Genomic DNA, 230,686 nt, shown 5'->3' with positions numbered 1-230,686 from the left:
TAATAGTCGAAGTAGCTGACGAAGTACTCGACCGCGTTGCGCGGGAAGAATCCTTTGAACTCGGCGTAGAGCTGCGCGGCGAGCGTCTTGTTATGCGAGATCACCAGCGTCGGACGGTTCACGTTGCGGATGACGTTGGCGATCGTGAACGTCTTCCCCGACCCCGTCACCCCCAGCAGCACTTGGTGCTTGGCACCCGCCTGCAGCCCTTCCGTCAGCTTCGCAATCGCTTGCGGCTGATCTCCGGCGGGGTCGTAGGGGGCGACGAGTTCAAACATCAAGACCCACACTACGGGCCGCGCGTAGTCTAGTCAACGAGGTGCACCCGGCAGGAATCGGGCTGGTTGTTGGCGTGGTATTGGGCCGCCGCCGCAGGCCAGGCGACCAGCAGGAGTAGGGCCGCCAGGGGGATGAACCCCATCAGGATCATGGCGCACATGATATGCAGGACCAGGGAAGAATTGCAAGTCTTGTATTTGAAGCACTTACGCACCAGCACCCGCCTTTTGCCGCCGGGATTGCGCCTTTTGCCTTCTTCGTTCTGCCTGTCGCGGGTCGCTCGCGCCATGATGGGGTTTTCCCGGCGCGAACCCGCTGGGGTCCCAGTGTGTATCCCATGGGGATCGCTCCCCATGGGAACCACACCGGCTCAACACCGGATAGGCACCCTGATAACACCGCGGATGGACCGGGCCTGCATTGCCGCGGGCGCCAGTGCCGTTTCCCCCGAAACGGCTTAATAGAGGGCCTGTACGCGGAAGAACTTGATCGGGTCGGCATCCATCGGCACCACCATTTGCAGCGGGCCATTGGTCCCCAACTGCGGATTGTCATATGGCAGCCACACTGCCAGATCAGTCGAGAAATAGGTCTGGTAGCTCACTCCGGCAATGCCCTGCCAGCCCAGCAGAAAGTTGTTGGACTGCACTTGGCTGGCCAGGTTGGGCGTAACGGATGTCACCGCCAGGTAATTCTCGTTCGTGATGGCGGATGTCACATCCGAGTAGGCGCGCGTGCTGGGCACAAAAACCAGCCCGCTCCTGGAAGGCGCGACAATCACCGAGCCGCCGGGCGGGACAGCCAGCACGTAATTACCGTCCGTGTCCGTCGTGGCGGCTGCGCCCCCGCCGTCAGATTGCACCACCACCCCCGGGACGGGCTCGCCGTTACTGTTGGTGATCGAGCCCTGCACCGTGGCCCAGGCAATCGAGAAAATGCCGACGTAAACTTGGGCCAACGGCTGGCCATTAAGGTCTGTGATCTGGGGACCAAAGGTGAGCTGGTAGTCCCCCTGCGCAGTCTGCGTGGGGAAATCAACGCGGTACCGGTAAGGGCTCAGCGCCGTGGAGGTCAAGCCATCCACCACCCCGCTGCCTGGCGCGATTAAACCCACGCCTGGCGGTCTCACTGAATAGGGGTCCATCGGGGCGTCGAAGACAACTTCGACACTGCTAACAGCCGAGGTGAGAGTGCCAGCCAGCGAGATCGAGGTTACCTGGGGTGCTGGCGGCGTGACGGCATAGAAGATGGAGCCAGCCTGGCCCGGCGAGAACCCGTCTCCACCCGCAACTGAGAGCAGACCGCCAAACACATTCAACGGAGTGTAAACCGCGATGCGGCCACCGCCGCCACCGCCGCCCTCGAATACCTCCCCGTCGCCGCCATCCGCCTTGATCGTACCGGCGCCGGCGAGCGCGCCGGCCGTCAGCCAGATGCTGCCGCCGGAGCCACCCCCCGAGTCATCCTGCAAGCCGGGATTGCCGCTGGCATTGAGTGCGCCGTTCACCATCAGGATGCCGCCCACGGTGAGGCGAATCGTCCCGCCCCCCTCCGAGCCGCCGGCAGGCGCTCCGTAGCCCAAGCCGCCGCCGCTGCCCCAGTCAACCGGTTGCTGGGCGGAGCCATACGTTTCCCCGCCCGGCCGCGCGGACGAGGCGCCACCGTTGCCACCGTAACCCGCACCGCTACCGATCGAATTGGTGGATTGCCCAGCCCCCGGTCCGATGCCGGCCCCGTAGCCCATGCCCACCACGGTGATTGCGCTGCCGGCATCAATCGTCGCGTTGCGCAACACGGCTACGTCGAGGTTGGTTCCAGACTGAAAGCACGTAAGCGCGCCGCCGTCGCTGAGGAGAAGGTTGCTCAGCACGAGCGACGAGCCCGCAGGCTGCGCGACGGCCCCGCCTTTGATGGTCAGATCGAAGGGCGGCAGGAAGGCCACCGGAGTGTTCGTGCCGTAATGGCCGCCGTTATCAATCAACACGTGGCCGCTGGACTGGTTCTCGGGTTTGGCATAGATCGTTCCAGCGCCGCCCCAAGCATACCCACCGCCTCCCCGCGCAGTGGTGGTCCCGCTGAAGGTGTTCGCGCCGAAGTACAGGGCAATACGGCCGCCGCCCCCGCCTCCGCCAACCTCGGTGCCGGCGCCACCGCTGGCGGAGATGACGCCGTTCCCCGCAAGTGTCCCGGTCGTCAGCCAAACGCTGCCGCCCGAGCCGCCCCCGCCGCCTTGGCCGGCGCTGGCGTTGCCGTCGGCGGAGATGCGGCCGTTGACCAGCAGCATGCCAGCCACACTGAGGCGGATAGCGCCGCCACCGGCACTGCTGCCGGGCACATTAAATGGAAGCGGAGGATAAGCGCCTCCGCCACTGCCGGAATCCTCCGGCGCGGTCACCGACCCGTAGTTGGTGCCGCCAGCCGGCGCCGGGCTTGTGCCGCCGGGAGCGCCGTAACCAGCGTGGCCCGCGCCGCTCCCGACATAGCCATACTCCGAATGGCGATACCCGCCTGCACCGGGTCCCTGGTTCGCCGGGTAACCGGCGCCGTCGGCAACGATCCCGCCGCCGGCCAGGATGGTGGCGTCGCCAGCCACGAACAGCGTGTGTTTGGACAGGCTGACCCAGGCGTTCGAAGCGACCACCAGGTTTCTGAAGCTTTGAGGCCCCTGCGGCGGTGAAACCACGGCGCCGTTCCTGACCGTCAAATCAAGTGTCCCGCCCGGTTGCCAACTGGTGTTCGTGCCGGCCTGTCCGCCGTTGTCCACGATCAACTGACCCCAGGATTGGTTGTTGGCTTTGGTGTAAATGGTTCCGGCTCCACCCCAGGCGTAGCCGCCGCCGCCGCGGGCGGACATCGTGCCGGAGAAGGTTGTTGATGTGTAAGTGATAGCAATGCGCCCGCCGCCACCACCACCGCCCAGACCAATTCCCGCGCCGCCATCGGCCGCAATGATCCCCGTGCCGGATAGCGCGCCCACCGTCAGCAAAATGCTGCCGCCAGAGCCGCCACCGGCGTCCGCGCTGGCTCCGGGCATGCCGCCGGCCGAGATTCGGCCATCCACCTGCAGCGATCCCATTACATCAAGACGGATATTTGCCCCGCCAGCCCCCCCCACGAGGTAAGGAGGATAAGTTCCTCCGCCGCTGCCCATGCCGAGTGGCGCCGACAGCAGGTCGTAGATAATTCCCCCCGGCGCCGACTTGACTCCGCCGCTGGAGGCCCCGAATCCGCCATGACCTCCGCCGCTGCTGGCATATCCGACTTGCTGAGCGGCATATTTACCCGCCCCATTTCCTTGCCCTCCCGGAAAACCCGTGCCGTCGGCGATAATGCCACCGCCGGCCTGAACAGTAGCATTGCCGGCGATGGTGAGTGCCGGGGCTGAAGATCCCGAACTGCCAGCCAGAAGCAGCCACCCGTTGGAAGCCACCAACAACGTGCCAATAGTCGGCGGGTAGGAATTCGCGGGGGCGAAGATCGCTCCTCCTAGCACGGTCAAATCAATGGTCCCCGAGCTTATCCCCCAACTTGTGTTGGCCCCGGAGTGCCCGCCGTTATCAAGCGTCACCAGGCCCGTGGGCCGGCCGGCGGCCTTGGTGTAGATGGTCCCCGCGCCACCCCAGGCGTAGCCACCGCCACCATATGCGGAGAGGAGCCCGGAGAAGGTGCTTGCGGTATACTGGATGGCGATGCGCCCGCCACTGCCGCCGCCGCCGAGGTAGTTGCCGGCGCCACCGTTGGCGGAGATGATGCCTGTTCCGGACAACGTCCCGACATTCAGGGAGACTGATCCGCCGGAGCCACCACCCGCGCTGGGAGCGTTTCCCGGATAACCAGCAGCCGAGATTGTGCCATCCACCTGCAGCACACCATTTACGTTGAGGCGGATGACTCCGCCGCCCGAGCCGCCCACAGCGTATGGGCTGAATCCGCCGCCGCCGCTGCCCCGTTCCACTACCGACATCGGCAAACCATAGGGGCTGCCGCCTGCCGCAGTGTAAGGCGCTGGCGCTCCGCCGGCGGCGCCATAGCCGCCGTACCCGCCGCCGCCGCCAATATAGTAGGTGCCACTGGAAGAGTAATACCTGCCAGCACCCGGCCCCGCATTGCCCGGGTGGCCGGCTCCGTCGGCCAGAATTCCCCCGCCCGCCTGGACGGTGGCATTGCCGGTCACAGTCATCACGTAGTCGTAGTTGGTCAGGCGCAGCCACCCACCGGAGGCAACCAGCAGGTTGCGAATCGTCTGCGGAACGAACGGTATCAAGACCGCGCCACCTTGCACGGTCAGGTCCACAATTCCGGAGGAGGAGGAACCCAATGTGGTGTTCGTGCCGACCTGCCCGCCGTTATCCACGAGCACAGTGCCCCAGGATTGGCTGGTGGCTCTGGTGTAGATCGTGCCTGCGCCGCCCGCGGCTGAGCCGCTGCCACCGCGAGCGGTAACGACGCCGAAGAACAAGGCCATTCCATGCTCGATGGCGATGCGCCCGCCGCCCCCGCCGCCGCCGCCCACAAAGCCAATGCCATTGCCCATGCCGCCGTTGGCTGAGATGGTCCCCGAACCGGCGAGGGTCCCGGCGGTCAGCCAAATGCTGCCGCCAGACCCGCCACCACTGCCGTCAACAAGACCGCCTTGGCCGTCGGCGGAGATTCTGCCGTTCAGCAGCAATATCCCCGATACGGAAAGCCGGATAGCCCCGCCCCCCGCGCTCCCTGATCTAAGCTGCGGATAACAGGCGCCGCCACTGCCCGGCGTCCCGGGCGAAATCAGCGAACCATACGGAGAGCCACCATAGGCCATGGGATTGCCACCCGCGGCGCCAAAACCACCATGGCCACCCCCGCCGCCCGCAAAACCATAGGAAGTGTAATACTTGCCGGCTCCCGGGCCCGTGTTGCAGGCGAAACCAGCGCCATCGGCGGTGATTGCACCGCCGGTCTGGATTGTAGCGTCGCCCGTCACCATGAGGCTGGGTCCCGGAGTTGACCAGCTTATCCGGGCGTTCGAATCCACGAACAGGTTGCCAACCGTCTGGGAGCTCGGCAGGGATACCACCGCCTCGCCCTGGATAGTGAGATCGGCGGCCTCGGCGGTAGCAAGCGGCGTATTCGTGCCGGCCACGCCCGCGTTATGCACCAACACCTGGCCGACAGCCTGGCTGTATGCTCGGGTGTAAATCGTGCCGGCGCCGCCTCGGGCATAGCCGTTGCCGCCGTAGGCCTCGGTCGTGCCGAAAAAGCCGGTGCTCGCGTACTGGACGGAGATCCGGCCGCCGCCGCCGCCGCCGCCCTGGGCGGGCTCACCGGCCCCGCCGTTGGCCGACAGCGATCCGGTTCCGGCGAAGCTCTGGGCGCTTAGCCAGATGCTGCCTCCCGAACCGCCTCCGGAACGGTTGTTGACCCCGTTGGCGCCGTTTGCCGACACGCTGCCATCCACGCGCAAGGTGCCCCCAACCACCAGTCTAACCTTCCCGCCTCCTGCTCCACCAAGGCCTGTATAACCGCAGCCGCCGCCACTGCCCAGGTCGGTCGGCTGCTCAATTGTGTCGTAGGTTGACCCGCTGTCGCCGAGAGCCGCGCTCTGCGCGCCATAGCCGCCATGACCGGCGCCGCTGCCGCTGGGCGGGCTTCCGGCGCAACGGCCCGCACCCGGGCCCATCCCGCCTTTGTAGCCCTTGCCATCCACGTTGATCGTTGCTCCCGCCGCGACCAGGAAGTCTGCGGTCACAGCCAAGTCTAATCCTGCCGGTCCCGGCGTATCCAGGAAGTCGTAGCTGACCAGGTTGGTGCTGCCTTCGACCACCGCCGAGTTGGTGGTCAGCAGCAGCGTGGTCAGGCCGTTCTCGTCCAGGCCAATCACATAGTCCACGCCGGTGGTGTAGGTCGCCAGCCCGGCGAAATCCCGCACCACGATGGTGGATACATGCACATTGGTGTGTGCCAACAGCACCACATTAGTCACGCTCAATACCTGCGGTTCGTTGGTGACCGTGACCCAGTTGTGCAAGTAACCGTCCGGCCAAAACGTATGGGTAAGGTTGCCGCCGTTCAGCACCTGCAGGCTGGCGAAGGAATGAATCCCGTCCACCGTCAGGGTGCAGTTGGTGACGACAATTTCCTGACCGTCATAGTTGGTGTTGTTGAAGCTGATGAGGGTATCGCTGGTGAAGGTTGCCGCGGGGGCGGCGAACCCGGGCAACAGCAGAGCTGCTATCGGCGAAAGAAGGCGAAGTGAAGTGAATGATGTTCTCATTGGGCAGTTTATCTTTACTGAGTCTAAGTTTCTGAAACCAACCCTGCATCCCTGGCGCTACTTGACTAACGGATTCCTTCTAACCAAGTGCGGCCGTTGTGGCAAGCATGGATTGGCGCACAAACCGCGGGGTTGACTGCGACGGCAACCGCGGCTGTAACTGCCAGACGGCCGCACTTGGAAATCGCGTGCTTATTACCGACCTGATTACAACCTGAATAACACCGGATAGCATCGCTAATGCCAGGAAGAAAACAGGCCGTGAAACCGGTGCGGCTCCCGCCAATGCGCCGTCCGTGCGCGCCAAATCCACGCAGAACGCGTCCGTTTCGCGCAGGGCAGGTTGCGGGAGCACGACAACAGACTACTTCCACGACGACTGCCCGCCAATTTCTCAGGTTGATGTGAATCAACCGCCGCGATGCCGTCCAGCGCGTATATCCAGAGCGTGCCTGCTGGTTTGGAGCGAAGGATTTCTACTTTCTTTTTCGACTTTCGCGCCTACATTCTGCGCAATCCATGAACGACATTGACATTGAGAGCCTGAAGGCCATCGCGCAGCAGTTGCGGATTCATTCCATTGCGGCGACGACCGCGGCCGGCAGCGGGCATCCCACTTCGTGCTGTTCGGCGGCGGATCTGGTCGCGGCGCTGTTTTTCGGGCACATGCGTTACGACCCGAAGAATCCTCGTTACCACAACAATGACCGTTTTATTCTCTCCAAGGGCCACGCCGCGCCGCTGCTTTATGCGGCGTGGGCGGAGGCGGGCCTGTTCCCCGTGGAAGACCTGCTGAAGCTGCGCCAGCTTGGCTCCGACCTCGAAGGCCATCCGACGCCGCGCCTGCCGTTCGTGGACGTGGCAACGGGCTCGCTGGGACAGGGTTTGAGCGTCGGTGTCGGCATGGCGCTGTGCGCGCGGTTGGACGACCTGGATTACCGGACCTACGTGCTAATGGGCGACGGGGAATGCTCCGAAGGGGCGCTGTGGGAAGCGGCGGCGCTGGCGGGCCATCATCACCTGAGCAACTTGGTGGCGATTGTGGACGTCAACCGCCTGGGCCAAAGCCAGGCCACGCCGCTGGGCCACGATCTGACCGCTTACAAGAAGCGCTTCGAGGGGTTCGGCTGGCGCACGGAGGAAATTGACGGGCACGACCTGGAGGAGATTCTCGAAGTGTTGGCCGCAGTGGGTCTGGGTGCGCAGCCACTGGTTATTCTGGCCAAGACGCTCAAAGGGGCCGGGGTGTCGTTCCTGCAAGACAAGGAAGGGTGGCACGGCAAGCCGCTGTCCGCGGAGGAAGCCCAACGGGCGCTTATGGAGTTGCGGCCCACAGCCAAGACCGGTATCGGTCATCCCATTTCCGCCCCCAATCAACTGCCGGAGCCGAAGAACGCGGCGCCGGCCGGTTATCCGCCGATCACCTACAAGTTGGGGGACCAGGTCGCCACGCGCGAGGCTTACGGCAACGCGCTGCTGCGCGTCGGCGGCGCGGACCTGCGCATCGTGGCGATGGATGGCGACACCAAGAATTCCACTTTCTCGGAGAAGTTCTTCAAGCGGTTCCCAGACCGGTTCACCGAGTGCTTCATCGCGGAGCAGTGCATGGCTGGGGTGGCGATGGGTTTTGCCGCCCGCGGCAAGTTGCCGTTTGCATCCACCTTCGCCTGCTTCCTGACGCGCGCCTACGATCAAATCCGCGTGGCCGGGGTCTCGAGGTCCAACCTCAAACTCGTGGGCTCGCACGCCGGGGTGAGCATCGGCGAGGACGGACCGTCACAAATGGGCCTGGAGGATCTCGCCATGATGCGGGCGATCGCGGGCAGCACCGTCCTGTATGCCAGCGATGCCGTGTGCGCCGAGAAGTTGGTCGAGCAGATGGCCTCGCACAGGGGAATTTGTTTCCTGCGCACCTCCCGACCCAAAACGCCGGTAATCTATGGCAATGATGAAGCGTTTCCGATCGGCGGCGCGAAGGTGCTGCGCCAGTCCCCAGAGGACAAGGTGACAGTCGTGGCGGCGGGTGTGACGCTCTACGAGGCGCTAAAGGCAGCCGAGATCTTGAATAGTGAAGCAATTGGCATCACGGTCATTGACGCCTACAGCGTCAAGCCGCTGGGAAGGGATGTCATCAAGGCGGCGGCAAGGAAGACGAATCACCTTGTCGTGACCGTGGAAGATCACTATGCCGAAGGCGGGTTGGGCGACGCGGTGGCGGGCGATCTGAGCGCGGAGGGAGTAAGAGTGCACAAGCTGGCGGTAACAGAACTGCCGCATTCGGGCAAGCCGGCTGACTTGATGGCCAAGCACGGAATAGACGCCGCGGCCATCGTACAGAAGATCAGATCGCTCCTTTAAGCCGGGTACTGCACGCGCTTGAGCGCGCGGTTGGCGGGAGCACAGCGTGCCAGACCACTTGGCTTCGGCGCGATAAAGTTGTGCGATTCTATATAGGCTGCCCGGCTTTGCTTCTGACTCGAACCCCCGGAAAGGCGTGAACCAATGTCCGATTCTGACCATGAATTACAGTTCGCCAGCATGAGCGCCGGCGCCGCAATCCGACTAATCGCTCTCGATCTGGACCAAACCGTATTCGGGAACGACCTGGTCGTCCGTCCCCGCCTTCAGGGCGTGCTGGCGCGGGTCAGGAGTCTTGGCACAGCCATTACCATCGCCACCGGCCGAGACGTGAAGCTGACCTCACGATTCGCGCGCGAGATGAATGTTACGGCGCCGATTATCTGCGTGCAGGGCGGGTGCATCTACGATCATGCGCGAGAGCAGGTGCTGCGGGATGTCCGTCTGAAGCCGGAACTGCTGCCCCGCATCGTCGAAGCGGCTGATCGCTATGGTTGGAGCATCCACTTCGAGGCGTTTGATCGAAACTACTTGCCGGCCAAGTCCAGTCACCCGCCGCGCTTCTTCGAGCTGCTGCGCTACTCCAATTGGGTCAGAGTCGGGAACCTGCTCCGCGACATGCCGGAGCCGCCGCACAAGTTCATTGTCACACTTCCCCGCCCGGAGGACCGCGCGCGCATCGTTGCCGAGATGCAGGAAGCGCTCGGCCACGATGCAACGATCGTCCCGTCGCACCCCCATCTCGTAGAGGGCCTTCCCGCAGGCGTGAACAAAGGGCATAGTCTCGCCTGGCTGGCCGGCCATCTCGCGGTTGCCCAAGACGAGGTCCTGGCAATTGGCGATAGCGATGCGGATGTGCCCATGATCAAATGGGCTGGCGTTGGAGTCGCGATGGGCAACGGCTCCGCAGCGGCAAAAGGCGCGGCGGATTGGGTGGCGCCAACGCTTGAAGAGGATGGCGCGGCCGCAGCCATCGAAAGATTCTGCCTCGGAAGCCCCTCTGCCAGCTGACGGCGCGACTCACGAACGCCGCGGCACAAGGATCAGCGGCGGTTATTCACTTGCGCCGCGGCCGGCTGGGCGGAAGGAGCGGCCAGCCCAGGCGAAGGCCGCCAGGATCACCAGCGTAGCGGCGAGGATGAGGAGACGAACGCCCCACGAGGCGGCTTTGGCGGCGGTCGCGGCCAGGCGGATATGCAGTTCGGCCCACGGGTCAACGACCACCGCGCGCTTGAAGGTCAGGACGCGGCCTTGCTCCGGCATGCTGGCGCGGATGGCGGTAGGGCTGGTGACAGCGGCATCCTGCTGCTGGATGAGGCGCTCAGCCAGGCGCATATAGGCGGCGTTGTCGTCCGCGGTGTTGCGGTCAATGATATCCTTGGCGTCCTGTTGCGTGTAGGCGACTTCCTTGCGGCCGCGGAGCTCGCGCAGGAATCGTTCGCCGAGAGCGGCAGCATCCCCGGACACGGAGGCCTGGCGGACATTCAAGCCGACGAGCGCTTGTTGGAGCTTGATGTTGTGCAGCTGCACGCGGGCGTCTTCGTTGAAGGCGGCGTCGCCGGTGGAAAGGCCATAGGCGGCCTGGAAAGCGCGGCGGGCCTGCGCGGGGTCGCCCTTTTGCAGGGCGCTGTTGGCGGCAGCCATGTATTGCTCGGCTTCCTTGGTGCGCTCACGCCGCTGGCTGGCTTCCCCTTCCAGGTAGGTTCGCAGGTCAACGGAGGCAGCGCGCGAGACGGTCTCATCCTGCTGCAACTGAAGCGAGCCCGTCCAATCCTTGAGGCGCCACTTGTCGCTGAGGGAGATGCGCCAGGTAAGATTCTCCAGCGGCAGATCGAACTTGGGCGCGACGAGCGCCAGGTCGAGCGCGCGGGCGCGGGCGCGGCCGATGCGCGCGCTATAAAAGATTTCCACAGGAATGGCCTTGCCGCCGCGGGACTGCTGCTCGAGCGGAATCAGGACGCGGTCCTGCTCGCGCCAGGGCCAGACGCCACCCTGGTTGACAAAGGCGAACCAGAAGCGCGCATCCTTGGGCAGCGTGAGGTTGAGGAGGCGTTTGTCGCCGGGGATGATCTCCAGCCGCACCTGGGTAAGCATCTCGCCGTCGTCCGAGATGACCGAGGTGAAGGTGATGTTGTTGACGCGCGCCGGCAGGAGCTTGGCGGCCTCGTGGCGTTCGAGCTGCATGGGGAGCTGGAAAGCGGCCTCGACGAGGCGGTAGGCGTACTTGGCCGAGGTGGCGGGCAGGTTCTGCTGCAAGGCGCGAGGAATGCTCTGCCACTCAGTGGCCTGTAACGCGGCGGGAGGCGTGTCAATGCGCACTTGCAGGCGCCCGCCGTCCTGGATGGTGACGAACCCGCGCTGCAGGTTCACGTCGGCGGCTTGCAGGCCGCCCAGCGCCGTCTCGCTCGCGCGCTCCGGCACGGGCGTCTGGTAGGTGGCCTGGAGCAGGTAGGAGCCGATGACGCGTCTATGCAGTTTCACTTCCCACGGCTGCAGGCCATTGGTGATTGCGCCCGCCACCGGCAGAAAATCGGCGACTTGCTCCCCCTGGAAGCGAACGCCCTCGGCGTTGGTGGGCACGAGGATGTGAAACGCCTTCAGCCCGGTGTTCTCGATCTGATACTGCAGGTTGGCGGCAATCTTAACCAGGGCTTCGTTGACGGTGGCGTGCTGCAGGCTGGTCACTTGGATCCAGGGGTCAACCTGTTCGAGGCCGAGCACGAGGTTCCAAGGGGTTTGGAGCACGCGGAACGCCAGCACGCCCTTCTGGCGAATGCCTGACTTCTGCGGGTCGAGCTGCGTGACGCCGTCGCGGGTGACGACCTGGAGGCGCAAGCCCTGCTCGGGCACCAGGAGCAGCGTGCCCTGCTGTTTGCTAGCCTCGCGCAGGACCAGCTGCGGGACGGTCCAGGCGTTGGTGGCTTTCACGCCGGGGCCGGCCAGACTGATGGCGAACTTCTGCTCGCCTTCGGTCTTGCCGCGCAGGTGCAGCGTGATGACACGGCCCGCATCGCTCTTCAGCTCGGTCCAATGCGTCAACGCGGCGCCGCTGATGGACTCGACGTCGAAGCCGGCGGGCATGACGAAGCTGAGGCGGAAGATGCCGGCGCGCGTGATGTTGACGGTGGCGTCGGCCGCCAGGACAGTGCGGTCTTCGCTGAGCGAGAGGGTATCCTTGGTCTCGACGCGCACGTCGGGCTGGACGGCGGAAGCCTTCAGCGTGGCGGCGGCCTTCGTTTCCGAGTAACGGAAGGCGCGGCGCAGTGTTAGCCCGGCGATCTGCGGCTGGAGCACCGAGACCGGATACTCCGGGAAGTCCTCCAGGTTGATGGGCGAGAACGGCTCGGCGCTGACGGTGTCAAGCTGGACTTCGTTGCCGGTGGCGATGCCTAACAGGCCGATCTGCGCGGCAGCGTTGTCCACCGCCACCAGCCCGACGGTATGTTCGAAGGGGAGCGGCCCGGTGGCAACCTGGGAACGAACGAGCAGTGAGAAAGGCCGCGACTGCGCCGGGCTGAGCGTTACGCGGAGTTTGCGCGCGTCCGGGTCGAAGCGCCACAGGGAGACGACGGAGATGGCGGAATCTTTCTTGGAATCCGCCGCCGGCCGGCCTGTGCCAAGCACGTCGGTGATGGTGGTGCCGGCCGGCACGTCCAGCAGCAGCTCGCTCAGTTCGCCTTGGGCGGGGCGGATGGAAACGTAATGCGCGCCCTCGATGATCCCGCCCGCGGGCACGTAGAGCTGGGAAATCTCGGCATAGAAGACCGGCTTCTCGCGCTTGACGTCACGGCTGCGCGGTTTCCAGGTGATGCGGGCGTCGTTTAGGGGCAAGAGCACCAGGGCGGCGACGGTATTGCTGCCGGCGGTATCGCGCTGGATGGCGACGGCCTGCGGCGACAGCACGTCCACGTCAAGGTTGACAAGCGTCAAGCTGAGACGGTTGACAACGCCGAAGGGCACGGGCAGGACAATGCTGCTTTCGCTGTCGTCTTTGGCCACCGGCAACTCATACTGCACCTTGATATCAAAGACCCCAGTCTTTTCGGCCAGCAACTGCCGGGCGGCGCGGGCGCCCACGGGCGCCTGGACCAGCTTGAGAGCGTTGGTCGGATAATCCACGCGCGTCAGAACGGTAGGCTCGAAGAGGACGGGAAGCAGGTCACCCTTTTCGGCCTGCCAGCGCAGCTTCGCCGTCGCCCGCGCGAACTTATCCTCGACGCGTATGTCTTGCGCCACGGACTCTGCCACGGGCGCCACTTTCGCCAGTGGCGTGGATTTGGCGCTTGCCGCAGGGGCCGCCGCCAGGCTCACCCCGCAACAACTCAGCAGAGCCAGTCCTCCCGCCAGCAGGGCTGTAATGGCGGGCGCAGCGCCGCCGGGCGCCGCCGACGGCCGGTCAGAGAGCGGTCGGCGCGGCAACCGGCCGAGCCGGCGCAATGCGGGGATGACGACCTGCACCAACAGGAACGCGCCAAACAGACCGAGGAAGATCGTCGCGCCGTTCGGACAACGCAGAGCCGCCCAGGCGAGCAGTGTCCAACCAATCACCCAGCCCAGGGTTTTCGATCCGGGACGGTCGGTGATCCAGCCGAAGCCCCACACCGCCAACGCGAGCAGCGCGGGCCAGGCGTAACGAGCGAAGGTTAGCACCGACGGCTTGTCCGCGAGGTTGGCGACCTCGACGGTCAAGGCGCTGCCGGCCTGCTGCACAGGAGCCAGCAGGGTCACGTCGCGCGGCACGGTGCGCGAGTGGGCCTGCGCCGCTCCGCTCAGATAAACAAAGGCGACGACCGACAAGCCCAAGGCAATCAAGCCGAGGAGCGTCCCTGAGAGGTGGCGGGGGCTGAAGCGACAAGTCCCCTCCTGAACGGCCCAGCGCCACGCCAGCACGGCCAGCGCGATCAACGCCAGGCCGGCGAAGAGTGCCAGCAGCCCCTCACCGCGCTGGTTCCCCCTGAACAGGCGTGCCAGCTCTGCGAAACCCGACACGTCCGGAATCCCTCCTGCGGGCGTGAGTGAGCCGCGGCGATAGACCAGGCGCCGGCCGGTGTCGGGTTCCAGCTTCCACTCGGCGAGGGTGACGGGGGCGTTGACGATGGGCGCGGCCACGGCGACCAGCTTCGCGCTATTGGTGCTGGCGAGCTTCAGGTCGAGCATCAGCACGGCGTTGGGGTCAGCCTGCTGCGGCAGCGGGACGAGGTTAGCCTGGGCATCGGTGACCGGAACGACCGCGGCGCCGTTGACGGCCGCGGACCACAACCGCGTCCCCGGGGGCAGCGTCAGGCGGAAGTGCGTGTTGCCGCGGTTCTTGACGAAGTAGCGCACGTCGGTGAGCGCCTGGCCCTCCTTGGAAATGTGCGTGCTGAGCGACGCGCGGTCCACCACCTGGCTGAGCGAGTCGCCCTGCGCGAGCGGAGTCAGCGCCAGCTTAAGGTCGAACGGGCGCGAGGTGTAGCGATAGGCCGCCAGGATGGGCGCGTCGAAGAAGAGGCGGTATTCGGGCGGCACTTCGCCGGGTTCAAGCGGGAGCAAGCCGGGGGATACTTCGCCCGGTTTCACCTGAAACTGGTAGGCGCTGATGATGATGGTGTAGCCCTGCTCGGACTGCGCGTCGAGCGGGCGCGCGCCGGCGAAGCTGAGCGTCTCGCCCTGCGACTTGAACGGCCGCTCGTAGGTGGCCAGCAGCGCGTAAGCGCCCGCGACCGGTGTGTGCAGTTGCACGACGTAGCCGCCGTCCGCCTTCTGCCAGTTGCGGATGTCTTTGCCGGTGAACTCGACATTGGGGTATTCAGCGGACAACTCGACCTTGAACGCCGAGACGGGCGCGCCGGAGACGACGTAATTGATCAGGGTGCTCCCGTAGGCAACGCCCTCGCCGATGGAGAACAGGTTGAGCGCCTCGGCCTGGACGGTCTGCGGCAGACGCTCCACCCGGAAGGCGGCCTGCCAGGCCGGATCGCTGAGCCGGTAAGCGGTTTGGATGCCGGCGAGTTTGCGCGGGAAGAAGGCGGTGGCAATTTCCGTGAGGCCCTCGGTGCGCGCCGCCGTGAGGCGAAAGCCCGCGTCCGCCGCCACCGCCAGGCTGCCGCGGACCGACTTGGCTTTGACAACCTCGAGGCGGGGCAAGGCCCATGCGGCTTCGCCCAGCGGCTTGTTGCGTTCCAGCCGCAGCTGCACCACCTGCCGGCCGGACACTGGCTGCCCGTAGACCAGCCGCAGCTCGGCCTCGGCCTGGTCCTCCGAGTCGCGGAGGAAGTAGTCGCTGAGCCCGGAGGCGGTGAGGCGCGCGATGGCATAGCCTTTCGGCACGCGCAGCAACAGCTCGCGCAGGGGCGCTTCGCGGATATCCAGCTCGACCTCGGCGTCAATCGCCAGCTCGTTCTCGCCCAGGTGGTAGGCCAGCACTTGCGACACGCCCAACTCGGGCAGGATCTGGTCCGCCTGGACGCGCAGCGCGAACTCCGGGCCGGAGAAGCGGTAGGCGAACCGCTGGCTACCCGTCACCCGCAACGCGGCGCGCGTGGCATCGCTCTCGGGGAACTGCTCGGGCGAAATCTGCGACAGCCCGCTGGCCTGAACGACTTCAAGGCGCACCGCGCCTTCGTTGACGATGCGGAAGTAGCCGGCGAAGCGCGTGGCGCCCTCGGGCCGCAACTGCACCGCGTCCGCCGCTTGCGGAAACGCGCCCAGCGGCGTCTGCATCTGCACCTGCACGGAGAACTGGTCCTTCTGGGGCTGATTAAGCCTGAGGAGGAGCCGCCGGTCGGTCGAGTTCGGGAGGGGCTCGACATTCCAGGCGAGCACCGATTCGCCCACCACGCGCGTGACCTCGCCCGCGCCGCGCAGCCGCAGGGCCACACGGCTCAACTCGCCCTGCATGACCTTGAAGTCCACCAGCGCCACCTGCCGCATCAGCCCGGGGCTGACGGTGATCTGCGACAGCATCTCGGCGGCGTAGAAGAGTTTGCCCTCGGCCTCCGTCCGCGCCTCTTTCCAGGCCAGTTTCACCGTGCCGTCTGACGGCAGGTAGCTGGTGAAGTCGCCGCCGCGGCGCTCGGGCCGGGCGGCGCCCGGGAACTCGAACTGCGTGTCGGCAGCCAGCCCCTGCAAAATGATCGGCTGCAGCAGGCTGGGGGCGATGCGGAAATCAACTGAATTCCACGCGTCCTTGTGGCCGACGGCCGCGTTGAACTTGAGCTGGATGGGGAATTCGCCCGGGCCGTCGAAGATGAGCACGAGGCGGTCCTGCTCGGCGCGCACGCGCCAGCCGGGTTGCGGTTCGAGCTCGGTGAGCGCGACGCCGCCCGCCAGCAGAGTCAGCGAGGCGCCCTGGGGATTCTTCACCTGCGCGGTTGCCGAGAAGGAAAACGCGGCGGCCTGGTCGCTGAGCTGGCCGGTGAGCCTGAAATTTCGCAGCACCACGCGCCGTGCTTCCGGGTCGGCGGAGGTTATCCTCAGCGGCAAGGCGTAGGCCGCGCCCTGGAACCGGAAGGCGAGCGCCGCCGACTCGTCGGGCCTGACGTCGCCGCGCAGAGGTTCGGGGAGGAACTTGAGCTCGATGGGGATCAGGCCGGAGATGTCGCCAGGCTGGACGTCGAGGCCGGACGCGGGCTCGACTTTGATGTAGCCGCTGAAGAGCGCGGGTTGCGCGGGGGTAAGGGTCAGCGGCGTGAGCGGGCTGGGCCAGTCCTTGAATTCCCGGTCCGCGATAATGGTTACGGCCAGCTGGGTGAGAGGCTTGTCGGCTTTGCGGGGTCGCAGCACCAGGCTGCGCACGCCGTTGGTTTCGAGGCGGATGCTCCAGTCCGCCAAGGCCGCGCCGGTCACCTGGCGGATTTCGCCCTCGCCCGAAATCGTGAGCGGCAGTTCCTTCGGTTCCCCCGCGAGGATGTCGAAGGTGGCGGCGATGGAATCGGTAAGCTTGTCGCGGGTGATCTTGATGGAATGCTGGAGAACGGTTGCAAATACGGCTTTCTCCTGGCCACCGGGCAGGCCCTTGAGGTCGGCCTCGATGACCAGCCGGGCCTTGCCGTCTTCGAGGCCGCCGTTGAGGGAAAGGCTCTTGACCTCGGCACTGGTGTTGGCGGCGGCCAGTCCGGTACCGGCCGGCGCGAAAGCCAACAGAAGCGACAGCAGGCAGGCGTGCTTGAGGTGGAAGTGCAAGGAAGCGATGGGAGTTTTCATTTGGAGGTCGGTTCAGGGTGTTGGGATGCCGGTGTAGCTGACTTGGTTTGGCGTTTCGCTGCAAAATCATCAATTGCCGCCACTAACGCGGCATTCTTCCCTTCCGACCGGAAGGCGGCCGAAACCGCGGCTTTTACCTCTACCGAGGGCGGAATCCTCAAGGTCTTCAAATCAATCGCCTTGTTACCTACGTGAAGCGCCAGCGTGGGCGGGTGGGCTTCGGGTGGCTTGCGGAAGCGGTGGACGCCGAATACCCGGACGCCTGGCTCCCCTTCTTCCAGGTGCTGGTACCACTGATCTATCCGCTTTTGGCTGCCGATGGAAAACACGGCAGCCGCACCATTGCCTTCGTCCAGCACAGTGGTAAATCCCAGTCCTCTCGGCTCTTTGTCCGGATACAGGAGGACCTGGACCTTCGCGTGCTTGATCGCAGCCAGCTTCTTGAGCAGGCGGTTAACGTCGTTGGTGCCGCGCACCTGGAAGGCGTAATGATTCACATCGTTGGGCCATTCCGAGAACCAGGGGTTCCATCCTTCGGTGCGCAGCGGATCGTTGACGAGGTCGAGGACGCCCTCCGGCCAGTCGGGTTCAGCGGCAACCGGCTTGCCGGGCCAGGCCACCTGGTCGGTGCCCGACATCGCAGGCGCGGTGGTGGACGTCAGCGCCAGCACACCCAGGGCGGCGAGCCAGCTCCGAATTCGGCAATTCGACCATCGAGGATTATTCATAGATCACCTTCACTTCTGCAGGAGCGCCGGGAGCCACAGTGACGATCTGCTCCGGAGCGTATTGCCGGTCCGAATTGCACGGGTTGGGGTGGCTCCTGATGCGATATTCGCCCGGCGGCACATGGTTGAACTCGAAGGTGCCGTCGTCCTTCACCTTGGCGCTGCCGCTCCACAGGCCGATCTTCGAGCCGCCTTTGGGCTCCACTTCAACCAATATCTCATTGCCCTCGTAGCGCGACAGGGCGCGGCCTTCCTTGCCCGTCACGCTGATGCGGATCGCCCCCGCGCGGCTCAGACGCACCTGAACCTCCGCGCCCGGCACATCGTGGATGGTGAACAGGTCGCTGAAGTGATAACCGTCCGCCGCGGCGCGCAGTTGAACGTAGCCCGTCGGCAACCCGGTCAGCGCAAAGCGCCCGTCCGCGTCGGTCGTGACTCCCGGTTCATCCGGCCCCTTGTAGCCGAGGCCGTTCAGGGCCATGACATTGGCGGGGGCCACCCGGACGTCCTTGAGCGGCTTATCCTCCGTGTCGGTCACCCGGCCCTCGAGGACTGCGGCCCTGGCCAGCTCGACGGTGAGTTGCTTGCAGGTGCGCTCGCCGAGGTGCTCGCGACGCAGCATGCGGGCCGCGTATCCATCGGCGCCGAACGTGAGGCGATAGTTCCCGGCGGGCAACCGGGTGATTTCCACGCGGCCCGTGGCGTCGCTCGTTGCCTCGGCGACCTTCTCGGGAACCGCCGGCCGCCCGTACATGGTGTCATAGATGACGGCCACAACCACCCGCGCGCCCGCCACCGGCTTGCCCGTGGCCATGTCGTAAACGTCGGCGCGCAGGACCGCGCCGCCGCCCGGACTGACGGCAGAAGCGGCAGCCCGCTCGTCCCGCACGTTGAGCCCGGCGGGCACCTTGACCTTCGCCCAATCCACGCCCCCGCCGCCGACATAGACGTCCAGCCGGGGCGGGTCCACCAGCCGGCGGAACTGGGGCTGGTCCGCCGCGTCCACGCTCCTGGGGTTGTTGAACAGGCGATGCCAGTTCGCCGGCACCCACACATTAAACGTCCAGTCGGCTGGCTTCTTGAGGACGCCGTCCTCGTGGGGGCCGTCGTGAACGACGAGCTCCAGCGCCGGCGCGCGAATGGCGGCGAACGCGGCCAGCGCCTCCTGGAAAGCGGCTGTGTCACCCTGATATAGGAAGTGCCAATCGCCTCCCCCGAACGGCGGGCCTTCCCACCAGCCAACCCGCGATTCAAGGTTGGCAACGGCCAGCGCCCCCTCCGGCCAACCCCGGTCGTGGACCTCTTTGTTGCCGCTGCCGGTCATGATCAGCGCCGAAGCCGGGAAGCAAGCCAGCCAGATCAGGCCGGCCAGCACCCACCCCGCGAGGGCAAGCGTCCTCGCGGGCCCGACCCGCGCCCTGAAACCCTGAACCTCCTCTGCGGCGCTGGAGATGGAGATTACGGTAGTAGTTGATTTCATTTTGACTCACTCCTTCCCGGTGAACTGGAACCACATGCCGTGGCCGTGGTAGGCCCCGGACATGCGCAGGACGGTTGCACTGACGGCGACGCGGTGCGGCACCGCGCCGGACTGCGGCAGATCGAACTGGATGCGGAAGGGCGCCGGCGCGCTCTCGGCGCGGAGCGCCAGGTTGGTGGCGCCGGTGCCCAGCACGCGGCCCTCGGCGTCCTCCAACCGCACCTTCCACTCCATCTGAAACTCCTTCCATGACGCAGTGGACAGCCCCTCAAGTTGGATCTGTGCAGCACCGCTGTCGCGCTCCACAATCCTCGCCCGGTGGAGACCTATCAGCGGCGGCTCGCTCGCGGGTTTCCGTTCGCCCTCCCGATCGAACCGGGCGGATTCCCGCGCCTGGTCGGTCCACGTCGCCTGGATCGGCAACGGCGCCCAATCCCCGGGCTTTAGCGATTGCACCGTGAGGCCAGTCGGCGCCTCTCGAATAGCCGCCAACACCTGCTCAGTAGCCTGCGCCTTCTGCCGCAGATCGCGAATCGGTTGAAAGCTTTCCGCCGTCGCCGACACCACCGCCACGACGCCCGTGGAGCCGCCCCCGCCTCCCCGGAAGCCGCTCTCCACCCGCTCCAATAGCCACACCCCGGGCTTCGCCAAATGGAACCGCGCATCCATCTCCAGCGATTGATCCTTGCTATCCTTCGAGTACGGCACCACCGCGCGGATTCGTCCCGGCACAGCCCCAGCCGCTTCGGCAAGCCAGTCCTCGAACCGGTATTCGCCCTTCAGCTCCGACTTCCCCGCGTAGTCCTTCTCCTCCAGCGGCCGATGGGTAGCGGCATCGCAAAGAATCTCGCTGCGGTCATAGTCCACGTCGTGCATGAACGCCCACGAGCTGAACGTCAGCATCGTGCCCGTGAACAGCCGCGCATCCTTCCGCGACCGCAGCACCAGCAGGTAACGGTCTGCCGCCTTCGACGCGGGCTGCACCTCCGCCCAAAAGGCGTCCGGCTCGCGGGCCAGCCGTGTCAGCGCGCAATCGAGCGCCAGCCCCATTGCCAGGTGTTGCACGAGGCGGTCCCGCTGCAGCCACGCCTCCGGGCTCGCCGTCGCGTTGCCGGCGCCCTCCAGCCGAACGAATTGATCGCTCGCGTCCCCGCTGTGGGAACGACGATCCGCCAGCCACAGCCGCTGCCGCGTCGGCCGGTCCGGGCTGTCCTTCGTGGCCTCCAACCGCGCCATCACGCTCCCGTCCGGGCCAAACATCACCCGCTCCAGGTAGGGCGTCTCCTGCCGATACTCGTAGACCAGGCCGCGCCGCGCCTCCAGCGACGGCAACAGCCACTGCCAGTTCGCCTTTAGAAAGGTTTGGAGCGCGGTCGTTCCGACCGCTTGCGCCTGCTCGCGGGCGACCGAGGCTTCCACCGCCCGGCGCAGGACGGGGGTCTCCTTGTTTACCTTCACCTCCTCGACCCAGGCGATGCGTCGCTCGCCATAGCGACTGTCGTCCAGCAACCACAGGCCCGGCTCGTAGAGCCGGAAGCGCCAGTCAAACCGCATGTCCTCCTTCTGCACGGTGACCGCCAGCGGCACGTAACACCCCGCCTCCACTTCGGCGAACTCCGCGAACGTCTCCGTCAGCGCGCCCATCCCGGCCTCCAGCGGCACCAGGCGCACGGCGTCGAGGATGAGATACCCCGCGTCCCCGCCCAGGTTGAAATAGCCATTCCAACTGTTCTCCACGCCGTTCCCGCACGCGCCGCGCACCGGCGGGTCAAACGCCAGCGTCAGCCGGATGCGCCCGCCTTCCTCCGTCAGCGTGCGCACCGTCGCGCTCGCCGGTTTCGCCGCGATCTGGTGCAGCATCGTGGAATACGTCACCCCCTGCCGCCGCGCGCGCGGCGCCTTCATCGGGTCGGACACCGCGAACTCCTGCTTCTTCCCGAGCCGGTTCAATGTGTAGCTGTATTGGCGCACCGTCGGCGGCGGCCCCACCAGCCAGTAGCGATTCGCCTCGATGAACTTGCGGATGACTTCCTGCCCACGGGCTTGGCCGGCAGCCCGAGCGGGTGAAAGCAACACAACCGCACCAAGGGCAATCAGGAGCATGGGTGTCTTCATAAGGGCGCAGATTCGCTATCTTCCGTTACTTCCCAGCGATGCTTCTGGCCTGCCGGATCATCCACTCCAGCCGCTTCGGCCGCCCGTCGGCTCCATAGACCTCCGGCACGCCGCTCAGGCAGCCCAGCAACCGGTCCGCTGTCACCTCCGCCGCATAGGGGCTGGACGCCAGCCACTCCGAGAATGCGCTCGCCGTGGCCGCCAGCCGCAGCGCCGGGCTCGCCTGCTCCAGGGCCACCGCGTTGCCGGTGTAGGGAACAGGCCACTCCTGCTCGCGGTAATCGCTTGTGCCGGGGACCTTGTAGCGGACGCGCACGGTGGCGAGCGGGCCCTCGCCGCCCGGGTTCACGGCGACCACGTAAAGCGCGTTGCCGGATTCGGCGGCGCCGATCTCGGCGGCGTCCACGGTATTGTCGCGGAACTGCTCTTTGGTGAGCTGGTGCTTGGCGTAGCCGATCTGGCGGTAGGCCGTCACGCGGGCCGGGTTGAACTCGACCTGCACCTTCACGTCGGAGGCCGCCACGCGCAGCGCCCCGGCGAGCTGGCCGGCAAACTCCGTCGCCGCTTCCTCGGGCGAGTTGACGAACCCATACCGCCCGTCGCCGTTCCGCGAAAGCACCTCCAGCAAATCATCGTTGTAGCCTTCCCAGCCGATGCCGAAGCAGTCGAGCGCGATGCCTTGCTTGCGGTTGGTCTCGACCTTCTGCTTGAGCGCCTCCGGCTCCACGTTGCCGAGGTTGGCGGCGCCGTCGGTGAGCAGCACCACGCGATTGACGCCGTTGGCGAGGTAATGACGCAGTGCGGTCTGGTAGGCGAGGTTCATGGCGTCTTCCAGATTGGTGCCGCCTTGCGGTGTAAGGCGCCCGACCTCTTCCGCCGCTTTGGCCGCCTGGTTGCCGGGCACACCGTCCACCCACAAATGAGCCGTCCGGGAGAAGCTCACGACGCTAAGCTTGTCCTGCGGCTGCAGCTGGCCGGCCAGCACGCGCAGCGCCTCGCGAATGGTTCGCACGCGGTCGGCGCGCTCCATCGAACCGGAATTGTCGAGCAAGAGCACGAGGTTCAGCGGCCGGCCGGGCTGGCGGCCCAGCGCGGCGGTCTTGATCGAGAAGCGGAGCAGGTCGCGGTTGTGCGCGAACGGATATTGCGCCCGCTCCCACGCAAACGCCACCGGCACACCCGCCGCCGGCTCCGGGTCGCGGTAGTCGAACGCGTTGATGAACTCCTCGCTCCGCACCGACGCCGCCTCCGGCATCACGCCCTTCTCCAAACTCGCCCCCGCCAGCTTGTAAGACACATCGCTCACATTCAGTGAGAAAGTGGAGAACGCATTCTCGCTGGTCTGCACTTCCGGCTGCGGCACCGGCGGCGGAACAGCCGGCCTGGCCGGGGCAGCGTCCTCTGCCGGCACCGGGCCGGAAGCGCTCGCCACCGCATTGACGGTGCTGCCTTGCCTGCGCAGGTCTTCCACCTGCTTCTGCGCCTCGCGGACCTTCTCCTCCACCTTCGCCCTGGCAGTCTTGTCCACTTCCTCCGCCTCCCGCCGATACAATTGGCCCAACGCCGGCACATCGCCTAGCACCGGCGCCTGCCGCCCGTCCGCGTTGGCCAGCCCGGCTTGTGTGTCCCCGTTGAGATACCACTGAAACTTTTGGACCTGGGCGCCGCCGGCGGTATCATCCCAATCGAACGTCTCAGCGGTCCGCGCCGCGACTTCGCCAGCCGCCGCGGACCGGCTCCGCGCGAACCCATGCCCGAAATGCAGCCCCTCCGAAGCCGGCCGGCCCGCCATCGCATACCCCACGCTCGGCGACGCCGACTGACTTGACGCCGCCGGCTTCACATCGGCCCCCGCCTGCAACCTGCCTGCGGCGACGGGTGTGTCGAGGACATCCTTGCTCTTGTCGTCCAGACTCAGAAACCCCTCCTGTGCGGGCTCGCCGCGGTTCACGATCAGACCTTCGGGCGAGCCGGCCACGCGGCCCCGCCCCCCGACCACCAGGTCCCCGGCGGCCATCTCCGCGCCCTTGGTCTGGATGGGTACCCTCGCCACCTCGACCCCCTTGGCCAACTCTGTGCCGGCCACTATGGAAGCGTTCCCCATCGCTACCCGGCGGCTCTCCGACTGGCCGGCGGGCACGTTCGCCGGAGCGCTCCCCGGGACGGCTGCCGCAACCTGCGGGACCGCGGCCGGGGCCGCCGGTTTGCCTGCCACTGCGGGTGCCAGACCGAGCAAGCTTGGGCTGGTCCCCAGCGCCGGGACCGCTGGACGCTCGCCCGGACTCCTGCTGTCCACGATCCCATCCGCCGGCCTCGCCGCCTGTGACGCAATCCCGAAGTCCGACCGGCTGAAGAAGTCATCCATCTCGCCGTCCGCCCTCCGCCCCTCCGCCAGCGCGGCGCCGCCCCTGGCCGCCCCTGCAAAGGCGCCATACGCGCCGCCGCTGCCGCCATGCGTCCCGGCCGGCCGCCCCAACGACTCGCTGTAGAAACCCCTCGTGTTTGCCTCCGGCTTGGACTCAGCCTGCAAGCTGTGGTTAAGCGTCAACGTTGCATCCCCTGCTGTCGCCACCTCCGGCAGCGCAATCGCCGCGCCTTTGGCCGGCTCCGGCGCCGAGGCCGGTGGCGGCGCAAGCCTCGCCAGCCCGCGAGTCTCGCCTGCCGACCGATACCGCTCTGTCATCTGCTCCCCCTCGCTCAGCTCGTAGCTGTTCACCGCGCTGGGTGCCGGAGAGAGCACAGGCGCGGCGGTCTCTTCTTGCCCAACGGACGACATTAGCTGGAAGGAACGCGAAACCTTCATGAAAGGCACAGCCACTGAAACCAGGATTAGCACCACCGCAGCTGCAACCGCCAGCGTGGCGGACGCTGGCACCCAGCGTCGCCGCGGCTGAGCGAACTCCCTGGGCACGACCGTCTGGAAATGCGCCAGCAGCTTCTGCCGCCGTTGCTCTTCGAGCCGGAGCGGCAGCAGCGGCTCGGCGGTTTTGGGCGCCGGGCTGGCGACGGTTTCCCGCACGAGGTTGACGGTCTGCTTGAGCCGTTCGTAGAGTTTCGCCAACTCGGCATCCTGCGCCAGTTTCTGGTGCAGGGCGGCGGCCTGTTCATGCGGCAGTTCGCCCAGCAACAGCGCGGTCAGGTTGGCCTCGAGCGCGGAGCGCGGGTCGGCGGGAAATTCTGTGTTCATGGCACTACTCCGTTTCTGGCCAGTTCATCGGCAATGGATTTCAGGGCGTGGTGCAGCAGGTAGCCGACGTGGCCGATGTTGAGGCCGGTGCGCGCGCTGATTTCCTTGTAGGACAGCTCCTCGTTGAACTTGAGCCGGACGAGTTCGCGGCTGCGGTCGTCGAGGGTTTCCAGGCTGAGACGGACCAGGCCGATGCCCTCCCAGCGGGCGATTTGCTCATCGGGCAGCGGCTGGGGATCCGAGGTGTCGTCGGCCGCCGGGGAGCCGTCCTCGCTCCGCGCGTTGAGCGGCACGATCCTGGAGGCCTGGCGCCGGTGGTTCAGGGCCAGGTTATGCACAGTGCGATAGAGCCACCGCCGCGGCTCGCGCACCTCGTCAAACTGTGCATGCAATCGCATGAATGCTTCCTGGACGATGTCCTCGGCCACACCGGCGTCTCCAGCCAGGCGCAGCGCATAGCTCAGCAGAGGCGATTCGAGAGCCCCAAACAGCTCCGTGATCGTTCCCGACCCGGGCGGCTCAGCGCTGGCTTGGTCTGGTGACATTAGCGCCATGCTTGGCGAATGCTCTCGCTTTGGCTCAGTTCATACAACCGTCCGGGCGCTCTGTTGGCAAGAGGACATATTGTCTTACCCAGTAAGACACCGGGCGGCTCTCTTTCTTAGACGAAAGATGGGCGCGGGTTGCTCCCCATAAACCGCGTTGCCCCGGGGAATCCCCGGTCGGCCCTCCGTGCTGCCGCGGGAACCCTGGTCCGTATTCGTTCTTTTTGAGTTTGGCGGGGCTTCCAGGACATTATCGGGGTGAACAAAAACGTCGCTCTGTTGGGTTTGGTAGCGCGCCCCGGACACCGTGCCACCCCCCTGTTGGTCCAGAGACGGCCTGCGCCGGATTTGGATTGAACAGAAATTACGAGCATCGCTTAAGCCTTCCGACTCTGCTGATCCTCATTGTCTGGGCACTGCCGTTTGTCTGCCTCGCGCGCGCCCAAGCCGCCCCGCAAGGCGCTCTGTGGCAGGACACCGAGCCAACCCCGCAGAAGTCCGCAGCCTCCGAAGCCTGGGTCCAGCCGGACGTGTTCCGCGCGGTCAACCTCCAGCATTCACAGCTCCGCCCGTTACTCAACAGCGCCCCCCAGGAAGCCGCGCAGTCCCTGGCGGCTTCGGACGCGGTCATTGACCTGCCCATGCCGGATGGTACACAGGCGCGATTCCGCTTTGTCGAGTCCCCGGTCATGGAACCCGACCTGGCCGCCCGGTTCCCGGAAATCAGGACCTATCTCGGGCAGGGCCTGGATGATCCGAGCGCCCTGGTCCGATTCGATATCACCCCCGCCGGCTTCCATGCCCAGGTCCTTTCCCCGCAAGGCGCGGTGTATATCGAGCCGCAGCTCCGCGGAAACACCAATCTTCACGCCGCTTACTACCGCCGTGATTATCGCGCGGCCGCCCGGAATTTCCAATGTCTCGGCGCCGGCAATGTGGCGGCGGCGGCGACCTCCGGCTCATCGGCCAACCTGTTGCTTTCCGGCGGCACGCTCCGCACTTACCGGCTGGCGTGCGCGGCTACCGCGGAATACACCCAGTTCTTCGGCGGCACGGTCTCCGCCGGCCTGGCGGCCATCGTCACGGCCATTAACCGCGTGACGGGCGTGTATGAAACGGAGGCGGGCATCAGGCTGGTGCTGGTGGCCAAGAACGATCGGATCGTCTATACGAACCCCGCCAAACAACCTTACAGCGACAGCGATCCCTACGCGCTGCTGTTGCAGAACCAGGCGAATCTGGATGCGGTCATTGGCGATGCCAACTATGACATCGGGCACGTCTTCAGCACCGGCGGCAGCGGGCTGGCCAGCATGGGAGTGGTCGGCGTTACCGGGCGCAAGGCCCGCGGAGAGACCGGAACGTATCCGCCGGTCGGGGACAGCTTCTACATTGACTACGTGGCCCACGAGATAGGCCACCAATTCGGGGCGTCGCACACCTTCAACAGCAGCATCGGCTATTGTGGCTACGGCGAGCGCAACGCCGCCACCGCTTATGAACCCGGCAGCGGCTCCACAATCATGTCCTACGCCGGCATTTGCGGCTCCGATAATCTGCAAGCGCACAGCTCTCCTTACTTTCACTCGGCCAGCCTGGAACAGATCCTGGCCTACACGGCTGTTGGCGCGGGCAGCGGCACGGTTTCCCCTGGGGCAACCGGCAATAACGCTCCAACGGTGGATGCCGGACCCGGTTACACCATCCCGCTGGGCACGCCTTTCACCCTCACGGCCACAGGCAGCGACCCCGACGGCGATCCGCTGGCCTATTGCTGGGAGGAACGCGACCTCGGTCCCGCCGTCACGTTGCAGGCACCGGACAATGGTTTCAGCCCGCTGTTCCGTTCGTTCGATCCGACCACGGACCCGGCGCGCACCTTCCCCCAGTGGTCCGATATTCTCCGCTGCGCGAGCACGCCCGGTGAAATGCTGCCCACGACCAGCCGCACGCTCAATTTCCGCGTCACCGCGCGGGATAATCGGCCGGACGGCAGCGGCGTGGCTGCCGCCGATACGCAGGTGACCGTCGCCGCCGATGCCGGCCCGTTTGTGGTGACCGCTCCAGCCGCGGCGGCGACATGGTCCGGGACGCAGACTGTCACCTGGGATGTCGCCAACACCACCAACGCCTCTATCCAGACGGCCACGGTCAGCATCCTGCTCTCGACCAACGGCGGCCTGACCTTTCCGATCGCACTTGCCAGCAATGTCCCCAACGCCGGCGCCTGCACGGTGGCTCTGCCTCCGCTCACCGCCTCGGCCGCCCGCATCAAAGTCCAGGCTGACGGTAATATCTTCTTCGCCGTGTCGCCCGGTGATTTCTCGCTGTTCTACGCCCCGGCGCCGGTCCTGGAACCGCCGCAATGCTTGAATGGCGTTGTCCACCTTGCCTGGAGCGCGCTGCCCGGCCGCACCTACCGCGTCCAGTATAAGCCGACGTTGGCCGCCGCCTGGAACGACCTGGCGCCCGACATCACCGCCGCCGACTCACTCGCCACCGCCACCGACGTCCCCGGCTCTGCCCCGCAGCGTTTCTACCGCGTCCTGATGCTGCCGTAGCCGGCAAGCGAACGTGGTTGCGCGCGCGGGAACAACTCTCCGAACATCTGCGCAAGGCTGCCTTGCGGGCTTTGACATTCGCTGGCCGCCGTGGCACAACTTGCCCAGGATTCGCCAGAAAGGAACTATGCCGAGAGTTCAGTCCCAGATCAGTCACCGGGCCCCAATGGAACGCATGTTGCGCCTGCATCAGCTTCTCCAGAATCAGGAATACCCCAACTGCTCGAAGCTGGGCCGCGAGTTTGAGCTCTGCACTCGCACGGTGAAGCGAGACGTGGATTTCATGAAGTATCGGCTGGATCTGCCGATCGAGTACGATGCTCACCGGAACGGCTACTATTACACCCGGCCCGTGGACCACTTCCCGGGGGCGGCGGTGACGGAGGCGGAGATGTTTGCCTTGCTGGTGGCTCACAAGGCGATCGCCCAGTACAGCGGCACCCCCTTTCAGCAGCCGTTGGAAACGGCGTTTCGCAAGCTCACCGGCCAACTGGACCAGAGCGTGCGGTTTACCATGCGCAACCTGGATGAGGTGCTGTCGTTCCGGCCGTTTGCGCCCGAGGATTCGGACCTGGAAACGTTTCAAATTGTGACGCGGGCCTTGCGGACGCGGCGGGGCTTGAAGTTCCTTTACCGGAACGTGGGGGTCGCCAAGGCACGACGGCGGCTGGTGCATCCGTATCACCTGGCCTGCATCGAGAACCATTGGTATCTGTTTGCCTTCGACGTCAAGCGGCAGGACATGCGGACGTTCGCGCTGGTGCGCCTGCAGCAGCCCGAGTTGACGGGCGAGCGGTTTACAATGCCAGCCAGGTTTGATCCGAATGAATACCTGCGCGGGAGCTTCACCGTGTTCAAGGGAGGCGCCGATTACGAGGTCATGATTGAGTTCGACGCGTGGGCGACGGATTTGATCCGGGGGCGAAGATGGCACCCCACGCAGGAACTCACCGAGCTGCCTGGCGGCTGTTCCCGCCTGCGCCTGCGCCTCAACAACATCGAGGAGATGGAGCGGTGGGTGCTGGGTTGGGGCCGCCATGCAACGGTGCTGCAGCCCAAAGCCCTGGCAGCACGACTGGGCCAAACGGCCACGGAACTGCAGAAGCGTTACGCCGGACCGCGCCTGGCTCAGCGCTAAATTTCGCGAATCAACTAGCGTATTGCCCAGCCACAGCGCCGAATCCAAGCCAGCCAGTTTCGGTTGGAATCATCTCACCGGCCAGGTGGGCTCAAGGTATGCGCCGCAAGTCGGATCTATCCGGCGACGCCCACCGAACTGCCGCCCCAACTACTGGCTCCGCTCCTCCCCCCAACCCGCAGGCACCCGGCGCCCATGCCAGCCACGGCGATGGGACGGCGCCAATCCGGCGAGACTACGGTGTGTATCCCATGGGGAGCGATCCCCATGGGATACACACAGGGGTATCATGCGTGTCACAGCGTTGCCACACCAGCACTTCGGGCTGCGGGACTGCGCTCGGGGGCCACCACTGTCCAAAAAATGGACACTGCGCCTGATTGCACCAGGGTGGCTGCTCGGTCCAGGAATACAGGGCTGCCGTTGTTAGCGAACGCTACCTCTGCCGTTGCGGCAGAGACCTCGTTACTCCGTCTCACCCGGCCATACGGGCCGGTGGCGGGGGATCTCCGCCTTGAAGTCGCCCAGGCTCGACCAATAGAGCCGTTGCGCCAGGTCCACTTCCGCCACAGCGACGGAGCCCCAGTCCTTCGCCTGCGCCAGCACCTGGCCTTCGCGATCATAAATGGCGGAGATCGTCCAATGGGCCGGCACGTCCGTGTAAGTGCTGCTGATCAGAAAGACGTGGTTCTCGCACGCTCGCGCGGCCACGAGCAGGGGATTGCATCCGGCAACCGGGAAAGCAATCACCTCCGCCCCGCGCAGGCTAAGCCGCCGGGCGACTTCAGGGAAGAAGCCATCGTAGCAGATCATCATGCCGATCTTGCCGAGGCGGGTGTCGAACACCGGGTACTCGTGGCCGGGCGCGATGCCCGCCTCGATCTCGGTGCGCGGCAGAGCCACTTTGCGGTATTTGCCGATCAGCCTGCCGTCCGGGCCTATGAGCACGGCGACGTTGTAGATCAGGTGTTTGTCGCGCTCCACGAGTCCCGCCACCAGGTGCAGCCCACGCTGGCGCGCCAGATCGCCGAAGTAATCCGTCACCGGCCCGGGCACCGGTTCGGCGGCCTCGCGGTAGGAAAGGCCGTTGCCGGTCGCGGTGATCGTCTCCGGCAGCACCACCAGGTCCGCCTTCTGTCGCGCGGCCTGCTCGACCAGCGGCGCAAACTGGCGGCAACTGTCCATCGCCGTCTTCCCGCCCTTCGGCACGTAATGCACGGTCGCCAGCCGCACTTTGCGCGGCGCGGGCGGCTCCGTCTCGGCAAACACAATATCGCTCCACTCGGCCCGCGCGCGCGGCGCCCAGCGCAAGTAGAGTTCCACAACGGCGTGCGTGGCTTTGGCAGGCGCGCGGTAAATGCCCTCGACAGCGGTCCAGCCCGCGGCGTCGGTCCGGCCGTCAGCGGGGTATTCCGGCTCCGAGACCGGCGGCACGCCGGGGGCGTAGCTACGGGCGCCCGGCTCGTCGCGGACTGCAGGTTGGTCGTGGTCGTCGCGCCATAGAATGCGCGCCAACACGGAACGCTGAGGTGCGGCTACCCGTGTGGCCCGCCGCAACGCGTGAAACTGGTAACACCGCCCGCCTTTCACCGGGAACGTCTTGCTCCAATGCCCGTCCAGCCCTTCCAGTCTGCCGGTGGCGATGACGAAGCTCCCCTGGCCCGACGGCCCGCCCCCGGGTCTGTAGCTGAACTGCGGCCGCAGCTCCTCCCGCGGCGCCAATGTTTGCCAGCCCTCCGGCGCAGCATTCGCCGCCGAGCCTGCGCGGCACGTGAGCGCCCCAAAGACCAGCGCAAGGAGAAGGAAGCCTGGTCGCATCCGGAACTGCGGATAGCCGGACACCGCATTCCAGCCTCCCATCACTTGCTCCCTTCCAGCCGCGGCAGCCAGTAGCGCCAGAGCCTCGGCCCTGAGCCGAAATAAACGGCCTCGTCGGTCAAGGCGTACCCGCACAGGATCTGCGCCGGCGCGGCGGCGGAATGAACCACCTCTCCTTTCATGGCGTCGAACACATACACCGCCCGCCCGGTGAGCCCCACCAGCAGCCCATTCCGGTGCCGGCCCAGCGAGATTTGCTGTTGCGGCCCTGGAAGGCTGTTCGTTCGCACCAGCTGCATCGTCTGCGGGTCAAAGGTGAAAAGACGGTCGCCCACCGTGGTGTACACCTTGCCATCGGCGGCCGCTGTCGCGGGGTAACTCCCGGCGCCGGGCGCCAGCGCCGCCTCGAACACCTTGCGCTTCTGCTGCGGGTCGAATGCGAAAAACCTGGCCTCCTTCTCCGTCGGCCGCGTGCCCCCGCCGCCCCAGTTGCCGCTGCCGCCGAAGATCAGCCCGCTCTTCGGTTCCCATGCCAGCGACACAATGCTCTGGTTGGTGACCAGGTTCCGGTAGTTCTCAATGGTCTTGTTCTGTTGCGGGTCCCACACCGCCATCGCGCCGCCCAGTTGTCCATAGGGCGGCTCGCTGCCGATGTAAATGAGCCCGCCCGGGCCGCGGATCATCGCCCGTGGTCGCAGGTGCCCGTCTCCGACGCCCCCGAAGCTGATCGGATTGCAGTCCGCGCCGGTGCCGAACTTCCAGAGCGGCTTGGCCGGATCATACAGGTTCATCACCGCGCCGCCATAGTAGCAGAGGTAAACTTGGTTGGCGTGATCGAGAATGGAATAGACCTCGCCCCCTGGCATCCCGCCGAGGTGCTCGCTCCTGCCGACCCGGGGGTCAAAGCGGAAGACCTCCAGGGGCAGCGCCGTGCTGCCGTAGATCGTGCCGCCGGGACCCGTCCCCACCACGAAGATCATGTCTCCCGCCCCGCTGTACTTGAAGGTGCGCTCGGCCACCTTTCCCTTCTTCGGGTCCCGCAGGGAGAACGAGCCGCGGCCAAACGCGGTTACCTCCCGCCCGTCGCGCAGTTTGAGCGGCGGCAACTCGGGCGCCGATTCGACCCGCGTCACCGACTCATCGTCCACGCGCAGCAGCCCCGCGTGACACGCCACGTAGATCTGCCCGTCGCTCCGGCGTGTCACGCCGACGAAGTTTCCCGGCGCGGTGTTCCGAAACTTCTCCGGCATGATGCTCCGGTGCTGTTTCGTCGCTGGATCATACACCACCAAGTCGCCCATTTCTGTCCCGATGCCCACGTACACCTTGCCGTTCGGCCCCACCGCCAGGCTCCGCGCGTACATCTCCGTCGGGTGCATCCGCCCCAGGTCTTCCATTTTGCCCGTCGCCGGGTCAAAGCTCACCAGCTTCGCCTGCGGATACGTGCAGGCGTAGAGCTTGCCGTCCTTGCCCACGTCATATTGCCAAAGGTAACTTTCGCTCGCTGCGGGTCTGCCCACCACCTCGATCCCTTTCTCCGGCTGCCGAGGGTCAAACCGCAGGATCAGCCCGCCGTCCCACGTGCCGAGGTAGATCTTTTCATCCGGCCCCGCAATCAGCGCCCACGCTCCGGGCCCCTGAGGCGCGTTGAATTGCCGCGCCTCGCCGGTATCAGGGTCCACCTGCACGAGGAACAGCGGCGCGCCGTCCTGGTTGAAGTTGAAGTAGAGCGCGTCGCCCCCTTTCCCATTCGGACCGACGATGCAGCCCATCAAACCGCCCACGCGCACGGGAATGCCCAGCGACTCGAACCGCCCGCGCTCAGGCGCAGCCGCCGCTCCCGCCACTGCGCACACCAGCCAAACGCCCCACCAAAGACTTTTCGCTCTCACAAGTGCGCTCTTTATAGGCAGCCCCCGAAGCTCCCCGCAAGCGCGAACGCCCTGGTCCGCCCATCTCCCGCCCGCGCAGCCGCCAATGCCAGTCGGCGCTGTCCTGGCTGCGGGACCAAGCGGGATTCCAACCGGGATTTGGGTCTGACGACATGGCGCGGATCAACCGTCGCCGCGAATCATTTGTTTGACATACGCCGGGCGATTTGCTTTCCTGCGGCCCCGGGAGAGCGCCGGATGTTCCGGCGAACCGGAACAGTTGCCGCATCGGCCCTGCTCTCCCCGGCGGTCAGTCCGAAACTGATGTGCTTGACCAAACGAAACAACTGTGAGCCCTCGCAAACACCTGATCGCATGTCTCACTGCTGCCCTCCTGATCTTCAACTCTCCGGGGGCGACCCTCTACGTGAACGTGAACGGCGACGATCCCTCCCCGCCTTACGACAGTTGGTCAAAGGCGGCGCGGACGATCCAGGACGCTATCGGCGCCGCCGCGGCCGGCGACACCATTCTCGTCACGAACGGCGTTTACACCACCGGGGCTTATGACGTCTACGGCCCGAGCCGGGTGGCCATCACCAACGCCGTCACCGTGCGCAGCGTCAACGGCCCCGCCGTCACGACGATTCAGGGCTATCAGGTGCCTGGCGTCACCAACGGGCCCGGCGCGGTGCGTTGCGCATTTGTCGGCTCCGGCGCGACACTCTCCGGGTTCACCCTGACTGGCGGCGGGACCACCAATGGCACCGTTTTTTGGGCCGGCGGCGGCGGCGCCTATTGCCAGTCAGCCACCGCCAGTATCTCCAACTGCATCGTCTCCGGCAACGCCGCGGCGATGGCCGGGGGTGGGGTAGTCAAGGGCACCGTGGACAATTGCCTCCTTATCGGCAACACCAGTTTCGGCGGCACTATTGACGGCGGGGGCGGCGCCTCAGGAGCGTTGCTCAGGAACTGCCTGCTAACGGGCAATTGGGCGGTCCAAGGCGGCGGCAGCGCCGGCGGCTCACTCATCAACTGCACAGTGAGCGGCAATTCCGCCAGCGGCAGCGCGGGCGGCACTTCACGGAGCGCGCTCTACAACTGCATCGTTTATTACAATACCGCGCCCAATGCTCCCAATTATACGGAGCCCCTCACCTTTATGGGGCTCGCGCACTGCTGCACCACTCCCATCCCCACCGCAGGGTCAGGTCATTTCACGAACCCACCCCAGTTTCTCGACCCGTCGGCCGGTGACTTCCGCCTGCAAACCAACTCCCCTTGCATCAACGCCGGCGATAACGGCTACATGACCAGCCACCTCGATTTCCACGGCGCCCCGCGCATCTCTGGCTTCACCGTGGATGTCGGCGCCTGCGAACTGCAGAACCCCGCCTCCCTCCTTTCTTACGTCTGGGCCCAGTCCTATGGCTTCCCCACCGACGGCTCGGGCGACAACGCTGACGGCGATGACGACGGCATGAACAACTGGCATGAATGGCGGTGCGGCACGCTCCCTAACGATCCTCTCTCGCTGCTTAAACTCGCCGTCCCCACGGGCGACGCCTCCGGCATCACTCTCCGCTGGAGCAGTGTTTTCGCCAGGAAGTACTACGTCGAGTGCAGCACCAACCTCAACACTGAGCCGGCTTTCTTCCTCAGGACCACCAACTTCCCGGGTCATCCGGGCGCCACCACGACCTGGAAAGACATTCGCGCCACCAACGCCGGGCCATACTTCTACCGCATCGGCGTCCACTAACGCGAACTCCGGGCCGCGCGGTCCCGTGCCGCCGCCCTTATCTCGGCGCCCGCGAGCTGGGCCGCTGGACCTCAAATCGCTTCCGCCGCTCCAAACTGGCCGAGGTGTAAATCTCGTAGGCGAACGGTTGCCGGCAGTACATGCCCCCCAGCAATCGCCGCAGCCGGTGCTGCGCAATGAACAGCGGCCGGATCCACCGCGCCCAAGCGGGCGCGCTCTGACACAGCTCCCGGTTCTCCCGCCGGGCGTTCTCGCCTTTGCTCATGTTCACGCCGGTGTGGGTGAAGGTCGAGGTGAACTGCCCCAGCGCCGCCATCCGCGCCCCCCGCCGCAGCAACCGCACCATCCACTCCCCGTCCCCCACGTCCCGCAGCCGCGGATCGAACAGTTCCCCCCACTCAAACACCACCCGCCGCCGGAAGAACATCGCGCAGCTCAACGTCGAGAGATGGCACGTCCACGTGTGATACTTCAACGGCGTCTGCATCTTGCGATGGTACAGGTATTGCCCCTCGGGCCCCACCATCACCACGTCCCCGAATAGCACGTCCACATGCGGGTGTTGCTCGAAGTAACTCGACACCGCCCCCAGCGCCCCCGGCAAGTACTGCTCGTCGCAGTTCAAGTAAGCCAGAATCTCTCCCCCCGCCCGGCGCAGCCCGCGGTTGATGCCGTCGTACATGCCCTGGTCCTTCTCCACGAACGCCTTGACCCGCTTGTCGCCGGGCAGCCAAGCCAGTGTCCCGTCGTCCGAGCCGGCGTCCTGAACGATGTGCTCCACCTCGCCCGCCTGGTCGGCGACCGAGGCGATGCAGAGCTTCAGCCAGTCCGAGCGGCGGTAACTCGGGGTGACGATCGAGATGCGCACGTCCGGATGATGCTTGCCGACGCCATGCCTGTCGAACGCGTTTTCAGCACCGCGCTTTGTTCGGCCGGGCGGGCGGTTCCCGCCGGTCGAAGGGGAATCACGCCAACCCGCCCTCAATTTCTCTATTCGCTCTCCGGGTCATCTGTTAACTTGCGGGAGAATGGACCCGAGACAGCTCATCAGCGGCCTGATCCTCTACCTGGGACTGCTCCTGCTCCTGACTTTCCACGAGTTCGGCCATGCCTGGATGGCTTGGAGACTGGGCGACAACACCGCGCATTCTCAGGGCCGGGTCTCGCTCAATCCGCTGGTTCACATTGACCCGATCGGGACAGTCATCCTGCCGTTGTTGATGGTCCTGATAGCCCCGACCGGCTTCCTGATCGGCTGGGCCAAGCCGGTTCCGGTTGACTCCGACAACCTGCGCAACCCGCGCTCGGACGACATCATGGTGACGCTGGCCGGGCCGTGGATGAACCTGCTGCTGGCCATCGCGATCATGGGGTTGGCGCGCCTGGGTCACGAAGTTCATTCCCACAGCCTCATGGATGTATGCCGCGACATGGCCCACCTGAGCCTGTTGCTGTGCTTCTTCAACCTGCTGCCCATCCCGCCGCTGGACGGCTCGCAGGTGGTGCGCAGCCTGGTCGGCATGAGCCACGAAACCTACCAGCAGATTGCGCGTTACGGCATTTTTATCCTGATCCTGGCGCTGCAAATCCCCCTGGTCCAGCGGGGGCTCCACACCGCCACCACCAGTTCCTGGCTGGCCATTGCCGGCTGGCTGGGCGTCCCTGTGACCCCCTGAACGAAAGACAACCATGAGATCACTTCTGCTTGGCATTGACAGCGGCACGCAGTCCACCAAGGCGCTCGTCGTGGACGCCCGCGACGGAAAAGTCCTCGCCTCGGCGGCGCAGCAATACGACCTGATTCCCAACCTGCCGCCCGGCGCCAAGGAGCAGCACCCGCACACCTGGCGCGACGCCACCGCCACCGCCATGCGCCGCGCGCTGCGCCAGGCCAAGGCCACCCCGACTGAAGTGAAAGCCATCGGCGTCAGCGGCCAGCAACACGGCTTTGTGCCGCTGGACAAGGACGGCGAGGTCATCCGCCCCGCCAAACTCTGGTGCGACACCTCCACCGCCGCCGAGTGTGCTGAGATCACCGACAAGCTCGGCGGCCTCAAGCAGACCATCCGCGCGCTCGGCAACGCCGTTCTGCCCGGCTTCACCGCCTCCAAAATTCTCTGGCTCAAGCAGCACGAGCCGAAGAACTATCAGCGCCTGGCCACGGTGTTGTTGCCTCACGACTACCTCAATTTCTGGCTCACCGGGCAAAAGACGATGGAGTACGGCGACGCCAGCGGAACCGCTTTGCTCGACGTCCGCAAGCGCAAGTGGTCCAGCGCGGTCCTGGAGGCAATTGATCCGGACCTCGCCGGCAAGCTGCCCCCCTTGCAACGCAGCGACCAGCTCGCCGGCACGCTGCAAGCCTCCACCGCCAGAATGCTCGACCTCAACCCCGGCGTGCTGGTAAGCGCCGGCGGCGGCGACAACATGATGGGCGCCATCGGCACCGGCAACACGCGCCCGGGGGTCATCACCGCCAGCTTCGGCACCAGCGGCACGATCTACGCCTGCGCGGAGAAGCCGGTGGTGGATCCCCAGGGCGAGATTGCCGCGTTCTGCGATTCGACCAACCGCTGGCTGCCGTTGCTCTGCACCATGAACGTCACGGTCGCCACGGAGATGGTGCGCGAGGATTTCGGCTGGTCGCACGAGAAGTTCGCCGCCGAGGCGGCGCGCGTGCCGGCGGGCTCTCGCGGCCTGTTGCTGCTGCCCTATTTCGAGGGTGAGCGCACACCCAACATGCCCGAAGGCACCGGCGTCTGGTTCGGCGTGAACCAGAAGACCTTCGAGGCGGGCCACTTCGCCCGCGCCGCGATGGAGGGCGTGACGCTGGGCATGAACTACGGCCTGCGCCGGCTGGCGGAATTGGGGGTGAAGCCGGCCCAAATCCGGGCCACTGGCGGCGGGGCCAAGTCCAAAGCCTGGCGGCAGATCATGGCCGATGTCTTCGACACGGAAGTGGTCACGCTCAAAGTCACCGAAGGCGCGGCCTACGGCGCGGCGTTGCAGGCGCTTTGGTGCTGGCGCTTGCAGCAGGGCGAGAAGGTCTCCATCAGCGACCTCACCGACCAGTTTGTTGCGGTGAACACCAGCGAGACGGCGCAGCCGGACCCGCAGCGCGCCGCCGTTTACCACGAGCTGCAGGGCATCCAGGACGCCATGTCCGCGGCCCTGCGCGGCGTGTTCAAGCAGCACCGGCAGTTCCTGCTGCGCTAATGTGGGTCAACCAGGTCCCGCGCTCGGCAGCGCGATTGTCCGCCGCAGCAACTCAAGCGCCTGCTGGGCCGTGACCTGCTTGAACGTCTCACGGTCGTAAGGGTTGAAGTTGCGCTCGACCACCGTGCCGGACGGGCCGGCCAACCCGATGAACACAGTGCCCACCGGCTTCCTGGTCGTGCCGCCGCCGGGACCGGCGATGCCGGTCACGGAAAGCGCATAATCCGCCTTCGTTTGCCGGCGCGCGCCTTCGGCCATCTGTCGCGCCACCGGTTTGCTGACCGCGCCGTGCCGGGCCAGCGTGTCGGCGCGGACGCCCAGGAACTTCTGCTTGGCGGCGTTGCTGTAGGTAACCAGTCCCGCCAGCAGCACCGCCGAGGCGCCGGGGACATTCGTGAGCCGGTGCGCGATCCCTCCGCCGGTGCAGGACTCGGCCAGCGCAAGTGTTTGCTGCCGCCCGGTCATAAGCCGGACAACAACCGTTTCCAGCTCCTCGTCTCCAACGCCGTAGATGTAACGGCCAAGCAGTCCCCGGATGATGGCCTCTGCTTCTCCCACACGCTGCCCGGCATCGTCTCCGCGCGCGGCAACGCGCACATCCACCTGCCCCGGCCGGGAGCAGTAGCCCACGTCGAGCCCGGCGCCGACCAGAGGTTGCAGCGGGCCGCCGATTTCCTCCTGGACCACAGATTCGCCTATGCCGGCCGTTCTGAGCGTGCGGCAGACCAACCTGCTCACCGGCGGCGCCACTCGCCGCAGGAGCGGCACGACCGAGTCAGTGAACATGGGCCGCAACTCGCGCGGCGGACCCGGCAGCATGATCAACCAGCTCGGCTGGCCGCCGGCGCGGAATGGATTGGGCCGGACTTCCATGGCCAGGCCTGGCGCGGTGCCATGCGGGTTGGGCAGGACCGTTGCGCCCTGGGGAACCTGGGCCTGCACCCGCGTTCGCTCCGGCATGGGCCGGCGCCGGCTTTCGAAGAACTGCCGAATGTGTGCGACCACCGCCGGGTCCTCGCGCAGCTCCACCCCCAGCATCCCCGCAACCAGGTCCCGCGTCAGGTCGTCCGAGGTCGGGCCCAGGCCGCCGGTCGCAATGATGAGGTCCGCGCGGCCCAATGCCTCGCGAATGGCCTGGGTGATGTCGTTGCCCGTGTCGGCCACGGCAACCTGGCGGGCGACGACGTAGCCCAAGTCCGCCAAATGGCGGCAGAGCCACTGCTGGTGGGTGTTGAGCACCCGCCCCAGCATCAACTCGCTGCCCGTGTTAATGAGTTCAACGATCACCGCGTCCAAACCTACTCTCCACGGCCGAAAGCCCAAAGTCCAAAGTCTGCCAGACACGCCCTCAAGAATGCCTGTTGACAGAACGGCGGAGAGTGGGCATATATATCTGTGATGGATATATCTGTGACTGTAGTATTGTGTTGTGGCAAGAGCCGAACCTGAAATCCCGGACGCGCCGCCGCTGACACCGGCGGTGTTTCACGTGCTGCTGGCGCTGACGGGTGGCGAACTCCACGGTTACGCCATCATGCAGGAAGTGGCTGAAAGCACGGAAGGCCGAATGAAGATGGGTCCCGGCACTTTGTATGGCACCATCAGGCGCCTGCTGGAGGCCCACATGATCGAGGAATCTGATCAACGTCCCGACCCGGAGATGGACGATGAACGCCGCCGCTACTACCGCCTGACGGCGGTCGGTCAGCGGGCGGTCAAGGCTGAGGCGCGTCGGTACGCGGAGCTGGCTGAAGTTGCGCGCCGCAAACGACTCCTGGGCAAGCCCATCCGGGCAGCGCGGGCGGGAGAGCTCGCATGAGGCGCATCCCCACAGAGACGGACAGCAAAGCCATAGCATTCTCCGCAAAGCTGTTTCAGCGTTTGCTGGCCGCTTACCCGAAGGCTTACCGCCGCGAGTACGGTCAGCCTATGGCTCAGCTCTTTCACGACCAGTGTCGCGACTCCTGGCGCACAGCACGCGAGTTGGGGTTGGCCTGGCTCTGGTTGCGGGTTCTGCCGGACTTGGTGAAAACGTCAGTGCTGGAACACATCTCAGCCTTCAAAGAAAGGAATACTGTGTTAGACAGAATCTGCTCGTTGTTACGTCTGAGGTCTGCGCCGCGGTCAGTCTTCTTCGCGGTGTTTGCCGTCGTTTTTATGCTCATTGTCGCCACGAGCACGCTGACTACCTTCTTGTTGCCGGAGCTTTACTCGAGCACCGTCCGCATCAAGCCAGGCTGGACTGTGAATGACCGGGCGGGCCAAGCCGAGTTTGAGATCGTTCGATCCGAGCCGGTCTTGAATAAGGTGATTGCGGTACTCGATTTGAACAGGACTTGGGGACGGAAGTACGCCAGGGGCGCCTCTCTGGACAACTCCGAGACCCTGGCCCTTCTCAAGCCGAGGATAGACCTGCGCCCGGTGCGAAGCACCCCCCTCATCGAAATCCGTGTTTTCAGTGAGGACCGCGACGAAGCGGCAGCGCTGGCAAATGCAATCGCATGGAGCTATCGCGAATACCGGTCGCTCAGCCCGCTGGAGATCGTGGACAAGGGTGTTCCGGGTTTGAGGCCCGTGCGGCCCAACAAACCGCTAAACATCGCCTTCGGAGTGGTGGGAGGAATTTTGCTTGCTACGGTGGTGGGGGCGGGAATGGCCGGGCTCGCCGCATGGATGGCAAGGAAATCACGCGGAGCGGAAGCCTCGCCCGAAACGGGCGCCTCAGCTCCTCCATAGGTTTAGCTTCCGACAGGGAAAGTCCCTCCCCGCTGCCCCGCCTGAGCTTGCGACACACTCGATGGTGCCCTCGAGGCGCAAAGGGTCAGTTATTGAGACGGATTCCGGTGAAATAGAAGGGGCTTTTCAGCAGAATCAACCTCATGAACCAAACCCCTTGATGGCCCTTCCCGAACAAGAGTCACAAGTGAGACCGATCTGCAGACGCGGCGCCAGGGCAAGGCGAGCGAGGACAACGTGGTGCCTTGATTCCTGGAAATTGGGCAAGCCAACGCTGAGCTGTGCCTGCCCGGACGGTGCTCACAGTTCGACGAGGGGTCCAGGCAGGACGCGCAACTCGTTGCGGAATTTTACAATTAGGTTTGACATCTCGCCCCCCCCCCCCCGCATACTGGCAGCAATATGCGCAATGCCAGAAGCCAACTTTCTCTTCCCTGCGTTCTCCCGAGACTTTCACACCGCTTCGATTGGCTGGCACTTCTTGCCGCCCTGGTCATCGCGGCGCCAACCGCGCGCGCCCTGACGCTGGAGGAGGCGCTCGACGCGATGAATCTTACATGGACGACCGCTGGATGGACTCCTCAAACGCACACGACTCATGACGGGGTCGACGCCGCGCAGAGCGGAAGTGTGTTTGGCAGTTCGACGTCCACCTTGCTGACCACGGTGACGGGGCCGGGGACGTTGACATTCTGGTGGCGTAATCCGTCATACAACAACCAGCTTTCCTTTCGCGTGGGGACCACCAACCTGGCGTACATCATCGTTTATCCATCGTGGCAGCAGCAGACTTTCTACCTTGGGCCGGGCAGCCAAACACTAAGTTGGGTGCAATCCGTAAGCACTCCGCCGGGAGACTCTTATCGCGGTTATTTGGATGAAGTCAGCTACACGGCAGGCGCAACCGCCCCGATCATCACCGCGCAGCCAATAGGTCAGTCGCAGGTCGCGGGACTTGACACCACATTCACCGTCAGCGCGGGCGGCACCCCTCCGCTCAGTTACCAATGGGCGTTCAACGGGACGAATATCCCGGGAGCAACCGCATCCGCCTACATAGTCACGAACGCGCAGGTGAGCAGCCTGGGCAACTACAGTGTGACAGTGACCAACAGCGTGGGCTTCATGGTCAGTTCCAACGCGCCGCTGGAGCTTGGCCAAGTCACCGCCTGGGGTGCGTATGGCTCTGGCGCGACTTCGGTCGCGACCGGAGCAACCAATGTTTTGGGAATGGCGGCCGGGCTTTACTGCAATCTGCTGCTGAAAGCAGATGGCACGTTGCCTGGCTGGGGCTTGAACACCGTGGGTCAAACGTCCGTGCCTTCGGATTTGACCAACGCCATCGCCATCGCGCTGAACATCCACGGACTTGCATTGAGACCAGACGGCACCGTCACGGCCTGGGGAGGCCAGGGCTTTGGTGAAACGAACGTCCCCGCCGGGCTTAGTAACGTCGTTGCCATCTCCGCCGGTCGTTCTCCGCACAGCCTGGCGCTTAAGTCCGACGGCACGGTGGCCGCCTGGGGGGGCTATCGCGGCGAAACGAACCTGCCCGCAGGGCTGAGCAATGTGGTCGCAATCGTCGCGGGAAACGGCTACGACCTGGCCCTCAAGGCGGACGGAACAGTGACCAACTGGGGAAACAATCCCCCTGGGCCGCTCATGGGCTTAAGCAATGTGGTGGGCATTGCAGCGGGTGGGGCGCATGCTCTGGCGCTCCTGGCGGACGGGACAGTAAGGGCCTGGGGACATAATTATTACGGCCAGGCGACCGTGCCGGCAGGATTGACAAATGTGGTGGCAGTGGCCGCTGGAACTTCTCACAGTCTGGCGCTCCGAGCGAATGGGACGGTAGTCGGCTGGGGGGATAATAATCTCGGCCAGACCAATGTTCCCATCGGACTGACCAACGTTGTGGCGATCGCAGCCGGCGCGGATCACAACCTGGCACAGGTTGGCGACGGCCCGCCGCTTCTTTGCGCTCCGGTCTCGCATCCCAGTGTGTCCGGAGCCGGTTTCAGCCTCGAAGTGGCGTCGCAATGCGGGCGGGTTTACGCTTTGGAGTACAAGGAGGATTTGGGGGAGGGCGATTGGGTGGCGCTGCCTCTGACGGCAGGCACCGGCGGGAATCTGGTGCTGCGCGATCCCACCGCGAGCAACACGCAACGCTTCTATCGCGTGCGGCGCTGGTAAGCGATCACGGGTGCCGCCACTCAGGCGCCGTAAAGGGGCCAGAATCAATCTTATTAACCAATCCCTCTAAGCAGGGCTTTACAGCCGAACGAGGGAGAATTAAGTTCCGCCGTGATGAGGAGTGACTTTTCATCAATGGAGAGGGGCCTTTAGGCAGCTTGATGGTCACTGCAACGTCCTGACCTGACAGGCGGTTTCAATGGAACGCGCGGTCCAAATCTACGCGATCGTCAATCTCACCATCATCGGCCTCTCCCATGTGGCCAGGCCCCGCGTGTGGGTGAGCTTTCTCGTCCTGCTCCGGGAACGTGGCGAAGCGGGCGTCTTCGTCCTTGCCATCTTGAACCTGATCTTCGGGTCTATTATCGTTGCGTTCCACAACGTCTGGGCGGGCATCCCGCTGGTGCTCACGGTGTGGGGCTGGGCCAACGTGATCAAGGCCCTGCTCTATTTCATATTCCCCGCGATCGGGCTGCGCAGACTTCAGGCCCTCTCCCAGGAGCGGGCCAGCCTGGTCGCCGCCAGCGGGATCCTCCTGCTGCTGCTGGCCGGCGTACTCGGTTATCATGTGTGGCGGACGTCATGAAGGACCTGCCTGTCACCAGGCGCGGTGTCCCAGAACCCCGGCGATTCTCGTTCCTGGCACCCCTGTCCAGACGCTATCCAGGACTACCGCTGGTTTCCTTGCGTTTCGATGGGGGGACCCCGGCGCGACCCCGGTCGGGTCCCAGTGTGGTTCCCATGGGGAGCGCTCCCCATGGGAACCACACCGGGGTTACGGCAGGGTGCCGCCGTATTGACGCCATGATCGGGCCAGGCGGGCACGGCCGGGGCACTGGATCACTTTCCGGGGAGTTGCGCCTTTGGTAGCACCCGGTATCCTGGCAGGGTAAGAAACGGCCTGGTGGTTAGGCACTTGGAGTGGGCTGCCGAGGCGAACCGGGCTTCGTCCTGTCGCCGAAGTTCCGGCCCCTGGGTTGGTGGAACAGTTGCCGCCAGGACAATGCGACGCTGATCTTCAATACTGTAATATGAACACATTAAGAGCTCAAAAGGCCAGACGCCGAAGGCGGGCGCTGGCGCCGGGCGTGGTGCCCGGCGGTTGGTGCAGTCGTTGCCCCCTGTGTGGCGCTGCCGGCGAATGCTTCGATACGGCGGTCCGGAGCGGCCGCTGCGGCGACTGGGTCTGGTATGTACGGGCCGGCCACCAGTGGCGGCGACGCTGGTTGAAACCGTATGATCCCAAGACCGCCAGGCAATTGGCCTGGCGGGCGCACCTGGCGGCCGCCTCGAAGGCCTACAACGAGCTGCTGACCGACGAACAGCAGGCTGCCTGCATTGCTGCCGGCGCCAGGCGGCGGACCCGGCCGCGGCTGGGCCAGTCCGGCGCGCAGACCGGGCAGCAGTATTGGGTGGGCAAAACATGCTCGGAGAGGCCCCCCGCGCTGATGGCTCGGAAGCGGAAATCCCGAGCTGCTTCCAAACGGTAGAAGACGGGGAGCGCGCGCCGCGGGCTTCAGTCTTCGGCGAACAAGTATTCCAGATCCGTCTTGGACAGGCTGCGGGCGAAGCCTTCTTCGCCGAGCACGTCGGCGATGGTTTGGGCCTTGCTCTGCTGGAGCTCCCAGATCTTCTCCTCGACGGTACCAGGCGAAATCAGCCGGTAGGCGTTGACCGTGCGGGTCTGGCCGATGCGATGCGAGCGGTCAATGGCCTGCGCCTCGACCGCCGGGTTCCACCACGGGTCATAGAGCACCACGTAGCTGGCCGTGGTCAGGTTCAGGCCGGTGCCCGCCGCGCGGAGGCTGAGCAGAAAGACCGCGGAGTTGGGATCGCTCTGGAACGCGCTGACGACTTCCTGGCGGTTCTTGGTCTGGCCGGTGAGGATGTGGGTGGGAATCTGGTGCTGGCGGCATTCTTCTTCCAGCAATTGCAGCATCTGCACAAACTGGCTGAACAGCAGCACCTTCTGGCCCTCGGCCACGAGCGAATCGAGCAGCTCGAACAAGGTCTCCGTCTTGCCCGAGGCGGCGTCGTTGCCCACGAGCTTGGGGTGGCAGCAAATCTGGCGCAGCCGGGTGAGGGCGGCCAGGACGTGGATCTTGCTCTTGTTGAGGCCCTGCTCGGCAACCGTCTTCATGACCTGCTCCCGGCTGCGGCGCAGCTCGGCAAGATAGAGCTTGCGCTGCTCGTCGCCCAACTGGCAGTCGCGCCGCTGCTCGATGCGTTCGGGCAGGTCCTTGGCCACATGCTGCTTGAGCCGGCGCAGCAGCAACGGTCGCAGTTTGGCCGAGAGCCGGCGCCGCGCAATGCGCTGCGCCGATTCGGCGCCCTCGCCGCGCGGCTCATACGTCTCCGTGAAGCGGTCCTGGCTGCCCAGGTAACCCGGCTGGATAAAGTCCACGATGCTCCAAAGGTCGAGCAGGCGGTTCTCCAGGGGCGTGCCGGTCAGCGCCAGGCGATGGTCGGCCTTCAACTGCTTGACGGACTGGGTCACTTGCGCGCCCGGGTTCTTGATGAACTGCGCCTCGTCCAGGATGATGGCGCGGAAGGCGAACTTCTGCAGCTCTTCCAGGTCGCGCCGCAGCAGCGCGTAGTTGGTCACAATGAGATCGTATTGCGGAATCTGCTTGCGCAGGTTGTGGCGCGCGGCGCCGCTTTCGAGCACAAGCACCTTTAGATGGGGCGTGAAACGGTTCGCCTCGCGCCGCCAGTTGTGCAGCACCGATGCCGGGCAGATCACGAGCGCCGGTTTGGGGTCTTTCCTGTGCTGGTCCTTCAGCCACGTCAGCCACGCCAGCGTCTGCAGGGTCTTGCCCAGGCCCATGTCGTCCGCGAGAATCCCCCCCAGCCGAAGCCGTGTCAGGTGGCAGAGGAAATCGAATCCGTCCTTTTGATAGGGGCGCATCTCCGCCTGCACGGAGGCGGGGAAGTCCATGACCGGGAGGCCCGCAAAGTTCTTAAGGCGCTCGCGCAACGCTTTGGCCTGGGCCGAATCGCCGAAGCGCTGCAAGTCTTCCTCGTCCAGGTGCGCCGCTTGTTCCAGCCCGATGCGCTGCGCAACCGGCACCAGGCCGTCAACCCCCAGGTCCGCCATCGCTTCATGCGCCGTCTGCACCGCGCTCGCATCCAGCTCGACCCAGCCGGAGTCGGGCAGTTTGACGTAGCGGCCGGTAGCTGACTGGAGGCGCTTCAAGTCGGCGGCGGTGAGCTTGAGGCCCTCCTGCTCCCATTCGGCGGAGATTGCCAGCCAATCAATGCCGCTGCCCTTGACCACCAGTCGCGGGCGCAGTTGCCGCCGGGCCAAGAACAGCCGGGAGAAGGCGGGATTGCCCAGGTAATCCGCTTCCTGCGGCCGGTCGGCCCAGGCGCACGCCAGCGCACCCAGAAATCCTTCATTCGCGTCGCCGACCCACAGGCCCGGCTCGGGCGTGAACCAATCCAGCCGGCGCAGCCATTGGGAGGCAGGATCGAGCCGCGGGTCGTCCAGCAGTTCGGGTTTCTTCCCGCCCGGCCGCGGCTTCTTCGCTTCGTGCAACTGCCATTCATGGCCGTTCCAGAGCCAGAGACTCTGGTCGCGTTGACTCTTGGCCAGCAACCGCAGCCGCACCGTCTGGTCGAGCAGTTCGAATACAAACTGCGGTTTGGCCGCGTGCGCGACGCAAAGCTGCTCCCAGTCCACGCCCTGGCTGGACTGCGTCTTGCGCAAGTGCATAAGCAGGCGGTGGCTCAAATGGCGCATCGGCACGGCCGGCTGGCGGGCCCAAAGTTCGAAGACCTGGGGCGGCGGCGCGTTGCGCAACAGGTAGAACGTCCCCCCGGCCAGCGCCAGCACCGGGTGACGGTTGAAGAACAGCACCTCGCTGAGCGAATGATGCTTCCCACCCGGCACGGTCAGCCGGTGCGTAAAGGCCAGCTCTTTGGCGCCGTTTTCCAGGTGCGGCGTCAGTTCGGCGAGCTCGCCGCGGAACTCCAGCGGCTGCGGCGGCCCCCCGCCGGCGGCCAATTCGAGCCGGTGCGTGTCGCCCCAGCGCGCCAGCCAGTGCAGCAGCTCCAGGTTAGAGAGCACCAGGACTTCGTCGCCATTACGACGCGTGGAATGGGTCTCCGCCAGCCACTGAATGAACTCCCAGTCGCCGGGCGGAAAGAGCTCCTGCTCATGCGCGGCGCGCGTCGTCAGTTCGGTGATTTCGCCCAGCCTTCTGGCTTTCTCACCGGTGCGCGGGCGCACCAGGTGAAGCTCCACCGCCAGCCGGTATCGCCCGGGCTGCTCCGGGTCCGGCCGCGGATGGCAAAGGGCGCGCACGAAGGCCCGCGGCGAATCGAAGTGCACCGGTTTGTGCGGGAAGAGCCACTTCTCCAGGTGTTGGACAAGCTGTTGTTCCTGCGCGGCTTGTTCCACCTGAGTGAATCGGTCGAGGTTGGCGTAAACGCTCAGCTCCGTCGGCAGCGAACGTTGCGCGCGCAGAAACAGGAAGGCCACCTCCTCCAGGCGGCTCCGGCCTTGCGCCGCCAACAAACGCGGCCACCAATCTGTATTCGGAAAGTCCTTGCGCGAGAGGGAGAGTCTCTCGAAGTAGTCCTCCAACAGCAGCCACGCCCGCTGCGAATCGGCGCAGACGGCGAAGCTGCGCAACAGCTCCTCCCGCTGAGCGACGACCGCCTTCGAGTCAGCCAGCTCCCGACGCAGGTCCGCCAGCGCCCCGTAGGTCTTGGAAAGCACCGTGTTCTGGGCGTCGTACTTCGAAGCCTGCGCCGAACGTGACCCGTTCCCGGTTCTGAGTAAAACTTTGGCCATCTTCCGAATAAACCCGTTTCAGCGTCTATCATCTCGACATAGAACGCCGCGCCGGTCAACGAGAAATGTAACAAATTTTGCACCTGCGCCGCCCCGAACGGAGGTGTTCGTTGACAATTTCAGCACGGCAGGGCTTTATGCAGCCGGATTGCGGGGCGCCTCGGGCGAGCGCCGGGGCCAGCCCGCAGGTTCACGAATGATCGCTGGAAGCCTGCACCGGTGAGCTGCTGAACGCTTCGAGTCAGGTAAGTGCGCGCAACAGCTTGAAGACGGGTGTGAGAATGCTGGAGAGTATCGGTATGAGAACTATCAAACAACTGACAGTGGCCGTAGCGCTAATCCTCACCCAGCCGGCGGTGTTGCTTGCGGCCGGCCCAAAAGAGGCGGCGTTGTCGCTGGACCTGGGCCAGGCCGGTCCGGCCATCTCGCCTTATATCTACGGCCAGTTCATCGAGCACCTGGGCCGCTGCATCCATGACGGCATCTGGGCGGAGAAACTCTGGGACCGCAAGTTTCTGCTCGCCCTCGACAAGTCGCCCTGGCAGGTGGTCCGCCCGGCGGGCGCGGAGTTCGACGCCTTTCTCGATCCGGCGGGTGCTTACGCGGGGGACCATTGCCTGGCACTGTGGCGGCGCGGCGAAGGGGCGGGAGATTGCGGCATCGTGCAGAAGGACATCGGCGTGATGGCGGGCAAGGAGTATGTCGGCTACGCCGTTATCGCGGCTGTCAGCGGCGAGCCGGCTGTCGAGGCCACGCTGTCGTGGGGGGCGGGAGCCGATAACCGGCAAGCCGTCCCGTTGACTCGGCTCGACCGGGAGTACCGCCGCGTCCCCTTCCGATTCAAGGCCGGGGGAACGATAGAATCAGCCTCGTTCTCGCTGCGGGTGGTCAAGCCCGGCCTGGTGTGGATCGGATGCGTCTCGCTGATGCCTGCCGACAACGTCCACGGCATGCGCGCCGATGTGCTGGCTCTGATCCAACAACTCAACGCCCCGATTACACGCTGGCCCGGGGGCAACTTCGTATCCGGCTACAACTGGAAGGACGCCATCGGCGAGCGCGACCGGCGTCCGCCACGCTGGGAACGCGCCTGGAACGCGGTCGAGGACAATGATTTCGGGTTGGACGAGTTCATGCGGTTCTGCGCCGAAGTCCGCACCGAACCCTACATCGCGGTGAACACCGGGCTCGGCAGTGTGCAGGATGCCGCTGACGAGGTGGAGTATGCGACCGGCTCCAGCCGCAGCCGTTGGGGCGCGGAGCGGGCGCGCAACGGGCAGCGGCAGCCTTACGATGTCACTTGGTGGGGCATCGGCAACGAGATGTACGGCAATTGGCAGTTGGGCAACGTGCCGGTCGAGCGCTATGCTCTGCGCCACAATGCGTTCGTCGCGGCGATGAAAGCGAAGAATCCCAGGATCAAAGTTATCGCTGTCGGATCGCCCGGGCGATGGAACGACATGCTCCTGCCGCTCAGCGCCGCGCACATGGACCTGCTCAGCGGGCATCATTACACCCAACGCAAGTTCAAAGCGCCCCTCACCCCTGAGGACACGGCGAAATACGAAGCCGACTTCCCGACCTACTGCGGCAGCGTGATGTCAGGCGTGCGCGGGGTGGTGGCCGACTACCGGCAACGGTTGGGAGCCGCCACACCCGGGCTCGACCGCGTCCGGCTGGCGGTTGACGAATGGGGCATCGTGCGGGATTGGAACCCGGCCCCCGACAGCCCTGGGGTCGGCGCCTTCGAGCACTTCTATCCGCTCGGGGATGCCCTGGCGTCGGCCCGGGCGTTGCATGAGCTGATTCGCTCCGCCGACCTAGTCGCGATGGCCAATTGGGCCCAGACCGTCAATGTCATTGGTGCAATAAAGGCCGGCCGCAACCATGCTGTGCTGGACCCGGTCGGCCACCTGCTGGCGCTCTACCGCGCGCACGTGGGCGGGAGCCTGGTCCCGGCGCGGCTCAGCGCGGCGGTGCCGGTGGATGCGGTCGCCGCCCTCGACGCGAAAAACGGACACCTCTCACTCGGCCTGGTGAACTATTCAGCAAGCGAAGAAGTCGTGTTATCCCTCAAGACTTCCGCCGGCACGCTCCCTCGGACGGCGCAGGCTTGGAGGATCAACGGTCCGAGCTTGACGGCGATCAATGTCCCTGGAAAGCCTGAATCCGTAACCACCAGCACACTGCCTGCGGTTGACCTTGGTCAACCCATTCGGCTGCCTGCTCATTCGATCACCGTGCTGAGGGGCGGCAGGTAAACCACCAGAACGAGCAGCTTCCCGATTCATCTATCCACCCGGAAAAAGGCTCGCCGCCGCAAAGCCGGACAGCTAAACCAATCCCACCAATGAAAAGCGCGCGGCTCTTGGTTATGACCCTGCTGGGTTGCCTCAGCCTTGGCGGGGCGGCGGCTGCCCCGGCCGTCAAACGTCCCAACATCCTGTTCCTGATGGATGACCAACATCGGGGCGATTGGCTGGGAGTGGCGGGCGCGAAGTGGCTGATCACCCCCAACCTGGACCGGTTGGCGCGGGACGGCGTCCTGTTCCGGCGCGCCTACACTTCAACACCGTCCTGCCTGCCGGCGCGTGCCGCTCTCCTGACGGGCATGAGCCCCTGGGGCCACGGCAGCCTGGGCTACGTGCCAATTCCGGAGCGCTATGCCTGCGAGATGCCGCGCGTCTTTTCGGAGGCCGGGTGGCGCACGTGCGCCATCGGCAAAAACCATTTCGCGCCGCCGAGCAACAGCCACGGCTACCAAACGGTGATCCGGGCCGAGCCGAATATTCGGGATCAGTCGGAGATCTGCGATTACCGAGCCTGGTTTGACCGCCAGGCTCCCGGACACCAACCCCTCGAGGGCTACCGCAGCGGCAATGACCAGCGTGGTGGCATCTGCTATCCGCTGGCCGAGGAACTCCACTTGACCCCGTGGACGGCCGACCGGGCGTTGGAGGCCCTCAATAGTCATAAGCAAGGCGAACCGTGGTTTCTCAAGGTCTCTTTTCTCGCCCCGCACACGCCGCTCAACGCGCCCAAACGCTGGCACGACCGCTACCAAAACGTGGATATCCCGCCAGCCGCCATCGGAGACTGGGCGCGGCGTGAATACGGCGGCGTGCAAACGTCCTTCGCCCAGCACGCGGAGGCTACCCGCGGCGTCGTGCCCGAAGAGGAACTCCGCGCGACGCGCCGTTCCTATGCGGCGGCGATCTCGTTCGTGGACGAGCAGATCGGCCGCATTCTGGCCGCGCTGGAGGAGCGGGGGGAATCGGAAACTACCTTGATCCTCTTCACCTCCGACCATGGCGACCTAATGGGCGACCACCACGTTTACCGCAAGACCTTCCCTTACGAAGGCTCGGTGAATGTGCCGATGATTGTGCGCTGGCCGGCGAGCCTGGGCTTGGATGCCAGGCGCGGGCAAGTGAGGCAGGAGCTTGTGGAGTTGCGCGATGTGTTCCCCACGTTCCTCGATGCGGCCGGCCTGCCGCGGCCGGCCTCGGTCGAGGGAACGAGCTTGCTGGACATCTTGCGCGGCAAACCGGGGCGCAAGCTGTTGGACCTGGAGCACGCCTCCTGTTATGCGCCTAAAGACGGTTGGGTGGCGTTGATGGACCAGCGCTACAAGTATGTTTACTTCGTGCACACCGGGCAGCAGCAATTATTTGACCTGCGGCGTGATCAGCAGGAACTTAACAACCTGGCGGTCAAGCCTGCCGGGGCGAGACTGGTGCAACAATGGCGGCAGAAGATGATCAAGCATCTGAGCGTTCGCGGGGAACCCTGGGTTCAGGGAGGCGAGCTGACGGTGCTGAAGACGCCGATTCGTCGGCGCGCCAACAACCCGAATGTAATGCAATGAACGATTTAGATTTGCTGCCCGGCTTGGGTGCTTCTTTTGCCGTAGTGACCACCGCCGTCAGCCGGCGCCGTTCCTGGAGACGGAAGATGGCGCCGACTGATGTCGGCGACTACTGGTTATCACGCACTGTCCGAGCCCTCGCCGTGCTGTGCCTGCTGGGCTTGCCCTTTGGTGGACAGGGGCGGCCCGCCATCAAGATCGAGTCGGGGGTGGCACAGCTTTTCGTGGATGACGGGATGATTGACCAGCAGAGCGGCCTGCAACGCACCCTCCACCAGCCGGCCAAGGACGACGGCGGCCACACGCCGCTCATTGCCGCCCGGCCCGACACAACGCTGCTGGCCTACGGAAGCATTGTTCGGGATACCCGCCTTGAACGCTATGTTATGTTCGTCCAGGAGTTCCCCTCCCGACAGATGTATCGCCTCACCTCGGCCGATGGACTGACCTGGCGCCCCAACAAGCATGCGGAGCTTGAGAAGGTCACCCTGGACCTGTCCTTCCCCCCGCTACCGCCGGACGCGCATGGACGCCCCGGCATTGATCTGTTCTCCTGCTGCTACGACACCGCCGACGCGGATCGCCCTTACAAGGGCTGGGTGTGGGCGGCGAATGTCGGCAATGAGTGGGAAGGCATCTGGTACGTGGATTCCACCGATGGACTTCACTGGCGCAAGGGAGGCCAGGTTTTGAGTGGCTACGCCGGCGAGGGCGACCCAAGCTGCCGCGCCATCACGCAGGACGGCCGCACGCTCTATGGGCCGGGCGATGTCACTCTCTTTGCTCCCGACCCGGTCGGCAAACGCTTCCTCGGGCTGTTCAAGTTCTACAGTCCGCGCGACCTCGCCCCGGGTTACGGCTCAAGAGCTCGGGCCTATGCATTCCTGGACCGGCTTGACCGGCCCCTCGACACCCAGAAGCTGAGCCGCATCCAACTGATGCCGGCGATGGCGGCGCGCAACGGGGATTCTCCCGCCGACGAGTACTACGCCAGCACTGCCTGGCGCTACGAATCGCTCTGGCTGGGCGGCTTGAAGATATTCCATGGCCGCGACGATTATCCGTGGTCGGCCGACGGATGTGCGTTCTTGAAGCTGGTGGTCAGCCGGGACGGGCTGGACTGGCGCAAGGTGCCCTTCACCAACAACACTGGCATCGCCGAGGTCTTCATGCCCAACGGCGCTGAAGGCGGCAACGGCGGGTCCAACGACGGGGGCTATATCAGCGAATTCAGCCAGGGGCCGCTCCACGTGGGCGACGAACTGATTTACTACTACTCGGCCTCCTCTTACGGCAAGAACGCCGGGCAGGACCGGCGCATCCTGGGTGGCGGCATCTTCCGCGCCCGACTGCGCCTGGACGGCTTCGTCTCGGTGGACAGCGGCACGCTGACCACACCGTTGTTGGAATTTGCGGGGCGGGAACTGCTGCTGAATGCGGTCGGCCCCATCAAGGTGAGCGCGCTCGATGAATCCGGCAAGAATCTGGCCTCGACCTCCATGACAGGCAATTCGGTCCGCCAGGTCGTGCGGTTCGGCGGGCAATCCCTGCGCGAGGTTGCCCCGCACGGGCGATGCCGCCTCCGCTTCGAGGTCCAGCCGCCCGCCCAGTTATACTCGTTCCGACTTTAGCCTGCCCTGGCCCTGCCGGTTAAGCAAATCCAGCACCTCGCCCGGCTTCTGAACCAGAAGCTCCGCGCCGGATTCCAGCAACTCGGCCTGGTCCCGGAATCCCCAGAGCGCGCCCACAGCAAACATGCCGGCGGCGCGGGCCGTTTGCATGTCAACGCCCGAATCGCCCAGGTAAAGGCACTCTGCCGGAGAGACTCCCAATCGTCCGGCGACCGCGATAGCACTCGCGGGGTGGGGTTTGCGCGGAAACCGATCGCTTGCGCCCAGGACCGCATCGAAAGCCCACTTCGCAAGCAATTCGCCCACGCACCGCTGCGTAAAGTGGTCCGGTTTGTTGGATAGCACTGCCAGCTTCAGTCCGCGAGAAACCAGGCCGTCCAACATCTCCGGCACGCCGACGTACGGCTTGGTTTGGACATTCCAGGTTCGCTCGTATTCCTGCACATACTCAGCGACACAGGCTTGGACCGTAGCTTCGTCGCGGTGCGGCTCCGGGAGGGCTCGCGCCATCAGCTTGACGACCCCATCCCCAACGAACGTCCGATATCTCGAATTGAGGTGCGTTGGAAAACCTCGGGCCGCCAGGACACAGTTGCTAGCGTTGGCAATATCGTCGAGTGTATCGAGCAACGTGCCGTCGAGATCAAAGATAGCAGCGCGAAATGGCAGACTCATAGTGAACGGCTAGCCGGGCTTCCTTTCATCGAGGCAATCATACTGCGGGACGTCAGCTCTTCAAGCCCGCATCTCGCGGAAGGGGCCTGACGCCGCGTGCTCCGCCGCCGGGCGGCCGCCTGCTATGCAGCATGGACTTGCCTGCCTGAACCTCTTGCGTGTACACCACCCGTAATATGCTCTTGATCCACAGACTAACCGCGCTGTCCCTCACTGCCCTCGCCGCGATGTTCATCGCTCCCGTTTCCGCTGCCGAAAGAAAGTATGAAGCGCGGTGGGAATCTCTCGACACGCGTCCCGCGCCCGAGTGGTTTCTCGACGCCAAGTTCGGCATCTTCATCCATTGGGGCGTCTACTCCGTGCCGTCGTGGGGCAAGGTAGGCGAATATGCCGAGTGGTATTGGAACCGGATGCATGACCAGAAGGCCGACAACCCGTGGTGGCAGTACCACAAAACCAATTACGGCGAGAGCTTCGATTACAAGGATTTCGCCCCGCAGTTCCGCGCGGAGCTCTTTAACGCTGACCATTGGGCCGACATTTTCGCCCGCTCCGGCGCCCGGTACATCGTGCCAACCTCGAAACACCACGAGGGCTTCTGCCTGTGGCCCAGCGGCGAGGCCAGCAAGACCTGGGGCCGGCCGTGGAATGCGGCCGAGGTCGGGCCGAAGCGCGACCTGATGCGGGAAATGTCCGCGGCGGTACGCAAGCGCGGAATGAAGTTCGGTTTCTACTACTCCCTGTACGAATGGTACAACCCGCTCTGGCTGGCCGACCGCAAGCGCTACGTGGACGAGCACATGGTTCCGCAATTCAAGGACGTGGTCACACGCTACGAGCCGGCGCTTATCTTCAGCGACGGCGAGTGGGACCTGCCGAGCAAGGATTGGCGGAGCGAAGAGTTGCTCGCCTGGCTATACAACGATTCGCCCGTCAAGGACCACGTCATTGTCAATGACCGCTGGGGCAAGGAATGCCGGCATAAACATGGCGGTTACTGGACCACGGAGTACGCGGCGGGTCTCCAGGACGGCTCGCATCCGTGGGAGGAAAACCGGGGCATGGGCTTCAGCTACGGCCACAACCGCGCCGAGCACATTGACCACTACAAGACCGGCAGGGAGTTGATAATAGTGCTTGTTGACCTGGTGAGCCGCGGCGGCAACCTGCTGCTGGACATCGGCCCGAACGGCGACGGCACCATCCCGCCCATCATGGAGCAGCGCCTGCTCGAAATCGGCGACTGGCTCAAAGTCAATGGTGAGGCCATTTACGGCACGCGCTTCGCCGGGCGTTCCTGCCAGTGGACCGAAGGCAAGCTGCCCGAGCAACGATTCGGCGAATACAAGGTGAAATACAATCTCATGGATCAGATTGGCCAGAAACCGACCAAGGACGGCGGGGCGGTAAAGCAGGTATTCTTCACCCGGAAGGCCGGAACGCTCTACGCCATCACCCCCGGCTGGCCCGGGAAGCAACTCGTCCTGCGCGAGGTGAAAGCCCCCCCCGGCGTCACGGTCACGATGTTGGGTGTGCCCGGCGCGCTGAACACCCGCGCCGAAGGCAACTCGCTTGTTATCGAAACTCCCGCGCTCAGCCCCGACGCCGCCCCGTGCCGCCATGCGTATGCGTTCAGGATCCCGGGCGCGACGATTATCAGATGACGGGAAGCATCAGCCCGATGTCGGCCCTTGGCTGAATTAGAACGTGTACGGAACGCGCATCGCGCGGGACCGCATCCGGTTGGCTTCGGGATCGCCGACAAACTCAGCATCGCGAAAATTGAACTTCAGGCCTCGCTTCAGTCGCTCGCAGATATCGGCAGCCAGGCAGATGTTCATGGACTGGAACATGACGTCAGGATTAGCCACAGCGGGCCGGCGGGAGCGGATGCAGTCGAAGAAATCCCGCGCGTGGTTCATTTGCCGTTGCGTCCGGGCGGTGTAATCCGCCAGTACTTTCTTGTACTCACGCAGCAGCGCCGGGGACGAAACATCGGGGCCTGAGTAGCCGTCGGCGGCCGCGGCCCACCCATCGGCGCCATCGAACCGCTCGCCACAAGCGCCGTGCCAGAATTTGCACGGTTCCCAAACCGAGCCGCCGACTCGGAACAGAACCAGGTTCACTCCGTTGGACAGCCGCGTCATCATCGTCTTATCCGGCCCCGCATACTCGAACTCGATGTGCGACACGTTCGTCAGATCGAGTCCGGCTAACGCCTGGGCAACCGTGTGCGCGCCCCACATAGCAAGATCGGTGGCGAAATCATAAAAGCGATACCACCCCGCCCCTTTCACATACCCGCTGTTGTAAGGCCGCCACGGACTGGCCCCGAGCCAGACATCCCAGTCCAATTCGTCCTTGGGCGGCTCCGGTTCCGCCGGCAGCCAGTCGTGACGCAATCCATCGCGCCAGCGACAGTCGGCATAGACGGTATGGATCGGCCCCAACCGGCCGGAGCGGGCCATTTCGATGGCAAACACATGATTCGGCTCGCTGAGCCGCTGGGCGCCGGTTTGATACACCCGGCCATACCGCCGGGCGGTTTCCATAACCATCCGCCCCTGCGCCATGGTTAAGCAGGCCGGCTTTTCACAATAAACATCCTTGCCCGCCCGCATCGCCATCACCGAGGCCAGCGCGTGCCAGCGATCGCCCGTGGCAATCAACACGGCATCCACGTCCGTGCGCTCGGCCAGGAACTGGCGCATATCGCCATACACGGCACAATCCGTATTGCCGTACTTGCCGTCCACCATCTTCTTGGCCGCGGCGCAACGGCCCTTCACGACATCGCAGACGGCCACCCACTGCACTTCCGGGTCGGTCAACATCCAACCCAAATCATAGGAACCGCGGCCGCCCATTCCAATGCCGCCCATCAGGATGCGTTCGCTGGGGGCAACAGCTCCGCCTCGCCCCAGCGCCGAAGCCGGAATATAGCAGGGCACCGTCAGTGCGCCCGCAGCTTTCGCCACCCGTGTCAGGAACCGACGTCGCGTGAATGTCAGACTTTCGTGGTTGCTCATGGGCATATTCGATTGCGCTGAAACCTTATCGCGAAGCGTCCTGGATGTCGACTACTGTGCGGCGTTCAGGCGGCTTTACGGTGACGGCACGGTGGTGCCCCGGTGTGTATCCCATGGGGAGCGCTCCCCATGGGATACACACCGTAGCCTAACCGCACTAACAAGCCATCCTCCAGCCAGTCGCAAGCCAACGCCAGCATGCGACCACCATAACGGCATGGTCGCCCGTCCGGCGGGGGTCTTGGAGGCAGGAAAGGCGGTGGGAGACGACGAATTGCTATCGGGGCCCCTTGGAAATCCGCGAAGAACTCTGTCCTATAGGTTATCTTCAAATTGGCGGAAGGGAGAGGATTCGAACCTCCGGTAGGCTTACGCCTACGCCTGATTTCGAGTCAGGTGCCTTTAACCACTCAGCCACCCTTCCCGCCAGCTTTAGTCCTCGTTTGTATCCCGTCATCCTATCCCGCAGCTTTCGGCCCTGCGATCTCGGCCGGTCAAACAAGCGAAGACCCGTTGCCGGGAACTGCGCCCGTCCAGCGAACAACCGCGAGGTTTGCTTCCCTAAGTGCCCCATCGGCTGCAACACACCGGCAACCGTAGTTACTATGGCAGAATCAAGATTGGCGGCAAGGTGATTCGCCGGAATCGGAGGGACAGCGCGAAATCCGGTTGATTCAGCTTCTCGTGTAGCGCGAACGAGGGTGTTTGCCCTGTCCCTTATTCGGTTACGTCCGTAGCAACGGCGCAGACACGGTGTTGGGTCCGTTGGGGTGGCTATCTAGGTCAAGGCACAGGGCATGCCATTGCTCGCTGGCGCCTGCTCTCGCGCTCGCGCCGGACGGGGTTTGGCTCGTCGGGCTAATCGTCGCCCTTGCCACCGCCGCCTTCGCTGCCGACCTTGTTCATCAGCTCGATCAGCGGCAGGAACATGGCGATGACGATGCTGCCGACGATGACGGCCAGGAAGATAATCATCACCGGTTCGAGCAGCGAGGTCATGGCCGACACGGCGTTGTCCACCTCGTCGTCGTAATTGTCAGCGATCTTGAGGAGCATTTCCGGCAGGGCGCCGGTCTGTTCACCGACGTCCACCATGCTGATGACCATCGGCGGAAAGACGCCGGAGGCTTCGAGCGGGGCGGTGATGGTTTCACCCTCTTTGACACTTTCATGGATGGAGTTGACGGCGTCGGCAATGATGACGTTGCCGGCGGTCTCTTTGACGATCGTCAGGGCCTGCAGGATGGGAACGCCGCTGGTGACCAGGGTGCCCAGGGTGCGGGTAAAGCGCGAGATCGCGACTTTGCTGACGACCGGCCCAATGATAGGCATCTTGAGCTTGAACTTATCAAAGGCATGGCGGCCGAACTTGGTGCGAATAAACAGCATGAGCGCCACCACGAATGCGGCCAGGCAGCAAATAGTAATGATAAAATGCTCCCTGATGGTGTCACTGATCGCGAGCACGAACCGGGTGAAAGCGGGCAGTTGGGCGTTGTCCAACATGCCGGCGAAGACCTCTTTGAACTTGGGAATGACATACACCATCAGGATGGCCAGAATAACGGTGGCGACCACCAGCACCGCGATGGGATAGAACATGGCGGCGACTACCTTGCCCTTGATCTTCTGGGCCTTCTCCATGAACTCGGACAAGCGGTTCAGCACGACTTCGAGCACGCCGCCCAATTCGCCGGCCTTGACCATGTTGACGAAGAGGCGGTTGAAGACCTTGGGATGCTGGGCCAGGCCCTCGGAGAAAGTGCTGCCGCCTTCGATGGACACCGCCAACTCGCCAATAATGGACTTGAGGGTGGGGTTCCTCTCCTGCTTTTCGAGCACGCGCAAGCCGCGCAACAGCGGCAAGCCGGCGTCCACCAGCGTCGCCAACTGGCGCGTAAAGGTGGTCAGGACCTTGGATTTGACCCGCCCGCCCAGGCCGGGGATCTTGATGTTGAGGTTGACGTTGAGGCCGCCGCCTTTCTTCTTGGCGCCCGCTTTGGCGGGAGCGGCGGTCTTCTTGTCGGATTTCTCCTTGACCTTCTCGACTTCGACAATCTTGGTCGGGAACAGCCCCATTTCCTTGACCCGGCCGATGGCCTCGTTCTGGCTGGAAACTTCGAGCGTGCCTTTGCTCTCCTTGCCATGCGGGTCCATCGCGACGTAGCTGTATTTTGGCATAAGCGTTCCTCGGTTCAGGTGTACTTGACGACCTCCTCGATTGTCGTATCCCCGTCGAAAATGCTCCGCAAGCCGTCCTCGCGCAGCGGAATCATGCCCAGCTCGATAGCCTTCTGGCGCATCACCACCGTGGGCGCGCGTTCGTTGATCAGCAAACGGATCGCGTCGCTGATGACCAGCAGTTCGAAGATGCCTTTGCGCCCTTTGTAACCGGTATCATTGCAGGTGGAACAGCCCCGCCCGTAGTAGAAGGTCTTCTCGCCCAGATCGTGCGGAGAGAGATTGAGGAGGGACAATTGGGTCTCGGTCGGCTCGAAGGGGGTGCGGCAGTTCTTGCAGATGGTGCGGACCAGGCGCTGGCCGATCACCGCCACCATGGTGGAGGAAATCAGGAAGGGCTCGACACCCATGTCCACCAGACGCGTGACGGCTCCGGGGGCGTCGTTCGTATGGAGGGTGCTCAGAACCAGGTGCCCGGTCAGAGAGGCTTGAATGGAAATCTGCGCCGTCTCCAGGTCGCGCATTTCCCCCACCATGATAATGTCCGGGTCCTGCCGGAGGAAGGAGCGCAACGCGCGGCTGAACGTCAGGCCAACGGCTTCGTTAATGGCCACCTGCATGATCCCCTCGATGTCGTATTCGACCGGGTCCTCGGCGGTAAGCAACTTTGAATCAATGCTGTTGACGCGGCGCAGGAAGGAGTAAAGCGTGGTAGTCTTGCCGCAACCCGTCGGGCCCGTCACCACGAGAATGCCGTTGGGCCGCTGAATGGTCTCGACGGAGTATTCGTAAAGATACTTGGGGAAGCCCAGCGACTCGATTTCCAGGTTGACCGCCGCGCGATCCAGCACGCGCAGCACGACCGACTCGCCGAACTGGGTGGGAAGCGTCGAGACGCGCAAATCAATCATGCGATTGCCCAGCGGGTAACTGATGCGCCCGTCCTGGGGCAAACGCCGCTCCGAGATGTTCAGGTTGGCCATAACCTTGAGCCGTGAGACCACCGGCAGGGCGAGGTGTTTGGGCGGCGGGGACATCTCGTAAAGGGCGCCGTCCACACGGTAGCGGATCTTGAATTCGTCCTCGAAGGGCTCGAAGTGAATGTCGCTGGCGCGGTCCTGGACGGCCTGGAACAGGACGAGGTTGACGAAGCGCACGATCGGGGCCTGGTCGGCCAGGCGCGCCATCATCGCCGCGTCATCGGTCACGGCGACTTCGGTGGCTTCTTTCTGGATCTCCTTGTCCGACCCCAATTCCTTGAGGATGTCCGTGAAGCTCTCGTTTTCCTCGGGGTAGAACTTCTCAATGGCCTTTTGGACCACCGACGGGTCGGCCACCACCAGTTGGATGTCCTTCTTGACGACGAAGCCCAATTCGTCAATGCGGCCGACATTGAGCGGGTCCACCAGGGCCACCTGCAGGGTTGAATTCGACAGCCCGACCGGCAGGCACTGGTACATGCGCGCCATCTTGGCCGGCACGATTCGCAGCAGCTCGGGCGACAGATCACGCTCGCGCACCGTGACGACCGGCGCTCCCAGGTGGTTGCTGATCGCCTGGAGAATCGTGTCCAGGTCCAGCACCCCGAAGTCCTGCAGGATTTGGCTGACAGGTTTGCCGGTGCGCTTGAACTCGCCCGACACTTCCTCGTACTGCAGATCGTCAATCAGTCCCTGATCTTTGACCAGTGCAAGCAGCGGATTGCTAATGTCCTCGGACATACGACTCCGTGGTTACACTTTCCCCTCGACCACCGCCTGGCTGTCGGCGCCCACAGCCGCCGCCAGCTCCAGCTCCTGAAGTTTCGCCTGGATGGTAACCGGGTCCTGGGCCTTGGTGATCACTTCCTCGCGGGCGATCATGCCCGCCAGATATTTCTCAATCAGGAAGCTGTCCAGAGTGACCATCCCGTACTTGGCGCCCGTTTGGATGTCGGACTGAATGCGGAAGCTCTTGTTGTCGCGGATGAGCGCGGCGATGGAGGGCGTATTGATCATGATCTCGAATATGGCCACGCGCCCGGGTTTATCTATGCGCGGCAGCAACAATTGCGAGATGACCGACTGCAGCACGGTGGAGAGCTGGATGCGAATTTGCTCCTGCTGATTGGTAGGGAAGGCGTTGACGACGCGGTCAATGGTCTTGGCGGCGCCGGTGGTGTGCAGGGTGCCGAAAACCAAGTGCCCCGTTTCAGCCGCCGTGATCGCGGCGTCAATCGTCTCCAGGTCGCGCATTTCGCCGACCAGAATGACGTCCGGGTCCTGGCGCAGCACGCGTCGCAGCGCCTCGGCAAAGTTCGGCACGTCCACCCCGATCTCCCGCTGGGTGATGAGGGCTTTCTTGTGCTTGTGGTAGTACTCGATGGGATCCTCAATGGTGACGATATGGGCCTCGTCCCGCTCCTCGTTGATGATGTTGATCATCGAGGCGAGCGTGGTGGTCTTGCCCGAGCCGGTGGGCCCGGTAACGAGCACCAGCCCGCGCGGCTTGTAGAGCAGCTCCTTGGTCGAGGGCGGCAGGCCAATCTGCTCCATCGTCAGCATCTTGTTGGGAATCTGGCGCAGGACGATGCCGAAGTTGCCCTTCTCCTTGAAGACGCTCACCCGGAACCGCGCCATGTCGCCGAAGGCGAAGCCAAAGTCGGCCCCGCCGCGCTCGCGCACGTGCTGAATGTGGTCCTCCGAGGTAATGCTGCGCATCAACTCCTCGGTGTCCTCCGGCGTCAGGGCCGGGCCCTCGACCCGGTGCAGGATGCCATGCACGCGAATCACGGGCGCGGTGCCTACGCGGATATGCAGGTCGGAGGAGCCTTCCGACACCACCAACTGCAACAGATCGGACATCGAGTAAGACATGCTTAAATCCAGTTATGCGCCCACGCTATTGCCTGCGCCATTCAATACTCACCGTATCTTACCACGAAGAATAGACCGCCGTGAAGCTCATTTGTCACGTCCCGGCAATCGGCCATCCTCCGCCAAACCGCTAATCCACATCGCCCACCGTCGCGCGGATGACCTCGTCGGGTGTGGTCAAACCCGCTTGCGTCTTGCGGATGCCGTCTTCGCGAAGGGTGCGCATCCCCATCTCGCGGGCGCGGGCGCGCAGGACCGAGGCCGGAACCTTCTCGTAGATGAGCTTCCGCGCCTCGTCGTCAATGACGAAGATTTCGAAGATGCCAAAGCGGCCGCGGTAGCCGGTATTGGCGCAGTTGGAACAGCCTTTGCCCTTGAGGAAGGTGGCTCCCTGAAGGCTGCTGGCTTCCAAGCCCAGCGTTCGCATTTCGGCTTCCGAGGGCAGGCAGGGGCCACTGCACTGGCGGCAGACCTTGCGGACCAGCCGCTGGGCCATCAGGCCGCGGGTGGAGGAGGCGACGAGGAAGGGCTTGACGCCAATATCAATCAAGCGGGTGACGGCGCTCGGCGCGTCGTTGGTATGGAGGGTCGAGAAGACCAGGTGCCCGGTAAGCGAGGCATTGATGGCAATGGTCGCCGTTTCGAGGTCGCGGATTTCCCCAATCATGATGACGTTGGGCGCCTGGCGCAGGATCGAGCGCAGGGCGAAGGCGAAGGTCAGGCCGACCGCTTCGCTGACCTGCACCTGGTTGATGCCCGAAAGCAGGTACTCCACGGGGTCTTCGACGGTAATGATCTTCCGGTCGGGCCGATTGATGAAGTGCAGGCAGGAATAGAGCGTGGTCGTCTTGCCCGAGCCCGTCGGCCCCGTGATGAGCAGGATGCCGTCCGGCAAACCAATGAGCCGCTCGAAGGTCTGCTGATCATCGGTGAAGAAGCCCAGTTCCGGCAGCCCCAGCCGCAGCCCTTCCTTGTCCAGAATACGCATGACGATGCTCTCGCCGTGGTTGGTGGGCAAACAGGACACGCGCAGGTCAATGAGCTTGCCGCCCACCGAAGTCTGGATGCGCCCGTCCTGCGGAATGCGGTGCTCCGAAATGGACATGTTGGACTGGATCTTCAGGCGGCTGATCACCGCCGCCTGCAGCCGTTTGGGGGGGGCCTTGACCTCGTGGAGCACGCCGTCAATGCGGTAGCGCATGCGGAATGTCTTGGGCAGCGGTTCCAGGTGAATATCCGAGGCGCGCATCTTGAACGCCTCGACAATGATCGAATTGACCAGCTTGATGAGCGGCGCGTCGGCTTCCACCACCGCGCCGTCCTGGGCCGCCTCCGCCTGCACCTCGACATGCTCGCGGGTCAGGTCTTCGATGGCCTCTTTGAGGCGGGGATCGGTCGCCATGCCGCCCCGCTCCGCGTAGTACTTGCTCAGCCCGGCTTCGATGTCGGATTCGGAGGCGACCCGCAGTTCGATCTCCGCGTGCAACAGGTGCGCCAGGCTGTCAATGGTGTCGAGGTCCGACGGGTCGGCCAGCGCGACGGTCAGGCTGCCGTCGTGCTTGGAAACGGGCACGACGCGGTATTTCCGGGCGATATGGCGCGGGATTGTGGCAATGACATCGTCGGGAACCTGCAGTTCGCTGAGGTTGACGACTTCAGCGCCAAAATGGGCGGCCTTCGCCTGGGTGACATCCTCCGGACGAACGACCTTGTTGGCCACCAGCAGGTCCACCACCCCCACCCCTGCCTCGCTGGCCTCCTGCCGGGCCTCGTCCACCTTGTCGGGGGACACGAAGCCGAGGTCGACCAGCACGTCTAACAGATAATCGTCTTTTTCAGCCACAACTTATTCGGCGCTGCACACGCTCGTCACAGCAGGGTGTACCAGAGTAGCGGGGAACAGCGCAATGTCAATGCGCGCGCTTTGAGAAATGACACCCGGGAGCGCCGCCTGGCGTCACGTTCAATTGTCCGTTGAAATACCTACGAAAAGTCCGTATTGGCCGGAATTGCAGGGGCGCGCGGGCTGGAGGAGGATAAGCTGTTCCTTGGAAGGGAACGGGATGGCGGCGTCCGCGAATGCGCTACTCCGGCGCCGCCTTCCACTTGGCGCAGCCTCCGCTGGCTGCGCCTTCTTGTTGTGTCCTGCCCTCGCGCTGAACTTACCCGTGTAGGGATTATCCCTACAGAATTATCCGGCTTTCCCCGACTAGTCAAAAATGACGTTGCGGCTATAAATTTGTGCATAACGGCATCGCGTACCCTGCTTGGGTGCGCACCGGTGCAAGGGGATTTTGGGGCAAGGAACGGCGGCGCACGGGAGGGAAGCGCCGCTTTGGGAGCAAGGGCAAACCCGGGCGCAGTCCTGTGCGGCTGCGCCCGGGGTGCCGCCAGTTGGAATCGTTGAGCGCACAGGTGATAAACCATGGGTTGGGAAGTTAAACACGAGCCCCACAAAGACTGGGTGGCGGTGAAGGCCTCCGGGACAATCCAGAATGAGGATGCCAAGGCGCAAGCCGCCAAAGTCATTTGCCTGCTGAAGAAGCACAAAGCAGCCCGGGTGCTTGTGGATTATGCGAAAGCGCTCTCCGAGGTGTCGTTGCCCGAGGTCTGTTGGCTGGCAAATCAAGCCACGCTGCAGGACGCCCCGTGGCACCTTCGGCTCGCGCTGGTGCTGCCGGTCACGCATTACCGGCTTGATTCTTACCAGTTCTTTGAACTGGTCTTCAGGAGCGCCGGTTACGAGGTGAAGCTCTTCGAGAAAAGGGAGGGGGCGGCGCGTTGGCTTGCGCAGACGCCGCAGTGCCACAAGCGGGGAGCACACCTCGCCCACGCCTGACGCGATTCGCGGCAGGGCAGGCATCTTGACTGTTCCACCGGCCTGTCTTCGGCGGGGCCGCGTCAGCTATGACGTCCTTTGCCAGGAAACCGCTTCAGCTTGAAATGGAACGGGGTCTCGTCCAGTGTGCCGTGCATGAAACCGCTGCTGGTGGAGCCGGCCCCGGGTGATGGCGCAAGTTCTCTGCTTCGGCCGGCACTGGCCGGGCGCGTGGACCCGCCGGGTGCGCTCGCGCGTCTGACTTCGCTGGACGTTTTCCGTGGCCTGGTCATCCTGGCGATGACCCTCGTCAACTACCTCGCCGGCGTGAAGAATATCCCCGCCTGGGCGAAGCACATGCCGGAAGACGCGGAAGGCTACACTTTCGTGGATTTGGTCTTCCCCGGCTTCCTCTTCATTGTGGGCGTGGCCATCCCGCTGGCGCTGCACAAGCGCCTGGCCCGGGGGGAGTCTCTATTCTCTCTGCTGCAGCGCGTGCTGGTGCGGACGGCCTCGTTGCTCTTTGTCGGGGTGCTCATGGTCAACTCCAGCTTCTACTCTGCCGACGCCGCCGGCGTCAGCAAGAGCCTGTGGTTTCTGCTGGCCATGCTGGCGGTGGTGGCGCTCTGGACCACCTGCGCGGCGGACGCGCCGAAAGCAAAGCGGCGGGTGTTGCTGGGCTTGCGAATCCTGGCCGGGCTGGTCCTGGCGGTCCTGCTGATTGTGTTTCGTGGCAAGGACGCGGCGGGTGACGTGGTCTGGCTGCAGCACGCCTGGTGGGGCATCCTGGGGTTGATCGGTTGGGCCTATTTGGTTTGCTGCCTGGCTTACCTGGTCTTTCGCGGCAGCTCGGTCGCCTTGATGGGCGTGCTCGGCTTCCTCCTCGCGCTTTACATCGGCGACAAGCACGGCGTGCTGGACTGGCTGGGGCGGGTGCACAACTTCGTCGGTGTCGGCGCGGTGCTGGGCAGCACCGCGGCCAGCGTGATGATCGGTGTGCTGGTCGGGAACACTTTCGTCGGGGAGGCCGCCTCTCTCCGGCCGCCCATCCGGGTCCGCTTTTTTCTGCTATTCGGGCTGGGGCTGTACCTGGCCGGAACGCTCGTCCGGCCGCTGCACGGCATCAACAAGGTCGCCGCGACGGATGCCTATGCCCTGGTCAGCGGCGGCATTTGCTGTCTGGCGTTTCTGCTGGTGTACTGGGTGGTGGATATTCTCGCCCTGCGGCGCTGGGCGGGCCTGCTGGTGCCCATTGGCCAGAATGCGCTGCTGGCCTACATCCTGCCTGGCATCGTCGCGAATCTGTTTGCGGTGATCGGACTGCCGGGCTTGCTTTGGCAATTCGGCAGCGGATGGCCGGGCGCGCTTAACGCCGGTGTGTTGACCGTCCTGGTCATGGCCCTCACCTGGGGCGCAACCCGCGTTGGCATTGTGCTCAGGCTCTGAGTGCCGCAAGCAGCTCTACTCCGGCTCGCGGTCAAAGTGCCCGGACTTCCCCTGCAATCTCACCGAAAGCAGGGCGGCTTCCGCAGCAGGGGACGCTCTTCCGGGAAGCAGCCGCATAAATCCGGCTCAGATGAACTGTATTCCCTGGTGTATCGCCTTGGAGGTTTGACACGCGCCGCCTGTCTGTTATGAGAAGCCCAATGAGCGGCAAAGGACTTTTGATCATGCCGGCTTGCGGGGTGATTTTGGCGGCAGCCATCTCAGCGGCGGCAGCCGAGCCCGCCAAAACGCCTGCCGATCCGGCAACGTTCGGTCCGCGGATCAGCCTGACGCTGATCCCGCCATCACCGATCAGCGACCGGATTTCGTTAGATATCCGCGGTGCCGTGAGAAACACCGCTGCATCGTCCCGGGAGTATCATGTCAGGGTCTATCTGGACCGGGAGAAGCCGGACCATCTGCTGCATGAACAGCAGCTCATGGTGGCGCCGGGCTCAGCGCGGGGACTCCGCTTCAACTGGCCGGCCCGCGGCCATGCCGGCCGCCATCGGGTAATCCTGGTCGCCGAGTCGGACGACAGGACGCTTCGGGCGGAGCAATCCATCGAGATCCTGCGGGCCGCGGACCGTTCCACACGGCGGCTGGGCGGGGCCTGGGTGGATATCTATCATTTCTCGGAGAAGGAAGTGAAGCTGTTCAACCCGGAGCTGGGGAAGATGACCGACCGGCAGTGGCGCGAGCTGGTGCGGGCGATGCACGCGGTGGAACAGAACGTCATGGTCATCACTATGGTGTTCGAGAACTACACCCACCGGAGCCAGCACAAGATTGAAACCGAAGGCTACCACGGCAAGGCCTATTATCCGTCCCGGCTTTACCCGGGGCGCATGCCCATTGCCTCGAAGGATCCGCTGGAAACAATCTTCGCCGAGGCGGACCGGCTGGGCATGCACGTGATGCCGGGTGTCGGCAATTACGCGTTCTTTGACTACACCCCCGGCGCGCTGGCGTGGGCAAAGCAAGTGGCGGCTGAGTTGTGGGAACGCTACGGGCACCACCGCTCTTTCTACGGCTGGTATGTCACCGCGGAAAAGGATGGTTCCCTGGGCAGCGAAGCCGAGCGGGCGGAGATCGTGGAGTTTTTCGCCGCATTCACCCCGTACCTGCGCCGGCTGGCACCGGATAAACCGGTCATGCTCGCCCCGAACTCCTACCGGATCAAAGGCGCGGAGGAAGCTTACCGCCGGCTGCTGCCTCACCTGGACATTCTCTGCCCGTTCGGCTTTCATCGCATGCCCGCGGGGGACCTTGCCGGCGAGGAAGCCGCCGGGATCTTGCAGGCATTGTGCGACCAGAGCGGCGCCCATCTGTGGATGGACCTGGAGAGTTTCCTCTTCCTGGATAACGTCGAAGGCGGTCCGCTGATACCACGGCCCATCGAAGGGCTGGTGAGCGATTTCACCCGGTTCGGCAACTTCGAGAAGGCCCTCCATTACCAGTTCCCCGGCCTGATGAGTTCGCCCTCCATGTCGCGCCAGCCCGGCGGCCCGGCATCGGTAAGGCTCTACAACGACTACCGGCGCTATCTGAAGAAGTCGGCGGGCGGGCAGTGATTGATTCGCCGAGCGTGCCGGGAGGCATTCGCGCGAGCTTTGTTCCGCTGCCGATGTCCCCGGGCCGGCAGAGCTTTGTCCGCCTCCAGGCGGCCCCGCATCATCACGAGGTTTTTTGCCTTCCCAATCCTGTGGCTTGGCCCTTAAATGCCCCCCATGCGCGAGCAATCACTCTCCTTCCTCAAGACGCTGGTCAATACCCCCAGCCCCGTCGGCTACGAAACCCGCGGCCAGCGGGCCTGGCTTGATTACGTCACGCCCTTCGCGGACGAGACTTTCTCCGACGCCTACGGCAATTGCGTCGCTGTGCTCAACAAGGGCGGTTCGCCCCGGCTCATGTTCTCCGGCCATGCCGACGAAATCGCCATGGCCGTGAATTACATCAACGAAGATGGGTACCTTTACGTGCGCAAAATGGGCGGTGTGGATGCCGCCATCACCAAGGCGCAGCGCGTGGTCATTTACACCCGCAACGGCCCGATCAAGGGCGTTGTCGGCAATGTCGCCCCGCACTTGATGAAGGAGGAGAAGGATGCCAAGCCGCCCAAGATACACGACCTGTTCATTGACATTGGCGCCGCCAACCGCAAGGAAGCCGAACGGCTCGTGCGGATCGGCGACCCCATCACGCTGACCGCCGAGTTCGACGTCCTGCGCAACGACCTGGTCGTGGCCCGGGCCTTCGACAACCGCATCGGCACCTTCGCGGTCGCCGAAGCCCTGCGGCTGCTGAAGGAATCCAAGGCCAAACTGAACGCCGAAGTCTGCGCCGTCTCCAACGTGCAGGAGGAAGTGGGCCTGCTGGGCGCGCGCCAGATCGCTTATTCGCTCAAGCCCGAGATCGCGCTGGTGGTGGATGTCACGCACGCGACCGACTATCCGACCGTCAGCAAGGCGCAGCACGGCGACACGAAAATCGGCAAAGGCCCGGCCATCACCCATGGCGGCTGCAATCATCCGGAAGTGGTGGCGCGCATCGAAGCCGTGGCCAAGGCCCGCAACATACCCCTCCAGCACGAGGCCATGTCCTCCAGCAGCGGCACGGATACGGATGTGATTTTCTGGACGCGCGGCGGCATCGCCAGCGCCCTGATCAGCCTCCCCAATCGCTACATGCACTCACCCGTCGAGGTGGTGAGCCTGAAGGACCTCGAGCAGATTCCCAAGTTGCTGGCCGCCTTCGCCACTTCGGTCAGGAAGGGCGAACAGTTTAAAGTCAAGATCTGAGCCGGGTGGCCGCGGCTCGGCCAGGCGAGCCAGGTCGGCTGCCTTATTTAGTGGTTTTTGGCGGAATTCCGGGGAATACCGATGGCGATCCGCCGTCTCGCCCCCCCTTCCTGACTCCAGCACCCCCGCCAGGCGGGCTCCACGCCCTTGCGATGGCCGCACGCCGGCGTTGGCCTGCGGCTGGCTGGACGATGGCTTGTCAATGCGGTCAGGCTACGGTGTGGTTCCCATGGGGGTCGGGCCCCATGGGAACCACACCGTAGCACCACCATACTGTCACCATATTACCAAGCCAGAGGTGCCGGGGGCAGCGGGGACTGAAAAAGGCCGGCAGGCAGCATCACTGTCCAAAATATGGACAGTGTGCGGGCGAGAACGACTGTTGGCAGTTCCCGGGGGCCCGTGATGAACCTATTTAATGGCCACAGACTTCCGACCGCCGCCGTATAGGGGATCGTTCCCGAGCAAACGCAAGTCAGTGGTGGTGGCGCATCTGCCAGATGATGCTCCCGCCGTGAATCAGCGCCAGGATCAGCAGGCCCCCGCCTGACCAGTGCTCCATGCGCAGGAGCGTTTTCTCGCGTAGCTTGCCGTGCCCGAGCGAAACCGCCCAGCTCAACCCTAAGAACCACGCCCCTGTTCCAGCCGCCACGCCGGCCACGCATGCCAGCTTGCCCGGCCAGTCGGGTGTGACCCATTCCCGCGAGATGAAGTTGGCCGCCAGAATGATCCAGAACACCAGCACGCCCACATTGCCCATCACCCGCACCAGCCCGGTCATGAAGGCCGAATGCGGGTGCAGCCGATGCTCGATCCGCTCCTCGATCCGGTCCGCCGCCGCGCTCAGGTGCACCGGCGCTTGCACTGACTTGGACAGCATGAACTTGAACCCGAGGAACAGCATGAACACGAAGCTGAATAATTCCATCGCCGCCTTGACATATCCCCGGCTGAAGAAGGACGCGAATCCGGTGAACGCGATGAAGCAGTAGATGACCTCCATGGTTGTCGCCCCCAGCCCGATCAGCACGGCCCATTTGAAGCCGCGCCGCGCGCCTTCATTCAGGATTGTGAGGTTGATCGGCCCCACCGGAATGGAGAGCAGCAGGCCGCTGATCAGGCCCGTCACGCCGGCAACCAAAATGGGCGACAGCTCGGCCATGCTCGGCTACCCAAGCGTGACCGGCTCTTCCTGCTCCTCTTCCTCCTCCTCAATCTCCTGCCGCATTTTGCGCGAAATGCGGGGCCGAATGAACCCGTAAACCAGGTAGGCCGTGAAAAACGCCGGCAGCACAAAAACGAGTATCTTCTCCCGGAGAATCACGATGCTGCCCAGAAACAGGATGGCCACCAGCGTCTTGGTGAAGGTCCGGGTCGCGCGCAAATCCAGCGTCTTGAAACTGGGATACTTCACGTTGCTGACCATCATCCACGAAAGGAACAGCATCAGGATCGGCAGGCAGTAGCGCCAATTGCCGGTGGCGAACCCCTTCTCGTCCCACCAGATCATGAACAGGGTCAGCGAGGCCACCAGGCCCGCCGCCGAAGGAATCGGGAAGCCCAGAAAGTCCTTGGAATGCTCCGCGCGCATGGCCGTCAGGCAATTGAACCGGGCCAGGCGGAACGCGCCGCACAGCAGATACACCGAGGCGAGCAGCCAGCCCCATTCCTCGTGGCCGCCAAACACGTCTTTGAGCACGACGCGATGCACCAGGAAGGCCGGCGCCACGCCGAATGAGATCAGGTCAGCCAGCGAATCAAACTCGCGCCCGAACGGGCTCTCCACCCCGCCCATCCGCGCCACCCGCCCGTCAAACAGGTCGAAGATGCACGCCAGCAGGATGAACCCCAGCGCCACTTTGATCGGCTGGAAATCCCCCCCGGGAATGTTGGCCTCGACGATCTTGGTCAGCGCGACGAAGCCGCAGAACAGGTTGGCCGCCGTCAGCAGGTTCGGCAGAAAGTAGATCTTCAGCTTGGGCTCGGGCGTATCGTTGAGCGGCGGCTGGGGCGAGGGCTGTGCGTGGACCTGGTCGCTCATGTTGCCTCACTCAAATACCGCCAGCACGGTCTGGCCGCTGACCACGTGGTCGCCCAGCTTCACCTGGATTTTTGCCCCGGCGGGCAGATACACGTCGGCCCGCGAGCCGAACTGGATCAGCCCAATGCGGTCGCCCCGGGCGACCTCGTCGCCCAGTTGGACAAAGGGGACAATCCGGCGCGCAATCACCCCGGCGATCAGCCGCACGCCGACTTTCCGGCCGGGCGGCTCGCTCGCTTCGAAGCCCAGCAGCACATTCTCGTTGCAGGTCGCCGACTCGGCCTTCAGCGCGTTGAGGAACTGCCCCATCGTGTATTTGTACCAAGCCACCTTGCCGCTCACCGGGGCATTTTGAACGTGCACGTCAATGACGGAGAGGAAGATCGAGATCCGCTGGCACTCGCCGCCCATGAAATCGGGTTCGGTGGTCGTTCCGATCACATCCACTTTGCCGTGGGCCGGGGCCAGCACCAGGTTCGCCCCGGCCGGCACCCGCGGATTCGGGTCCCGAAAGAAGTAGAGGGTAAAGAGGGCGAATAGAATCCAGAGCACTATCACCACCGGGATCGTCGCCAATCCCATCGCGCCGAGAAGGGTTGCTGCCGCCACAAACAGCGCGCCCAGGACCCACAGCACCACCAGCGCAATCAGCGACCACAAGATCAGCTTGAAGGCTGCCTTCCGCGCTTTGCCCGAGTGTTTCATGCGGCGCGAAGGTAAAGTCTCCGGTTCCCCGGGCAAAGGTTAAAGTTGGCGGCCCAGCAAGGCCTCTGTCTTGGGTGCGGCCGCCTCGCCGAAGCGGCCAAACGGTGGCGCTTTCGGCGAAGGCGCCCTGTCAAACTGAAGGATTACAGGATGGGTTCCTTTTTACTTTGCGCCCCGGGCGAAAGAGGTAGGCTCATTCTGGTTGATCGTGTTGCAAATGACCGCGCATGAAAACGAATAGTATCATCCTGATCGCGGTCCTGACCCTGGCAGGACTGGGGATCGGCATGCTCATTGGCGGACGGCTCTCCGCGCCATCGGCGCCGCCTGTGGCTTCAGCGCCGTCGGCGGGGCCACTGGCCCCGGAGCCATTGCCACCCATCAAGACTCCTCCCCGAACCGGTGGCGCCGAGACCGCCGCAGCTCCGGCCCAACCGGCTTCCCTGGCGGAAACCATGTCTGCACTCCAGAAGGCCAGCCGCGCCGACAGCGGCTGGAATCACCAAACGCTGACCAGGCTCATCCAGAAGGTGAACCCGTCGGATATCCCGCAATTGCTGGCCCTGGTCGAGAAACTGCCTTCCGCCAGCCAGAAATCCCAGTTGCGCACGCTCCTGCTGGGGCGATGGGCGGAGACCGATGTCTCCGCTGCGATGGCGTATGCCGCGGCCGTCGCCGGTTATCAGATTCGGGAACGGGCAGTTCTCACCGTCCTCTACTCGTGGGCGGAGCAGGACGTGGAAGCCGCCAGCGCCTGGGCGCAACAACTCCCGCCCGGCCAGCTCCGCAGGCACGCCATTGACAGCATCAGCGCCAAACTGGCTCAGAAGAGTCCGGAAGCTGCGCTCGAGCTGTTAACAAACAACTCCTTGGATAACCGGCGCTGGGGCACGCTGAATAACGTGTTCAGCGCCTGGGCCGCCAGCGACCCTGCCACTGCGGCCGCCAGAGCCGCCCAGCTTCCTTCCGCCCAGCAACGCGAGCAAGCCTTCCAAGCCATCGCCTCTCAATGGGCGGAACAAGACCCGCAGGCCGCCCTGGCATGGGCCAACAGTCTGCCGGGTAACCGCGAGAAATCCAGCGCCGTCTCCCGCGTTATCGCCCAATGGGCCGGCACTGACCCTGAATCTGCCGCGGCTTACGCCCTGTCGCTCCCCGCCGGCCATGCGCGCAACAACTCCATCAGCTCGGTCGCTTCCCAGTGGGCGAATACCGACCTGGCGGGCGCGGTAGCCTGGGTCCAACAGTTGCCTGAGGGCCAGGCCAAACAAAGCGCCTTGAACAGCATGACCTGGCAGTGGATTCAGGCCGATCCCCAGGCGGCCCTTGCCTACGCGCAAAAGCTCCCCCAGGGCCACACCCGCAACGAGTTGCTGAGCAACCTCGGCAGCCAGTTCGCCCAGCAAGACCCGCAGTCCGCCATGGCTTGGGTACAATCGCTGCCTGCCGGCCAGACCCGCAATCAAGTGATTGGGCGCATCGCTCACACGCTGGCCTGGAACGATCCCAAGGCCGCCGCCGCAATCGCCGCGACGCTGCCGCCGGGCCAGACCAGGAACCAAGCGATCAGAGAGATCAGCCGCAGTTGGGGCCAAGTGGACATTAAAGAAGCTTCGGCGTGGATCAACACCCTGCCGGACGGCCCCACCAAGCGCGATGCCCAGCAGAGTCTGTCTTATCAGATGGCCGAGAACGATCCGGAAGCGGCAGCCGATTACGCCTTGTCGCTGCCCGCGGGGCAATTGCGCAACAACTTCATTAATCGCGTCGCCTCTGCGTGGGCGAACTCGGACCTCAACGCCGCGGTGGCCTGGATGCAAAAACTCCCCAATGGCCGGGCCAAGCAGGACGCCGTGAACAGCTTGAGCTATCAGTGGGCCCAAACCGATCCCCAGGGCGCCGCGGCCTATGCCCAGACCTTGCCGGCCGGCGAAATGCAAAACAGCGTCGTCAATACCCTGGCCAGTCAATGGGCCGCAACCGACCCGAAATCCGCTTCCGCCTGGGCCAATCAGTTTCCCGAAGGCGAAGCCCGCAGCCGGGCCCTGGCCGGCGTAGTCTCAAGCTGGGCGGAGACCGCGCCACAGGAGGCGGCCGGCTTTGCCGCGGCGCTCCCGGCCGGTGAAAGCAAAGAACGCGCGGTGCTCTCGGCCGTCTCCCAGTGGGCCCGCAACGAACCCGAAACCGCCGCCGCCTGGGTGGCCGGTTTCGGCGAAGGCAAACTGCGCGAGCGCGCCACCCGCAACCTCGTGTCCGCCTGGGCGGATAGCGATCCCGCCGCCGCCGGCCAGTGGCTGCAAAACCTGCCGGCCGGCAATGCGCGCGAAGCGGCCGTCCAGAGCTACGTCGGCCAGCTCAGTTACTCCTTCCCCGAAATGGCCGCGCCGTGGGCCGAAACCATCACCGACCCCGACAGGCGCAACAGTCACCTCGAGAGCGTCGCCCGCACCTGGCTCGAAGCCGACCCCGCCGCCGCCGAAGCCTGGCTGGCCAAGACGAGCCTGCCGGATGACCGGAAGCAGCGGTTGTTGAAGCGGCAGTGAGGTTTGGCTGGAGGCTATAGGCTGCAGGCTGGAGGAAAGGCGAGGAAAAGGGGGCAAGCCGGTCGGATTACTACCGTAGTCTTATCGTAGTCTCACCGTAACAAGCAGCCTACGGCAGGCTGGCGGGGGGGGCTGGGCGCGGGAGGGGGTGCCCGCCAAATTTGGCAGCAGGTTCTTGTTGAAGGAACGCAGCGTGCAGTGGAGCTTGCAGTCATGGCGTCTGGCGCGTACGCAGTGATGGCACCTGCCGGTGTGGGAACACCGAGCGGGGAAATGCTGTCATGAGCAAGCCCGATCTGATCAAGGGGCGGAGCTGCCGGGGCTGCCCGTGGCAAACCCGGTGGGGCGGGTGTCGCAACCCGGTGATGCGAAGCGGGCGGTGCGGGGGCTGGGTGTGGTATGTGCGTGGGGGCAAGCAGTTTCGGCATCGGTATGTAAAGCCGAAGGACCCGCGGACGCCGGGGCAATTACGGTGCCGGGCCAGACTGGGGGCGGCATCGCGGGCGTGGAGCAGCAGTCCGGAGGTGACGGAGGCGGAGCGGCAGGTGTGCATTGCGGCGGGGAGAAGGAAGCGGAGCCGCCCGCGCCTGGGCCAGTCGGGGTGGTTGACGGGGCAACAGTATTACGTGGGGAGGCGATGCGAGCAGGGGCGGGAGAAGGTAGAAGTGGGAAGGAAGGATGAAGGATTAAGAGTAAGGCGGGCGGATGCAGGAGGCAGGGGGCAGAATGGAGGAGGAGGAGTTGTGGAAGTGAGGCAACCAGAGGGAGATGCACGATCCACATCGGGCGCACACCATAGGTACACTGTGGGTACAAGGGAGATACAAGGCATAGACAAGGCACAGGGGAGGGAGGACTACCGGGGCAAGGGCGGCGCAGTGACGGTGCGGGTGGCGGGCGGGGTGAGGGCCAGCACGGGGTTGGGAAGGGCTGAACCAAAGGGCGGTCGTGGCGGGGAATGGCAGATGGCAAATGGCAAAGCGGGGCGTGGGCTTAGGCTGGGGGAGAGCGACGCAGGCTGGGGGCTGGCGGTTGGAGGGCGGGGGCGAGGGCCGCCGGGGGTTCGGGTGGCGGTGGCGGTGCGCTGCTGGAGGAGGCGGACCTCGGCGAGGGCGTCCGCACAATCTCGAGGTGCCTGAGTGTTGGTCATGGCTTTTTGGTTTGGTTGTGGAAGAAGCCGCGAGCCGGTGCGGAAAGGAAAGGGGCGTGAACTCAACGCCCACTCACTTGAGGCTCTGGAAAGCCCGCCACGAATGAACCCCAAGCCACGCCCGATGGGGCGTGAACTCGGCGCGGTTCTGCGACAGAATTCTCCAGATTCAAGAGCGACCGCAGCCGAAGCTACGCAAGATTCAGTTGGTTTGGTTCAGTTCTCTATTCGGTGATTCCTTTCAGTTGTCTCCCCAATTAAAGCTTCTTTGCGGTGGTCGAGCAAGAGTTGTGTTTGGGGGATCCGGGGGCAGGCGGCTGCGCCACCGTGGCGGACGAAGGCAAGAGTGGGATGACGGCGATTAGGAAGTCGGGGGGGGCGCCAACGCGGAGGTTGGATCGCCAGGTAGTCTTTTCCCTCAGTTCTTGGGCTCCAGATAGCGGGAGCCGTCTGGATTGATGGCGTACCGCAGGCGGGCTCCGCCCCACCCAATGGCAGTCTCCACGGTCAGCCAGCCGTACTGCGGGGGCTGGCCAAAGGCGATGTAGTAGCTCTTCTTCAACGTCCTTGCCCAGTTCGTCTGGCCCTTGTTGAACTGGAATGCGACCACAGGTTGATAGCCGGTCTCGGGGGCGTCAAACGGGAATTCATCGTTCTGTTCGACGAGGCCACCACTGGGTATCTGGAGTTGAAAGCTCCACGCAGTTGCATTCTTTGCCTCTAGGTATTGGGGTTTCGTCTGGGTAATTTGCAGCTGGCCCTCGGAACCCGTTTTCCGGGATAGCAGGTTTACCAAGACCGGTACACCGTTGCGAGGCACGGTGACCTCAAGCTCGGGCAACATCCCGTTCTGAGAGGTAATCAAGGCAGTTCCCGGCCCTTTCTTCCGGAGATGGAAAACCACGGGGTTGCTCGGGTCGGGGGCGAAAGGCTGGTCGCCGGCAAGTTTAAGGTAGTTGAAGTTGTTGCGATCGAGGCTCCTGACCGCGTAGTAGCCCGGCTTGCGAACATACACATCCAGTCCGGCACCGTTGACGCCGACCAAGGAGAAGAGGCCTCGGGCATCGCTGAAGGTGTTCGTCTTGAAATCAGCCTCGGGATGTACGTGAGTCCAAAGGAAATCAACTGTGGCTCCTTGGACCGGCTGGCCGCTCTCGTCAAGGACCATCCCGTAGAATTCGATTGGCGGCTGAACGCTCTGCAGCCAGTGTTGAAAGCCTTCTGATATCCCTCCGCCAGCTGATGACGGAGCCTCCGGCGCAGGGTGGCTGGCCGGAAATCGATCAGGTGTCGCCGCGGTCGCCAGTGTATCTTGGACGGTCGCAGTGGACGCTGGGCGTTCCCCGCTGGCGGCTGCGTTGTTGGGCGGGAGGGCCTGCGGTCCAGGCCGAATCACCCAGAGTAGAGCAAGTGCAAGGCAGAACAGAACGAGAATCGTAAGCAATACCTTTGGTCTCATGGGATAGGGAAGAGGCTTGTCCTTAACTGGGAGTAGAATGGGGCGACTGCAGGGTCTTGGATGCTTCGGTTCCACTGAGCGCTGTGATCACTGCTCCCGCCTCCGAAACCGAATCTGCTCTGGAGGTTGACTTCGGCGCCCTCAATTTGCCCTTGGACCGCTGCTTGAGCTCCTACAGCTTTGGTCCGGGGCCGAGCAACGAAGGGCATTATTTCGTGGGCGTTTGTGACCGAACGGGTCGGGCCATTGTAGTATCCCCCCCATGCAGGGGAGAGGAGACTCTGGTTCCACCAGTTCGTTCTCACCTCGTGGTTGATGGCATCGGTATAATAGCCGAGCAGGGTGTTGGGTTTCATCGTCACGGGCCCGTTCGTGACCGGAAGATAGAGCTTCTGGTTCCACTCCCAGGCAATGGTTAGTGCGAAGTCCCCTGGGTTAAAGAAGTTGAGCAGTTGGCCACCGCCGCGGAGCGCAGCACTGATGCCGTCGGCATAGTTGCTGTAGGTGTTGGGGGTGGGAACCGTCTGCTCCAGACTCTCGAACGCGGGGAGATTTGTAACGGCGGAGTCATAGCACTGCGCGGGGACCGCAGCCTGCATAAGGACGTAATTGTCAATTGGGGCCTGGCTGGCGGAGGTGAGCTCCCGAAGGGCCTGCATCATGACGATATTTCCCATGCTGTGAGCGCACACGCTGATGGTGTCGTCGGGGAAGCGGAGGCGCAGGTCGCTGAGGTAGGCCGCCGTGCCCGTGCCCGATTTGAAGGCGATATGCTCGCTACGATTGTAGGTGGCATAGTCCAGACCGAAGAACGGGTCTGTGTCCGCTGAGCGGGTAGGCCAGCGCAAGCTGGCAAAGCGTCCCTGAAAGCCCTGCCAGTAAAGGCGCTTGAACATGGTCTCAGCGAAGACAAAGTACTCGGGCTCGGGCACACGCCAGCCATGAAGGAAGACGGCGAGTTGGCTGGCCTCACCGGTGTTTGCGGTTGCATAAGAATGCACCCGGAAGCCGCTGTTGGTGTCCTGCTCGACCATGGCGGGCCACTCCTGGACAACGTTGGTGACGAGCGCCTGCTCATAGAGATCTTTGATGTCGTGCAGGTCCAGCCAAGCCGAGGTTTGGCAGAGGATATTGGTTCCTTGGGAAATGGTCAGCATTAACGCACCGCTGCCAACCCCTGCTGTCTCGAACAGGAGGTGCTGGGTGCCACCAAAAACAAAGGCGCCCTCAGGGAATGTGAACTCTGCATTGTTGGACACCGTGGCGATCGCGGCCCCGTAGTGGGGTGATAAAGAAGCCGCAACCTGCTGCGCAGCGACGTTCGCATTCGTCAAGTAGCGGATACCTCCGTCGGTTTCGCAACTCCAGTAGAGCCTGATGGCAGGGGTGCCCCGGGTGCTCTGCAGGCTCAGCGTGACGGCATAATTCGTCTGGAATATCGACAGCGGCGGCACGCCGCAGACCCACAGCCGAGCGAAGTCCTCCAAATTGCGTTCGGAGTGGATTGTCCCGTAGGTGCAATCGGGGAAGTTGATGCGATTGGTCTCGGCGTCCGCCCCAACGCCAGTGCCGTCATGGTCATTATTGACCCAGAAAACAAAGGGCCGGGCCTGGGAGGTGTTGTCCGGCCCGGCGAAGCTGAGGTCCATGGTGCCGTCGTGGTTCACATCCAACTGTAGTTTGATGACGTGGACGATGCCAGTGCCTTGCTGGCCGGTGTCAATGTCGGGCATGGTGACCAGGGCGGCAGGGCCGGGCTGCATGCGGAAGAACTCGCCATAGGGGGAGAGCAGGCCGGCGCTGTTGGTGGTGGCCACACCGCTGGTGTCTACGGTGCAGGCTTGGTCGAAGTACTGTTCGAGATAGGCGTAGGTGCCGCTGTAGCCGTTGGTGATGGCCTGCTTGGCCCAACCGCAGACGGTGATGGACTGGCCGAAACCCGTCATGAGGAGGGGCGAGGTGTTGGTGACGTTGAAGTCGGGTGAGCCGGGCAGTGGCGGGCGTGGGGTGCCGTAGTAGAAGTAAGGGGTCTGGCTGGCGAAGTAGTAGTCCACGGTTTGCAGGATAGGCGCCTCGACCGCACAGAAATAATCCGCCCCGTGGTACCGCGGGCCGGTGGGGCCACCCGCCGTCAGCGTATGGCGCCGCAGCGGCGAATCGAGGTTCAACAGCACCGCCTCCAGCGGCAGGCCGTAGGCGTTAACGACCCCGCGCAGGAGATAGATGTTGGTGTCCCCGACGCCGACGCCGATCTCGGCAAGGTCATTGGAAAACTGCTGGGCTGAAAGGTTGGGAACCCAGCGAGCGTAAAGGAAGGGATAGTTGGTCACGGAGAGAGCCAGGGGCAGCGGGTCGCAATTGGTGCAAGTGAGCTGGTAATTGGGATCGTAAAGCCAGCGGAAGCCGGGCAACTGCCACTCGTAGCCAACTCCGTTGGTCCATTGGCCGGCCGCGTTAAAATCTCCCGGGTCGTAAGCGAGGTTGCGCCAAAGATGGTTTTTCTGAGCCGGGCGGAGTTCCTGCATCACTGAGTAGTTGAGGGTGGAACTGAACGTGTGGAAGCCATAGTATTCGTAACTGGCGGGGCTGGAAGGCCGGGCGAAGTAGGTTTCGGGTTTCCAGACGCTCTCGAAATAGCCACCCCAATAGGCGTCGCCGGGGCCGCAGCTGAAGGGCTGATGCACCGTGGCCGAGCAGAGCAGGAACTTGAGGTTCTCTTTAAGGTGGGAGGAAGCATCTGTGAATCGGAACACGGTGGGGTCCTGCCCTTCCGGAGCAGCGACAGGTCCGACGTACACGGCATTGCCAAAAGCCCCGGAATCCGTGAATGCCTGCAAGCACAGACCAGACTGCGCGAGCGGCGCAACGGCTGCATCGGGTAGAGTCATTACACCGTTTAGAATGTTTGATGCCGGGAGGTCGATCCCCGGCCATCCGCCCCAAGGGTCGTCAGCGAATAGCCGGAGACTGGTTACCGAGTCCGGAAGTGCGGACACCGCCAGGTCGAGATGGCCGCCGGCACCACGAACCACGAAGGCAGTCGTCGTAATCTCGGGAGGAAATACCGGGGTGCTGGCACTGACGGCGCTCGCTCCGTCTGAGAAGCACGCACGAACCTGGTAGGCTGGTTGGAGATAGTATGTGCCCGTCAACGGGTAGTCTGGGGTAAGGCTGGCAGTAAACGTAGATGGACCGACTTCGCCCACGGGATACCACCACGAGTCGCCGTACCCCCAGTACCCGGCTTCGATCACATAGTTGGTAACTGGACCACCACCCGATTCCCAAGTGAGAGTGACGTTGGTGCCCGTGGAATCAACCCGGGCGACCACGTTCCTGGGCGGCGGCGGCGTGTGCCACTGGAGAGGATTCCAGCCGTTTTGGCAGGCCTGGAGGACGGTCCAGCCGTCGCCCGAGGGGCAGAGGGTGTAGGGGTCAATGTCGGTGGTGCCGAAGTATTGGAGCAGCCACCAGTCGGGGATGCCGCTGCCGTTGCTGTCCTCCCAAGAGCGGCACGACAGAAAGAGGCTGTTTGTGCGAGCCCCTACCTCCACCGCCGTTGGGGTCCAGTCCTGGTCAGCGGAGCCAGGGACGAACCCTTCGGAGAACCATTCCACATTGGTGAGTGTTTGCCTGGAGAGAATCTCATAGGTCACGTCCGGGGTGGTGCCGTGAATGGTCAGGGGCGCAAGGCCGTTGGTGATCTGGGAGATGGAGAGCCAGAGCGAGTTGGACGGGTAACCCAGCGATTCGAGTGGCCCGCCGCCTTCCTCTGTGCCCATGGGCTCGGCCAGCCCCAACTGATCCTCGAGATCGCGGAGCGCCTTGTCTATTTCACGCTGCTGTTGGAGGGCGGCGTAATCAACGGCGCTGTCGTCCACGAGGAAGTGGCGGTCATCGAGGGCATAGATCAGGACGTTGGTCATGCTGCCCGGCGGGCAGGGCAGCGGCGGGTAAGGTTTGCCGGGGTTGGGGCCAAACAGGAGCCAGAAGGTGCCGAACCGGGGCACGGCGGTCGGATCGAGGGGTTGGAGGGCGGCGGCCTGTTCGGGGGTGATGTCAGGCGGCCAGGGCCAAGCGGGGCTGGATGCCAGGATCAATGCTGCCAACACGGCGATGCTGCGGATAACCGACTGGGCTTTCGGCGTCTTCATAAGGTGGTGCCTCTGAGCGGCCCCTTCGCCACGGAACTGAAGGGGCGCGAACCTAACGCACCCCGACTGAGGCACCGCGAAGCGCCTTCCCCGGAAGTACGCCAAGCCGCGCCCGATGGGGGCGCTTGCTTGGCACGTTCCGGGGGAGAATCTCGCGGTCTTCGATGAGACCGTAGCCAGAGCTACGCAAATGGTTGTCGGTTGGTTGTGTTTACATATAAGCTGTGAGTGAGCTTCCAAACGGATTTCTACCGCCTACGCCGGTAATCGCCAAGGAGTATCTTTCGGAGAATAGCGGTGCGAGCGGAGGACAGGTTCGTGGGTTCGTGGCAGGATGCATTTTGCGGATTGTTTCGGGGGCGGGCGTTGGGCTATGCTGCGCGCTGGCTCTGCCGAGTGGCCGCCAACTGGGACATGACTCCAACATTGCTCATTGTGGACGACGAGAAGACGACGCGCGAGGGATTACGCGCCGCGCTCGATGATCGTTACGACGTCTACCTGGCCGAAGATGCCAAGGTGGCGATGGAGCTGCTGGAGAAGGACTCGTTCGACGTCTTGTTGACGGACTTCCGGCTGCCGACCGAGGACGGGATGAAGCTGATCACGCGGGCCAAATCGCTGGGTAAACCGCCCATCTGCATCCTGATGACGGCTTATGGGTCGGAGGAGTTGGCCGTCGAGGCGATGAAGCACGGGGCGGATGACTATATCGCCAAAGGCCGGCTGCAGATTGACGAGCTGGAACTGCGGATCGCCAACGCCCTGCGGCGGCAACGGCTGGAGGCGGAGAATGTGGCGCTCCATCAGCAGCTCGACGCGAAGTTCGGCCTGCAAGAGCTGGTGGGCGAATCGCGAGCCATGAAGGAGGTCCTCGAAGTCGTGCAGCAAGTGGCGCCGACGCGGGCGACGGTGCTGTTGCTGGGGGAGAGCGGGACGGGCAAGGAGATGGCGGCGAAGGTGATTCACCAGCTCAGCCCGCGCGCGCAACAGCCGATGGTGACGGTGCATTGCGCGGCGCTGGCGCCGACGCTGTTGGAGAGCGAGTTGTTCGGCCACGAGAAAGGGGCGTTCACGGGCGCCTACGAGCGGCGTATCGGCCGCTTCGAGCAGGCGCAGGGGGGGACGTTGTTCCTGGACGAGATTGGCGAGATTGACGCCGCGCTCCAAGTCAAGCTGCTGCGCTTCCTGGGGGAACGGACGTTCGAGCGGGTGGGCTCGAACAAGACGCTGAGCGCCGACGTGCGGCTGGTAGCCGCCACGAACAAGGACCTCCAGGAGCAGGTCAAGGCGGGCTCGTTTCGCGAGGACTTGTTCTTCCGCCTGCGGGTGGTGGAAATCCGGATGCCGCCATTGCGCGAGCGGCTGGAGGACATCCCGCTGCTGGCGCGGACGTTTCTGACCGAATTCAGCAAGGAAAACAACAAGCCGGTGAAGGGCTTCACCGCCGATGCGTTCGACCTGTTGGTGCGGTATCAATGGCCGGGCAACGTGCGCGAGCTGCGCACGGCCATCGAGCACGCCGTGGTGTTGTGCCGCGGCGAGAAGGTCACCGTGCGGGACCTGCCGCATGCGATGCGCGAGGCGGCGGCCGGGGCGCCGGACGACAAGGACGTGAAGCGGCTGCTGGCGCGCAATGATTTGACGGCGAAGGAAGTCGAGCGGGAGCTGATCATCGGGGCCTTGCAGGCGACAGGCGGCAGCCGCACCCAGGCCGCCCGGCGGCTGGGCATGAGCCGGCGCAACTTTCACCGGAAACTGCATCTGCATCATCTGGAGGGAATGTGACTATGCCATTATTACAGGATCTTTTGCACAAGCTGGAAGTGGGCGGCGGCATGCGCTTTGTGCGCGTGGCAGTCGTGGTGCTGGGGATCTTGCTGCTGATGGCGGGCTACAACTGGCGCGCGTTCAGAGACATGTCCACCCAGGAAGCGATGGACGCGGCGCAACTGGCCCGCAATATCGCCGAGGGCAAGGGCTACACCACGCTCTTCATCCGACCATTCAGCATGCACCTGGTCAAGCAGCGCACCCTGGAGCGGGAGGGGCCGCCGGCGATCGGCCAGGTGGCCGACCTGTCCAAGCTGAAGGAAATGCATCCTGATCTGGCCAACCCGCCGGTCTATCCGCTCGTGCTCGCGGGGCTGATGAAACTGGTTGGCTTTGATTACACGATCTCGACGACCAAACCGTTCTGGAGCAACAATGGCCGGTTCTGGCGCTACAAGCCGGACTTCTTCATTGCCGTGCTCAACCAGTTCCTGCTTCTGGGCGCCATTGCGATGGTGTTCTTCCTGGCGCGGCGACTGTTTGACCCGGGCGTCGCCTGGCTGTCGGCCGCATTGCTGTTGGGCACGGAACTGCTCTGGCGGTTCAGTGTGTCGGGTTTGTCCACACTGCTGTTGATGGTCATCTTTCTGGGGTTAGTGTGGTGCGTGGTCCTGTTGGAACAGGAAGCGCGCGCGCCCAAGTGGGGAGCCTACGGCGTCTTCGTTCTGGCCGGGTTGGCTGGCGTAATCGTTGGCGTGGGCGGGCTGACGCGATACTCGTTTGGCTGGCTGATCGCGCCGGTGATGGTGTTCCTGGTGCTGTTCGGCGGGGCGCGGCGGTTCGCGCTGGCCGCGCTCGCACTTGCCCTGTTTGCGGCCGTGATGGCGCCGTGGGTGGCCCGCAATTACAGCGTCAGCGGCTGCCCGTTTGGCACCGCCACCTACTCGGTGGTGGAGACCACCATGGCTTACCCGGAAAACCGCCTGCCGCGCTCGCTCGAACCGGAATTCAGCCGGCTCCATGTCAACGCTTTCTGGTACAAGCTGAACACCAACATGCGCGAAATCGTCACCAGCGAGCTGCCCAAGCTGGGCGGGAGTTGGATTACGGCCCTTTTCCTGGCCGGGCTGATGATCGGGTTTAACAGCCCTGCCTTGACGCGTTTGCGCTACTTCCTGCTCGGGAGCCTGCTGGTGCTCGCCGTGACTCAGGCGCTGGGGCGAACCCACCTTTCCGAGGATTCACCTGAGATTAACTCCGAGAACTTGCTGGTACTGCTGGGGCCGCTGGTGTTGGTTTACGGGGTCAGCCTCTTCTTTGTGCTGCTCGATCAAATGCGGCTGCCCTTCCTCCAATTGCGCTACCTGGTCATGGGCGTATTCGGCTTGATCGCCTGCCTGCCAATGCTGTTTGTGTTCCTTCCGCCGCGCGGCACCCCGGTCGCCTACCCGCCTTACTACCCGCCCGCCATCCAGACCGTCTCGGGTTGGCTCAAAGACAGCGAGTTGATCATGAGCGACATCCCCTGGGCGGTGGCTTGGTACGGCCAGCGCCAGTGTGTGTGGCTCACGCTCCGGTGCACCCCGGACACCAACGACCCGAATGTGCACGAGGATTTCTTCGCCATCAACGACTACCAGAAGCCGATCAAACTCCTTTACCTGACGCCGCGGACCATGGACGCCCGGTTCCTCACGCAGTGGATCCGCGCAGGCGAACAGAGCTGGGGCAGCTTCATTCTGGAAAGTATGGTGAAGAAGAAGGTGCCAACTTATTTTCCGCTCACCGAGTCGCAAGCCGGCTGGCTGCCCGAACAGCTTGTGCTGACCGATTGGCAACGCTGGCGCAAGCAGCCGTGAGCCGCGTTGCCGGGCACGGTTGACAGACGCTGGCCGAGCAATGATGATGGGTCATGAGCGATATTATTTATCCCCGCAGCCCGCGCGAGGTCATGTGCGGCTGGATGCACCTGCCACGGTTCGTTGACAAAGTCCGCCTCCATCTGGCGGGCAAATTGCACTCTGATTACCAGCCCAACTTCTGCCAGGGTTTTGACGGCCTGTGGCTGGAAACGGCCGGCGTCGAGGCCACGCCGTTCATCGAGGTGGTGCGCAACAGCGTCACGGACGGCGAAGTGTGCGACTGGGTGCGCAAGAACGTGAAGCAGCCGGAGTCAGTTAAGGCGGCCCACCGGGAGCGGATGCTGAACTACCCCAGGAAGGACGACGCGGAAATGCAGGCGCGTCTTAAGCTGCGCAAGGAGCAGGCGGGCCTCGCCCACCGCGATGACATTCAGGGCTTTGTGGACTTCATTGACGCCGACGAGAAGCGGCTATAACCCCTCTCCCTGACCGAGCCTGTTAGACTGGAGTCCTGATTGCCTTTGCGCCCGTTAATCGGTGGCTTTATGCTCCATCCAGAACGGCGTGACGGCGAACCAGACCAATGCGGCGGCCAGCATCCAGACTTTGGCCAGCGGCAACTCAATCTGGTCCGCGAAGAACAGCACTGCTGATAGCAAAGTCGCCGTCAGGGCGAGATATGAGATGACTTGCGCGATGCGCTTCATAGTTCAGGCGGCGGTCAGCACGGAGCGGCTTTGCAGCAACTTGCTCAGCCCGACGTAAAGCAGGGAGGTCACAAACCAGCCCGGCAGGCTGACAAAATAGATCTGCGTGCGGCCTGTCAACACCAGGCCGGTGCAGACGGCAATCGTCAGGCACCAGGCCAGGCCGGCCGCCCAATTAAATGGGATGCGGGCAAGCGTGGCGAAGTTCGAGCGCAGCCCCAGCTTCGGCAGCACCCAGAAATCCATGAAGATCACCGCGCCCATCGGCATCAGGATCATTCCCCAAAGTGCGACGAAATCCAGCAGCCGCATTGTGACGATGGGAAAGACCGCTGTGACGCTCGCAATCAGGCCCGTGGCCAACGTGACCTTGAAGCGCGAGGATCCTGGCCGGAGCGATTGAAACGCCAGCCCCGCCCGGTAGAGCGTGGGATTGGCCGTAGTCCACCCGGCGGCAACCACGGCCAGCAACCCGGCTACGCCGCAGGCCCGATACGCCAGCGGCCCGGGCAGCACCGCCGTGTTGCCGGGGTCTTGATGAAGCTGGACGGCATAAAGCACTGAGGCCGCGATCCAGGCCATAAAATGCCCGATATACATTCCCGCAGCCGAAGTCAGGCCATACCAGCTTTTCCGGGCGTACCGCAGGATGGAAAGGTCGGCCATGCCAATATGCCAGGCCATGTTGCAGAACCAGGCGAAGAACATCACGTGCCAGAAGGTGAACTTGACTTGCCCCGGCTGGGGCGCCCCGCCGGTCCAGATCACCGTGCTGGCGACGCGCCAGAAGTCCCCCACCGATTCCAGCCCCATTTGATGCAGCCCGACAATGCCGAAGGCGGCAAACATCAGCACCAGCCACGGCGCGGCGATGTTGGCAAAGCGAGATACAAACCGGTAGCCGTAGGCGGCGACGGCCGAGAAGAGCATGCCCGTCGCCAGCACGGCCAGCACCCAGCCTGCGCCGGTAGGCAAGGTGTCGGTCAACTGCGGCATGGGAAAACGCAAGTAGACGCCCAGCGCGGTGGCTGAGACTGTGATCATCGCTCCCGCCAGGATGGTGAACATCACACCGTTGGCCAGGTTGTAGAGCATCACCAGGCGCCGGCCGCAGATTAACTCGAGCTGGTAGTAAAGCGTCAGCCGCACGCGCGTGGCAATCGGCGCGGTGAAGAACATCCAGCTCGCCACCGCCAGCAGGTTCCCCACCAACAGCCCCAAGATGAAATCGGCCGCGCTGACGCCCGCGGCCAGAAACAGCGGGCCGATCATCAATTCCGTACCCGCCACATGTTCGCCGGCAAACTGGCCGACGTAGTTCTTCAGCCCCAGCCAGGCCTTCTGTGGCACCGGCTCGCGCTCGTATTCGTTCACCGGGTCGTGCTGCTCGCCTTTTGTCATTTGGGAACCCAATTCGAGGCCAGTATGCGCGTCTCACACGGCTTGCGCACTGAAAAAAGTTGGAACACTCTGGAGCAACCATGATCCTTTGCATCGGAACAACGCCCGCCCTGCAGCGCGTGATGATCTTTCGCCAACTCACGCTCGATGCCGTTAACCGCACTGTGACGACGCTGGACGGCGCGGGGGGCAAATCGGTCAACGCCGCCAAAGTACTCAAGACGCTGGGGGAACGGCCCGTCGCGATTGGCGTTCTCGGCGGAGACAGCGGTGACAAGTTGCGAACCCTGCTCGCCGCGCGGGGAATCGAGTTGGATTTTGTGACCGTGGCCGCCTGCACGCGCCAGTGCATCACGCTTCTGGACCAGTCCGCCGGCACGACCACCGAACTGGTTGAGGAGGGCTGGCCGGTATCCGCGGCAGATTACGAGGCGCTGCTAACCGTCATCCGGCGCCGGGCGCAGGAGTGCCGGGCGGTCGTGATGTCCGGCTCGGTCACCCTTGGCGGCCCGGTTAATCTCTTCCTTCAAGGCACACAAGCCGCCCGCGATGCCGGGGCTCTTTCCGTGATAGATGCCCAGGGCCCGGCACTCATCGAGGCGCTCAAGGCCGGGCCGGGCCTCGTGAAACCGAACCGGTCGGAACTGGCGGCAACGGTGGGGCGCGATCTCCCCGACGAAGCGGCCGTCCTCACCGGCATGCGGGAACTGACCGAGCGCGGCGCGCAGCGTGTGGTCGTCACCGCCGGTCGAGGACCGACGCTGGCCTGCGACGGGCGGCATTGCTGGCGAATCCAGCCTCCACCGATTGAGGTGACTAATCCGATCGGCTCCGGCGATGCCTTTACCGCCGGACTGGTGTGGCGGTTGTTGCGCGGAGAAGACCTCGGCGAGGCGTGTCGTTGGGCTGCCGCGGTCGGCGCGGCCAATGCGCTCACCGCGATGCCCGGCGAGATCAGTCGTAACGATGTGGAACGCCTGGCGCCACAGGTAACGGTGGAACATACGGGCCAGAGCTGAGCACGCGGTAGCCGCTGTTGACGCCGGCGGGACGCTTCGCTAATCCAGGAGCGTCTCGAGTCGCGCTAAGTGGGACTTCTTGCCGCGACATGGTTTTCGTGCTTGCGTAACTCGGCGGGCGAAGCGATTTTATCACCAGCTGAGCGCGCGGGAGAACAAGCAAGTGCGGGCGCCGCGCGAGTTCTTTGGAATGCGGGTTAGCGTAGAATTTACCCTGCCTATGCTCGTGATTAGAAACTATGTCCTTGAACCGTAGTTGATAGATAAAGGGGCTTGAGCCGTGGTTGTGGCCGACAGGCCTTCACTGGAAGTCGAAAGCAATCCGGCGGGTCCCGACTGTTTCTAGCAAGTTCAAAGGAACTGTTACACACGGCAATGGCGGGGTTCTTTTTTGAGCTCGGGGCTGGAGGCGCTTTTTGTTTTGGGCAAAGCCGGCGCGGGCTGTTACCGTGGCCGCATGACGCGGGAAGACCTGTTTTCCACTTCGCCCGAGCCGCCGGCGGCGGAACACACCTCCACGCATCAGCCCCTGGCGGCGCGCATGCGGCCCCGCGACTTAACCGAACTTGTCGGCCAGACCCACATCCTCGGGCAAGACCAACTGCTGCGCCGGGCCATCGAGGCTGACCGCATCCAGTCGCTCATCTTTTACGGCCCTCCGGGCACCGGCAAGACCTCTCTGGCGCAGATCATTGCCCGTCAGACCCGCAGCAAGTTCGAGCGCCTCAGCGGCGTCGAGTCCAACGTCGCCGACATGCGCCGCGTGCTCGCGCTGGCCGCCAACCGGCTTGAAAACAAGGGCCAGTCCACCATACTGTTCATTGACGAAATCCACCGGTTCAACAAGGCGCAACAGGACGTATTGCTGCCGGATGTCGAAGCCGGCGTGGTGCGGCTGATCGGCGCGACGACCCACAACCCGTTCTTTTTCGTCAATTCCCCGCTGGTTTCCCGCTCACAGATCTTTGAGCTGCGGCCGTTGTCCGAGGAGGAACTGTATGGACTGCTCCAGCGCGCCCTGGCGGACGCAGAACGCGGGCTGGGATTTCTCAAGGTCCAGGCCGACGAAACCGCACTGCGCCATTTGGCCAAGCTCTCCGACGGCGACGCGCGCAAAGCGCTAAACGCACTGGAGATCGCCGCTCTTACGACGGCGCCCAATGCCGGCGGTCTGATCCGCCTCGACCTGGCGGTCGCCGAGCAGAGCATCCAGAAGAAGGCGGTGGTGTATGATGACGAGGACGCCCACTACGACACCATCTCGGCGTTCATCAAGTCCATGCGCGGCAGCGATCCTGACGCCGCGCTCTATTGGCTGGCCAAGATGATCCATGCGGGGGAGGACCCGCGGTTCATTGCGCGGCGGATAGTCATCCACGCCGCCGAAGACGTCGGCCTGGCCGACCCGATGGCGCTGGTGCTGGCTAATGCCGCGTTTCAAGCCGCCGAGTTCATCGGCTGGCCGGAGGCGCGCATTCCGCTGGCGGAGGCGACCATCTACATCGCCACAGCGGTGAAGAGCAACACGACCGTCCTGGCCATTGACGCGGCGCTCAAGGATGTCGAGTCCGGCCGCACGCTAGCCGTGCCCGAACACTTACGGGATGCCAGCTATCGCGGTGCCAAGCGGCTGGGCCATGGCGAGGGCTACCAGTACGCGCACGACCACCCGGGGCATTTCGTCGTGCAGGATTACCTTGGGGCGGACCGGCGATACTACGAACCGACCGAACAAGGAGTGGAGAAGAAGATCAAGGAACGGCTGGACAAATGGCGGGCGCAGCGCGCAAAGGCCGGCGCCCAAAATCCAAAACCTGAAGGCTAGCCCCCAGGTCATGCGACAGACCATTCGAGAAGCAAAGCTGGCGTTGCGTCAGCAGGTCGGTGCTGCGCTGAGCCAGCTGACACCCGCGCAGCGAGCAGCGGCTTCAGCCTTGGCACGTGCCCGGCTGGCCGCGCAACCGGCGTGGCAGGAGGCGCATTCGGTTTTGTTCTTCGCGTCGCTGCCGGAAGAGCTGGACCTGTGGCCGCTGCTGACCGACGCCCTGGCCGCCGGCAAACGCGTTGCCCTGCCTCGCTTTGTCGCGGAGACCAAGACCTACGAGGCCCGCTTAATTCAGGATATCGGGTTGGATTTGCAGTTGGGACACTTCGGGATCCGCGAGCCCAATCGCCGCTGCGCCCCACTCGAGTCGTCCCGCCTGGACTTGATTCTGGTTCCCGGGGTGGCGTTTGACACGGCGGGAGGGCGGCTGGGCCGGGGCAAGGGGTACTACGACCAGTTGTTGGCAGTGGTGCGCGGAAAGACCTGCGGCGTCGGATTCGATCAGCAACTTGTGGACGCAATTCCTGTGGAGCCCCACGACGTCCGCATGGACTGCGTTCTCACGCCGGCGCGTTGGATTGAGTGGAATAGCTGACGAAACGACGGGGGGGGCACCCGGATCAGACGGCCGGTCACCGATATTGGTTGAACATGCTGCCGGCCGTGCCGCTTTCCCAGCTTTGCGGGGCGTTCCAAGGCCGTTCCGACAGGTTTTCCGACTCGGTGGTAGCACAACCGCCACTAACCAAGCCCACTACGACCAGCAGCAGGAATCCCCAGCGCGAATTGCGAATCATATCTCTCAAGAAGCCGGATGCGCGGGAATGACCAGGTCGCCCTCCATCACCTGCCCGAGTTCCCAACCAGGCAGGACGTTGGCAATGCAGCGGTCTTTCTGCACGCTGCGCACGACGATCTTGGCGACCAGCCGGCCCTCCCGATTTACCAGCAACTCGCCGCGCTCGAGGACGCCTTGGTCCTCCCCGACGTCGAGCACGACGAAATTCCACTTGGGATCCGCCACCAGCACCTTGCCCTTCAGGCTGGCGGGCAACGGCACGAAGAAGTCCTTATCCTTGAAAACGGCCAGCTCGGTTTCGGTCTTTTTGAGCTTCTGCAGGAGAATCTTGTTCTCGGCCTCCGCCACCTGCAAGTTGTCTTGGACCCTCTTGTACTCCTTATCCATGGACAGTATCTGCTGGGGCGTGCGACCCGTCGCCTTGTAGGCCGCCAGGTCTGCCTGGGCATTATCCCGTTCCTGGGTGGTCTTCTTCAAATCTTCGGTCAGCTTGTCGGCGCGCTTGGTTTGCGCGAGTGCCTCGGACTCTGCCTTTTCCTTTGCGGCCGTGGTCGCTTCCAGGTCGGCCTTGGTCGTCTTCAACTCGGCGGTGGTCTTATCCAGATCCCTCTTGGTATCGGTATACTGCTTCTCGAACTTATGGTGGAGAGCTTCCTCTTGCTTCCAGTTGCTGTGCAAAGTGGTGATCTTCTCCTTGACCTGGAAGAAGTTCAGGGCGCTCACTGCCAGGCCGGCAAGAATGGCCACGATTAAGCTGATTCGAATCAACATGGTGCGGTGCTCGATTAAATATCGGACCAAAATTAGGCGCCGGCGCCTGGCATGTCAACGCTCGAATCAACCCAAAGTCAAGCTATCATTCCAACCGCTTCAGCACGACCAGCCAGGCGGTCGCGTTAGGGGAATTGCCGCCCAGCACCAGCAACTCGCCCGCCGGGAGGGGCTGCTTCTGCTTGAACACCTCTTTGCCTTTGCCAATAAGGGCAACCTCGATCTCATGACCGGTGAACTTCCTGACATTCAACTGGCACTTGGTGCTGATAACCACTTCCTTGGCCGCGCCCTGCGGCACTTCAAAGGCGGTCCGCTTGACCTCGAACCAATTTGTCCATTTGAGCGGCAGATCTTTGAGCTTCTGCTTGATTTCGAGAGCCGCCGGCTGGTAGTTCTTCCCTTCAGGCGGTTTGCTGTCATCCGTGCCCCAAAGCAGGAACGCCTGCAGTTTCATCTCGGCGGCCTGGACCCCAAGCTGGGCGCCGGCCAGCAGGGCCAATGCGATTGCAGTCCAAATGAAGCGGGTTGCCGGAATTCGTCTTGCTCTCATTGCTTAATCGAGTGTAGCCGAGCCGTCCCCATCCGCAACGTCATTGTCAGCGGGAAAGGTAAGCCAGACCAGCGTAGTGCCGGCGGCGTAATCGCGATAGGTAAACGCGCCGCCATCGGCCAGCGCGGTTTCAAACGTCGCTCCCCCTGAACGGCTAATTGGAGCCGCGGGCCGAATGAGCACCAACCCGACGACGACGACGAAGGCGGCGGTGGAAACCGGCACGAGCAGCCGCCGGAGCAGGGCGAAGTAAGACATCCTGGGGGCCGGTTCCGCCGCCCGGGATTCCTGACGATTAATCTCCCGCTCAACCTTCGACCAGAAGAACTCACGCGACTCCGGCAGGCGAACGTCGGCTTCAAACCCGGCGAGGGCCTGCCGGGTATTCCGCAACTCATCCGCCAGGGCCGCCGAATCCCGATCCCGCTCCAGCCGGGCGGCCACTTCGCGCGCTTCGGCCTGGGGCAGCTCGCCATCGAGCCAGGCCTGCACTTTCAATTGTGTTCCAGAGTCCATGACAACTAATCCGCTTGCTTCAAATCCGCCAGCAGCGCAGCCAGCTTTCGCCGCGCATAGAACAGGCGGGACATAACCGTGCCGATCGAGCAGCCCATCGTCCGCGCAATCTCTTTATATTCCATTTCTTCAAATTCATGCAGCACCAGCACGGTGCGATGCTCATACGACAACTGGCCCAGCGCCCGATCTATCCGCTGGCGCAGTTCGCCGCGTTCCAATCCGGCGGTCGGGTTCACCGTCACCACCGGCATTTGCCGCTCGACCCCGCCCGATTCTTCATCCATGGCCTCGATGGACTCGGCCCGCAACCGCTTCTGCCGGCGCAACTGGTCCAGGCAGAGGTTAATGACGATCCGGGTCATCCAGGTGGCGAAGCTCGCCTCACCCTGAAACTGCCGCAATCGCTGCCAGCCCTTTACCCAGGCCTCTTGAGAAAGATCCAGCGCCTCGGTTTCGTTGCGCATCATGCTGCAGGCGCGCGCATAAATCCGGTCTCGATGCCGGGCGACCAATTCCTCAAACGCGGCCATCTGGCCTCGCTGCGCCGCGCGGACCAATGTCCGGTCGTCAGCGGAGGAATGATCTTTAACAGTCATCTGTTTGACGGCTGGCGTTCCCGGCGTATTCAACGCGGGCTACAACTTTCCCTTGGTGGTGGGCAGCCGGCCGGCCATCCGTGGGTCGCGCCGGCAGGCGGCGTCTGTCGCCCGGGCAAAAGCTTTGAAAAGGGCTTCAACGATGTGGTGCGGTTCATCGCCGTAGAGCAGCTCCAAGTGCAGATTGCAGCGGGCTTCATTGGCGAAGCCTTGAAAGAACTCGCGGGCGAGGCCGAATCGGAACGCGCTGGACATGTCCTGCCGTTTCTCAGCCTTGCTGAGGCGCTTATGGGCGAACGCATCCAAGCCCCGCCAAACCAAGTACGGCCGCCCGCCAAAGTCAATCACGCAGCGCGCCAGGCACTCGTCCATCGGCAGGTAAGCCTCGCCGGTGAACGGGTTGCGCGGGTCAAATCCGGTCCCGTAGCGGCGTATCCCCTTCTTGTCTCCCAGCGCCTGGACAACCACCTGCCCCAGGGCAATCCCACAGTCTTCCACCGTGTGATGCGCGTCCACGTCCAGGTCCCCTTGGCAACGGAGCCTCAAGTCCATGACCGCGTGCCTGGCGAACAAGGTGAGCATGTGGTCGAAGAACGGGATGCCCGTTTGGATGGAAGACTTGCCCGTGCCGTCAATGTTCAACGTGACCGCGATGCGGGTTTCGTTGGTCACACGGCGGATGCCTGCCCGTCGGAGTTTCATCTTGGCGCCATTTAACCAAATCCGCCCCCCCGACACAAAGCCCAAACCTTCCCCTTTGAGCGGGGCCCGGGCGCATGCACGCGCGCCCGGGTGGGGGCTGACCGGCTCGCCCAGGTTCCACGCCTCCGGATTCCTGAGGCTATTTCGTCGGCGACTTGCCGAAGAGTTTGCCCAGCCCGGTCCAGGCCAACAAGCCCAGGCCGACGGGTGTGCCGGTTATGAAAGTTGGAATCGCCGCCAGCACGGCCAGGATGGAGGCGAACGCCAGGGCGCGGCCTTTGGAGTCGTTCTTCAAGTACCTCTGGATCAGGAAGGTCGGGACAAACACCGCGGCGAAGCAGGACGGGATGGCGATAGGCCAGTCAATCGGCAGCCAATCGAAAGTCGCCCAGAGAGAATCCACAGCCACAAGAATCAGGGCGGCCAGTGCATGGACCGGCGGTCCGTCGACGGTCGCGGCCGGCGGGGCTGCCGCGGGAAGTTGGGGCGGCAGAATCTCCAGTGGCACCACTCTGACTGGCGCCTCGCTGATGATGGGCGGCTTTTCCACGCACATTAAAACTCAACCCATTCAAGCAGCTTGTCGAGTGCCACAACCGGGTCACCGGCCGCTTAAATCCAGGCAGGCCACGTGGCCGGCGGCGTTCCGGCAGTAAACGCGGCCATTGGCCAGGACCGGGGAGGTCCAGCACTTGCCCGTGAGGACTTTGGCCCGGGAGATGGGCTCGAACGCGGCGGGCACCGCTTTGGCGATAAAGAGGTCCCCTTTCTCGCTGAGCGCCACCAGGCATCCATCAGCCACTATGAGCGAGCCTTTGCCGAATTCGCGATAGGTCCATTTCAGCTCGCCGGTCTCGAAGTCAAGACAGCGCAATCCGCCGTCATCGGGGCCGTAAAGATGGCCCTGCCACAGCACGCAGGAGTTGAAGTGATTGCGCATGTTCTTGTTCTCCCAAACCTTCTCCGCCCCTTTCGCGGTCACTTTCAGCACAGTCCCGCCGCGGTTGTAGCCGGAAGAGATGAACACCTTGTCACCGGCTATGATCGGGTCGGCGGCGTTGACGTCGTATTCGGTCTTCCAGGGGTAACTCCATGCCTCTTGTCCGTCGGCGGGCTTGACGGCTATGAGCGATCGGCGGGAGAGGATGGCCAGGAACCGGTCGGGGCCAAGTGTCAGGGGAACGGGGGTGGCATAGGCGCCAGCGCTCTTGGCGGAGACCCAGGCGACTTTGCCGGACTGTTTGTCAAGCGCCACGCCGGCGCTGCCCATGTTGAGCACGGCCAGGTTCCCCTCGATCAGGACCGAACTGGCGCAGCCCCAGGTGGGTATCTCCAGACCCAATTCCTGGTTGAGGTTCTTCGTCCAGATCACGGTGCCCTTCATCGCGTCGAGGCAAAAGACGTCGCCCTTTCGGCTATGGGTATAGACCCGGCCATCGGCTACCGTCGGAGTGGCGCACGGCCCGCCTTCGAAGTTCTTCGGGTCAAGCGGGCAAGGATAGGAGTGCTGCCAGATGACCTTGCCTGTCCGCGCGTCCAGGCAGACCGTTGAGTCTGTGTCGCTGGCGTTGCCCATCGTGTAAACACGGTCGCCAACGACGGTGAGGGAAGAGAAACCCGTGCCGACAGTTGCCCTCCAAAGCCGCTTCGGCCCCTCGGCGGGCCACTTTGCCAGCCAGCCCTTCTCCTGCGAAATGCCGTTCAGGTCCGGCCCGCGCCAGCGCGGCCAATCACTGCCGCTCGCCGTGAACGCGCCAAGGGTTATCAGGACAAGCACCGCCGCCATCGAGAACATTTTCATAGCTCAGAGTTAAGCGGCCCGGCCCAATGCTGTCAATCCAGGGTGCCGCCGGCAGGTTGGTTTCGGGCGGGCGGCTCACCGCGTTCCCACGCGGCGATGACCTTGTCTATCAGCGCATCCAGCTCCGGCTTGAGATTCTGCTGTTCGGGATGCTCGCGCAGCCAGCGCACGGATTCGCGCACGCCCAGCCTGAAGGGCACGCGGCAGCGGAACTCGGGGACGAAGCGCTTGATCCTGGAATTGTCGAATACGCCGGGATGGGCCTTGTCGCCTTTAAGCGTGCCAGTCAACTGCGGGGCCATCTGGCAGATGAAGTCGGTCGGCACTTTCACTATGCGAGGAGACCTTGCCCCCACCGCCTCCGCGATCTCGGCATAGATCTGGTTCCAGGTGAGGACTTCATCGCTCGTGATGTGAAATGCCTTGCCGACAGCCGCGTCGTTGCCAACCAGGCCGGCCAGCCCGACGGCGAAATCCGAAGCGGCGGTCAGGGTCCACGGGCTTTCGCCGGCATCGTGGACAAAGACCGGGCGGCCCTGTTCCAGGCGCGCCGCGAAGGTGTAGCTGCCGCTGGAGATCGCGTTCGGCACCCAGCGTTTCGAATAGGTGTGCGAGGGGCGGACGATCGTCACCGGGAACCCGGTCTCGGCGTGCCGCTGGTGGAGCCACTGCTCGCACTCGAGTTTCTTTCGCGCGTAATCCCACAAGGAATTGCCGGGCGGCGCGTCTTCCGTCAGCGGCAACTGGCCGGGCGGCTTCGCATAAACGACGACCGAGCTGATGAAGACATACTGGCGCACCGCGCCGTTGAACAGGTCATAGTCCAACTGGACCTCGGGGAGTTCGTAGCCAAGGAAGTTGAGCACCGCGTCCGGCCGCAGCCCGTGGAGGGCGGCGCGCATGGCGGCCGGGTCCTTGCGATCCGCTTGAATGGCGCGGTAGCCGGGCGGCACCGCGCCGCGGCCGCGGCTCAGGATGATGATATCGTGGCCGCGCTGGTGGAGCAGCGCGGCGCATTCCGCGGAGATGTTCCCGGTGCCGCCGATGAAGAGGATTTTCATTCCAGCAATTGCCTCTGGGAGACTACGTGCTTGGCGAAGTGGGCGCAACCACCGGCGCGCCGGGCCGGATGGGGATTGAGCCACCGTCCTGGCACTGTCTCGACGTGTCCACCTTTGATGCGGCCATTCCACAATTGAGACACAAGCCACGACGGCTCGGGCCAATTTCGGATGCCGGGTCGGGTCAAAAACGGATGCCCCCCGGGGCGATTACTCATTGCATCCGACCGCCCGGCGGCCTACGCTTCTGTGTGCGGTTGGCAACCGGCAATACGTGAACGCCTATAGCACTAATAATAACCGCTGGCTGCCTCGTTCACGCCGCAACAACAGAAAGATTAAGTCATGAAAACAAGAACATCCCATGCAAGGGGCTTCACCCTGGTGGAAATCATGATCGTTGTGGCCATTATCGGTCTGCTGGCCTCGATCGCGATCCCCAACTTCGTGAAGGCCCGCACCACGGCCCAAAGACAGGCCTGCATTGCCAATCTGCAGCAGATTGACGGTGCTGTCCAACAATGGGCCGCTGAAACCAGGCAAGGCGAAACCGCGAGCGTTTCCGCCGCCGACGTCCTGCCTTACCTCAAGAACGCGGTGGTTTGCCCCTCGGGGGGCAAGACCTTCGCCGACAGCTACTCGCTGACGACCGTGGCGGTCAGGCCCACCTGCCTCAAGCAGCCGACCACGCACAAGCTGGAAGAGACGCTGCAGTAGCCGTCCGGCAGGCAGACTCACAGGGGCCCGGGAGCGATCCCGGGCCTTTTGCTTTATCGGGGGGGGCGGGGGAGCGCCCGGCTATGCTTGGCATTCCGGCTGCTTTAATCCGCACACGCGGTTGCAGCAGGCAATAAGTGAACCAAACCGCAATTGTAAACTAACCCGCCTGCCGCGTGGTTCACGCCGTAAACAAAGAAAGAGAACGAGTAAGTATGAAGAGAACATCCCGTAAATCGGGCTTCACCCTGGTGGAAATCATGATCGTCGTCGCCATCATTGGCTTGCTGGCCGCGATCGCTATTCCCAACTTCGTGCGCGCCCGCACCACCTCGCAGAAGAACGCGTGCATTAACAACCTCCGCCAGATTGACGGCGCCAAGCAGCAGTGGGCCCTCGAGAACAAACAACTGCCCACCGTGACGCCTAGCCGGGACAATTGTCAGCCGTATCTGGGGCGCGGCGCGGGCGGCAATTGGCCGGAATGCCCGGCTAACGGCTCCTACACCATCGGCAACCTGGAAACGGCGCCTGATTGCGACGTCACCGGTCACGACATGCCGACTGGTGCTGCTGCTGCTCCGGCCGGGACATAAAAGTCACCAACGTTGCCCGGAGGCTTGCTGTCAGCAAGTTGCTCTGGAAACAATCGAAGGCTTAGGAAGAAATTCCTAAGCCTTTTTGATTTTGGCAGCACTGGCGGCGTGTTCAAATGGGAGGGAATTCTCCTGCCGGCTGGCAGATGAATCGGTTTGCATTCTGCTGGCATCGGGATTGCTGATAAGAAGTCAGCGGTGGCCGCAGGCAATCCGTGGACCAAACCGAACTTATTATTACTCGCCTGCTGCCGGGCCCACGCCGCGAGAGCAGAAAGTGTGTGAGTATGAAGATTCGAGCTTCGAGCAACCCCGGGTTTACCCTCGTAGAAATCATGATCGTAGTGGCGATTATCGGCCTCCTGGCGGCGATCGCCATTCCCAACTTCGTTCGCGCCCGCGGCACCACGCAAACGAACGCGTGCATCAACAACCTCCGCCAGATTGACGGCGCCGCGCAGCTTTGGGCGCTGGAATTCAGCAAGGCGCCTAACAACACTTATCAACTGGAGGACATCGTTCCCTATCTCAGGCCGCTCACCGACGCCCTCCCCCGGTGTCCAGCCGGCGGCGATTACACGCCCGGGTTGACCGTCAGCAACCCTCCGACCTGCTCGCTTTCTGCCGAAGGCCACGCGATGGAGTGACCGCGGTCAGCCCGGGGCGAGCACGCCAGCGCCGCCCCGCCCGAACCTGGCATCCTGCCGCCCTGTCGACCGATGCTCTTTGGTGCTGATTCCTGGAGGAACGGAATTCGCCGACCGACGGGCATCATGCCCAGCTTCCTGGCGCACTTAGCCGTATCCATGCAGTTAGAGAATTACGAACGGCCCCCTCACCCCATCTCTCCGAGGAGCTGAGCATTACCCACCTCTTGGCCTGTAATTTCGGCCAATCCCTTCGGGATGAGGGCGGGCGCGGCGCGTAGCGTTTGCTCAGGGCGAGCGGATCGCAGGGCGCCAGGATTTGGTCCGTTGGCTCTGGGGGGATGAAATGTCCCGAATTCTGAGAATGTGCCCGGGGCGGGCGGTCTCGGCGCGGCGGCCCTGCCGGTCCCGGAGGGACCGGTGAGAATAGCCCAACGTTTCAACGTTGGGAGAGGTGCGTTTTAGGATTGTGCCAGTCCCGAAGGGACGGCTGAATGGGGTCATGTCGTACGTCAGCGCGTATTATCATTGCGTGTTCAGCACCAAAGACCGTCGGCCGCTGATCACGACTGGCTTTGCGGAACGGCTTTGGCCCTATTTGGGCGGCATCGCCCGGGAGAATGACATGAAAACCGTCGCCGTCGGCGGTGTGGCGGACCATGTGCATCTGCTCTTGTCCCTGCCCTCGACGCTCGGGATCGCCAAGGCGATGCAACTGATCAAGGGCGGCTCCTCCAAGTGGGTGCACGACACGTTCCCGGAGCAGCGGGTTTTTGGCTGGCAGGTCAAGTATGGCGCCTTCAGTGTGAGCGTGTCGCAACTGGGCAGGATTATTCGGTACATTCAGGGGCAGGCGGAGCATCACCGGAGCGTGACGTTTCAGGAGGAGTTCATGGCATTGTTGAAGCGGCATGGGATTGCCTTTGATGAACGCTATCTGTGGGAGTGAGCTTCAGCCGTCCCTTCGGGACTCGGGGGGCATCGGACACGGGTCCCCAACGTTGAAACGTTGGGCTATTGCCGGCCATCCCTCCGGGATGCAAATGCAGGCCAACGGTCTGCCTCATCTCGGATCGTTCCCAACGCTAAAACGTTGGGCTATTGCCCACCATCCCTCTGGGATTCGCCCTCGGGGGCCAAAAGATGTGGGTAATGCTCAGCTCCGAGGGGAGAGGGTGCCCTTCAGGGCAGGCAAGGGGTCCAGGGAACAAAGCTCGCCCCGATTACCGGCACCGCCCGTCCCCCAAGCCGGAGGCCCCCGCGCCCAGGCCAACCATGGCGAGGGGACGGCGCCAATCCGGCGGGACTACGGTGTGTATCCCATGGGGAGCGCTCCCCATGGGATACACACCGGGGTATCACGCGTGTCACAGCGTTCTCACACCGGCAAGTCCGGCTGTGGGAACCGCGATCGGGAACCACCACTGTCTCAAAAATGGACACAACACCAATTCATAATGGGACGGTTAGTTAATCCAGGAATATGGGACTGGGTTAGTGGATTGCGGTAGTCAATGGCAGGACGCGCATTCCGCTGCGCGCCGAGTACGGAGTCCGTCGTTTGAACAGGCCTTCCCGCGGCGGTTTCAGCAAGACTGCCCTGCCCGCCTGTCGTTCACGGCAAAGGTCCTGCTTGCTTTGAACAATCGTTGTGTTGTGTCTGGCGTCAGCTACACTGGCGCCCGGCTCGGCTGTTTGGAACATGGATCCCATACTGGAACTAAAGAATCTGAGGGTGGAATTTAGGACGCGGAACGCGGGGCAGGCGAAGAAGGTCGCCGTGAAAGACCTGAACTTGCGCGTCTGCCCGGGCGAAGTGTTTGGCTTTCTGGGCCCCAATGGCGCCGGGAAGACCACCACCATGAACGTGCTGTTGGGCTTCGTCAACGCCACCAGCGGCGCGGCCTGCCTGTTCGGCGTGGACGTGCGCGAGCCCATCGCCCGCCAGCGCATCGGCTACCTGCCGGAGCTGACGTATTACTACAAGTTTCTGACCGCCGAGGAGTTGCTCCGTTTTTACGCGCGCCTTTTCGGCATCCCGCGCCCCGAGGCGGAGCGGCGGATTGACGAGCTGCTGAGGCTGGTTGAGCTGGAGTCCGCCCGCAAACGCCCGATCAAGACCTATTCCAAGGGGATGCAGCAACGGGTGGGGTTGGCCCAGGCCCTGATCAACAATCCCGACCTGCTGATCCTGGACGAACCCACCAGCGGCCTGGACCCGCTCGGCCGCATGAAAGTGCGCGAGATCATCCAGCGGCTGAAGAACGAGGGCAAGACCGTGTTCTTCTCCTCCCACGAACTGGGCGAAGTGGAGACCGTCTGCGACCGCGTCGCCATCATCAACCAGGGAGAGCTCAAAGTCGAAGGCCGCGTGGCCGACCTGGTCGAACAGCACCAGGCCAACCTCGAACGCATCTTCCTCAACATCATCGGCTACCAGCCGCAAGCCTCCGCATGAATACGATTCTGGCCCTCGCTGGCGTTGCGATCAAGGAGCTGTACCGGCGCAAGGACTTCTATGTCCTGTTCGTCCTCACGGCCGTCATCACCCTGCTGATGGGATCGGTGAGCTTCTTTGACGACGCGAAGATTGTCCGCTACGTGAAGGAGATTGCGCTGCTGCTGATCTGGATCTCCGCGCTGGTGATCGCCATCGCCACCACCGCCCGCCAGATTCCCGCCGAGCGCGAGAATCGCACCATCTTCCCTTTGCTGGCCAAGCCCGTTACGCGCGGCCAGGTGATTCTCGGCAAGTTCGCCGGCTGCTGGCTGGCTTGCGGGCTGGCGCTCGTTGTTTTTTACCTCTTCTTCACCATCGTCAGCGGTTCGCGCGAGCACCACTGGCCGCTGCTGAACATCCTCCAGGCGCTCTGGCTGCAGTGGATCATGCTCGGCATTGTGGTAGCCCTGGTCCTGCTGGGCTCGGTGGTCTTTGCCGCTCCGTCTTCCAACGCGACCATCTCTTTCATTGTCGTGCTCGGGATTCTCCTCCTGGGGCGCTACTTGAACCAGGTCGCCCTCCAACAGCCGGAACCGCTCAGCTCCCTTATTTACGGCATTTACTTCCTCATCCCGCACCTCGAGTGGTACGACGTGCGTGACCTGATCATCTACGACCACAACCTGGTCGGATGGGTGGATTGCGCCCTGGCGACCCTGTATGCGGCCGTCTATGCGGCCCTGCTCCTGTTTGGCGCCTGGCTGGTGTTCCGCCGGAAGGCCTTGACCTTGTGAAGAAGCTTGGCCTGTCTCTGATTCTGCTGCTGCTGCTGGCCGCCTGTTTCAGCCTGGCCACGGTCCTGGGGCACCGCGCCTCCGGGTGGAGCAAGCGGGCGCAAGCCGACAACGTCCTCAAGGTCCTGCTCGGCGACGGGCGCCGCATGTTTGCCAACCATTTCTTCACCCAGGCCGATGTCAGTTTTCACAGCGGCTACTACCCGTCCATCTTCGACCAGGCTCGCGCCGTCAAGGACATCCGCCATCTGACCTCCAAAGAAACCGACCACGACCAAGGCCACGACCACGCGCATGCCGACGACCGGAACCACGCGCACGACCACGACCACGAGCACTGCCCCGCTTGCGCCCATGACGACCACGAGAAGCAAATGAACTTCCTCGGCCCCCCGCGGGACTGGATCGAGCGCTTCGGCCGGAAGTTCATTGTCTCCGAACACACGCATTTGGAAGGCAACAAGGAACGCGAGATCCTCCCCTGGCTGAGAATCTCCGCCGAGCTGGACCCCCAGAAGGTCGAGACCTACATCGTCTCCGCCTACTGGCTGCGCGATTTGGGCAAGGTGAAGGAAGCCGAGGACTTCCTGCGCGAGGGGCTGCGCAGTAACCCCGACAGTCACGAAATCCTGTTTGAACTGGGCCGCCTCTATTTCGAGAACCACCACAACTCCGCGCGCGCTCGCACCATCTGGGAACTGGGCCTCCGCAAGTGGGCCGAGCAGGAAGCCGCGGGCAAGGATCCCGACCTCCTCCAGCTCGACCAGCTCGCCGTAAACCTCGCGCGCCTGGAGGAGAAGGAAGGCAACCTGGCCCGCGCGATTGAACTCCTTGGGCTCGCCAAGAAGGCCTCCCCCAACCCGGAGACCCTGCAGCGGCAGATAGACGAACTTAAGCAGAAGCTAGCCGCACCGCCGCCCCCTGCCGCTCCCAAAACGCATTGAACAAAAGCCCGGCCACCCTCGCCGTTTGTTCACCGCCCGCGCAGGCAGCCCTCATCGCCCGTTCACCGACGGCTGGCCGGCAGTTTGTTGATTCTCCACAGGACCCTCATACCCCTTCACCGCGCGGACACCGCCGTAAGAGAAGAAGGATACATATACTTAGCGATAGCGCTGAAAAGGCGGAGCCAAGATAAAACGCCCGGTCCCGGTAAACCAAGGTCACTTCATGCCGTCCGGCGGGAACCTCCAACGCCTGATATGCGTAGTTGCCTCGCCACAGCCGGGCCGGCTGTCCGTCCACCGACGCACTCCAGTTGTGGTAGAACGACTGAGCGATCACGACCATCGCAGGCGCGGTTGTCTTGACGCCGAACTGGACGCGCGACGCGCTCCATTGTGGGGAAATGATGGTGGCATTGGAGACAGCGGCAGCGCGCACAAATTCTCGCGCTGGTGCGGGCATACAAACGACCTCGCGAGGCTTGAAGTCATCCGCTGTGACCGCTTGCAGGCATTCTTGATCAGTGGAGAACATCGGCTGCTGTCCGGCAGTGATCAGCGGCAGAAAGCCGGAACGTGTCTGCCACGCAAAGACGTTGTCCGGAGCCGTCACGCAGGCCACGCCGAGAAAATCCGCCAGGGGGGACCTTACCAGGCTGGCATCTTTGAGCGCTGGCATGAGTTCCGAAACCTGCCGGAGTCGGAGCGAACAAAAACCGTCCACTTTCGGAATGTTCTCCAGCAGATTGTTGTTCTGAGCCAATGCGCCCCGCATGGTAACGCAAAAGGCGACCGGATTGGTCATTCCCAACCGGTTGAGAAACGCGTTCGCCTGCTGGCTGACCAACGCCCGCGATTCCCCCAGGCGCGGCCGGTAAGACATGTTCAACTCAAGCGGTCCGAAAGCCCGCTTGTCCACGGTGGGATGCAGCCGCTGGCCCGCCGTGATCAGGTCCAATCCGACCAGCAGCACGATTGTCGCACCAAGCAATGCGCGAGTGCGAACCCGGCAGGAAGACAGGAATCCAACGAGGCAACCGACCAGTCCTGCCAGGAACAAAATCCGCATCACGCCGTCCCGGCAGGTTACTGGCCATCTTTCCTCCGGCACCGGAAATCGGTGCGCGAAGAACAATATTCCCGCAGTCACAAGCAAGAACAAAACGCTTGCGCCAATGAGAAAATGAACGTCTTGCCTGGACTTCCCCGTGGGGAGATTCTGCAGGGCGTGCAACCCGCACGCAGTTAGGAGGGGAATGGCAAAGAGCGGCAGAGCGATGAACTTGATCGGGTAGCGCGCGAATCCCAAGGCAGGCACCAATTGCTTGAGCCACGTATAGAGGAATCCACTATGCCCTAGCGCCAGCACCAGCCCAACCAGAGCCATGCCCGCCAGACAGCGGACCCGCCATTGGCGCACTCGCCAGCAAGCCACGAGCCCCAGGACCAGCACTCCCACGCCCACATAATATGACTTGGTCCAATACTGTCCCGCCAGGTGGTAAGTGTCACACAAGGATTGCGATGCGTGAAACTGCGGCACGATGAGGTTGGCCCAACCCCACGGAGGCATCGGCCACGCATCCGCCTCCCCGTACGAAGCATCACGCTCCGAATGTGCCAGCAAGTCCAGGAAGGGCAGCAATTGCGCTGCCGCAAGCCCGGCTACCAAAATCCCCACGGCGGCAAATCTCTGCAGCCCCGGCCAAACCGGGACTCGATGGCGCAATAATTCCCGCGTCCACAGCACGGTCAGAATCAGCCAGGTAAACACGATGATCTCAGGCGCGCCAGACAGCATCTGCATGGCGCCGGCTAGTGCGGCCAACGCAATCCGGCGGGCTCCTCCCCGCTGCCAGGCCTGTTCCACCGCCAGGATCACCCAGGGCTGCCAGCTCAGGGCGGCGAGGTTGCTCGTCCACAACAGGCAGTTGAGCATCAATCCATTCAAACCAAATGCCAGGCCGGCAATGCTTGCGGCCAGCCGGTTTTGCGTCCAGCGCTCCGCGAGCAAATACATGCCCACGCCCGCGAACACCAGATGACCCAGGCCGAATACACTCAATCCCCAAGGCAAAGGCAAAAGCACATAGACTAGTGACAGAGGATAACAGACCGAGGTGTTCCACTGCGCCAGAAAGGGCACGCCGCAGTTGTTCAGTGGATTCCAGAGCGGCAGTTCACCGCGCCAGAAACTGTCCTTGGTGTAGCGCGCGACGGGATAGGTGAACAAACCATAGTCCTGATAGAAAAACGTATGGGTGCCGCTAATCACGCCGGGGTAAAGCGCGAACAACAACAGCGCGATCAAGACCGCCAACCGGCCCGGCGTAAACGCCCCTATCCAAGTGCTATCGGAGCCATTCGCGACTTTGGAAGCGTTATCAATCAACTGCATGGGTCGGGGCCAACGCTAGTAGTGCACCCCTAGCCTAGCAAGCGGCAAAACATCGCGAAGCCCACACTACTCGTTTACAGCCCTCCACAGCCGGATGGCAAACAAGATCCCCATTTCCAACGCCAAAGATAAGTGCCAATTCGTCGTCCCGCTCAATCCACTTTCGGAGCGGTGTTGCCGGCAGGCGGTTTGGTGGCGCGCTCAATGGCCCACGCCGTTGCTTCCGGGTCCAACTGCCGGGCTTGTTGTTCCAGGGCCTCGGCGCGCTGCGTGTCACCCCGCCGGCGCTCGATGGTTGCCCGGGCGGCGAGAGTCGCCGCGCTGGGCTTAGGTTGCAGTTTCTCCAGCTGATCCAGTATCGCAGCGGCGTCTTCCAGTTGTCCGGCTCGGGTTTGAATGAACGCGATACCGAGAAAGGCCAGCGGGATTGGCGGCCGGCATTCGGTGGCCCGGCGGTAGGCGTGGAGCGCAGCGTCTGTCTTGCCCAGCGCCTCAAGCGCGGCGCCGAGGTTGTTCCACACGCCGGAATCTCCCGGGAGGAGCGTTAGGGTCCGCTCATAAGCCTGACAGGCTTCCTCCAGACGATTCAAGGCGAACAGCACATTGCCCCGATGGTGCTGAACCGTGCCGCGGCCAGAATCGAGGGTGACGCTGCGATTGACGTCCTCGAGCGCCTCGGTGAAGCGCCCCTTCTCATACCACGCGCAGGAACGGAAGTAGAAGTCCTGGGCGAAGTTGGGCAGCTTTATCCCGAACCAATTGGGCAGGGAAATGGCGGCCATCACGCCCGCGCCCGCCAGCACGCACAGCAAGCCTCGCCACCGGCGCCGGCGAAACATGGCCAGACCGGCCAGCACGCCGCCGCCGGCCAGCACCGCCAGGACGGGCAGCACGGGATACCGGTAACGGTCGCAGATGAAGAAGGCGAGGTTGCTCGCCGAGTAGCTGCCGGCGTAAACGAGCAGGATGAAAAGGTGATCGCGAATTCCGAATCGGGCCGCCGCCCATAGCCCGGCGGGCGCCAGCATCAGCAGGACCACCCAGCGCACCGGCAGCACGCCCAGCCAGAAGTGCTCCTGCGCGACAAACGCGAAGTCCTTGTTGTTCGGCACCTCCTTATTCCAAAACATGAGCCAGCATTTCCTGGCGATCAAGCGCAGCCAGGCCGCCGGGTCGGCTTTGATCTCGTCCACGGCCCGTTGCGTCCAATAACGGGAGATGGCCTTGGGATCGCTTTCCGGCTCGCGGTTCTGCGCCCGCATGGCGGCGAGGTATTCTTCTCGAGCCCAGACCTCCACGAGGTCCTCGTACCGTTCGCTGGCGGCGGCACCGGCGGCAATTTGCCTGTTCACCGACAATTCGGAAAGCGCGGTGGCGACGTCGTAGGCGAACATCCCATCCGCGCCGCGGCGGTTGCCGAGGTAAAGGGCCACGCCCCCGGCGTTGGTGACGAGATGGAAGCCGTCCGCCTGCCGCAGGTTGATGATCCCCCAGGGCACCATCATCGCCAGCACGCCCGCCAATCCCAGCAGCGGCAGCAGAGCGGCGCGGCCGCGGATGTGCCACCAACGCCACAGGGCAAACAGCGGATAGAAGGCCAGGAACACCAGAACGTTCGCCCGCGCTTGCGAGGCAAGAGCGATCAGGCCGCCACAGAGCATCCAGAGCAACGCGCCTCGCCATCCTTCCTTCGCGGCCGTGTGCAGGTGGAGCAGCAAAGCCAGGACGATCAAAAACGTGTAGCTGGGTTCGATCAGCAACTCTCCCTCGCAGAAGAGCGGCAGGGGAGCCAGCAGAAACAGCGCCCCGCCCACCACGCCGGCCAGGCGATGGCGGAACAGGCGCGCGCCCAGCAACGCCACCAGCAGGCCGGTGGCAATCCCGAGGAGATGTTGCGCCAGCAAGGCAAGGTCCACACCCCAGTTGCCGCCGAGCTTGTAAAAGAAGGCGAGGAACATGGGGTAAAGCAGCGGGCGGAAGCCACGAAGCTCGTGCAGGTCCTCGCCGGCCAGCAGCATCTTCGCCACGGTGTCGTAGTACTTCTGGTCAAGTGTCGGCACCCCGAAGGACGGGGTGTTCACGTGCTCGACATAGAAGCCGATCCGCAGGATCAAGCCCAACAGGCCGAGAAACACCAGCGCCCGGTTGAAGCCCGCGGGCGAGATGTCTTTGCCGAAGATGGAAGGGCTGGCGGTCTCCTTCAAGCCTGGCTGGGCGGCAGATTGCATGGCGCTAGCTTCTAGCGCAGTGAAGCTGCGCAGTAAAGCAGAGTTGTGCGCGAATGCGAGGCCTGGTTCTTCCGAAGTGGGAGAATCCACGGAAAACAAGGTGCCAGGCCCCCAGGCTGCCAGGCATTGAGACTGGCAAGCTCTCATTAACACCCCGCTTCAGCGGGGTGGGAGTCCGGCCAGGTTGGCGGAAACCGTTTCAACGGTTTCCCCGCTTGTGCCGCCGCCTGCGTTCTCTTAATCCTGCCTCATGTCGCTGCACTCCTACTCGCGGGTTTGGCTGCACCTGACCTGGGCAACACTGGAACGGAGGCCGCTGCTCTTCCAGTCCGCCGCGGCAAAGGTGTCCGCCTATCTATCCGAGTACGCACCGCAAAAAGGCATCTACTTGAGGATCAACCACGTGAATCCCGACCATGTTCATGTGTTGATTGACTTGCCCACGCAGCTATCCATTGAGGAGGTGATGCAGCTTCTTAAAGGGAGCTCCTCGCATTGGATAAACGAGAGCAAACTGCTGCCTGGCAAATTCGCCTGGGGACGCGGCTACGGCGCCTTTTCGGTGTCGCACTCGGGCGTGGACGAAGTGGCGAGGTATATTGCCACCCAGGAGGAGCACCATCGCAAGAGGAGTTTCTCGGAGGAACTTGAGCTGCTGGTGAGGCGTTATGAGCTGGAATGGCGCGAGGACGGAAACCGTTGAAACGGTTTCAACGACCGCGGACCGTCCTACACCCCGCTGAAGCGGGGTGTTAATGAGAGGCGCCGGCAGAACTCTGTCTCACACTCTTCGTGCGCGTCCCGCGGCCCATGCCGGCGCACCGGCCCGCGGCGCTATTTTCCCGGGCGAGCCTGCTCCCCCTCCGTCACGGGCAAGTATGCGAGCTTGGAGGCGAAGCGCAGCCGGCCCAGGATCCGGTCATCGGCGTCCAGCAGGCGAACTTCAACCTGCGCCAGGCTGGGCCACGGAAGAACCGGCGCCAACTCGAGCCTGAGGCGCGAGGCCTGGGAGATATTAACCGGACCAGTTCCTTCATCAACCCGGCTGACTGGGGCCCCGGACTCATTGATGGAAACACGCTGCCAGGGCTGAGCGGCGTCCAGCGGCAGGCGCTGCAGCACGGTGTGTTCGGGAGTGAGCCGCACGAATTCAATTGCGGCCAACGGCCGCGCCAAAGCCTCAACGGCAGACTCGAGCTGCCGGCGTTCCTCCGCGGAACCGGGGAGCAATTGGGCAATTGAAAACGGGGCGACCGGTCGGTCGCGGCGGACCCAAAACTGAAATGTGTCAACCTGCAAAGCCGGAACGAAATGTGCGTTAACATAGCGAAAGATGTTCTCGGGCTGAGGCTTCCCCTGGATCCGAGTCAGCTCGATCCAGTGAAGATTGACGACGAAGACGGCGCGTGGATCGGCCTCAAACTGCTCGAACAAGGCGTGTTCGTAGGCTTCGAGCGTTTCACGGGGCAGGAAAGGCGAGCGATGGCCCGTCCATAGATTGAGGCTGCGCATCAGGGGATAGGTGTAGAGCAAGCCGCCATGCGCCCGGATGTTCTGCTGGACAATGCGCAAATCGCTGGAGAGGTCACGGGCCAGGCGCAGTCGGGAAGAGCCGGGCAAATCCAGGGGTTCATTGCTGGTGAAGTTCTCGTAGCCCACCCGGCCGATGGGCAAGAGGGCCAGAACGGCCGCGCCCACCAAGACAAACCCGGCTGCCACCCGCGCGACGCGCACTTTCGCCCAATAGCGTTCGACCCAGTAACTCACTGCCTCATGCCACCCCACAACAAACAAGGGCACCCAGAGGAAACAGCCCCAGCCAACCTGGCTGCCCGGCACGGGATACGCCTGCAGCGTCTGCCAGATAAACACCCAGGCCAGCCAGAGCCGGGCACGGTCAGCGGTGCCGGGGATAGACGATGCCAACGGCACGGCCATAAGCCACGCAAGCGAGGGGCCGTAGTTGAAGCAGAAATTCTGGAGCGAAGTCGCCTCGGAGAACAACAATGGCACCCGCGCGAAGAACCACAGTCCGGCCACGATTCGGAGCGCAGCTATGGCGGGCGACACCCATGCGGCCCGTTCACGAAAATAGTAAGCGGCAGCGGCCGCCAGTTGGAAAACCGCAAGCTCCCGTGCTCCCGCCGGCCAAAGCAGTTGCACATAGTGACCCTGAGCAAATCCCTTGGGGGCCACGACCACGCCCTTCCAGAGGCCAGCCCAACTGGTGCCATGGGCAGACGCGGCCACAAGCACAACGCCTCCGAGGACCAGCGCGCCCGCAAGTCCAACCATCCCTGACCGAAGCCCGTGCTCCGGTTGTCGCGCCGCGTGGAGTGCGGCCGTCAACGCCAGCGCTCCGCATGCGAAAACGAGCACATAACCCGTGGCCCATGGGCTGGGCCACTGGTCTCGCATGAGCAGCAACGGGACGACGACACAGGCAAGCGCGCACAGCAACGAAGCCGCCCGGGTGCTGCCCAATGCGCGAGAGTTGATCGCGAACCAGGTGCCGGCCGCGATCAGGAAGAATGCGCCGACGTTGATCTTGGACAACACCATGGCCGTGCCCAGCAGGGCGACCATGCCGCCAAACACAACTGGCCGGCCCCGAACGATGGCCGCGCCGCCAACCAGCACCGCCAAGGCGACCGCTAAGGCAAGGAAGCCACTCGGATGCATCGGCTCCCGGATTACCGTGATGAGGCTAACGAAGGTAAGGGCCGTGCCGGCGAGCCCCGCCCCCACACTGCGCGTCTGCTTCCAGCTAAATAGGCCGCAGACCAGGGCTGTTCCGCACCAGTAGAAGAGCGTAAGCAACCGGCCGGTGTCGTGGTCGAAGTTCAACCCCGCCAATGCGTGCAAGAGATGATTGAAAGTAAAGAAGAACGGACCATACCAGCTTTCTACGCGATCGTAGAGTCCACCCTCGGAGCAGTAGTTGCTTAACGACCAAAGAAAGCACCCTTCGTCGTCGTAGGCCATGAACTGCGTAAATATCCGCCAGTAGCCGATCACGGCCAGCGCCGCCATCACCAGGCCACAAGCGGCGAGCTTCCACCAGTTGTGGCGCAAATCGCACCTGGTATTCACCCCGGCAAGCGGGTCAGGATCTGCCCGCTTGCGCTCCTCGGAGGAGACAATGCTCATTTCAGACAGGTTTAGGTCGGCGCAGGCAGGTGGCAAGCGCGTTCTTCATTTGCCAGGAAGGGAACTCCATTCTCTGGAAGGCGTTTGAGAATGTGATGCTCCCGGCAGAGGTTCTGGGCCGTCATTCTGCGCCCGGCAGATCGCGTTACGACCCCGAGCCGGGAATGGGAACGCCTTCAGGAACCTGGGAACAGCAGTGGTCGAACAGGGTAACCGGGGGCAGCATTACACGATATTGTCTGTCGCGCTGCGCCGCGGCCCGGAAATCCAGCTTGAAGTGGCAGGAGGTTGTGACAGAGTCCTCAGGCATGTTTTGGAACCGCCCGGCGCGAGAGCCCGCACAGGATGCGGATAGCTGGTTTACGCCCGGGCGTTTTGCCGCGATGCTCGCAGTATTGGTCGTCGCGGCGTATCCTGAAGTGCTGCTGGGACGGGGCACCTTTTTCCATCGCGACTTCTCTCTCTTCGGCTACCCGCTGGCCCATTACCATCGGGAGAGCTTTTGGCAGGGCGAGATTCCGCTCTGGAATCCGCTCAGCTACTGCGGCCTGCCGTTCCTGGCCCAGTGGAACACGCTGACGTTGTATCCCCTATCGGCGATTTACCTCCTGCTCCCGCTGTCGTGGTCGCTGGGGGTATTCTGCCTCCTCCATTTCTACCTCGCGGGCATGGGCATGTACTTCCTGGCGTATCGTTGGACGGATAACCGGTTCGCCGCGGCAGCAGCGGGGGTGGCGTTTTCTTTCAACGCGCTCATGCTGAATTGCCTGATGTGGCCGAATAACATCGCGGCGATGGGTTGGCTGCCGTGGGTGGTCCTGGCCACGGAACGGGCCTGGCGCAACGGAGGGCGTTGGCTCCCGGTTGCTGCTCTGGCCGGAGCGATGCAGCTGTTTGCTGGCGCTCCGGAAGTGATCTTCCTGACCTGGGTCCTGGTCGCCGCCCTGTTCGCTGGAGCGGTAGTCGGCGCGCCGGGCGGGCGCTGGCGCATGTCCGCGCGATTCCTGACCGCAGGTTTTTGGGTCGCCGGACTCGCCGCCGCGCAGTTGCTGCCCTTTCTGGACCTCCTTGCGCATTCGCAGCGGGGCAAGGCTTTTGCGGATTCCCTCTGGTCAATGCCCGCCTGGGGCTTGGCTAATTATCTGGTGCCCTTGTATCGCAGTTACTCCTTATCTCTGGGGACCTATGCGCAACCGGACCAGTATTGGATTCTCTCGTATTACCTGGGCGTGGGAGTGGTCGCGCTGGCGCTGTTGGCGATCGGACTGGTCCGCCGCCGTCTGGTCTGGCTGCTGAGCGCCCTCACGGTGGTGTGCCTGCTCCTGGCTCATGGCGATCATGCCCTGCTCTACTCTGCTTTCCGGAAGGTGGTGCCCGGCTTGGGATTCATGCGCTATCCGGTTAAGTTCGTCATTCTGCCGACGGTTCTCATTCCGTTACTGGCCGCAGTGTTTCTGACCCGCTGCCTCACGGTCACGCCCGATGAATGGCCACGCCTTCGCCGCTACCTCCTTGGGCTTGGCCTGGGCCTGCTGGCTATCATCGGCATAGTGGTCTGGTCCGCATATCAGTATCCGCTTCGCGACACTTCAGCACTCGTCGCCGCGACGAGCGGAGCCAGCAGCGCGGGTTTCCTTATTATGATCCTGGGTGTCATAGTAGCGTTGCGCCAGACCAACCGGCAGCCGCTGGAAATTCCGGTGCGCCTGGCGCTGATCATGCTTCTGTGGCTTGATACCCTGACTGCCATGCCGCGGCCCAATCCCTCCGCTCCGCGCTGGGTCTATGAACCGAACCTGGCGCGCAAGGAATTGCGCCCAAACCCCGCGCCGGAGACCGGCAGAGCGCGAGTCATGCTCACCGCAAAAGGTGAAAACAAGATGTATTATCTTCAAATGACCAACGCCAGCGAGCAAGTTGTCTATGCTCGCCTGGCGCTGCACGCCAATGCCAATCTTCTCGACCGAATCCCCAAAGTCCTCGGCTTTTACTCACTCTTCCCGCAGCAATTGGGCGAGATTAAATCCACCTTGTTGGCCGGGCCTCAGCCTCCGGCCAGGCTGGCTGACTTCCTGGCCGTTTCGCACATTAACATGCCGGGCCGGGTGATTGAATGGGAATTTCGGCCGACTCATTTGTCCTGGGTCACGGCCGGACAGGAACCTGTGTTTACGAACGCTGCCGCGACCTTGAAAGCGCTGACCTCGCCGGATTTTGATCCGCGCCGGACCGTTTTCCTGCCCCCGACAGCGCGGGCGCTGGTCACGGTCTCGAATTCGTCGCCGGCGCATATCACCGTCCAGGAGTTCTCGGCTCATAGAGTGAAACTGGAAACCGAGGCAGCCGAACCGGCGCTGGTGGTGATCGCGCAGTCGTTCTACCACAACTGGCGCGCCTACGTGGCTGGCCGCCCCGCGCCCCTTTGGCGAGCCAATCATGCCTTCCAGGCCCTGCAAGTGCCGGCCGGCCGGCAGGAGGTCATTTTGGCATACGAAGACCGGGCATTCTATTGCGGGGCAGTGATCTCCCTGATTTCTGCCGTTGCGGCCGTGGGCATCTGGCTCCGCGGACGCAAGCGCCTCGCGAGTTAGCTGTTCTCGCCGATTTGGCCATGACGTTGAGGGGCTGCTTCATGAGCCTGTGAAGCATTAGCTGCAGGCTTCGGTCGGGGGAGGAAGCCTTGCCGGGCTTCGCCGGTTCTGGTAACAGCAGGCATGGGCTTTTCACAAGCCCAGGTAGCCGCCGGTGACGGCTATCCTGTGCGGCTTTGCGCCTTTAGCGAAAGACACGGACACGGCTGAGCAAGTCTCTAATCCGAATGTAATTATGAACCACAACCCGATCCTGGGCCGGACATGGCCAACATTTCTAACACTGCTCCTGCTGGGCTGCGGGCTGGCGCCGACGCTCGCCGGGCAGGCCGCGCCAGCCAGCCGCCCTGTCAGCGCAGTCCTGCGCGATCCGCTGCCGCCCGAGGAACTCAGCTTCTCGGAGAACGCTACCGAGGTCACGATTAACGGGCCCACGTTCACCTACCGCGTTCGCAAGGCGACGGGCGCCATTAGCGCATTCCGCGTGGTTTGCGAGGGGCAGGAAGTCATCGCTGCCACCGGCCCGGCCGACATTCAGATTGACCAATACCGCCTGGCCTCGGAACTGAATTCCTGCAAGCTGGCCATTGAGACCAAGGGTACGGACAAGGTAGTTCTCCGGGCGGAGGGGGTGCTCCGCGATCCGGCGAAGCGGGGCCCGGAGGTGGATTACACGCTGCTCCATACGTTCTTCAGCGACGGCGTGGCGGTGACGGCGGTGAAGCTGTCACCACGGGCGGACTTGCGCGTGGAACAGGCGCTGCTCTACCAGCTTCCCGCCCAGGGCCAGTTTAGCCATTACCTTCACAAGAGGCGAGATGAGCAGGGCGACGACGCCGCGCACGGCAGACTGCCTGAGCCCGGACAGGCCGTCCGGCTGCAAACGCTGACCTCCTGCCTGCAGGTGTTCAGCCCAACGGCGGCACTGGCGATCTTCACGGACGGCGGCGCGCTCCACTTGAGCCGGCCGAAGCTGGATACGGCTGTCGCCGAGGTAATCGGTAGGGACGGCCGCCAGGCGCAAGTGGCCCTGACGCAGTATGTGGCGCGGGTCGCTCCGGGCGACAAGCCTTACGTGCTGAAGGCGGGTGAACCGCTCACTTTTCGGGTCGGCATCAGCGTCGCCCCCAACCGGCTGCCGCATCCGCGGATGAACGATCTGCGGATGTTCGTGTGGATTGGCGATGCGAAGTATCCTTACCCGACGGACGAGGAGATCAGCGGCGTCGCCCGGCTGGGCTTTACGCTCTTTCAGATGCACCGCCCGGGCACGCCAGGCGAGCCGCGCCCGCCGGCGGGAGAGTTCGAGCGCGTCCTGGACAAGGTCCACGAGCTGGGCATGCTTTTTCTCTGGGAGGAGAATGCGGACCTTTTGTACGCGAGCGCGCCGGGCGTGCGGGAGATGCAGGCCAAAGGCAAATGGCCGCTTTGGCAGGGATTCAACTATGGCGGCCGCTACCTGGCCACGATGGACCCTTACTGCGACCTTATCGCGACCTGCCTCGCCTCGCCCAACGGCCTGGCCGAATACCGCCTCGGCAACATCACCCGCATGCTGGACCGTTTCCCGGTGGACGGAATCTACCTGGACGACAACCTGGCTTACCCGAACTGCACGTTGTGGCGCGAGCACGGCCATCCCCGGGAGGTCTATGACTGCCTGATCGAGCTGCACGAGATGAACTGGCGCCGCCGCGAATTGATGCGCCGCCGCTGTCCGCACGTGGTGCTGGTCAGCCACAACACGCGCGCGTTTGTCCTGCCGATCCTTTGTAACTTCGACGCGCTGATCTACGGCGAAGGCTACTCCTTCGGCTCGCTCGATGACTATTGGAACTACTACGGCTTTGCCAGGAGCATCCCCGCCCAGAACATGATCTGGCCCGGCGGCGAAGACCCCACTCGCTGCCCTGCTTCGCTGGTTTATAACTACGACCTGCTTACCGGCGGCGGCCAATACACCCAGATAGACTGGCGCATTTATCCCAGGAAATTCCCCTATGCCAAGGGCGTCACCGAACTCGAATCGCGCTATACCCGGACTTACAACCTCGCCCAATACTACTTCGGGCTGTATGAGTCGAAGGCTTGGCCCTTCGCCGATGCCGCCGGCCTGTTCGCGACAACGACGCCCCAGACTTACGCGACGATTTACCGCAACCAGACCTGGGGCGACTGCCTGATCCCGGTCGCCAATATGGCGGCCCAGGACCAGAAAACCGCGCTCGAGTTTCAGGCGCCGGAGGCGTTCGGCATCGGGCCGCAGAACGACTACACGCTCTTCGACGTGGTGCGGCGGCTCGCCAGGACCGTGAAGGGCAACCAACTCAACCAGGGCCTTGCCGATCTCTCCATCCCCGGGCAGAGCCTTCGGCTGTTCTGCCTGCGCGCCGCGCCAGGGAACGCCCCGTTCCATCTTTGGGGCGGCAAGCGCATCTCCGAACATTGGGATGCCCAGGCGCGCAAGCTGACCTTCTCCATCCAGGGCCCGCCCGGCCTGCAGGACACCGTGTTCCTCGGCGGGGCGAACCTGGGGCTGGAGAAGGTCCTTACCGCGGGCAATCCGGCGGAGTTCTTGTTCGATCCAGGTCAGGGATTGGCGCATGGGATGGTGATGTTCTCCTCCAAGCCCCTGACCCTCGAAGTGTTGTGTTCCCGCGATGGCGTCAATCGCCTGCCGACCGGGAAGGCGACCGCCCCCGCGGACCGGGGCTTCTGAAGTCCTCCGCGCAAACCGCCGCTCGCTCCCACACGGGCGAGCGCAGCGTGACACCCTCTGTCGGTCCGCGCGCCGTCCGCCGCGAGTTCCGTCAATTTCAGGGGTTGCTTCCGGGCGGGAATGGGTCTTAACTCGGTCCTGATGAACAGCGCTCCGTCATGCGCCGCCTTCGCGGGCGGCTTGTGGCTGGCCCGCGTGTCGGATGCCAACGCGCAGTGGTTGGCAATCGGCACGTTGCGAGGGACGATCGAAGGCGGCAGTCCATCGCTGAAGTTGGAAACGACGAGCGGCGGCCTCGAGCTGTTCCAGCACGGAGCAAAACAGAAATAGCTGCGCGAAGGAGCGTGATCTCCCATGAGATACGGACTGACCCCAGTCCTCAGGCAGATGCGTGCCTTGGCGCAGGCACTCAGGGTGTGGAATCAGACATACATCAGAGAATTCGAAAACTCATATTTGCCATGAAGACGAAAATGACCTGCCTGCTGGCCATCCTGGCCGGCGGCAATTTAATGGCCGCCGATATCGAGGCGACGGTTTACCCCGGCCAATCAGCCAGCAACAGCCTGAGCGTAACCCTCCCGTCGCTGCCGCCCGCGGCGGACGTCTTGTTTTCGTTCGACGTCACCGGGAGCATGGGTGGGGTGATTGACACGGCGAAAGCCAACGCCATTAGCCTCATGAACGCCCTCCAGGCCACAGGTGTCAGCTTCCATTTCGGGGTGTCTTCGTTCGGGGATTACCCCAGCTCCTACGACTCCTGCGGCTACGATGCCCCGTATGGCACCAACAACTGGGTGGGAATGCCCGCGGATTACCCTTACAGGTTGGACCAGGCGCTGACGACCAACCTGAGCGCTGTCTCCGCGGCAATCAACAGACTGCAAATTACTCCGGGCATGGATGGGCCCGAGTCCTACACGCGCGCCCTTTACGAGAGCTACGCCGACCCCAGCATGACCTGGCGTTCGGGCGCCAAACGGGTCGTAGTCAATTTCGGGGATTCTGTGCCCCATGACTGCAATCTGAACCAAGGCATTCCCGGCAAAGGCACTACGGTCGAGTCAACCGGCGGCGACCCGGGCCGCGACGGCATCATGGGAAACAGCGACGATCTCGACCTGCAAGCGGTGTTGGCCGCCATGGCCACGAATCATGTGGTCCTCCTGGCGGCCCGCATAAGCAGCTTTGCCTTCACGGACTATTATTTCCAATATTGGGCCAATTGGACGGCGCGAACCAGCGGCAAGGCCTTCCAGAGCACCAATGTCACCCTGATCAATGACCTCAGGCACGAGATCACCAACAGCCTGACCATTAGTTGCGTGGACAACCTGGCGCTAAGGGTGGAACCGCCGGCGTTCAGCTCCTGGCTGGCGGCCGCCCCGCCCGCTTACGGCCGGGTCTGCTCCGGCGAAACGCCCGACTTCAACCTGGCCTTCACCCCGCCCGCCGGCACCGCCGCGGGCGATTACACGTTCACGCTGCACGTGGTGGACGATGCGGGCATTAACTACCTGTCCAAAACCGTCGTGGTCCACGTCATGCCGACCGTGCCTTTGCCTGCGGCCCTCAACTACAGCAATTCCACTTGGGTCACGGCCACGAGCCTCCCATGGTTCGGCCAGACCAATGTGTCTCATGACAGCGTCGCCTCCGGCCGCAGTTACTTCATCGGAGATAGCCAGCAAACCAGCCTGAGCACTACCTTTAACGGCCCCGGCACCCTCTCTTTCTGGTGGCGGGCCTCATCCCAGGCGAACGCCGACATGCTGAGTTTCCTGAGCTACGGCGGCGGATACACCAACCCGGCGATCCAGCTCTCAGGAGAGACGGGCTGGCAGCAACTCAACGTACTTCTGGGCGGCGGCCCCCAAACCGCGGTCTGGTCCTACACCAAGAACGCCTCGCAAAGCGCCGGGCTGGACGCCGGGTTCGTTGACCAGGTCAGCTACGTGTCGGGGCCGACGCTGCCCTTTATTATTACTAACCCGGTCAGCCGCCTGGTCACCGCCAGCACCCCCGTCACCTTCTCGGTGCTGGCCAACGGCACACCCTTGCTGGCTTATCAATGGCGCCTGGACGGCACGGATATTCCGGGGGCCACATCGAACGTGCTGGCCATTGCCTCCGCGAGCGGGGCCGATGCCGGCACCTACTCAGTCCGGGTTTCCAATGACTATGGCGCCACCAACAGCGCCGACGTGACCCTGGGCATCTTCCCCTTGATCCAGCGCGGCGACAACTCTCAGGGTCAGGCCGATTTCCCGAACACCGCCACAAATCTCGTCGCCATTGCCGCCGGGGCCTGGCACAACCTCGGCCTGCGCGCGGACAGCACCGTCCTGGCCTGGGGCAACAATTATGCCGGCCAGTGCAACGTGCCCGCCGGGCTGAGCAACGCCCTGGCCATCGCCGCCGGCGGCTACCACAACCTGGCGATTCAGGCCGACGGCGCCGTGGTGGCGTGGGGCGCGAATGATTACGGCCAGACCAACGTGCCCGCCGGCCTGGCTCCGGCGATCGCCATCAGTGCCGGCACCTGGCATAGCCTGGCCCTGGGCCGCGACGGGACTGTGAAGGCCTGGGGTGATAACACCTGGGGACAGACCAACGTGCCGGCGGGAATGAGCGGCGTGGTGGCCATTGCCGCCGGGGGCAATCACAACCTGGCGCTGCTGGCTAACGGCACGGTGGTGGCCTGGGGAGAGAACACCGATGCCGAAGGGAACCTGGCGGGACAGTCCATGGTGCCCCCGGCACTGGCGGGTGTGACGGCCATCGCCGCCGGCGCCTACCACAGCCTGGCGGTGCGGAGCGATGGGACAGTAGTGGCGTGGGGCGACGATTCGATGGGCCAGGCCAGCGTGCCGTCGGGACTGAACAACGTGATGGCGGTGGCCGGCGGCGGCGCTCACAGCCTGGCTCTTCGGGCCGATGGCACCGTGGTGCCGTGGGGCGATAACTGGAACGGCCAGTGCGACCTGCCGTTCCCGCTGGCGAATGTGGTCAGCGTGGCGGGCGGCGAGCAGCACTCGCTCCTGCTCGTTACCAGCAGCCTCCGCGCCCCGGAGTTGCTCAATCTGGTTCGGGTGCCCGGAGAGTTCAGCTTCCTCATCCGAACGCTGGCCCGCAAGCATTACGCCCTCGACTTCAAGGACTCCCTGTCGGCGCCCAATTGGAGCCCGATCGCCACCAACACCGGCAACGGCGGCCTGTTGCTGCTCACCGACCCCGTCGCCAACGCCGCCCAGCGCTTCTACCGCATGCGCCAGTGGTAGCCGGGAGCCGCAGGGTCTTGGAGTGCGCCGGCAGAGCGCAGCGGCGACGGCGCTTGTTTAGCCGCAGTTCCGCCCCCGAACTCCGAAAGCGGGGTCGCGCTCCGCTTGCCCCCGCACTCCAAAAGCCTGGCCAGCGGCGGCCCTCTGCGGCTTCCAGCAACCCCGGTGCGACAACGATGTGAAGCCCGTTATACCCCTGTGTGGTTCCCGTGGGGGCCGACCCCCATGGGAACCACACAGGGGTCCCGCCGGATTGGAACCGTCCCATCGCCGTAGTTGGCATGGGCGTGGGGTGCCTCAGGCCTGGGGGATGGGCGGAGCCAGTCGTTGTCGGCGAAGGATTCAGTCCCGTCCAGCGCCGGCAGAGCGCAGCGGCGATGGCGCTTTTGGATCCGCGGTTCCGCTCCCGAGTTCGGAAAGCGGGGTCGCGCTGCGCTTGCCCCCGCACTCCAAAAGCCTGGCGAGCGGCAGGCCCTGGTTCAAGGCGTGGCGGCTGGGCCACCAGGCGCCCGAGCTGTGGCGGCCGGGGTTAGCTTAATAGATGCACGGCACAAACCGTCGCACCCGGCGCTCATAGCTGGTGTAGTCGGGGAATTGTTGCCTGAGCCAGCGTTCTTCGCGGCGGGCTTTGGCGTCGAAGAGCGGGGCCAGGGCCAGCGCCGCCAACAGGGCGGGCCCGCTGCCCCAAACCAGCGCCCAACCCATCGCGCCACAGAATACCGCCGTGTAGAGGGGATGGCGGATGAAGGCATAGATGCCCGTCTGGACCAGCCGGGTGCCGGCGGTCGGTTTGGGATACGGCGTCAGGCCCCGCCCCAGGCTGATCGTCCCCGCGAGCCCGCAGCCGGCGCCGATCAGGAGCAAACAAGCGCCGCAGAGAGTGAGGGGGAGACTCTGCCACTGACCGCGACACAGAATGCCGGCGGCAATGACAACGCACAGAAGGACGCTTTGCCCCAGCACCCAAAGCCCGCCGCGTTGGAGGAAATCGCCGCCCATCGGCGCCCCGTCGTTTACGGCGCCGCGTTCCCCGCCCCGACGATCTTCGCCGCGCTGCCGTAGGAGCCGAGGTTGAATACCTTGCTGTACCCCAACTGTCTCAGCACGCTTGTGCCCCGGCCGCTGCGCGCCCCGCTCCGGCAGTGGAGCAACAGCGGCTGCTCCTTATTGGGCGCGTGGCGGGCGATTTCATCGCCCAGCCGGTCGAGGGGAATGTTGACCGCCCCCGGCAGATGTTGTTCCTGGAACTCGGCTTCAGTCCGCACATCAATGACGAGCGCGCCTTGGCTATGCCATGCGCGCGCGGAGGTCGGGCTCACCTGGCCCAGCCGCTTCAGGAGCAGCCAGGCGATGACCACGACGGCGATGATGATGATCCATGTGACTTTCGGGGGCATGAGATTGGAAGAGGCTTAAGGGACTGTGCGGTTCAGGGTTTCGGACAGTGAGTTTCGCTCCAGCGCCGCCGCAGGGCGGAATGGAGGCGCTGGCGGAAGGTGGCCGGCAATTCGTAGGGCTGGCCCCCCTTATAAAGCGTGATGGTCTGGCGGATGTTGTCCACCACCACCTGGCAGGGGTTGCACCCGGCCATGTGCTTCTCAAACTCCTCGCATACGGCCGGGTCCACTGTGCCGTCCACGTATTCGTTCAAGACCGCAAGCAATTCCGAACACTTCATATCGCTCTGTTCCATCAGACTGAGCCTCCAGCCGGAGAAAAGTTACAGGGTGGCAGCGCTGAGAAGTTGTGTGTGCGCACCGGGGTGCTCTGGCAGGGGCTCCCGCTCAGTGGCCATGCGGAATTCGCGTCAGCTGCCGGCCCGGGTCGCCCAGGGAACGGGTCAATTCCTCACGGAGCTGGAGGCGGGCGCGCAGCAACCGCACTTTGGTGTTGGCCTCGCTCAGGCCGAGAGCTCCGGCGGTGTCCCTCACGGACAACCCCTCGACATCCCGCAGCAAGAATACCAGCCGGTGCTTCTCCTCCAGTTTGGTCAATGCCTCATCCAGCAAGCGCCGGACCTCGTTCTTGTGCACAAGTTGTTCCGGCGACTGCCGCCAATCGGCGATGTACTCGGGATGGGGGATGGTGTCGTAATCGTCCCCCGGCTCAGTCGCTGCTTCGAGGGAGACCGTGTCCAGCCCCTTGCGCTTGCGGATGATCTTGAGCGCCGCATGCGCGGCGATACGCAGGAGCCAGGTGCCGAAGGATGCCTCGCCACGGAAGCCGCCGAGGTTCTCCAGCGCGCTCAGGAAGGTCTGCTGCGTCACATCCTCGGCGTCCTGCTCCTGGCGCAGCATTCGCAACGCCAGGGAATACACCCGCTGCTCGTAGCGATTGGTCAGGGTCTCGAAGGCCTCCAGCTCCCCCGCCTGGACGCGAGCAACCAACTCGGCATCGCCGGCTTCCGGGATTGTCTGGTTCGTCATGATTTGGGGCGGTCCAGTGAACCGCCCCCACCCGTATCAGACCCGCCCCACCCGGGTCAATCCGCTTTCCGGGGCCGGCGAATAATCCGTGTGCAACCGCGCCTGTCTGTGGTAACAATTCCCCGGCATTATGGACTACGAAGCGGTCATCGGACTGGAAACCCACGTCCAGCTTAAGACGAAGTCAAAGATGTGGTGCGGCTGCGCCAACGAGTTCGGCGCGCCCCCGAATACCCACGTTTGCCCGGTGTGCCTGGGCCTGCCCGGCGTACTGCCCGTCGCCAACGAGGAGGCGTTGCGGCTGACGGCGCTCACCGGTTTCCTGCTCAACTGCACGGTGACGCGCTACGCCAAGTTCGACCGGAAGAACTACTTCTACCCGGATATGCCGAAGAACTACCAGGTGACGCAGTACGACAAACCCTCGACTATCAACGGCTCCGTTGAGTTCGAGTTCAACGGCGGCATCGCGCGGGTGCGCATCACCCGGGCGCACCTCGAGGAGGACGTGGGCAAGAACTTCCACTTCGAGCGGAACAGCGGCGTGGACTTCAACCGCGCCGGGGTGCCGCTGATGGAGATTGTCTCCGAGCCGGACCTCACCAGCGCGGACATGGCCTACGAGTATCTCAACGCGCTCAAGGACATCCTGGTCTATGGTGGCGTGAGCGATTGCGACATGGAGAAGGGCATGGTGCGCTGCGACGTGAACGTCAGCGTGCGCCCCAAAGGGCAGACCGGGCTCGGCGCCAAGATAGAAATCAAGAACATGAACAGCTTCAGCGGCGTGCGCAAAGCGCTGGAGTATGAAATCCCGCGCCAGATCGAGGTGCTGAACAAGGGCGGGAAGCTCATCCAGTCCACCCGCCGCTGGGACGACGTGGCCGGCATCACCGAGGAAATGCGCACCAAGGAACACGCGCACGACTACCGCTACTTCCCCGAGCCGGACCTGATGCCCTTCCAGCCGGACGACGCGTGGCTGGCGGAAGTGAAAAGCCGCGTGGTGGAACTGCCGCTGGCGCGCAAGCAACGGTTCATGCGCGACTACCAGTTGCCGGCCTCCGACGCGCAGACCTTCGTGTGGGATGTGCCGCTGGGCAACTACTTTGAAGGCTTTGCGAAGCAGGCGAAGAACCCCAAGGCCGCCGCCAACTGGATCATCAACAACCTCCGCGCCCGGCTGACGGAGTCCGGTGCCGCGCTGCCCGACCTGAAATTCAAGCCCGCCGCCATCCTGGAGCTGATTGACCTGGTGGATGGCGGCAAGATCAGCAGCCGCATCGCGCAGGAAGTATTTGTGGAGATGTTCGCCACCGGCGAGGCGCCGGCCAGGATCGTCGAGCAGAAAGGCCTGGCCCAGGTGAGCGACGCGAGCGCCATCGAAAAGTTCTGCGACGAGGCGATTGCCGCCAACCCCGGCCCGGCGGCGGACTACAAGGCCGGCAAAGCCGCCGCCCTGAACTTCCTCAAGGGCCAGGTGATGAAGCTGAGCAAGGGCAAGGCGAACCCGGCGCTGGCGGGCGAGATTCTGGAGCGGAAGCTTAAGGGGTAGCGGGTCCGTTGCTGGGGTCCGCCAATCGGCCCAGGAACAGGAGGCTGCCGGATCGGGTGTCGCGAATGAAGAAGATGAAAGGATGATCGGCGCGAAAACTCGGCAGCCGCGGAGCCACCGACTTTACCGTCGCTACCACAGCCGTCGCTGCGGCCGCTTCGGTGCCCTCCTCGTTCACCTCGCCCCAGGCTTTGTGGAAGACAGCGGAAATGAAGAGGTTCTTTGTGCCATCCATGCCGGAGAAGTCGGCTTGCATCCCAAACGCGTCCGTCATGCCCATGCTGGCCAGCGTGCTATTAAGCTTGAAGCTGGACTCCAGCTTGAACCTGGGCAGGTAGATCTCGACCTTCTGCTCCCTCATTTGCTTTAGCGTGTCCGCGAGCAGCGCCGGAGTCAGGCGATCCTCCAACTGGCCGCAACCCTCAATCTGGCGCGGCAACAGGATCACCATCGAAAGCGTGCCGCCGGTGTAAGGCAGTTCCACTGCCTGGAAGTCTTCATTCTCCATGTACTTGACGTTGTCCTGGTGGTGCATCAGCGGCACATCCACCCGGCGGCTCGACGTGAGGTGAAACGGATTAGGGGACGTTCCGGCCTTGTCAAACTGCTTGGCCCAGGCGCCCTTGAAGTAAATAGCGTTGACCAGCACCAACCGCGTGACAGCATCCACGCTGCCGGACTCCAGGATGTCCTGAATCTTGTACTTGGTCCTTTGCGCCACCCAACGGTTGATCTCACCTCTGGCGGCCTCGGCTGCCGTCTTGAAGTCGGCCTGGGCAACGCTGGCCTCATAATTGTCTTTGGCGATCCGGAGAAAGGCCCGCAGGAAGGGGTAGCCTTTCTGTGCCCACAGTGCATTGGCAATGCTCAGTTCAACGCCCTTCTGCCGGCCGGCGCTGTCCAGTTCCCGCTGAAGTTGGCCGAAGGCTGCATGGAACGCTCGTTGGTCTTCGGCGAAATGGAGAACCCTGGCCATCTGCTTCTCGGTCTCGCCCCGCGCACCGGCATAGGTCATCGCCAGGGCGGTGGAGATGCTGTAAGGCGAGAAGAACAGGTTGCCCGGCTCAGCCTTAAGCTGGCCGAACAGGTCCAGGGCAAAAGCATTGTTTCCCTCCGCCGCAGATTGGCTCTGCTCCGACGGGGTCCCGGGCGAGCAACCAAAAATGAGAGCCCCCGCTATAATGCCGGCGAGGGCGTTACCACGACTCCGTTTCATATACAGGGCATCCTTTCTTTGCATACCAGTATCCCGGTTGTGCTATCCGGTCAAACCAGACCACATCAGTCACATCAGTCAGACGGAAATCCCCCCTGGATGCTCCCTCAATTCAGGGTGCTGTCGGCGGGGGCCGCTTGGCTGGCAGTCGGCAAGCATGTTCAAATACGCCGAACCGGCGAAGTCCTTGTGACGCTTTGCCTGGTTCTTGGCGCGGACATTTGATGTTCCGCACGAAATGGCGACAGACCGGCGCACGGCAGGATGCCCGCGCCCCGCCTTTGCAGGTGTGAAATGTTCCGGTTAGAGTTTGCAAGGTTTTTGGCCGGCTGGCGTATTCCTATATATGAGAGAAGAATCAGTTGAACAGGGACAACAAACCAGGCAATGGATCAATATGACCTCACGGCGGACGTTTCTGAGCAGCTTGCCACTGCTAATGGCGGCGCCGTATTGGAGCCCGGAGGCGCAACGGACGGTTCGGGCTGATCCTGGTTACACTGTTCGCAGGCGCTTGGATCGATCGATTTACGTAGTAGATGATTTCCCAGCGATCGTGGAACTATGCCACTTCGTACTCGAGGACGCCGGTTATACGGTGCGAGGCTTCAATGACCGGGCACTGGCGCTGCAGGCCTTTCTGACTGCCGATCCCCAACCAGGGCTGCTCATCACGGACTACGACGGCTACCCGATCACCGCGGAGGAGTTGATGAGGGCATGCCGCCGGATTCAACCTGGCCTGAAGATCCTGATGTCAAGCGGCTACCTGGAAAGCCGCATGCATTTCACCCACATACGACCAGACCGATACCTGCCAAAGCCTTATCGCATCGAAGAGCTCATGGCCACTGTGGAGGCTTTAGTCGGACCGCCCGCGCCCATGGGAGGCTATTTCCTGCAAGATCTTTAAGTGCGGCAGGGATCATCGCTTCCAGGGGCAAGGGGATTGCCGGCGCAGCGCTGGTGGTTCAGGGCAATGTTGTTCATTTGAGCCTCTACCGGAACTGAGCCGCCGATCACAGTTCCCCAGCCAAGGAACCGCTGACTCGTGAAGCGGGGACTCGACCCCGGGCCGCCCAACTGTGCCACATGGCAGACAGGCGCGGTCCGAGGGCAGCTGAGGGTGACGCCAGGGCCTTACAGCGCCCCGGCCACCAGATCACCCACCTGAGAAGTGCTGTAGCCCATCTTGCCGGCGGCGAGGCTCTTCATCTTCTCGCGGGTGATCTTGATGACGGCCTCCTCGATGGCCTTGGCGGCTTTGGTCTCGCCCAGGAAATCCAACATCATCTGGCCGGCGCAGATCGCCGCCAGGGGGTTGATGACGCCTTTGCCGGTATATTTTGGAGCGCTGCCGCCAATCGGCTCGAACATGCTCGTGCCTTTCGGGTTGATGTTGCCGCCGGCGGCGATGCCCATGCCGCCCTGCACCATCGCGCCCAGGTCGGTAATGATGTCCCCGAACATGTTGTCGGTGACGATGACATCGAACCACTCGGGGTTCTTCACAAACCACATGGTGGTGGCGTCCACGTGAGCGTAGTCGCGCTTGATGTCGGGGTAATCCTTCTGGCCGATCTCGTGGAAAGCGCGCTCCCAGAGATCGAACGCAAAGGTCAGCACGTTGGTCTTGCCGCAGAGGGTGAGCTTCTTCTCCTTATTCCGCTTGCGGGTGAACTCGAAGGCGTAGCGCAGGCAGCGCTCGACGCCCGGGCGCGTGTTGATGCTCGCCTGCAGAGCGACTTCGTGGGGCGTGCCCTTGTAGGTGAATCCGCCCGTGCCGGTGTAAAGCCCTTCGTTGTTTTCGCGCACCACGACGAAGTCAACGTGCTCGGGCTTCTTGTCTTTGAGCGGGCAGAAGCGCTCGTCGTAGAGCTTGACCGGGCGCAGGTTGATGTACTGCTCCAACTCGAAGCGGGTGCGCAGCAGGATGCCCTTTTCGAGAATGCCGGGCTTCACGTCGGGATGGCCGATGGCGCCGAGCAGGATGGCCGGGAACTTCCGCAGCTCGGCCAGCACACTGTCCGGCAGCGCCTCGCCGGTGCGCAGATAGCGATCGCCGCCCAGGTCGTAATCCGTGTAGCTGAGCTTGAGCTCAAATTTCCTCGCCGCAACGTCGAGAACCTTGATGGCCTCGCGGACCACTTCGGGCCCCGTGCCGTCGCCGCCGATGACTGCTATGTTGTAACTCTTCATGTGCAAAAGCTTCTGTCTGCCCCGCGCTTCTGGCAGGGAGGGCGGATGCTAATCATTCCACGCCGGGTGGCAAGGAATTCTGCGCGAGGCGTCGCAGTTGCGATTTGCGGTCACCCGGGCAGCCGCTCGTTAAGTGGCAGAGGCGGGTAAGCGGTCCACGGAAATGAGCGGCAGAAAAAGCTTTATCACACCCTGCCGGAACATAAAACTGCAGCGATGAAACTGACTCTGACTGTTCGCTGCGTCCATTGGGGCCCTATACTCGTGCTGCTGGCCGGTTCTCTGCTGCTCACCTCATGCGACAACACGGGTTCCCCGGGTGCGGCGGGAGCGAAGCAGCCGAAGAGATTTGCGGCACTGTTCAACGGCCAGGACCTCACCGGCTGGCGCGGGGGGGAGACGTTCGATCATCGCAAGCTGCTGGCGATGCCCGCCGACCAGCGCGACGCGCAAATTGCCAAGTGGACGGAAACCATGAAGGCCCACTGGCGCGCCGAAAACGGCGAATTGGTGAATGACGGACAGGGCGCCTACGCCACGACCGAGAAGGATTACGGGGACTTCGAGCTGCTCGTCGAATACAAGACCGTGCCGAAGGCCGATTCGGGCATCTATCTGCGCGGCTGCCCGCAGGTCCAGATTTGGGACTACACGGACCAGGGGAAGTTCGGGATCGGCGCCGATAAGGGCTCAGGCGGACTCTGGAACAACAGTCCCGGCGCGCCCGGCAAAGACCCACTGGTCCTGGCCGACAAGCCGTTTGGGGAGTGGAATGCCTTCCGCATCCTCATGGTGGGCGCGCGGGTGAGCGTGTGGCTGAATGAGAAGCTGGTGGTGGACCACGCGCTGATGGAGAATTACTACGACCGAAAGCTGCCGGTGCCGGCGAAGGGGCCGATCCAGCTCCAAACCCACGGCGGTGAAATCCGCTGGCGCAACATTCTCATCCGCGAGATCGGAGCTGAGGAGGCGACCAGGATTCTGGCCGACCACAGCAATGCGGGTTTCAAGTCCATTTTCAACGGTCGCGACTTCACCGGCTGGGCCGGACCGACGAACAACTACGAGGTGGTGGACGGCGTGCTGCAGTGTCAGGCGCGCAAGGGCGGGACGATCTACACCACAGAGGAATACGGCGACTTCGTGGCCCGGTTGGAGTTCCGGCTGCCAGCTGGCGGGAATAACGGGTTGGCGATTCGTTACCCCGGCGAAGGGGACGTCGCCTATACGGGCATGTGCGAACTGCAGGTGCTGAGCGAGGATTACGAGCAGGTCCACGGGCAGAAGCTGGACCTGCGGCAGTATCACGGATCGGCTTACGGGGCGGTGGCGGCGGCACAGGGATACCAGCGGCCGGTGGGCGAGTGGAATTTCCAGGAGGTTACAGTGAAGGGCTCAACGATCAAGGTGGAGCTGAACGGGACGGTGATCCTGGATTGCGACATGGCAACGGTGAAGGAGTTCATGGGCAAGCGAGAGCATCCGGGCAAGGACCGGAAGAGCGGGTATTTCGGGTTTGCGGGGCATAACGACCCAGTGGCGTTCCGGAATGTGCAGATCAAGCGGTTGTGAGGAGCGAGGCTCACACGAAGGGGGCGAAGGGGGCGAAGGGCCTGACCGCGAAGCACCCAGGTGGAGAGGAGAGCTGGAAGGACGGGCGGCCCGCAGGTAACTGCAAGCCCTACCTGGGGCCGAGCGGGAGACGATGGATTTGGATGGGGTGACCGAAGGTCTGGCTGACGGCCAGCCGGAGGCGGGCGAAGGAGGGCGGGCGTTTGGAGTGGAAGAGGTGGGTGGTGCGGCCGCGGTGGTAGTCGGAGGAACCGAAGCGGGGGATGGGCATGTGGAAACCTGGCGACCGGGCCAGCAGCGCCGCCAGGTCCTGCTCGAGCTTCCGGCCGGCAAGGGCATACCAGACCTCGAGAGGCTCGGCGTGCCGCAGGAGGTAATCAATATGCCAGTGAGGTTCGGCGACTGATTCGAGATGATGCCCCACCCGCGCCCGGAGGCCGCCCGGACCGAAGGCGCTGCCGACGTAGGCGTAGAATCCCGGAACGAGGTCGAACGCACCCAGGCGCCCGATCTCCAGGCGCTTCATGCGCGGCACGAAGGCGATCAGGACGTAGGTCCCTTTGTCTTCCGGCAAATCCGCAGCGGTCACCCGAAGGTGTTTCCCTTCCAGCCCCAGTTGGCGGCAGCGAGCTCGGTGAAGTTGAGATAGATGCGGTTCGCCGGCAGGCCGAGCGATTCATTCAACAACCGGCAGATCTTTTGCGAAAGCTGCCGGTTCACGTCGCCGCTCAAGCCGCCGATGCCGCGGATGTCCACAAAAGCCCCACCACCCGGTTTGCCGGCCATCAAGATGTCGGCCTGCCCGGCAGTAACCATGACGTATTCCTCGGGCTTGCCGGTGGTTTCGGCCATGACTTTGGAGAGAGCGGTGAGCAGCGTCTGGCGCTTTTCATCGGTGAGAGCAACAGTAGTTTCAAGTCTCAGGAGAGGCATAACTTCGTTTCATTAAAGTTCGTAAGCGAGAGCCACATTAACCCGCTCGGAGCCGTTTGGCCAGTGCCCGGGTGTGGGCGTCTTCGCAATCCTGGCGGCATCACCTGGTGTCAATTACTCACGTGCAAGGCCCGGACAATACGGCTCTTGATGAGTCCGGCGAAATGATGCTGGCCCGCGTAGTACCAGCCAAGCTGCTGGCCGCAACGGTCACACTGGCAGAAGGACCAGGTGTGCCCGGCAAACCACGTGTGTTCCAAACTGGGCGGACCCACTTCCCTGCAACCAAGCGTCCGGGAGAACGTGATAATGGCAAACCTGACTCCCTCCGGATTTGCAAATGTAAATTCGTCTTTGCCATCGTAAGGGAACCGGTCCTTTTCGTTGGCCACGCGGCTGTGGCACCACGCGCAAAGCCAATCGCCTTCGGTGTCGCCCGAGGTGGCCGCGGTGCTCTGCGCCAAGTCCGGCTCGGCCACGGCCACTGTCAATACCCCGGCGTCTGTTGCCGCTGAAGCCTTCCAATTCAGAGCCCCCGCACTACTCTCCTCGAAGGAAAGTGGCCTTGCATTCACGGTTTGTTCCTGTCGCCTGCCGACAATGAATAGCCCGGGTGACTGATAACGGGCGGGAAAACTCGCATGCAATCGTTCCATTAATCTTCGGCCCGCTCACCCGGAGGGCTCATCTTGACGAGCTTCGGATCGAATTGGCCCAGGATGGTCACCAAGTCGCTTTGCGCGGCCATCACTTCACGGATGTTCTTGTAGACCATCGGCACTTCATCCAGCCCCGCGGAAATGAGGGTCACCCCCTGCTCGCGCAGGTACTCGTTCACCTTCTTCCAGTTGAAAGTTCTCGTGGCCTGCGTTCGGCTCATCACGCGACCCGCCCCATGCGCCGCTGAGTGCAGTGATTCGGCGTTGCCCTTGCCGCTCACCACAAAGCCCGGCGAGGCCATTGAGCCGGGGATAATGCCCAACACGCCTTGCCTCGCCGGGGTCGCGCCTTTGCGATGCACAATCACCTCGCGTTCGACCCCGCCGATCACGTGCTGTTCCTTCCAGGCGAAGTTGTGATGATTTTCCAGGTCGAGCAGGACCTGCGCGCCCAGGTTGGCGGCGATGTGCCTGTGAATCAGCGCATGGTTGGCGGCCGCGTAGCGCCCCATCAACTGCATCGCCGCCCAATACTCCTGTCCGGCTTCCGAATCCAGCGACAGCCAGGCCAACCGCTTCAGCTCGCCCGGCAGGGCTGGGAACTGGCTGAAGGCGACTTTGCTGTAGTAATCGCACACCGCCGCCCCTGTGCCCCGGCTGCCGCTGTGACTGAGCAAGGCAACATAGATCCCCGGCTCAAGCCCATGGATCTTCCCGTGGGCGGTAAAGAGGCCAAACTCAACAAAGTGGTTGCCGCTGCCGCTGGTGCCAAGCTGCGCCCAGGCACGGTCCTTGTTCTGCTTCGTCACCGGGCTGACGGACCAGTCGGCGTCCATCACCTCGTGTTGCCGGCGCTGCTTGAAATTTGAACCCACGCCGAACCGCGTTTCAGCCGCAATTGCGCGGGCGAGCCGATCCTGCCGACGCTCCAGGTCGCGCGAGGAGATGTCGAGCACTGTCATCTTCATGCGGCACGCGATATCCACCCCCACTGCGTATGGAATCACGGTGTTTTCCGTCGCCAGCACCCCGCCAATCGGCAACCCGTAACCGACATGCGCATCCGCCATGAGCGCTCCCGCCACCGCCACCGGCAGCAGGCATGCCTTTTCCATCTGCATCACCGCCTCAGGTTCCAGCCCCTCGCCCCACTGGCGGTATCTGACCGGATCAGCGCGTGGCGGAGGCGGCGCCTTAAGCAACGCCCTGGCAAACTCCCCGCGCAACGGATCATCGGTGAATTCCCTGGGATTGGCGACGACGGCCTTCACTTCCGCCTCCAACCGCGTCTTGTCCCCACCGCTAAGGATGAACCGGCTGATGAAGTCGGTCGCCCGCCGCGTCGCTTCGCCCAACGGCACACTAAGCCGGATCAGGTCTTTGGAGTTCAAAAATCGGGCGGGCGTTTGCCGGAGCCGCCTCCGCAGCGATGGTTGCCAGCATTACTGGACGTTTCCGGCGGGGGATGTGTCAATTCTCCGCGCATGATCTCAAGGTGGCAGTTGCTGCCGGAAGCGTCAACACCAGGCCCTGTCGGCAAATCCAGCAGGTAGGAGTTGCAGATTAAGTGCCCTGGCCTTGGCGGCGAAACCCCGGCGCCTACCCGGGGGGACTACGGTGTGGTTCCCATGGGGAGCGCTCCCCATGGGAACCACACCGGGCCATCGCCGGGGTCAAACCGTTATCGCCCCGGCCCGTTACCGAGGTTCGAGGTTCCTGCCTTGGGTGAGCCGAATTCTCTGGTCTCGGCTAAACTTTTGGCCCGCAGCCGTGTCTAATTCATTTGAACTGGCCAACGGCGCGCTGGTGCGGCACGTTTGGCTGAAGCCATGAGCGAACTGCAGATCATCCAATCCGCTCTGCAACAAGCGGCTTGGCGTTGCCGTTGGACGCGGGGGCTGCGCGGTTTGTGGCAGGGGCTGCTGGCCGGGGCCGTGCTGTCCCTGCTGCTGCTGGGCCTGTGGCATTTGCTGCCGCTGCCGCTCTGGACGCTCACTACAGCCGCGCTGGTTCCGTTGCCGTGCGCCGTGATGGGTTTGATTCTCGGTATTTGGCGCAAACCGTCTTTGCCGGACATCGCCCGGTGGGTGGATGGCCGGCAGCATTTGCAGGAGCGCCTGAGCACTGCTTTGGAAGTCGCGGCTGATGCGGACGCGGGCGCGTGGCGCGACCTGGTGGTCACCGACGCCGCCGAACATGCCAAAAGCCTGGACCCTCGCCGGCTGGTGCCATTCCACCTGTCCAAAACCGCCCGCTGGGCGCTGGTGGTGCTGGCGCTGGGGGCCGGCCTGGGATTCGTTCCCGAATACCGCAGCAAGCGTTATCGGCAAACGCAGGCGGAGCAGCTAAACATCAAGGAGGTAGGCCGACAGCTTGCGGACCTGACCCGGCGCAGCCTGGAAAACCGCCCGCCCGCACTCGAACCGACGCAGAAGGCGCTGGAATCTGTCACCGACCTGGGCGACCAGCTTAACAGGAAGACCTTCACCCGCAGCGAGGCCCTCAAGGACCTCGCCAGCGTGGCCGAGAAGCTCAAACAGGAACTGAAAGAGCTGGGCAAAGACCCGGCCTTAAGGAAGATGGAACAGGCGGCCCGGGCCTCGACCGGGAACGACTCTCAGACTGCCGCCGGCCTTCAGAAGCAAATGGAAACCCTGCAAAAGCAGTTGGGCGCACCGGTCGGCAACCCCGACGCGCTCGACAAGCTGAAGAAAGACCTGGAGAAGCTGCGCGAGTCCGCCAAAGACATGGCCGCGCAGAATACGCCCGCCAGCGAAGCGGAGCGGCAGAAGCTGTCCGAAGCGCTGAGCGCCCTGTCCAAACAGGCGCAGGACGCCGGACTGCAATTACCGCAACTGGACGAGGCCATTCAGGCCCTGGCCGCTGATCAATCCGGCCTGGTGCTCAAGGATATCGAAGCCGCTGTGACCGACCTTGAGAAGTTGCGCGACATGGCCAAATCCCTCCAGCAGCTCCAGCAACAGGCCCAGAAGCTGGGCAAAGACCTCGCGGAGCAACTCAAGAACGGCCAGCCCGAACTCGCGCAGGCGACGCTCCAGAAGATGATCACGCAGTTGAAATCGGCCAATCTGACACCGGAGCAACTCCAGAAGATTCTCCAGGAGGTGGCCAAAGCCGTTGACCCGGCCGGCAATTACGGCAAGGTGGCGGAGCATTTGAAGAACGCCAGCCAGCAAATGCAAGCGGGGAACAAACCCTCCGCCGCACAGTCGCTCGAAGCGGCGGCCAGGGAGCTGGAAGACCTGATGCAGCAAATGGGCGATGCCCAGGCGTTGATGGCCGCGTTGGACAACCTGAACCGTGCGTCCATGTGCATCGGCGCGTGCCAGGGGTGGGGGATGCAAACCAGCAACCGGCCCGGATACAATCCGTATGGGAGCCGTCCGGGGGGCGGCGTCGGCACCTGGTCCGACAGCAGCGCGGAATGGGACGGCCAATGGAGCGAACATTGGGACAACACAGGCTTCAACCGGCCTGACCAGGACCCGCAAGGTCATACCGACCGCGGGCCGGGCGAGCTGAGCGACGCGCTCAAGCCCACCAAGGTCAAGGGACAATTCTCTCCCGGCGGACAGATGCCCAGCGTTACCTTGAAAGGCGTCAGCATCAAGGGCCAAAGCAAAGTGGCTTACGAGGAGGCCGCCGCCGCCGCGCAATCCGACGCCCAAAGCGCCTTGAGTCAGGATAAAGTCCCTCGCGCCTACCAGGGGGCGGTGCGTGACTACTTCGATGACCTGAAGAAATGAGATTATGAATACCGAAGACCAAATTCACGCCTTTCGCCAGGCTTACGCCGCCTTGCGAGCGGAAATCAGCAAAGTCATCGTCGGTCAGGACGCGGTCGTCGAAGGCACGCTCATTGCGCTGTTCGCGGGCGGCCACGTGCTGCTCGAAGGCGTGCCCGGGCTCGGAAAGACCCTCCTGGTGCGCACGCTGGGCGAAGCGCTCGAACTCCCGTTCAGCCGCATCCAATTCACCCCCGATCTGATGCCGGCTGACATTCTCGGCACGAACATCGTCATGGAAATCCCTGGCGGCCGGCGCGAGTTTCAGTTCCAGCGCGGGCCGATCTTCGCCCACTTGATCCTGGCTGACGAAATCAATCGCGCGACGCCCAAGACCCAGTCGGCCCTCCTCGAAGCCATGCAGGAGCACCAGGTGACCGCCGGCGGCGAACTGCGCAAACTCGGCGAGCCATTCTTCGTCATGGCCACGCAGAACCCGATTGACCAGGAGGGCACCTATCCGCTGCCCGAGGCGCAGCTCGACCGCTTCTTCTTCAAGATCCTTGTCGGTTACCCCTCGGGAGATGAACTGACCGAAGTGCTCTCGCGCACCACAGCCGGCCCCGGCCAGAAAGCGCAACGCGTGCTGACCCGTGAGGCGCTGCTGGAGCTGATGAAACTGGTGCGCGAGGTGCCGGTGGCCTCCCATGTGAGAGATTACGCGGTGCGGCTGGTGCTGGCGACGCATCCCAAGACCGAAACCGCCGCTCCGATAGCCAGCCAGTACCTCCGTTTCGGCAGCAGCCCGCGCGGCGGCCAGACGTTGCTGCTCGCCGGCAAAGTCCGCGCCCTCACCGATGGCCGTTTCAACGTCAGCTACGATGACATTCAGGCCGTCGCGGCCACCGCCTTGCGCCACCGCCTGATCCTCAACTTCGAAGCCGAGGCCGAAGGCATCACGACCGACTATATCATCGGGCAAATCCTGAGCGATGTGCCGCGAAATGCGTCCGCGGTGAGCGTGTGAAGCGGTTCGGCGACAATCCACGCCCCGCCACGGCAGCGCGATGAACCGACCGACGCGGAAGACCATCCATGCCTGACCCGCTGCTGACGCCGGAGCTTCTGCGCCGCCTCGAGCAGTTCCAGCTGCTCGCTGCGCGCCGGACCAAAAGCTCGTCCAGGGGCGAACGCCGCAGCCGCGCGCGGGGGCAGTCGGTCGAATTCGCCGATTACCGCAATTACGTCCACGGCGACGATTTCCGCTACCTGGACTGGAACCTCTACGGCCGGCTGGAGCGGCTGTTCCTTAAGCTCTATGAAGAGGAGCGCGAGCTGCCGGTCCGCATCTTCCTCGATGCCAGCGAATCCATGACCTTTGGCGAGCCGCGCAAGTTCGACTTCGCCCGGCAGGTGGCAGCCGCCATCGGCTATGTCGCCCTTTCAGGCTTCGACCGGGTGAGCGTGATTCCCTTTCCCGACCTGGCCAATGACGCCAACGCCGACCCCAGCGCGGGCATCGCGGAACTTGCCGCACGCGGCGCCCTGCGTTCCGTCCGCGGCAAGAGATCGGCCTGGCAGTTCTTCCGGAATCTCAGCGCGCTCACGGCCGGAGGCGCGGCCAATCTCAACGAAACCCTGCGCCGGGGCGCGCTGGGGGCCCGCCGCGCCGGCCTGGCGGTGGTGTTGAGCGACTTTCTGGACCCGGCCGGTTATGAGCCCGGGCTGACCGCCCTGCTCGGCCGGGGCTTCCAGGTGGACCTGGTGCAGATTCTTGCCCCGGATGAACTGGCCCCGACGAGCTTTGGCGACTTGCGCCTGGTGGATTCTGAAACCGGCACCACGCAGGAGGTCACCTTCGGCCGCTTCCGGCTCAAGGCCTATCGGCAGACCGTGCAGAACTTCGTGCAACGGCTGCGGGAATACTGCCAGGCCCGCGGCGTCAGCTTCTTCACGGCGAGCTCCGACACCGATTTGCCGGAGCTGCTGCTCAAGCAACTGCGCCAGGCCGAAGTTTGGGGCTAGGAGATGCACTTTCTAGCCCCACTCGCGTTTGCCTTCGCCGCCTCCATTCCAGTGGTGGTCCTGTTCTACCTGCTGAAGCGCAAACGGGTGGTGAAGCTGGTTTCGAGCACGTTGCTGTGGCAGAAGTTCCTGGCGGAGACCCAAGCCAGCGCGCCGTTTCAGAAGCTCCGCAAAAACTGGCTGCTGATCCTGCAGATCGTCCTGCTGACCCTGGCAGTACTGGCCCTGTCGCGTCCGTATTTCGCCGCGGAGGCCAAGCCGGCCCAGAAGCGCGTGGTTATTTTGGACGCTTCGGCTTCAATGCAGGCCAGCGACGAATCCCCATCCCGCTTCGAGAAGGCCCGCGCCGAGGCTTTGAAATGGGTAGACAGCCTCAAGGATACCGATGAGATGGTGATTGTTCTCGCGGGCGCGACTACCGAGGTTAAACAGTCCGCCACCAGCGAAAAGGCCGCCCTGCGCCGCGCGCTGCAGAACTCCGTTTGCTCGGATGGGCCGACGCGCCTCGTGCCGGCTCTCAAGATGGCCGAATCGCTCGTGCGGGATCTCGATCCGAGGACCGGCCCGGAGATTCACCTCTTCAGCGATGGTGCGGTGCCTGAACTGAGTGAGTTTGAGAACAAGGCTTTGCCGCTGATCTACCATCGGGTCGGCAAGAGCGCGAACAACCTTGGCATCACCGCGCTGGACGTGCGCGCAAATCCCGAGGATGCCCGTCAACGCGCGATCTACGTCAGCGTGGCTAACTTCTCTCCCGACAGCCGGCAGACGGAGTTGGAGCTGTCGCTCGACAACCGCCTGCTGGAGACCCGCCCGCTGACTATTCCGGCAGGCGAGACTTCGCCCCAGGTGTTCATGTCCAGGCAATCGAGCGACGGCGTTTTCACGGTCCGACTGACCGCCCCGGACGAATTGGCCGTGGACAACCAGGCCTCGATTGCCAGCCTTTTGCCGAAACCGGTGAAGGTGCTGCTGGTCACGCGCGGTAACCGGCTGTTGGAGAAGGCGTTGCGCGCGGCGCCGAATGTGGAATTGGCCAGCGCCACTGACCTGACAGACCCAGCTGCCGGGTTCGACTTCGTTGTCCTCGATGATGTGACCCCGACGGTCTGGCCCCGGGGCAGTGTTCTGGCCATTCACGTAGTCAACACCAACTGGCTTGCAGGAGTCAGGCGCGCCGAGGCGCCGGCTATCGTGGATTGGAGGTCCGCGCATCCACTCCTGCGCTATGCGAGTTTTGACAATGTCCAGGTGGTGCAGGGCCTCACCGCGCAAACGCCGAGTTGGGCGGTGTCGCTGGTCGAGACGCCCCAGGCCCCGCTGATCCTGGCGGGCGAACTGGGCCGGCAACGCATCCTGTGGATCGGCTTCGACGTGCTGGAGAGCAACTGGCCGCTGCGCGTCTCCTTCCCCATCTTCATTGCCAACGCGGTGGAGTGGTTAAACCCGGCGACCGCCCGGGGCGACCAACTGCTGGTCAAAGCCGGCGACCCGCTCAGGCTGGCGCTGACAGAGCCGGCGCGCAGCGCGCAAATCACCTTGCCCGACGGAGCGGCCAGGGCGCTGGCGCTCGACCCGACGGCAAACGAGCTCGTGTTCGGCGACACCCATCGGCAAGGCGTTTACCGTCTGCGCCTGGGAACCAACGACACAGCCTTCTGTGTCAATCTGCTCGACGCGGTGGAAAGCAACATCAAACCCCGGGACGAGCTGCAGTTGGGCCAATACACCAAAGTCAGCGCGACCACCACGAAGCGGGCCAACATGGAACTCTGGCGCACCATCGCCGCCCTCGCACTCCTGGTCCTCCTGGGCGAGTGGTGGTACTACCATCGGAGGACGGTATGAGGATCACCAATTGGCTATCGGCTATTGTCTGTTGGTTATTCTCCTTCCCCCACGCATGAGCACCCAACCTCCACCCCCCAAAGACCGCGGCTGGCGCGGTGATTTCTTCGCAACGCGCGAGGTCCTCGGGCATTACTCCTCCTGGGTGATGCCCGTCGTCGCCGCTCTTATTGCAGCGGGCTTCCTTCCAGTGCTCAACTGCGTAATGACGAAGGGCCAGGACAAGGTCGTCGCCTACTGCGCCCAGGACCAGGCCTATGCCGAGCCCATCTTCCGCGAGTTCACTCGACAGACCGGCATAAAGGTCCGCGCCGTCCACGACAGCGAAGCGGTCAAGACCGTCGGCCTGGCCAACCGCCTGCTGGCGGAGCGTTCGCATCCTCAGTGCGACATCTTCTGGGGTAACGAAGAGCTGCGCACGCGCCAGTTGGCCGCCCGGGGCGTGTTCCGCGAGACCAACGCCTGGGCCGCGATTGGCTATCGCAGCCGGCGCATCGTCATAAACACCAACCGGCTTTCGCTCGCCGCCGCGCCGCGCTCCCTGCTCGAACTCACCAACGAAACCTGGCGCGGCAAGGTGGCGCTGGCCTACCCGCAGTTCGGCACGACGGCCACACATTTCCATACCCTGCGCCAGCACTGGGGTGACGAGCGCTGGCAAGCGTGGTGCCGGGCGCTGGTGGCGAACCAACCGCTGCTCGTGGACGGCAACTCAGTCGTGGTAAGAATGGTAGGGCGCGGGGAGGCGTGGATCGGGCTGACCGACTCGGACGACGTTGTCGCTGTCGGACACAAGGACGGTTTGCCCGTCGCGCAACTGCCCATGAGCGGGGAGACGCTGTTGATTCCCAACACCATCGGCCTGGTGCGCGGCGGACCGAATCCAAAGGCGGCACAGCGCCTGTTTGAGTATCTGCAACGGCCCGAGGTGGCGCGGCAACTGGTCGCCGCGCACGCCCTCGAAGGGGTCTCGATCCGCGAAATCACCACCCCCAGGCTCGAACCCGATTGGGAAGCCCTGCTGCGCGATCTGGAGGACACCACCGCCAAATTGAACCGGATCTTCCTGAGGTGAACTGGCTGCTGCTGAAGAACAGTTTGCTGGTAGGCGGGCTAACGACGCTGCTGGCGGCGAGTTTTGGCTTCGCGGCAGCGCTCTGGTTGGCAGGGCTCGAAGCCCGTTGGCGCAATCGCCTGCTGGCCGTGGCGGTGACGGCGCTGGCGCTGCCGCCGTTTCTGGCGACCAACTGCTGGCTGCACTACCTCGGCTTGGCGGGCGTGTGGCGCGCCTGGCTGCCCTTGAATATCGTGTCCCTCGGCGGCACGGTCTGGATCCTCAGCCTGCTGACCTGGCCGCTCACGCTGCTCCTGGTCCTGGCCGCCTGGCAGCGGCTGGAGCCCGCGCAACTGGAGAGCGACGTGGCGGTCAGCGGCTGGTGGCTGGTTCGCGGCCTGCTCTGGCCGCTGGGACGCGCCGCCCTGGCCCAGGCGGCGGTGCTGACCTTCGTGCTGGCTTTGAATAACTTCGCCGTGCCCGCCATCCTGCAGGTGAAAGTGTTGCCGGCCGAAATCTGGGTGCGCTTCAACACGACTTTCGACACTCCCGGCGCCCTCTGGCAAAGCTGGCCGCTGGTGCTGGCCCCCCTGCTGCTTCTGCTCGGGTTCGCCCGGCGGGAATTGCCCTGGCCGCGAACGCAAGGCGCGGTCTCGGCGAGACTTTTCCGCCAGCAGCTCGGCCCGCGTTGGTTCTGGTGTTGCGGCGCGGGCACCGTCGTTATTTGCCTCCTGTCGGTTGGCCTTCCTGTCTACCAACTGGCTTCGGTCAAACGAACATGGACCGAGTTGGGCGGCGCCCTGGCGGCCGGACAAGGCGCCTTATGGAACTCGTTCACCTGCGCCGCTCTCTCAGCCACGCTCGTAGTGGCCCTGGGCCTGGCCGCCGGGCTGCAAAGCCTCACCCCTCGCAGCCGTTGCTCCGGCAACCCATGCAACCCGTTCAACTCAGTTAACTCCCTGCTGGGGTATCTTGCCTGGCTGCCGTTCCTGCTGTCGGGCGTGTTGCTCGGCATTGTCCTGATTGCCCTGTTGAATCGCCCCTGGTTCTCACTGCTGTATCAAAGCGCCGGGATTGTCATTCTGGCGTTTGTGATCCGGTATCTGGCGCTGGGCTGGAACTCCGTAGCCCACGCGCTGCGGACGGTGGACACCGATCTGACCGACGCCGCCCGGCTGGTGGGCGCGACGCGTTGGCAGATGCTGCGCCATGCGCAATGGCCGCAAATCGCGCCGCAAGTTGCCGCCTCGTGGTATGTCGTCTTCCTGCTCTGCCTCTGGGACGTTGAATCCATGGTCCTGGTCGTCCCGCCCGGGGGCGAAACCCTGGCGCTGCGCATCTTCAACCTCCTGCATTATGGCCACAACGCCCAAGTCAATGCCCTTTGCCTGACGCTGCTGGCACTGGCGGTTACCCCGCTGCTGGCGTGGGCGGTTTGGCGCACGGCGCGCGGCGCGTGGTGTGTGATTGCCTGCAGTGCTGCCCTCGCCCTGACCGGCTGCGCGCCCAATGCCCCCTCAAACGAGGTGTCCCTTCAAAGCCAGCTCTTCCAACGCGCCCGGATTATCGGCTCGCGGGGAGTGGGTGCGGGCGAATTCAGCAAGCCCCGCTCGGTAGCCGTGGACGCGCAAGACAACCTCTACGTCGCGGACATGACCGGCCGCGTGCAGAAGTTCTCCTCCAACGGCGTTTACCAGCTTTCCTGGCAAATGCCGCTGACCGACCTGGGCAAACCCAAAGGCATGGGCCGCGACCGCGACGGGAACATCCTCGTGGTCGAGCCTCACTATCAGCGCGTGAACGTCTTCTCGCCCCTGGGCCAGCTCCTCGCCCAATGGGGCAAACCCGGCACCAACGCCGGCGAGTTCACCTGGCCGCGCGCGATCGCGGTCAACTCCCGCCGCGAAGCGCTCGTGAGCGAATACGGCCTGGTCGAACGCGTGCAGCGGTTCGCCGACCGCGGCAAGCAACTCCTGGCGTGCTTCGGCCGTGCCGGCAATGGCCCCGGCGAGTTCAACCGGCCCGAAGGTCTGTGCGTGGATGCGCAGGACCGCTTCTACGTAGCCGATTCCTGCAACCACCGCGTCCAGGTCTTCGGGAGTGACGGCCAGTTCCTCCGCGCTTACGGCAAAGCCGGCCAGGGCAAGGGCGAATTGAGCTACCCGTATGACATCTGCGTGGATGCCGCGGGACGGCAATACATCTGTGAGTTCGGCAACAGCCGCATCCAGGTCTTCGATGCGAACGGCCAGCCCCTGGAAATCATCGGCGGCCCGGGGGCGGCGCCGGGGCAATTCAGCAACCCCTGGGGCGTGGCGCTTGACTCGGCGGGCAACCTCTACGTAGCCGACTCGCAGAACCACCGGGTGCAGAAGCTCATGCGAAGATGAACCTCCAGTTCACACACCCTCATTACCTGCTGCTGCTGGCCCCGGCGCTGGCGTGGGTGATCTGGCTGGCCTGGAAGTCCGACACGCAGGCCAGCCCCTGGCGGCGGTGGGCCGCGCTGAGCATCCGCCTGGTCGTCCTGGGCGCCCTCGTGCTCGCGCTCGCCGGCCTGCAATGGCTGCGGCCAGTGGAAGGCATGAACGTCTTCTTCGCGCTCGATCGCTCGGACAGCATCCCCTCCCCTCAACAGGAAGCCGCCCGGGAATTGGTCAACCGCATCTCCAGCGAGAAAAAGAAGCGAGACCGAGCCGGCGTGGTCGTCTTCGGCGCCGACGCCAGCATCGAATCCTCGCCCAATTTGGCGGTGGACCTGCAGAAGATCTATGCCGTGGTGGGCACCGAACGAAGCGACCTGGCGGCCGCCATCCGGCTGGCCACCGCCGCCTTCCCCGAGACCGGCCAGAAGCGCCTGGTGCTCATGTCCGACGGCAACGAGAACGTCGGCGACGCCCTGAGCGCCGTGCTGGCCGCCAAACCGCTCGGCGTGAGCGTGGATGTCGTGCCGATGGGCGTGGCGCGCGTCAACGATGTGTCAGTGCAGAAACTACAGGTGCCGGCCAAACTGAAGGAGGGGCAGGTCTTCGAGGTCAAGATCTTCGTTCAGGCCGACCGAGCCACCTCCGCCAACGTGCGGCTCCATCGCGACGACCAGTTCCTCGGCGGCCAGAAGGTCGAATTGTCCGCCGGCAAAAACCTGTTCACGTTCCCCCAAACGCTGACCAATCCCGGCTTCTTCAAATACGACGTGCAGGTGGACACCCCCGGCGACCCGCTCCCCCAGAACAACCGCGCCACCAGCTTCGCCACCGTGCGCGGCCAGCCGACCATCCTGATCGTCTCGGCCGACCCCGACCAGGACCAGCAGCTTGCCGCCGCCCTGAGGTCTCCCACCCTGACCGTCAGGCTGGTCGGCCTGAAAGACTTCCCCGCCACGCTCGCCGAAATGCAGAGCTACGATGCCCTTTTCATCAGCAACCTCGCCGCCGGCGATCTGGGGCTCGACCGCCAGCGGCTGCTCGAAAGCGCCGTGCGCGACTTCGGCGTCGGCCTGGTCTGCGTGGGCGGCGACCAGACTTACGCAGCGGGCGGCTACCGCGGCACTCCCCTGGAGGCCACCCTGCCGGTCAGCATGGAACTGGACAGCAAGAAGGTCCTGCCCAGCGGCGCGGTGGTGCTGGTCATGCACGGCATGGAATTCGCCAACGGCAATGAAGTCGCCCGCCAGTGTGCCCAAGGCGTGCTGGCCACGCTCGGTCCCACCGACGAAATGGGCATCGTGCTATGGGATGGCACGGAGCGCTGGTTGTTTCCGCTGCAGAAGGCGGCCGACAAGAAGGCCCTCTCGGCCCAGATCGCCGGCATGAACCAGGGCGACCTCGGCAGCTTCGCGGGAGTGCTGCAGATGGCCCAGGGTGCGCTCAACAAATCCACCTCCCATCTCAAGCACATCATTGTCTTCAGCGACGGCGATCCTGCCGCGCCAACCCCGGCCCTCATGCAGTCCATCGTCAGCGACCGCATCACAGTCAGCAGCGTCCTGATCTCGGGCCATTCGCCGCCCGACACCATGGAAGCGATAGCCGCCCAGGGCAACGGCCAGTTCTACAATGTCATTTCGCCCGACGATCTCCCCCAGATCTTCATCAAGGAAACCGCTGTAATCCTCAAGTCCGCCATCTACGAAGAGCCCTTCCAACCGCAAGTGCGGGCTGCCAGCGAGGCGGTGCGCGGCATCGGCCAGGCCGAATACCCGAAACTGCTCGGCTACGTCGCCACGACGCCCAAGCCCCGCGCCGAGATCCCCTTGTGGACGGACAAAGGCGACCCCCTGCTGGCCCATTGGCAGTATGGCCTTGGCCGTGCCGTGGCCTTCACATCCGACGCCAAAGCCCGCTGGGCCCGCCTCTGGCTCAACTGGGAACAGTATCGCCAGTTCTGGTCCCAGGTCGGGCAATGGAGCATGCGCCGCCTGGAAAACGCCGACTTCACCACCGAAGTCACCGCCGACAAGGGCGAGGGCCTGATTAACGTCGAGGCGCTGGACAGCGAGGGCAACTTCCGCAACTTCCTCAACCTGCAGGCCGCTGTCGTCAGCCCCAAAGGCGAGCGCCAAACGGTGCGGCTCGAACAGACCGGCCCCGGCCATTACGAAGCGCGCTTCCCCACCAAAGAGGTCGGCGCCTACCTGCTCAACCTGATGGATGTCAAAGACGGCCAGGTGCGCGGCTCGCAGGTCATCGGCACCAGCATTAATTACTCGCCCGAATTCAGCGCCGCGGCGCCCAACCTGAATCTGCTGCGCCGCATCGCCGAATCCGGTGGCGGCAAACTGCTGGACCCCGCCGCCCCCACCGTCAATCCCTTCCTCCATGACCGGCAGAAAACCTTCCAGCCGCGCGACCTCTGGGAATCGCTGCTCCAATTGGCCATCATCCTTTTCACGCTGGATGTCGGCGTGCGGCGCATTCAGATAGACCGCGACGAGTGGCTGCGAGCCACGCAAACCCTGCGCCGCTGGCTCTTCTTCTGGCGCGGCGCCCCGCGCCCCCCGGAAACCCAGGAGTCCCTGGCCGCGCTGCTGGCCCGCCGCCACCAGGTGCGCTCGCAATACTCCGCTCCCGCCCCCGAGCCCAGCCCCGACCTGTTCCGCCCCGAACAGGCGCCCACCGTCCCTTTGCCGGGCGAAGCCGCAACCGCTCCGCCACCGTCTCAGCCCGCGGGCGCGCCGGCCCAACCCTCCGGGCCACCCGAAGATCAACCGGCCAGCACCGCCAGCCGCCTGCTTGCGGCCAAACGCCGCGCCCAAAGACGCAAGTGACCGGCCGCGCCCTGAATTGCAGGGGGGAAGCTGCAATTCCAGGGCTGGAAACCACACGCACCCGTTTGACACCGCCAGCCGGCAGCCAGCGGCGCCCAAGGGAGTCCCTCCGTATCCGCACCGTATCCACACCGTATCCACACCGTAGGTTCACGTTTCTAAACCACTGCAGCCCCTATACTTACGCCAAATCACCCCCCGGCCGTCTCCAATCACGGCATAACTCCCTTCGGCACAATGACTTAGAGCGATTCCACGCGACAAACGGCGCATTGCCGCTGTCGCAAGCCAAGCCACGGCGCACCCCCGTTATGAGTCTGGTTTTGGTTGCCCTCCACTGGCACCTTTACGGGCAGCGGGCTGCCGCAGAGCGGCCCGGAAATGACGACCATGCAAAGCACGACACCCTCGCCTGAGAAGAACTTCCTGAAGGGCCTTGGCCTGCTGGACTCGACCATGCTCGTCGCCGGCTCCATGATCGGCTCGGGCATCTTCATCGTCTCGGCCGACATCGCCCGCCAGGTCGGCTCCGCCGGCGGGCTGCTGGCAGTGTGGCTGGTCACCGGGCTCCTGACCGTCAGCGCGGCGCTTTGCTACGGCGAGCTGGCCGCCATGATGCCGCGTGCCGGCGGCCAATACATCTACCTCCGCGAGGCTTACAGTCCGCTCTGGGGCTTCCTTTACGGCTGGACGTTGTTCCTCGTGATCCAGACCGGCACCATTGCCGCCGTCGCCGTGGCCTTCGCCCGCTTCTTCGGCGTCGTGGCCCCGGCCATCTCGCCCACGGCCTGGATCGTCCCGCCCATCAATCTCTCGGCCAACTACGCCCTGAGCCTCTCCACGCAGCAGCTCGCCGCCATCCTGATCATCGTGCTGCTCAGCTACATCAACTCGCGCGGCCTGCGCATCGGCAAGCTCATCCAGAACTTCTTCACCTCCACCAAAACCCTATGCCTCATCGCCCTGATCCTCATCGGCCTGCTCCTGGCGCGCGATCCGGACGCCATTAAAGCCAACTTCAGCGACCTGTGGACGCCCCGCGGCGTAACCCCCGTCAACGCGGACCTGCCCTTCATCGCCACCGTCTCCGCCGCCGGCGGCGCTTTCGGCCTGCTGATCGCGTTTTGCGTCGCCCAGGTCGGCTCGCTCTTCTCCTCGGACGCCTGGCACAACATCACCTTCACCGCCGCCGAGGTGAAAGACCCCCGCCGCCAAATACCGCTCTCCCTGGCTGCGGGCACCGGCCTGGTGATCACCCTCTACCTGCTGGCCAACCTGGCTTACCTCTGTCTGCTGCCGCTGGATCGGATTCAGAATGCCCCCGACGACCGCGTCGCCACCGCCGCCATGGAAACGGTCTTCAGCGGCGCCGGCCCGGCGATTATGGCGGTGGCGATCATGGTCGCCACCTTCGGCTGCAACAACGGCCTCATCCTGGCGGGCGCCCGCGTCTACTACGCCATGGCCCGGGACGGCCTGTTCTTCAAAGCCGCCGGCAGGCTCAACGACCGCAGCGTACCCGGCATCGGGCTGGCCCTGCAATGCCTCTGGGCCTGCCTGCTCATGCTGCCGCGCACCCGCCTGCGCGACGCCGCCGGCGCGCCCCGGCTCGACCCCCTCACCGGCGCCGAGCATTACGGCAACCTCTACAGCAACCTCCTCGACTACGTCGTGTTCGCCGTCCTTATCTTCTACACGCTGACCATCTGCGGCCTGTTCGTCCTCCGCCGCAAACGGCCGGCAGCCCCGCGTCCCTATCGCGCCTTCGGCTACCCTATTGTCCCCGCCCTCTACGTCCTCACCGCCGGCACCATCCTGCTGGTGCTGCTGCTCTACAAGACGCAAACGACCTGGCCCGGCCTGCTGCTCGTGCTGGCCGGCCTGCCGGTCTATTTCCTCTGGCGCCGCCCAGCCCACGAACAGCCGGCCCCCACCCGCGACGAGTAACCACTCGCCATCCCGGCTAAACGGCGCACTCAATGTAGGGCAGGCGTCCACGCCTGCCCAGCATCTCGAGTGCAATTGCCGTTGACAAAGGGCCGCCGGCCAATATGCTTTGCCGCCTGACCAATTGGGAGCCCCGGCCATGAAGGCCAGGCGCGTCCCAGGGTTCTTGGAGAGGAAGTGAGAGAGTTTTGACCGAGATTAAACTTAGAAAGGGCGAGTCAGTGGACAAAGCGCTGCGGCGGCTGAAAAAGAAGCTGGACCGCGAAGGCACTTTGCGGACCGTGCGCAGCCATCGGCATTTCGAAAAGCCGAGCGAGAAGCGCCGGCGCAAAGAGAAGGCAGCGCGGTTTTCCGCCATGCTCAGCGCCCGCTACGCGGATATGTGATCATCGGGCTGCCGGAGCCGGCACGGCATGACGCCGCCGCCCCCGGCCAGCTCAACAACGGAGTGTGGGAGTGTTGGAGTGATGGAGCGCCGCAACGCGGCATGACTCCAGAAACCCAACACTCCGTTTGGTCTGTATGTATTCCCTTTCCACCTGCTGGAATTCGCATCGCCACACCGATGGCCGCGCCATGCTGCGCGAAATCCGCGACCTCGGCTTCGCGTTCGCCGAACTGAGCCACGGCATCCGCATCAGCCTGCTCCCCGGCATCCTCGAGGCCGTGGAAGCGGGTGAAATCCGCATCTCCAGCCTACACAACTTCTGCCCCCTGCCGATGGGCGTCACTTTTCCAGCGCCCAACCTCTACCAGTTCTCGGCCGACCGGCAGCGCGAACGCGAGCTGGCCCAGCGTTACACCCTCAAGACCATCGAGTTCGCCGGCCGCGTCCAGGCCCCCCTCGTCGTGCTCCACTGCGGCAGCATTGACATGAAAAATTACACCGACAAGCTGCTCGAGCTGGTCGTGCGCCGAGAAAAGGCGCCCGAGAAATATGCCAAACTCTGCGCGGAAGCCGACCAGAAGCGCGAAGCCAAGAAGGGCCCCTTCGTCGAGCGGCTCCATGAAGCCCTGAAAGCGATCCTCCCGGCCGCCGAGGCGCAGGGCATCAAGCTCGGCCTCGAAAACCGCCAGTCGCTCGAGGAACTGCCGCTCGACAGCGATTTCCAGTTCATCTTCCGGGAGCTGACCAGCCCGGCCCTGGTCTATTGGCACGACACCGGCCACGGCCAAATCAAGGAGAACCTGGGCTTCATCCACCACGCCATGCATGTCGAATCGCTGCGCGAACGCCTCTTCGGGTTCCACATCCACGACGTCCAATTCCCCGGGCGCGACCACCAGGCGCCCGGAACCGGCACGCTGGATTTCGCCGCGCTCAAGCCCTTTGTCCGGCCGGAGCATATCAAGGTGTTCGAGTTCAGCCCCAACCTGACGGCCGAAGAGGTCAAACGCGGGGCCGGCTACGTCCGGAAGCTCTGGGGCGAGGAATAGGCGGGCGCACTGGCGGAACCTGGGGAATCAACGGACATGAGCGCGCACCCAGCCAAACCTCCGCAAGCGACCGCCCTGGCCATTGTCCGCCGGCTGCAGCACGCCGGGTTCTCCGCGTTCTGGGTCGGCGGTTGCGTCCGCGACTTCCTCCTCGGACGGGAACCAGGCGACTACGACATCGCCTCCTCCGCCCGGCCGGAACAGATCGAGAAGCTGTTCCGGCGCACGATTCCGGTCGGGCGCAAGTTCGGCGTCATGGTGGTCGTCGAGAGCCGACGCCAGTTCGAGGTCGCCACCTTCCGCGCCGAAGCCGACTACCAGGACGGCCGGCGCCCTGGACGCGTCACCTTCGGCGACGCGATGGCCGACGCCCGCCGCCGGGATTTTACCGTCAACGGCTTGTTCTACGACCCGGTCGCCAGACAGTTGCACGATTGGGTTGGCGGCGAGGCGGACCTGCGCGCCCGTATCATCCGCACCATCGGCGCGCCGGCAGAGCGCTTTGCCGAAGACCACCTGCGCCTGCTGCGCGCGGTGCGCTTCGCCGCCCAGCTCGACTTCACCATCCAGCCGGAGACCTTCGCCGCCCTGAAAGCCACCGCGCCCAAAATCAAGACCACCAGCGCCGAGCGCATCCGCGAGGAATTGGTCAAGCTGTTTTGCCCGCCGCACGCCGCGCGCGGACTGGAGCTGCTCCGGGAAAGTGGTTTACTCGAACAGGTGCTCCCGGAGATCGCCGCCACCGTCACTTGCGAGCAGTCGCCCGATTACCATCCCGAGGGCACCGTCTTTAACCACCTCCGCCTGATGCTGCAGCATCTGCCGGCCCAGCCCGACCCGCTCCTGCCCTGGGCGGTCCTGCTCCATGATGTTGCCAAGCCCCTGACTGCCGCGCCGGACCCCAAAACGGGCTCCATCCACTTCTACGGCCACGAGAAGGTCGGCGCCGAAATGGCCGCGGAAATCCTGAAACGCCTCCGCTTCCCGCGCAAGCACCTCGAGCAGGTCGTCCAGGCGGTGCGCCATCACATGCAGTTCAAGGACGCCCTGGAGATGCGCAAGTCCACCTTGCGCCGGTTGATCCTGCGCCCGACCTTTCCGCTCGAACTGGCGCTCCACCGGCTCGACTGCCTCGGCTCCCATGGCGGTCTGACGGTCCATGACTACCTGCTCGCCCAGGCCCGGGAACTGGAGCACCAGCCCCAACTCCTCCCGCCGCTCCTGACAGGCCACGACCTGATTGCCCTGGGCATGAAGCCCGGCCCGGCCCTGGGCGCCCTGCTGGCGGAGATACGCGAAAAGCAGTTGCAGGAAGAGCTCAAAACCAGGGCCGAAGCGCGCCAATGGGCCAGGAAGCGTCTGGCCAGGGCCGCAGGCGGCAGGACCGCTATGGGGCCGCGGGCGGGTGCGCGATCAAGGTGAAGAGTTCTTGCCCTGTCGCGTCTAAGGTATGCTATCATTAAGCATCTTAGAGAATCATGATGATTGAACGTCTTGCCCTCAGAAGCCTGCTCCTGAGCCTTTGCCTGGTGTCGCCGCTGAGCGCGGTTGACGCGATGGCCCGCTCCACCGATGCGGATCGCTCTCTCCTCTTCACCAACACCTTTACCGACGTCCAACCCGGCCCTGCCGATGGCCATATCGCCGCCGTCACCGCCCACATCCTTACCAATCACCACTACCTCAAGAAGCCTTTTGATGCTTCGGTCTCCAGCCAGTTCCTCGACCGCTACCTGGAAACACTCGATCCGCGGCATCTCCATTTCACCCGCGGCGACCTGGCCGAGTTCGAGCGATACCGGACCAACCTCAACCGCCTGACCATGCCCGGCCGCCGCCCGGCCGACACCACCCCCGCCTGCGAGATCTTCAACCGGTTCAGGGAACGGCTGGCGCAACGCACCGCCTATGCCGATGAGTTGCTCAAGCACGAGAAGTTCACCTTTGACACCGACGAACGGGTGATCCTCAACCGCAAGGAGTTGCCCTATCCCGCCGACCTCGACGAGGCGAAGAAGCTCTGGCGCGAGTGGTTGCGCTTCGAGTACTTGCAGGAACTGCTTGGCAAAATTGGCGCCCGGAAGAAGAACCTCGCCGACGCGGCAAAGAAAGGCGCGGCCAAAGCTGAAACCGATCCGCAGGCCAAGCCAAGGCTGGCGCAACTGCCTGAAACGCCGGCCACCGCCTCTACCAACCAGGCCAGCGCCACGGCGCCCAAGAAGACCGATCAGGAAGAAATCATCGAAACGCTCAGCCACCGCTACCACCGCAACCTGCGCTTCTTCACTGATTGGAACAACGACGATGTCCTCCAGGTCTATCTCACCGCGCTCGCCCGGGTGTATGACCCGCATTCGGATTACCTCGGCCGCGCGCAACTGGAACAATTCTCCATCGGCATGAACCTCAGCCTGTTCGGCATCGGGGCGGAATTGGTCTCGGACGACGGCTACTGCAAGATTCGCCGGCTGCTGCCGGGCGGTCCGGCCATCAAGAGCAAGCTCATCAAGGAAAACGACCGCATTGTGGCGGTGGCCCAGGGCGACCAGCCGCCCGTGGACGTCGTGGACATGAGCCTGAACAAGGCCGTGCAGCTCATTCGCGGTCCCAAGGGCACCGAGGTGCGCCTCACGATCATCCCGGCCGGGGCGGAGAATTCCACCCGCACCATCGTCAGCCTCATCCGTGATGAGATCCCGCTGGAAGAACAGGCCGCAAAAGCCAAGATCATAGAAATGCCTGATCGCCGCGGCGAGACTCTGCGAATTGGGGTTATTGACCTGCCGTCCTTCTACGCCACTTTTGACACCTCCCCCTCCAAGGTCAAACCGGAACCGAAAAGCACCACCGCCGACGTCGCGAAACTGCTCGACAAACTGAAAAAGGAAAACGTCGCCGGCATCATTCTCGACCTGCGCCGCAACGGCGGCGGCTCCCTCGAAGAGGCCATCAAGCTGACGGGCGTGTTCATCAAGACCGGCCCTGTCGTCCAGGTCCGCGAAACCGACGGCACGGTGGAGCGAGCCGACGACACCGACCCAACGGTGCTTTATGACGGGCCGCTGGTGGTGCTCACCAGCCGCCACAGCGCGTCCGCCTCCGAGATTCTGGCCGGGGCCCTGCAGGACTATGGCCGCGCGTTGATCATCGGCGAGGCCGCGACCCACGGCAAAGGCACGGTCCAAAGCGTGAACCAGTTGCGCCATTTCATCCAGAACGCGAACCGGTCGCTGACCAATGATCCGGGCGCGCTCAAGCTGACCATCAAGAAGTTCTTCCGGCCCAGCGGCGCGTCCACACAGTTGAAGGGCGTCGTCCCGAATATCATTCTGCCCTCGGTGGCCAACGAATCGAAGGAAATCGGCGAAGCCGCCCTCGACAATCCTCTGCCCTGGGACACCATCCGGGGCGCGCGGTTCGATCACCTCAATCTCGTCGAACCGTATCTGACTGAGCTCCGCAAACGCTCCGAGGAACGTGTCGCCGCGGAGAAGGAGTTCGACTACGTGCGCGAGGACATCGCCCTGTTCAAAAAGCAGCTGGCGGACAAGAGCATATCGCTCAACGAGAAACAGCGGCTCAAGGAGCAGGAGGAAGCCGAAGCGCGCCAGAAATCGCGGGATGCGGAACGCCGGGCGCGCCCGGAGCGCCCGGAGAAAGTCTATGAGCTGACGCTCAAGCAGGCCTCCCTGCCGGGACTGCCGCCACCGGTCGCCAAAACCAATGCCACCGTGGCCAAACTCTCCGGTTCTGCCGACTCCGGGTTCTCAGGCGCCGGCACAAATGCAGCCGCCGCCGCACCCGCCCCGCTCGATTCGGACAGTCCCGACGAGGCCGACGCCGAACAGGCGCAGGCGCCGGACGCGCCGCTGGCGGAGGCTGAACAAATCCTGGTGGATTATCTTTCGCTGCTGCCCAAAGGGAACCTGGTAACGGCAGGGCATTGACCGCCCCGGGGAACGTTGACAAAACCCACGCGGGGTCGCAGTGTAGTCGTGCGGCACATGAACTTATGAAACTACCCCTTGTAATGCTCGGCGTGGCCACCTGCCTGACCGCCAGCGCGCTCGCCGGCCCCGAGAGCGTCCTCAAGCGGGCCAGGGAAACGCGCGACCAGAACAACGTCCGACAGGCCGTGCCTTCGCCGGCCCAACCCGCGCAGGCAGCACAGCCCAACAAGCCGGCGATGCCGGCCGTGCCATCGGCACCTTCGAGCCTGCTGCTGAAGAACCTCGCCAAGGTGCGCACCGACCTGGCCGCCATTCAGGCCAATTCCACGTTGTCGCCCGGGCAGAAGCTGCAGCTCACCACAAACCTCCTCGCCTGCGCACAGGGACCCGGCAAGCCTTCGCAGGCCACAGTCGCCGCCCTGACCGATAGCCTGACGGCTGCTTTTGTGCAGAAACCTCTGCCGGATACCAGCCGCAACCGGCTGGTTTCAGACCTCGCCGCGGTACTCAACCCGGCGAAGATCCCGCCTGGCCGAATGCAAGCTATCTACGACGACATCCAGGCCATCTTCCAGGCCAATGGCATGGCGCGCAACGACGCCGTGAAGATCGTGGATCAAGTCAAAGCCGTCGGCGCCGAGATCCAAAAGTAGGCGGGCTGCCGCGGAGGGGTGCCCCCTCGAGCGCGCTGGCTGCACTGGCAATTTGCCTGAATTCGGACCGGCAAAGCCCCTGGCTCGAACAGCCCGCCGCCGATTCGCCCTGGACGGAAATATGTGCGAGGTTTCCCTTGCTGATGAGTAGAAAGAGACCGCATCAACCTCGAACGCGGCAGCGCCCGCGAGCCAGGGACTTCGCGTTGGGGTTCCCGGCTTTCGGACTTGTGGTGTCAATTTCCATAGCCTGCCTGCTCGCCAGCGCAAGCGCGGGACTGGCCCAAACGAAGACTATGAACAGCTCAACCAATTCCACTGAAATCGCCACGCTGGGCGGCGGCTGCTTTTGGTGCACCGAGGCGGTGTTTCAGATGCTCCCCGGCGTCAGGTCCGTCACCAGTGGTTATGCGGGCGGCACGAAGCACAATCCCACCTACAAGGAGGTTTGCGCCGGCACCACCGGCCATGCCGAGGTCATCCAGGTTGAATACGATCCCAAGGCCCTCTCGTACGAATCGCTGCTGGAGGCCTTCTGGGAGGCGCACGATCCGACCACGCTCAACCGCCAGGGCGCGGACCAGGGCACCCAGTATCGCTCCATTATTCTCTACTCCAGCGAGGCCCAAAAGGCGGTCGCGGAGAAGTCAAAGGCCGAGGCGCAAAAGCGTTTCATCCGGCCGGTGGTCACGGAGATTGTCCCGCTCGGGAAGTTCTACAAAGCGGAGGATTACCACCAGGATTACTACCGCGAGAACCCGAACCAGCCCTACTGCCGCGTGGTCATCCGGCCGAAGGTGGAGAAGTTCGGGCGGAAGCTGAGCGGGGCGAGGCACTGATCTCGCCCCCGGCGATCGCCCTAAAAAGAACGGCGGCCCGTTGCCAGGCCGCCGTCCCCAACCAACCAATAGAAGAGTTAAATCCCCTTTTGGATCATGTACTTGAGCAGGTCCGACACGCGGCAGCTATAGCCCCATTCGTTGTCGTACCAGCTTACCAGCTTGAAGAAGCGCTTGTTCAGCTCGATGCCGGCGCCTTTATCGAAGATGGAGGAGGCTTTGCAATGGATGAAGTCCGAGCTGACCACTTCGTCCTCGGTGTATTCGAGGATGCCCTTGAGATAAGTCTCGCTGGCCTTCTTCATCGCCGCGCAGATCTCCGCGTAGCTGGTCTCTTTGACCGTCCGGACCGTGAGGTCCACGACCGAGACGGTGGGGGTCGGCACGCGGAAGGCCATGCCGGTCAGCTTGCCTTTGACCTCGGGCAACACCAGGCCCACGGCCTTGGCGGCGCCGGTGGTCGAGGGGATGAGGTTCAGCGCCGCGGTGCGGCCGCCTTTCCAGTCCTTCTTGCTCGGGCCGTCCACGGTCTTCTGTGTGGCGGTATAGGAGTGCACGGTGGTCATGAGCCCCTCTTCAACGCCGAAGCCTTCCTTGAGCAGCACATGGACGATGGGCGCCAGGCAGTTGGTGGTGCAGGAGGCGTTGGACAGGACATGGTGGACCTTCGGGTCGTATTTGCCTTCGTTGACGCCCATCACGATGGTCGGGCAATCGCCCTTGGCGGGGGCGGTGATGACGACCTTCTTCGCGCCGGCGGCCAAGTGGCCCTTGGCCTTCTCGACATCCGTGAACAGGCCGGTGGACTCGATGACCACGTCCACGCCCAGCTCCTTCCAGGGCAACTGGGAGGGATCCTTGGCGCTGACCACCTTCATCTTCTGGCCGTTGACGACGAGCACATCGGCGTCCGGTTTGTCCGCGGCGGATTTCTCCGAGCCGACCGTGCCGTTGAAACGGCCCTGAATGGAATCGTATTTCAGGAGATACGCGAGGTTGTCGGCCGGCACGATATCGCCGACGGCGACCACCTGGACGTCTTTCCCGACCAGACCTTGTTCGACCATCGCCCGGTAAACCAGGCGACCAATGCGGCCGAACCCATTAATTGCAACTTTTACTGCCATAGTTCGATTTCAGTTGTGAATTTAAATTGAGCCTTCCATGCTACCTGCTCCAGGCGCGGGGTCAACGAAGAAACGCAAGCAGCCAACGCAAACATGAGCAAACCCTTATTAGCCATCGTATTTTGTCTAACCGTCCTCGCCACCGGCGTCGCCGCCGAAGAGAAGGCGTCCCCGCCAAAGGGCTGGAAACTGGTTTGGCGGGACGAGTTCAACGGCAGGAAGCTGAACCCGAAGAAGTGGAATGTGCTGCTCCGGGAGCGCAGCAAGCACAACGAATTGCAGTACTACGTGCCGGACGAGGTTTACCTGGAAAACGGCTGTCTGCGCCTGCGGAGCCGGGTCAGGGATTATGGCGCCATGCATTACACCAGCGGCCGGGTGGATACCCGGGGCAAGCTCGCGCCGGTTTACGGGCGGTTCGAGATCCGCGCCCGGCTGCCCGGCGGCAAGGGCCTCTGGCCGGCCCATTGGCTCTACCCGCAGAATCGCGATTGGCCGATGGAACGGCTGATGGCGGAAGCGGTCGCCAACGGCAACGAACGGCTGATCCCGGAAGCGCGGCCCTGGTATAGCGAGATAGACATCATGGAGTTCCTTGGGCACGAGCCGAACATCGTTTACGGCACGCTCCATTACCACACGTTCGAGGGCCAGAAGAAGACCAGCTCGGTGACGTGGAAAGCGGACACCGACTTCTCAAAATACTTTCACGTTTATGCCCTGGAATGGCAGCCGGATATGCTGCGCTGGTTCCTGGACGGCCGGCTCATCCATACGACGACGAACGGCATCCCCCACACCCCCCATTACCTGATCCTGAACACAGCCGTCGGCGGCCAATGGCCGGGCAACCCCGACGCCACCACCACCTTCCCCCAGTTCCACGATATTGATTACGTCCGTGTTTACCAGCGGGACGGGTACTTCAGCCGCTGAGGGATTGCCCGGGCTAGTATCGGTAGTGATCGGGCTTGTAGGGGCCTTCGATGGGCACGCCGATGTAGTCGGCCTGCTTGCGGGTTAGCTTGGTCAGTTTCACCCCGATCTTCTCCAGGTGCAAACGGGCGACTTCTTCGTCGAGCTTCTTGGACAGGCGATAGACCGCCGGTTTGTACTTGTCGCGGTTGCTCCAGAGGTCGAGCTGCGCCAGGACCTGGTTGGTGAAGGAGTTGGACATGACGAAGCTGGGATGGCCTTCGGCGCACCCGAGGTTGACCAGGCGGCCCTCGGCCAGCAGGTAGATGCTCCGGTCGCCCGGCAGGTCGTAACGGTCCACCTGGGGCTTGATGGTCACCCGCGAAACCCCTTTGGCGGTGTTGAGCCGGTCCACCTGGATCTCGTTGTCGAAGTGGCCAATGTTGCAGACGATGGCCTGGTCTTTCATCTTGAGCATGTGCTCCAGGGTGATGACGTCGCGGTTGCCGGTGCAGGTGACGTAGATGTCCGCCTCGCCCAGGGTGTCTTCAGTGGTTTTGACTTCAAACCCTTCCATGGCGGCCTGCAAGGCGTTGATCGGGTCAATCTCGGTCACGATCACGCGCGCGCCAAAGCCGCGCAGGCTGTGCGCGCTGCCTTTGCCGACGTCGCCGTAGCCGCAGACGCAAGCGGTCTTGCCGGCGATCATGACGCCGAGCGCCCGTTTCAGGCCGTCGGCGAGTGATTCGCGGCAGCCATAGAGGTTGTCGAACTTGGACTTGGTAACGGAGTCGTTGACGTTGATGGCCGGCACCAGCAGCTTGCCGGCTTCGAGCATCTGGTAGAGACGATGGACGCCGGTGGTGGTTTCCTCGCTGACGCCCTTCCATTCCTTGACGATCCGGGTGAACCAGCCGGGGCGCTCCTTGGCGCAGCGCCGGAGGAGTTTCTTGATGACCTCCTCCTCGTGGCTGCCGCTCGGGGTGTTGACCCAATCGCTGCCGTGTTCCATCTCATAGCCTTTGTGGAGCAACAGGGTGGCGTCGCCGCCATCGTCCACGATCAGTTCGGGCCCTTTGCCGCCCGGGTGAGTCAGCGCGGCCAGCGTGAAATCCCAGTAATCTTCCAGCGATTCGCCTTTGAAGGCGAAGACGGGCACCCCGGCCTTGGCAATCGCGGCCGCCGCCTGGTCCTGGGTGCTGAAGATATTGCAGCTCGCCCAGCGCACCGAAGCCCCCAGCTCGACCAGGGTCTCGATCAGCACCGCCGTTTCAATGGTCATGTGGAGCGAGCCGGTCACGCGGACGCCCTTGAGCGGTTTGGTGGCGCCGTACTTCTCGCGCACGGACATCAGGCCGGGCATTTCCTGCTCGGCTACCGAGATTTCCTTGCGGCCCCATTCGGCAAGGGTGAGGTCTTTGATTTTGTAGTCGCTCGATGCGCGCGCTTTGCCGTTAGTCTTGGTCAAGGTTGGCATAATGCTTGATCGTTGGTGATTGTGTATCAGTAACAGGTTACGCGCGGGCTGACCGGCGCTTGAGCAGCGTCTCCGCCTTCTTCAGTGCGGCAGCCGAAACGGCCGGCACGCCATTAACCGCCGCCTTGCGCAGCGCGGCCGTTTTGTCAGTCTTCTCCCAGGTGATGTCGGGGTCATTCTTGCCGAAGTGGCCGTAGTTGGTGGTCTTCAAGTAGATGGGGCGCAGCAGGTTGAGCTGCTTGATGATCGCCGCCGGCTTGAAGCTGAATACCTCGGCCACGGCGCGCTCCAACTGCTCGTCGCTCACCACGCCCGTGCCGAAGGTGTCGATGCTGACAGAAACCGGGTCGGGGTAGCCGATGGCGTAGGCGAACTGAATCTCCGCGCTCGTGGCCAGGCCCGAGGCGACGATGTTCTTGGCCACGTAGCGGCCCATGTAGGCCGCGCTGCGGTCCACCTTCGAGGGGTCCTTGCCGCTGAAGCAGCCGCCGCCGTGCCGCCCCATCCCGCCGTAGCTGTCCACGATGATCTTGCGCCCGGTCAGCCCGGTGTCGCCCTGCGGGCCGCCGACCACGAACCGGCCGGTCGGGTTGATGAGGTAGGTCGTCTTTTTGTCCAGCAGGCGCGCCGGGAGAACCTTCTTCACAATCTCCTCGATGATGAAGCGCTCGATGGTCCGGTGATTCACGTCCGACGAGTGCTGCGTGGATACCACCACGTTGGTGATGCGCACCGGCTGATCGTCGACGTACTGCACCGAGACCTGGCTTTTGGCGTCGGGCCGCAGCCATTTGACCGCGCCGGTTTTGCGAATGCGGGTCAGCTCGCGCCCCAGCTGGTGGGCGAACATGATCGGCGCCGGCATCAGCTCGGGGGTTTCGTTGGTCGCGTAGCCGAACATCAAACCCTGGTCGCCCGCTCCTTGCTCGGCGGTCTTCTTGCCCTCGGCGGCGCGCGCGTCAACCCCCTGCTTGATGTCGGGGCTTTGCGAGGTGATGGCGTTCACGATCAGCACCCGGTCCGCGTGGAAGACGTCGTCGTCGTGCGTGTAGCCGATGTCGCGGATGGTTGCGCGGGCAATGGCATTGAAATCCAGCTTTGCCCGGGTGGTGATTTCCCCGCCCACCACGACCAGGTTGCTTTTGGCGTAGGTCTCGCAGGCCACGCGGCTGCGCGGGTCTTGCGCCAGGCAGGCGTCCAGCACCGCGTCGGAAATGGTATCGCAGACTTTGTCCGGGTGGCCCTCGCCGACGGACTCGGAAGAAAAGATGTAGTTCTTGCTCATTGAATTATGAAATATCGGGCGTTGCTAAAGTGTCATATTGACGTATCAGGATAGGATGATATATCATGATGGCAGGTAGTCAACAGTTGTTTCTCAGAATTAGCGCAATGTCGGCCACTTTGAAATATCTGCGGGCCTTGTCCGATGCCACGCGCCTGCGCATCGTGGCGTTACTGGACAAGGACGAACTGTCGGTCAACGAGCTCCAAGAGGTCACCCGCATGGGGCAGTCGCGCATCTCGACGCACCTGGGTCTGTTGCAGGACTCGTGCCTGGTGCAGTCACGGCGGGAGGGCAAGCGCACGTTCTACAAACTCAGCCCGCCGGCGAACGCCGCCGCGGGCGAATTCATACAACTGGCGATTCGGGGAGCCCGCGAGCTGCCGGAGCACGGGGACGATCAGATCAATTTGAAGCGGATTCTGGGCCGCCGGCGGGAGCAGGCGCAGGTTTACTTCAACCAGGTGGCTGGGCGGTTCGACCGCGTCTATGGGCCGGGCCGGTCCTGGCAGGCGTTCGGGCACCTGTTGCTGCGGATTCTGCCGCCCCTGACCGTGGCGGATCTGGGTTCCGGGGAAGGGCTGCTGAGCGAGTTGTTGGCCCGCCGCTGCCGGAAGGTGATTGCGGTGGATAACTCGGAGAAGATCGTCGCTTTTGGCGCCGCCAAGGCGAAGAAGAACAACTTGAAGAACCTCGAATTCCGCCTGGGCGATCTGCAGAACCCGCCGGTAGAGGCAGGCAGCGTGGACCTGGTGATTCTCAGCCAGGCCTTGCACCACGCGCAGGATCCGGCCAAAGCGGTCTCCAGCGCCTACCGCATGCTGAAACCCGGCGGGCAGATTATGATTCTCGACCTTGCCCGGCATAATTTTGAGCGCGCCCACGAGTTTTACGGCGACCGGTGGCTGGGATTTGCCGAGAGTGACCTGCACCGCTGGCTCGAGGCCGCCGGCTTCAAACGCATCGAAATCAGCGTCGTCGCCCGCGAAGAACAGCCCCCCCACTTCGAAACCGTGCTGGCGGGCGGACAGAAGTAGCGCGGATTTTCAGGACACACCCTGCCAGATCACCCAAACCTGGGGCCAGGGTGTGCCAAGTTGGCGCATTCCCGTGGCAAATCAGGCGAAGTGGCTTCGGAATTGCGCTCTCAGGGCGCAGCCCCTGCCACCTGGCAAGACCGATAGGGACGAAATCGGGTCGGTTTTTCGGATTTCTCGTAAGTGCAATAATATCAGTCCGTTGCGCCAACGGCGCCCGGCGATGTCAAGGCTGTATCCACGGTGTGGATCCAGTGTGGATACGGTGAGGATATGGTGAGGATGCCTTGGTGGCACGGGTTAATTTCGGGCAATGGCGAGTTGCGAGAGCGGCTCAGCGGCTTGGCGTGTGGGTGGCTTCTGTGCGCCCAGACAATGATCGCGATATGCCTTGGGTCAGTCGCCTGGCGGCTTGTCCTCGTCCGGGAGGCGCAGTTCGGTCCGGAGCGCGGGCCAGTAGTGCAGGGTGTAAACCCCGATGGAGATTAGGTTGATGACCACGCTTAGGCCCTCCAGCCCGTAGACCACCGGTTCCGGGAACTGCAGGCGCCAGCCGACCGGGGCCTGGAGGAAGTAGTAGATCACGCAGATGGTGGGGAACGAGATGAGCGTGCGCGCCTTGCCCGACCAGTTGGCCTTGGCGCTGAGGTTGTGAAGGGCGCCCAGGGACCGCAGGAATGAGACCCACTGGTCGCGCAGCAGGAACAGGATGGCCAGCACCAGCAAAGCGCTCGCGTGGGCGTGCTGGCCTACGCGAGCCGCCAGGTAGATCAGCGTGGGAAACGTGGTCAGGTAGAACACTTTGTCTATCATCGGGTCGGCATAGCTGCCGAGGCGGGAGGTGACCTGGAACTTGCGGGCGAAGTAGCCGTCGAACAGGTCGGTGACCGCCGAGAGGATCATCGCGGCAAACGCGACAATGAACCAGAGCTCCGAGAGGGGGTGGCCGCAGAAAACGCTGACGGCCAGGAATAGAAAGATCAGCGGCGCCCGCACCAGCGTTAGCGCCTGGACGAAGTAGAACTTCCAATGGCGCCCGGGGCTAGAGGCCATAGGCTGTTACCGGGTTGGTATGAATCATGGCTGCGGTTTCAGGACCGAGCGGACCCAGTCCTGATTGTCGAGGTACCAGCGCACGGTTTCGCGGATGCCTTCCTCGAACTTGTGGGCGGGGACCCAGCCCAGGTCCTGTTTGATTTTGGCGGCGTCAATGGCGTAGCGGCGGTCGTGGCCCGGGCGGTCCTTGACGAAGGTGATCAGCTTGCGGGAGCTGCCGCCGAGCTGCGGGGCCATTTCGTCAATGAGATCGCAAATCAGTTGCACGATGTTCAGGTTCGCCCACTCGTTGTGGCCGCCGATGTTGTAGGTTTCACCGGCGCGTCCGCGCGTCAGCACGAGCCACAATGCCTCCGCGTGGTCGCGCACGTAGAGCCAGTCGCGCACGTTCATGCCGTCGCCATAGACGGGAACGGGTTTGCGGGTGAGCACACTTTGGATGACCACGGGGATAAGCTTTTCGGGGAATTGGAAAGGTCCGTAGTTGTTCGAGCAATTCGTGATGACAGTCTCCAGGCCGTAGGTGTGGTGATAGGCCCGCACGAGCATGTCGCTGGAGGCCTTGCTGGCCGAGTAAGGCGAGTTGGGCGCGTAGGGGGTGGTCTCGGTGAAGAAGCCAACCGGCCCCAGGCTGCCATAGACTTCGTCGGTGGAGACATGGTGGAAGCGAGCTGCGCGAGGCGCGGGGCCTGGGGCGGGGTTCAGCCACGTGGCGCGGCAGGCTTCCAGGAGGTTGAAGGTGCCAACGACGTTGGTGTGCACGAAGTCGCCGGGGCCCGTAATGGAGCGGTCCACGTGCGACTCGGCGGCCAGGTGCATGACGTGGGTGATGCCGTGCCGCTGCACAACCTCCAGCACGGCGGCCTTGTCCCGCAGGTCCACCTTCTCGAAGGCGTACTTCGGATGCGTGGCAATGGCGGCGAGGTTTTCCAAACGCCCGGCGTAAGTGAGGCAATCGAGGTTGACCAGCCGGTCCACCTCGGGCCGGCCAATGACGTGGTGGATGAGATTGGAGCCGATGAAGCCGGCTCCGCCAGTGATCAGTAAGTTCATTGTTTCCGGGTTGTCGGTTATCAGGCCTCCAGCACCTGCTTCAAGCTTTCCTCCCAGTGCGGCAGGCGCAGGCCAAAGGTGCGCACCAGCTTGTCGCAGGCCAGCGCTGAGCAGGCCGGGCGCCTGGCGGGTGTCGGATACTCCGCGGTCGGAATGGCTTCGACGGACGAGCATTTCCTGCCGTCAGTTGGCATCAGGTTAACAATGGCCTGGGCGAAGCCGTGCCAACTGGTGATGCCCGACGAGGCCAGGTGGTAGGTTCCGGTGAAAGCGCTCCAGTCGCGCGCCGCCAGCCCCTGCTTCAGCGCCAGCGCCGTCGTCTCCGCGATCATCCGCGACCACGTCGGGCAGCCGGCCTGGTCGCTCACGACGCGCAGTTTCTCGCGCTCGCGGGCCAGGCGCATGATGGTGAGCAGGAAGTTCTGGCCCCGCGCCCCATAGACCCAGCACAGCCTGAAGATCAAGTGCGCGCCGCCGACGGCGCGGACGGCTTCGTCCCCGGCCAGCTTGGTGCGGCCATAGACCCCCAGCGGGTTGGGCGCATCGGTCTCGATGTAAGGCGCGGTTTTGGTGCCGTCAAAGACGTAGTCGGTTGAGTAGTGCACCAGGAGCGCCCTCGATTTCGCGGCTTCTTCCGCCAGGATGCCCGGGGCCACACCGTTGATGCTCATCGCCTTATCCGGCTCCGACTCGGCCTTGTCCACGGCGGTGTAGGCCGCGGCATTGATGACGATGTTGGGGCGGCTCTCGCGCACCCATCGGCGGATGGAGTCGGCCTTGGTGAGGTCAATTTCCGGAAAGTCCACACCGGTGACGCGGGCCAGGGGCGCCAGAGTGCGGCGCAGTTCCCAGCCGACCTGGCCGACCTTGCCGACAAGCAGAATGTGTGGCAGCTCTGCGGTCATGCAAAGAGGCGTTGGGGCGGCACCTCGCGCAGGCGCAGGCCCTTGGCGTCGCGCTCCGAGATGAGCGGCTCCTTCGATGGCCAGGCGATGCCGATGTCCGGGTCGTCCCACCGGATGGCCAGCTCATCGCCCGGCGAGTAGAACTCGGTGCACTTGTAATGGAACAGCGCGGTCTCGCTCAGCACCAGGAAGCCATGCGCGAATCCAGGCGGGACGTAGAACTGGCGCTTGCTCTCGGCGCTGAGCACCAGGCCGTGCCACTTGCCGAAGGTCGGCGAGCTGCGCCGGAGATCCACTGCCACGTCGAACACTTCGCCCTGGAGCACCTGGAGCAGTTTGCCCTGCGGATTTGGGTTCTGGCAGTGCAGCCCGCGGAGGATGCCCCGGCGCGAGAACGAGACGTTGTCCTGCACGAAATCCGCATCCAGCCCCGCTTCGCGATAGCGGCGCCGGTTCCAGGTTTCCAGAAAGAAGCCCCGCGCGTCGCCGTGCACCTTGGGTTCAAGCACCAGCAGCCCCGCAATATCGCAGGTTAAGACCTTCACTGGTTATCCGCCTCCGGGTTGGACTGCCGGCCCAACCGCTTCGCCTCCGCGATCACCTCGACCAGGTATTCGCGATACTCGCATTTGGGCATCTCTGCCGACAAGGCTTCGAGCCGATCCAACGGCAGGAAGCCGCGCCGGAACGCCGCCTCCTCCGGGCAGCCGATCTTGATGCCGGCGCGCTTCTCGATTGTCTGCACGTAGGCCGAGGCTTCGTGGAGGCTGCTGCTGGTGCCGGCGTCCAGCCAGGCGAACCCGCGGCTGAGCCGGTGCACGTGCAGTTGCTTGCGCCGCAAAAATTCGACGTTCACATCGGTGATCTCCAGCTCGCCGCGCGCCGACGGCTTCAGGTTCCGGGTGATCGTCACCACGCTATTGTCGTAAAGATAGAGGCCGGGGACGGCGTAGTTGCTCTTGGGTTGCCTGGGCTTTTCCTCGATGGAAATCGCCTGGCCGCTGGCGTCGAATTCCACCACGCCGTAGCGTTCGGGGTCGTTCACGTGGTAGCCGAAGATGGTCGCGCCCCCCTTGAACTCGGCGAAAGCCCGGTAAAAGCTGTCACCGCCGTAGAACACATTGTCGCCGAGGATCAGCGTGACGGCGTCCTTCCCGATGAAACTCTCGGCAATCAGAAAGGCCTGGGCGATGCCCTCTGGCTTGGGCTGCTCGCGGTAGTCAATGGTCAGTCCCCACGCGCTGCCATCCCCCAGCAACTGGCGGAAGCGAGGCAAATCCTGCGGCGTTGAGATAAGGCAGAACTCCCGGACGCCGCCTTCGACGAGCGTCGTCAAGGGATAATACACCATCGGTTTGTCATAGACCGGCTGGAGTTGTTTGCTCGCCACCAGGGTGAGCGGGAACAGCCTCGAGCCGGCTCCGCCGGCCAGGATAATGCCTTTCATCAGTTTATGAAAATAGGTCAAGCGCCCCGGATTGCACGCGCAAATTTGCCCGATGGCCCCCAGGGTTCCCCGGGCAGGCAGGTTTGCTAGTTGAGTTGGCCGGCCCAGCGCGCCAGTTCCGCCTCCGGCAGGGGAGCGGCGACCACGCGCAATTTGTCGCTTGCCCCCAGGGCCCGGTAGGCGGAGCGAATCGCGTCTGTCGGGAAATCCGCGCCGGTGTTGTGCAGCAGCAAGCGGTGCGGCGCCGCGAGCACCGCGCCGGCCTCGAAGGTGCCGATGTTGCGGATGCCCGGGCAAAACAGGTCGGGCGCAAGCAGGGCCTCATCACTGGCAACATCGAGCTGGCGGCAATCGGCGACAACTGCGTTGGCCCCTGGCGCCGCCAACAGGGCCCAGAGACCGGCCCGGCCGTTGCCCCAGAGCATTACATCGAAAGACCGTGGCCCGCGTGGATCCGGGCCCGCGCCGGCAACCGCGCAGACCGTTAACAGGTCGCGCACCCGCTCCTGGAGCATGGTGCGGTTGTAAGTCCCGAAGAAGTTGGTGAACTGGTTAGGCGGGTTGCCGGTGCTGAAGCGATCCACCACCAGCACCGCCAGGCCGCGCTGGAGCAGCGCCAGCGGCAGACCTGCGGGGGCGGCCGAGGCGGGCGGCGGCGGGGTCTGTTGGTCGCTGGCGATCACCACAATCCTGGGCGCGGGGTTTGTGAGAATGCCGGGCGGAGCCCAGTAAGTTGCCAGCATGTGCGGGGCATCTTCTGAACGGCTGATCCGAAGGGTCGCGGAGGTGAATCCGGCGGACTCCTTCACCTCCTGGGCCTGGCTGCGCGCCCGGCTGACTGGCCACTGCACGAGCAGCGTGTGCCGCCAGGCCGGTTCCATGATCCGCTTGAATTCCTTCAGGCCGGCCTTGTTCCGTACCCTCAGCGATTCCCATTGTGCGCGGTGAGAATCCTTCAGCCGTTGAATGAGGCGCGCCTCGCTCACCGCGGCGGCGGGGAGCTCGGCGCCGGGGAACACGCGCAGGTTGGCGTCCGGCTCCTTTTCATACGGCGCCTCTTTGAGCGAAATGGGGTCGGAACGCTTCAGCAGCCACTTCCCGAACCAGTCATAGACCGCCTCACGGCTGGTCTGGTTGTAATTGTGGCGGTAGTCAAAGCGGAGATAACGCAGCCGGTCCGGGGCTTGGAGGAGACGATAGATGCCCTCGATGGCGGGGCCTTCGACCGTCAGCGTGTCCTTGGTCCAATCCCCGCTGGCGGCGACGAGTATCTGGGGGCGTGGCGCGGCGGCAGCGGCGATTTCCATGTTCGAGTAGTCAACACGCAGTCCGGGCGCGTTTTCGCAACTGCAGCCCCCTTGCATGCTGTGCGACACCATCACCACCGGCGCCTGCGCCGCAAGCCGGTCGTCCGCCGCGCCGAGCATGAACGTCTGCGTGCCACCGCCGGAGGCGCCCGTGCAGGCGAGCCGCTTGCGGTTCACGTCCGGCAGGGATTCAAGGAAATCCAGCGCGCGGATGCTGTTCCAGGTTTGGAACCCCATCAGGCTGATGTTCCACAGGAGGTTGACCTGGTTGGTGGCAAAACGGCGGTGACGCACGTAGAACTGCTCCGCCGGCACATCGCCGTGGTCGGGGAAGAAGGTGTCGTTGTAGCCGACCATGTCGTAGGAGAAGGCGATCATGCCCTGGCGCGCGAAGCTGATGCAACGGGCCGCGACACTGCCGTTGGTCCCATCGGCCAGCCGGCCCTCCTTCCAGTGCCCATGCGGGTTTAGAATGGCGGGAAACGGCCCCGGCCCACGCCCGAGCGGGCGATACAGATTCCCCCCGAGGTAGAAGCCAGGCAGGGTCTGGAGATAGACTTTCTCCACGCTGTAGCCGTCACGCTCCATCTTGCCGAAAACCTGGGACTGCAAGGGGGTCTTATGCGGCATCGGCCACAGGCCGCAGCTCACCAGGACCTGCTCGCGGATCGCTTTGGCCCGCAGCTGCCAATCCTCGCGCGAAACAATGTTCGGAAACTCGCGCGGTGTATTGAGATCCCTGAATGCCGGCGGGGCTTCCGGTTGACCCTGCTGCGGCTCAGCCGCCAGACCCGAGAATCCGAGACACCCCAGCAGCAGGCACGCGGCAAGCGCGGACAGCCGCCGCAAATCAGTGTTCCGGGGCCAGGCTTCGGGCTTCGGATTTCGGACTTGGCTCCTCACCGCTGCCCGTTGGTCAGATACCGGAGATACTCGATTAGCCGCGTCTTCATCTCCCTGCGCGGCACAATGGCATCTATCAGACCGTGGTCGAGCAAAAACTCGGCGGTCTGGAAACCCGGCGGCAATTCCGCCTGGGTAGTGTCTTTGATGACACGCGGGCCGGCGAATCCGACCATGGCCCCCGGTTCGGCGATGATCAGGTCGCCCACGCCGGCGAAGCTGGCCATCACCCCAGCCGTCGTCGGATGCGTGAGCACGCTGATATACGGCAGCCTGGCCTGGGCATGATACGCCAGCGCGCCGCAGGTCTTGGCCATTTGCATCAGGCTGAACATGCCCTCGTACATGCGCGCCCCGCCACTGGTGGAAATAATGATGAGCGGCAAGGTCTTCTCGGAAGCCTTCTCGATCAGCCGCGCCAGTTTCTCGCCGACCACCGATCCCATGGAGCCGCCGAGGAAACTGAAGTCCATCACGCCCAGCGCCGCCCGCTGCTCGCCGATCTTGCAGATGCCCGTCAACACCGCGTCCTTCAGGCCGGTGGATTTCTGGTAGCTTTCCAGCTTCGCGGTGTAGGACGCCACTCCGGTGAACTTGAGCACGTCCACGCTGGTCATCCCGGCGTCCATCTCCTCGAAGGTGCAGGTCTCCACCAGCGAATGGATCCGTTCCCGGGCGCCGATGGGGAAGTGATACTGGCATTGCGCGCACACCTTCAGGTTTTCATCCAGCTCCTTGTCAAAGACCATCGTGGCGCACTTCGGGCACTTGGTCCACAGGCCCTCGGGAATGTCTTTCTTCCGGGACTTGCGGCTGGGCAGCTTGGGCTTCTTGACGAACGCCGCCGGGGCGGTCGGCGGGGGCGGCGTCACCGCCGGCTCCGGTGTTTCCAGGCCCAGCGGTCTCTTGGTAAAGGAAGTCGTTGTCACGCGCAGAAAGGTCTAGAGCCCGAAGCCGAGCGGGAAGCGTCTCCCGCCCGCCTCGCACCCTCTATATTCACGACAAATCTCATTCCAAGCTACAGGTGAATAATATCTAGACTCCCCGGGCAACTGTCCAGACGCAAACTTCCCCCGCTCCAGCCTCCACCAGCACCCGGGCGCAGGCGCCGGTCGTCGCGCCCGTAGTGAAAACGTCATCCAGCAAGACAATGCGCTCGCCATTCAACTGCTGTCCCTCGCGCAGGGCAAAGGCGTTGCGGACATTGGACAGGCGCTCCGAGCGGTTCAGCCGCGTTTGGGTGCGCGTGGGGCGGACGCGGCGCAGCAGCCGTTTGCTCACGGGGATCTGCGTCGCCGCGCCCAGCCGGTCGGCCAGGCGCTCAGCCTGGTTGAACTCGCGTTCGCGCTCTTTGGCGGGATACAGCGGCACGGGCACGATCATATCCGGCTTCTGCCCGTCCAACACGGGCCCGGCCGCGCGAATCAGCAGCTCGGCCAGAAACGGCTCGAACCACAGGGCTCCCCGGTATTTGTAGCCTTTCATCGTCTCCAGCACCACTCCACGCGCCGCCACCGCGGAGCGAGCCCAACTGAAATGCCAGTCGAGCTCCTGGCAATTGGCGCACTCGAATTGGGTGGTGATGTCCCCCTCAAACGGTCGCCCGCACCGCTCGCACAACGGCGGCTGGATGAACCGCACCCTGGCGCGGCAGCCGCTGCACACAAAGCTCTCCGCCGGCGTCGCCCGCGCCTGCTCGCAAAGCTGGCAGACCTCCGGGTAGAGCAATGCCAACCCGGCATCCAGCCAGCCCTTGATTGAATCCGCCAACGCTCCCAGCGTCCGCATCGCGGCATCCTCTAACACAGGCGGCTGCCCTTGCCAAGCGCGCTTTCGGAGTGGCCAAGAGCCCGCGGCTATGATAAACAGAATCGGTGTTTGGCAAAGCGAACAGGTCGGGTGCTGACGAGAAGCCTTCGGCGGGGCCGTTTGGCCGGTTCTATTTGCAGGAGCTCATCAACAGTGGCGGCATGGCCGACATCTGGCTCGCGACGGATGAACGGCAGAAGCCCTACGCGCTGCGCCGCATGCACGAGCGGCTGCGCTTCAACCTCCTGGCCCGGCGGCGTTTCCTGCGCGGGGCCGACATCCTCTCCAAGATCGGCGATCACGACCACATTGTCGGCTACGTCGAGCACGGCTCCATCAAGGGGCAGCCTTACCTGCTGATGGACTACGTCGAGGCCTCCAACCTCAAGGAGCTCCACGCCCGCCAGGACTCCGTCCTGCTCGAGAACGTCGCCCAGATCCTTATAGACATGGCGGAGGGTCTCGAACACATGCATGACAACGGCTTCATGCACCTGGATTTCAAGCCCGAGAACGTCCTTGTCTCCCGCAACGCCAGCGTTCGACTCGTGGACTTTGACCTCGCCCAGCCGGTTCCGGAGAAGCCGAAGAAGGCGTCGAAGAGGAACCCGGGCACGCCCGCCTACATGGCGCCAGAGCAACTGCAAGGCAAGCCGATCACCCACCGCGTGGACATCTTTTCCTACGGCGTCGCCGCCTACGAGCTGCTCACTCACCAGAAGCCGTTTCCGGGCGACACCCCGGGCGAGATTCTGAGCCGGCAACTCGACCGCACCGCCCTGGTGGCGCCCCGCCAATACAATGCCGACATCCCCGCCAGCCTGGAAAAGGTTATCCTCCGCTGCCTGGAATACCTCCCCGAACGCCGTTACCCGTTCGTTGGGGTAATGGTCCGTGAACTTCAGGCCGCGCTTTACATCTAGCCCCCGCTCGCCCGATCCGGGCGCCTAAACGGGCTCACGTATTTCCACACCGGTTACTGGCCCGCCGGGGCTGAATCCACGCCCGTCGGAACCCATTGCCATTCCAGGGCTTATATGTGTGTCCCTGGCACGATACGGTTGGTTTCCGGGCCGGCCCGCCCCACCAAGCCCCTGCAGCCAGCGGTCCCGGAGTGACTCCTTGGCCTGGATGGAGGGGCCCCGGTGTGGTTCCCATGGGGCCCGACCCCCATGGGAACCACACCGGGGCCCCTCCAAATAGACACCGGAACATCGGGGGTCACGGCAGGTGGCTATTCCGTCGGACAGAGAGTTGGAATGCACTGCGAATAGGCAATACATTCGCGGATTTGCGGATTCCCGCACTAAAGCCCCATTCCGCTAAGCACCCGCGCCCATCCTCGCCTCCCACGCCCAGGGAGGTTTCAATGCGCTTCCAGCCAATTCCCGCCCGTCCCCATCTCCACCGCCATTGGCACGTCCAACTGGATGGCCGTCTTCATCTTCTCCTCGACCAGCGGCAGGACTTCCTGCTCTTCCGGCAGGTAGAGGTCGAAGACGAGTTCGTCGTGGACCTGGAGGAGCATCCGGGTCTTGAGGTTCCGGCGGGCCAGCTCGCGGTGGAGGTTGATCATGGCCAGCTTGATCATATCCGCGGCGGTGCCCTGGATGGGGGCGTTGATGGCGTTGCGCTCGGCGGCGCCACGAATAGTGTTGTTGGCGGAGCGGATGTCGCGCAAGTAACGGCGGCGGCCGGTGACCGTCTCCACGTAGCCCTTCTTTCGTGCAAACTCGATGGTCTCGTCCATGTAGCGGCGGATGCCGGGGAATTGCCTGAAATACTGATCTATGATCTCGCCCGCTTCAGCCCGCGGGATGCCGAGGCGCTGTGACAAACCGAAGGCGGACATGCCGTAGGCGATGCCGAAGTTGACCATCTTGGCCTTGCGGCGCATCTCGGGCTCCACCGCGTCGGAAGGCACGCCAAACACCCTTGCCGCGGTCGCCGCGTGGATGTCCGCGCCGGCCTCGAACGCTTCCAGCATGGCCGCCTCATGGCTGAGGGCGGCGAGGATGCGCAGTTCGATCTGCGAATAGTCCGCCGACAACAGCCGATACCTGGGACCACGGGGCACGAAGGCCTTGCGGATTTCCTGCCCTCGCTCGGTGCGGATGGGGATGTTCTGCAGGTTCGGGTTCTGGGAGTTGAGCCGCCCGGTGGAGGTCATCACCTGGTTGTAGGTGGTGTGGACGCGGCCGGTCCTGGGCCAGATCGCCTCGGGCAAGGCGTCGGCGTAGGTGGATTTGAGTTTCGAGGCCGCGCGGTATTCGAGCAGGCGCTGGACGATTTCATGGTCGGCGGCCAGCGCGGTCAGCGTTTGCTCGTCGGTGGCGTATTGGCCGGTCCTGGTCTTTTTCGGGGCGTTGCCGAGCTTGAGCAAGTCGAAGAGGACCTGGCCCAATTGGCGGGGTGAATTGAGGTTGAACGTGGTCCCGGCAAGGCGGTAAATGGTCTTCTCCGCCTCATCCATCTCTTTGGAGAGCTGTGCGGCGAACTCGGCCAGCGCGGCGGCGTCCACCTTAATGCCCTCGAATTCCATGTCCACCAACACCGGGATGAGGGGGGATTCGACCTCGTAAAAGACCCGTTCCTGCCCCTTCTGCTTCAGAAGCGGTTCGAGCACCGCGCGGAGCTGCCAGGTCACGTCGGCATCCTCGGCGGAGTATTCGGCGGCTTTGGCCGCCGGCACATCGGCCATGTTAACCTGGCCGGCCTTCGGATCGCCGATCAGTTTGGTGATCGGGATGGGCGTGTAGGCGAGATAGACCTCGGACAGGTAATCCATGCCGTGGCGCATTTCCGGCTCGATGAGGCTGTGCGCGATCATCGTGTCGAAGAGCTTGCCGCCCACCGAGACGCCCTGCCACCGCAGGACGCTAATATCGAACTTGAGGTTGTGCCCTGCTTTCTCGATCGCATCTGATTCCAGCACCGGGCGGAACTCCTCCAGCAGACGCCGGGCCCCGGCTGCGTCCTGCGGCACAGGGACGTAATAACCCGTGTGTGGCTTGAACGAAAACGCCAGGCCCACCAGGCGCGCGGCCTTGGGGTCGAGGCTGGTGGTCTCGGTGTCGAAGCAGAACGAGTCGAGCTTCTGCAAGGTCTTAATCAGCCTGGCGCGGTCGGCGGGCGTGGCCGCCAGATGATATTCGTGCGGCACCTCGGCGATGGTCTTGAGGTTCGCCGAGGTCGCAGCCGGTTCCGCTATCGGTTCCTCCGCCACACCTTCAGTCTCCGACACGAGCACCAACTGCTCGCCCATCGTCCCACCCGCCGCAGCCGCCGATGGCTTCTGCGTTGTGCCTTCTTCCTTCGGCAATCCCCCTCCGCGCCCGGCTTTGAAGTCCTCGCCGAATAAACGGCGCCCGATGGAGTTGAATTCGAACTCGACCAGCAGGCTCTTCAGTTTCTCTTCGTTTGGAGGCTGCACTTTCAGCGCGTCCAACTCGACTCCACAGGGAGCGTCGCAGATGATCGTGGCCAGGCGTTTGGAGAGCAGCGCCTGCTCACGGTTCGTCTCCAGGGTTTGCTTGAGCCGCCCGGTCAATTCGCCCGCATGCGACAGCAGGTTATCCAGCGTGCCATACTGCCCGATGAGCTTCATGGCCGTCTTCTCGCCGATGCCCGGCACTCCCGGGATATTGTCCGACGCGTCGCCCATTAACGCGAGCACATCCACAAGCTGCTCGGGGCATTGCACACCCCAGCGGGCCTGAATCTCCGGGGGGCCCAGCACTTCCGCCCCCTCACCGCTCCGCGAGGGTTTGAAGATGAAGGTGCCGGCGGTGACGAGTTGTCCGAAGTCCTTGTCGGATGTAACCATGTAAGATTGAAAGCCTTCCTGCCCGGCGCGGCGGACCAGCGTGCCGATAATGTCGTCGGCTTCGTAGCCGTCGCAGATCAGCACGGGGACGTTCAGCGCCTCCACCATCCGCCGGACATGGGGCAGCGCCGCGCTGAGTTCCTCCGGCATCTCCTCCCGGTTGGCCTTGTAATCGGCGAACTCCGCATGCCGCTGCGTCGGCGCGGCGGTGTCGAAGGCAACCCCCAAATGCGTCGGCTGCTGGTTCTGGAGGATGTCCAGCAGCGTTTGGGTAAAGCCGTAGAGGGCGGAGGTGTTGACGCCTTTGGAGGTGAGGATGGGGCGGTGGATGAACGCGAAGTGCGCTCGATACGCCAGCGCCATGCCATCCAGCAGGAACAACTTCTTCACCATGGCGATAGTCTAACGCCTCTCGGGGGGAATAGCCCAACCATATTTGCAAACCTCGACCAACCCGGCCGATTGAACTCCCGAGGCCGCCGTGGCCCGCCGCACTGGCACCGGCCTCGCCAGCACAAATGCCCCGACCGGCACAACCCAGCGCTGCCACCGGGCGAAGGTGGCAGCGCAGGCATTTCTGAAGGCCGAAAGCCGGCGTGACCTCGTTTTCGTTGACAAGCCTGCGCTCGTCTGCGAAATGATCTGGACAATGACCGATTTTGCACACCCTCCGGGAGCAGATCTCCCCGACCTCTCCTCCACCAACGCGAAGACATTGATGATTGGGCCAATGAAGAAATGGTGCCTATCCGCGCTGCTCACTGCGGCCATAACCAGCCCGGCGTGGGGTATGTCAGTATCGGGCCGGGTGTTCGCGGACCGGAACGGCGATGGCGTGGCCCAGGCAACGGAGCCTGGACTGGGCCGGGTCGCGGTCTCCGACGGCAACGCGGTGGTGCTCACTTCGAAGCGCGGTGATTACCAACTGGAGACAGAGCCCGGCCGGCTGGTGTTTGTCACGCTGCCTCGGGGCTACCGGGCGAGCCGGAGCTTCTATGCCACGGCGGCGGCGGGCAAAGCCGCGGACTTCGGGCTGGTGGACTGGGAAGCGTCGCGCCGTAGCGGGGTGCGGTTTGTGCAGATCACGGATATCCACATCACACAGAAGGAGGATACCGTCAGCACGTTCAGCGAGGACATCGAGGAGATCAACGCGTTGCAGCCGGCGGCCGCGTTTGTGATCGCCACGGGCGACCTGGTGAACAATGGAAAGGAAACGCCCGAGTTCGAGAACTACGTGCGCGCGATGGCCGGGTTCCGGATTCCGCTCTTCAACGTGCCCGGCAACCACGACGTCAAGGCTCCCGGTTCGATGGCCCATTACCATCAGTACCTGGGGCCCGACCATTACTCATTCAACGTCGGGGACGGCCACTTCGTCATGCTCAACTGCATGAGCTTCGATGAGCAGCAAAAGGCCTGGATCGAGAAAGACCTGGCCGCGGCGCCGAAGGGGGCGGCGCGGGTGTTCGCGCTGCATTACCTGCCGACGCGCCGGCAGGTGGAATACCTCAAGCAGCTTGGCGCCGTGGCGGTGCTTAGCGGGCATTGGCACGGGAACCGGGTCGAGCAGGGCCTGGGCGTGCTGGACTTGAACACACCGCCGCTGCGGTTCGGCGGAATTGATCGGCATCCGCGCAGCTTCCGCCTCCTGGAGATCAAGGGCGGCAAGGTGGACAATGAACTGCGCCTGGGCGGTTTCAAACATCATGCGGCGGTGGTGTCACCCAGTGGAACTTGTGTAACGGAAAAGAACCGGCTCCCCGTGGTGGTCAACGCCTACGACAGCCGCATCGAGGTCGCCGCCGTGGAGTGCCGCGCGGCGGGCCGGCGCGTGGCGCTCAAGCGCGCCAGTCCGTGGACGTGGCTGGGCGATTTGAAGCTGCCGGCCGGAGCCCGGGGAGAGCAAACGCTGGTAGCCGACATCCGCGCCGTTAACGGCGAGACGTGGCAAGCGGAGGCCAGCTTCCAGCTTGCTGATCAGGCGGGCTCTGCCACTGAACCCAAGCCGCCGCTGCAGTTGAAGTGGGCCGCTTCCACCGGCGGCTTTATCGGCATCTCCTCGCCGCGAAAGGGCAACGACTGCGTGGCGGTGGGCATTGATGACCAGGGCGATCTCAAGCGCTGCGGCGTGTCGGCCTTCGCCGCCAGCGGCAAGCGCCTATGGCACTTTGCCACCGACAGCGCCGTGAAGAACAACATTGCCGCCGCCGACGGGCGCATATTCGCGACGAGCGTGGCGGGCTGGCTCTACGCCCTCGACGAGGCCACCGGCAAGCTGTTGTGGAAAGCCGAGCTGGACCGCGAGCGCGAGCGTTGGGAAGTCGCCGCCACCACCGCCCATGACGGAGTGGTTTATGTCGGAGCGCACTCCTACATCGCCGCCTTCGAGACGCAGACCGGCCGCCGCATCTGGGACAAGCGCCACGGCCAGAGCGACTGGTGGCCCAGCAGTTACACCGTGCCGACCATCGCCGGCCGCAAGCTGCTCCTCACCACTCGCAACGGCGCCTGGGCCCTCGACGCCAAGACCGGCGAAATGCTCTGGAAACTGGACGGGCGGTTCAACGGCTGCCTGGCCGTCGGCAATACTCTCTACACGACGAGGAATAACGCCCTCTGCGCGTTGGACCTGGCCGGCGGCAAACTCCTTTGGACCGGCAAAGAACAAGTCGGCGATACCGCCTCCGCGCCCGCACTCGCGGGCGATAAGCTGGTCATGGGCACCGCCGACGGCCGTGTCTGCGCCTTCGCGACCACGGATGGCTCGCTCCTCTGGGCCGCGCAAACGGGCCCCAGCCTCTCGTCATTGCAGCCCTACCAGCGCGGCGGCAGCGACGTGAACAGTTCCCCAGCCATTCTGGGCGACACCGTCTATGTCGGCGCCAGCGACGGCGCGGTCCATGCCCTCAGGCTTGCGGACGGCGCGAAGCTGGGGAGCTACTCCCTGGGTGTGCCGATCGCCTCATCACCCTTCATCGCCGGCGACCGTCTCTACCTTGGGGGCTATGACGGCAACCTGTACGCGTTTGCGGTGGGCAAGTAGCTGCTAATGGGGTGAGAGAACCGCATCTGACGCTTGCGGTGCAGGATATCCCCTGGCCACCGTAACCCGGCGCCATACCCCCTCCCTTGCGGACTTCCGGGCCGGCGGTTCGTCGGCCCCTCCGTGGCATCGCAGGGCTGCGCACCCCGCAAAACGCGGCGGCTGTCGGGATACCCCAGCCGCGCCTGCCGCGCTCAATCGTTGGGCACCCAGCCTTTGCCGGGGATGTAATCCCGGCTGCCGGAGTGGTTCTGGCACCCAGCCGCCACGAGCAGCGCGCCGGCGAGCAGCAGGAGCAGACAAAGTTTTGACATGCGGAAAGTTTAATCCAGATTGGCGGTGAGGCAAGTGTAAGACGGTCTCAGCAGTATGGCAGAGAAGCAGAAATACTTGAAAGGTCAGTTGCTCCTGGACAGCGGCCAGTTGCTCGGGTCGTTCTTCCAGCGCACGGTGGTGTTGATTTGTCAGCACGACGCGGAGGGGGCCTTCGGCCTGGTGCTCAACCGCGCCTCCGGCAGCAACGTCGGCGAGATGATCGTCGCCGACCTGCCGGACACGCTCAAGAGCTTCCCGCTCTACGTGGGCGGGCCGGTCCAGCCGTCGGCGCTCAGTTTCCTGCTCTCGGACACCTTCATGGCGGACGCCAACGTGATGCCCAACCTCAGCCTGGGCCATTCAGTGGATGACCTGTTGGAAATGAGCGAGTCGTTTTCGCCGACGCGCAAGCTCAAGCTCTTCGCCGGCTACGCCGGCTGGAGTCCGGGCCAGCTCGAGGACGAGATGAAACGCAAAGCCTGGCTGAAGCATCCAGCCTCCCTCGAACTGGTATTCGACACCGCGCCCGAACAGCTCTGGCAGGTCATCCTGCGGCGGAAGGGCGGACTATTCCGGATTCTAGCCCAAGCGCCCGAGGATCTGTCACACAACTGAAACGGCGCGCGGTCGCAAGCAATAACGCAACGGGCGTGCCGCTGGGTATCGGTCAGCACCGGGCACGTGCAAATGCGGGAACGACCTGACGAAGGCTGATTGACACTTCGCGAGACCGCCCAATCGCCTAACCGTTCTTGCTGGCCCTGCGCCGGCCGGGTTTCCTTGCCGCAGATTGCGCCTGAGCCTCAACCTCCGCTCCGCCGCCCACCTCGCGCACCATGTTGTTTGTTCCGAAGATGTTAGGAATTCTGAGCGTGCATTGTGGATCATCGCGCCATTGCCCGTCCACGAGGAACCGGTAGTGGTAGGTGCCGGGGGCCAGATTCACAGACGTCTTCCAGACCCCACCGGGCCCTTTGGCCAAATTGATGGGCTGGCGTTGCCAATGCGTGAAGTCCCCTACCAGCTGAACACTATTCGCCTCAGGAGCGCTGTAAAAGAACTCCTGAACCGACTTTGCTTCGTCTGCTTTCGCCATAATATGTCCTTCCTGTTGCTGCTATTCTCGTTCCTGACCTACGCGATACCAATTTGAGTCATGGAAAGGTAGGCCCCAATGCCAGCCTGTCAAATATCATCCGCCTGTGCCTGCAAAGCCTCAGTCTTGGGTGGGACTGCCCCGCCGAGGCGGCCAAACGGTGGCGCTTTCGGCGAAAGCGCCCGACCAGGCAGAGGGACTACTGTGCCGCTTTGCCTGGCGGGGCGCTGGACCAAGCAGGGCAGGCGTCCTGGCCTGCCCCGCACCTTGTTAATCCTGCTTTCCTGCACTCGCCCCCGGCTGGAGCAACACCTTGAGCCCCAGCTTCTCTCCCGCCTCGATCGGCACAGTGAAGCCAACGATGCTGACGCCCGGGTTGCGCTTATCGTAGTCTCGCGGCGGCGGATCGGCCGGCCAGGATTCAATCTCCACCTCGGCGGGGGACAGAACTTCCAACCGCAGGCGTTTGCCGTCTTGCTCCAGCCAGGCCCGGTTGGGGCCGTCGGCCTTCAGGCGGGCGGGCGTTACCATTCCCCAACGCACCTTGGCAGGCTTGGCCCCGCCGGTGAGTTGATCCTCGATCACTACCCGGCGGTCCGGTTGCAGCGCGAAGCGGCGTTTGGCGCCGGCCAACTGGCCGGCATAGGTCGCGCTCATATCCACCACCGCGTAGGCGTTCTTCGGGTCGGCGGAGAATTCGGATATGGGCGCCTGGCTGGTCACAACCTGCTCCGCCTCATCTACCAGCAACGTGCTGTGCGCGCGGTTATGGTAGCGGAAGATGCTCCAGCGTTCCGATCCCTGTCGGAAGTCCCACAAGTTGACGCCCCTTTGTTCCAGCGCGTTATAGTCCTGCGCGCCGAGGTCGAGGGACCATCGCGCGCCGTCCGCATCCAGGATAAACGAGCCAATATCCATGTGCCCGTGGCTGGCCGAAGGCGTGCCGGCCTTAATCGCGAGGAACACCGCGTTGGTATCGGTCCAGGAGCTGCGGAAGACACCCAGCGGGTTCTGGCCCTGTCCCAGCCAATTCAGAGCAGCCGGCGGCTCGGGCTTGAGCCCCGCCTTGGCCCACACCAAGACCAGCGGAAGAAACCGGCCCCCTTGCTGCCGGCCCTTGCTTTTCCGAATCGCAGCCAGTTCCCGCTCGAGCATCTCCGTTTCAAACCACAGCAGGTCCGGCCGATCCGTGCGCGCCGCAAACCATGTCATAGCCGGAGAAAAACCCGTGCCCGTGCCGCAGTCGCTGAAGCTGAACGTCCGGCGCGTTGGGCCAATGATGTTCAGCATGAACTCGCCCGACTTCAGGAAACCCGGGCTGCGGCTAAGGTCGAAATCGGTGCCGAACACCGATTCGAGCATCGTGATCAGCATCACGTTGAAGCTCGTGCCGTAGTTCCAATAACTGGGACCTTCCGGGTAAGTCCCGTCCGGATTATAGACTTTCATGGCGTAGGGCAGGCCAACGAGCGCGCGCCGCACCACCTCCGCCGCCCGGTCCGGGTTGGCTTCGAGCAGCGCCAGCGCGCCCGCGACCATCCCGGCATGGCAAACCTGGTTCCAGTTATTCCGCCCATGCTCCCAGCCGAGCCTCGCCCCCGGCTTCAGATATTGGCCCAATCCCTTTGTTTCAATGGCCTCGCGGCTCGCCTGGCGCAACTCGGGCGACAGTTGCTCGTATAGCCAGTCGTAACCCACCGCGATGGCCATCGTCATTTCCGCCGTGTCAAGGAAATGGGATGGGTTCCAGTTCGGCATGGCGGCCATGGCCTTCATTTCCGCCATCGCGCGCTCCGCGTAGCGCTGGTCGCCCGTCACGCGGAAGGCGAAAGCAAGATGCATCATGCGCCCCAGCGCCTCACGCGACCGCCCCAGCAGCCGCCGTCCATCCTTCCGGTAAGTTACCGCGGGTTCCGTCAGCATCTCATCCGCCGTGAGGCGCACCGCTTCCCAAACCGCCTTCATCTGCCGGTCGGACTTGATCTTCTCGCGCACGCCCGCCTCGTCCCGGGCGGTCCAAAACAGCCGCGGATGCCCCGGGATCGGCGCAGCCTTTTGCAGGATCTGCTCCTGGGAAGGCGGTTCGGCGCTAAACCCGATGAAGGCGGAGGCCAGCACCGCACAGAATGCGGCGAGCTGGCGCGTGGTGTTCGGCGGTGTGGCCGGGCTCGGTTTCATGCTCATACAGTCCCGCTTACTTTCGCCTGAATCAAACGCTCAGACGAGTTCATTCTGCCGCATTTCGCGCTGCCGGGCTTACCGCAACACCCTGACCGCCTCGGCCGCCAGATTCACAATCGCGCCGGGGAATATACCGAGGTAGAACATGCCGGCGATGCAGGCGTAAATGGCAACACGGATGGGCCGGGAGATCGAGATGGGGGAAAGATCGGGTGTGTCCTGGAACCAGTATATGGCCCGCACGACGCCGAAGTAGTAGTAGATGGATATCACCACGCCGGCCAGGGCGGTGAAGGTCAGGCAATAATATCCGGCATTCGCGGGGGCCTGTTCGAGCACAGCCTTGAGCAGCAGGAACTTCCCGAAGAAGCCGGCCAGCGGCGGGATGCCGGCGAGCGAGGCCATGGCCAGCGTCATTGTCACCGCCAGCAGGGGCGAACGCCGGTGCAGGCCGGCCAGGGCGCCAATGTCCTCGCCTTCCACTTGTCGCAGCGCCAGACAAAGCACGGTGAAGGCGGCCAGCACGGTGAAGAGGTAACCGCTGAGGTAATAGAGGACGGCGGACCGGCCGGCCGCGCTGAGGGCGGCGACGCCCAGGAGCATGTAGCCGGCGTGCGCGATGCTCGAATAGCCGAGCAACCGCTTGAGGTTGCGCTGCGGAATGGCGCAGAGGTTGCCATAGAGAATGGAGACGCCGGAAAGGATAATCAGGAGGTTGGACCACTGCGCCGTGATGTCCGGCACGGCGATGAAGAGCACCCGCAGCAGCAGGGCGAAGCCGGCGGCTTTCGATCCCACGGCGAGGAACGCCGTCACCGGCGTGGGCGCGCCTTGATAGACATCCGGCGCCCAAATCTGGAAGGGAAACGCGGCGATCTTGAAACCCAGGCCGACCAGGATCAGCACGAGGCCGAAGAGGAAGATCTTGTTGCCGCACAAGTGCGCGGCCACCCCCGCCAGCCCGCCGAAGTTCAGCGTTTGGGACAGGCCATAGACCAGCGCAATGCCGAAAACGGTGAAGCCGGTGGACAACGCGCCGATGATCAGATACTTCACGCCCGCCTCCAGGGAGGCCACCCGGGCGCGCTGGAAACTGGTGAGCACGTAGAAGGTAACGGTGATCAGTTCGAGCGAAACGAACAGCAGGGCGAAATCGTTCACGGAGGCGGCGAACAGCATGCCCGAAAGGGCAAACAGAGTCAGCGCGTAGAACTCGGCGATGCCGGCGGCGATGCGGTCAGCAAATTCGACCGAGATGAGCAGGACGATGAGGGCGGCCAGCAGAAAGAAGCGTTTGAAGAACAGTGCCAGGTGGTCGAGCGCGTACATCTGGCCAAAGGCGTAATGCACCGTTTGACCGGGCACGAGCCGGACACAGCAAAGGCTGTAGAGCAGAATCAACCCCACACCCAGCGCGGCGGCGTAGCCGAGCTTGCGCTTGGCAGGCGTGGGCAGCCACAAATCCACGAGGAGCAGCCCAAGACCGAGGGCCAGCACCAGCAGTTCGTGATTGAGCAAGAAGAGATTCATCCGGGTGGAAATGCAGGCATCCGGTCGTCAGGGTTATTCAGAAAACGCGCTTCCCCGGGGATGTCCCAACACGGGCTGGTTGGGAGACTTGGCCTATTCATCTCGCCGGTATGGAGGTCTCCCGCCGCCGCGGTACGGTCTTGGACTGGCACAACCTGTTTCGTTGGCGAACGGGTGGCCAAAATGGGTTTGGCAGGTGTCTTCGGGGCAAATGCGGCGATGACTTTCTCGCCGACACTGGGCTCGATCTTGTCGGTGAGCAGTCGCGGGAAGCAGCCGAAGACGAGCAGGCCGGCAAGTAGAAGAATGAACGGGGCTTTGCGCCAGAGGTGTGGAGCATCCGCCACATTGGCCCATTGTTCCGGCAGTGGCCCATGCAACATCGCGCGGATCACCCGCAGCATGTAAACCGCGCCGATGATCAGCGCGCCCCAGCACGCCAGGATCGTCACCAGCCGGAAGCTCTGCCAGGCGCCGAAGAAGACGGTGATCTCGCCCGCGAAGTTGGCAAAGCCGGGCAGGCCGCAGCCGGCAATCGCCGCCATCGTTAGCACCGCGCCAATGAACGGCAGCCGGCGGAGCAGCCCGCCGAGCCGCTCCATTTCCAGGGTGCCGGTCTGCTGATAGATGTAGCCGCCCAGGCCGAACGTCAGCGCCGCGAGGAAGCCGTGCGCAATCATCACCAGCACCGCGCCGGTCACCCCGATGAGGTTCAAGGTCGCAATGCCGAGGAACACAAAGCCCATGTGCGCGACGCTGGAATAGCCGACAAGCCAGTTGAAGTCCTTCTGGCGCATGGCGACCCAGCCGCAGTACAAAAGGTTGCCCAGGCAGAGCCAGGCGAGGAGGTGCATCCAACTTTGCGCGGCGTCCGGGAGCAAGGGCAGCGCGATGCGGATCAAACCGTAGAGGCCGAACTTCTTGAGCACGCCGGCATGGAGCATGGCGGTGGCGGCGGGCGCCGAGCCATAGCCGAGCGGAGCCCACGTGTGGAACGGCCAGAGCGACACCAGGATCCCGAAGCCAAAGAGCAGCAAGGGGAAGATGAAGTTCTGCGCGCCCGGGGACAGGGGCTGTTTCTTGAGATGCTCGGCCAGCTTTGGAATGTCGAACGTGCCGGCGCCGGACTGCGCGTAAAGCGCGATCAGCCCCACCAGCGCGATGAGCGCGCCGATGCTGAGGTAGAGGGTGATCTGGAACGTGGCGTAGTTCTTCTGCTCGCCGCGGCCCCACACGCCAATCATGATGAAGGTCGGCACCAGGGCCAGCTCGTGGAAGAAGTAGAAGAAGAACAGGTCAAGCGACGCAAAGGCGCCGAGGATGCCGCCGGCCATCACCAGCAGCAGGATATAGAATTCCTTCTCCCGCTCTTTGATCTCCCAGGAGACGCAGGCCGCCGCGAACGCGACGATGGCGCCCATCAGGACCAGGCCAACGTTGATGCCGTCCACGCCGACGTGGTAGCTGATGCCGAGACTTTGCACCCAGGAGACCTGCTGCTCGAACTGGTACCCGGGGAGGCCGGCGTCGAACTGCAGGAACATCTTCAGCGCCAGCAGCGCCGAAATAAACGTGGCGAGGATGGCGACGCCGCGCAGCACCGGCCGGAAGGTGCGCGGCAGCAGCAGCAGGATAATTGCTGCGCAGAGCGGCCAGCCGAGGATGTAGGTGAGCGGCGACATGCTTAGAAGAGAACCAGGTACAGGATCAACGCCACGCCCAGCGCGAACAGAAAGGTGTAGGTCTGCAGGTTGCCGGTCTGGAGCAACCGTAACGCCCGCCCGGCCAGTTCGGTGGTGCCGTGCGTCCCGCGCACGCCCACACCCGCGATAATCCATCGATCGAACCAGTCGGCGATCGCAGCCATGCAGTCATGCAAGCGAATGACCGTGGCTTGGTAAAGCTCGTCGAGGTAAAAGCGGTTGCGCATGGCCCGCGCCAGCGCGCCCAGCATCTCCGGCAACGGGTCCTTGGCCGCTTTCGCATAAAGCGCGTAGGCGGCGGCGAACCCGACCAGCACCGCGAGCAAGCCCGAACCGGCGGCGAGGGGAGCGTGGATGAAAGGCGCAAACAATTTCCCGGCAAAAGAAACGCTCGGCTCGACGTGTTCCCCCGGGAATTGTCTCCCGTAGAGCTGCTCGACGCCGATCAGCCCGCCAATCACGCTGAACACGGCCAGAATCCGCAACGGCCACGCCATAACCGGCGGCGACTCGTGCGCGCGCCCGGCGGCCTCGGACTTCGGCGCGCCGAGGAAAGCAACGAACACCAGCCGGAACATGTAGAAGGTCGTAAGTGCTGCCACCACGGCGCCCAAGGCGAACAGCACGGGGCTGTGTTGGGCAGCGTGCGCGAGGATGCTGTCCTTGCTGTAGAATCCGCTGAACGGAGGCAAGCCCGCGAGCGCCAGTGTGCCCGTCATGAAAGTCCAGAATGTGACGGGCATCTTCGCCCGCAGCCCGCCCATGTTCCAGATGTCCTGCTCGTGATGGAGCGCGATGATGACCGAGCCCGCTCCCAGGAAGAGCAGCGCCTTGAAAAACGCGTGCGTGGTCAGGTGGAACATGGCCGGCGCGGGCGCAAGGAGGCCGACCGCCATGACCATGTAGCCCAGCTGAGAGAGTGTCGAGTACGCCAGGATGCGCTTGATGTCGTTCTGCTGAACGGCGATGACCGCTGACAGCAGCGCAGTAAAGGCGCCGATCCACGCGATCATGGTCAGCGCGTCGGGCGTGAAGATGAAGAACACCCGGCAAAGCATGTAGACGCCCGCGGCCACCATTGTCGCGGCATGAATGAGGGCGCTGACAGGCGTGGGGCCTTCCATGGCGTCGGGCAGCCAGACGTGCAGCGGGAACTGGGCGCTCTTGCCCATCGCGCCGCAGAAGATCAGCAAGCCCGCGGCAGTCGCCAGCGCGCCCAGAGCTTGCGGGTTGGAGGCCGGGGCATTCTCGATGTCGGCGAACCTAAGGGAGCTAAAGGTCGTCCAGACCATCATGATTCCGAGGAGGAAGCCGAAGTCCCCAAGGCGCGTGGTGACGAATGCCTTCTTGCCGGCATCCGCCGCCGCAGGCCGTTCGAACCAGAAGCCGATGAGCAGATAGCTGGACACGCCCACCAGCTCCCAGAAGATGAAAAGCTCCAGGAAGTTGTTGGCGAGCACGATGCCAAGCATCGAGAAAGTGAAGAAGCTCAGGCAGGCGAAGTAGCGCGGGAAGCCGCGGTCTTCGCTCATGTAGCCCCAGGAGTAAATGTGAATGGCGCTGGCGACGCCCGTGACGACGAGGAGCATCAGCAGGCTCAGCGGGTCGAAACGTAGTCCGAAATCCACGTGCAGGCCGCCAATCGTCAACCAGGTGACGGAGGAATCAGGCCTGGATTCCCAACCGGTCAGCCCAACGAAGAGGATGCTTAGGAGGAACCCGGCCACCACCGCCCCGGTGGAAAGCCCCGCGCTGAGCTTGCGGTCGTGCTGCGTGAACAGCGTAATGACCGCCGCCGCCAGCAGCGGGAGAAACAGGATGATCCAGGGTATCAGGTCCGGGCGCATCAGCTAAAGTCGCAGGGTGGTCAAATCCTCAACGTGGGCTGATTGGCGCTTGCGGTAAAGCGCCACGATCAGCGCCAGGCCCACTGACACTTCTGCGGCGGCGACGGTAATCACAAAGAACACGAAGACCTGGCCATCGAGATTATTGGTGAAGCGCGAGAAGGCCACCAGCGCCAGGTTGGCCGCGTTGAGCATCAACTCGAGCGACATGTAGATGACCAGCAGGTTGCGCCGCACAATCACCCCCAGCAGCCCCAGGCAGAAGAGCAGCACGCTGACGACCAGATAATGTTCCAGGCCGATGGTCATTTCAGGTCCTTCTTGCTGAGCAACACCACACCAACCATCGCGACGAGCAGGATCAACGACACGATCTCGAACGGCAGCAGGTAGTCCGTAAACAGGGATTTGCCGAGCCGCACGGTACCGCCCTCGATCCCGGGCGATTCACTGGCACCGAGGGATGAGCTCAGATGCAGCAGGCTGCTTAGGAAAATAGCGAGGATTGCCCCGGCTGAAACCAGCCCCCCCGCTACTCCCAGCGTTTTCAACTTCCGCCGCTCCTCCGCCTTCAGATCCAGCACCATGATGACAAACAGGAACAGGACCATCACCGCGCCCGCATAGACCAGCACCTGCACAGCCGCCAGGAAGAAGGCGTGCAGCAGGACGAACAGGCCGGCCAGCGAAACAATGGTCAGCACCAGGAACATCGCGCCGGTGACCGGGTTGCGGCTGAACGGGTTGGCGACGACGAGAAAGCCAAACACCAACGTCAGGAACGCAAAGATGTAGAAAAGGGCGTCCTGCACTACCAAGGCCTCCGGTTGACTGAGGATGCTCGATTCGCCAACAGGATGGAGCCGCCGACGGCAGCCGGCCCCATCTGTGGTGTGGGAAGAATGCGCCGACTGAGGCCGGCGCCTGCTATGGTGCAACCCGTCACGGCTCCACCCCCTGCGCGCGAGCTTCCTGAGCTTTCTTCTTCCACTTTCCTATCTTGTCCTGATGAACGCCCCCCAGGGCGAGCAATTTCTCTTTGTTATAGATCATCTCGGCGCGGTTGGTGCCGGTGAGGGAGTAATCCTCCATCAGGAAAATGGCTTCCTCGGGGCAGACCTCCTGGCAATAGCCGCAGAAGATGCAACGGAGCATGTTGATCTCGAATTCCTTCGGCGCCTTCTCGACATTGCCGGCTTCCGGGGCGCCCGCCGGCCCAGGCGGCGTGATGCGGATGGCTTTGGGCGGGCAGACAAACTCGCACAACTGGCAGGAGACGCACTTCGTGCGCCCATCCTGGTCGCGCACGAGGTAGGGCGCGCCCCGATAGCCTTCGGGCACGACCCACCGCTCCTCGGGGTACTGCATGGTGACCTTCTTCTTGAAGAAGTGGCGCAGGCTGACCTTGAACCCGCCAATCACCGCCGGCAGGTAAAGCCGTTCCCAGAGATTCAGTTTTCTGCGCTGGATGATCATCTGGCCCCCACCCAAAGCACCGCGGCCGTGACCATGATATTGGCCAGCGCCAGCGGAATAAACCTCTTCCAGCCCAGATCCATGAGCTGGTCGTAACGGAAGCGCGGCCACATCCAGCGCACCCAAATAACCATGAAAATAACACACACCGTCTTGGCCAGGAACACGCCAATCTGCAGCAGCCCGATCCAAACCGTCGCCGCCGGCTGGTCCAGGCCCGGCAGCGGCAGCGTCCAGCCGCCCAGGAACAGCGTCACCATCAGCGCGGCGCCCGCGGCCATGTTGGCGTATTCCCCCATGAAGAAGAGCGCAAACTTCATCGAACTGTATTCGACATTGTACCCCCCGGCCAGCTCCTGTTCGGCTTCGGGCAGGTCGAACGGCATGCGATTGGTCTCGGCGAACATGGCGGCGAGGAAGATGACGAATGAAAGCGGGGCATAAAGGACGAGCCAGCCGTGACCGGCCTGCCAGGAGACAAGGCGGTTGAGGTTCAGGCTGCTGGTTCCTTCCAGGAGCGCCTGCCACCCGGCGCTCAACTGCTGGACGTCCAGCCCGCAGGCGATCAGGAGCAATGGGATGACCGACATGCCCATGGCGATCTCGTAAGAGATCATCTGCGCGCTGGAGCGGATGCCGCCGATGAACGGATACTTCGATCTGGCCGCATAGCCGGCGAGCACGATGCCGTACACGCCCAGCGAGACGATACCAAAGGTGTAAAGGACACCCACGTTCAGGTCCGCGATCACCATCTTTTGGCCACCCAACAGCGAGCCAAAGGGGATGATGGCCACCGTGAGCAGGCTTGGAATCATCACAATCGCCGGGGCCAGCCAGTAATACACCTTGCGCACGTGAGCCGGCGTGAAGTCTTCTTTCAGAAACGCCTTGATGGCATCGGCTGCGGGCTGCAGCAGGCCGAACGGCCCGACGCGATTGGGGCCGTAGCGGTCCTGGATAAACGCCGCGGTTCTGCGTTCCACCCAGACGGCGTAGGCGACGATGAACATCAGCACCGAGAAGACGCCCAGGATCTTCAGTGCGCTGAACAGCACGAATTGTCCTGTCTCGCTCCCAAACCAGTTTAGGATTGCCTGAATCATCGCCTAAATTCTGATGGTGACGCCCAGATCGCCCAACGCCGCCCAGGTGAGGCCGCGGAACGCGGGGACCTCGGCGGCCATTTGGTTGAACAGAGCTTCGATGCTCACCGGCCGGTCCTGGCCAGTGACACTGGCCACCAGGTCGCGCAGGAACTCCCACTCGGGACGGGCGTCCCCCGGGGGTTCAATGGCCTTCATGAACTTCTGCACCCTGCCTTTGGCGGTCGTGAAAGTGCCGCGTTTCTCCGCATGGGAGCATCCCGGCAAGAGGTAGTGCGCCAGCTGGGTTGTCGCGTTCGGGAGAATGTCACTGACGATGAGCGTCTCCAGCTTTTCCAGCACGTCCGCGCCCAGCCCATGCCGAGTCACGTCTTCGCCTACAACCAACAGAGTCCTGATGCGTCCGCCACGAATGCCTTCGGCGATGTCAGGCAGGTTCGAGCCCATGGGCTCGGCGGCGATGCCGGTGAGCCGCGCGCCAGTGCTGTTCGGGTTTCGGTCTGCATTCAACAGCAGCCGGTCGCCCTCTCCCATGCGGGGCACTGAATCCGTCAGGGCGCCTAGCTTCTTCGCCAGCTTCGCCAGCAGGTAGAGCTCCTCATTGGTCTGCCGGGCCGAGGCGATGACCGCGACCGAGCCCGGCGCCGCCTGCTTCAGCTTGTCGGCCACATCCTTCATTGCTGAGGCCCAGCTTGCCGCTTCACTTTGGCTTTCGGGCTTCGGCTGGCGGATTTCCGCCAGGCGGTCTTCCCGCCCGATCCACTTGTAGTTCAGCCGGCCGTGATCGCACATCCAGCTGGCATTCACGGCGTCATTTTCACGCGGCTCGTAGCGGCAAATCTTATCTTCGCGCGATCCGATGATGATGTTGCAGCCGGTGGCGCAACTGGTGCAGAGGCTCTTGGTCTCCTTGAGGAACCAGACGCGCATTTGGAACCGGAAATCCTTCGACGTGAGCGCGCCCACCGGACAGAGGTCCACGGTGTTCAGGGTGTAGTTGTTGTCGAACACCCTGCCCGGATACGCGGTGAGCGTGTTGTAACTGCCGCGGTTGACGATGCCGAGCGCATCGTCGCCCACGATGTCCCGGGTGAACCGGATGCAGCGCGTGCAGAGAATGCAGCGTTCGTCGTCCAGCACGATGCGCGGACCGAGGTCCACGCGCTTGGGCTTGTGCACCTTGGCTTCGACGAAGCGGCTCTCTGACCGGCCATAGTCCACGGAGTATTCCTGCAGCTTGCATTCGCCGGCCTGATCGCAGATCGGGCAATCGAGCGGGTGGTTGATGAGCAGGAACTCCAGCACTCCCTCGCGCATTTGCTTCACCGCCGGCGTGTCCGTGTAAATTTCCATGCCCGCGGATACCGGCGTGGCGCAGGCGATCGCGGGGCGCGGCGCTTTGGCAATCCTGGGCGTCCCGTCAGGGTTGATGATCGGCTTGCGGTCCGGGCCGAGCGCGGGAGTGCCGAACTCGACGAGGCACATGCGGCAATTGCCCGCAACGGGAAGCTTGGGGTGGTAGCAATAGTGCGGCACCATGGTGCCGGCCGCGAAGCAGGCCTGGATCATTGTCGCCGGCGCCGGCTTGCCGGTGACCGGATCGGGCATCGTCCGCGGCACCTCCACTTCCTGGCCGTTGACGCGCACCTTGATTGTATCCGCAGGCGGAGGCTGAATTTGGTTTGTGGAGGGCGTGGACATTGCTGGTCAGCCAACCTGGGCCGGCACGGCCGCTGTCGAGTTATGAGGCGACTCGGGCGACAAAGTTGCTTCGTTCTTCTTCCTGGCGCGGCGTTCCTCATCTCCGGCGCCGCGGGCAACGAACTCATCTTTGAACTTGGCAACGAAGCTCTGCACGGGCCAGGCGCAGGCTTCGCCGAAGGCGCATATCGTGCGCCCGCCAGGGATATTGTCGGCGATGCGGGCCAGGCAATCGGCATCGCCCTGGCGGCCTTCACCGCGCGTGAGCCGGTGGAGGACTTTGGCCATCCAGAGCGAACCTTCGCGGCAGGGCGTGCATTGGCCACAGCTTTCGTGGGCGTAGAACTCGGCGATGTTGGCCAGCGCCTCGACGATGTCAGCCGAATCGTCCAGCACGATGATCGCCCCTGAGCCAGACATGGTGCCGGCGGCAATAAGCGAGTCGAAGTCGTAGGGCAAATCGAGCATCTCGACCTCCTGTTCGCTTTCCCTGCCATCGAGACCTCTGCGCCGGAGTTTGAACTTCTCGCCGGCCTTCAGGACCTTGGCCGAGGAACCACCGGGGATCACCGCCTTGAGCGTCCTTCCGTCGCGCAGGCCGCCGCCGAAGGCGGGATCATTGATCAGTTCGCCGAGCGTCACTTTCCCGACCTCGACTTCGTAATAGCCGGGCCGCCGGACCTGGCCGCTGATGCTCACGATCCGCGTGCCGGTGTTGTTGGGCGTGCCGAGCCTGGCGTATTCAGCGCCGCCCATCGCGGCGATGTGCTTGACCGCGCAAAGCGTCTCGACGTTATTGACGATCGTGGGGCACATATAGAGCCCGAGCACGGCGGGGAAATAGGGCGGCTTGATGCGCGGATACGCGCGCTTGCCTTCCAGGGATTCGATAAGGCCGGTTTCCTCGCCGCAAATGTAAGCGCCGGCGCCGCGGTGAACATAGACCTCGAGGTCATAGCCCGAGCCGAGGATGTTCTTGCCAAGGAAGTTCTTCGCCCGCGCTTCCTTCAGCGCGCGATTGAGGATTTGCGCGCCCTCGGCGAACTCGCCGCGAATGTAGATGTAGGCGAGGTGCACATCGTTCGCGTAACTGGCGATGATGATGCCCTCCAGCATCTGGTGCGGGTCTTTGTAGATGATCTGCTTGTCCTTGAACGTGCCTGGCTCGGACTCATCCGCGTTGCAGATGAGGTAGATCGGCTTGCCGCTCTTGCGGTCCACAAAGGACCATTTCAGCCCGCAGGAGAAGCCGGCGCCGCCGCGGCCCCGCAGGCCGGAGACCATGACTTCCTGGCGCAGTTGCTCGGGGCCGCTGAGAATCTGGCCGTTGGGGAGTACCCCGGGCCGGAGCGCCAGGGCCTTGCGCAGGGCCTCGTAGCCGCCATGGCGCAAGTAGCACTCCACGTCGGGCGTGTAGCCCGGCTGGTCAATGTGCTTCAGAATTTGGCGGTACTCCTGCGGCATATCAGCGGCTTGACTCTTTCGCGGAAACCTCTAAGTTTGTCCCCGCTCCGGCTTGCCCGATGGTGTAACGGTAGCACAGCAGACTCTGGATCTGTTTGTCATGGTTCAAATCCATGTCGGGCAGCCAACCCATCAGCGCGGCATTGCAGGCGTTCATTTGCATTCCCCCAGAATGTCGTCCGCTTTCTTCTCGGTCACACCTTCGTGGAATGCGTTGTTGCACATCATCACCGGCGCGGTGCCGCAGCCGGCGAGGCATTCGACGAATTCCACCGTGAACTTCCCATCCCTGGTCGTCTGCGGCCCATGCTTATGCGGGTCCAGGCCGAGCTTCGTGCAGAAGTGCTCGTGCAGCTTGTGGGATCCGCCCAGGGCGCAACTGAGCGTGCGGCAGATTTTGAAGTGATATTTCCCGACCGGGGCCTGGTGGAACATTGGGTAGAAGGTCACCAGCTCATAGACGTTGATGGGCTGGAGCTCCAGCTTGGCGGCGACCCACTCCACCGCCTGCCGGGAGATGTGGCCGAAGTGCTCCTGGATAGCATGAAGCAGCATCAGCGACGCGCTCCGCTTCTGCCGATAGTGCTTGATCAGCTCGTCAATCTCGGCTTCGAGGACGGGCGGCACCACGAAGCCCGGCTGGTCCAGCAGCGGGTTCGGGATCGGCTCCAGGGGCGGGGTCTCGCTCATCGGTCGCACTCTCCCATCACAAAATCAAACGAGCCGAGCACCGCCACGACGTCGCTGAGCAGGTGGCCCGGCAAGAGCCAGGAAAGGATGCTCAGGTTCACGAACGACGGGGAGCGGATCTTCAGGCGGTGCGGCGTTCCGCCGCCTTTGCTGTTGATGTAGAAGCCCAGTTCACCCTTCGGGTTCTCGTGCCCGAAGTAGATCTCGCCGGGCGGCGCGTTAACGCCCTGGGTCACGTTGATGAAGTGGTGGATCAGCTCTTCCATGCGCGTCAGCACGCGGTCTTTGGGCGGCAGCGCGATCTTGCCATCCGGCACGTTGACCGGGCCGCCGGGCATTTTGTCGAGGCACTGGTGGACGATGCGCACGCTCTGGCGCATTTCTTCCATGCGCACCAGGTAGCGGTCGTAGCAATCCCCCTTCGAGCCCACGGGCACCTCAAAGTCCAGTTGGTCGTACGCCAGGTACGGGTGCGCCTTGCGCAGGTCGTGCTCGACGCCGCTGCCCCGCAGGTTCGGGCCAGTCAGCCCGTAGTCAATCGCAACGTCCCGGGGGATGACGCCCACCCCTTGCGTGCGGTCCACAAAGATGCGGTTCCGGGTAAGAAAGGTCTCGGTCTCGTCAAAGTTGACGACCACTTCGTGGAGGAATTTCCGGCACTGCTCGGCCCAACCGGGCGGCATGTCGCGCGAGAGCCCGCCGATCCGCGTGTAGGCGGTGGTGAACCGCGCGCCGGTCAGCGTTTCGCACAGGTTGTGAACCTTCTCGCGTTCGGTGAAGGTGTGCAGGAACACGGTCATCGCCCCGACGTCCATGGCGTAGCAGCCAATGCCCAGCAGGTGCGAGGAGATGCGCGCCAGCTCGCAGCAGATGACACGGATGAACTGGCAGCGCGGCGGCAATTGCCGGTCAATGCCGAGCAGTTTCTCGACCGCCAGCGCGTAGGCGACGTTGTTGGCCAGCGGGGCGAGATAATCCAGACGGTCGGTGTAAGGGATGAACTGGGTATAGGTGAAATTCTCGGCGATCTTCTCATCACCGCGGTGCAGGTAGCCGATTTCGGGCCGGACTTTGGTGATTGTCTCGCCATCCAGTTCGATCACCAGCCGCAGCACGCCATGCGTGGCCGGATGGGAGGGGCCCACGTTCAGGACCATTCTTTCGCCCTCGAATTCGCCCGCGGCCTCCGTGTGCCGGGCCGCGGTGTCTTTGAATGTGATGTCCTGGGATTCGGCCATGGTTACTGTTTGGGTTCTACCTGGCCGTGCGGCGCTGTGATGTCCTGCCGCCGTTCCAGGCGGGCATTCGTTTCCAGGGCGTCCGTCCCGGCAATCCGCACCCGGGGTTCGCGCGCGACCGCGTCTTTGCCGCCTGCAACGGTCACAAAGGGGCCGCCTTCCAGCGGGGCAGGTTGGGTGAACGCGACTTCGGGCACGTCGCTCGGCTTGCCGGCCAGCGGGAAGTCCTTGCGCAGGGGGAAATAGGGGTAGCCCTCCCACATCAGGATGCGGCGCAGGTCGGGGTGGCCGCGGAAGCGAATGCCCATCATGTCGTAGATTTCTCTTTCGTGCCAATCCGCTGTCCGCCACACGCCGGTGACAGTGGGCAATTCGCCCTTCTCCTCGCTCACTTCGGTCTTGAGCCGGAGCCAGTGGAGGTGACTGTAGCCGTAAAGGTGATAGACGACGGTGAAGCGCGGGTCGTCACCGCAGTTGTCAACGCTGCTGATGTCCACCAGGTAATCAAAGCCCAGTTCCGCCTTGGCCAGGGCGCACACCTCCGGCATCCGCTCGGGGTCCGCCACCCGGAGCGTGAACTCGCCACGGAATTCCTCCGGCTCGGAGATCAAGCCGGGGAATTTGGACTTGAGTTGTTGCGCTAGTTCCAGGGCTGTCATCGGATTCGACCGGGATTAAGGATTGAGAATCGGCCCGGATTCTCAAGCCACTTTCTTCAATGCGGCCAGGGCGGGTTCCCGGGCCACCTTCTCCTGCAGTTTCATCAGGGCGTCCAGCAGCGCCTCCGGGCGCGGCGGGCACCCCGCGATATATACGTCCACGGGCAACAGGCGGTCAATCCCCTGCAGCACGGCGTAGCTGCGATACATGCCGCCGGTCGAGGCGCACGCGCCCATGGCGATGACCCATTTCGGGTCGGGCATCTGCCCATAAATCCGCTGGACCGCCAGCGCCATCTTGTAAGTGACGGTGCCGGAGACGATCATGACGTCCGATTGCCGGGGCGAAAAGCGCATGACCTCGGCCCCGAAACGCGAGATGTCGAACCGGCTGGCGCCGGTGCCCATTAGTTCAATCGCGCAACAAGCCAGCCCCATGGGCATCGGCCAGAGCGAGTTCTTGCGGCCCCAGTTCATGCCGGCATCCAGGCCCTTGCGGAGCCAATTCAGCGCCGCATCGCGCCGAGTGACAATGACGTCGCCCTCGACCTTCGAGTTGTAGCCCAATTCTGTGCTTTTATGCATAGGATCGTGCGAAGCCCGGAACCGCTCCGCCCTAAGCAACCTAACCAGCGGTGAAAAGCCAGGCAAGTTGAAACTGTGAACTTAAAGGAAATCAGGCGGCTCGACAATCAGGAGCGGGAGCCCTGGGTTGAACGGGAGGCTGGCGGGTAGCTTACGCCGCCGCGCGGTCGGCCTTGCGCCGGATGAACGGCTTGCTCTGCCCGGTCACGACGGGTTGTGTGATGTGGATGCGCAGGATGTCATCGCTGTTGGGCACATCATACATGATGTCGAGCATCAACCGCTCCAGCAGGCTGCGCAAGGCGCGCGCACCAGTGCCTTTCTTGATCGCTTGCAGCGCCAGCTCGCGCAGTGCTTCCGCGGAAAACTCCAGTTCGACGCCCTCCATCGCCATGAGCTTGGCGTACTGTTTGGTTAGAGCGTTCTTGGTGTCCTTCAGGATGGAGACCAGCTGGGATTCGGTCAGTTCCGCCAGAACGGTCAGCATTGGCAGCCGGCCGATAAACTCGGGGATGAAGCCGAAGTTCAGCAGATCCTCGGGTTCAACGTGCTGCAGAATCTCGTTCCGGTGGATGGAGTCGGCCTTCAAGCCGTCCTCAGCAGCGCGAAAGCCCATCACCTGTTTGCCCATGCGGCGCTGGATGATCCTCTCCAGGCCAACGAAGGCCCCGCCGCAGACGAACAGGATATCGGCGGTGTTCACCCGGATGTACTCCTGCTGCGGATGCTTGCGACCGCCCTGCGGGGGGACGCTGCAGACGGTTCCTTCCAGTATCTTCAACAGCGCCTGCTGGACCCCTTCACCAGAGACGTCGCGGGTGATGGAGACGTTCTCGGTCTTGCGCGCGATCTTGTCAATCTCGTCTATGTAGACAATGCCCCGCTGGGCGCGCTTTACGTCGTAATCGGCGTTCTGCAACAGGCGCAGGACGATATTCTCCACATCCTCGCCCACGTAACCGGCTTCGGTGAGGGTAGTGGCGTCGGCAATGGCGAAGGGCACGTCCAGGATTTGTGCCAGCGTCCGGGCGAGCAACGTCTTGCCCGAACCCGTCGGCCCGATCATGAGGATGTTGCTCTTCTCGATTTCGACTTCCGCGTGCGGATCAACCGGCGCCGCCTCTTCGCCCTCCATCGGCGGGGATGGCGGTTCCTGGAGGATGCGCTTGTAATGGTTGTGCACCGCGACGGCCAGCGTCTTCTTGGCGTGGTCCTGGCCAACACAGGCCAGATCAAGCCGGCTTTTGATCTCGGCAGGTTTAGGAACCTCCACCCGCGGCTTCTGCCGCTTGGTCTGCGAAGCAAACTCCTTGTCGAGGACCTGCTTGCAGAGAATGACGCAGCTATCGCAAATGTAAACGCCCGGCCCGGCAATCAGCTTCTTAACTTCGGCGTGGGACTTGCCACAGAAGCTGCACAAGGTCAGATGGGTCGGGCGGGCCATTCGGGTTATTCCTTCTTGTCGGCGAGACTCGTGGCTTTTTCGGCCAGGCCGGGAATCTCTTTGCGCGACTGGACAACCTCGTCCACGAGTCCGTAGGCCTTGGCCTCCTCGGGGGTCATGAAATTGTCGCGGTCAGTGTCCTTCTCGATCTGTTCGAGCGAATGGCCGCAATGCTTGGCAATAATGCTGTTGATGCGGTGCTTGAGCTTCAGCATGTAGCGCACCCGGATTTCCACGTCGCTCGCCGGCCCTTCGGCGCCGCCCAGCAACTGGTGGATCATAATGTTCGAGTTCGGCAGGGCGTAGCGTTTGCCCTTGGTGCCGCCGCACAGGAGCACAGCCCCCATGCTCGCCGCCTGTCCGATGCAATACGTGTTCACGTCGCAGGTCAGGAACTGCATCGTGTCATAAACCGCCAGTCCGGCGGTGACGCTGCCGCCCGGCGAGTTGATGTAGAGATGAATGTCCTTCTTTGGATCGCTCATCTGCAGGAACAGCAACTGCGCGATAATGAGGTTGGCCACCATGTCATCCACCGGTGTGCCCAGGAACACAATCCGGTCCACCAACAGACGCGAGTATATGTCATAACCGCGCTCGCCGCGCCCAGTCTGCTCCACCACCATTGGCACCAGGAAATTATCCATAAGAAACTTTTGCTCTGATTCCGCAACCTAGTGGACACCAGGGCACTGGTCAAGCCTTGTCCCGCCTCCGCTCTGGCAAAAAAACGGTTCATCACAGATTTCCGGCAATGACCAACGGTGGTTTTCACCCGCACAACCTGGATGGTCAAGGCACAGGGAATGCAAAGTCATTACTGCTCCCCAGCCACTTCCTTACAGGTCCTCCCAAACTCAAACCTGAGCACTGTCCAAATTTTGGACAGTTATGCTGCCTGCCTGCATTTTCCAGCCCCCGCTGACCCCGGCACCCCCGGCTTGCCGAGACGGTGACAGCAGGGTGGTGCCCCGGTGTGTATCCCATGGGGAGCGCTCCCCATGGGATACACACCGTAGACTACCCGCACTGCCAAGCTATCCACCAGCCAGCCGCAAGCCCACGCCGGCGGGCGACCACCATAACGGCGTCGAGCCCGTCCGGCACGGGTACTGGAGGTCAGATGGGTAGTCCGAGCCGACGGATCGCCATCGGTATTTTCTGGAAAACCGTGCAGAACCAAGAAAAGTCGTGCCACCGGCGGGAGCATCGGGTAGAAATGGCGTGTGAAGTTCCGGGTGGAGCATCTTGGCTTGCCGGCACGCGATCCTGTGGCACTGAAGGATTGGTACACGCGTGTGCTCGGGGCTAAAGTCGTATTCGGCAACAGCCACACTCCGCCCGCCTTCCTCCTGTCGCTGCCGGGCCAGATCCTGCTTGAGATCTATGGCGGCGAGTTCTCACTGCCCCAAACCAGCAACAACCAACTGAACGGTTGGCGGCACATGGCATTGCGCGTGGAGTCGTTGGCGGTCGCCAGGGAGGAACTCGAGCAGCACGGATTGAAATTCACGGAGCCGGTAAAGCCGGCTGGCGGCGGCGGCAGCGTTCTATTCTTCCAGGACCCTGAAGGCAACCTGCTTCACCTGGTGGAACGGCCGGCGGATTCAAGCGTTCGTTAGCCCGATCGCTCCTTGCCAACGGGCGCAACTGCGGGTCAGAAGTCGAGATAAGAGTCCACGTTCACCCATTGCATCTGATATTGGCCCGGATCCAGACCGGCGCGGAGGGTCAGCAAATCCATGTCAATTTGCATCCGCGGACTGGGCGGAGAAGTGGTGATTCCCCCGAAAAAGACCACCTCACCAGGCAGCGGCACCATGATCGGCGAGCCGGAATCGCCGCCGCGAACCGGCACCTTCCACTCTGTCATGCCCCCGCTTACAAACCCGCCCTGCAACGCCCAGAACATCGGCTTGCGGGTCGTATCCCCGAAAAAGTATTTCCGGTTCACCTTGTCCCGCTCCACGACGCGCATTGGCTCGATCTCAGGCGGCAGGTCTTCATCAAAGAAGATGATCGAATAATCCCCGGGGTTGCCCTTTTCCCCACTCCGAACAAGCAGGAACTGTATCCGGCGTTCGACCAGCCGGTTGTCCCGTGTGCAGAACCAAATGCGGCGGCCCGCCTGGTGCGGCTGCAACCCGCTGGGCCCCATGTGGTGCCCGCGCGTATAGCCGTGCCGGCGTGTCAGGGCAGTAATCGCACCCTGTCCAAACGCGCCCATGCCCTCGAACACCTGGCTGATAGCCGTCATGCCCTTGCGGCCCCACAGGAGACTGTTGGTATTCCAGCGCAAGACCGGCGGCTCGTTCGGCCAGCCCTGGGGAATCTGCGAACGCTCCCACATCCGGGTGCTCCTGCCGTTGGTGTGGAAGGCGGCGCAAATCGCGTTGGCCATGCTGCCGGGCACGAAGCCGGCAAAGGCATTGGTCAGAAGGGCGATGCCGGACGCACGCGCGCGCTGCACAGCCAACACCCAGGCAGCGTTGCTCCCGGAGCCGCTCGATGGAACCGACTCCCTGGCGAAGGCTGCTAACTCGCCGGCTGGCGCCACCGCCAGCAGGGTTTGAACCACATCACCGACGGCGCGCTGCGCCACAACGTTGGTCACCACCGGAACTGAGGGGTCAGCGAAATTCTCTGCGGCGTGCCCGGACAAAGCGCTTAAGCCGAAACACCAGACTGCCCCCTGGAAGAGCTTGAGCCACATACTATGATGCGACATGAAGCCAGGCTACCACAGGCCTCCCCTCGGTTGCCAGAGTTCGACTCACCGTGCGGCTGCGGCGGAATCGCGGTAAGGCTGCCCCGTGCGGTAGCGCTCGAGCAGTTCCTGGTTCCTGGCCAACAGCGCATCCTCTTTGAAGATCGAGGCCAGCTCACACGCCTTTTGGGCAGTGGCCACCGCTTCCGGGAACCGGCCCGCTTCAGCATAGGCGGCGGCCAGGGTGCCAACCATGATGGTGCGCTGGTATTCCGTCAACTGGCAGGCCCGTTCGGCCAGCCGCACCGCTTCCGCACCGTTGCGCAGCGCCCCATCCGGACAAGTGGCCAGCAGCCACGCCAGGTTATTGAGGATCTCGGCTGTCTGTGGGTCCAGCTCCAAAGCGCGTTTGTAGCGGGCAATGGCGCCAGCGAAATCCCCTTTCTCGGAGAGCTTGGCGGCAACTTCGGCTTCGGCATCGGCCGGCCGAGCCTCGTAGCGCGGGGCAGCACCCCACTTGATGATCTGGAAGAGACTGGCGAAATCATCCGTCCAGAGCGGGATGGACCCCGCCGCGACATTGAGCCGTTGGCTCGCCTCGCGGATGGCGGGCGAGCTAATGAGTTCCTCGTTGCGGGACAGCAACACCCAGGTCGAATCCTGGTTCCACCACTGGTCCCGGAGCTTCTGGTGCTCGATGATGGCGGAGTGGTAATTGAAGCTGCGCGCGAGATTGGCGACCACCGGCTCGAGATTGAGGTGCCGGTTGGAAATGTGGAATGCGAGGAGCCCGTTGGTTCTGACATGCCGCTCGTACACCGCGAAGGCTTGCTCGGTCAACAGATGAACGGGGATGGCATCGCTGTTGAAGGCGTCCAGCACCAGCAGGTCGAAGTTCTGCGGCGGCTCGCGTTCCAGCGACAACCGCGCGTCTCCAAGCACAACGTCCACTTTGCCCTTGCAATGCGGGAGATACGTAAAGGGCGAGTTGGCCAGGCGCAGCACATCCGGGTTGATCTCATAAAAGCGCAGGTAATCCCCTGCCCGCCCATATGCGGCCAGCGTGCCAGCGCCCAGGCCAATAATGCCGATCTTCCGGCCTCCCGCCGGCAGCGCGCCCATCGCGTATCCGACGCCGCTGCGTTCGTTGAAGTAAGCCGTCGGCCAGGCCGCCCGCACCGGATCGAGAAACTGCAAGCCATGCCCGGTCTGCCCGTGCATCAACTCGATGAAGCGCATATCCGATTTCTCATGCCTGAACAGGGTCAGCACACCGTAGAAATTCCGCGTGCGGTACGCCCTCACACGCCCAAACTGCTGCGCCTGCATCCACAACGCCACACCGAGCGCCACCAACCCCACCGTCATCAGCACGCGCGCCGGCCAACGCCACCGGCTCGGGACTGAGGGGCGAGCGGCGAGGGGCGACGGGCGGGTTGGCCTGAGGCAGACGATAAAAAACAACACCCCGCACAGCAGAAGGCCCCACTGCAGCTCGAAATAATCGGTGAAGAGCAACGGCGCGATTGCCGCGACGAACACGCCACCCAGCGCCCCGCCCGCCGCGATCATCAGGTAATAACCGGTCAAATGCCGCGGGTCGGGCTTGAGCCGGTAGAGTTCGCCGTGGCACACCATGCAGCAAATGAAGAGGACGACGGCAAAGGCCCACAGGGCCTGATTGGGACGGAACAGCACCCAGCAAATGCCGCCCAGGGCCACGCACAACGCCAGGCCGTATGGCAGACGCTTATACCAGCGCGGGCTGTCGAAGCAGATAATGAAACTCAACAAATACAGCGCCAGTGGCAGCACCCACAGAAACGGAATGACCGCCACGTCCTGGCACATCTTGTTGGTCGTCGCCAGCAACAGCACGGACGCGCAAGCCGGCAACAAGAGCCACAGGAGACGGTCGAGGGACGAAGGGAGCGAAGACGAAGAAGGATGGGGTGATGGGTTATTAGGGGCCAACCCGGCCGCGTCGCCAGTCCTCCACAAGCGCACTGCGCAGAAGCCGCAACACAGGACGTAGACCACCAGTCCCCAGGCCCACATTCCAGCCTGAGTCTGACGGGTGAATTGGGTTTCGAAAAAGAACGGGTAGCTGACCAGCGCCAGGAGCGAACCGACATTGGACAGCGCATACAGCCGGTAGGGCGACGCACCGGGCTTGCTCCGACTGAACCAGTGCTGCACCAGCGGGCCGGTGGTGGACAGAACGAAATATGGCAAGCCGATGCTGACGGTCAGGAGCGTCAGGATGCGCAAGGTCGGATCGCTGCCATCGATCGGCTTCCAGGCATCGTTCGGGGTAATGGGCAGCAAGGCCAGGGCGCCGGCCAGCAGCAACAGATGCACGATGGCCTGGGCGCGGGGCTTGAACCAGCGCGAGGTGAAGTGTGCGTAGGCGTAGCCGCCCAGCAACAGGACCTGGAAGAACAACATGCAGGTGGTCCAAACGCCCGGGCCGCCGCCGAACCATGGCAAGATGTACTTGCCGATGAGCGGCTGCACTTGGAAAAGCAGGAATGCCCCGCTAAATATCGTCACGGCATAGACGAACATCGCGCACAGCTTGCCAACCTCTCCCGCGTGGTGCCAGCGCAAATTCCGCCGATGCGATCAGCGCCAACGCAAATCGGCACTGATCCGAACAATCCGGGAAGAGTGCGCCAACTGACGTTGGCGGCCGCGCTTCCGTGCATTCACCCTCAAGGAATCAGCCGGCGGGCGCGATCGCGGGAACGCCCACCATCCCGCAATCAGGGCTTCGCCCACTCGCAGAACAGCCGTTTGATAATCTGATACTTCTCGGGATTTCTCACCGGGTCCTGATGGCAATAGATCATTACCCCGTCAGCGGCGCGCCGCCCTGCAATCATCGCCTGCTCAACATACTCGGGCGTCGTGGCGCCGAGCCGGCTGTGGGCTGTCGCATAGATGTCGAGTACGATGGGGAAGTCGGGGCCGACCAGGGCTTTGAGCTGCTTGAGTTCCGCCTCCACCAGGCTCGGGTCTTTCAGGTTGGCCTTATTGGACTCGTGGCGGTAGGGAAACAGAATGCCGTCAATGAGGGTGCAATAGTTGGTGACAAAGCCGGGCTTGACGATGCCCGGGAAGTAGCAGCAAGGCACGAAGGCGAGTCTTGGATTAATCGCGCACGAGGCCTCGAGCATCTGCCGGACATAATCCGGCGTGTAGGGCTCCTTCAGGTTATGGGTGAAGTCGTCGATGCTCCACGCCACAAGGTTGGTCTCCTGGAGGCTGAGTTTGGCGAACTCGACCGCCCAGCGGTGGTAGTCCAGCCGGAAGGGTTCAGAGTAGTGCTTTGTTCGCGGCGGTGATTCTGACGGCGGCACCAGCGAGGCCCAGATGCGTATGCCCCTTTCTCTTGCGCGCGGCAGGAGGATCTTCAGGTCGTCCCAATCGGTGGCGTAGTTGTGAATGCAGAAGCTGTAAGTGTTCGCCTGGAGTTCGACCAATTGGGCCAGCAAGCGGTCCACATCCACCCGGGTATCGGTCCGGCGCGGCGCGCTGCAATAGGTGGCTCGTGTGCCGATCAATGCGTGTGCGCGGTTTGCCCGGGCCCGCTGCTCGCTTGTGCGCGAGGTGGCGCAACCGGCGAGCGGGACGAGGAGAGCAAGCAGAGTCAGAGTCTTGATTGCGTTCAGGACTGGTTCTCGCATCATTTTCAAAAGTGACTGGAGCATGCCAAAGCACTAGCCTGAAAGGAAAGACTTTCCGATAGAGCGGGCGTCAAGCCCGTGCCGGGAAGGTAACTCCATGGGAGAAGAACGCTGAAGTCCTTCTCCTGGAGCCCACCTGCAGGAGCAACCAAGTCTCCTCTTCTACCCGAAGTACTATCTCAATCTGGAATCTCAACCACTCGGCGTTCGCGGGAGGCTTGGTAGATCGCGTTGACGACTTTGACCGAATGGCGGCCATCCGCCAGCGACGTCGGGGGTTGCTGGTTCCGAAGTATGCAGTCGGTAAATAAGGTGATCATCTGGCCGTAGAGGCCGATGCCTTCCAGCTTATATTCCTCGCGGTTGGGCTGGTTGTCGCGCACTTGGTTGGCCTCGTAGCCGGTTTCCTGGGTTTGCAGGATGCTGAACATCCGGCCGGTGGGTTCCTGTCCGATGGTGCCGCTGGCGATAATCGAACCTTTGGTGCCAAACAGCTCGAGCGCGTTCTGGGCGGCGGCATCGGGAACGTTGAAGTAGTTGTCAATGACGCCGTGGGCGCCGTTGCGAAAGCGGGCGAGGACGGTCGAGGTGTCCTCGACGCGCGTGGCGTATTTGTGGACGAGCAGGTCGGTAAACCCGGCAACCTCCACAATGGTCGTGCCCATGATCCATTCCAAAAGGTCGAGGCAATGCGTGCCCATGTCCAACAACGCCCCGCCATAACCGATGGCAATATCCTGGCGCCACGCGCCGGGGATGGGCGGGTACCAGCAGGTGAGCTGCGCGCGGCCCATGACCATTTTGCCGAGCGCGCCCGACTGCACCAGCTCGCGCGCCTTCTTGTGATAGACGTTCTGCCTCATGCACCAGGCGAGCATGAACTTTACCCCAGCCTTGGCGCAGGCGGCCTCCATCAGGTCCACCTCCTGCACGCTGACGGCAATGGGCTTCTCGCACAGGACGTGTTTGCCGGCCTCGGCGGCCTGGATGGTCTGGCGACAATGGACGTTGGGAGGGGTGGCGATATAGACCGCCTGCAGATCCTGCGCCAGCAACTCCGCTTCGGTGGCGCATGAGTGGGGCACGCCAAATTGCGCGGCGACCTCCCTGGCGCGGTGTGGATTGATATCCATGACCGAGACCAGCTCGGCGTTGGAAACCATCTTCTTGAACTCCGGTATGGTCCGCCGCGCGGCTATACCGCCGCATCCGATCACCCCCCATTTGACTTTGTCGCTCATAGTAATTGGCTCTGCTTGCCCGGCGTTTTGCCTGGGCGTCCCTCTGCTCTCGAGGGCATGGCCGATGTTACCCGCCGTCGCAATTGGTGGAAATGAGAATCCGCGGAATGCGTGCCGACACACTTGTTTCACCGTCGAGCAGCGCCGGTTGACCGGCCCGGGCTGCCCAGCCACCAAGCGTCGCTGGCGCGGCGGCATCGTCCCGGGGAAATCTGCAAGGCTGGACTACCGCTGCACCGCCACTATCGGGTCACTCCAAGGCGACGGCTCCTGTCTCCAGGCCCCAGTTGATTTTGGGCCATTAACAGGCGAGTAATACTGGTGGCCATCCGGGCAAACGGAGCAGCTACTACGGCGCAAGGCGGGGAAAACTGGTCACAACTAGAACTGAATTGACTGATGCAAACAACGACGAGGGTTTTGGAGGCCCCAAAGGCGGCAAGCCCGTATTCGCGGAAGAATCCTTTCCTGGCAGAGCTGACCCGGCACGATCGACTGACTGGGCACGGCTCATTGAAGGACACGCGCCATTTTGTGCTGAACCTCGCTGGGAGCGGCTTAACCTACACGCCCGGCGATTCGCTCGGCGCCTTCGGGCGCAATTCCCCCGAGCTGGCGGAAGAGCTGATCGAATTGCTGAGTTTCGACCCGGAGACCGAGGTGAACAACCCAACGGGGCAGCTAACTACGTTCCGGGAAACGCTGCGCCGGGACTACACCATCAACCGGGCGAACCGGAAGATCATGGCGAGCCTGGTCGAGCGCATGCCGCAGGGCGAACAGCGCAACCGGCTCATGGAGATCGTGGACAACAGCGACGCCCTCAGCCAGTACATTGATACGCGCGACTACGTGGACATCCTGCGGGAGTTTGACGAAGCGCGGTTCGAGTCGCCTGCGGCATTCCTGGCGCAACTCTCGCCGATCGTGCCGCGGCTGTATTCGATCGCCTCCTCGCTCCAGGCTGAGCCCGGTGAGGCGCATTTGTGCATCACCGTCGTGCGCTACGAAAGTCACGGCCGCGCCAAGAAGGGATTGGCCTCGGGCTTCTTCGCCGACCACTCGGACCTGTTCGTGAAGAACATCCCCGTGTACGTGCAGGAGTCGCGCACGTTCCGGCTGCCGAAGGACGCGGCCACCGACATCATCATGTGCGGCCCGGGCGTGGGCGTGGCGCCGTTCCGAGCCTTTCTCAAACAGCGCGTTCTGGACGGCGCGACGGGACGGAACTGGCTGTTCTTCGGAGAACAACATCGCGCAACGGATTTCCTGTATGGGGAGGAATTCCAGGAGTATCACCGCAACGGCAAGCTGCACCGACTGGACCTGGCTTTCTCTCGCGACCAGTCATACAAGATCTACGTCCAGCATCGGATGCTGGAGCAGGCGAAGGAGCTTTGGAAGTGGCTGCAGCAGGGCGCTCACTTCTACGTGTGCGGAGACGCGCGTCACATGGCCAAAGATGTCCACCAAACGCTGATTGCCATCGCGCAGCAGGAGGGGGGGCTCGGCCCCGAAGCGGCAGCGGACTACGTGAACATCACGTTGATGAAGACGGAGAAGCGGTACCTGCGGGATGTGTATTGAGGCCGGCGCCCTTCTCCAGGCGGGCCAGGAACTCCTGCGCCAGCAGTTCGTAGGCCGCGGCGCCGCTGCTGTACTTATCGTAGTGGATGATCGGTTTGCCAAAGCTGGGCGCTTCCGCCAGGCGAGTGGTGCGCGGGATCAGCGTCTCGAACACCCGTTCGCCAAAATGTTCGCGCACCTCGCTGACCACCTGTTGCGAGAGCTTGGTGCGGCTGTCATACATGGTCATCACCACACCCGTCAGCTCCAGCCGGGGATTCACCCCATTGTCATGCAACTGCATCATGATCCGGTTGAGCATCGAAAGGCCTTCGAGGGCGTAGTACTCACACTGCAGCGGCACGAGCACCCCGTCCGCAGCCGCGAAGGCGTTGAGGGTGAGAATGCCCAATGAGGGGGGGCAATCCACAAGGACCAGGTCGAACCGCTGCGATTCAAGGATGGGCCGCAACGCCTGTATGAGGCGCTGCAAGTGGTTGTCCGACCGCGCCAGTTCAATATCCGCGCCGCACAGGTCAACCTCGCTCGGGATTACCGCCAGCCGTTCGTACGCCGAATCTTGAATCTTCTCCTGCAAGCCGCCCTGGCCCAGCAACGCAAGGTAGGCGCTGTCACCTGCTTTCTTTTCCAGCCCCACGCCGCTGGTCGCGTTGGCTTGCGGGTCGAGGTCGAACAGCAGGACGCGCCGGCCTGCGGCGGCGACACAGGCGGCCAGGTTGACCGCCGTAGTCGTCTTGCCGACGCCACCCTTCTGGTTGGCGACAGCGATTACTTTGGTTGGCACGCCGCAGGTCTACCGAAGTGGGAGGACCAATTCAAGCCTTCGCGCCAGCCCGGAATGCCGCATTCGCCGGATGTCCAGGCCGCCTGGCAGCGGCCCAAACAGTTTCGCTGGCATTTGTCTCCCGCCCGCTGCATCATACCGGCATGAACTTGATCCTCTCGACCCATAACGTGACTCTGACGAAGGCTATCGAAGAGCACATTATCAGCCGAATCAACAAGCTGGAACATCTGGACCGCTTTGCCATCAACGCGCGCGTGACGCTGGAGCACGACAAGACCAAGGCGCCCGAACGCCAGTTTTCCTGTTCTGTGCGCCTGGAGGTACCCGGGCCGGACCTGTTCGCTGAAGACGTCGAGAGTGATCTTTATGCGGCCATTGACCTGGTTACCAAGAAGGTCGAGCAGCAGATCCGCAAGCGGCGCAGCAAATACAAAGCCCGCAAGCACAAGGTGGCGGCACGCAGCAAGCGCAACCGGCAGGAGAAGGATTTGTAGGCCCTGGTTCGTAAAGCTCCAGGATTACCGGTTGATAGTTGGATGTTCGCACCGCCCGCCCCCCAGCCGCACGGCTTTCAGCCAGTAACTCGCGGTTCCTCCAACTCCCAGCTCCTGCTGCGCGCCCGGGTTGTATTGCCGGTATCCCGCCCCCCCATCCCAGACGGTGCGGTCCTGATTTTGGGTCGGCGCATCGCCGCCGTCGGACGCTGGCGTGAGTTGTCCGCGCAAAGGCTGGCGGCTACGCTGGATCTGGGTGACACCGCGCTCATGCCGGGCCTGGTTAACGCCCACTGCCACCTGGATTACACCGATATGGCGGGCCAGTTCCCGCCACCCAAGGTATTCAGCGATTGGCTTAAGCTAATCACCGAAGCCAAAGCCGGATGGAGTCGCGCCGATTATGCCAAGTCCTGGCGGAAGGGTGCGCGGATGCTCCTGCGCACCGGCACGACAACCGTGGCCGACATCGAGGCCGTGCCGCAACTGCTGCCCGCCGTCTGGAAAGCGACGCCGTTGCGGGTATTCTCATTCCTGGAGATGATTGGCATCAAAGGCCACCGCCGCCCGCAGGAAATTGTCCGGGAGGCCGTCACGCGAGTCGCTTCACTTAAGCACTCGCGGTGTCGCGGGGGCTTGTCGCCGCACGCGCCTTACTCGACGATGCCGGAGTTGATGCGCCTGAGCGCCCGGACAGCGCGGCAGCATCGCTGGCCCCTCACCACGCATGTGGCTGAATCCGCCTTAGAATACGAGATGTTCGCTCGCGGCTGCGGCCAGATGTTCGACTGGTTACAGCGCAGCGGGCGGGACATGTCTGACTGCGGCCGGGGCTCGCCGGTCCAACACCTGGAAAGCTGCGGCGCACTGAGCGGCAACCTGCTGGCGGTGCACGCAAACTACCTCGGGAGGAGCGATGCGACGTTGCTGGCCAGGCGCCAGGTGCACGTCGTCCATTGTCCGCGTTGTCACTTCTACTTCGATCACGGTCCCTTTCCGCTGCGCCGATTGCTGCGGGCCGGCGTGAATGTCTGCCTCGGCACGGACAGCCTGGCAAGCGTCTATAAGGCCCGGCGTCAACGCGTCAAGTTGAGCCTCTTCGAGGAAATGCGCGCGCTGGCGAAACGGGAACCCTGGCTGCCGCCGCGGAGGGTCTTGCATATGGCTACCATGGACGGCGCCCGGGCCCTGGGCATGAGCGGACAGATCGGCGAACTGGCCGCCGGTTCCCTTGCCGACCTCATCGCCATCCCATTCGCCGGGAAAGTTGCGGACATCTGCACTGAGGTGCTGCACCATGCCGGCGACGTAGCCGCCAGCATGATTGACGGCGAATGGGCCATTGCACCGCGAGAATAGTGCGCTGCCCTGGAATGCTGCTCTCTTTCGGGACGGCTCAAGAGCTGCGGTCCTGTAGCGGCTTCGCAGAATGAACAACTTTGAACATGACCTGACCCAGCGGCTCGCGGCCCTTCGCGAGCAAGGGTTGTTCCGCGAGCTGCGGCGCGTAGAATCACCGCAGTCTCCGAGGATCGAGGTTCAGGGCAAAACCCTGCTCAATTTCTCTTCGAATGACTACCTCGGCCTTGCCAACGAACCGGCTTTGAAAGAGGCCGCTATCGAGACCACCAGGCGCTACGGTGCGGGCGCGGGCGCTTCGCGCCTGATTTGTGGCTCGCTGGCGCCTCATCACGAATTGGATGAAGCCCTGGCCGCGTTCAAGGGCACCGAGGCCGCGCTCGGTTTCTCTACGGGTTATGCCGCCGCCATGGGCGCCATTTGTGCGCTGCTCGGCAAGGATGACTTCATCGTTTTGGACAAGCTGGTCCACGCCTGTATCGTGGATGCTGCCCGCCTCAGCGGCGCAACGCTGCGGGTGTTTAACCACAATGACCTTGATGACCTTGAAGCCAAGCTCAAGTGGGCTGACGAAAAGGCTCAAGGCGGACGAGCTCGCATTCTGGTGGTGACGGAGAGTGTATTCTCCATGGACGGCGACCACGCGCCGCTCAGCGAGATCGTCGCTCTTAAAGAGCATTACGGTGCCTGGCTAATGGTAGACGAAGCCCACGCCTCCGGCCTTTACGGCCCGCGCCGCCGCGGCCTGGCGGAGGAACTCGGCATCGGTGACCGCATCGAGGTCCAGATGGGCACGCTCGGCAAAGCGCTGGGCGCCTCCGGCGGCTACATCTGCGGCCCGCGCACCCTGGTGGACTATCTGGTCAACCGCGCCCGCACCTTCATCTTCTCCACCGCGCCAGTGCCCGCCGCGGCCGCTGCGGCCACCGCCGGCATCCGCTTTGTCGAATCCAACGCAGGGGAAGAGCGCCGCAACCTCCTCTGGCAGCGTGTCTCGGACCTTTCCTCGCCCGCGCCCGCCCAACTCTCAAACCCCGGCTCTCAACCTTTAGCGCTGCGACATGCCATCATTCCCATCATAATGGGTGATGAGGCCAAAGCCACTGCTGCCGCCGCCGCGCTCCGTGACCAGGGCATTTTCATCCCCGCCATCCGCTACCCGACCGTTGCTCGCGGCAAGGCCCGCCTGCGGTTGACTGTCACAGCCGCCCACACGAGCGCCGACCTCACCCAGTTGCTCACCGCATTCAAATCACTCAACTTCGGCCTTCGCACTTCGGCCTTCGGGCTTTAACCCATGCACCCCCTTGCCAAACTGGATCACCGCTACCTCTGGCATCCATTCACCCAGATGCGCGACTGGCTTAAGCACGAGCCTGTTCTCATCGTGGGAGGTCAGGGCGCCCGATTGCGCGACGCATATGGGCGCGAATACCTCGATGCCAACTCCTCCATTTGGACCAACCTGCACGGCCACAACCATCCCCAGATCAACGCCGCTATCCGCCGTCAGTTGAACAAGATCGCCCATAGCTCCGCCCTGGGCTTCGCCAATGAGCCAGCCTCCCTGCTGGGTGAAGAACTGGTTGCTGCGGCCCCGTCTCCGCTGCGCAAGGTCTTCTATTCCGATGACGGCTCAACCGCCATGGAAGCAGCGCTCAAGCTCGCCTACGAATACGCTCGCCGCACCGGGCGCAGCCGGAAACCCAGGTTTCTTGCCCTTAACGGAGCTTACCACGGTGACACTATTGGCGCGGTGTCCCTGGGCCACGTTGACTTGTTCCACAAAGCCTACGCCGGGCTGCTCTTTAAGACCGACAAGGTCATGGCGCCCTACTGCTACCGGTGTCCGTTCAACCGCGCCCGGCCGGACCGCGCCGACGCCCGCGATTACCGCAAGTGCAGCTGGGAATGCCTGGACGTATTGGAGCGCAGGTTCACCGCCCAGAAGCGGTGTGGCAACCCCTACGCCGGCTTCGTTTTCGAACCGCTCATCCAGGGCGCCGCGGGGATGATCCCTCAACCGGCTGGCTGGCTGCGCCGCGCCGCCGAGATCGCCCGCGGCCACGGTGCGCTGCTCATTGCCGACGAGGTCATGACCGGTTTCGGCCGGACTTCTCCCCGGGTGGGGGGGGAGCATTCGCGCGAGTTCGGACGTCCCGGGAAATCAGTTCGCACCAAGCCGCTTACCCTTCCTCTCTTCGCCTGCCAACAGGAAGGGGTCCGGCCCGACTTCATGGCCGTCGCAAAGGGCCTGACCAGTGGTTACCTGCCGATGGCGGCGACCCTCACCACCCAGGAGGTATTCGACGCATTCCTCGGCGAATACGAGGATTTCAAGACCTTCTTCCACGGGCACAGTTTCACCGCCAACCAACTCGGCGCAGCGGCAGCCCTGGCCAGCCTGGAAATCCTGCACACCACCATCTCGCTCCTTGCCCGCTGGCGGCTTGCAAAGACTCTCCGGGACGAACTCAAGACCCTGTGGCGTTACCCGCACGTTGGTGACATCCGCCAGGTTGGGTTGATTGTCGGCATCGAGCTAGTCCGAGACTGGCGCACGCGCGAACCGTTCGACCTCCGGGACCGTGCCGGCATCCGCGTTTGTGAAGCCATGGCTCGGCACGGTGTGCTGTCTCGTCCCATCGGCAATGTGATCGTCCTTATGCCTCCTTACTGCACCACCCCCGCCGAAGCCTGCCGCATGGTTGCCGTCGCCGGCCAGGCCATTGCCCATCCGGCGTGACCCCTCGAACTCTCGGCTTGTCCTCTTGGCGTTGCTCCCAGTCTCCGAGCGGCCCGTTCGTCAGGCAGCCTTCTTCAATGCGAACGGCATCGCCGGTTCCGTAATCCGGCGCTTCGCGGGCGCTTTCAGCTTGCGGCAATACCACTCGATGGCCTCTGTCAAACCCTTCTCAACGGTATGGGAGGGCTCGTAGCCGAGCAGACTTCGGGCCTTGGAAATGTCGGCTTCAGAGTGCTTGACATCCCCGGCTCGGAACTCCCGGTAGTGCGGGCGAAGCCCTTTCAAATCGGGATAGTGCGGGGCCAGATTGGCCGTGAGCAACTGGAACAACTCATTGAGCGTTATGCGCGCATGGACGGCGATGTTGTAGACCTGGTTCAGCGCACCGGGCGTTTGCGAAGTGGCGGCAAGCAGGTTGGCTTGAATCACGTTGGCCACGTAACAAAAGTCACGGCTTGTTTGTCCGTCCCCGTTAATCCAGACGGGCTCGTTCCTGAGCATGGCGGCAATCCACTTCGGAATGACCGCCGCGTAAGGACCGGCTGGGTCCTGGCGCGGGCCGAAGACGTTGAAGTAGCGCAGCCCGATGGTTTCCAAGCCGTAACACCGGGAAAAGACGGCCGCGTAAATCTCATTCATTAACTTGGTGGCGGCGTAGGGAGAAAGGCAGCAGCCGATCTTGTGTTCCACTTTCGGCAAGTCGGGATGATCGCCATACACGGAACTGCTGGAGGCGTAAACGAAGCGCTGAACACCCGCATTCTTCGCGGCCACAAGCATGTTGATGAAGCCAGTAACGTTGGCGGAATGGGAGTCAATGGGGTGGGCGAGCGAGCGCGGGACGGACCCCAGCGCCGCCTGGTGTAGCACAAAGTCCACGCCCGAGACGCCCTGCCGGCACGCTTCCGGGTCACGGGTGTCGCCCCGGATGTGGGTGTAGTTCTTCCAACGTGCCGAACCGATGGCGGCGCGGACCTCCTTGAGATTCTGCTCCGAGCCGGTGGAGAAGTTGTCCAGGCCGACAACGCGCTGATCGAGACGAAGCAATGCTTCCAGCAGGTTCGAGCCAATAAAGCCGGCGGAGCCGGTCACAAGCCAGACCCGCGGTCGCCAGGCCAACGCCGCGGCAAGCTCCTGGTATGGCGTCCTGATGCTGGGTGCTGCGGAAATAGACTTTCGCGGGGTCACGGGTGGCCTTCTTCTTTGGTTGGGGATTTACCGTCCTGCCTGCGGACAGGAGCGCCGCAACGCATCGTCAAGACGAATGCGCTACGCTGGCGCGGGCGGATTGGCGCGGCGCGGGCATTGCCACCCGTAAACCGGGCCGTGGTTTGGGGTTCGGAAAAGCCAGTGCCGGCGACCGCACCTTGTCGGCAAGCAGTTCGTAAACGCCTGTCAGCTGTCGCGCCACATTCGAGACAGAGATATCCTCCAGCCGGCTTCGGCAATCCAAACGCTGTCGCTTGTGGTAAACCAGGGAGAGCTTGTGGGCCAGGTCCGCCGGGTCGGGCCGGGCCAAGTGACAGCCTTTGATCTCCTCGATCCGCTCCGCCACATCCCCGACGTCAACCGAGACTACCGGCAGCCCGCACCCCAACGCCTCTTTGACCACCGTTGGCGAGCCTTCGTGGAGTGAGGTCAAGAGCAATGCATCACCGGCGTTGAGCCATGTCGGCACAGCCGAGTTCGGCACGCCGGTCAGGTAATGCAGTTCTGCGGGGATACCCTGGCGGAGCGTTTGCCTGAACGCGGCTTGAGCCAGCGCAGGTCTCTTCACCGGGTCCCCGTTGCTGGAGGCGAAAACCACGTGGAACGCGTCTCTGCGCCACCCCAACTGGCGCCGGCAGGAATACGAATCCATCGGCTTGAACCGGCCCAGGTCTATGCCGCACGGGAGGATGTGAACCTTGACCGCCGGCACCGAGCGCGGCAGAGCTCGCAACAGGTGCCGCGCGACCACGACGACGCCGTCAGCCGCCTTCGCCGCCCGCTTCGAACACCAGACTCCGTATCGCGAGATAAGCTTGCGCACCCGCCCTGAAAGGTTCTCCCCCAGCAAGTCGGATCCGTGGAAAGTGACCAACGTCGGGGGCGCATAGCGGCGCTGCACAACTTGTTTCGCCATAACCCCGCCGTACATGACGTGAATCAAGTCCGGCTCGAACTCCTCAATAGCCCCGGAAAGCCGGATCCCCATCCGGTAATACGCTGACGGCCCTTCACGGAGCCGATCAACGAACAACACACGCACGCTGAGACCTGCCGCAATCAGGCTTTTGATTTGCTCCTGGACAAAGACGCCCCTGCCCGGGAATTCCTCGGTGGGGTACATATTGGTGACGGCAAGAACTCGCATGGGGGACGAACGGTGCTTAATTTCTGGATTTTTGTGCTCCAAGGGCTGAATTCCGCATTCCAATGCGACAGTCCCCTGTTCCTGGACCGAATAGCCGCCCCGGTGTGCCAACACTGTGACACCCGTGATGCCCCGGTGTGTATCCCATGGGGATCGCTCCCCATGGGAACCACACCGTAGTCCCACCGGATTGGCGCCGTCCCATCGCCGTATCCGGCTTGGGCGTGGGGTGCCTCAGGCTTGGGGATTGCGCTATAGTCGGCGGGTGTGGTCGGAAGCACCTGGCTTGCCGGGCAGGTCTGGGGCCTGCCGGCCCGGTGAGACGATTCCAGCCGATACTGGCCAAGTTGGATTCTGCGCTACGGGCAGGCTGTACGTTCGTGAATTTGCGACACAACGCGCTATGCGGCCTCTCGCTGTTCCAGTTGGAAGATCGGTTCGCCGATGGGGCGGCAATGGCGCCCGCGAGCACCCGCGAAGGCGTCGGCATTAGCGTGTTTGGGGTAAGTGGCTTTCCCCAGTTGGGGCTGGTACTCGGGCACAATTTGCTGCAGCAGACCCTTGAACTCGTCCACCGTTGTCACATCGATCTGCTCGACCAAAGCGAGGACTGAATCCTTAACTTCCTGGAACGGAGGTGGTTCGCATAGCAGCCGCATAATCTTCGGGTTGCTGGTGGGAACAATATGTTCGCCCTGGTAGCTGAGTTCCTCGAACAACTTTTCGCCGGGCCGCAGGCCCGTGAACTCAATCCGGATATCCTTGTCCGGCGTGAAACCCGAAAGCCGTATCAGTTGTCGCGCCAGATCAACGATCTTCACCGGCTCACCCATGTCCAGCGTGAATATCTCTCCGCCCGCCCCCAGCGCGGCGCTCTGCAACACCAGGCCCACCGCTTCCGGGATGGTCATGAAATACCGCATCACCTCGGGATGGGTAACCGTGACCGGGCCGCCGGCCGCAATCTGCTTGTTAAATGTCGGGACGACGCTGCCCGACGACCCCAGCACGTTGCCAAACCGCACCGCCATAAAACGGGTCGTGTCGGGGCAATGGGCATGGAGCGATTGCACGCACATTTCGGCCAGCCGTTTGGTGGCCCCCATGACATTGGTCGGGTTAATGGCCTTGTCGCTCGAGATCAGGACAAAGCGGCGCACCTGGTAATCCACGCACGCCTCCGCCAGGCTCAGGGTGCCCAGCGCGTTGTTCTTTAGCGCCTCGCCCGGCTGCGTCTCCGTCATCGGAACGTGCTTGTGCGCGGCTGCATGAAAAACAATCTGCGGGCGATGGATTTGAAAAATGGCCTCCATCCGCCGGCTATCCAGAATATTTGCCAGCAGTGGAACAATTCGCTTGCCGTGACCGCTTTCCACCAGGTTTTGCTCGATCTGAAACAGTTGCACCTCCGATTGCTCCACCAGCAGCAACGTGCGCGGAGAATAGGCCGCGATCTGCCGGCACAGCTCGCTGCCAATGCTGCCGCCGGCGCCCGTCACCATCACAACTTGCTCGTGCAGGAGGTGTCGCACATTCTCATTCCGCAGTTGAACCTGCTCCCGGCCGAGCAAATCCTGAACGTTGACCGCCCGCAACTGGCTAACGCTGGCGCGGCCGGTTGTGAGCTCATAGGCGGTAGGGACGGTGCTGAACTTAACCTGCAGTTTATGCAGCGTGCGGGCGATTTCCGCCACGCGCGTGGCCGATGCGTTCGGCATGGCGATGATCACTTCCTCCAGTTCCAGGTTGTGCTGGTCGTTCAACAGGGCCTCGGGTGGGCCGACCACCAGCGTGTCTTGAATGCGGTGCCCCCATTTGGAGCGGTCGTCGTCGAAGAAAGCGACCGCCTGCAGCCCGAGTTCCCGGCGATTGGCAAACTCCTGTGCCAGAGTGGTGCCCACCAACCCTGCCCCAATGATGCCCGCACGGCGTGCCCGCCGATGCGGCGAGTCCTGCTCGGCGGCTGTGCGCCCGCCAAGCACGCGCCGAAGAGCAAACCGAAGAGCGGTCAGGCCAATCAGGGAAAAGCTAAAGTCAGCCACCACAACACTGCGTGGCGGCGCGTAAGACCAGCCCAAGTGGGAGGAAATGCCATAGACGAACAAGCTGGTGGTAAACAAAGCCCAGAACAGGCCGCTGAAATCCGAGAGGCCGAAGTATCTCAATAGCACCTGGAATTGGCGGAACCGCCAAAGACCGAACAGCTTGATGCTGACCACCCAAAGTGACGCCAGCAGCGCCACCCTCTCCACTTCGGGCGGCACGGCAAAGTCGAAACGAAGCTGGTAGCTGAGCCAGAGACTGCCCACCAGGGTCGCAGCCGCGGCAAGAACAAAATAAATGCGCACAGATTTCATGATTGAAGCTCCCCTGACAAACGGCTCTCGCCCCCAAACCAAAGGTCATGCACCGACGGCGCGGTGTAAGTTCTCACGCCGGTATCCCGCAGCATGCGGTGGATTTCTTGAATCCTGCCGGGCGGCGCATTCGGGGCGGCAATCACCACCTCATCCACTTTGCCCGCCCAGCCATCGAGGAGGCATTCCGGCATGCCGACGACCGGGACTTCGTGAATGCGCTTATGCCATTTCTGACAATCGTCATCAAAAAAGGCGACAACGGTTCGCCCGAACGGATTTCCGATCATCAATTCGCGAACCAGTTGACTCCCGGCGCGTCCGGCACCGATGATGCCCACACGCACTGGCGGTCCATCCGGCGCAGCCTCCCTCGATGAAGCGTTCTCCCGCCAGAATCGAAGCAGGAGCCGAAGGCCACAAATTGCGCCGAGCGCGAGGAGCGAGTCCACCAGGACCAGGTTTCGCTGCGGCCAGATCCGATCTGCCAGTGCCCACAAACCAAGCAACAGCACGCAGGCAAACCCGAGCGCAGTCGCAACTTGCCTGAGCTCGGGCAAACTGAAATAGCTCATTAGACCTTTGCACTGCTTGCGCCAAATCAGGGCGCCCAGTTGGACCGTCACTACTGCCACCATGGTCCCGCCGAATTCCTCGAGCGGTACGGGCGGCAGGGCAAAATCATAGAGGAGCAGGCAGGACAGCCAGAAGGCGGCCGCCAGCACAAGACTATAGACAGACAACAAGCAGATCCAATAGGGACAGATCGTCTGCACGATGATCCAGGTATCACTCAGCAGGGTTGCCTTTCCCGCATACTCGAGATTGAGCTGCAACTTTCTCGGAATGCAATGCCGAATGTAGAATGCCTCCAGGTCGTCCGCCTTCTCCAGCAGCAGCTCTTCGTTCCGGAAATGGACGGATGCCAAATCGGTTATTCCGGGCTTGAGATTGAATATCTTCCTCTGCTTCGGCGTGTACAGCTTGACGTACCGGGAAACTTCCGGCCGCGGGCCAACCAGGCTCATTTCTCCCTTCAGGACATTCCAAAGCTGGGGCAGCTCATCTAATTTTGTCTTTCGCAGGATTCGACCAATCCACGTAATGCGCGCGTCGCCATCGCCCGTCACCAGCGGTCCGCTCCGGTCAGCCCCCGTCACCATGGTCCGAAACTTCCAGATGTAGAACGGCTGCTCGCGCAGACCAACGCGCAACTGGCGGTAAAAGACGGCACCGCCATCGGCAATCTTGATCAGCGCCGCAATCACCAAAAACAGCGGACTGAGCACGACGAGCCCGCAACCTGAGAGGACGACATCGTAGAGACGCTTGGCCGCATGACTGAAGGGTGTGGCTGCAAATCCGTCGCACGCGATGTGCGGCGACCCTCTTTCCTGGGGCGAATTGGAACCGGTGCAGTTCATTTCAGGCGGCGCGATCAAGTCCGACGGGGAACGTCACACCGGGAATCGCCACGCGGGATCGGGCCAGGATCTCTTTCAAGCTGCTGCAGACGTATTCCACCTCGCAGGCGGTCATTTCCGGGTAAAGAGGCAAGCTGATCAGCTCCGGGTAAATGGACGCGGCGCAAGGGCAGTCCGACGGCTTGCAGCCAAGCGTATCACGATAATAAGGATGCATGTGGAGCGGCATCCAATGCACACTGGTGCCAATCCCGGCCCGCTTCAGCTCCTCAATCATCTCATCACGGCCATACTCGCAGCTGTTGGCTTTCAGGCGCACCGGGAAAAGGTGCCAGGAGTGAATCCGGTTCGGCATCACCTGGGGCAGCACCAGTTCGTCCACGTCCGCCAGCAGGGCCGTGTACCATTCGGCTGCTTGAACCCGCTGCTTGTGCAAAGAGTCCGCCCTTCGCAGTTGGTGCAAGCCGATCGCGGCCGCGATGTCCGTCAGGTTATACTTGTATCCGGGCGCGACGATTTCGTAATACCAGGAGCCTTCCGCGGTGTAGCGCTTCCAGGCGTCTCGTGAAATTCCGTGCAGGGACATGATCCGCATGCGGTCGGCATAATCCTCCGAATCGGTGCACGCCATGCCGCCTTCGCCCGTTGTGATGGTCTTGTTGGCGTAAAAGGAAAAACAGGTGATCGCGGCTCCCGTGCCCACGGTCTTCCAAGCCGACTTCTCGTCATCCCGGTAATACGCAGGACAGCAGTGGGCGGCATCTTCTATGATCGTTAGGTCGTGCTTGGCCGCCAGGGCGCGCACACCGGCAACGTCCCCAATCTGACCTCCATAATGCACTGGTGCAATTGCCGCCACGTCGTGGCCGGCGCTTTGGGCGGCCGCGATCCGTTCGGCCGCATCGCCGACGCTCAGGTTCAGGTCCTCGGGCCGGCAATCCACAAACAGCGGGACCGCATTGAAGTAGCGCACGACTTCGGCCGTGGCCGCGAACGTCATCGTCGGGACGACGACCCTTTGGCCGGCCTTCAGGCCAATCGCCTCGAAGGCCAAGTGCAGCGCAGCGGTGCACGAGTTGACGGCAACCGCCTGTCGGCGCTGCATGTAGCGCGCGAAATCCGCCTCGAACCTCTTTGCTTTGGGCCCGGTGGTTAGCCAGCCGGTTCTAAGGCAGTCAATGACTTCATCGATCTCAGCCTGGCCGATGCTTGGTTTATGGAATGGTATTCGGAGCATACGCTTGTATGGGCGAAACAATGGTGGTGTGAAAATGCGCGGCGACTCGACTCGCAGGAATCCAACGCCCTCCCGCCAGGGAAGGGCCTTCAAGGTTTGATCAAGAGCCCCAGCAGATGCGTTCTCAGGAACGGCAGGGAACGCAGAGGAGCATAAAGGCGGTCGGTAAGGAGCCCCAGACGCCTGGCCAGCGGGGGCAACAAAGAAATGGTTTTCAAAGTCATGCGAAAATCCGGGAACAGACGCTGAATCTGTTTCCTGGATACTCCTCGCACATGCTGGTTGAGAGGATTGTTGATTCTGAAATCGTACCAGAGAACGCCTCCGCCGGGAACGAGGATACGTTCTATCTCCCTGCAAATATTGCCTCTCATCTGCTGGTCCAGGATTGAGGTGAACACGGTCAGCGCGGCAACGATATTGAACGAGCCGTCTCGAAACGGCAGTGCCTCGGCGTTCGCCAATTGAAAGGTGATTTGGGGAAACTTCAGTTGCGCGGCGCGGACTCGCTCTGGCATGAGATCAACGCCAAAGAGGTTTTGCGGCCGGGCGCCCCAATTCGCAAAGACCGCCAGCTGTTCACCTGTGCCGCAGCCTATATCCAGGATGCGCCGGTCACCGAGGGGGAGCAGGCCCGCTTGCTGCAGCAACTTGCGCGTTTCAAGCTCCCGTTCGTGTCGAATCGCCTGGTTCCCCTTATTGGCATCCAGCCACTTGGAGCGCTCATACCCGCCGGCAGTGTATCCGCGATAAACCCGCCTCAGCCGGTCAACTTCCGCGCGCGTCTCCATTGGGGTCAGACAACAGCTCCCTTGGACTCAGGAACCAGCACTCTCGGGGCTGGCATGGCGTCCCCGGGTCAATCGGACAAATTGTGTTTGCGGCGCATTATGGAACACCACGAAGTCGAGGATTCCGTGCAGAAATCCGTAGCCGTACCCGAAGTGGAAACACCAGATCACGATCGGCAGAACCGGCAGGCAACCCCATTGTGAACGAGCTGCGATGATCAGGGAGAGCCCCAGGGCCGCCAGCACATAGGACAGGCTCAAGCCGGCAACCGCCCAAAGCGCGGGGGCCCAGAACACCGACAGGACCGCCGCCAGAACAAGGGTTCCAAGAAATGCTCCGGGCACGACATGTCTAAAGGACGCCGGCGCATGGTGCTTCCGAATCACCAAAACCTTCCAGTAACCATACTGCATATACTGGTGAAAAAGGGCGGACAACGAACCGCGCACACGGTACCAGCTCTGAATGCGTGGAGACTGGTAGACCTTGCCGCCCGCCCGCCTGATGCGGAGGTTGTGCTCGTCGTCCTGATTGCGGACAAGGTCCTCGTCAAAAAGGCCGACCCGCTCGAACACATCCTTCTTCCAGCAGCCATAAATTACCGTATCCACGTAACCCTCAAAGTGCGGTAGATGTGACCGGGCGCCGCCAACCGCCCAGGCAGAGTGGAAGACCGCCCTGATGGCTTTCTCCATGAATGTACGGGCCTGGGACCGCATCGGCCCGCCGACATTGTCGGCCCCGGTTTCCTGCAATACGGCAATGCACTGCTTCACATAATCGGGCGCGTAGGTTGTGTGCGCATCCATGCGGACAATGATCTCGCCGCGCGCCGCCCGGATGGCAGCGTTCAACCCGGTTGAAACGATGCGACCGGGATTATTGAGCACGCGCAGTTGGGGATGCTGTTGCGCCGCGCCTTCTAAATACTCGCGCGTGCCGTCGGTGGACATCCCGTCCGCGGCAATGATCTCCATCCCCCCCTCCGGCGGATCCTGCGCGAGGATTGACTGTATGCACGGTTCGATATGTCCTGCTTCATTGCGGCAGGGCAGTACAATTGAAACAAATGGTTGAGTGGGTGGTTGAATATCCATGTCTCTTGTCATTAGAAATCTCCTGTAACGGTGTCGAATTCGTGTGTTCTCAATTACCCGGCACTTACCGATTAGCCTCTATCCGAAAGGACTCAGGCGGGGCAGGGTTCAGGCCTCAGGCGGCTTTTTCAACCTCTCCAGGCTGGCGGTCCTCGAGCAACCTTCTCAGTTCCTGCTTGAGAACTTTGCCCGAGCCGTTGTGGATCATCGTGTTGAGAAAAAACACTTCCTCGGGAACCTTGTAACCAGGCAGCCGTCGCTGGCAGTGGGCCACCACGTCCTGCGGCGTGATCCGCGAAACCGGGGCAGGCACAACGAATGCCTTGACAGCCTCCCCCAACAGCTCGTGAGGAGCTCCCAGGACCGCCACCTCGATGACCTCCGGCAGTTCGGCGATTACCTCTTCCACTTCTTTGGCGCTTATGCGGTTGCCGCCCGCCTTGATCATGTCCCGTTCCCGTTCCACGATGAAGATGAAACCATCCTCGTCCACGCGCGCGAGGTCGCCCGTGTGCAACCTGCCGCCCCGGAAGAACCTTGATGTCTCCACCGGGTCGTTCCAATAACCCAGGGCAATGTTGTCCCCTGCAGCCACAATCTCGCCAACCTCGTCCGAACCGGGAGCGACTGGTGTTCCATCCGCCTTGAGCACCTCAAGCCTTGTGGATGGCAATCCCGTTCCGATCGAACCCAGTTTGTCGGCGAGCCGTTCTGGTGGCAGGTAGCTCAATCGCGCCGTCCCTTCAGTCTGACCGTACATCAGAAAATACCTGGCTTGCGGGAATGAACTGAGGATCTCCTCTATGCAGGCATTGGGCAATTTCCCTCCCGCCTGCTGGAACCAGCGGAGGCGCGGAAACGCCAGCTCGCGGAACCGGGATCGCCGGAGCAGGATTTGGTAAGTCGAGGGAACCCCGGCCAACCCAGTGCACTCCTTGCGCTGCATTTCCATGAGCACGACTTCCGGGAAGAGCTTGAACTCGTTGTTTAGCACGAGTGAGCCCCCCGCCATCAGATGCGTGTGCAGCAATGAAAGTCCGAAGCAATAATGAAAAGGCAACACGACCATGGCCCGGTCCTGGTTCTGCAAGCCCATATAGGAGATAATGTCCCGTGTGTTGCATTCAATGTTGCCGTGCGTGACCATTACCCCCTTCGGCGAACCGGTTGACCCCGAGGTGAACATCAATGCTGCCAGGTCGCGGGAGGCTGTTATTTCAGGGAATATTGCTTGTCCATCCCCCAAGGCATGATCCCCGTAGTGCTCGGGCAAGAGCGATAGGCCAAGTTCTCCAGCCCATGCCTGCACACGATTCCGGAACCGGTTCGAAACGAACACACCCCGCATGCCAGTGTCTGAGACGATCTCCGAAAACGTGCCAGCGCCAACCTCTGTTTGGAACGGAACCGCTGTCAGGCCGGCGCGCATGATCCCGAGGTAAACGGAGACGAAGAAAGGGCTGTTCTCCGAGAATACGCCTATCCGATCTCCCTTGTTATACCCTTGATCCAGCAGCCCGCAAGCGACCCGGCTCACCTTCTCCCGGAGCGCCGCATATGTCATCGCCCCACCCCGGTGCAGAAGCGCGTCGGCCGCGTCCGCCCCTTTGGCAAGAATAGACTCAGCTACATTCATCTCTCCGATTGAGCTTTGCGAGGCGACCGTGCGTCAGGCCGTTTGCTTCATTGCGCCCCCCGATAGAGCGCGATCAGTTGGCGATCCGGCAGGCATCTGCCCGCGAGTTCTCCGAGGAAGAAGTACCCCGAAGCCGCGTCGTAGGTCCCCGGCTTTTGGAGCAGGAAGACATCGAAGTACTTCAGCCAGAAGAATGCGAGCCGGGCGGCGGCGTGGATCAGGGCCCGCGCGAACTTCCTCGTCGCAAAGCTTAGCAAGAAGAAATGGCAAGCCCAGGCCAAAGCCATTCCCGGGCCGGCCATCGGACCACTCTGTAACTCGCGAAACCTCCGAAACAGCCGGCGCAGCCCTAAATGCGTGAAACGCGTGAAGTCAAACCGCCCATGCACCACCTGCTGCATAAAAGCGACCTCGGCATAAACGAGTCCCCGCGGTTTGAGCACGCGCTCAATCTCCTGGACACATCGGACCGGGTCCGGGACATACTGCAGCACCGCCTGAATGACAACACCGTCAAAGAAGTTGTCATCAAACGGGAGACTGTTGGCATCACAAATAATCTGTGTCCGGGGCCCGAAGGTGACGTCGGTCTCCACCAGCCGAATTCCAGGCCGGGAAACCAACCCCTCCATGCCCTGGCCAAGAACGCTGCCGCCAATCACGAGAACCACCGGCTCTCGAGTGCGCTCCAACAGCAGTCCCGCCAGGCGCTGATAGTTGTGCCTGGCTTTCAGATTCCTGCCCAGCACAGGCAGCAAGTTGTCCACCCAGCGTTTGAACCCAGGCCGGGAAAGTTCAATAGTGGTATTCCGCCGGCCGACGAAATCTTCGCGCGCGAACAGGCTCTCATCGTCGTTAATCAGGACAGGCAGATTGTCCACTATCGGATAACGGGCTCCGCAGGCTGGATTCGCGCAGACAAGTTCGCCCTCCCCCCGGAAGAGTCGCGCTCGGCACGCCACGCAACGGAGCAAGTCCTCCACGGTGCCCGGCGCATCCCCCAAGACCTCCTGGCCGGTTTTCCCACCAGGCGTCCAGCCAGACCCCGGCGGACACTCCATGCCCAGCGTCAGCAACTGATTATCGTGTCCGTGCATAATCCAATCACAGCGGGGAGGGAATGCCCCGCCACTCATCCGCCCACCAAGGCGGGCGCGCTGGATTGTTTGTCGCTCGCCGAAGGTCCAGCAGCGGGCGGCTGGGCCGGCAGCTTTCGCCGGACGAAGTCCGCCAGTTTGCGAATGGAGTCGAAGTTCTCGACCACAATCTCGTTCTGAGCCGCCTCCACGCCAAACTCGGATTGGATGAAGGCCACCAACTCCATTACGCCCATCGAGTCCACCACTCCCGTCTCCAGGAATGAGTCCTCATCGGCGATGGTATTGTCCTCGTCGTAGTAGAGGTTTTTGACGATGAACTCGCGAATCTTATGTTCTATTTGCATAAGTAATGTTGTGTCTAGTTGATTTCCAAAGGATGCATCCGAAGGTAGTTTGTAGTGCGGAACTTGCGGGAGAAATCCTCATAGGCCCGCCGGACCTGAACTTCCTGCAGTTCCATGACCCGGGCCACCTCCGCGGCAGGAATGTTGTGCTCCTGCGCGTACCAAAGCAGGTCCATGAGATCGAAGGGCAGCCTGAAAAAGAACTCCTCCTGGGTGCAGGCCGCGCTGTAGGTGTCAGAGGTCGGCGGCCGTTCCCGGATGGCCTTCGGGACGTTGAGATATTCAGCCAACTGATAGACCTGGGTCTTATACAAGTGGCCGATGGCCTTGATGTCCACCCCGGCATCGCCGTATTTCACGAAGAATCCCTGGTCATGCTCGTTCTTGTTTGCCGTCCCAATCACAGCGAAGTTGCGCAGTTCTGCATGGTAGTAGAGGGTGGCCATACGGGTTCGCTGCTTGAGGTTTGAGGCGGCGACGATTTGCAGGAAATCCCGCACCGGCAACGGCGCGTTGCGCTCTTCGCCATCGGGCGCGACGATGGTGACCGAAAAGGCGTTAAGGCTGCTTTCTTGAAGGAGGTTCTGCGGCAGCACAATCTTCGCCTTGTACCCGGCCGCCGGATCGTATTCCGGGAAGACCCGCCGAATGGCCTCGTCCCGCCGGCGGTAGCAGCCAAATCCCTCGAGGGCCGGGGTGACGTTTTCGAGGATGGGCTCGACCTCGAGTTGGCGTGCCAGCTGCCGGGCAAGGCGCTCGCTGATCGGATCGGAGTCCTTGTCCGGCATGATGATCGGAACGACCTTCTCGGGGCCAAAGGCACGCACGCACAGTGAGCAGACCACGGCCGAATCAACGCCGCCGCTTATCCCCACCACTCCCCCATAGCGCCGCAAGACCTTTTGGACCTGCTGCCGAAGCGATTGGACGATGCGATCCGCCTCAGCGGCAGGATCAATTACAAGTACATTCCTGGTGAATTTCATGCTCGAACTTTTGGTTTGATGCCCCCGGACCCACACAGACTTTGACACAGTCAGCGTCCGAAATCGGCGGGGGCAGGTTGATGTTGGTTACGAATTGGTGATGTAGCAGTTGGGTGGAAATGATGCCGACCAGCGCCATGTCGTCGGTTTCGCCCAGGGGCTTTCCCTCCTGGATTTTCCGGACAAGCTGGGCGACCGCCGCGGGCCGGAACAGGCCGGAACGCCTCAGCTCCGCAGGCGAAAGCAGCTCCTCAACGTAATCCAGATTCGGCTGGCCGAAGAAACTCCGGTGAATCGGGGCGCGGTACGGGCGCTTGCGACGGCCCCAAACCTCCTCGGGCAACCAGCGCGCACCCAGTTTCCGCAAGAGGTATTTCTCGGTGAGCGCTCGCAGCTTGAGATTAGCCGGCAAGCGGTTGCAAAACTCGACAACACGGCAGTCCAGGAACGGGAAACGTCCTTCAACCGAATTAGCCATTGCCATCCGGTCGCCCTGCGAGGAGAGAAGGTACTGGGAGAGGAAGATACTGATCTCGAGGTGCTGGGCCCTTGCCAGGTCGTCCCACGCGCCGAAACGGCCAGGCAGCTCCGCCGCCAGAAACCGGCCGTTGCGCGGCGCGGCGCTGTGCAGCACGTCGTCCGTAAAAAACCTGCGCGTCCGTTGATTGTTCCGCCAACGCACCGCATGCGAGTATTCGGGATTATCGAGCCGCGTCAGGCCCTCTCTAAAGAATGCGGATAGCAACGAAGCACTGCTCCCGGATAAGCCCGCAATGTCCGGATACAGCCGCCGAAGAAGCATAGGACGCCGAATCGAATCCGGCTGCCGGGCCCAAAACCGGCGCACCTTGGCCTCTTTGAATATGTCGTAACCCGCGAGAAACTCATCGGCGCCTTCGCCGGTCAGGACGACCTTGAAGCCGCTGTCCCTAACCAGCTTTGACAGCAGGAACATCGGCGCGGGTGCCGTCCGCATGAGGGGCGCTTCCGCATTCCACACCACCTCCGGGAACACTCGTCCTATATCCCCATGCGTTACGCAGGCTACCTGGTGCTCGGTCCCCAGGAACCGAGCCATCCGGGTCTGGTGTGCGCTTTCGTCGTATTGCGCGTCGCTAAAGGCGATGGAGAAAGTTGACAGGCGATTCGCCGTGGAATTCCGGACCAGGGCGGCAATCAGGGACGAATCCAGGCCCCCGCTCAGATAGGCGCCAACCGGCACATCCGCCCGCAGACGAATGCGGATTGCGTCAACCAGCAGCGTGGATAACTCCTCCAGGTGCTGCTCCGCACCTGACGCTCCCCGCGGTTGCATTGATTTGGCATCCGGGAAGTCCAGTTGCCAGTATGGCTTCACGTTGATCTCCCCATGCCGGGCAACCAGAAAGTGCCCTGGCGGAATCTCCTGGATATGGCGGAAGATCGTGTGCGGCGAGAGCGGCGCCCAAAAAGTGAACACCTGGTCCAGGACTGCCGTGTCAATCTCCGCGCTGACCCGCGGCTGCGTGAGCAGCGTCTTGATGGCCGAGCCAAAAACAAGCCGCTGCCCGCGGACAGCGTAGAACAGCGGTCGAACGCCCAACCGGTCCCGGGCGAGAAACAACGTCTTGGTCCGGTTATCCCACACCGCGAACGCGAACTGGCCATTGAGGCGTTCCAGGCATCGCGGCCCGAACTGCTCGTACATGTGCAGCAGAACCTCCGTGTCGGAGTCGGTGGAGAACCGGTGGCCGAGCGCCTCCAACTCCGGCCGCAGCTCGACATAATTGAAGATCTCCCCGTTGAAGACAATCCACATGGAGCCGTCTTCGTTCGAGATTGGCTGCTGGCCGCTGGCCAGATCAATGATGCTCAGGCGGCTGTTGCCCAGCGCCACCCCCCGGTCCAGGTAGATGCCAAACTGATCGGGGCCGCGGTTGCGCAGCGTAGCCAGCATCCTGCGCATCTCGCTTTCGGCAACGATCCCCTCGTTGTCGAAATCAACTATGCCGGCAATTCCACACATGAATACCTCCTCTGTTTCGATCTCTCTGCCCTTGAGGCAGACCGCTCACCCGTTGTTCGTTAACTCAAATCCGCGCTACACCAACAGAACATTCGTCAGCAGCCCGCGTCGGAAACGGGCACTCGCAAAGGGAACGGCGCAGCGTTGCCGGCCGCGGCCCGGTAGCGCCTGCCGTTGCCGTCCGGGCTGGCCAGTACTCCCTTGAAGGCCGCCAGGGCGATCTTGGATTCAATCCGCGCCCGCGAGGCCCCGCCGAAAAGCTGTATGCGCGGCAGTCGCGAAAGCGATGCGGTCTTGTCCGCCCACATCGGCTCGGTGGTCATGGCGGTGCGGGCGCCGGAGCAAAACGCGTGCTGCGCCAAGGCCGGGTTGTGGTTGCCATTCGGGAAGGCGAACGTCGTGCACGGCGCGCCGATCTCCTCAGACACCCTGGCGAGGCTGGCTTCGATTTCGGCGTAGGCCCGCTTCCTCGTCTCGCGCGTCAGAATCGCATGCGTCAATCCGTGCGCCCCGATGGTAAACCCGCGCTGGTGCAAATTCCGGACCTCATCCCAGGTCATCGGCCGCAGGTCATCGGATTCAATCTCCGGCTCGGACCCATGCTCCGCCCAGGCCCGATCCAGCCGCCGCATCAGCGTGTCGAACGGCAGTTGTTTGAGAGTGTCAATCTCCAGCCCTGCCGGACAATGGCCGAGCGCCCGCACCAACTGCTCGCGCCGGTCGAACCAGAAGCACGAGCCATTGGTCACCGGCTCGGTCGTGATATAAAAGACCGCCGGCACCTGCCGGCGCTCCAGCTCCGGCGCCGTCTCGGTAAAGTTGCTGCGCTTGCCATCGTCGAATGTCAGGAGGCAGAACGGCTTTCGTCGCGGGCGGGCCAGCCGGTGCGGCAAGTGCTCAAGGCGGATGAAATCAAACCATCGGCCAAGCACTTCCACGTGGAAGGCCGTCTCAGCCCTCGAGAGGGTATGTTCGTTGACGATGACACCCCCTCCTTTTGCGCGCCGCACCAGCGCGAGCAATAACGTGGCCGCGAGATTCGCCATAGGATCTGGGCTGAAGAAAAAGTGGTGGAAACAGCGATTGGCCCCTCAGACCGGAGCGCCTTGGACGAAGCCCAGCTTCCAGGAACGCCGCTCAGGCAGCGCCCGATCATACAGATCGTCCAAATAAGCGGGCAGACGCTCCAGCGAGTAGTTCTGCACAACGTATTCCCGCGCGCGCCGGCCCATTTCCGTTCTTTGCGAAGCGTTTCTGACCAACTCGGCCAGCGCCGCCACAAGGCTTTCCGCGTCCTCGCGCTCGACCACCAGGCCCGTCGTGCCATGCTGCACGATCTCCGGAACCCCGCCCACCTTCGTGGCCACAACCGGCAAGCCCGAGGCCATCGCTTCGAGCAATGCGTTGGGCGTGCCCTCGAAATCCGACGTGAGCACACAGACATCGGCCTCCTGATACAATTGCGCCATGTTGGAAACGCCTCCCATGAACTGCAGCCCCCCGGGCAACAAGCCGAGTTGGGCGGCCTGAGCCTCGAGTTCGGCTCGCAACCGCCGGTCCTGGGGCGGACCAGCGATCCACCCCCGCACCTCCAGGCCCAGCCTCCGCCGCAAATGCGCCAGCGCGGCGATGAAACGGTCCAGCCTCTTCTGCTTTGTCAATCGCCCGACCGCCAGCAAGGTCAGCGGTCGTGCCGGCGAGTTCTCAGCCGGTTTGAAGCGCTCCGTATCCACCACGTTAGGCAGGAAAAACAGGCGCGAGGGGCGAATGCCCCGGCCGATTGCCTGCCTGATCGCCAGGCGGCTGTTGGCCGCAATGACCGGCGGCAGGTGGAGATTGAGCCAGCCGCCAAGAGTTCCGTTCATTCGCCGTTCCGCCGTTTCCTCGTTGCGGATGGCACCAACCCCGTTCACACCCAGCAGCAAGGAAGCCAGGCCGACGCAGGCGTTGGCAAAATAGTGCTGGCTTTGGAACAGTGCGGGAGGGTCGCTCCGAAGCTCGCGCAAAACACGAAGCAGCCGGATCAGCCGGGACTGGCGTTGCCCCACCCAGGTCACCGGCACGCCAAGCGAACGAATGGGCTCCTCCCAAAACTCACCCCGATCGAAACACAGCAGCCGCGGCGCCACTCCACTCCGGCAGAGGGCTTGGAGCATGTAGTAAAGCTGCCGCTCCGCTCCGCCGTGCTCCAGCGTTCCCGCCAGGAAACAGATTTTCAGATCACGGGGGTAGTCGAGATGAAAACTCACAACGAGCGTCCTTTCTCATCCAGGGTCCGCCAGGAACCAGGGATGGTCGCTTCAACATCACAATTACAGAGAGTTGCGCGGAAGCCCACCGGGCAAGTGCCGCAACCACAAACAGTTACGCGTTCACCAGGGGATCCCCACCGTATCCTAACCGGATCCACACCGGATCCACACCGTGGATACAGCCTTGACATCAACAGGCGCATTTCGCGTAAACCACTATCATTTTGGGACTTGCGTCGGAAAGGCGGCGCAACAGGCCTCACCAGGGGCCAAATCCGTCGCAAGTGCCGTGACCACAGCGGGTTGCGCGCTAAATGCAGGGCGATTCATCTCCTCAGGCGGCTCGACAGAGCACATCCCGCTTATCGGCTTGGCTGCGGGATTCCTCAGGCCGCCGACCCGCTTGTGCCCTGCGTTCGCCATCCTCACGGGCAAGCCAGCCTTGCAGCGTCTCCACAAGTCGCCACCGCCGGTTCTGAGCGGCAAAATCCCGGAACACCGAGAAGAGGCGAGCCCGCAGCGACTCGAAATCGCAATCCCGGACCACTTGCTGGCGCCCCGCCGTCCCAAGGCGCTTTCGCGTTTCCGGAGAAAGCGCCAGTTCGGCCATCCGCTCGGCCATAGCCTGCGCGTCAGTGCCCTCCACCACGTAACCTGTCTGCCCCTGCAACACGATTCGGTCCGCATCCCCCACCGGCGTGGTAATCACGGGCAGACGGGCCGCCATGGCCTCAAGGATAACATTCGGAAAACCCTCGTACTCCGAACACAACACAAGAAACCCCGCCTGCACCAGCAGGGCCGGGACATGGCTGCATTCACCAAGAAAAACCGCGTGGCCCGGCGTCAGACCCAGCTTGGCTGCTTGCCGTTCCAGGGCAGGTCTCGAACCGCAATCAGCGCCCGCAACCATGCCGAGCAGAGCGGGTGCCTTGCGCCGGGCAATCGCCAATGCGTCCAGAAACCGGTCAAAACGCTTGCCGGGTTGCAGGCTCCCGACGGCAACCGCCACAACCCGGTCCGGAGGGATGACAGCCGGCAGCGGCATTCTGCTGCGGGCATCGAAATCGCGCAGATCCAGCGCATTGGGCAGGATCGTAATTTTCGGCGGTTTGGCGATGCGGGACTCGAGATTGCGCCTGGCGCAATGAGAGTTCGAAACCAATCCATGGGCCAGCCGCAGCATCCACCGGCTCCGGCGCCCGCTGTAATTCAGCTCGTAGAAACCGTCGCTTCTCAGGCCGCCCAGGGTCAGCGCGCGGCAGAGCCGGCCCGCCATACCGGCCTGATGCAAATCGCCGAACTGAGGCGCAAACACGATCTGGGGGCGAAAAGACCATAACGCCCGGGCCAGCCCGGCCATGATCAGCAACGGCCGGTTCCGCCGGTAAAACCGGGTGAGGCGGATGCCCATCTGGCGCAGCGACAGCTCGTAATGTCCACCTTCACCCAGGTGAAAGAACCGCACGTTCGTTCCGGCCTCGTGCAGGGCGCGAGCGATGTACGCGGTCTGCTTCTCCGCGCCCCCCAGCTTCAGGCTGGAGGCCACCAACGCCACACGCAAAGGTTGGCAGGGAGACGTCATCGGCAACTTCAGAGACTTCAAGGGACCAGGTTCCGGACAATCCGTCAGGCCTGCCCGGACAACGCATACGCGACGGCAAACCAAAAGGCGTGATCCCCCGTGGGATTGTTCACGGTCAATCCCGACAGCACAAACGGCAGCAGCAACGCCAGGGGCAGCAAACCCGAAGGCTGAAACCGCGCGCGCCACGCCGCCGTCACGGCCTTCCCCAACCCGGTCGCGAAGATCAGAAACCCAATAATCCCGGTCTCCACGAGCAGCAGCAGCGCAAGATTGTGGGCGACAATGGTCTTCTGCTCCTGGATCAGGTAGGGCATCGCGCGGCGCGTCAGTTCGTACTGGTACTGATCGGGGCCGGAGCCGTAGATCGGGCTCCGGAGAATCATCTCGCACAGCACGGGCGCCATCCGGGCGCGCGGGTTCTCCCGCCCGACATTGTGCGGATCAATATCCCGGAACCGGTCCATGACCGTCGGGATCTGCCAGACCGCCCCGGCCAGCAGCACGCCGATCAGGATCAACGTCGCGTAGCGCCGGGACCTGGATGAGAAGCGTTCAGCCTGAAAAAGCAGCACCAGAACTCCGGTGAAGACCAGCAGAATCGCCGTCCGGGAACCGGTCTTGGCCATGCCGATCCCCACCAGCGCAATCAACGGGAACAGCAGCAGACGCTGGTTCAACCTGACGTTGTTGGCCATCGCCAGCCCGATCAGGATGATCAGGGCCATGGCATAGGTGGCGCCCACCACGTTCGCATTCTCGCCAAAGACCGACGTGCGGACTTCATCCACGCTGTCGTCCACCGTGCTGACGCCAACGCCCACGATGTGGAGCGACGCGCACAGCGAGCTGGCCCACACAAAGGCCCACAAGCCCCCGCGGCGGAGCCTGGGAAACTGCAACAGGTTGAACGCCATCCAAAGCCAGGGCAGCGAATACTGAAACCATTCGAAAGTGCTCGGCCACCAGGCATCCCGCAAACCCGGCGTCAGCCACAGCCCGCTGCAAATCCGCAACACGCAGTAAGCCGCAAACCAGAGCAGGGCCGCCGGCAGGAAGCGCAGGCAAATGCGAGGCTGCAGCGCAACCGCGCCCATGAGCAGCATCTGGACTATCCGGATCGCGCCGAGCCTGTCCCCGGTGCCGGGAACATACAGGCGGGTGAACGGAATGGAAAACACCGACAGGTAAAACGCCCAGCGCACCAGGGCTTCCGGCTCATTCAGCGCCGAACTCCACCACTTGCGCCCGGGCGCGATCTCCGGGCGCGGGGAACGTTCCGCTCCCGGAAGCGCGGGCAAGCTCCCCCGGTCAATTGAGATTACGGCTGGCATACCTCGAAGCGCTCGCCTGGGGCCGGCGCGGCGGCGGCCGCCTCCGACCGGCGCGGCGGCGTGACGGCCTGATGTTCCCGCCAGGCTTGAAACATAAGAACGTGCCACAAGGCCAGTCCCCAGTCTCGCTGTCCCGCCCGATGCTCGCGCCATTTCAGGCTCACGGTCTGTTCGTCAAAGAAACCTTCCTCGCGCAACCGCGGCGCGGATAACAAAGCATCGGCCCACGACCGCAGGGGTCCTCGCAGCCACGCGGCGATGGGAACCCCAAAACCCTGCTTGGGCCGCTCGACCAGGTCCGCGGGCACATACTGGTGCAGGACGCGGCGGAGCAGATACTTGCCGCGCCCGCGCCGCTGCTTGAGCGCGTTGGGCAGGCTCCAGGCAAACTCGATCACGCGGTGGTCCAACAGCGGAATACGCGTCTCCAGGCTCACGGCCATCGCGGCCCGGTCCACCTTCGCCAGGATGTCATCCGGGAGATAAGTGACGAAATCCAGGCACATCATCCGGCGGAGCAAATCCGGGAAGTCCTCCCAGGGCGGCGCGTCGTCAAACTTGGTTAGCGGCTCCGCCTTGTACCGCAGCCACGCCAGGGGATCGCGGTTGGGAGACATCAGCAACTGGTATAACGACCGGTCGCTATGCATCGGCAACAACTCCGCGAAATTCGCCAGCCGCCCCAGGTAATGTGGAACCGAACCCCTCCGCCTCCGCAAGTCCAGGCCGCACGCGGCCGCCGATCTCAGCGCGCGCGCCATCCCGCCGCGAAGGGAGAGCGGAATCCGCCCGAGCACCGACCAGATTCGCTGCGCTTTCCGATAGGCCCCATACCCGCCAAAGAGCTCGTCGCCGGCGTCGCCCGAGAGGCTCACTGTCACCTGCGATCGCGCCAGCTCGCACAGCACCACGGTCGGAATCTGGGACGAATCGGCAAAAGGCTCGTCGTAAATGGCCGGCAGCCGGGCGATGACCTGCCGCAGCTCGCCGGGCTCGACGTAAAGCTCAGTGTGATCGGTGCCCAAGTGACGCGCCACCGCGCGAGCAAAGGGCGCCTCGTCAAAACCATTCTGCCGGAAGCCGATGCTGAAGGTCTTGACGGGCCGGCGGCTCTGGGCCTGCATCAAGGCGACCACCAGCGATGAATCAATGCCGCCCGAGAGAAAAGCGCCCAGGGGGACATCCGCCACCATTTGCTGGCGCACCGAATCGAGCAGCAACGAGCGCAACCGCTCCGTCGCCTCGCTCTCCTTGCCGGCAAACGGCCGCGCGAAACCCTCCCTGGCGGCCTGCCGCAAGGACCAATATGAGTATGGCCTGCCGGCGTTCCGGGCCTGGAGCTGCGCCTCGGTCAAAGTGAGCACGCACCCCGGGTTGAGCTTGTAGATGTTCTGATAAATGGAGAACGGCGCGGGGATGTAGCCGTAACGGGTCAGCAGGGCGACCGCGGGGCGGCTGATCGCCGCCCGCCAACGGGGATGCGCCCGCAGCGCCTTGAGCTCCGAACCGAACACGAACACGTCTCCCGTCCAGCCGTAGTACAAGGGCTTCTCCCCCGCCCGGTCGCGAACCAGGTGCAGCTTGCGGGATTGTCTGTCCCAGACCGCGATGGCGAACATCCCAATGCAACGCTGCACGGTCTTGCCAATCCCCCAGGCGCAAAACGCGGCCAGCAGCACCTCAGTATCCGAATGGCCGCGGAACGTGTGGCCGCAGTCCTCCAGCTCGCGTCGCAGCGACTGGAAATTGTAGATCTCGCCATTGAATACCAGGACAAACCGGCCGTTGGCCGAATGCATTGGCTGGTGCCCCTCCTGGCTGAGATCCAGGATGGCCAGCCGGCTATGGGCCAAAGCCACGCCGGCATCCGCGTCCGCCCAGGTTCCTTGATCGTCGGGGCCGCGATGGCGCAAGGCAGCGGCCATCCCGGCGGCGGCGCGCTCCAGCTCCGCTTGGGCCGCGCGCCGGCGCGGATCACAGAATCCAGCGATGCCACACATAATAATCCGGAAATTGCTACCTCGCCTGCAGGCCCGAAACCGTGCCCGCCGGGGCTTGCACCCTGTCCGTCAACGTCCTCCACCATCCCTCCAGCTTGAGCTGGCAGCGAATGAGCAGCGGGGAGAGGCGCGGGCTGGTGCAGATGAACGAAGACCACCACGAGCTCCGCCCCTGCCACTCCCGGGCGACGTCGTCCACCGACGCGATCTCCGGGCCGTACTGGTCCAGGTCCTCCCGAAACTGGCGCAGGTCCGCGGCGGTCCACTGGTTGTGGTGATAGCACACGGTCCACACGCCGGCTGGCGCCGGCCGGAAGCCAAAGAGCTGTTGCGGGATCCAGAACATGTTCCGCTCGCAGACAAACGGGAAACGAAAACAACCGTCGCAAATCATCGAGATGCCGACCGTGTGGAGCAACGATACGGTGGTGGCGTCAAAGCAGTTGCTCGGGGCAATCCAGAGGTCCGGCTTGAGGCCGTGATGCTTGAAGATCCTCATCCCGCGGCGGAGCTTCTCCTCCTGTTCCGCAGCCGGGAGGCCGGCGAACTCCGATTTCTTCCTGGGCGTAACAATCCCGGGATGGCAGGTCACGTAGCGGTGCTGGTAACCATGCAACGCGATGGTCCACCCGCGGGCCTGCCAGCCTCGGACGCGTTCCCAAAAGTCCTCGACCGGAGCCTCGACCCGCAAGGCCGGGTCCTGGTTGTCCGGAACAACCGCCAGGATCGGCTTGAGATTCCTCTCCCGCAGCGCGGATTCGATGGCCGACCAAACTTTCCAGTTCATGGTCGGGCAAATGTCATCAAAACGCAGGAGATACTTTGTGCTCTTCAAGGTGTGCGACATGGTCCTTGTCCTCCGAATCGGCACGGGCGGGGGAGTGAGTGCGCCTGAACCGGGCCAGTAAATGGGCCGCGGTGAGCAGGACCCACCCTTTGACGGTCATTGGCTCTTCGCCATCGTATTCACTGACAACCCTCCCACCCAGGCTCATCTTGAATCGGTTGATCCCGAGCAGCCGTATATCCGTCGTTCCGGGATACCAGCCGCCAAAGTCAAACTCGCGGATTCCCTGCTCCCGAAAGCTGAGAAAGTTGTGCCAATGGATCAGGCAGTTGGCGCGGCTGACCGCGTTCCGCCACGCGACGCTCGGCAAAGGCTTGTAGGGAGAAATGGCGATCAATTGCCGGGCGCGTTTGGTCGTGAGCAGGACGAGGTGATACGCCAGCAGGTTTCCCGCCGGATCACTCGCGGCCACCACGTCCAGGGCGCCGGCCTTGCTCATCTCCTCGAACCAACCCCGCTCCAGAAGCGGTGTCTTCTGGGCCAGGGCGAACTGGTTCCACATCTTCTCCACTTCATCCAGGACCCTCGCATCTTTTGAATCGCAACGCCGGCACCGCAGCCCATCCTTCTCTTGTGCCGCGGCGATTCTGCTCGCAGTCCTCGTCTCCATCATCGCCATCAACTCCGTGGGCGTCTTCTGCAAATCTATCAGCACAGTCT

At 63.4% G+C, this 230,686-nt stretch carries 167 protein-coding genes, 2 tRNA genes, 1 other RNA gene and 3 pseudogenes (2 of these 173 cut by a window edge); 69 read left to right on the top strand and 104 right to left on the bottom strand.

Annotated features, from left to right (window positions below; genetic code table 11):
* The 3 genes from uvrB to P5205_01285 form a co-directional block, all read right to left on the bottom strand.
* A protein-coding gene (gene uvrB / locus P5205_01295; GenBank protein ID HSA08984.1) for an excinuclease ABC subunit UvrB crosses the window boundary here: on the bottom strand, nt 1-278 show its start. It extends 1,825 nt beyond the left edge of the window; the window shows 278 of its 2,103 coding nt (coding positions 1-278); it begins with the start codon at nt 276-278; its stop codon lies off the left edge, out of view.
* A 29-nt stretch (nt 279-307) separates the two neighbouring features.
* Nucleotides 308-568: a hypothetical protein gene (locus P5205_01290; GenBank protein HSA08983.1), complete on the bottom strand. Its 261-nt coding sequence runs from the start codon at nt 566-568 to the stop codon at nt 308-310.
* A gap of 168 nt (nt 569-736) precedes the next feature.
* Complete coding sequence (locus P5205_01285; protein HSA08982.1) at nt 737-6,532, bottom strand: hypothetical protein; 5,796 nt, start codon at nt 6,530-6,532, stop codon at nt 737-739.
* Between the two features lie 483 nt (nt 6,533-7,015).
* Here P5205_01285 and P5205_01280 point away from each other — a divergent pair.
* Together P5205_01280 and P5205_01275 are read left to right on the top strand one after the other, a co-directional pair.
* A pseudogene (locus P5205_01280) lies at nt 7,016-8,890 on the top strand (transketolase).
* 180 nt (nt 8,891-9,070) lie between these two features.
* Entirely contained in the window at nt 9,071-9,901 is an 831-nt protein-coding gene (locus tag P5205_01275; GenBank protein HSA08981.1) for a Cof-type HAD-IIB family hydrolase, read from the top strand.
* A 42-nt stretch (nt 9,902-9,943) separates the two neighbouring features.
* Here P5205_01275 and P5205_01270 read toward each other — a convergent pair whose 3' ends face one another.
* From P5205_01270 to P5205_01245, 6 genes are read right to left on the bottom strand one after another with little or no spacing between them, the layout of a single operon-like run.
* A complete protein-coding gene (locus P5205_01270; protein ID HSA08980.1) occupies nt 9,944-17,074 on the bottom strand; it encodes a hypothetical protein in 7,131 nt (2,376 codons plus the stop codon).
* Nucleotides 17,071-17,802 (bottom strand): hypothetical protein, encoded by a 732-nt coding sequence (locus P5205_01265; protein HSA08979.1) that lies wholly within the window; start codon nt 17,800-17,802, stop codon nt 17,071-17,073. Before P5205_01265 ends, P5205_01270 begins: the two co-directional genes overlap by 4 nt.
* Nucleotides 17,795-19,282, bottom strand: coding sequence for a carboxypeptidase-like regulatory domain-containing protein (locus P5205_01260; protein HSA08978.1), 1,488 nt, complete (start codon nt 19,280-19,282; stop codon nt 17,795-17,797). The genes P5205_01265 and P5205_01260 overlap by 8 nt, the downstream gene beginning before the upstream one ends.
* Before the next feature lie 6 nt (nt 19,283-19,288).
* On the bottom strand, nt 19,289-21,397 hold the full coding sequence (locus P5205_01255; GenBank protein ID HSA08977.1) for a hypothetical protein: 2,109 nt from the start codon (nt 21,395-21,397) through the stop codon (nt 19,289-19,291).
* 25 nt (nt 21,398-21,422) lie between these two features.
* A complete protein-coding gene (locus P5205_01250) occupies nt 21,423-24,584 on the bottom strand; it encodes a von Willebrand factor type A domain-containing protein (GenBank protein ID HSA08976.1) in 3,162 nt (1,053 codons plus the stop codon).
* The gene (locus tag P5205_01245) at nt 24,581-25,129 is read right to left on the bottom strand and encodes an RNA polymerase sigma factor (protein HSA08975.1); all 549 of its coding nucleotides are present in this window, start codon (nt 25,127-25,129) and stop codon (nt 24,581-24,583) included. The genes P5205_01250 and P5205_01245 overlap by 4 nt, the downstream gene beginning before the upstream one ends.
* A gap of 353 nt (nt 25,130-25,482) precedes the next feature.
* Here P5205_01245 and P5205_01240 point away from each other — a divergent pair, with 353 nt between their 5' ends.
* Entirely contained in the window at nt 25,483-27,690 is a 2,208-nt protein-coding gene (locus tag P5205_01240) for a M12 family metallo-peptidase (GenBank protein HSA08974.1), read from the top strand.
* A gap of 166 nt (nt 27,691-27,856) precedes the next feature.
* Nucleotides 27,857-28,828, top strand: coding sequence for a WYL domain-containing protein (locus P5205_01235; GenBank protein HSA08973.1), 972 nt, complete (start codon nt 27,857-27,859; stop codon nt 28,826-28,828).
* Nucleotides 28,829-29,293: 465 nt separating this feature from the next.
* Here P5205_01235 and P5205_01230 read toward each other — a convergent pair whose 3' ends face one another.
* Together P5205_01230 and P5205_01225 are read right to left on the bottom strand one after the other, a co-directional pair.
* Nucleotides 29,294-30,688 carry a carbon-nitrogen hydrolase family protein gene (locus tag P5205_01230; GenBank protein ID HSA08972.1) on the bottom strand — a complete coding sequence of 465 codons (1,395 nt, stop codon included), beginning with the start codon at nt 30,686-30,688 and terminating at the stop codon, nt 29,294-29,296.
* Complete coding sequence (locus P5205_01225) at nt 30,688-32,538, bottom strand: hypothetical protein (GenBank protein ID HSA08971.1); 1,851 nt, start codon at nt 32,536-32,538, stop codon at nt 30,688-30,690. The genes P5205_01230 and P5205_01225 overlap by 1 nt, the downstream gene beginning before the upstream one ends.
* A gap of 328 nt (nt 32,539-32,866) precedes the next feature.
* On the opposite strand from P5205_01225, the gene P5205_01220 reads away from it, so the two are divergent.
* On the top strand, nt 32,867-34,279 hold the full coding sequence (locus tag P5205_01220) for a choice-of-anchor Q domain-containing protein (protein HSA08970.1): 1,413 nt from the start codon (nt 32,867-32,869) through the stop codon (nt 34,277-34,279).
* A 37-nt stretch (nt 34,280-34,316) separates the two neighbouring features.
* Here the strand turns inward: P5205_01220 and P5205_01215 are convergent, their stop codons facing one another.
* Entirely contained in the window at nt 34,317-35,147 is an 831-nt protein-coding gene (locus P5205_01215) for a glycosyltransferase family 2 protein (protein HSA08969.1), read from the bottom strand.
* A 160-nt stretch (nt 35,148-35,307) separates the two neighbouring features.
* Here P5205_01215 and P5205_01210 point away from each other — a divergent pair, with 160 nt between their 5' ends.
* A complete protein-coding gene (locus P5205_01210; protein ID HSA08968.1) occupies nt 35,308-35,955 on the top strand; it encodes a site-2 protease family protein in 648 nt (215 codons plus the stop codon).
* A 13-nt stretch (nt 35,956-35,968) separates the two neighbouring features.
* Nucleotides 35,969-37,495, top strand: coding sequence for a xylulokinase (xylB, locus tag P5205_01205; protein ID HSA08967.1), 1,527 nt, complete (start codon nt 35,969-35,971; stop codon nt 37,493-37,495).
* Between the two features lie 6 nt (nt 37,496-37,501).
* Here xylB and P5205_01200 read toward each other — a convergent pair whose 3' ends face one another.
* The gene (locus P5205_01200) at nt 37,502-38,782 is read right to left on the bottom strand and encodes a competence/damage-inducible protein A (protein ID HSA08966.1); all 1,281 of its coding nucleotides are present in this window, start codon (nt 38,780-38,782) and stop codon (nt 37,502-37,504) included.
* A gap of 142 nt (nt 38,783-38,924) precedes the next feature.
* On the opposite strand from P5205_01200, the gene P5205_01195 reads away from it, so the two are divergent.
* The 5 genes from P5205_01195 to P5205_01175 all read left to right on the top strand — a co-directional run bounded on the left by P5205_01195 (nt 38,925) and on the right by P5205_01175 (nt 43,914).
* Nucleotides 38,925-39,314, top strand: coding sequence for a helix-turn-helix transcriptional regulator (locus P5205_01195; GenBank protein HSA08965.1), 390 nt, complete (start codon nt 38,925-38,927; stop codon nt 39,312-39,314).
* A complete protein-coding gene (locus tag P5205_01190; protein HSA08964.1) occupies nt 39,311-40,231 on the top strand; it encodes a hypothetical protein in 921 nt (306 codons plus the stop codon). The genes P5205_01195 and P5205_01190 overlap by 4 nt, the downstream gene beginning before the upstream one ends.
* A gap of 402 nt (nt 40,232-40,633) precedes the next feature.
* Nucleotides 40,634-42,424: a hypothetical protein gene (locus tag P5205_01185; GenBank protein HSA08963.1), complete on the top strand. Its 1,791-nt coding sequence runs from the start codon at nt 40,634-40,636 to the stop codon at nt 42,422-42,424.
* A 199-nt stretch (nt 42,425-42,623) separates the two neighbouring features.
* On the top strand, nt 42,624-43,010 hold the full coding sequence (locus P5205_01180; protein ID HSA08962.1) for a hypothetical protein: 387 nt from the start codon (nt 42,624-42,626) through the stop codon (nt 43,008-43,010).
* A 445-nt stretch (nt 43,011-43,455) separates the two neighbouring features.
* A complete protein-coding gene (locus P5205_01175) occupies nt 43,456-43,914 on the top strand; it encodes a hypothetical protein (protein ID HSA08961.1) in 459 nt (152 codons plus the stop codon).
* 26 nt (nt 43,915-43,940) lie between these two features.
* On the opposite strand, the gene P5205_01170 is transcribed toward P5205_01175, so the two are convergent.
* Nucleotides 43,941-47,222 carry a DEAD/DEAH box helicase gene (locus P5205_01170; GenBank protein HSA08960.1) on the bottom strand — a complete coding sequence of 1,094 codons (3,282 nt, stop codon included), beginning with the start codon at nt 47,220-47,222 and terminating at the stop codon, nt 43,941-43,943.
* A 299-nt stretch (nt 47,223-47,521) separates the two neighbouring features.
* Here P5205_01170 and P5205_01165 point away from each other — a divergent pair, with 299 nt between their 5' ends.
* The 3 genes from P5205_01165 to P5205_01155 all read left to right on the top strand — a co-directional run bounded on the left by P5205_01165 (nt 47,522) and on the right by P5205_01155 (nt 52,721).
* The gene (locus P5205_01165) at nt 47,522-49,483 is read left to right on the top strand and encodes an alpha-L-arabinofuranosidase C-terminal domain-containing protein (protein ID HSA08959.1); all 1,962 of its coding nucleotides are present in this window, start codon (nt 47,522-47,524) and stop codon (nt 49,481-49,483) included.
* Between the two features lie 113 nt (nt 49,484-49,596).
* A complete protein-coding gene (locus P5205_01160; GenBank protein HSA08958.1) occupies nt 49,597-51,090 on the top strand; it encodes an arylsulfatase in 1,494 nt (497 codons plus the stop codon).
* The gene (locus tag P5205_01155) at nt 51,087-52,721 is read left to right on the top strand and encodes a hypothetical protein (protein ID HSA08957.1); all 1,635 of its coding nucleotides are present in this window, start codon (nt 51,087-51,089) and stop codon (nt 52,719-52,721) included. The genes P5205_01160 and P5205_01155 overlap by 4 nt, the downstream gene beginning before the upstream one ends.
* Here the strand turns inward: P5205_01155 and P5205_01150 are convergent.
* Complete coding sequence (locus P5205_01150) at nt 52,701-53,396, bottom strand: HAD family hydrolase (protein ID HSA08956.1); 696 nt, start codon at nt 53,394-53,396, stop codon at nt 52,701-52,703. The two genes, P5205_01155 and P5205_01150, sit on opposite strands and share 21 nt — an antisense overlap.
* Before the next feature lie 176 nt (nt 53,397-53,572).
* Between P5205_01150 and P5205_01145 the strand changes: the two genes are divergently transcribed.
* Complete coding sequence (locus P5205_01145; protein HSA08955.1) at nt 53,573-55,060, top strand: alpha-L-fucosidase; 1,488 nt, start codon at nt 53,573-53,575, stop codon at nt 55,058-55,060.
* A 36-nt stretch (nt 55,061-55,096) separates the two neighbouring features.
* Here the strand turns inward: P5205_01145 and P5205_01140 are convergent, their stop codons facing one another.
* The 6 genes from P5205_01140 to P5205_01115 form a co-directional block, all read right to left on the bottom strand.
* Nucleotides 55,097-56,425, bottom strand: coding sequence for a Gfo/Idh/MocA family oxidoreductase (locus P5205_01140; GenBank protein ID HSA08954.1), 1,329 nt, complete (start codon nt 56,423-56,425; stop codon nt 55,097-55,099).
* Between the two features lie 334 nt (nt 56,426-56,759).
* Nucleotides 56,760-56,849: transfer RNA gene (locus tag P5205_01135), tRNA-Ser, on the bottom strand.
* Between the two features lie 434 nt (nt 56,850-57,283).
* Nucleotides 57,284-58,606 carry a type II secretion system F family protein gene (locus P5205_01130; GenBank protein ID HSA08953.1) on the bottom strand — a complete coding sequence of 441 codons (1,323 nt, stop codon included), beginning with the start codon at nt 58,604-58,606 and terminating at the stop codon, nt 57,284-57,286.
* A 14-nt stretch (nt 58,607-58,620) separates the two neighbouring features.
* Nucleotides 58,621-60,327 (bottom strand): GspE/PulE family protein, encoded by a 1,707-nt coding sequence (locus P5205_01125; protein HSA08952.1) that lies wholly within the window; start codon nt 60,325-60,327, stop codon nt 58,621-58,623.
* Between the two features lie 12 nt (nt 60,328-60,339).
* Complete coding sequence (locus P5205_01120; protein HSA08951.1) at nt 60,340-61,461, bottom strand: type IV pilus twitching motility protein PilT; 1,122 nt, start codon at nt 61,459-61,461, stop codon at nt 60,340-60,342.
* Between the two features lie 130 nt (nt 61,462-61,591).
* Nucleotides 61,592-63,304 carry an ATPase, T2SS/T4P/T4SS family gene (locus tag P5205_01115; GenBank protein HSA08950.1) on the bottom strand — a complete coding sequence of 571 codons (1,713 nt, stop codon included), beginning with the start codon at nt 63,302-63,304 and terminating at the stop codon, nt 61,592-61,594.
* Nucleotides 63,305-63,886: 582 nt separating this feature from the next.
* Here P5205_01115 and P5205_01110 point away from each other — a divergent pair.
* The 4 genes from P5205_01110 (at nt 63,887) to P5205_01095 (ending at nt 68,565) form a co-directional block, all read left to right on the top strand.
* Nucleotides 63,887-64,300 (top strand): STAS/SEC14 domain-containing protein, encoded by a 414-nt coding sequence (locus P5205_01110; GenBank protein ID HSA08949.1) that lies wholly within the window; start codon nt 63,887-63,889, stop codon nt 64,298-64,300.
* A 135-nt stretch (nt 64,301-64,435) separates the two neighbouring features.
* Nucleotides 64,436-65,725: a DUF5009 domain-containing protein gene (locus P5205_01105; GenBank protein HSA08948.1), complete on the top strand. Its 1,290-nt coding sequence runs from the start codon at nt 64,436-64,438 to the stop codon at nt 65,723-65,725.
* A 188-nt stretch (nt 65,726-65,913) separates the two neighbouring features.
* The gene (locus P5205_01100) at nt 65,914-67,338 is read left to right on the top strand and encodes a DUF4434 domain-containing protein (GenBank protein ID HSA08947.1); all 1,425 of its coding nucleotides are present in this window, start codon (nt 65,914-65,916) and stop codon (nt 67,336-67,338) included.
* Between the two features lie 156 nt (nt 67,339-67,494).
* Nucleotides 67,495-68,565: a M42 family metallopeptidase gene (locus P5205_01095; protein ID HSA08946.1), complete on the top strand. Its 1,071-nt coding sequence runs from the start codon at nt 67,495-67,497 to the stop codon at nt 68,563-68,565.
* A 475-nt stretch (nt 68,566-69,040) separates the two neighbouring features.
* On the opposite strand, the gene P5205_01090 is transcribed toward P5205_01095, so the two are convergent.
* The 3 genes from P5205_01090 to P5205_01080 are packed head-to-tail and all read right to left on the bottom strand — an operon-like array spanning nt 69,041 to nt 71,311.
* Nucleotides 69,041-69,727: a LysE family transporter gene (locus tag P5205_01090; GenBank protein HSA08945.1), complete on the bottom strand. Its 687-nt coding sequence runs from the start codon at nt 69,725-69,727 to the stop codon at nt 69,041-69,043.
* 6 nt (nt 69,728-69,733) lie between these two features.
* Nucleotides 69,734-70,606 carry a CDP-diacylglycerol--serine O-phosphatidyltransferase gene (pssA, locus tag P5205_01085; GenBank protein HSA08944.1) on the bottom strand — a complete coding sequence of 291 codons (873 nt, stop codon included), beginning with the start codon at nt 70,604-70,606 and terminating at the stop codon, nt 69,734-69,736.
* Between the two features lie 6 nt (nt 70,607-70,612).
* Nucleotides 70,613-71,311, bottom strand: a complete 699-nt coding sequence (locus P5205_01080) for a phosphatidylserine decarboxylase (protein HSA08943.1) — start codon at nt 71,309-71,311, stop codon at nt 70,613-70,615.
* Nucleotides 71,312-71,538: 227 nt separating this feature from the next.
* Between P5205_01080 and P5205_01075 the strand changes: the two genes are divergently transcribed.
* Complete coding sequence (locus P5205_01075; protein ID HSA08942.1) at nt 71,539-73,854, top strand: hypothetical protein; 2,316 nt, start codon at nt 71,539-71,541, stop codon at nt 73,852-73,854.
* Nucleotides 73,855-75,422: 1,568 nt separating this feature from the next.
* On the opposite strand, the gene P5205_01070 is transcribed toward P5205_01075, so the two are convergent.
* Together P5205_01070 and P5205_01065 are read right to left on the bottom strand one after the other, a co-directional pair.
* Entirely contained in the window at nt 75,423-76,172 is a 750-nt protein-coding gene (locus P5205_01070; protein HSA08941.1) for a carboxypeptidase-like regulatory domain-containing protein, read from the bottom strand.
* Nucleotides 76,173-76,459: 287 nt separating this feature from the next.
* Entirely contained in the window at nt 76,460-80,617 is a 4,158-nt protein-coding gene (locus tag P5205_01065; protein ID HSA08940.1) for an alpha/beta hydrolase, read from the bottom strand.
* A gap of 414 nt (nt 80,618-81,031) precedes the next feature.
* On the opposite strand from P5205_01065, the gene P5205_01060 reads away from it, so the two are divergent.
* Genes P5205_01060 through P5205_01050 form a run of 3 tightly spaced genes read left to right on the top strand, consistent with a single transcriptional unit; the run spans nt 81,032 to nt 84,728 of the window.
* On the top strand, nt 81,032-82,405 hold the full coding sequence (locus P5205_01060; protein HSA08939.1) for a sigma-54 dependent transcriptional regulator: 1,374 nt from the start codon (nt 81,032-81,034) through the stop codon (nt 82,403-82,405).
* A gap of 2 nt (nt 82,406-82,407) precedes the next feature.
* Complete coding sequence (locus tag P5205_01055; protein HSA08938.1) at nt 82,408-84,249, top strand: glycosyltransferase family 39 protein; 1,842 nt, start codon at nt 82,408-82,410, stop codon at nt 84,247-84,249.
* Between the two features lie 53 nt (nt 84,250-84,302).
* Nucleotides 84,303-84,728 carry a DUF5069 domain-containing protein gene (locus tag P5205_01050; GenBank protein ID HSA08937.1) on the top strand — a complete coding sequence of 142 codons (426 nt, stop codon included), beginning with the start codon at nt 84,303-84,305 and terminating at the stop codon, nt 84,726-84,728.
* Nucleotides 84,729-84,782: 54 nt separating this feature from the next.
* Here P5205_01050 and P5205_01045 read toward each other — a convergent pair whose 3' ends face one another.
* Nucleotides 84,783-84,959, bottom strand: coding sequence for a hypothetical protein (locus P5205_01045; protein HSA08936.1), 177 nt, complete (start codon nt 84,957-84,959; stop codon nt 84,783-84,785).
* A gap of 3 nt (nt 84,960-84,962) precedes the next feature.
* Entirely contained in the window at nt 84,963-86,360 is a 1,398-nt protein-coding gene (locus P5205_01040; protein HSA08935.1) for a hypothetical protein, read from the bottom strand.
* Between the two features lie 80 nt (nt 86,361-86,440).
* Between P5205_01040 and P5205_01035 the strand changes: the two genes are divergently transcribed.
* From P5205_01035 to P5205_01020, 4 genes are all read left to right on the top strand, one after another.
* Nucleotides 86,441-87,379, top strand: coding sequence for a 1-phosphofructokinase family hexose kinase (locus P5205_01035; protein ID HSA08934.1), 939 nt, complete (start codon nt 86,441-86,443; stop codon nt 87,377-87,379).
* 208 nt (nt 87,380-87,587) lie between these two features.
* Nucleotides 87,588-87,768: non-coding RNA, 6S RNA (gene ssrS, locus P5205_01030), on the top strand.
* 68 nt (nt 87,769-87,836) lie between these two features.
* A complete protein-coding gene (locus P5205_01025; GenBank protein HSA08933.1) occupies nt 87,837-89,204 on the top strand; it encodes a replication-associated recombination protein A in 1,368 nt (455 codons plus the stop codon).
* Nucleotides 89,205-89,214: 10 nt separating this feature from the next.
* Nucleotides 89,215-89,799 carry a 5-formyltetrahydrofolate cyclo-ligase gene (locus tag P5205_01020; GenBank protein ID HSA08932.1) on the top strand — a complete coding sequence of 195 codons (585 nt, stop codon included), beginning with the start codon at nt 89,215-89,217 and terminating at the stop codon, nt 89,797-89,799.
* Between the two features lie 37 nt (nt 89,800-89,836).
* Here P5205_01020 and P5205_01015 read toward each other — a convergent pair whose 3' ends face one another.
* The 9 genes from P5205_01015 to P5205_00975 all read right to left on the bottom strand — a co-directional run bounded on the left by P5205_01015 (nt 89,837) and on the right by P5205_00975 (nt 96,006).
* Entirely contained in the window at nt 89,837-90,001 is a 165-nt protein-coding gene (locus tag P5205_01015) for a hypothetical protein (protein ID HSA08931.1), read from the bottom strand.
* Between the two features lie 5 nt (nt 90,002-90,006).
* Nucleotides 90,007-90,804, bottom strand: coding sequence for a hypothetical protein (locus P5205_01010; protein ID HSA08930.1), 798 nt, complete (start codon nt 90,802-90,804; stop codon nt 90,007-90,009).
* A 55-nt stretch (nt 90,805-90,859) separates the two neighbouring features.
* Nucleotides 90,860-91,327 (bottom strand): hypothetical protein, encoded by a 468-nt coding sequence (locus P5205_01005; protein ID HSA08929.1) that lies wholly within the window; start codon nt 91,325-91,327, stop codon nt 90,860-90,862.
* Nucleotides 91,328-91,330: 3 nt separating this feature from the next.
* The gene (locus P5205_01000; protein ID HSA08928.1) at nt 91,331-91,843 is read right to left on the bottom strand and encodes a hypothetical protein; all 513 of its coding nucleotides are present in this window, start codon (nt 91,841-91,843) and stop codon (nt 91,331-91,333) included.
* A gap of 5 nt (nt 91,844-91,848) precedes the next feature.
* Nucleotides 91,849-92,442: a sigma-70 family RNA polymerase sigma factor gene (locus P5205_00995; GenBank protein HSA08927.1), complete on the bottom strand. Its 594-nt coding sequence runs from the start codon at nt 92,440-92,442 to the stop codon at nt 91,849-91,851.
* A gap of 39 nt (nt 92,443-92,481) precedes the next feature.
* Nucleotides 92,482-93,144, bottom strand: a complete 663-nt coding sequence (gene hisB / locus P5205_00990; protein HSA08926.1) for an imidazoleglycerol-phosphate dehydratase HisB — start codon at nt 93,142-93,144, stop codon at nt 92,482-92,484.
* 139 nt (nt 93,145-93,283) lie between these two features.
* Nucleotides 93,284-93,694 carry a hypothetical protein gene (locus P5205_00985; GenBank protein ID HSA08925.1) on the bottom strand — a complete coding sequence of 137 codons (411 nt, stop codon included), beginning with the start codon at nt 93,692-93,694 and terminating at the stop codon, nt 93,284-93,286.
* 51 nt (nt 93,695-93,745) lie between these two features.
* A complete protein-coding gene (locus P5205_00980) occupies nt 93,746-94,945 on the bottom strand; it encodes a PQQ-like beta-propeller repeat protein (GenBank protein ID HSA08924.1) in 1,200 nt (399 codons plus the stop codon).
* Nucleotides 94,946-94,977: 32 nt separating this feature from the next.
* Complete coding sequence (locus P5205_00975) at nt 94,978-96,006, bottom strand: NAD-dependent epimerase/dehydratase family protein (protein ID HSA08923.1); 1,029 nt, start codon at nt 96,004-96,006, stop codon at nt 94,978-94,980.
* A gap of 345 nt (nt 96,007-96,351) precedes the next feature.
* On the opposite strand from P5205_00975, the gene P5205_00970 reads away from it, so the two are divergent.
* The 7 genes and pseudogenes from P5205_00970 (at nt 96,352) to P5205_00940 (ending at nt 102,144) form a co-directional block, all read left to right on the top strand.
* Nucleotides 96,352-96,723 (top strand): prepilin-type N-terminal cleavage/methylation domain-containing protein, encoded by a 372-nt coding sequence (locus P5205_00970; GenBank protein ID HSA08922.1) that lies wholly within the window; start codon nt 96,352-96,354, stop codon nt 96,721-96,723.
* 215 nt (nt 96,724-96,938) lie between these two features.
* On the top strand, nt 96,939-97,319 hold the full coding sequence (locus P5205_00965; protein ID HSA08921.1) for a type II secretion system protein: 381 nt from the start codon (nt 96,939-96,941) through the stop codon (nt 97,317-97,319).
* A gap of 287 nt (nt 97,320-97,606) precedes the next feature.
* A pseudogene (locus P5205_00960) lies at nt 97,607-97,711 on the top strand (prepilin-type N-terminal cleavage/methylation domain-containing protein).
* Between the two features lie 724 nt (nt 97,712-98,435).
* Complete coding sequence (gene tnpA, locus P5205_00955) at nt 98,436-98,915, top strand: IS200/IS605 family transposase (GenBank protein ID HSA08920.1); 480 nt, start codon at nt 98,436-98,438, stop codon at nt 98,913-98,915.
* A gap of 753 nt (nt 98,916-99,668) precedes the next feature.
* On the top strand, nt 99,669-100,424 hold the full coding sequence (locus tag P5205_00950) for an ABC transporter ATP-binding protein (GenBank protein ID HSA08919.1): 756 nt from the start codon (nt 99,669-99,671) through the stop codon (nt 100,422-100,424).
* Nucleotides 100,421-101,200: an ABC transporter permease gene (locus tag P5205_00945; protein ID HSA08918.1), complete on the top strand. Its 780-nt coding sequence runs from the start codon at nt 100,421-100,423 to the stop codon at nt 101,198-101,200. The genes P5205_00950 and P5205_00945 overlap by 4 nt, the downstream gene beginning before the upstream one ends.
* Nucleotides 101,197-102,144: a hypothetical protein gene (locus P5205_00940; protein ID HSA08917.1), complete on the top strand. Its 948-nt coding sequence runs from the start codon at nt 101,197-101,199 to the stop codon at nt 102,142-102,144. The genes P5205_00945 and P5205_00940 overlap by 4 nt, the downstream gene beginning before the upstream one ends.
* A gap of 106 nt (nt 102,145-102,250) precedes the next feature.
* Here P5205_00940 and P5205_00935 read toward each other — a convergent pair whose 3' ends face one another.
* Together P5205_00935 and P5205_00930 are read right to left on the bottom strand one after the other, a co-directional pair.
* Nucleotides 102,251-104,542 (bottom strand): hypothetical protein, encoded by a 2,292-nt coding sequence (locus P5205_00935; protein ID HSA08916.1) that lies wholly within the window; start codon nt 104,540-104,542, stop codon nt 102,251-102,253.
* Between the two features lie 152 nt (nt 104,543-104,694).
* Complete coding sequence (locus P5205_00930; GenBank protein ID HSA08915.1) at nt 104,695-106,770, bottom strand: tetratricopeptide repeat protein; 2,076 nt, start codon at nt 106,768-106,770, stop codon at nt 104,695-104,697.
* A 250-nt stretch (nt 106,771-107,020) separates the two neighbouring features.
* On the opposite strand from P5205_00930, the gene tnpA (P5205_00925) reads away from it, so the two are divergent.
* Nucleotides 107,021-107,473 (top strand): IS200/IS605 family transposase, encoded by a 453-nt coding sequence (gene tnpA, locus P5205_00925; protein ID HSA08914.1) that lies wholly within the window; start codon nt 107,021-107,023, stop codon nt 107,471-107,473.
* Between the two features lie 131 nt (nt 107,474-107,604).
* On the opposite strand, the gene P5205_00920 is transcribed toward tnpA (P5205_00925), so the two are convergent.
* Nucleotides 107,605-109,920: a hypothetical protein gene (locus P5205_00920; GenBank protein ID HSA08913.1), complete on the bottom strand. Its 2,316-nt coding sequence runs from the start codon at nt 109,918-109,920 to the stop codon at nt 107,605-107,607.
* A 308-nt stretch (nt 109,921-110,228) separates the two neighbouring features.
* Here P5205_00920 and P5205_00915 point away from each other — a divergent pair, with 308 nt between their 5' ends.
* The 4 genes from P5205_00915 (at nt 110,229) to P5205_00900 (ending at nt 118,511) form a co-directional block, all read left to right on the top strand.
* On the top strand, nt 110,229-112,511 hold the full coding sequence (locus tag P5205_00915; protein ID HSA08912.1) for a hypothetical protein: 2,283 nt from the start codon (nt 110,229-110,231) through the stop codon (nt 112,509-112,511).
* Nucleotides 112,512-112,746: 235 nt separating this feature from the next.
* On the top strand, nt 112,747-115,230 hold the full coding sequence (locus tag P5205_00910) for a hypothetical protein (protein HSA08911.1): 2,484 nt from the start codon (nt 112,747-112,749) through the stop codon (nt 115,228-115,230).
* Nucleotides 115,231-115,371: 141 nt separating this feature from the next.
* Nucleotides 115,372-115,560: a hypothetical protein gene (locus tag P5205_00905; protein ID HSA08910.1), complete on the top strand. Its 189-nt coding sequence runs from the start codon at nt 115,372-115,374 to the stop codon at nt 115,558-115,560.
* A gap of 131 nt (nt 115,561-115,691) precedes the next feature.
* Nucleotides 115,692-118,511 (top strand): hypothetical protein, encoded by a 2,820-nt coding sequence (locus P5205_00900; protein ID HSA08909.1) that lies wholly within the window; start codon nt 115,692-115,694, stop codon nt 118,509-118,511.
* Between the two features lie 534 nt (nt 118,512-119,045).
* Here the strand turns inward: P5205_00900 and P5205_00895 are convergent.
* The 4 genes from P5205_00895 to P5205_00880 all read right to left on the bottom strand — a co-directional run bounded on the left by P5205_00895 (nt 119,046) and on the right by P5205_00880 (nt 120,937).
* Nucleotides 119,046-119,510, bottom strand: coding sequence for an isoprenylcysteine carboxylmethyltransferase family protein (locus P5205_00895; protein HSA08908.1), 465 nt, complete (start codon nt 119,508-119,510; stop codon nt 119,046-119,048).
* A gap of 14 nt (nt 119,511-119,524) precedes the next feature.
* Complete coding sequence (locus P5205_00890) at nt 119,525-119,908, bottom strand: rhodanese-like domain-containing protein (GenBank protein HSA08907.1); 384 nt, start codon at nt 119,906-119,908, stop codon at nt 119,525-119,527.
* 32 nt (nt 119,909-119,940) lie between these two features.
* Nucleotides 119,941-120,189, bottom strand: a complete 249-nt coding sequence (locus tag P5205_00885; GenBank protein HSA08906.1) for a zf-HC2 domain-containing protein — start codon at nt 120,187-120,189, stop codon at nt 119,941-119,943.
* Between the two features lie 106 nt (nt 120,190-120,295).
* Nucleotides 120,296-120,937 (bottom strand): sigma-70 family RNA polymerase sigma factor, encoded by a 642-nt coding sequence (locus P5205_00880; protein HSA08905.1) that lies wholly within the window; start codon nt 120,935-120,937, stop codon nt 120,296-120,298.
* Between the two features lie 130 nt (nt 120,938-121,067).
* Between P5205_00880 and gatB the strand changes: the two genes are divergently transcribed.
* Nucleotides 121,068-122,492: an Asp-tRNA(Asn)/Glu-tRNA(Gln) amidotransferase subunit GatB gene (gatB, locus tag P5205_00875; GenBank protein ID HSA08904.1), complete on the top strand. Its 1,425-nt coding sequence runs from the start codon at nt 121,068-121,070 to the stop codon at nt 122,490-122,492.
* Here gatB and P5205_00870 read toward each other — a convergent pair.
* Nucleotides 122,482-123,708, bottom strand: coding sequence for a serpin family protein (locus tag P5205_00870; protein ID HSA08903.1), 1,227 nt, complete (start codon nt 123,706-123,708; stop codon nt 122,482-122,484). The two genes, gatB and P5205_00870, sit on opposite strands and share 11 nt — an antisense overlap.
* A 514-nt stretch (nt 123,709-124,222) precedes the next feature.
* On the opposite strand from P5205_00870, the gene P5205_00865 reads away from it, so the two are divergent.
* A complete protein-coding gene (locus tag P5205_00865; GenBank protein HSA08902.1) occupies nt 124,223-124,621 on the top strand; it encodes a response regulator in 399 nt (132 codons plus the stop codon).
* A 227-nt stretch (nt 124,622-124,848) separates the two neighbouring features.
* On the opposite strand, the gene P5205_00860 is transcribed toward P5205_00865, so the two are convergent.
* Complete coding sequence (locus P5205_00860; GenBank protein HSA08901.1) at nt 124,849-125,907, bottom strand: 3-isopropylmalate dehydrogenase; 1,059 nt, start codon at nt 125,905-125,907, stop codon at nt 124,849-124,851.
* 216 nt (nt 125,908-126,123) lie between these two features.
* Between P5205_00860 and P5205_00855 the strand changes: the two genes are divergently transcribed.
* Nucleotides 126,124-127,479 (top strand): DUF1080 domain-containing protein, encoded by a 1,356-nt coding sequence (locus P5205_00855; GenBank protein HSA08900.1) that lies wholly within the window; start codon nt 126,124-126,126, stop codon nt 127,477-127,479.
* A gap of 109 nt (nt 127,480-127,588) precedes the next feature.
* On the opposite strand, the gene P5205_00850 is transcribed toward P5205_00855, so the two are convergent.
* The 4 genes from P5205_00850 to P5205_00835 form a co-directional block, all read right to left on the bottom strand.
* Nucleotides 127,589-128,068 (bottom strand): GIY-YIG nuclease family protein, encoded by a 480-nt coding sequence (locus tag P5205_00850; protein ID HSA08899.1) that lies wholly within the window; start codon nt 128,066-128,068, stop codon nt 127,589-127,591.
* On the bottom strand, nt 128,065-128,412 hold the full coding sequence (locus tag P5205_00845) for a phenylpyruvate tautomerase MIF-related protein (GenBank protein HSA08898.1): 348 nt from the start codon (nt 128,410-128,412) through the stop codon (nt 128,065-128,067). Before P5205_00845 ends, P5205_00850 begins: the two co-directional genes overlap by 4 nt.
* 110 nt (nt 128,413-128,522) lie before the next feature.
* Nucleotides 128,523-128,987, bottom strand: coding sequence for a cereblon family protein (locus P5205_00840; protein HSA08897.1), 465 nt, complete (start codon nt 128,985-128,987; stop codon nt 128,523-128,525).
* Between the two features lie 80 nt (nt 128,988-129,067).
* Nucleotides 129,068-130,462 (bottom strand): RtcB family protein, encoded by a 1,395-nt coding sequence (locus P5205_00835; GenBank protein ID HSA08896.1) that lies wholly within the window; start codon nt 130,460-130,462, stop codon nt 129,068-129,070.
* 438 nt (nt 130,463-130,900) lie between these two features.
* On the opposite strand from P5205_00835, the gene P5205_00830 reads away from it, so the two are divergent.
* The 14 genes from P5205_00830 (at nt 130,901) to msrA (ending at nt 151,836) form a co-directional block, all read left to right on the top strand.
* On the top strand, nt 130,901-132,838 hold the full coding sequence (locus tag P5205_00830) for a hypothetical protein (GenBank protein HSA08895.1): 1,938 nt from the start codon (nt 130,901-130,903) through the stop codon (nt 132,836-132,838).
* Nucleotides 132,839-132,842: 4 nt separating this feature from the next.
* Nucleotides 132,843-133,844 (top strand): MoxR family ATPase, encoded by a 1,002-nt coding sequence (locus tag P5205_00825; protein ID HSA08894.1) that lies wholly within the window; start codon nt 132,843-132,845, stop codon nt 133,842-133,844.
* A 68-nt stretch (nt 133,845-133,912) separates the two neighbouring features.
* Nucleotides 133,913-134,842, top strand: a complete 930-nt coding sequence (locus tag P5205_00820) for a DUF58 domain-containing protein (protein HSA08893.1) — start codon at nt 133,913-133,915, stop codon at nt 134,840-134,842.
* 3 nt (nt 134,843-134,845) lie between these two features.
* Nucleotides 134,846-136,690, top strand: coding sequence for a VWA domain-containing protein (locus P5205_00815; protein HSA08892.1), 1,845 nt, complete (start codon nt 134,846-134,848; stop codon nt 136,688-136,690).
* A 55-nt stretch (nt 136,691-136,745) separates the two neighbouring features.
* A complete protein-coding gene (locus P5205_00810; GenBank protein ID HSA08891.1) occupies nt 136,746-137,765 on the top strand; it encodes a substrate-binding domain-containing protein in 1,020 nt (339 codons plus the stop codon).
* Entirely contained in the window at nt 137,762-140,134 is a 2,373-nt protein-coding gene (locus tag P5205_00805; GenBank protein ID HSA08890.1) for a 6-bladed beta-propeller, read from the top strand. Before P5205_00810 ends, P5205_00805 begins: the two co-directional genes overlap by 4 nt.
* Nucleotides 140,131-143,010 carry a VWA domain-containing protein gene (locus tag P5205_00800; protein HSA08889.1) on the top strand — a complete coding sequence of 960 codons (2,880 nt, stop codon included), beginning with the start codon at nt 140,131-140,133 and terminating at the stop codon, nt 143,008-143,010. The genes P5205_00805 and P5205_00800 overlap by 4 nt, the downstream gene beginning before the upstream one ends.
* 390 nt (nt 143,011-143,400) lie before the next feature.
* Nucleotides 143,401-144,957 carry an APC family permease gene (locus P5205_00795; protein HSA08888.1) on the top strand — a complete coding sequence of 519 codons (1,557 nt, stop codon included), beginning with the start codon at nt 143,401-143,403 and terminating at the stop codon, nt 144,955-144,957.
* A 188-nt stretch (nt 144,958-145,145) separates the two neighbouring features.
* Nucleotides 145,146-145,343, top strand: coding sequence for a 30S ribosomal protein S21 (gene rpsU / locus P5205_00790; GenBank protein HSA08887.1), 198 nt, complete (start codon nt 145,146-145,148; stop codon nt 145,341-145,343).
* Nucleotides 145,344-145,479: 136 nt separating this feature from the next.
* Nucleotides 145,480-146,394, top strand: a complete 915-nt coding sequence (locus P5205_00785) for a sugar phosphate isomerase/epimerase (protein ID HSA08886.1) — start codon at nt 145,480-145,482, stop codon at nt 146,392-146,394.
* Nucleotides 146,395-146,430: 36 nt separating this feature from the next.
* Nucleotides 146,431-147,816: a CCA tRNA nucleotidyltransferase gene (locus tag P5205_00780; protein ID HSA08885.1), complete on the top strand. Its 1,386-nt coding sequence runs from the start codon at nt 146,431-146,433 to the stop codon at nt 147,814-147,816.
* 56 nt (nt 147,817-147,872) lie between these two features.
* Nucleotides 147,873-150,341: a carboxy terminal-processing peptidase gene (locus P5205_00775; protein ID HSA08884.1), complete on the top strand. Its 2,469-nt coding sequence runs from the start codon at nt 147,873-147,875 to the stop codon at nt 150,339-150,341.
* A gap of 65 nt (nt 150,342-150,406) precedes the next feature.
* A complete protein-coding gene (locus P5205_00770; GenBank protein ID HSA08883.1) occupies nt 150,407-150,997 on the top strand; it encodes a hypothetical protein in 591 nt (196 codons plus the stop codon).
* Nucleotides 150,998-151,293: 296 nt separating this feature from the next.
* On the top strand, nt 151,294-151,836 hold the full coding sequence (gene msrA, locus P5205_00765; GenBank protein ID HSA08882.1) for a peptide-methionine (S)-S-oxide reductase MsrA: 543 nt from the start codon (nt 151,294-151,296) through the stop codon (nt 151,834-151,836).
* A 77-nt stretch (nt 151,837-151,913) separates the two neighbouring features.
* Here msrA and gap read toward each other — a convergent pair whose 3' ends face one another.
* Nucleotides 151,914-152,963 carry a type I glyceraldehyde-3-phosphate dehydrogenase gene (gap, locus tag P5205_00760; protein HSA08881.1) on the bottom strand — a complete coding sequence of 350 codons (1,050 nt, stop codon included), beginning with the start codon at nt 152,961-152,963 and terminating at the stop codon, nt 151,914-151,916.
* A 93-nt stretch (nt 152,964-153,056) separates the two neighbouring features.
* On the opposite strand from gap, the gene P5205_00755 reads away from it, so the two are divergent.
* Nucleotides 153,057-153,899: a glycoside hydrolase family 16 protein gene (locus P5205_00755; protein ID HSA08880.1), complete on the top strand. Its 843-nt coding sequence runs from the start codon at nt 153,057-153,059 to the stop codon at nt 153,897-153,899.
* A gap of 13 nt (nt 153,900-153,912) precedes the next feature.
* Here the strand turns inward: P5205_00755 and ahcY are convergent, their stop codons facing one another.
* Together ahcY and metK are read right to left on the bottom strand one after the other, a co-directional pair.
* Entirely contained in the window at nt 153,913-155,355 is a 1,443-nt protein-coding gene (ahcY, locus tag P5205_00750) for an adenosylhomocysteinase (protein ID HSA08879.1), read from the bottom strand.
* 37 nt (nt 155,356-155,392) lie between these two features.
* Nucleotides 155,393-156,640 carry a methionine adenosyltransferase gene (gene metK, locus P5205_00745; protein ID HSA08878.1) on the bottom strand — a complete coding sequence of 416 codons (1,248 nt, stop codon included), beginning with the start codon at nt 156,638-156,640 and terminating at the stop codon, nt 155,393-155,395.
* Between the two features lie 107 nt (nt 156,641-156,747).
* Here metK and P5205_00740 point away from each other — a divergent pair, with 107 nt between their 5' ends.
* Nucleotides 156,748-157,677, top strand: a complete 930-nt coding sequence (locus P5205_00740; GenBank protein ID HSA08877.1) for a metalloregulator ArsR/SmtB family transcription factor — start codon at nt 156,748-156,750, stop codon at nt 157,675-157,677.
* A gap of 396 nt (nt 157,678-158,073) precedes the next feature.
* On the opposite strand, the gene P5205_00735 is transcribed toward P5205_00740, so the two are convergent.
* The 8 genes from P5205_00735 to P5205_00700 form a co-directional block, all read right to left on the bottom strand.
* Complete coding sequence (locus P5205_00735; protein HSA08876.1) at nt 158,074-158,730, bottom strand: CDP-alcohol phosphatidyltransferase family protein; 657 nt, start codon at nt 158,728-158,730, stop codon at nt 158,074-158,076.
* A 24-nt stretch (nt 158,731-158,754) separates the two neighbouring features.
* Nucleotides 158,755-159,810, bottom strand: coding sequence for a dTDP-glucose 4,6-dehydratase (gene rfbB, locus P5205_00730; protein HSA08875.1), 1,056 nt, complete (start codon nt 159,808-159,810; stop codon nt 158,755-158,757).
* Complete coding sequence (gene rfbD, locus P5205_00725) at nt 159,807-160,691, bottom strand: dTDP-4-dehydrorhamnose reductase (GenBank protein ID HSA08874.1); 885 nt, start codon at nt 160,689-160,691, stop codon at nt 159,807-159,809. The genes rfbB and rfbD overlap by 4 nt, the downstream gene beginning before the upstream one ends.
* A complete protein-coding gene (gene rfbC / locus P5205_00720; GenBank protein HSA08873.1) occupies nt 160,688-161,236 on the bottom strand; it encodes a dTDP-4-dehydrorhamnose 3,5-epimerase in 549 nt (182 codons plus the stop codon). Before rfbC ends, rfbD begins: the two co-directional genes overlap by 4 nt.
* Nucleotides 161,233-162,138, bottom strand: coding sequence for a glucose-1-phosphate thymidylyltransferase RfbA (gene rfbA / locus P5205_00715; protein ID HSA08872.1), 906 nt, complete (start codon nt 162,136-162,138; stop codon nt 161,233-161,235). The genes rfbC and rfbA overlap by 4 nt, the downstream gene beginning before the upstream one ends.
* Before the next feature lie 86 nt (nt 162,139-162,224).
* Nucleotides 162,225-164,294, bottom strand: coding sequence for a hypothetical protein (locus tag P5205_00710; protein HSA08871.1), 2,070 nt, complete (start codon nt 164,292-164,294; stop codon nt 162,225-162,227).
* Between the two features lie 50 nt (nt 164,295-164,344).
* The gene (accD, locus tag P5205_00705) at nt 164,345-165,277 is read right to left on the bottom strand and encodes an acetyl-CoA carboxylase, carboxyltransferase subunit beta (protein ID HSA08870.1); all 933 of its coding nucleotides are present in this window, start codon (nt 165,275-165,277) and stop codon (nt 164,345-164,347) included.
* Between the two features lie 106 nt (nt 165,278-165,383).
* Nucleotides 165,384-166,136 (bottom strand): ComF family protein, encoded by a 753-nt coding sequence (locus tag P5205_00700; GenBank protein HSA08869.1) that lies wholly within the window; start codon nt 166,134-166,136, stop codon nt 165,384-165,386.
* A gap of 86 nt (nt 166,137-166,222) precedes the next feature.
* On the opposite strand from P5205_00700, the gene P5205_00695 reads away from it, so the two are divergent.
* A complete protein-coding gene (locus P5205_00695) occupies nt 166,223-167,080 on the top strand; it encodes a serine/threonine-protein kinase (protein ID HSA08868.1) in 858 nt (285 codons plus the stop codon).
* Nucleotides 167,081-167,523: 443 nt separating this feature from the next.
* Here P5205_00695 and polA read toward each other — a convergent pair whose 3' ends face one another.
* Entirely contained in the window at nt 167,524-170,376 is a 2,853-nt protein-coding gene (gene polA / locus P5205_00690; GenBank protein ID HSA08867.1) for a DNA polymerase I, read from the bottom strand.
* Between the two features lie 88 nt (nt 170,377-170,464).
* Here polA and P5205_00685 point away from each other — a divergent pair, with 88 nt between their 5' ends.
* Nucleotides 170,465-173,029 (top strand): PQQ-binding-like beta-propeller repeat protein, encoded by a 2,565-nt coding sequence (locus P5205_00685; protein ID HSA08866.1) that lies wholly within the window; start codon nt 170,465-170,467, stop codon nt 173,027-173,029.
* A gap of 369 nt (nt 173,030-173,398) precedes the next feature.
* Nucleotides 173,399-173,959, top strand: a complete 561-nt coding sequence (locus tag P5205_00680; protein HSA08865.1) for a YqgE/AlgH family protein — start codon at nt 173,399-173,401, stop codon at nt 173,957-173,959.
* 127 nt (nt 173,960-174,086) lie between these two features.
* Here the strand turns inward: P5205_00680 and P5205_00675 are convergent, their stop codons facing one another.
* From P5205_00675 to nuoF, 11 genes are all read right to left on the bottom strand, one after another.
* Entirely contained in the window at nt 174,087-174,440 is a 354-nt protein-coding gene (locus P5205_00675) for a glycogen-binding domain-containing protein (GenBank protein ID HSA08864.1), read from the bottom strand.
* Nucleotides 174,441-174,710: 270 nt separating this feature from the next.
* Nucleotides 174,711-176,624 (bottom strand): heparinase II/III family protein, encoded by a 1,914-nt coding sequence (locus P5205_00670; GenBank protein ID HSA08863.1) that lies wholly within the window; start codon nt 176,622-176,624, stop codon nt 174,711-174,713.
* Between the two features lie 72 nt (nt 176,625-176,696).
* Complete coding sequence (locus P5205_00665; GenBank protein HSA08862.1) at nt 176,697-178,151, bottom strand: NADH-quinone oxidoreductase subunit N; 1,455 nt, start codon at nt 178,149-178,151, stop codon at nt 176,697-176,699.
* A complete protein-coding gene (locus P5205_00660) occupies nt 178,148-179,833 on the bottom strand; it encodes an NADH-quinone oxidoreductase subunit M (protein HSA08861.1) in 1,686 nt (561 codons plus the stop codon). The genes P5205_00665 and P5205_00660 overlap by 4 nt, the downstream gene beginning before the upstream one ends.
* 2 nt (nt 179,834-179,835) lie before the next feature.
* The gene (gene nuoL, locus P5205_00655) at nt 179,836-181,701 is read right to left on the bottom strand and encodes an NADH-quinone oxidoreductase subunit L (GenBank protein HSA08860.1); all 1,866 of its coding nucleotides are present in this window, start codon (nt 181,699-181,701) and stop codon (nt 179,836-179,838) included.
* 3 nt (nt 181,702-181,704) lie between these two features.
* Entirely contained in the window at nt 181,705-182,010 is a 306-nt protein-coding gene (nuoK, locus tag P5205_00650; GenBank protein ID HSA08859.1) for an NADH-quinone oxidoreductase subunit NuoK, read from the bottom strand.
* On the bottom strand, nt 182,007-182,513 hold the full coding sequence (locus P5205_00645; GenBank protein ID HSA08858.1) for an NADH-quinone oxidoreductase subunit J: 507 nt from the start codon (nt 182,511-182,513) through the stop codon (nt 182,007-182,009). Before P5205_00645 ends, nuoK begins: the two co-directional genes overlap by 4 nt.
* Before the next feature lie 130 nt (nt 182,514-182,643).
* Nucleotides 182,644-183,177 (bottom strand): NADH-quinone oxidoreductase subunit I, encoded by a 534-nt coding sequence (locus tag P5205_00640; GenBank protein HSA08857.1) that lies wholly within the window; start codon nt 183,175-183,177, stop codon nt 182,644-182,646.
* Complete coding sequence (locus P5205_00635; protein ID HSA08856.1) at nt 183,174-184,283, bottom strand: NADH-quinone oxidoreductase subunit H; 1,110 nt, start codon at nt 184,281-184,283, stop codon at nt 183,174-183,176. The genes P5205_00640 and P5205_00635 overlap by 4 nt, the downstream gene beginning before the upstream one ends.
* Nucleotides 184,284-184,286: 3 nt before the next feature.
* Nucleotides 184,287-185,984, bottom strand: coding sequence for a molybdopterin-dependent oxidoreductase (locus P5205_00630; protein HSA08855.1), 1,698 nt, complete (start codon nt 185,982-185,984; stop codon nt 184,287-184,289).
* 6 nt (nt 185,985-185,990) lie between these two features.
* The gene (nuoF, locus tag P5205_00625) at nt 185,991-187,448 is read right to left on the bottom strand and encodes an NADH-quinone oxidoreductase subunit NuoF (protein ID HSA08854.1); all 1,458 of its coding nucleotides are present in this window, start codon (nt 187,446-187,448) and stop codon (nt 185,991-185,993) included.
* A gap of 53 nt (nt 187,449-187,501) precedes the next feature.
* On the opposite strand from nuoF, the gene P5205_00620 reads away from it, so the two are divergent.
* Nucleotides 187,502-187,575, top strand: a tRNA-Gln gene (locus P5205_00620).
* Between the two features lie 26 nt (nt 187,576-187,601).
* Here P5205_00620 and P5205_00615 read toward each other — a convergent pair.
* The 6 genes from P5205_00615 to P5205_00590 form a co-directional block, all read right to left on the bottom strand.
* Nucleotides 187,602-188,138, bottom strand: a complete 537-nt coding sequence (locus P5205_00615) for an NAD(P)H-dependent oxidoreductase subunit E (protein HSA08853.1) — start codon at nt 188,136-188,138, stop codon at nt 187,602-187,604.
* Nucleotides 188,135-189,376, bottom strand: a complete 1,242-nt coding sequence (nuoD, locus tag P5205_00610; GenBank protein ID HSA08852.1) for an NADH dehydrogenase (quinone) subunit D — start codon at nt 189,374-189,376, stop codon at nt 188,135-188,137. Before nuoD ends, P5205_00615 begins: the two co-directional genes overlap by 4 nt.
* A gap of 2 nt (nt 189,377-189,378) precedes the next feature.
* A complete protein-coding gene (locus P5205_00605; GenBank protein HSA08851.1) occupies nt 189,379-190,035 on the bottom strand; it encodes an NADH-quinone oxidoreductase subunit C in 657 nt (218 codons plus the stop codon).
* Nucleotides 190,036-190,077: 42 nt separating this feature from the next.
* On the bottom strand, nt 190,078-190,620 hold the full coding sequence (nuoB, locus tag P5205_00600; protein ID HSA08850.1) for an NADH-quinone oxidoreductase subunit NuoB: 543 nt from the start codon (nt 190,618-190,620) through the stop codon (nt 190,078-190,080).
* A 151-nt stretch (nt 190,621-190,771) separates the two neighbouring features.
* A complete protein-coding gene (clpX, locus tag P5205_00595; GenBank protein ID HSA08849.1) occupies nt 190,772-192,064 on the bottom strand; it encodes an ATP-dependent Clp protease ATP-binding subunit ClpX in 1,293 nt (430 codons plus the stop codon).
* Nucleotides 192,065-192,069: 5 nt separating this feature from the next.
* Nucleotides 192,070-192,711: an ATP-dependent Clp protease proteolytic subunit gene (locus P5205_00590; protein ID HSA08848.1), complete on the bottom strand. Its 642-nt coding sequence runs from the start codon at nt 192,709-192,711 to the stop codon at nt 192,070-192,072.
* Between the two features lie 579 nt (nt 192,712-193,290).
* Between P5205_00590 and P5205_00585 the strand changes: the two genes are divergently transcribed.
* Nucleotides 193,291-193,686: a VOC family protein gene (locus tag P5205_00585; protein HSA08847.1), complete on the top strand. Its 396-nt coding sequence runs from the start codon at nt 193,291-193,293 to the stop codon at nt 193,684-193,686.
* Between the two features lie 35 nt (nt 193,687-193,721).
* On the opposite strand, the gene P5205_00580 is transcribed toward P5205_00585, so the two are convergent.
* The 4 genes from P5205_00580 to P5205_00565 form a co-directional block, all read right to left on the bottom strand.
* Nucleotides 193,722-194,792 (bottom strand): hypothetical protein, encoded by a 1,071-nt coding sequence (locus tag P5205_00580; protein ID HSA08846.1) that lies wholly within the window; start codon nt 194,790-194,792, stop codon nt 193,722-193,724.
* A gap of 45 nt (nt 194,793-194,837) precedes the next feature.
* On the bottom strand, nt 194,838-197,381 hold the full coding sequence (locus P5205_00575) for a fused MFS/spermidine synthase (protein ID HSA08845.1): 2,544 nt from the start codon (nt 197,379-197,381) through the stop codon (nt 194,838-194,840).
* A gap of 155 nt (nt 197,382-197,536) precedes the next feature.
* Nucleotides 197,537-198,463, bottom strand: coding sequence for a hypothetical protein (locus P5205_00570; protein ID HSA08844.1), 927 nt, complete (start codon nt 198,461-198,463; stop codon nt 197,537-197,539).
* Nucleotides 198,464-198,639: 176 nt separating this feature from the next.
* Complete coding sequence (locus P5205_00565) at nt 198,640-199,701, bottom strand: Gfo/Idh/MocA family oxidoreductase (protein ID HSA08843.1); 1,062 nt, start codon at nt 199,699-199,701, stop codon at nt 198,640-198,642.
* 399 nt (nt 199,702-200,100) lie between these two features.
* Between P5205_00565 and P5205_00560 the strand changes: the two genes are divergently transcribed.
* A complete protein-coding gene (locus P5205_00560) occupies nt 200,101-201,288 on the top strand; it encodes a sulfite reductase subunit alpha (protein ID HSA08842.1) in 1,188 nt (395 codons plus the stop codon).
* On the opposite strand, the gene P5205_00555 is transcribed toward P5205_00560, so the two are convergent.
* Nucleotides 201,242-202,072: a ParA family protein gene (locus tag P5205_00555; GenBank protein ID HSA08841.1), complete on the bottom strand. Its 831-nt coding sequence runs from the start codon at nt 202,070-202,072 to the stop codon at nt 201,242-201,244. The genes P5205_00560 and P5205_00555 overlap by 47 nt on opposite strands.
* Before the next feature lie 143 nt (nt 202,073-202,215).
* On the opposite strand from P5205_00555, the gene raiA reads away from it, so the two are divergent.
* The 4 genes from raiA to P5205_00535 all read left to right on the top strand — a co-directional run bounded on the left by raiA (nt 202,216) and on the right by P5205_00535 (nt 206,674).
* A complete protein-coding gene (raiA, locus tag P5205_00550) occupies nt 202,216-202,569 on the top strand; it encodes a ribosome-associated translation inhibitor RaiA (GenBank protein HSA08840.1) in 354 nt (117 codons plus the stop codon).
* A gap of 180 nt (nt 202,570-202,749) precedes the next feature.
* Complete coding sequence (locus tag P5205_00545; protein HSA08839.1) at nt 202,750-203,928, top strand: amidohydrolase family protein; 1,179 nt, start codon at nt 202,750-202,752, stop codon at nt 203,926-203,928.
* Nucleotides 203,929-203,998: 70 nt separating this feature from the next.
* The gene (locus tag P5205_00540) at nt 203,999-205,222 is read left to right on the top strand and encodes an 8-amino-7-oxononanoate synthase (GenBank protein ID HSA08838.1); all 1,224 of its coding nucleotides are present in this window, start codon (nt 203,999-204,001) and stop codon (nt 205,220-205,222) included.
* Nucleotides 205,223-205,225: 3 nt separating this feature from the next.
* A complete protein-coding gene (locus P5205_00535) occupies nt 205,226-206,674 on the top strand; it encodes an aminotransferase class III-fold pyridoxal phosphate-dependent enzyme (protein HSA08837.1) in 1,449 nt (482 codons plus the stop codon).
* A gap of 60 nt (nt 206,675-206,734) precedes the next feature.
* On the opposite strand, the gene P5205_00530 is transcribed toward P5205_00535, so the two are convergent.
* From P5205_00530 to P5205_00435, 20 genes and pseudogenes are all read right to left on the bottom strand, one after another.
* A complete protein-coding gene (locus P5205_00530) occupies nt 206,735-207,766 on the bottom strand; it encodes an SDR family oxidoreductase (GenBank protein ID HSA08836.1) in 1,032 nt (343 codons plus the stop codon).
* Nucleotides 207,767-207,929: 163 nt separating this feature from the next.
* Nucleotides 207,930-209,030, bottom strand: a complete 1,101-nt coding sequence (locus P5205_00525) for a glycosyltransferase (GenBank protein ID HSA08835.1) — start codon at nt 209,028-209,030, stop codon at nt 207,930-207,932.
* A gap of 401 nt (nt 209,031-209,431) precedes the next feature.
* Nucleotides 209,432-211,378 carry a nucleoside-diphosphate sugar epimerase/dehydratase gene (locus P5205_00520; GenBank protein ID HSA08834.1) on the bottom strand — a complete coding sequence of 649 codons (1,947 nt, stop codon included), beginning with the start codon at nt 211,376-211,378 and terminating at the stop codon, nt 209,432-209,434.
* 5 nt (nt 211,379-211,383) lie between these two features.
* Nucleotides 211,384-211,962, bottom strand: coding sequence for a hypothetical protein (locus P5205_00515; protein HSA08833.1), 579 nt, complete (start codon nt 211,960-211,962; stop codon nt 211,384-211,386).
* 189 nt (nt 211,963-212,151) lie between these two features.
* A pseudogene (locus tag P5205_00510) lies at nt 212,152-212,763 on the bottom strand (sugar transferase).
* A gap of 49 nt (nt 212,764-212,812) precedes the next feature.
* Complete coding sequence (locus tag P5205_00505; GenBank protein HSA08832.1) at nt 212,813-214,048, bottom strand: DegT/DnrJ/EryC1/StrS family aminotransferase; 1,236 nt, start codon at nt 214,046-214,048, stop codon at nt 212,813-212,815.
* A gap of 89 nt (nt 214,049-214,137) precedes the next feature.
* Entirely contained in the window at nt 214,138-214,839 is a 702-nt protein-coding gene (locus P5205_00500; GenBank protein ID HSA08831.1) for a class I SAM-dependent methyltransferase, read from the bottom strand.
* Nucleotides 214,840-214,866: 27 nt separating this feature from the next.
* Nucleotides 214,867-215,937 carry a glycosyltransferase family 2 protein gene (locus tag P5205_00495; GenBank protein HSA08830.1) on the bottom strand — a complete coding sequence of 357 codons (1,071 nt, stop codon included), beginning with the start codon at nt 215,935-215,937 and terminating at the stop codon, nt 214,867-214,869.
* A gap of 115 nt (nt 215,938-216,052) precedes the next feature.
* Nucleotides 216,053-217,573 (bottom strand): AMP-binding protein, encoded by a 1,521-nt coding sequence (locus P5205_00490; protein HSA08829.1) that lies wholly within the window; start codon nt 217,571-217,573, stop codon nt 216,053-216,055.
* A gap of 47 nt (nt 217,574-217,620) precedes the next feature.
* Nucleotides 217,621-218,670, bottom strand: coding sequence for a methyltransferase domain-containing protein (locus tag P5205_00485; GenBank protein ID HSA08828.1), 1,050 nt, complete (start codon nt 218,668-218,670; stop codon nt 217,621-217,623).
* Between the two features lie 35 nt (nt 218,671-218,705).
* On the bottom strand, nt 218,706-219,017 hold the full coding sequence (locus tag P5205_00480; protein ID HSA08827.1) for an acyl carrier protein: 312 nt from the start codon (nt 219,015-219,017) through the stop codon (nt 218,706-218,708).
* Between the two features lie 14 nt (nt 219,018-219,031).
* Nucleotides 219,032-220,003, bottom strand: coding sequence for an NAD(+) synthase (nadE, locus tag P5205_00475; protein ID HSA08826.1), 972 nt, complete (start codon nt 220,001-220,003; stop codon nt 219,032-219,034).
* The gene (asnB, locus tag P5205_00470) at nt 219,972-222,008 is read right to left on the bottom strand and encodes an asparagine synthase (glutamine-hydrolyzing) (GenBank protein HSA08825.1); all 2,037 of its coding nucleotides are present in this window, start codon (nt 222,006-222,008) and stop codon (nt 219,972-219,974) included. Before asnB (P5205_00470) ends, nadE begins: the two co-directional genes overlap by 32 nt.
* A 95-nt stretch (nt 222,009-222,103) precedes the next feature.
* Entirely contained in the window at nt 222,104-223,054 is a 951-nt protein-coding gene (locus P5205_00465; protein HSA08824.1) for a polysaccharide deacetylase family protein, read from the bottom strand.
* Nucleotides 223,055-223,099: 45 nt separating this feature from the next.
* Nucleotides 223,100-224,257: a glycosyltransferase family 4 protein gene (locus P5205_00460; GenBank protein ID HSA08823.1), complete on the bottom strand. Its 1,158-nt coding sequence runs from the start codon at nt 224,255-224,257 to the stop codon at nt 223,100-223,102.
* 337 nt (nt 224,258-224,594) lie between these two features.
* Nucleotides 224,595-225,818 carry a glycosyltransferase family 4 protein gene (locus P5205_00455; GenBank protein ID HSA08822.1) on the bottom strand — a complete coding sequence of 408 codons (1,224 nt, stop codon included), beginning with the start codon at nt 225,816-225,818 and terminating at the stop codon, nt 224,595-224,597.
* A gap of 71 nt (nt 225,819-225,889) precedes the next feature.
* Nucleotides 225,890-227,179 (bottom strand): O-antigen ligase family protein, encoded by a 1,290-nt coding sequence (locus P5205_00450; protein HSA08821.1) that lies wholly within the window; start codon nt 227,177-227,179, stop codon nt 225,890-225,892.
* Nucleotides 227,167-229,179 (bottom strand): asparagine synthase (glutamine-hydrolyzing), encoded by a 2,013-nt coding sequence (gene asnB, locus P5205_00445; protein HSA08820.1) that lies wholly within the window; start codon nt 229,177-229,179, stop codon nt 227,167-227,169. The genes P5205_00450 and asnB (P5205_00445) overlap by 13 nt, the downstream gene beginning before the upstream one ends.
* A gap of 16 nt (nt 229,180-229,195) precedes the next feature.
* Nucleotides 229,196-229,966: a DUF2334 domain-containing protein gene (locus P5205_00440; GenBank protein ID HSA08819.1), complete on the bottom strand. Its 771-nt coding sequence runs from the start codon at nt 229,964-229,966 to the stop codon at nt 229,196-229,198.
* A 16-nt stretch (nt 229,967-229,982) separates the two neighbouring features.
* Nucleotides 229,983-230,686, bottom strand: the 3' portion of a protein-coding gene (locus P5205_00435; GenBank protein HSA08818.1) for a hypothetical protein. 136 nt of this gene lie beyond the right edge of the window; the window shows 704 of its 840 coding nt (coding positions 137-840); its start codon lies off the right edge, out of view — the gene reads right to left on this strand; it ends in the stop codon at nt 229,983-229,985.

It is taken from the genome of Candidatus Paceibacterota bacterium (assembly GCA_035452965.1).
Classification (GTDB): domain Bacteria; phylum Verrucomicrobiota; class Verrucomicrobiia; order Limisphaerales; family UBA8199; genus UBA8199.
The sequence above is the reverse complement of the archived record's forward strand: the minus strand, read 5'-3'. Positions and strand labels throughout refer to the sequence as shown.

What these genes read in the sequence shown, in the direction of transcription:
- P5205_00860 (HSA08901.1), bottom strand. Translation starts at nt 125,907, where the DNA reads ATGAAGAGTTACAACATAGCAGTCATCGGCGGCGACGGCACGGGGCCC.
- P5205_00515 (HSA08833.1), bottom strand. Translation starts at nt 211,962, where the DNA reads ATGAGCTATTTCAGTTTGCCCGAGCTCAGGCAAGTTGCGACTGCGCTC.
- P5205_01235 (HSA08973.1), top strand. Translation starts at nt 27,857, where the DNA reads ATGGAACGCATGTTGCGCCTGCATCAGCTTCTCCAGAATCAGGAATAC.
- P5205_00895 (HSA08908.1), bottom strand. Translation starts at nt 119,510, where the DNA reads ATGGGCGGCGATTTCCTCCAACGCGGCGGGCTTTGGGTGCTGGGGCAA.
- P5205_01110 (HSA08949.1), top strand. Translation starts at nt 63,887, where the DNA reads ATGGGTTGGGAAGTTAAACACGAGCCCCACAAAGACTGGGTGGCGGTG.
- P5205_01170 (HSA08960.1), bottom strand. Translation starts at nt 47,222, where the DNA reads ATGGCCAAAGTTTTACTCAGAACCGGGAACGGGTCACGTTCGGCGCAG.
- raiA (HSA08840.1), top strand. Translation starts at nt 202,216, where the DNA reads ATGAACTTGATCCTCTCGACCCATAACGTGACTCTGACGAAGGCTATC.
- P5205_00810 (HSA08891.1), top strand. Translation starts at nt 136,746, where the DNA reads ATGAGCACCCAACCTCCACCCCCCAAAGACCGCGGCTGGCGCGGTGAT.
- nuoB (HSA08850.1), bottom strand. Translation starts at nt 190,620, where the DNA reads ATGCATAAAAGCACAGAATTGGGCTACAACTCGAAGGTCGAGGGCGAC.
- P5205_00525 (HSA08835.1), bottom strand. Translation starts at nt 209,030, where the DNA reads ATGCGAGTTCTTGCCGTCACCAATATGTACCCCACCGAGGAATTCCCG.
- polA (HSA08867.1), bottom strand. Translation starts at nt 170,376, where the DNA reads ATGGTGAAGAAGTTGTTCCTGCTGGATGGCATGGCGCTGGCGTATCGA.
- P5205_01245 (HSA08975.1), bottom strand. Translation starts at nt 25,129, where the DNA reads ATGTCACCAGACCAAGCCAGCGCTGAGCCGCCCGGGTCGGGAACGATC.
- P5205_00670 (HSA08863.1), bottom strand. Translation starts at nt 176,624, where the DNA reads ATGAGCATGAAACCGAGCCCGGCCACACCGCCGAACACCACGCGCCAG.
- P5205_00565 (HSA08843.1), bottom strand. Translation starts at nt 199,701, where the DNA reads ATGAGCGACAAAGTCAAATGGGGGGTGATCGGATGCGGCGGTATAGCC.
- P5205_00590 (HSA08848.1), bottom strand. Translation starts at nt 192,711, where the DNA reads ATGGATAATTTCCTGGTGCCAATGGTGGTGGAGCAGACTGGGCGCGGC.
- P5205_01155 (HSA08957.1), top strand. Translation starts at nt 51,087, where the DNA reads ATGAACGATTTAGATTTGCTGCCCGGCTTGGGTGCTTCTTTTGCCGTA.
- metK (HSA08878.1), bottom strand. Translation starts at nt 156,640, where the DNA reads ATGAGCAAGAACTACATCTTTTCTTCCGAGTCCGTCGGCGAGGGCCAC.
- P5205_01180 (HSA08962.1), top strand. Translation starts at nt 42,624, where the DNA reads ATGGAACGCGCGGTCCAAATCTACGCGATCGTCAATCTCACCATCATC.
- P5205_00540 (HSA08838.1), top strand. Translation starts at nt 203,999, where the DNA reads ATGAACAACTTTGAACATGACCTGACCCAGCGGCTCGCGGCCCTTCGC.
- P5205_00770 (HSA08883.1), top strand. Translation starts at nt 150,407, where the DNA reads ATGAAACTACCCCTTGTAATGCTCGGCGTGGCCACCTGCCTGACCGCC.
- P5205_01290 (HSA08983.1), bottom strand. Translation starts at nt 568, where the DNA reads ATGGCGCGAGCGACCCGCGACAGGCAGAACGAAGAAGGCAAAAGGCGC.
- P5205_00615 (HSA08853.1), bottom strand. Translation starts at nt 188,138, where the DNA reads ATGAGCGAGACCCCGCCCCTGGAGCCGATCCCGAACCCGCTGCTGGAC.
- P5205_01065 (HSA08940.1), bottom strand. Translation starts at nt 80,617, where the DNA reads ATGAAGACGCCGAAAGCCCAGTCGGTTATCCGCAGCATCGCCGTGTTG.
- P5205_01255 (HSA08977.1), bottom strand. Translation starts at nt 21,397, where the DNA reads ATGAAGACACCCATGCTCCTGATTGCCCTTGGTGCGGTTGTGTTGCTT.
- P5205_01045 (HSA08936.1), bottom strand. Translation starts at nt 84,959, where the DNA reads ATGAAGCGCATCGCGCAAGTCATCTCATATCTCGCCCTGACGGCGACT.
- P5205_00785 (HSA08886.1), top strand. Translation starts at nt 145,480, where the DNA reads ATGTATTCCCTTTCCACCTGCTGGAATTCGCATCGCCACACCGATGGC.
- P5205_00675 (HSA08864.1), bottom strand. Translation starts at nt 174,440, where the DNA reads ATGGCGAAAGCAGACGAAGCAAAGTCGGTTCAGGAGTTCTTTTACAGC.
- nuoD (HSA08852.1), bottom strand. Translation starts at nt 189,376, where the DNA reads ATGGCCGAATCCCAGGACATCACATTCAAAGACACCGCGGCCCGGCAC.
- P5205_00505 (HSA08832.1), bottom strand. Translation starts at nt 214,048, where the DNA reads ATGCTCCGAATACCATTCCATAAACCAAGCATCGGCCAGGCTGAGATC.
- P5205_00965 (HSA08921.1), top strand. Translation starts at nt 96,939, where the DNA reads ATGAAGAGAACATCCCGTAAATCGGGCTTCACCCTGGTGGAAATCATG.
- P5205_01270 (HSA08980.1), bottom strand. Translation starts at nt 17,074, where the DNA reads ATGAAAACTCCCATCGCTTCCTTGCACTTCCACCTCAAGCACGCCTGC.
- P5205_00900 (HSA08909.1), top strand. Translation starts at nt 115,692, where the DNA reads ATGAAGACGAAAATGACCTGCCTGCTGGCCATCCTGGCCGGCGGCAAT.
- P5205_00570 (HSA08844.1), bottom strand. Translation starts at nt 198,463, where the DNA reads ATGATGCGAGAACCAGTCCTGAACGCAATCAAGACTCTGACTCTGCTT.
- P5205_00970 (HSA08922.1), top strand. Translation starts at nt 96,352, where the DNA reads ATGAAAACAAGAACATCCCATGCAAGGGGCTTCACCCTGGTGGAAATC.
- msrA (HSA08882.1), top strand. Translation starts at nt 151,294, where the DNA reads ATGAACAGCTCAACCAATTCCACTGAAATCGCCACGCTGGGCGGCGGC.
- P5205_00885 (HSA08906.1), bottom strand. Translation starts at nt 120,189, where the DNA reads ATGAAGTGTTCGGAATTGCTTGCGGTCTTGAACGAATACGTGGACGGC.
- P5205_01040 (HSA08935.1), bottom strand. Translation starts at nt 86,360, where the DNA reads ATGACAAAAGGCGAGCAGCACGACCCGGTGAACGAATACGAGCGCGAG.
- hisB (HSA08926.1), bottom strand. Translation starts at nt 93,144, where the DNA reads ATGAAACTCCGACGGGCAGGCATCCGCCGTGTGACCAACGAAACCCGC.
- P5205_01100 (HSA08947.1), top strand. Translation starts at nt 65,914, where the DNA reads ATGAGAAGCCCAATGAGCGGCAAAGGACTTTTGATCATGCCGGCTTGC.
- P5205_00775 (HSA08884.1), top strand. Translation starts at nt 147,873, where the DNA reads ATGATGATTGAACGTCTTGCCCTCAGAAGCCTGCTCCTGAGCCTTTGC.
- P5205_01075 (HSA08942.1), top strand. Translation starts at nt 71,539, where the DNA reads ATGAAAACGAATAGTATCATCCTGATCGCGGTCCTGACCCTGGCAGGA.
- P5205_00795 (HSA08888.1), top strand. Translation starts at nt 143,401, where the DNA reads ATGCAAAGCACGACACCCTCGCCTGAGAAGAACTTCCTGAAGGGCCTT.
- P5205_00480 (HSA08827.1), bottom strand. Translation starts at nt 219,017, where the DNA reads ATGCAAATAGAACATAAGATTCGCGAGTTCATCGTCAAAAACCTCTAC.
- P5205_00855 (HSA08900.1), top strand. Translation starts at nt 126,124, where the DNA reads ATGAAACTGACTCTGACTGTTCGCTGCGTCCATTGGGGCCCTATACTC.
- nadE (HSA08826.1), bottom strand. Translation starts at nt 220,003, where the DNA reads ATGAAATTCACCAGGAATGTACTTGTAATTGATCCTGCCGCTGAGGCG.
- P5205_00490 (HSA08829.1), bottom strand. Translation starts at nt 217,573, where the DNA reads ATGAATGTAGCTGAGTCTATTCTTGCCAAAGGGGCGGACGCGGCCGAC.
- P5205_01035 (HSA08934.1), top strand. Translation starts at nt 86,441, where the DNA reads ATGATCCTTTGCATCGGAACAACGCCCGCCCTGCAGCGCGTGATGATC.
- P5205_00880 (HSA08905.1), bottom strand. Translation starts at nt 120,937, where the DNA reads ATGACGAACCAGACAATCCCGGAAGCCGGCGATGCCGAGTTGGTTGCT.
- P5205_01025 (HSA08933.1), top strand. Translation starts at nt 87,837, where the DNA reads ATGACGCGGGAAGACCTGTTTTCCACTTCGCCCGAGCCGCCGGCGGCG.
- nuoF (HSA08854.1), bottom strand. Translation starts at nt 187,448, where the DNA reads ATGCCGCAGGAGTACCGCCAAATTCTGAAGCACATTGACCAGCCGGGC.
- P5205_00465 (HSA08824.1), bottom strand. Translation starts at nt 223,054, where the DNA reads ATGGCGAATCTCGCGGCCACGTTATTGCTCGCGCTGGTGCGGCGCGCA.
- P5205_00800 (HSA08889.1), top strand. Translation starts at nt 140,131, where the DNA reads ATGAACCTCCAGTTCACACACCCTCATTACCTGCTGCTGCTGGCCCCG.
- nuoK (HSA08859.1), bottom strand. Translation starts at nt 182,010, where the DNA reads ATGACCATCGGCCTGGAACATTATCTGGTCGTCAGCGTGCTGCTCTTC.
- P5205_00700 (HSA08869.1), bottom strand. Translation starts at nt 166,136, where the DNA reads ATGCGGACGCTGGGAGCGTTGGCGGATTCAATCAAGGGCTGGCTGGAT.
- P5205_01055 (HSA08938.1), top strand. Translation starts at nt 82,408, where the DNA reads ATGCCATTATTACAGGATCTTTTGCACAAGCTGGAAGTGGGCGGCGGC.
- P5205_00735 (HSA08876.1), bottom strand. Translation starts at nt 158,730, where the DNA reads ATGGCCTCTAGCCCCGGGCGCCATTGGAAGTTCTACTTCGTCCAGGCG.
- tnpA (HSA08914.1), top strand. Translation starts at nt 107,021, where the DNA reads ATGTCGCTGCACTCCTACTCGCGGGTTTGGCTGCACCTGACCTGGGCA.
- P5205_00535 (HSA08837.1), top strand. Translation starts at nt 205,226, where the DNA reads ATGCACCCCCTTGCCAAACTGGATCACCGCTACCTCTGGCATCCATTC.
- P5205_00870 (HSA08903.1), bottom strand. Translation starts at nt 123,708, where the DNA reads ATGAAACGGAGTCGTGGTAACGCCCTCGCCGGCATTATAGCGGGGGCT.
- P5205_00815 (HSA08892.1), top strand. Translation starts at nt 134,846, where the DNA reads ATGCACTTTCTAGCCCCACTCGCGTTTGCCTTCGCCGCCTCCATTCCA.
- P5205_00930 (HSA08915.1), bottom strand. Translation starts at nt 106,770, where the DNA reads ATGCAATCTGCCGCCCAGCCAGGCTTGAAGGAGACCGCCAGCCCTTCC.
- P5205_01275 (HSA08981.1), top strand. Translation starts at nt 9,071, where the DNA reads ATGAGCGCCGGCGCCGCAATCCGACTAATCGCTCTCGATCTGGACCAA.
- P5205_01265 (HSA08979.1), bottom strand. Translation starts at nt 17,802, where the DNA reads ATGAATAATCCTCGATGGTCGAATTGCCGAATTCGGAGCTGGCTCGCC.
- P5205_00845 (HSA08898.1), bottom strand. Translation starts at nt 128,412, where the DNA reads ATGCCTCTCCTGAGACTTGAAACTACTGTTGCTCTCACCGATGAAAAG.
- P5205_00680 (HSA08865.1), top strand. Translation starts at nt 173,399, where the DNA reads ATGGCAGAGAAGCAGAAATACTTGAAAGGTCAGTTGCTCCTGGACAGC.
- rfbA (HSA08872.1), bottom strand. Translation starts at nt 162,138, where the DNA reads ATGAAAGGCATTATCCTGGCCGGCGGAGCCGGCTCGAGGCTGTTCCCG.
- P5205_00980 (HSA08924.1), bottom strand. Translation starts at nt 94,945, where the DNA reads ATGAAAATGTTCTCGATGGCGGCGGTGCTTGTCCTGATAACCCTTGGC.
- clpX (HSA08849.1), bottom strand. Translation starts at nt 192,064, where the DNA reads ATGGCCCGCCCGACCCATCTGACCTTGTGCAGCTTCTGTGGCAAGTCC.
- rfbD (HSA08874.1), bottom strand. Translation starts at nt 160,691, where the DNA reads ATGACCGCAGAGCTGCCACACATTCTGCTTGTCGGCAAGGTCGGCCAG.
- P5205_00640 (HSA08857.1), bottom strand. Translation starts at nt 183,177, where the DNA reads ATGATCATCCAGCGCAGAAAACTGAATCTCTGGGAACGGCTTTACCTG.
- P5205_01130 (HSA08953.1), bottom strand. Translation starts at nt 58,606, where the DNA reads ATGCCAAAATACAGCTACGTCGCGATGGACCCGCATGGCAAGGAGAGC.
- P5205_01090 (HSA08945.1), bottom strand. Translation starts at nt 69,727, where the DNA reads ATGGCCGAGCTGTCGCCCATTTTGGTTGCCGGCGTGACGGGCCTGATC.
- P5205_01190 (HSA08964.1), top strand. Translation starts at nt 39,311, where the DNA reads ATGAGGCGCATCCCCACAGAGACGGACAGCAAAGCCATAGCATTCTCC.
- asnB (HSA08820.1), bottom strand. Translation starts at nt 229,179, where the DNA reads ATGTGTGGCATCGCTGGATTCTGTGATCCGCGCCGGCGCGCGGCCCAA.
- P5205_01145 (HSA08955.1), top strand. Translation starts at nt 53,573, where the DNA reads ATGCTCTTGATCCACAGACTAACCGCGCTGTCCCTCACTGCCCTCGCC.
- gatB (HSA08904.1), top strand. Translation starts at nt 121,068, where the DNA reads ATGGACTACGAAGCGGTCATCGGACTGGAAACCCACGTCCAGCTTAAG.
- P5205_00665 (HSA08862.1), bottom strand. Translation starts at nt 178,151, where the DNA reads ATGAATCTCTTCTTGCTCAATCACGAACTGCTGGTGCTGGCCCTCGGT.
- asnB (HSA08825.1), bottom strand. Translation starts at nt 222,008, where the DNA reads ATGTGTGGAATTGCCGGCATAGTTGATTTCGACAACGAGGGGATCGTT.
- P5205_00910 (HSA08911.1), top strand. Translation starts at nt 112,747, where the DNA reads ATGAACCACAACCCGATCCTGGGCCGGACATGGCCAACATTTCTAACA.
- P5205_01230 (HSA08972.1), bottom strand. Translation starts at nt 30,688, where the DNA reads ATGGGAGGCTGGAATGCGGTGTCCGGCTATCCGCAGTTCCGGATGCGA.
- P5205_00500 (HSA08831.1), bottom strand. Translation starts at nt 214,839, where the DNA reads ATGGAGACGCGCGCGGAAGTTGACCGGCTGAGGCGGGTTTATCGCGGA.
- P5205_00920 (HSA08913.1), bottom strand. Translation starts at nt 109,920, where the DNA reads ATGAGCATTGTCTCCTCCGAGGAGCGCAAGCGGGCAGATCCTGACCCG.
- P5205_01125 (HSA08952.1), bottom strand. Translation starts at nt 60,327, where the DNA reads ATGTCCGAGGACATTAGCAATCCGCTGCTTGCACTGGTCAAAGATCAG.
- P5205_01250 (HSA08976.1), bottom strand. Translation starts at nt 24,584, where the DNA reads ATGAACACAGAATTTCCCGCCGACCCGCGCTCCGCGCTCGAGGCCAAC.
- P5205_00635 (HSA08856.1), bottom strand. Translation starts at nt 184,283, where the DNA reads ATGATTCAGGCAATCCTAAACTGGTTTGGGAGCGAGACAGGACAATTC.
- P5205_00485 (HSA08828.1), bottom strand. Translation starts at nt 218,670, where the DNA reads ATGCACGGACACGATAATCAGTTGCTGACGCTGGGCATGGAGTGTCCG.
- P5205_01165 (HSA08959.1), top strand. Translation starts at nt 47,522, where the DNA reads ATGAGAACTATCAAACAACTGACAGTGGCCGTAGCGCTAATCCTCACC.
- P5205_01000 (HSA08928.1), bottom strand. Translation starts at nt 91,843, where the DNA reads ATGGACTCTGGAACACAATTGAAAGTGCAGGCCTGGCTCGATGGCGAG.
- P5205_01105 (HSA08948.1), top strand. Translation starts at nt 64,436, where the DNA reads ATGAAACCGCTGCTGGTGGAGCCGGCCCCGGGTGATGGCGCAAGTTCT.
- P5205_01210 (HSA08968.1), top strand. Translation starts at nt 35,308, where the DNA reads ATGGACCCGAGACAGCTCATCAGCGGCCTGATCCTCTACCTGGGACTG.
- P5205_01160 (HSA08958.1), top strand. Translation starts at nt 49,597, where the DNA reads ATGACCCTGCTGGGTTGCCTCAGCCTTGGCGGGGCGGCGGCTGCCCCG.
- P5205_01050 (HSA08937.1), top strand. Translation starts at nt 84,303, where the DNA reads ATGAGCGATATTATTTATCCCCGCAGCCCGCGCGAGGTCATGTGCGGC.
- P5205_01140 (HSA08954.1), bottom strand. Translation starts at nt 56,425, where the DNA reads ATGAGCAACCACGAAAGTCTGACATTCACGCGACGTCGGTTCCTGACA.
- P5205_01080 (HSA08943.1), bottom strand. Translation starts at nt 71,311, where the DNA reads ATGAAACACTCGGGCAAAGCGCGGAAGGCAGCCTTCAAGCTGATCTTG.
- P5205_00740 (HSA08877.1), top strand. Translation starts at nt 156,748, where the DNA reads ATGTCGGCCACTTTGAAATATCTGCGGGCCTTGTCCGATGCCACGCGC.
- P5205_00890 (HSA08907.1), bottom strand. Translation starts at nt 119,908, where the DNA reads ATGCCCCCGAAAGTCACATGGATCATCATCATCGCCGTCGTGGTCATC.
- P5205_01005 (HSA08929.1), bottom strand. Translation starts at nt 91,327, where the DNA reads ATGAGAGCAAGACGAATTCCGGCAACCCGCTTCATTTGGACTGCAATC.
- P5205_00975 (HSA08923.1), bottom strand. Translation starts at nt 96,006, where the DNA reads ATGAAAATCCTCTTCATCGGCGGCACCGGGAACATCTCCGCGGAATGC.
- P5205_00450 (HSA08821.1), bottom strand. Translation starts at nt 227,179, where the DNA reads ATGCCAGCCGTAATCTCAATTGACCGGGGGAGCTTGCCCGCGCTTCCG.
- P5205_01175 (HSA08961.1), top strand. Translation starts at nt 43,456, where the DNA reads ATGAACACATTAAGAGCTCAAAAGGCCAGACGCCGAAGGCGGGCGCTG.
- P5205_00605 (HSA08851.1), bottom strand. Translation starts at nt 190,035, where the DNA reads ATGACAGCCCTGGAACTAGCGCAACAACTCAAGTCCAAATTCCCCGGC.
- P5205_00820 (HSA08893.1), top strand. Translation starts at nt 133,913, where the DNA reads ATGCCTGACCCGCTGCTGACGCCGGAGCTTCTGCGCCGCCTCGAGCAG.
- ahcY (HSA08879.1), bottom strand. Translation starts at nt 155,355, where the DNA reads ATGCCAACCTTGACCAAGACTAACGGCAAAGCGCGCGCATCGAGCGAC.
- P5205_01185 (HSA08963.1), top strand. Translation starts at nt 40,634, where the DNA reads ATGCGCAATGCCAGAAGCCAACTTTCTCTTCCCTGCGTTCTCCCGAGA.
- P5205_00825 (HSA08894.1), top strand. Translation starts at nt 132,843, where the DNA reads ATGAATACCGAAGACCAAATTCACGCCTTTCGCCAGGCTTACGCCGCC.
- P5205_00755 (HSA08880.1), top strand. Translation starts at nt 153,057, where the DNA reads ATGAGCAAACCCTTATTAGCCATCGTATTTTGTCTAACCGTCCTCGCC.
- P5205_00915 (HSA08912.1), top strand. Translation starts at nt 110,229, where the DNA reads ATGTTTTGGAACCGCCCGGCGCGAGAGCCCGCACAGGATGCGGATAGC.
- P5205_00780 (HSA08885.1), top strand. Translation starts at nt 146,431, where the DNA reads ATGAGCGCGCACCCAGCCAAACCTCCGCAAGCGACCGCCCTGGCCATT.
- P5205_01260 (HSA08978.1), bottom strand. Translation starts at nt 19,282, where the DNA reads ATGAAATCAACTACTACCGTAATCTCCATCTCCAGCGCCGCAGAGGAG.
- gap (HSA08881.1), bottom strand. Translation starts at nt 152,963, where the DNA reads ATGGCAGTAAAAGTTGCAATTAATGGGTTCGGCCGCATTGGTCGCCTG.
- P5205_00950 (HSA08919.1), top strand. Translation starts at nt 99,669, where the DNA reads ATGGATCCCATACTGGAACTAAAGAATCTGAGGGTGGAATTTAGGACG.
- P5205_01120 (HSA08951.1), bottom strand. Translation starts at nt 61,461, where the DNA reads ATGTCTTACTCGATGTCCGATCTGTTGCAGTTGGTGGTGTCGGAAGGC.
- P5205_01070 (HSA08941.1), bottom strand. Translation starts at nt 76,172, where the DNA reads ATGGTCCTTGACGAGAGCGGCCAGCCGGTCCAAGGAGCCACAGTTGAT.
- P5205_01015 (HSA08931.1), bottom strand. Translation starts at nt 90,001, where the DNA reads ATGATTCGCAATTCGCGCTGGGGATTCCTGCTGCTGGTCGTAGTGGGC.
- P5205_01285 (HSA08982.1), bottom strand. Translation starts at nt 6,532, where the DNA reads ATGAGAACATCATTCACTTCACTTCGCCTTCTTTCGCCGATAGCAGCT.
- P5205_00495 (HSA08830.1), bottom strand. Translation starts at nt 215,937, where the DNA reads ATGGATATTCAACCACCCACTCAACCATTTGTTTCAATTGTACTGCCC.
- P5205_01150 (HSA08956.1), bottom strand. Translation starts at nt 53,396, where the DNA reads ATGAGTCTGCCATTTCGCGCTGCTATCTTTGATCTCGACGGCACGTTG.
- xylB (HSA08967.1), top strand. Translation starts at nt 35,969, where the DNA reads ATGAGATCACTTCTGCTTGGCATTGACAGCGGCACGCAGTCCACCAAG.
- P5205_00560 (HSA08842.1), top strand. Translation starts at nt 200,101, where the DNA reads ATGCAAACAACGACGAGGGTTTTGGAGGCCCCAAAGGCGGCAAGCCCG.
- P5205_01020 (HSA08932.1), top strand. Translation starts at nt 89,215, where the DNA reads ATGCGACAGACCATTCGAGAAGCAAAGCTGGCGTTGCGTCAGCAGGTC.
- pssA (HSA08944.1), bottom strand. Translation starts at nt 70,606, where the DNA reads ATGAGCGACCAGGTCCACGCACAGCCCTCGCCCCAGCCGCCGCTCAAC.
- P5205_01095 (HSA08946.1), top strand. Translation starts at nt 67,495, where the DNA reads ATGCGCGAGCAATCACTCTCCTTCCTCAAGACGCTGGTCAATACCCCC.
- P5205_00905 (HSA08910.1), top strand. Translation starts at nt 115,372, where the DNA reads ATGAACAGCGCTCCGTCATGCGCCGCCTTCGCGGGCGGCTTGTGGCTG.
- P5205_00440 (HSA08819.1), bottom strand. Translation starts at nt 229,966, where the DNA reads ATGAACTGGAAAGTTTGGTCGGCCATCGAATCCGCGCTGCGGGAGAGG.
- P5205_00660 (HSA08861.1), bottom strand. Translation starts at nt 179,833, where the DNA reads ATGTCGCCGCTCACCTACATCCTCGGCTGGCCGCTCTGCGCAGCAATT.
- P5205_00995 (HSA08927.1), bottom strand. Translation starts at nt 92,442, where the DNA reads ATGACTGTTAAAGATCATTCCTCCGCTGACGACCGGACATTGGTCCGC.
- P5205_00945 (HSA08918.1), top strand. Translation starts at nt 100,421, where the DNA reads ATGAATACGATTCTGGCCCTCGCTGGCGTTGCGATCAAGGAGCTGTAC.
- P5205_00935 (HSA08916.1), bottom strand. Translation starts at nt 104,542, where the DNA reads ATGCAGTTGATTGATAACGCTTCCAAAGTCGCGAATGGCTCCGATAGC.
- P5205_00630 (HSA08855.1), bottom strand. Translation starts at nt 185,984, where the DNA reads ATGTCCACGCCCTCCACAAACCAAATTCAGCCTCCGCCTGCGGATACA.
- P5205_00830 (HSA08895.1), top strand. Translation starts at nt 130,901, where the DNA reads ATGAGCGAACTGCAGATCATCCAATCCGCTCTGCAACAAGCGGCTTGG.
- P5205_00580 (HSA08846.1), bottom strand. Translation starts at nt 194,792, where the DNA reads ATGTCGCATCATAGTATGTGGCTCAAGCTCTTCCAGGGGGCAGTCTGG.
- nuoL (HSA08860.1), bottom strand. Translation starts at nt 181,701, where the DNA reads ATGCGCCCGGACCTGATACCCTGGATCATCCTGTTTCTCCCGCTGCTG.
- P5205_01060 (HSA08939.1), top strand. Translation starts at nt 81,032, where the DNA reads ATGACTCCAACATTGCTCATTGTGGACGACGAGAAGACGACGCGCGAG.